This window comes from Cryobacterium algoritolerans (assembly GCF_004402785.1).
GTDB classification, from domain to species: Bacteria; Actinomycetota; Actinomycetes; order Actinomycetales; family Microbacteriaceae; genus Cryobacterium; species Cryobacterium algoritolerans.
The window spans coordinates 1-227633 of the sequence record NZ_SOFP01000047.1; the positions used below are offsets into that span (position 1 = coordinate 1).

Here is a 227633-nt window from a genome sequence, read left to right on the forward strand (position 1 = left end):
CATGATCCGCGGCAAACCGGAGGTCAAAGCCCCCGCCTGGGCCGGAACCACCACCACCACCTGGCACCCCGGAGCCACCCACCGCGCCCAACAACCCACCCACACCCACCGGTGATGGAGTAGGTCGAGGTCTCGACGAGCTCGACCCCCCGGTCGCGGCAGGGTCTGCACGGGTTCGACCCCCGGTCGCGGCAGGGTCTGCACGGGTTCGACCACCGCCGATTCGGAACCCGACGGGCTCGCCGTCCAGTCCGCCCTCGGCTCAGGTGAAGGAACCGGGGATGCTGGCCTCCCCCACGTTCCGTAGTCATGCCCGGGCCCGAGGCGGCGGACTAGTGTTTTTCGGCCGGCAGCGGTGCGTCGACCGAGGCGACTCTGGGGTGTCCCGAGACCGGCCGCGTCGCCGAGGCGGCGGCGGTGATCCGGTTGGCCATGCCGCTGAAGATGACGCCGTGGAACGGCAGGATGGAGAACCAGTAGAGTCGGCCGCCGAGCCCGCGGGGGAAGAACACGGCCCGCTGGCGGTAGATCGAGCCGCCGTCGGGTGCCGGTTTCACGGTCATTTCCAACCAGGCCCGTCCGGGGACGCGCATCTCCGCACGCAACCGCAGGAACCGTCCACGATCGATCTGCTCGACCCGCCAGAAGTCGAGCACGTCACCGGTGTTCAGGTGCTGCGCATCCCGGCGCCCACGCCGCAGGCCGACACCCCCGACGATCTTGTCCATCCAGCCGCGCACCGCCCAAGCCAGCGGGAACGAGTACCAGCCGTTGTCTCCGCCGATGCTTTCGATGATCTGCCAGAGGTCGTCCGTGTTCGCGGTCGTGTGCTTCTCCCGCAGGTCGGTGTAGACGAGGTGGCCGGCCCAGTCGGGGTCGCTAGGCAGGGGGTTGCTCGAGGCACCCTCGATCGACGCGTTACGCCAGCTCGTCTCGACGTCTCCGTCGCGCATCCGCCCGAGGGCGAGACGTACGGCCCTCCGATACCCGGTGAGACCTCCGGGCGGGCGCGGGATGTACTGGTCGATGTCGCGCTCGTGCACGACGCAGTCGTTCTGTAGCGAGGCGATGATCGGCACGGCGAGGCTGCGCGGGATCGGGGTCACGAGGTTCACCCACTGCGAGGCGAGCCACGGCGTGAACACCGGCAGTGAGGCGATCGGGCGCTGGCGAAGTCCGGCCTCGAGCGCGTAGCCGTTCATCATCTGGCCGTAGCGAAGCACGTCGGGGCCACCGATATCGAACGTACGGCTGACGTCGGCGGGAAGGTCGGCGGCGGCCACGAGGTAGTACAGTACGTCGCGCACCGCGATCGGCTGGATGCGGTTGCGTACCCATTTCGGCGCCGGCATGTAGGGCAGCACATCGGTGAGGTGCCGGATCATCTCGAAGGAGGTCGACCCGGAGCCGATCACGACCCCGGCCTGAAGCGCAGCCGTCGGCACTCCGGAGGCGAGGAGAATCCGTCCCACCTCGGCCCGGGACCGTAGGTGCTGGGACAGCTCGGCGGCGTCGGGATGCAGCCCGCCCAGGTACACGATCCGGGAGACTCTGCTCGCGGCGGCGGCATCGGCCACGTTTTGCGCGGCGACGCGCTCGGTGCGCTCGAAATCGCCGCTGGTGCCCATCGAATGCACCAGGTAGTAGACGATATCCATCCCGGCGAGCGCCGCCCGCACACCGGATGCGTCGCCGAGGTCGCCCTGAACGACCGTGACCCGGTCTTTCCAGGGCACATCGGTCAGCTTCTGGGTCGACCGCACGAGCACCGTCACCTCGTTCCCGGAATCCAGCAGCAGGGGAACAAGGCGCCCACCGATGTATCCGGTGGCGCCGGTCACGAGAACTCTTCTTGCCGTCATGTCGCCAGCCTAAAGGCGAAGACTGGGTTAGAGCCGAGGATCGGGCGGCTTTGGCCGTGGCCCGTGCCGGGACATCCGCATCCACCGGCTGACCCTGTGGATGAATCGCACGAGCGGGCGGCGACTCCGGCATCATCACCGGATGACCCTTCGACTCAATCCCCACTACCCTCTCGTCTGGCGCACCCCTGACACCATCCAGATCGGCATCGATCATCCCCTCGTCGTGATTCCCCGCGTCGGCGTCGGCCTGGAGCACGTCGTCGCCGCCCTGGTCTCCGGGGTGCCGCGCTCCGGCGCGATGATGCTCGGTCGGCGGGCCGGGACATCCGACGCCGCCACTCAGGCGCTTCTGGAGGCCCTGCGGCCCGCCCTCATCGTGACCGCCGAACGAGCGCCCTCGTCCACCGGTGCGGAGCCGGTCCCGCTCGCCCCGCCGCCGCGCTCCCCGGCCCTGGTCTGTGTCGACGGGGACGGCCCGACCGCACTGCGGATCGGAGCGCTGCTTCGCGACCTCGGCCTTCTGGTCGTCCGGTCCGCCGCCGACCCGGTCGAGCCGCACCGGGCGACCCCCACCCCGGCCACCCCGAACCCGCCCGCCCTGGCGGTCATCGTCGGCCACTACGCGCTCGAGCCGGCCCGGCACGGCCGCTGGCTGCGCGGGGACGTGCCGCACCTGCCGGTGGTCTTCAGCGACAGCGAGGTGCGCGTGGGTCCCCTCGTCGAGCCGGGGGTCGGCCCGTGTCTCTATTGCCTCGAGCTGGCCCACCTCGACTGCGACCCGGCCTGGGCCGCGATCGCCTGCCAGCTCCTCACCCGCACCGCCCCCACCGAAACCCGGCGGCTGGGTATCGAAGTCGCCGCGCGCGTCGCCGGCCTTGTGCAGGACAGGCTGGACACCGGTCGGTCGAGCCTGACCCGCACGTCACTCGTGCTCGATGTCACGTCAGGGTCCATCACGCGCCGCGAGCACCGGCCACACGAGCGGTGCGGATGCCGATCTCTGCCAGGAATCGCGACTGCTCTCGCGGGGAGCGCTGCTGGTGGCCCGCCGCCGACCAGCTCAACCCGAGCCGCCGACGTGCCCGGGTGATGCCCACGTAGAGCAGCCTCCGTTCCTCATCGATCTGGTCGAAGCCGTCGGCGTAGCTGATCGGCACCAGCCCCTCCGACAGACCGATCAGGAACACGGCATCCCATTCGAGGCCCTTGGCCGAGTGCAGCGTGGCCAGGGTCACCGCCGACACCGTCGGTTCGTGCTGCCCGGCCTGGCGTTCCATCAGCTCGTCCGTGAACTGGCGGAACGTCGTCCCGGCGGAGGCCTGGTCGACGAGGCCCATGATCGCGTTCAACGACTCCCACCGGTCGCGCACCGCCCCGGCGGCGTCAGGTGCGGTCTGGCTCCAGCCGAGGGAGCGCAGCACGTCGCTGACCGACTTGAACAGGGGTTCGCCGATGATCGAGACGGATGCCGCGCGCAGCTGCATCACCGCCTGCTTCACCTCGGCCAGGTCGAAGAACCGCCGCGACCCGCGGATCTGGTAGTTCACGCCGATGTCGCCGAGCGCGGTCTCGAGCGCCGCCGCCTGCACGTTCATCCGGTACAGCACGGCGATATTCTCTGGGCGGGTTCCCCCCTCGATGAGGTCGAGGATGCTCTGCGCCACTCCCCTGGCCTCCGCCATGTCGTTGGCGTACTCGCGCACGATCGGTACGACGCCCTCCTCGCTGGCGTGGGCGTGCAGCGTGAGGGCACCCGCCCGCCCGCGCATGAGCTGGTTCGCCGCGGCCACGATCGAGGCGGTCGACCGGTAGTTCTGCTCGAGCCGCACGACGGTCGCATCCTCCCACCGCTTCGGAAAGTTGAGCAGGTAGTCGCTGCGGGCCCCGGCGAAGGAGTAGATGGTCTGGCTGGCGTCGCCGACGACGCAGAGGTCCCTGCGCTCGCCCAGCCAGAGGGTGAGCAGGTCGTGCTGCAGGGGCGACACGTCCTGGTACTCGTCGACGATGAAGAAACGGTATTGTTCCCGCACCTGCAGGGCAACCGACGGTTCCGCCTCGATCATGCCGGCCATGGCGAGCAGCACGTCCTCGAAGTCGATCTGTTTGCGCTCGTCCTTGAGTCGTTCGTAGCTCGCCTGCATGGCCAGGACCTGGTCGACGTCGAGACGCCCGGGCAGGCTGCGCTTGGCGATGCCGGCGCCGTACTGCTCGATGCTCAGCCCGCTGGTCTTGCGCCACTCGATCTCGGCGGCGAGGTCGCGCAGGGTGGCCGTGTCCAGTTTCAACTTCAGGGTTTCCGCGGCGTGCCCCAGCAGGCGGCCCTTGCCGTCGAGGATGCGGGGCGCCTGCCCCCCGACGACGTGCGGCCAGAAGTAGTTCAGCTGGGACAGGGCCGCAGCGTGGAAGGTGCGCGCGGCAACGCCGCCGGCGCCGAGCTGGCGCAGCCGGCCGCGGAGCTCTGCGGCGGCGCGCGCCGTGAAGGTGAGGGCCATCACCCGGTCCGGAGCGTAGGCGCCGGTCAGCACGCCGTAGGCGATCCGGTGGGTGATCGCCCGGGTCTTCCCGGTTCCCGCGCCGGCGAGCATGCAGACGGGCCCGACGAGTGCCTCGGCGGCGACTCTCTGCTGGTCGTCGAGGCCGGCCAGGAGCTCGTCGCCGGTCAGCGCCATCCGTGCACCTGGTCCGGTCCGAAGTCGATCGGTTCGCCCAGCCAGACCTCGATGATCGCCCGGGCGATCGAAGACCGCCCGGGGAGGATGATGCTCGCCCCGGATGCGCGGAGTTCGTCACGGCTGAACCAGCGCAGGTCGAGGATCTCCTCGCCGTCAGGCAGCAGCGCGGTCGGCAACTGACCGTCGGCGAGCCTGGCGGTGAAGCCGAACATGATCGACGCCGGGAACGGCCAGGGCTGGGAACCCAGGTAGACCGGGTCGGTGACGCGGAGCCCGGATTCCTCGAACATCTCCCGGATGACGGCCGCCTCGAGCGACTCGCCCGGTTCGACGAACCCGGCGAGCAGCGAATACCGGTTGTTCTCCCAGAGCGCGTTCGAGCCGAGCAGGATGCGGTCGTCGGCGTCGGTGATCAGCACGATCACCGCCGGGTCGGTGCGCGGGAAGACCTGGCCGCCGTCCACCGGGCAGAGCCGGCTCCAGCCGGCGGATTCGACCGTGGTTGCGGCACCGCAGCGCGGGCAATGCGTGTGCGAGGCATGCCAGTTGGCCAGGCCGAGGGCCTCGGTGAAGAGTCCGGCGTCGCGGTCGGACAGCGTGGTTGCCAGGGCGCGCAGCGACAGCCAGGCCTCGGGGTCCGGTTCGAGGACGTGCGCGGCCTCGTCGGCGAGCACGGCGGCCACCAGCCGGGTGCCCACGGGTTCGACCGCGTCCTCGGCCAGCGATCGGCCGAGGTAGACCCGAACGGTCGACTCCGGCACCGTGGACGGCTCAAGCATCAGGATCCGCGGTGCGTGGGCAGGGCCGGCGCCGCCCGGTGCCAGCAGAACCGAGCCGCGCCAGAGCACGAGCACGCGGGTGCCGGCATCCGCCCACAGTTCGTCGAACAGGCCCGGTTGTGACCTGGTCTCGTGGTCGCGGTCCACCGCGTGACGGGACAGCGGCAACCGGGCCGTGAAAGAGAACGACATGGTGACCCCTTCGGGCTGGCGTGACGCCGAGTAGGTGTGGGGCGTGGCGGACAACCACGCCGAGGGGAAGTCGACCTAACCTAGTAGGCATGGCCAGATCCCATCTCACTCTAGCCGCGCTGGCCACCTCCGCCGTCCCGGGCCTCGACGTGGTCCAGGCCCGGCTGCACGGGTCCAGCGCGCTCACCCCCGGCGCCCACGGTGCCTTCGACTCTGCCCTGCTCGTGGACAGTGACGGCCGCAAGCTGATCATCCGCGTCCCGGCCAGCCAGGCCGCCGAGACCGAGCAGTCCGCCGATCTCGTGGCGCTGCGCGCGCTCACAACCGGCACCCGCAGCAGGCTGCCGTTCGACGTGCCCGAGTTCGTCGGCCAGGCGCCGCTCAGCGGCACCCGCGCGGTCGTCTATGAGCTGCTGCCCGGCGATTCCTTCGACGCGGACGCCTTGACCGGCCACGTGGGCGTTTCCGGCTCGATCGGTCGTGCCATTGCTGCGATCCACGGTCTGCCGACGGCGTTCGTCGGCAATGCCGGTCTCGCCCAGCAGAGCGCCGAGGAGTGCCGCACATCCACGATCGAACTTATTGACCGCGCCGCGGCGACCGGCTACCTTCCCGCGGCTCTGCTTCGCCGGTGGGAGCTGGCCACGGACGACGATTCGCTCTGGCAGTTCGCACCCTGCGTGGTGCACGGGGCGATGTCGGCCGATTCGTTCCTGATCAGTGAGGATGCCGTCTCCGGCGTTCTCGGCTGGTCGGCGCTCAGTGTGGGCGACCCGGCCCGCGACCTGAATTGGCTGCTGGCGTCCCGCGGCGCGGCCGGTGAAACGGCCGTTGCGTCGTACACCGCCGCACGCCAGGGCAACGACCCTCGAATCACCCAGCGCGCCATGCTCTACGCCGAGCTGGAGCTCGCCCGCTGGCTGCTGCACGGCACCGACACCCGCAACCAGATGATCGTCGACGACGCCGTGGCCATGCTCGACGGCCTGGTCGACAGCGTGCACACGCACACCATGCATCCGTTGTCGCCGAAGACCGGGCCCATCCTCGACGTCACCGACGTGGAGAACATGCTCGCGGCCACGCCGCGCGGCATTCCCCGTCGCGACCTGGCCTCGGCGATGCACACCGATGCCTACAACCTGTCTGAGTTCGGACCGAGCGAGTTCGACGATGACGCCGCCGGGTCGGACGAGGCGGCCGGGTCGGACACCGGCGGGGTCGGCCGCGACTCGGCCAGCCCGTTCGCGGAGGACGTGACGGGGCCGATCGGCATCGTTCCGGCGACCGACGACCACGCAGCCACCAGGTCGTCCTCCGAGTAGAGCCGGTCAGGAGCGACGACCGTGTCGTCGGCGACGAAGTAGAACACGGCGTCGACGATGGCCGGGTCGATGTCCTTCCAACGCGCGTAGGCGAGGCGGTACAGCGCGAGCTGGGTCTGCTTGAGTTCGAGGTCCGCGGCGTTCTTCGGGGCCCGGCCGGTCTTCCAGTCCACGACCTGGTAGCCCGTGTCGGTGCGGTACACGGCGTCGAGCTTGCAGACGAAGACCTGCCCGGCGAGCACGTGATGGATCTCGATCTCCACCTCCTCTGGCTTCAGGCTGCCCCACGGTGAGCGCTCAAAGGTGCGTTGCAACCGTTCGAGCTGCGCCTGTTCGAGCGGTTGATCCTGGTCGAGGTCCAGATCGAAGGCGTCGAGGTCGAGATCGCCGAGGTCCAGTTCGTTGAGGTCGGCGTCGATGACATCCCCGGCGCTGGCCCCGCCGGCCCGGCGTTCCACCCAGGAGTGGAACAGGGTGCCCAGCCGGGTTGCCCGGTAGGGTCGCTCGGGCATCGGCCGGCGCAGGCGGGAAAGGGCGTCGGCCGGGTCGTCGACGAAATCCTTGAACCGTGAGGCCGGGATGCGGGTGGGGATCGGCATCTGCCCGGAGCCGGCCAGGCGTTGCGCCCGCTCCTCGAGCAGGAGGGTGACGGGGTGCGACCACCGGGTCTCCGGGGCGGCGCCCGCCTCCGCTGCCTCGGCCGCCCGATTGACCCGCGAAGCCGCGGCTTCGACGACGGCCCGCCTCGTGCCGAGCGGATCGAACGGCCACCGTTCGGCCTGGTCGAGGCCGGGATCGGGCTTCTCCAATGCCTCGCTCACCGGCGGGACCGGGCCGATCAGGCCGGCGTCGGCGAGCTCCAGCAGGTACCGGCTCGGTTTGCGCATGGTGCGGCCACTCCCCCAGAACGACCCGGTGAGCAGCAGCTCGCGCTGGGCGCGGGTCGTGGCCACATAGATCAGCCGGCGCTCCTCATCGTCATGCCGGGCGGCGAGCTGTTCCTTGTAGGCCGTGAATTCGAGGTCGAAAGAGAGCTGGGTTTCGTGCCCGTGCCACTGGAGCTCGGGGAGCTCGGCCCGATCGCCGCGGAACGGGTAGGGCAGCTCACCGAAGCGCAGCCAGCCTGCCCCCTCCCGGGTCTGGGCCGGCAGGCTCTTCTCGGTGAGATTGGGGATGGCGACGTAATCCCATTCGAGCCCCTTGGCACCGTGCACGGTGAGCAGTTGCACGGTGCCCTTCTCCGACGGCTCGACCCGCGGGCCCATGTCGTCGGCGCGTTCGGCGCGGGCCAGCCAGCGCAGGAAGCCGGCCAGGCTGCCGACCTCGTCACTGGCGAGGAAGGCCGACACGGTGTCGTGGAAGGCGTAGAGGTTGGCCAGGCCCAGGCCGTTCGCCTCGTTGGCGACGAGTTCGACGTCGAGCAGGGTCTCCTGTTCGATCAGCCGCACGAAGTCGAGCAGCGGCAGGCCGGCCCGGGAGCGCAGCCAGGCGAGCTGCCGGCCGGCCGCCCGCAGGCGGGCCAGGCCCGGCTGGCTGAATCCCGCAAGCTGCCCGTGACGATCGGGTGCCGCCGCCACGAAATCGAGGGCGTCGACGAGGGAGGTGCCCTCGTCGACGGCGACGGACGCCCGCATCTTCGCCTTCAATTCGTCGGTGACCGCCTGCTGGGCCCAGTCATGGGCGGCAAGCCAGCGCGCCACCGCGGCCAGCTGCTGCAGGTCGCGGGGGCCCACCCGGTAGCGGCCGCCGCTGAGCAGTCGCACCAGTTCGCTGCCGGCCGCCGGGTCCGCCACGACCCGCAACACGCTGATCAGATCGGTGACCTCCGGCGTGGACAACAACCCGCCGAGGCCGAGCACGTGCGCGCGCACCCCGTTCTCCCGCAGTACTTCGGCGAAGAATTCCATTTCCCGGCGGGCTCGGAAGAGCATGGCCCCGGAGTGGTCCTCGCCCGTGCTGAGCCGTTCGGCGAACCAGCGGGCGACGGTACGGGCCTCCAGGGCGATGGTCTCGGCCATCACGGCCTCGACCCGGCCGGACTCCGTGCCGGATGGCACCTTGAGGGTGTCCACCTGGATGCCGTCCGGCCGGGACCGCAGCGCGTCGCTGAGCGGGGCCACGAGCGTGTTGGCGACGCCCAGCACCCTCACCGGGTTGCGCCAGGTGTAGGAGAGCGACATCGACGGCGCCTCGGCGTTGGAGAGGCCGGCGAAGCTCTGCGAGAAGCCGAGCAGGTTGGCGGAGCTGGCCCCGCGCCAGCCGTAGATGGACTGGTGCGGGTCTCCGACGGCCATCACCGGATGCCGGGCGAACAGAGTGTGCAGCAGCTCGGTCTGCAGTACCGAGGTGTCCTGGTATTCGTCGAGCAGCACCACCCGGTACTGGTCGCGGTAACGGGTGACGACCTTCTCCACCTTCTGGCTGACCTGCAACGCGAGCGCCACCTGGTCGGAGAATTCGATCAGGCCGAGCCGGCGTTTCTCGCTGCTGTAGCGTTCGGCCAGTTCGAACAGCACCGGCAGCGGCAGGACGGCGGCGAGCGACTCGTCGACCGAGGCGTAGGGGATCTTCTTGCGCGGGTTGCCGAAGGGCAGGTCACGGAGGTAGGCGAAACCGTCGGCCAGCCCGGCGAGGTCGTGGGTGGCGCGCGGCTGCCCCGGTGCGACCGGAGGCGGGTTCTCGGCGAGGGCGCGGCTGAACGCGAGCACGGCATCCGTCACCGCGTCGAGGCTCTTGCGGAAGGGGACGAGCCGCTGGTCGCCGTGTTCGACCACGACCCGCCGGGCGAGCAGCCACGCGCTGGTCTCGCTCAGCAGCACCGATTCGGGTTCCCGGCCGAGCAGCAGGGCGTTGTCGGTGAACAGGCGGCTGGCGAACGAGTTGTAGGTGGAGACGGTGGGGCTGTTGAACAGGTCGGTGGAGTCGACCGGCGGTGCGTCGGGTCCAGCCGATTCGCCCTGCGGCAGCAGCCCTTTCGCGTCGAGCTGGTCGATCCGCTTGCCGATTCGCTCGGCCAGTTCGCCGGCCGCCTTGCGGGTGAAGGTCAGCCCGAGGACCTGGTCGGGCCTGGCGTGGCCGTTGGCGAGCAGCCAGAGCACCCGGTTCGCCATCGTCTCGGTCTTGCCACTGCCGGCGCCGGCGACGACCAGGGTGGGTGCGAGCGGAGCCTCGATCACGGCCTGCTGCTCAGTCGTCGGTGGGAACATCTCCAGGGCCTCGGCGATTCGGAGGGCCGAGATCGGTGCGGTGGAACGGGGTGTATTCATGAGCTGACCTGCTTGATGACGTGGATTCGGCAGGACCCGTGCGAGCGCGGGTCGAGGCAGTGGGAACTGATTTCGGCGACGAACGTGGCGGCGCCCATCCCGGCGGCGTCCTCTCCCACCCGGCGGCGGAACGCGGCCAGCTCGTCGGCGGTGAAGGCAGGCTGGGTCGGGTTGCGGTAGTTCTGCTTGACGGTGCCGGAGGAGACGATCACCAGGCGGGCGCCGGCAAGCGGGGTGCCGGGCGGGATGCCTTCGATGGCACCCTCGGTGAAGGCCAGCTGGTAGGCGCCCAACTGCGGATGCTCCGCCACACCGGCGTCGCTGATCGGATCGCCGCGGCCGGTCTTCAGGTCGACGATCACGGCCCGCCCGTCACGGAGCCGTTCCACCCGGTCGACCGTGCCGGAGAGCACGGCGCCGTCCACGTCGAGGACGAAGGTACCCTCGGCGCTGAGCAGGGCCCCGCCGGTGTGTTCGAAGTCGAGCAGGTACGACGCGAGCCGGTCGGTGAGCACCCGCGCCTCCACCTTCTGCAGCCGGGATTGCCACTCGGCGTCGAAGTGCAGTTCGTCCCAGCGGGCGTCGACGGCCCGCCAGAGCGCGTCGGGGCTCCGGTCGGTCGATTCCTCCAGCACCGTGTGGATGATCGTGCCGAGGTTCGCGGCGGTGTTCGACGTGCCGCCGCCGACCTGACCGATCACCCAGTGCAACGGGCAGGTTTCGAACGCGGCCATCCGGGAGGGCGAGACCCGCACCGGCCCGTCGCCGGCGTCCTGGTCGTTGAGCGGGCGCACGGTGCTCGGATCGGTGAGGCCGTACCACTGGCCGGGGGCCGCACCGGCCACGCCCTCCCCGGCCAGCCGGGCGAGGGTGGCGGCGGCATCCGCGGCCCGGTTCGCAGTCCGCTCCGTGGCCTCGTCGCCGGGCCCGGCCGCCCCGCCGAAGCGGGTGAGGTCGCGGCGGAGTCGACCGACCAGACCTCTCAGCGACAGCGGATAGCGGCTGGCGTCGCCGGAGTCGAGGTCGCCGGTGGAGACGGCGTCCGGCAGTAGCCGCAGGAACACCGACGGCTCGTTGTCCTCGTTGTCGACGGCGGTGACGAGCAGTTCGGTGCGGGCGCGGCCGGCGGCCTGGGCGAACATTCGCAGTTCGTCGTGCAGCACGGCGGTGCGCTCGCCGCCCGGCTGCGACGCGTGGCCGGCGGCAAGCGAGGCCAGGTCGCCGGCGCCCAGCAGAGACCCGCGGATGCGCAGGTCGGGCCAGACGTTCGCCTGCACCCCGGCGATGACCACGAGGTCGAAGTCGCGGCCGATCAGGCCGCTCGGGGTGGAGACCACGACCGCGTCGCCGAGCGCGCGGGGAGCGAGCGTGTCCTCCGGCACGTCGGTGTCGACGAGGTGCTCGAGGAACAGGACTGGCGGGGCGGCCGGCGTTCGCTCGACGTAGCGCTGGGCGGCAGAGAAGAGCGCGACCACGGCGTCGAGGTTGTGGTTGGCCTCGTCGGCGACGATGCCGGTGCCGGCGGCCTGGTCGTGCCATTCCCTGGCCAGCCCGCTGCGCTGCCAGAGCCCCCAGAGCAGTTCCTCGATCGTCGCGCCGGCGTCGTATTCGGCGGCCGCGGCGCGCAGGCTTTCGCCACAACTCGCCGCCCGGCGGGCGGTGCGGTTGTCGATCCCGCCGAGCAGGTCCGGGTTGACCAGCGCGTCGACGAGCAGCGCGTCGGCACTGCGGTGGCCGTCACCGGTCAGCTCCTGTTGGCTCAGCTCCTGTTGGCTCAGCTCCTGTTGACGCAGTGCCGCGCGGAGGCGGCGCAGCGTGATCGGGTCCAGCCCGCCGAGCGGGCCGCGGAGCAGGTCGACCGCCGTGTCGCTGTCGAGAGCCTTGCGTCCCAGGGTGACTTCGAGGGCGAGGATGAACGCACGCACCGCGTATTCGTCGCGCAGCGCGGTCTGGGCGCTCGACACCTGGGTCGGCACCTCGAGGGCGGCCAGGCCGCGGGACAGCGACGGTACCAGGGAGCCGCTGCGCGCGACGACGGCCATCCGTCCCCAGGGGATGCCGCCGAGCACATGCCGTTCGCGCAGCCGCCGGGCGACGACCGCGAGCTGATCGGCGGGGCTGGCCGCGAGTATCGCCTGCACGGCGGGCGGACCGGCCGGCACGTTCGCCGCGGTCGCGGCCTTCACGTCCGGAGCGACCTGGGCGGCCGCGGCCCGCTGGGTGCCGGCACCGGCGGTACCGATCCGGTGGCTGATCCCGCGCACCACCTGGCGGATGGCGTCTCCGTGACGGTACACCGTGGGGAGAACCAGGGTGGCCACCGGGATACCGCCGAGGTAGGTCGACAGCCGGCCGAGGGCATCCGGGTGGGCGCCGTGGAATGAACCGGTGCTGATGTCGGGATCGCCGACAGCGACGATGGCCACCCCGCGGGCCGCAAACTGACGGATCAGGGTCAGGATGCCCTGGGTGAGCTCCTGGGCGTCGTCGAGCACGATCAGGCGCAGCCCGGCGAACGCCCCGATGGCGGATGCGCCGGCGGGTCCGGGCGGGGCGCCCGCCACCACGGCTGCGGCGAACTGCGCCAGCTCGGTCGAGTCGTACTGGCCGGGCCTGGACTGGTCTTTCACGTCTTCGTAACCGCGGATGAACTCGGCGGCGGCCACCCACTCCGGACGTTCGGTGCTGCGACCGAGGTCGGCCAGGGTGTCCGCTGTCACGCCGTACTCAACGGCGCGCATCATCAGGTCCCGCAGCTCCGTACGGAAACCGCGCAGGGCGCGCACGTCGGCTCCCAGGGTGGCCGGCCAGGCGGGGCCGGACCGGTCGAGCCGGTGGCCCTGCAGAAGCTCGGCGATGATCTGGTCCTGCTCGCCGCCGGTGAGCAGGGTCGGGGCCGGGCCGCCGGCGCGCTCCACGGCATCCCGCACGATTTGGAACGCCACCGAGTTGGCCGTGCGGGCCAGGGGGCCGTTGGTCGGCACGCCCAGTCGCAGGGCGAGACGGTCGCGCAAAGCGGTGGCGCCGGTGCGGGTGGGTACCAGCACCAGCACCTCGCTCGGCGAGTAGCCACGACCCAGCACCCGGTCGGCGACGAGCTCGACCAGGGCCGTCGTCTTCCCGCTGCCCGGCGCGCCGATCACGGCGGCCGACACCCCGTCGGCGAGGCCGAGCACGGCGCACTGCGCCTCGTCCAGGCCGACCGGGTGCGACGCGGATCCCCGGCCGCCTGGGCCGGAACCGGGCCGGTTCGCGGCTCCATCGGCGGCGGAATCGGTGTCGGCGCGCTGCGCGAATCCCAGGGTTGTCACGATTTCAAAGCTAGCGGGTTGCGCCGACAGTGAACGATGTCGGGCAGCAGGGTCGTTCTGTCGTAATCTGGGCGCTTAGGCAACGAAAGGCGTACCTGGTGGATATCCGCATTGGCATCTTCAACTCTCCCCGTGAGATTGGCTTCGAGACCTCGCAGCCCGCGAACGAGATCGAGGAGACGGTTGCTGCCGCCCTCGCCGGGCAGACCGGTTACCTCAAGCTTTCCGACAGCAAGGGTCGGGTCTACATCGTCCCCACGATCGGACTGGCCTACGTCGAACTGGGCGCCGAAACGTCCCGTCGCGTCGGTTTCGTGGCCTAACCAGGCATGGAACTCCTCTTCGTCGCCCTCGGCGGTGCGCTGCTGGGAATTGGGGCCCGGTACCTGCTGCCCGGTCGGCACAGCCACGGTTCCGTGCTGGTGCCGGCCGTCGGCACTGCCGTGGCGTCGATCGCCTGGGTGGCGCTGACCTGGTTCGGCTTGGCCTGGGACGGCGGCTGGATCTGGTGGGTGTCCCTCGGCCTCGCCGCGGTCACATCCGTCGCCGCCGACGTCCAGCTGGGCCGCTCGCGCACGCAGGGTGACCGGCGGATGCTGCACACGCTGATGAAGACCGGCCACCCCGGCCACGCCTGAGCGGGGCCCGACAGATCCGGACTCGTTCAGGCTCGTTCAGCCTCGTCGGGCCTCCTCCGACTTGCCTGACGACGGACTCGATGACGCCGACCAGGCGGCCAGGCGGTCAGGCGGCCAGGCGGTCAGGCGGTCAGGCCCAGCCCGTCCATCCGGCGCGTGTGCGCCGCGATCAGTTCGGTGAAGACGGGTTCGATCCGCTCCTCGCCATGGTCGGCAACCGACGCGGGATCGCCCGCCGTCGGGGCGACGGCCGGGATGGCCGATCGTGCCACGAGCAGGGTGTCGCCGACCAGGCGGCGCCCCCACAGTGCCAGGTGCGAGCCGAGGCCGGGGTTGCCGCCGATGGCGGCCTTCAGATGTTTCACGAGCACGTCGGTACCCGCACCCTGGCCGAGCAGGTGCGCCACCCGAGGGCCGACGTCGCCGGGCAAACCGTCGGACAGCCGGATGAAGAAGTCGTCGAGCAGGCCACCGGCAAGGTAGCAACTCAGCAGCAGCTCATACCAGTCCGCACCCATGGTCTTCGCTCGAAAATCGTCCAGGGCGGGCGCAAACGGCGCCATCACCTCGGAGGGTTCCCCGCCGCGCCGGCGGATCTCGGCGACGAGGCCCTGGTGTTTGGCGAGCGCCCGGCCTGCGGCCGCGCTCAGCCCCTCCTTGGAGTACAGGTCGGGAGCGATCCTGATCGTCTGGGCCAGGTTCTCGAACATTCCCAGTTCGAAATATGCGGCCTGGCCGAGGTAGGGCAGCAACTCGGGCGTCAGGTCTGCGATGTCCACCTTGGTGGTCGACAGACGTGCTTCCCTGGTCGACGGACGAGGGATCTCCACACGCTTCGCGCGCCGATCGAGCCACGAGATCACACAATTAGCATAGGACAGTGCGGATCCCCGCGGAGCGCCTGATCAAGTTCACAGGGGCCGCCCGGTAAGGTTGGACCACGCCATCGGCATGGATCGGTGGCCGGTGCCCGAGGCAGAAAACGGGCGCATTCCAGCATCCAGCTAATGACAGGCAAACTTTCGTGACTTTCTCCGAACTCAATATCGACCAGGACATGGTCCAGGCCCTCGCAGATAAAGGCATCCTCGAGCCCTTCCCCATCCAGGTCCAGACCATCCCCCTCGCCCTCAGCGGCCAAGACATCATCGGCCAGGCCAAGACGGGCACGGGCAAGACCTTCGGCTTCGGCCTCCCCCTGATCCAGCGCCTGGGCCTCGACCCCGAACCGGGAGTGCAGGCGCTGGTCGTCGTGCCGACCCGCGAACTGTGCGTGCAGGTCAGTGAGGACCTCGAACTCGCCGCCCGCAACCGCGCCACGAAGATCGTCTCCATCTACGGCGGCAAGGCCTACGAGGGCCAGATCGAGCAGCTCAAGGCCGGCGCCCAGATCGTCGTCGGCACTCCCGGCCGCCTGCTCGACCTTGCCAGCCAGCGCCTGCTCAGCCTTGCCAACGTGAGCGAGATGGTGCTGGACGAGGCGGACAAAATGCTCGACCTTGGCTTCCTCGCAGACATCGAGAAGCTGTTTTCGCAGACGCCGTCGACCCGGCACACCATGCTGTTCTCGGCGACGATGCCCGGCCCGATCGTGGCCCTCGCCCGCCGGTTCATGAACCGCCCGATCCACATCCGGGCGAGCGACCCCGACGAGGGTCTGATGCAGGCCAACATCGAGCACCTCGTCTACCGCGCGCACAACATGGACAAGGACGAGGTGATCGGCCGCATCCTGATGGCCGAGGGCCGCGGCAAGACCGTGATCTTCACCCGCACCAAGCGCGCCGCCGCCAAGCTCGTCGAGGAACTCGGCGATCGCGGCTTCAACGCCACCGCCGTGCACGGCGACCTCAACCAGGAACAGCGCGAACGCGCGATGGCCGCGTTCAAGGCCGGCAAGAAGGACATCCTGATCGCCACGGATGTCGCCGCCCGCGGCATCGACGTCGAAGACGTCACCCACGTGATCAACCACACGATCCCGGAGGACGAGAAGGCCTACCTGCACCGCGTCGGCCGCACCGGGCGCGCCGGCAAGAGCGGCATCGCCGTCACGTTCGTCGACTGGGACGACATGCACAAGTGGACGCTGATCAACAACGCGCTCGACTTCGGCACGCCCGTGCCGATGGAGACGTATTCGTCTTCGCCGCACCTCTTCAGCGACCTGAACATCCCGACCGGGTCGAAGGGCCGCCTGCGCGCGTCGCCGATCCGCGAGGCCTCGGCGGGCTCCGGCCGCTCCGACACGGGTCGGTCCGGCTCGGGTCGTTCCGGCTCCGGTCGCTCCGACACGGGCCGCTCCGACACGGGCCGCTCAGGCTCGGGCGGCTCAGGCTCGGGCCGCCCGGCATCCGTCGGCGCCGGCGTCAGTACCGGTGCAGGTGCGAGCACCGGCGACCAGGGCGGCGACCGCTCCGGTCGCGGGCGCAACCGCACCAGGGTCAGCCAGACCACGAACCCGGATGCCCCCGTCGCGACCCCCGCGGCCGGAACGCACGACGGCGGCGGCGCCGAGCACCGCGACGGCAACAGCGCCCCACGCCGTCGCAGCCGCACGCGCCGCAGCGCACCGCAGTCCGGAACCGCCAGCTAGCAGCAGGTCTCGACGGGCTCGACCACCGCGGCGCTTGAGACTGTCGAAATCTGGCATCCGTCGGCGGGTGAGCCTGTCAGCCGCGGTAGCTAGCCGTAGATCGGCTCCGAGCCGGTGCCCTGGCCGATCAATGCCTCCAGCACGTCCGGCGCCGTCGTGTTCTCCCCCAGGCGGTTGGGTTTGCCCTCGCCGTGGTAGTCGCTGGAGCCCGTGATGAACAGCCCGTATTTCGCGGCGAGTTCGTAGAGCCTGGTCTTCGCCGCCGGTTTGTTCTCCCTGTGCTCGAGTTCGAGCCCGAACAGCCCGGCGTCGACCAGCCTGGCCAGCCGGGACTCCGGAATCACGTCGTCGACGCCGCGGGTTGCCGGATGCGCGATGATCGGAACGCCTCCTGCCGCGCGCACCAGCTCGATGGCGCGCAGCGGTTCGGGAGCGTAATGCGGCTGGTAGTAGCCCGCATCCCAGTGCAGGATCCCCGCGAATGCCTCGCTCCGGGTCAGCGCGAAGCCCCGCGCCACCAGAGCGTCAGCGATGTGCGGACGGCCGACGGTCGCATCCGGGGTGGTCTGGGCGAGCACGTCCTCCCAGGTCAACGCATAGTCGGCCCCGATCCGTTCCACCATCTGTTCGGCGCGCACGAGTCGGGCCTGTCGCACCCGGGAGGTCTCGGCAACGATACCGGCGTCGAAGGGGTCGAAGAGGTAGGCGAGCAGGTGCACGCTGGCGAAGGAGACCCTGGTGCTGAATTCCATTCCGGGAATGAGGGTGATGCCGGCCGTGCGCGCCGCCGCCGCCGCCTCGAACCAGCCCGCGGTCGAATCGTGATCGGTCAGTGCCACAGTGCCGAGCCCCGCGTCGGCGGCGGCGCGCACGAGCTGGGCCGGGGTCTCGGTGCCGTCGGACACGCTCGAGTGGGTGTGCAGGTCGATGGGACCCGTGAATCGCCGTTCTCCTGCCATTCCCCCATGCTAGTTGGGCCAGCCCGTGCTGGTTGGGCCAGTCGGAGGCTTCACCCAGCCGGGTCGCCTAACGTGGTCACTCCATGTTGTCCAGAGTCCTCACCGCCCTCATCCTCGGCGGCTCCGCCCTCGCGCTGCTCGCCTTCGGCTGGCCGCAGTTGTTCGGCCTGCAGAACAGCTGGGTCTTCGCCCACGTCGTGTCCCTCCGCGGAGTGGGAGTTGCCGTCGCGGCTGCCGGTCTGGTCGTACTGGCCCTGCTCACCTCGATCCGGCCGCTACGGCGCCTGGCCGGATCTCTGGCCGTGCTGGTGCTCCTCTTCGCGTTCGGCAATGCCGCCGTGCTCGCGACCCGGGGCATCGGCGTGCCGTCTGCCGCCGCCGAGGGGAAGTCCATATCCGCCGCCGCGACCGACGATGTCACCGTACTCAGCTGGAACACGCTCGGTGACGAGCCCGGCTCAGCGGCGATCGCCCGTCTTGCCCTCGACCAGGGCGCGGACATCGTCACCCTGCCGGAGACGACGGAGGCCACCGGCGTGAAGATCGCCGAAGCCATGCGGGAGGCCGGACGGCCCATGTGGGTGCACACCATCGCGTTCGACCAGGTCTCCAAGGCCAGGTCGACGACCCTGCTGATCAGCCCGGACCTCGGCGAATACACCGTGAGCAGCGCCGGGGGTTCCGGCCCTCCCGGCAACACCAATGTGCTGCCGACCGTTGTCGCCACGCCGGTCAACGGGGCCGGGCCGACGATCATCGCGGTACACGCCGTCGCTCCGATCAACTGGGAGATGTCCAACTGGCGCTCGGACCTCGATTGGCTCGCAGGCCAATGCGCCGGCGGGAATGTGATCATGGCCGGGGACTTCAACTCCACCGTCGACCACATGTCCGGGCGGGAATCAGCGGCCTCCGCCGTTCTCGGCCGCTGCCGGGACGCGGCGCTGGCCACCGGCTCCGGCGCCGTCGGCACCTGGCCGACCTTCCTGCCGTCGCTGCTCGGCAGCCCGATAGACCACGTGCTCTCCACACCGAACTGGCAGGCCGACAGCATGAGCGTGATCGAGTCAGAGGATGCCGCGGGCAGCGACCACCGCCCGATCGTCGCGACCCTCTCCCCGCGCTGACCTGCCCGACACGGCATCCAGCCGGCATCCACCCGGTCAATGGGAGAATGACCTCATGGCCTCTCCCAGCGAATCCGCGATCACCCCTGCCCCCCGATCGAACGAGAACCGTTCCACGACGCCCGGGTCGGCGGGTTTCAAGGCGTACATCTCCGGCTCCTGGGCCGAGCGCACCGCCGAACTGCCGTCCGCGCGCGAGCAGGCCCCGTTCGCGGCGGCCCGTCGGGCCAGGATCTCCGCGATCTATCCGGGGACCCGGCTGATCATCCCGGCCGGCCGGCTCAAGCAACGCTCCAACGACACCGACTACGCTTTCCGCGCGCATTCCGCCTTCGCGCACCTGACCGGCTGGGGCAGCGACTCCGAGCCGGGGGCCGTGCTGGTCCTCGAGCCGACCGAGGCCGGCCACGACGCCACGCTCTACTTCCGGGAGCGCGCAGGCCGCGACTCTGACGAGTTCTACGCGAACCCCGACATCGGCGAGTTCTGGATCGGCCCGCGCCCGTCGATCGTCCAGGTCGGCGCCGACCTTGTGTTGCAGGTGCGCGGCATCGCCGAGCTGGCCGCCGTTCTCGAGGCCGTGGACAGCGAGACCGTCGTCGTGCGCGAAGCCGACCCGGTATTCACCGACGAGGTCGACGAGGCCCGGCTGCGTTTCGCCGCCGAGAAGGTACTCACCACCAACGCGTCAGACTCCCCGTTCAGCCTGGAGATCAACGCCGAGCACGAACCGGACGACCATTTCGCCCGCGACCTCTCGGAGCTGCGCCTCGTCAAGGACTCCTACGAGATCGGCCAGATGCGCCTCGCCGTTGCAGCCACCGCGCACGGCTTTGACGACGTCATCCGCGACCTGCCCCGGTCCAGCTCCCACCTGCGCGGCGAACGCCTGGTCGAGGGCGTGTTCAACACCCGTGCCCGCTCGGACGGCAACGCGGTGGGCTACGACACCATCGCGGCGTCCGGCGTCCATGCCTGCATCCTGCACTGGACCCGCAATGACGGGCCGGTCACGCCGGGCGACCTGATCCTGCTCGACGCCGGGGTCGAGGTCGACAGCTACTACACGGCCGACATCACCCGTACCCTTCCGGTAGACGGCACATTCACGCCGGTGCAGCGCCGGGTCTACGACGCCGTGCGCGAGGCCGCGGATGCCGCCTTCGCCGTCGCCCGCCCCGGCGCGGTGTTCCGCGATGTGCACGCCGCCGCCATGGCCGTGATCGCCCGTCGTACAGCGGAGTGGGGCATGCTGCCCGTCACCGCCGAGGAGGCGCTCCTGCCCGACAACGGTCACCACCGCCGCTACATGGTTCACGGCACCAGCCACCACCTCGGTCTCGACGTGCACGACTGCGCCCAGGCCCGCCGTGACATGTACATGGACGGAGTGATCGAGCCGGGCATGGTGTTCACGATCGAGCCCGGCCTGTACTTCCAGCCCGACGACCTCACCGTGCCGGCCGAGTTCCGCGGCATCGGCGTGCGGATCGAAGACGACATCTTGATCACCGTCGACGGCCCGGAGAACCTGTCCGCCGGCATCCCCCGCACCTCAGCCGATGTTGAGGCCTGGATCGCCGCCCTCACCGCCTGATCGCCGCCCCCTCAACCCTCTCGTGCCGTCCCTCTTCCCCACCCGCGAGAGTGCACTTTTGGCCCCCTCGCGCCACGCGAAGGGGCCAAAAGTGCACTCTCGCGGATACGTGGTGGCGCTGCGAGGCGAGCCCGGCGGGGGTCAGGCCTCGGGGGCCGGCGGGGCGGGCGGGGTGACCGGGTCGGCGCTGCGCGGGGGCTCCGACGGATGCGGCACGGCCGGCGCCACGGCCTCGGACTGGGCGTGCCCGGCGAGCAGGTTGCGCGCCCGATTGACCAGGGTCGCATCCACGATCACCTGGTAGTTGCTCGCGATGACCTGCATGGTCGAGGTGAAGTCGCGGCGGCGGCGGTTGAGCGCGTAGCTGACGACCCCGAACAACATGCCGAATCCGGCACCGATCAGCACCGCGGCGAGTACGAATGGCAGCCCCGCGCCCGCGGGCGAGAAGATGAAGAAGAGCAACCCGAAGAAGACACCGAGCCAGGCGCCGGATGCCGCCCCGGCGAGAGCGACCCGACCCCAGGTGAGTTTGCCGGTGACCCGTTCGACGCTCTTCAGGTCGTTGCCGACGATGGAAAGCTTCTTGACCGGGAAGTCCGCCTTCGCGAGAGTGTCCACCGCGGCCTGCGCCTCGAAGTAGGTTTCGTACGTCGCGAGCACCTCTCCCTTGGGCAGAACGGGGAAGAGTGCGGGGCCGCGGGCGCCGAAAGGGCTTTGGTTGCTCATGCCGCCATTCTCCCACAGCACCGTTATCCCCTGAAGGTGCCCTAGATTTGTACTGTGAGTGCCACCAGAGTCTTCGTTGCCCGTTTGGCCGGGTGTACCGTCTTCGACCCCGCGGGCGACCGCGTCGGCAAAGTACGCGACGTGTTGGTGGTCTACCGAAAAAACGACCCGCCCCTCGTGGTCGGCCTGATCGTGGAAATCCCGGGCAAACGACGCGTGTTCGTGTCGATGAGCCGGGTGACGAGCATCGGCTCCGGCCAGATCATCACCACCGGCCTGATCAACGTGCGCCGTTTCGAGCAGCGCGGCGGCGAGGTGCGGGTGATCGCCGAGATGCTCGGTCGCACCGTTGTCTTCAACGACGGCTCCGGCGAGGCCACCGTCGAGGATGTCTCGATTGAGGAATCCGCGCAGGGCGGCTGGGCGATCAGCCAACTCTTCGTGCGCCGCCCCAAAACGAGCCTGTCCCTGTTCGCGAAGGGAGCCACGGCGTTCGCCGCCTGGGCAGAGGTGCGGGAGCAGGCCACGGCCGGCCAGGCCCAGTCCGCCGAGCAGCTCATCGCCACCTACTCGGACCTCAAGCCCGCCGACCTCGCCAATACCCTGCTCGACCTGCCGCCGGAACGCATGTACGAGGTCGCCGGGGAGCTGCCGGACGGCCGCCTCGCCGACGTGCTCGAGGAGATGCCCGAGCGCGAGCAGGTGGGCATCCTGACCAGGCTCGGCGACGCCCGCGCCGCCGACGTGCTTGACCACATGCAGCCGGACGACGCCGCAGACCTGATCGCGCAGCTGCCCGAGGAACACGGCGAGCAGCTGCTCGACCTGATGGAACCGGAGGAGGCGGACGATGTGCGCTTCCTGCTCACCTACGCCCCCGACACCGCCGGCGGCCTGATGACCACGGAGCCGATCATCGTCTCCGCCGACGCCACGGTCGCCGAAGGTCTCGCCCTGATCCGCCGCCACGACCTCGCTCCCGCCCTCGGCGCGGCTATCTGCGTGACCCTGCCGCCCTACGAACCACCGACGGGCCGCTTCCTGGGCATGGTGCATTTCCAGCGGATGCTGCGCTACCCGCCACACGAGCGTCTGGGCACGCTGCTCGACCAGGGTCTCGACCCCGTCACCGCCGACACCTCGGCGGCGGAGGTCACCCGCATCCTCGCCAGCTACGACCTCGTCTCGGTTCCCGTCGTCGACGACAATCACCGGCTCGTCGGGGTGGTGACGATTGACGATGTCCTCGACTATCTGTTGCCGGACGACTGGCGAAGTCACGATGGGAACGACGATGTGCGCCGCCGGGCCGCAGCCCGCACCGACCTGACCACGGGAAGCATCCCCCTGCACCACGGAAGGAGGACCGGCAATGGCCCGAGCTAACCAATCGGATCTCCGTCTCGACTCGCCCAAGGGACTGCGCACGGCCGCACTCGGCCGCAAGCGGAACCGAGACCGCAACCGCCCGAGCAGCGACCGGTTCGGCCGGTTCACCGAGGCCATCGCCCGCGGCATGGGCACCCCGTGGTTCCTGCTCGGCCTGACCTTTTTCGCCGTCGGCTGGATTGCCTGGAACACGCTCGCGCCGCCGGCCTGGCGCTTCGACTCGGTGTCGCTGGGCTTCATTGCGCTGACCCTGGTCCTGTCCATGCAGGCCTCCTATGCGGCGCCGATGATCCTGCTGGCGCAGAACCGGCAGGATGACCGCGACCGGGTGCAGTTCGAGCAGGACCGCCAGCGCGCCGAACGGAACCTGGCCGATACCGAGTATCTCGCCCGCGAGGTCGTCGCGCTGCGCCTGGGCATGAAGGACCTGGCCTCCAGGGACTTCCTCCGCGCGGAGCTCCGGTCGCTGCTCGAAAACCTCGAGGAGCGCGAAGACCAGGACAAACGCGAACGCAAGCGCGCCCGCAAGGGTGAGCGCGACCACGAACACGACCCGGCGCCGGCACGCCCGCGTGAGGAGCGTCCCCGGAGTGAGTGACGACCAGCGCACCCGCGACGGGGTGCTCGCAGCCCTCGTGCGCGTGATCGACCCCGAGATCCGTCGCCCGATCACCGAACTCGACATGATCGCAGGGGTCGAGGTGGACGCCGACGGCCACACCACGGTCGGTCTCCGGCTGACCATCGCCGGCTGCCCGGCCGCGCGCCAGATCGAACGCGATGTGCGTGAGGCGGCCGAGTCCGTGGCCGGTACCGGCCGGGTGAGCGTGGACGTGACCGTGATGACCCGCGAGCAGCGCCGCGCCATGACCGAGAAGCTCCGCGGCGGCAAGGGCGCTCGCACCAGCCAATTCGGGCCGGACTCCCTGACCCGGGTCTACGCCATCACCAGCGGCAAGGGCGGCGTCGGCAAGTCCACGATCACGGCGAACCTCGCCGTCGCCCTCGCCGCCCGGGGGCTCCGGGTCGGCATCGTCGACGCGGATGTCTACGGCTTCTCCATCCCCGGCCTGCTCGGCCTCATCGGGCCGCCGGCTCCCGGCAGCGACAAGGGAACCGCGGTGAAGCCGACCCAGGTCGGCGACATGATCCTGCCGCCGATCGCCTTCGACGTGAAGGTCATCTCGATCGGCATGTTCGTCGACGACTCCTCCGTGGCCGTCGCCTGGCGCGGCCCGATGCTGCACCGCACCATCAACCAGTTCCTCACCGAGGTCTACTTCGGTGACCTCGACATCCTGCTGCTCGACCTGCCGCCGGGCACCGGTGACGTGGCCATCTCGGTCGGCCAGCTGCTCCCCCAGGCCGACGTCATTGTCGTCACCACGCCGCAGCCTGCCGCCGCCGACATCGCGGAGCGCAGCGGCGTGGTGGCCAGGCAGACCGGGCAGACGATCTACGGCGTGATCGAGAACATGGCCGGGATCGTGCAGGCCGACGGCAGCGTCCTCGACATCTTCGGCTCCGGCGGCGGCGCCGAGGTCGCCCGACGGCTCGGCCACGGCCAGGAGACCCCCGTGCCGTTGCTCGCCCAGGTTCCGCTGAGCGTACCGCTGCGCAGCGGCGGGGACTCGGGGCTGCCGGTCGTGCTGGGAGACCCCCTCGACCCGGCGGCCATCGCCATCCAGGCCGTCGCCGACCGGCTCGCCACCCGCGCCCGCGGGCTGTCCGGTCGCAGCCTGGGCATTTCGCCGAGGTAGCCCCCGTGCGTGCGCGCCGCCCGGACTGGTCCACCCGGCTGCCGGTGGCGCTGCTGCTCGCGGGCATCCTCGCCGGCACGACCGGCTGTGCGAGCACACCGGACCACCCCGGCATCCCTGCCACGAGCGGGACCCCGGTTGCCCCCACGGGCGCCGACGGCCTGCCGCACGGTGTGAGCGTCCGGATCTACCAGACCAGGTTCGACTATGCGGACCGGGTGCTCGAGCTCAGCGTCACCAACGCCGGCCCGGCGCCGGTGGACACGCTTACCCTCGCCTGGGCCGTGCCGGGCACCGACTCAGCCAACGTCCCGGCCACCGCGACGGTGCCGGCGCTGGACGACACCGGCGCCCTCGACCGGATCGAGGGAGAGGACTGCCTGGCCGGCGCACTGCGGCAGGTCCTCCGCATCGACGTGGCCCCGAAGCTTCGAGTCGACGGCGCCGGGCCGGTCTCCACCGCCTGGCTCGACCTCACGCTGACCCCGACCGGCGGGCCAGGCGTCGCCACCATCGACCAGGCGGGTTCGACGCCACTCCTCGCCTCGGCCACCGGGCTCGACTGGCCGGTCGGGCTGACCCTGGATGCGACCACGCCGCCGACCCGGATCTCGCTCGGCCTGCGCCCGGCCCGCTGCGACCCGCACGCCATCGCCGAGGACAAACGCGGAACCGTGTTCCCGCTCACGGTGCGCGTCACGGTGGGGCCGGGCTCCCCCGAACGCGCAGGCGACTGGGACCTGGCCGTCGACGACGCACTTCGCGCCCGGCTCTACACCTGGATTGCCGACCGCTGCGGCTACTGAAGCGGTCGGCCCAGACCGGCCGGATGCCGGCCTCCCCCGCTGTCCCCGTCGCTCATCGCCGCCGCCCACCGCCGTCGGGTGCTGCTCCTGGCCCGGGTTCTGACGGGCCTTCGGGGCGTTAGGCCTTCGGGGGTTTCGGCGGCGGGTTCAACTTTGGTTTCCCGTCGACGACGGCGAGCGCCGCCGCATAGTCGGGCACCGGACGGTTCAGTTCCCGCGGCGGCCGCTCATAGTCGGACCCGGTCGGTCGGTGCGGGATCTTCACGGCCGCCGGCTCGCTGTGCTCGTAGGGAACGATCGACAAGAGGTGGCTGATCATGTTCAGGCGCGCGGCGCGCTTGTCGTCGCTCTCGACCACCCACCACGGCGCCTCCGGGATATCGGTGTGCACGAACATCTCGTCCTTCGCCTTGGAGTAGTCGACCCACTTCGTGATCGACAGCAGGTCGGTCTCTGAGAGCTTCCAGCGACGCATCGGGTCGTTCTGCCTGGATCGGAACCGCGCCTCCTGTTCGTGATCTGACACCGAGAACCAGTACTTGACGAGGAGGATGCCGTCTTCGACCAGCATCCGCTCGAAGAGGGGAGCCTGGTGCAGGAATCGGCGGTACTCGTCAGGAGTGCAATATCCCATCACCCGCTCGACCCCCGCGCGGTTGTACCAGGAGCGGTCCATCAGCACGATCTCACCGGTGGACGGCAGGTGCTCCACGTAGCGCTGGAAGTACCATTGGCCGCGTTCCCGCTCGGTCGGCACCGGCAGGGCCACGATCCGGGCGCTGCGCGGGTTGAGGTACTCGGTGACCCGTTTGATGGCCGAGCCCTTGCCTGCCGCGTCCCGGCCCTCGAAGATCACGACGATGCGGGCCCCTGATTCCTTCACCCACTGCTGCATCGACACCAGGTCGGTCTGCAGCCGGCGAAGCTCGGCCTCGTAGAGCGCCTTGTTCATCCGTTTGACCTTGACGGGTTTGTTCGACATGAGCACCTTCCCTGGCATCAGCGTAGCGCCCCGGGATTTCGCCGCGCGGGAGGTTCGTGCCTGCGGCCGGGCGTCCCCGGCCCGGGGTTTCCTCCCACGCAACCCCTTTCCAGTTCTGAGCCGCCTGTCTATCCTGTTCCGAATAGTCACTCGTGCGGGAGCCAGATGTCACAGGATCGCCAGACCCTCATCTCCTCCGTGCAGCGCGCCCTGAAACTGGTGGACATCGTCGCCACGGCCGCCCGGCCGCTGCCGGTCAAGGCCATCGCTAACGCCGCGGGGCTGAGCCTGGGCACGGCCTACAACCTCACCCGCACCCTGGTGCACGAGGGGTACCTGGCCGCCGAGCCCGACGGGCTGGTGCTCGGTCATCGTTTCCCGAGCCTGCGCGGCAGCGAGCACGCCGGGGTCTTCCTCGCCATGGTGCGGCAGACCCTGCGGCGCGTCGCGGAGGAGCAGGAGGCGACGGCGTACCTGGCCCGGTTCAGCGGCGGCGACGTGCGGCTGATCGATATCGTCGACCAGGCCGGGGTTCCTCGCCCGGAACTCTGGTCCGGGCTGGCCGACGGCGCGCATGCCACCGCCCTTGGTAAGCAGATCCTGGCCCAGCTGAGCCGGGAGCAGCGGGCCGAGTACCTCACCCGGCATCCGCAGGTCCGGTTCACCCCGCGGATGACCACCAGCCGACGCGCCGTGCTCAACCATCTTCAGCGCGGGGCTGAATCCACCGTGGACCGGGAAGCCTACCGGCTCGGGCATTCCTGCGTCGCCGTTCCGGTGCGGGCGCCCGGCGTGATCGCGGCCCTGGCCGTCACCGTCCCCGGTGATCGCCTCGACTCCGGACTGGATGCGATCACCCACCGACTCAGGAAGGCCGCGAGCACCCTCGCGCACCAGCTCGGCGCCGAAACCCGGACCACGTTCACCATCTGAGACCCGCCCTCAGCCCGCGCCGGCCGCTGCCGGCCACCGGTCAGGTGGCTTCGGAGTCGAACGGGGGCGGCTCGGCCGCGGCGAGGGCCGCCTCGCGGGCGCGCTTGCGCTGCAGGTACGCGCCGTCGGGGTTCGGCACGGCCCGGGACACCGTCGCCGACTGCTCCTTCACCGCGCCGTCGTCGTCGATCAGCGCCTCACGGATGATGCGACGCGGGTCGTACTGGCGCGGGTCGAGTTTCTTCCAGTCGACGTCGTCGAACTCGGGCCCCATCTCGTCGCGCATGCGCTCCTTGGCCCCGTTCGCCATGTCGCGCAGTTGTTTCACCAGGCGCGCGAGCTGGGCGGCGTAGTGCGGCAGTTTTTCCGGTCCGAGCAGGAAGACGGCGACGATCCCGATCAGGAGGATCTTCTCGAACGTCAGACCAAACATTCCCTCAGAATAACCCCCGGCGAGGCTTCCCCCGACCAGAGCGGCCCCGCCCCTAGGCTGGACCCAATCACCCACTGGAGTTGCGCTTGTCTGACAAAGATCTGAACTGGAAGTTCTCCGACGATTCCGTCGTCGAGTCCGACGCCGTGGCCAGGGCCAGGCAGCAGTCCCTCGAACTGGGAATCGACGCGATCTCCCCCGCCGTCGGCGCGCAGTCGGCCGTGATCGCCGCCGCGACCGGGGCCCGCAGCATCCTCGAGGTCGGTACCGGGGCCGGCGTCTCCGGAATCTGGCTGCTCACCGGTGCGCCGGGCGCCACGCTCACTTCGATCGACACCGAGGTCGACCACCAGCAGCACGCGCGGGCCAGCTTCGCCGAGGCCGGCATCCGCTCGAACCGGGTGCGCCTGATCACGGGCAAGGCCGCCGAGGTGCTGCCCCGGATGAACGAGAATTCCTACGACATCGTCTTCGTCGACGCCGACCCTCACTCGGTGATCGAATACGTTGAGCACGGCCTGCGCCTGGCCCGCCCGGGCGGAACGGTGCTCGTCGCCCACGCCCTCTGGCGAGGGCGCGTGGCCAACCCTGCTCAGCGAGACGACGTGGCCACCGGCTTCCGCACCCTCCTGGCCGAGATCGCCGGTTCCACCGCGGTGATCAGCGCCCTCTCGCCCGTTGGCGACGGCCTGCTCCAGATCACCAAGATCCGCGCCTGACCTGCCCGGACGGGCACGTCCGGGCACAAAAAAATCGGCCGCGCAGCAGTGCTGCGCGGCCGATCGATAAAACTATACGGTCGGCTGGACTACGCCGGCGAGCGCATCGTGGAGCTCTTTGGCCTCGGCGTCGTTCACAGAGACGACAAGTCGGCCTCCACCCTCGAGCGGAACACGCACGATGATGAGGCGCCCCTCCTTTACAGCCTCCATTGGCCCGTCTCCGGTCCGTGGCTTCATGGCCGCCATGAACTCCCCTTCCATTCATTCGTCTGAACTTCCATTATCGACCATTACCGCCCCAGACAGTAATTAGGGGGGTGTCCAGTCCGCTCCGTCGACCCCCCAGCAGAGCAGGAGCCAGCCAATCTGGCCCGCGATGAAGAGCAGCACGACCGCCGCCCGGTAGATCGGGTTCTTCGGTATGGCGACGGCGCCGAGCAGGGGGAACAGCGGCATCAGCAACCGGAAGGTGCTCGACTGCGGGAAGAACACCGCGAGCAGGTACAGTCCGTAGGCGGCCAGCCAGAACCGCAGGTCGACGCCCAGCCGGCGCACCGGCGAGACGTACAACAGGGCCGCGAAGCCGAGGACCAGGGCGGAGACGATCACGATGCCCAGCGGCATCCCCAGCCACCACACGCCGCTCTGGAACCACGCGGTGAACGGCACCAGCTCCTGGTAGCCGATGTAGGCCGACCGCCAGGCCAGCTCGGTGTCGGTGTACGCCGTCATCGACCCCGTCGCCGCCCAGGCGATGAGGGGCCAGGCCAGGCCGCAGGCCGCGCTGAACCCTGCAACGGATGCCGCGACCACCCGCTCCCGGATCGGGAACGGGTCTCCTGCCCTGCTCAGCCAGCGCTGCAGCAGGTGCAAGCCCATGGCCAGTGCGAAGGCGAGCCCGCTCGGCCGGGTGAACGCCATCACGAGGATCACCGGGAAGAGCAGCACGTACCGCCGCTCGAGGAGCAGCAGCAGGGCGAGAGTGAGGAAGAACAGGTACATCGACTCGGCGTAGCCGAACTGCAGGATCGGGGACAGCGGCGCGACGCAGAACAGCACGGCGGCGAACAGGGCCGTCGGCTCGCCGAGCACCCGCAGCATCAGCCGGTAGAACAACAGGGCGCTGCCGAGGCTGAAGGCAAGCGAGACCAGTACCGCCATCGGCGCCCACGGCTGGTCGAGCACAATCATCAGCAGGCGCACCACGGCCGGGTAGCCCGGCATGAACGCCCACGCGTTCTCCGCGACGTGACCGTCGACGGTGACCGGGAGCACGGACGGGTAGCCGGCCACGGCGACGATGTTGTACCAGCGTCCGTCCCAGATGTTTGCGAAGTCGGCGTAGCCGGGGCTCGCGGCGGTCCAGGGGTTCGCACCCTGGGCCCGGGCGAGCAGCAGCACGAGCGTCGTGGTCACGATCCGGGAGGCCGCCCAGATCGCCGCTACCCCGGCCCACCAGGGCGCCGGACGGAACCGGGCCGTCAGGCGGCCTGGCCGGGCCGGGGCGCCGGGGTTCAGCCGGCGGATGCGGTCAGCCACGAACGGAGTCCGTCCTCACACTCCGTGATCTGGTGCAGGGCGACGCGTTCGTCGTCCGCGTGGGCTTTGAGCGGGTCGCCGGGGCCATAGTTCACGGCGGGGATTCCGAGCGCGGAGAAGCGCGCGACATCCGTCCAGCCGTACTTGGGGCGTGCCGTTCCGCCGACGGCGACGAGGAACTCCTGGGCCAGGACCGCGTCGAGGCCCGGGCGGGCGCCCTCGGCCAGGTCGACGACGGTGATCTCGTAGCCGCCGAACAGTTCGGTGAGGTGCGCGATGGCTTCGGGGCCCGACCGGCTGGGCGCGAACCGGTAGTTGACGTGCACCATGCACTCGTCGGGGATGATGTTGCCGGCGATGCCGCCGCTGATGCCGACGGCGTTCAACCCCTCGCGGTAGACCAGGCCCTCGACCTCCACCTCGCGCGCCTGGTAACCGGCCAGCAGGTCGAGGATCGGGGCCACCTTGTGGATGGCGTTGTCGCCCACCCAACTGCGCGCGGAGTGCGAGCGCAGACCGAAGGTGCGGATTTCGATCCGCACGTTGCCGTTACAGCCGCCTTCGACTTGGCTGTTGGTCGGTTCGCCGAGGATGGCGAAGTCGCCGACGAACAGGTCGGGGCGGTTGCGGGCGAGCCGGCCGAGGCCGTTGAGGTCGTCGGACACCTCCTCGTGGTCGTACCACATCCAGGTCACGTCGACGGCAGGGTCGGTCAGTTCGGCGGCCAGTTTGAGCTGAACCGCCACGCCGGCTTTCATGTCCACCGTGCCGCGGCCCCAGAGGTAGTCCACCCCGTCGAGGGTTTCGAACCGGGTCGGCAGGTTCCCGTTCAGCGGCACCGTGTCGATATGGCCGGCAATGACCACCCGCTGCGCCCGGCCGAGGTTCGTGCGGGCCACGACCGTGTCACCGTCGCGGATGATCTCGAGGTGGCCCTGCCCGGCGAGGGCGTGCTCGATGGCGTCGGCCAGCGCCGTCTCAGTGCCGGACACCGACTCGATGTCGCAGATCGCCCTGGTCAGATCGATCGAGGAGGCGGAGAGGTCCAGGGTCACGAGGTTGAGGGGCATCCTACTAATCTAGAGCCATGAGCACCGCAGTGTCCCCGCAGTCCACCGTCCCCGCCAACGCCTGGGGGTACGGCCTGGCCACGGTCGCCGGCGACGGCACGGTTTTGGACACCTGGTTCCCGGCCCCCCGACTCGGCACACTGCCGGCCGGCCGTGACCGCTGGATCGTGCCGTCCGAGCTGGAGGAGTTCGCCGGCGACGACCGCCGCCGGGCCGTCCGGGTCGAGGCCGTCACCGTCGAGATCGACCTGGCCGCGGCCCCGGCAGGCACCTCGGATGCCTACCTCCGGCTGCACCTGCTGTCCCACCTCCTCGTGCGCCCGAACAGCATCAACCTCGACGGCATCTTCGGCCACCTCCCCACCGTGGCCTGGACCAACGCCGGCCCGATGCTGCCCGCCGACTTTGCCAGGCTCCGTCCGGCGCTGCAGCGGGCCGGCATCCAGGCCACCGGGATCGATAAGTTCCCCCCGCTGCTGAATTACGTCACGCCCGACCGGGTGCGGATCGCGGATGCGTCCCGGGTGCGCCTGGGCGCCTACCTCTCCCCCGGCACCACGGTCATGCACGAGGGTTTCGTCAACTTCAACGCCGGCACGCTCGGCACGTCGATGGTCGAGGGCCGGATCTCCCAGGGCGTCGTCGTCGGCGACGGCGCTGATATCGGCGGCGGGGCCTCGATCATGGGCACGCTCTCCGGCGGCGGCACCGAGCGGGTATCGATCGGAGAACGCGCGCTGCTCGGCGCCAACTCCGGCGTCGGCATCTCGATCGGCGACGACACCGTGGTCGAAGCCGGACTGTATGTGACAGCCGGCACCAAGGTCACGCTGCCCGACCAGCCGCGCACCGCGGAGGGCCAGGCCCGCACGATGAAGGCCGTCGAACTGTCCGGGGTGCCGAACCTGCTCTTCCGCCGCAACTCGGTCTCCGGGGCGGTCGAGGTGTTGCAGCGCAGTGGAACGGGGATCCTGCTGAACGAGCAGCTGCACGCGTAGCGGCTTCCTGCCCGGGAGTACGCTGCCAGTCACAAAGGAGTGATGTGGGCACAGACGCACCGCGCAGCAGGCGCCACCGCAGGATCAGGTCCGCCCTCGCCGTGCTCGCGGTCGTGCTCAGCCTCGCCCTGGTCGCCGTCGGCCTGGGCGTCTGGACGGTCGCGCGCTCCTTCCCCGCCCTCTCCGGGCAGGCGACGCTGACGGGGTTGGGCGATGACGTGACGGTGTACCGGGATCGGGCCGGCATCCCGCAGATCCTGGCCCGAAGCGCGGGCGACCTGTTCAAGGCCGAGGGCTATGTGCACGCCCAGGACCGGTTCTGGGAGATGGACTTCCGTCGGCACGTGACGAGCGGGCGGCTCTCCGAACTGTTCGGCAGGAGCCAGGTCGGCACCGACACCTTCATCCGCACCCTCGGGTGGCGGGCCGTGGCGGAACAGGAGGTGGCGCTGCTCGACCTGGTCACCCTCGGCTACTACCAGGCATACGCTGACGGGGTGAACGCCTACCTGGCCGGGCACAGCGGCGCGGACCTCTCCCTCGAATACGCGGTACTCGCCCTGCAGAACCCGGGCTACACGCCCGAGCCGTGGACCCCGGCCGACTCCGTGGCCTGGCTCAAGGCGATGGCCTGGGACCTGCGCTCCAACCTCGACGACGAGATCGACCGAGCCATGCTGGCCGGCAGCCTGAACCCCGCGGAGGTCGCCCGCCTGCATCCGGACTACCCGTACGCCGCGCATCCGACCATCGTCGGGGGGATGCCCGCCACCGCGGGGGCCGTTGCGGCATCCGTGACGCAGCCCGTGACCCAAGCCGTGGCGCCGACGACCCTGGCGGCCGGCGCGGAGGCCGCAATGGCGTCGTCGCTGAACGGCCTGCACGACACTCTCGCGGCCGTGCCGGAGCTGCTCGGGCCAGCCGGCGGGGAGATCGGCTCTAACTCCTGGGTCGTGTCCGGATCTCATACCGCGACCGGCAGGCCGATCCTGGCCAACGACCCGCACCTGGGCGCCGTGATGCCGTCGGTCTGGTACCAGGTGGGCCTGCGCTGTAGGACCGTGACCGCGGACTGCCCCTTCGACCTGGCCGGCTACGGCTTCTCCGGGCTTCCCGGGATCATCATCGGCCACAACGCGCGGATCGCCTGGGGCTTCACCAACCTGGGCCCGGATGTCGCCGACCTCTACCTCGAGAAGGTCACCGGGGACAGCTACGAATACGACGGCGCGGCCAAGCCGATCCAGGTACGCCGCGAGAAGATCAGGGTCGCCGGCGGCCCACCGGTGCAGATCGAGATCCGGTCGACCGAACACGGCCCGATCGTGAGCGGGCTGGAGGGCAGCGCCTTCCCTGCCATCGCCGCCGACTACCCGGGCGCGGTCGATCTGCCGCCAGCCACCGTGGAGACCGGCTACCAGTTGTCGCTGCAGTGGACGGCCCTGACGCCAGGGCACACCGCGACCGCCATCTTCGCGCTCGGCGCGGCCACCGACTGGGCCGGCTTCCGGCAGGCGGCCTCCCTGTTCGACGTGCCGTCGCAGAATCTCGTCTACGCGGACGTCGACGGCAACATCGGCTACCAGGCGCCCGGCCTGATCCCGATCCGCCGGGCCGGCGACGGCACGGTCCCGGTGCCCGGCTGGACCAGCCAGTACGGCTGGGACGGGTACATCCCGTTCGACGCGTTGCCGCAGTCGCTGAACCCGCCCAACGGTTTCATCGTGACGGCCAACAACGCCCCGGTCGGACCCGACTACCCCTACCTGATCACCAGGGACTGGGACCTCGGCTACCGGGCGACGGAGATCACCGCCCGACTGCAGGCGCTGATCGACGCCGGCACGCCGATGACGCCGGCCATGATGAGCGAGATCCAGGCCGACACGTTCAGCCCGCTCGCCGCGCGGCTCGTGCCGATGCTGCAGGCGATCAAGCCGACGGAGCAGACCCGCGCCGCCCTGGCCCTGTTCGACGGTTGGGACTACCTACTGGAGAGCGACAGCGCCGCCGCCGCCTACTTCAACATCGTCTGGCGCAACCTCCTGGTCGACCTGTTCGACACGAAACTACCCAAGTCCACCTGGCTCACCGGCGGCGACCGGGCCTACGCGGTCGTGATCGCCCTGCTCGACGAGCCTGACTCGCCCTGGTGGAAGAGCGCCAGGGTCGGGTCGGCGGGCCGGGACAGCATGCTCCAGCGGGTTCTCAAGCAGGCCGCCGCCGAGAGCGAGCGGCTGATGGGGCCGGATGCCTCCACCTGGCGCTGGGGCAGCATCCACACCCTCGAGGTCACCAACGCCAGCTTCGGCAAGTCGGGCGTGGCCCCACTGGAGTGGCTGTTCAACCGCGGGCCGTACGAACTGGCCGGCGGGTCATCCGTGATCGACGCGGTCGGCTGGGACGCCACGGCCGGCTACACGGTCGACTGGGTGCCCTCGATGCGCGAAGTGGTCAGCCTGGCCGACTGGGACGAGTCGACCTGGCTGAACCTGACCGGCAGCTCAGGCCACGCCTTCCACCCGAACTACGCCGACCAGACGCCGCTGTGGCAGCATCACAAGACCAGACCCTGGCCGTTCTCCCTCGCCGCCGTTCGTGCGGCCGCGACCGATACCCTGCTGCTCCGGGCGGGCCGGTAACCCGCCCGCCCCGCCTCAGCGCTTCGGGAAGTTGCGCTCCGGCGAGCCGATGTACAACTGCTGGGGACGGCCGATCTTGGTCGTCGGGTCTTCGTTCATCTCACGCCAGTGCGCGACCCAGCCGGGCAAACGGCCGATGGCGAAGAGCACGGTGAACATGCTCGTCGGGAAACCCATCGCCTTGTAGATGACGCCGGTGTAGAAGTCCACGTTCGGGTACAACTTGCGTTCCCGGAAGTAGTCGTCGTTCAACGCGATGTGCTCGAGTTCCTTGGCGATGTCGAGCAGGTCGTCCTTGACGCCGAGCGCGGCGAGAACCTCGTCGGCGCTCTCCTTCACCAGGGTGGCCCGCGGGTCGTAGTTCTTGTAGACCCGGTGGCCGAAGCCCATCAGGCGCACGCCTTGTTCCTTGTTCTTGACCCGTTCGACGAACTTCTCCACACCCTCGCCCGAGGCCTTGATCTCGCCGAGCATCTTGAGCACGGCCTCGTTCGCGCCGCCGTGCAGAGGCCCGGAGAGGGCGTTGATCCCGGCGGACACCGACGCGAACAGGTTGGCCTCTGTCGACCCGACGAGGCGCACGGTCGACGTCGACGCATTCTGCTCGTGGTCCTCGTGCAGCATCAGGAGGCGCTCGAGCGCCTTGCTCACGACGGGGTTCACCTCGTATGGCTCGGCCAGGGTGCCGAAGATCAGCCGGAGGAAGTTGTCGACGTAGCCGAGCGAGTTGTCCGGGTACAGGAACGCCTGCCCGATGCTCTTCTTGTAGGCGTAGGCCGCCATCACCGGAAGCTTGGCCAGCAGGTGCACCGTGGCCAGTTCGACCTGGATCGGGTCGTTCGGGTCGAGCGCGTCCTGGTAGTACGCGGCCAGCGCCGAGGTTCCGGACGACAGCACCGACATCGGGTGCGCGTTGTAGGGCAGCACGTCGAAGAGGCGTCGAAGATCTTCGTGCAGCAGGGTGTGCCGGCGGATCCTCTGGTCGAAGGCGCCGAGCTCGCTCGCGCTGGGCAGGGCCCCGTAGATCAGCAGCCAGGCAGTCTCGAGGAAGTTGGAGTTCTGGGCGATCTGCTCGATCGGGTAGCCGCGATAGCGCAGGATGCCCTTATCGCCGTCGATGAAGGTGATCGCCGAACGAGTTGCCGCGGTGTTGACGAACCCGGAGTCGAGGGTGATCAGGCCCGTCTGGCGGGTGAGGCTCGAGATGTCCAGGCTGGACGCGCCGGCCGTGCCGCGCACGATCGGGAAGTCCGCCGACCCTCCGGGGAAGGTCAGTGTGGCCTTTTGCGGATCGATGGACGGTGTTCGCTGCGCGGTCTCGCTCACGGCGGCTCCCTGGGTATCACTGAGTGTCACTGAGTATCACTGCCTCTCGGCGCGCGGTCTTCTACACAGCACACCGGTGTGGCTGGAGACGTCAACGCTGATACAGCCTAATCGGCCCAACCGCCTACTGTTGCATCCGATAGGAATGCCCGGGTTTCGTTGGTGATCGTCCACAAGTCCCGATCGGCGGTCGGTCGGGCCGCGACGCCCGTACCTCGCGCCGGTCAGGCACCCCGGAGCCGCCCTGAGGCGGCGGCGATCCGCTCGTCGGTGGCGGTGAGGCTGAAGCGCACCTGCTCCGCGGAACCGGCGCCGTAGAACGGGCCGGGGCCGGCCAGGATGCCGAGGTCGGCAAGTCGCCCGATCGAATCCCAGGCGCCGCGCCCCTCGGTCGCCCAGAGGTACAGCCCGGCCTCACTGCGGCTGATCCGGAAGCCGGCCGCCTCGAGCGCGGGCAGCAGCAGCCGCCGCCTGGCCCGGTACCGCTCCTTCTGCTCGGCCACGTGGGCGTCGTCGCGGAGGGCGGCGACCATGGCGGCCTGGAGCGGAGCAGGCAGCATCAGGCCCGCATGCTTGCGCACGGTGAGCAGCCGGCCCAGCACCGTGGCGCAGCCGGCGGCGAACGCACCCCGGTAGCCGGCCATATTCGATTGCTTGCTCAGGGAGTAGATGGCGAGGATGTCGCGTCGATCGGTGCCGATCACGCGGGGGTCGAGGATGCTGGGGATCGGCTCACTCGCCCACTGACCGGCCCAGCCCAGTTCGGCGTAGCACTCGTCCGAGACGATCACCGCGCCGAGCGTCCTCGCCCGGTCGACCGCGAGGCGCAGTTCGGCGACCGTGAGCACACGCCCGTCGGGGTTGCCGGGGCTGTTCAGCCAGACCAGCTTCGTCGTGGCCGGCCAGTCGGCCGGGTCGTCGGAGGCCACGGCCTCCGCCCCGGCCATTGCCGCGCCGATCGCGTAGGTCGGGTAGGCGGCGACCGGGTGCACGACGGTGTCACCCTCGCCGAGGCCGAGCATGAACGGGAGCAGCGCCACCAGTTCCTTCGACCCGATGGTGGGCAGCACGTTGGCCTCGGTGAGGCCGGACACGCCGCGGCGGCGGGCATACCAGTCGATGATCGCCCGCTGAAGCTGCGGGGTGCCCGCAGTCTGCGGGTAGGCGTGCGCGTCGGTGGCGTCGGCCAGGGCCTGCCGGATGACCGCTGGCGTCGGGTCGACCGGCGAACCGATCGACAGGTCGACGATGCCGTCCGGGTGGGCTCGGGCACGCTGGGTGAAGGGGACCATCTGGTCCCATGGGTAGTCGGGCAGCGGCCTCAGCACGGGCGGGCTAAACCTGCGGGGGAAGGACGGCGATGATCGGGTGGTCCTTGTGGATCACGCCGACCTTGGCCGCTCCGCCGGGAGATCCGACATCGTCGAAGAATTCGACGTTCGCCTTGTAGTACTCGGCCCACTGCTCGGGGACGTCGTCTTCGTAGTAGATCGCTTCGACCGGGCAGACCGGTTCGCAGGCGCCGCAGTCGACGCATTCGTCGGGGTGGATGTAGAGCGAGCGGTCGCCCTCATAGATGCAGTCGACGGGGCATTCGTCCACGCAGGCGCGGTCCTTCACGTCGACGCACGGTAGGGCTATGACGTAGGTCACGGGTGACGAGCTCCCTTCACGAGCTGAACTATAATCCTATGTGGTCCCGCGGCGGCCCGGAATTCGCGGCCAGGCGAGCACGATTGTGGCGACCAGGGTCGGCCCGACCGTCCAGAGCGTGCCGGGCAGCCCCTCCGGCACGAGCACGGAGCCGCCCTCGCTGCGCAGCGACAGCAGGAAGATCGTGCCGAGCAGGCCGATCGCGGCGAGCAGCACCACCAGCCGGTCCCCCACGACCAGGCGCAGGCCGGCCAGGAGGGCGGTCACTCCGGCCAGCGCGAGGACCAGGCCGATCGGGATGGTGACGGGGCCGAGCACGATCGTCGCCTGGTGCGCGATCGTGCCGAGGACGCCGAATGCCGCCCCCACCATGAAGGCCAGGAGGCCGGCCAGCGCCCGGCCGCCCGGGACGGGAGGGACCTCCGCGGCGTGCTGCGCCGGGGGCGGAGGAAGGCGGACGAAGGTCTCCGTTCCACCCACGACCGTGCCGGTAGGGATGCCGCCGGGCGGCATCGCCGGGACAACGGTGTGGTCGGCCACGCTCCAGCGTCCGGAGTAGGCGGCGACGGCGGCGAGCTTCCGTTCCACCTGGTCGCTCACGTCGATCGCGATCAGGCGCTGGCCGATCGCCCCCGAGACGCGCTTGCTCTGGAAGACAGGGATGCCCGCCGCGTGGGCGGCGACGGTCGCCGCGGTCTGCAGCCGGGAGTCGTCGGTACCGAGCACGAGCGCGGTGGCGCCCACCTCGAGCAGCACATCGGCCACCTGGGCGGCCAGGGCGTGACGGTCGGTGGCGGCGTCGGCGGCCACGCCGGCGGCCGCGCCCGCAACGGGGGCGGGCAGCATCCGCCAGTCGCTCACACCCAGCCCGCTCATGGCGGCGCGCACGTCGACGCTATCGGCGGTGTCGTCGCCGGTGTCCCCGTGCGTCCTGGCCCCGAACAGCACCACGACGTCGGCGCCGTCGGCGCGGAGCCGGGCGATCGTGCCGCCGGTGAGCAGCGCCTCATCACCGGGCCGGTCGTGCACGAAGACGACGCTCTCTCCGCTGCCGGACATGACCATGGCTGGGCTCCACTTGGTAGGTGACGGGCAGACACCCATTGAAGAACAGTAGCTGGACAGGGCGGTCCCGGTGAAGTCAGAGTAACCCTAGTTAGGTAAGCCTTACCATTTCTCGCTCGCTACTCCTCGACCCCGACCAGGAAGTCCCGTGCTCGCAAACTACCTGATCGGCCTGCGCGAAGGCCTCGAAGCCGCACTCATCGTGACCATCCTCGTGGCCTACGTCGTCAAGATCGACCGGCGTGATGTGCTGCGCCGGATCTGGCTCGGTGTCGGCCTCGCGGTGCTCCTGGCCCTGGTGATCGGCGCTGCCCTCACCTTCGGAACCTATGGGCTCTCGTTCGCCGCGCAGGAGACCATCGGCGGCGTGCTGTCGATTGCCGCAACCGGCCTGGTCACCTGGATGGTCTTCTGGATGCTGCGCACGGCCCGCGACCTGTCCGGCCACCTCCGCGGCAGCATCGACCGTTCCCTGCTCGGCACCGGCCTGGGCCTGGTCGTGGTCGTGGTCGTGGTCGTCGCCGTCGGCCGGGAGGGCATCGAAACCGCCCTGTTCCTCTGGGCGGCCGTGCAGGCCACCGGGGCGACCACCCTGCCCCTGATCGGCGCCGCCCTCGGCATCCTGACCACGATCGGCCTGGGCTGGCTGGTCTACACCGGCATGCTGAGGATCAACCTGGCGAAGTTCTTCACCTGGACCGGCGGCATCCTGATCGTCGTGGCCGCCGGGGTGCTCTCCAACGGTGTGCACGACCTGCAGGAGGCCGGGGTTCTGCCCGGGCAGACCAGCCTCGCCTTCGACGTCAGCGCGGCGATCCCGCCGGACAGCTGGTACGGCACCCTGCTGAAGGGCACCCTCAACTTCTCCCCGACACCCCCCTCCCCTGCCGCGAGAGTGCACTTTTCGCCCCTTCACGACCGGTGAGGGGGAGAAAAGTGCACTCTCGCGAGACCCTGACGGGCTCGCGGGGGCGGGGGTGGGGGGTGGGTTAGGCGACCGGGGTGACCGTGTAGAGCAGGCCGTCGGTGTTGCCGACGACGACGACGGCGAAGTTCACGTTCTTCATTGCCACCACGCCGGCGGTGCCGACGGATGCCGACGGCGACTCGTCGAGCACAAACCCAGCATCCGTCAACGTCGTCTTCACCTCGGCCAGCGGATCGGCGGCGGCGGACTTGACCGTGACCACCCAGGTTCGCTTTCCGTTCTCGGTCTTCGTGGCACCGAAGAGCAGTTTCCCGTCGACAACCGGCACCTCGGCCGGCCAGCCGGACGGCAGCTGCCCGGCAAGGCTCACGTCCCCGCCTGTCGCCCCCTGCACCGCGCCGTTGACGGCGCCGCCGACGGCGTCGGCCGAGCATCCGGCCAGCAGTGGGCCGGTGAGCAGGGCGGCGGCCACCGCCGCGGCAATCCGGAGACGGGAGGTGATCGGTTTCAGTGCAGTGCTCATGCTGCGATGGTACGTCAGTTACCCCCGGGCCGCCCTACCCGGCCACGGCGCAAGACGCCGGTGGCGCCGCCCCGGACGAATCCAGGGCGACGCCACCGGCGGCGACACGCAGAAGGCGAAGGTTAGTTGGCGTCCTGCTTCTTCAGGCGCGAGGTCTGGCGCTGGCGGGCGGATGCCGCGAGCTCGACCTTGCGGATGCGCACCATGGCCGGGGTGACCTCGACGCACTCGTCTTCGCGGGCGAATTCGAGGCATTCCTCAAGCGTCATCTGCTTGGACGGGGTCATCGACTCGAAGGTGTCGGAGGTGGACTGACGCATATTGGTCAGTTTCTTCTCCTTGGTGATGTTGACGTCCATGTCGTCGGCGCGCGAGTTCTCGCCGATGACCATTCCTTCGTAGACCTCTTCGGTCGGGTTGACGAAGAACGACATCCGCTCCTGCAGGGCGATGATCGCGAACGGGGTGACCACGCCGGAACGGTCGGCGACGATCGAACCGTTGTTACGGGTGACGATGTTGCCGGCCCAGGCCTCGTAACCATGGAAGATCGCGTTGGCGATACCGGTGCCGCGGGTGTCGGTGAGGAACTGGGTACGGAAGCCGATCAGTCCTCGGGACGGAACGATGAATTCCATCCGGACCCAGCCAGTGCCGTGGTTCGCCATGTTCTCCATGCGGCCCTTGCGAGCGGCCAGCAGCTGGGTGATCGCGCCGAGGTATTCCTCGGGCGAGTCGATGGTGAGGTGCTCGTACGGCTCGTGGATCTTGCCGTCGACGCGGCGCACGACAACCTGCGGCTTGCCGACGGTGAGCTCGAAGCCCTCACGACGCATCTGCTCGACCAGGATGGCGAGCGCAAGTTCACCACGGCCCTGGACCTCCCAGGCGTCGGGGCGTCCGATGTCGACCACCTTGAGCGAGACGTTACCGATGAGCTCGCGGTCCAGGCGGTCCTTGACCATGCGGGCCGTGAGCTTGTGGCCCTTGACCTTGCCCATGATGGGCGAGGTGTTGGTGCCGATCGTCATCGAGATGGCGGGCTCGTCGACCGTGATGGTCGGCAACGCGCGGGGGTCGTCGGGGTCGGCGAGGGTTTCACCGATGGTGATGTCTTCGAAACCGGCGACGGCGACGATGTCGCCGGGGCCGGCGCTCTCGGTCGGGTAGCGGTCGAGCGCCTTGGTGATCAGCAACTCGGTGACGCGCACGTTGTGCACGGAACCGTCGTACTTGATCCAGGCCACGGTCTGGCCCTTGCGGATGGTGCCGTGGAAGATGCGGAGCAGGGCGAGGCGGCCGAGGAACGGCGAGGCGTCCAGGTTGGTCACGTGCGCCTGCAGCGGGTGCTCGTCGTCGTAGACCGGGGCCGGGATGTGTTCGAGGATCGCTTCGAAGAGCGGCTCGAGGTCGTCGTTGTCGGGCAGCTGGCCGTTCTCGGGCTGGTTGCGGCTCGCGGCGCCGTTACGGCCGGACGCGTAGACGACGGGAACGTCGAGGATCGCGTCGAGGTCGAGGTCGGGGTAGTCGTCGGCCATGTCGCTGGCCAGGCCGATCAGGAGATCCTGGCTTTCCTCGACGACCTCGACGATACGAGCGTCCGGGCGGTCGGTCTTGTTGACCAGCAGGATGACCGGCAGGTGGGCCTCAAGTGCCTTGCGGAGCACGAAGCGGGTCTGCGGCAGCGGGCCCTCACTGGCGTCGACGAGCAGCACGACACCGTCGACCATGGACAGGCCGCGCTCGACCTCGCCACCGAAGTCGGCGTGGCCGGGGGTGTCGATCACGTTGATCGTGATCGGACCGTCGGTGGCGTGGATGCCCTTGTACGAGACCGCCGTGTTCTTGGCAAGGATCGTGATGCCCTTTTCGCGCTCGAGCTCGTTGGAGTCCATGGCACGCTCTTCCACATGAGAGTGGTCGGCGAACGAGTTGGTCTGCTGGAGCATCGCGTCTACCAGCGTGGTCTTGCCGTGGTCGACGTGGGCGACGATTGCGACATTTCGGAGGTTATTGCGCGTGGCAATCGCCATGAAGTAAATCCTTACGAAGAATGATGTCGCAGAGTACCGCGTGCGACGAAGAATGGATGTGTGTGGGCAAAGTCCGACCCAACGGACAATCCTACCGCACTCTCCCTGCCCGGCACCTGAAAGCGCCGGTTCCGGCCGTCAACGCACGAGCGGGGCGGAAACCGAAGTCCCCGCCCCGCCGTCATGCTTTGGTGCTTCGGTGCCTACTTCTTCCAGCCGACGACGGTCCAGTCGACGGACTGGAACTGGGCCGCCCCGTAGTTGACGAGCCCCTTCTTCACCGCGTACACATTGGGCAGCGGTGCGAGCGGGATGATCGGAACGTAGGCGGCGAGCACCTTGTCGATCTTGTCGGCGATCACCAGGCGCTTGTCGGCGTCGAGTTCCTTGTTCGCCTCCTTGTAGAGCGCGGCCAGCTTCTTGTCGGTGATCCCGGTGAAGTTGGACTCGCTCTTCACTGGCGAGAACAGCGCCTCGCTCGAGGAGATCGGGAAGGCGGTGCCCTGCCAGGAGAAGCTGGTCATCTCGAAGTCGCCCGGGATGATGTAGTCGGAGAAGTACTTCGCCGACGGGACCTCGTTGAGCTCGACGGTGACGCCGACCTCCTTGAGGTCCGCCTGCACCTGCACGGCGCGCTGCTTGTTTGTGGGCGTCTCGGCCGGAACGGTGATCGAGAGCTTGAGCGCCTTGCCGTCCTTCTCCCGCAACCCGTTGCTGCCGGCCTTGTAGCCTGCCTCATCGAGGAGTTTCTTGGCGGTCTCGACGTTGAAGCCGATCGCGTCGCCCACGTTGTCGACGTAGCCCTTCTGACCCGGCATGAAGATGTAGGAACCCTGGGTGGTGGCGTCGACGCCGACCGGGGTGTTGGCCGACTCCGAGATCAGCTGGCGGTTGATCGCGTGGCCGATGGCGCGCCGCAGCTTGACGTCGGCGAGCGGCCCCTTCGCGCCGTTCATGGTCACGTGCGTCCAGGTGAGGCCACCGGATGCCTGGATCTTGGCATCCGCCCGTTTCTTCGCCGTCTGGTACGCGTCGGCGTTCGAGGAGATGGAGAGCACATCCGTCTCGGAGTTGCCGAATGCGGTTCCCTGCGACGCGCCGCTGACGACCTTGACGATGACCGTCTCGAGCTTGGGGGTCTCACCCCACCACTTCGGGTTGCGGGTCAGGGTGACGACCTGGCCGGTGGTGTCGATGTTGGAGATGGTGAACGGGCCGGAGGAGGGCAGCGCCTTCGACACATAACCCGTGTTGAAGACCCCGGGGTCGGAGGCCACGGCGGCGGGCAGCACACCCTGGCTGCCGACGAAGATCGACGCCCAGTCGGCGTTGACCTCGCTGAAGGTGACCTTCATGTCGAAGTCGCTGCCGGCGGACTCGATCGACTTGATCTGGTCGAAGATGGCCGTCGACGCGGGCGAGTAGGCCTCGTTGGTGCCGTTCATCGCCTTCCAGGTGGCTTCGTAGTCCCTGTAGGTGATCGGGGTGCCGTCTTCCCAGACTGCCTTGGGGTTGAGCTTGATCTCGACGACCTGCGGGTCGGTGCTTGTGACCTCGACACTGGTGGCGTAGTTCGGGTCGACGGCGGTGGTGCCGTCCTCCTTGATCCGGATCGGGCCTCCCGTGGTGAGGGCCACGGTGTTGACCGTGTCGACCTCGTTGCCGTCGACCTCGTAGGTGTTCCAGTTGGAGGGCATCGCGTTGATAGCGAGGTTGAGGGTTCCACCGTCCTGCACATCGGCGGCCGCGGCGCTCTCCCAGGCTGTGGAAGGGAGGGCCTTGCTGCTCGATTTTGCGGGGCTGTCCTGGGCTGTGTTTCCGGGAGCGCATGCCGTGAGGAACAGGGCAGACGCACTCAGAACGGCCACTGTTGCGAAAACAGTAGTTTTCCGTCTCATTGTGATTCTCCTTCTCTTGGTGGGTACTTTTCCTGGTGCGGAAGATGAGTCTGGTGGGGCCGAGGGCTCACGGAGCGAGCTCGTCCTCGCGACCGGCGAGGGAGGCCGAGATGGCCAGGTCGTTCCGCTCCACGTGATGGCAGGCGGTCTCCACCTGACCGTGCGCCCGGAGCACCGGGTCCACGGTTGCGCAGAGCGCCTGGTCCGAGTCGGCGAGCAGGGTGTAGAGCGGGCAGCGGCTGCGGAAGTTGCAGCCGTCGATCTGCTCGGTTGGGCTCGGCAGGTCGCCCTCGAGCAGTACCCGCTTGCGACTGCGCTCGATCACCGGGTCGGGGATGGGCGCCGCGGAGATCAGGGCCTGGGTGTACGGATGCCGCGGGCGGGCGAAGACCTCGGCCACCGGCCCGTACTCGACGATTCTGCCGAGGTACATGACGGCGACCGTGTCGGCGATCTGGCGCACGATCGCGAGGTCGTGCGCCACGAACAGGTAGGAGAGGTTGAGTTTCTCCTTGAGGTCCTCGAGCAGGTTGATCACCCCGGCCTGGATCGACACATCCAGGGCCGAGACGGGTTCGTCGAGCACGACGAGCCTCGGATTGGTGGCCAGGGCGCGGGCGATCCCGATCCGCTGTCGTTGGCCGCCGGAGAACTCGTGCGGGTAACGGTCGGCCATCTGCGGGTCAAGTCCGACCAGGTCCAGCAGCTCGGCGACGCGGCCGCGCCGCGCATCCGGCTTCACCCCGTGCACGGTCAGCGGCTCGCCGATGATGTCGCCGATCGGCAACCGCGGGTCGAGGGCCGCCATCGGGTCCTGGAAGACGATCTGCACGTCTTTGCGCAGCCGGAGCAACTCCGCCCGGCCGAGGCCGGCCACGTCCTTGCCGTCGATCAGGATCCGGCCGGCCTGGGGCCTGGTCATTTCCAGGATCTCGAGGATGGTCGTGGACTTGCCGCAGCCGGATTCGCCGACCAGCCCGAGCGTCTGCCCGGCCTGGATCGAGAAGGAGACCCCGTCGACGGCGCGGACCGTGCCGATCTGGCGGGAGAACACCCCGCCCTTGGTGAGCGGGAAGTGACGCACGAGGCCGGTGACGCTGAGCACGGGCTCGGCCGCGGCGAGGGCCTCGCTGTGCCGCACGGCGAGCGGGGCCGGCCGGGGGAAGACGTCGGCGCGGGTGAGCAGTCCGCTCGCGATCTCGTCCGAGCGGTGGCAGGCGGCCACGTGTTCGACCTCGAGCAGGTCTGCCAGCGTCGGACCGGCGAGCGCCGGGTCCACCCGGGCCGGGCCGGGCAACTGCAGCGCCAGCTCGTTCGGGACGGCCACCCCGTGGACGAGCAGCCCCGGTTCGGTCTCCCGGCAGACATCGATCGCGATCGGGCAGCGGGCGGCGAAGGGGCAGCCGCGGGGCAGCGCGGTCAGCGACGGCGGCCGGCCCTCGAGCGGCACCAGCCGTTCGGTCCCGGCGCTCTGCATATTCGGGACCGAACGGAGCAGGCCGATCGTGTACGGCATGTGCGGCTCCGCGAAGACCTCGGTGGTGGTGCCGTTCTCCACCAGCTTGCCCGCGTACATCACGGCGATCCGGTCGGCGTGACCGGCGACGACGCCGAGGTCGTGGGTGATCAGAACCACGGCCGCACCGGTCAGGTCCTTGGCCTTTTCGAGCACCTCGAGGATCTGCGCCTGGATCGTCACGTCGAGCGCGGTCGTCGGCTCGTCGGCGATGATCAGTTGCGGATCGTTGGCGATCGCCATGGCGATCATGGCGCGCTGTCGCATCCCGCCGGAGAACTCGTGCGGGAAGGCCTTCGCCCGGCGTTCCGGCGCGGGGATGCCGACGACCTTGAGCAGTTCGACCGCCCTGGCCTGCGCCGCCCGTTTGCCCAGCGCGAAGTCGTGCAGCAGCAGTGCCTCCGCGATCTGGTCGCCGACCGTATAGACCGGGGTGAGGGCAGAGAGCGGGTCCTGGAAAATCATCGAGATCTCCCGGCCGCGGATGCCGGAGAGCTGACGGTCGTTCAGGTCGAGCAGCGAGCGGCCGCCGAAACGGATGCTGCCGGTGACCCGGGCGGAGCTCGGCAGCAGGCCCATCAGCGCCAGCGACGACACCGACTTGCCGGAGCCGGACTCGCCGACGATGCCGAGGAACTCGCCCTTGTGCACCCGGTAGCTGATGCCGCGCACCGCGTTCACGTCGGGTCCGCCGCGCTGGGGGAAGGTGACCGACAGGTCGGTGACCTCCAGCAGCGGGTCCCCGGCGCGGGTCGGCGCGGACGGGTCCGGGACGCTCACAAGATTAGTCACGGTTGACTCCCGAGGTCGGGTCGACGGCGTCGCGCAGGGCGTCTCCGATGAGGCTGACGGCGAAGAGGGTGAGGATGAGCACCCCGGCCGGGAACACGAACAGCCACGGCCGGGTGACGGCGGCACTGGTGCCCTCGGCCAGCAGGGTGCCGAGGGAGACATCCGGTGCGCGGATGCCGAAGCCGAAGTAGCTGAGGCCGGTCTCGGCGAGGATCGAGGCCACCACCCCGAGGGTCGCGTCGATGATCAGCAGGGACGCGACGTTGGGGATGATGTGCCGGCCGAGGATGGTGGGTATCGGCACCCCCATGTAGCGGGCGGCCTTGACAAAGTCGCGGTCGCGCAATGACCTGGTCTGGGACCTGACCACCTGGGCCATGATCATCCAGCTGAACCCGGCGATGAAAATGGTCAGGAACACCCAGGACAGCCCCCTGAACAGCGGGCTGAGGATGACGAGCAGGATGAACGACGGCAGCACGAGCAGCAGGTTGATGCACCAGACCAGCACCCGGTCGACGACGCCGCCCATGTAGCCGGCAACCGAGCCGACGACGGCCGCGATCAGCGTGCCGAGCGGGCCGGCGATCAGCCCGATGACGATCGACTTCTGCAGCCCGACCAGGGTCTGCGCGTACAGGTCCTGGCCGATGTTGTTGGTGCCGAACCAGTGCAGCTGGGTCGGCCCGAGGCCCATGTTCAGCGGGTCCCGGCCGGTCGCGTTGTAGGGGTAGAGCAGCGGGCCCAGGATCGCCCAGAGCAGGATGGCCGCGATGGCGATCGCCCCCACCCAGAACCGTGACGCCCCGCTGAGGCGGCGCCAGATCAGGCGGCCGCGGGAGAGCGGTGTGCGCCCGCTGATGACATCCGGCACGGCGGGGCCGGGCGCCGGAGTGACGACGGGGGTGCCACCGGCCGTGTTCGTTTCTTCCAGCAGGGACATGTCAGTTCCTCACCCTCGGGTCGAGTGCGGCGTAGAGGACCTCGGACAGGGTCGAGGAGAACAGCACGAGCACCGCCAGGAAGAGGGTCGACCCGGCCACCGCGTTGATGTCGCTTTGGGTGATCGCGTTGAGGGTGAACTCGCCCATCCCGTGGAAGGAGAACACGATCTCCAGCATGATCGACCCGGAGACGAGGGTGCCGAAGCTGTAGGCGAAGAAGGTGGACATCGGGATCAGGGCGACCCGCACGCCGTGGCGCACGAGAGCTTGGTTCCGGGAGCGCCCCTTGGCCCTCGCAGTGCGGATGTAGTCGGCCGAGAGCACGTCGAGCATCACGCTGCGCTGGTAACGCGAGTAGCCGGCCGCGCCGATCAGCACGAGTGCAAGAGTCGGGAGCAGGAGGTGCACCGCACGATCGGCGGTGAGATCCCACCACGAGCCGCTGAGCCCGGCCGAATACTCCCCGGTGAAGTTGATCAGCTGCATCCCCGCCGCTCCGTTCAGAGCGGTCGCGCCGATCATCAGGAGCACGCCGATCACGAAGGTGGGGGTGGCGAAGATGAGGTAGGAACCGTAGGTGACGACCTGGTCGCTGAACTTGTACTGGCGCACGGCACCCCAGACGCCCAGGGTCACGCCGACGACGGCGCCGATCACGGAACCGATCAGGAGCAGCCGCAGGCTCACTCCGGACCGGGAGACGATCTGGTCGACGACCGAGGTCCCGCCGACGGTGTTGCCGAGGGAGCCATGCACGACGAGGTTGACGATCCAGTTCCACAGCCGTTCGAGCACCGGCACGTCGGGGTTCACGCCCAGGCCGTTGAGGATGTTCGTGATCGTCTGCCTCGACGGCTGCGGGTTACGCCCGTAGTACTTGGAAGCCGGGTCGAGCGCGAGACTGGCCACGACGTAGGCCAGGCAGGTCGCGATCGCGGAGAGAATGAAGTAGTTGACGAAACGTCTGAAGATGTAGAAGGCCATGCCGGCTGCCTACGAGGCCACTGGTCCCGACCGAGGGCACGGATGCCGCGCAATGCACCGGAAGGCAATCCTCAAACGGGTTGAAACCACGATTTTCTCCTTCGATCTTCTTCGTGGGAAGAACACAGGCGCAGGGCCGACGCAACGTTGCGTACACGAGAGCCTATGCCCCAGCGACGGAACTGCGTCCCGACACCCAGTATGCCGCAGGATTCTCGGAAAATTAATAATTTCTCGCATTTTCTGCAGAAAAATCGCGGGCAGGCCGCCACCGGTCAGAGAATACGCGATCCGGCCGTCGCGAGTTGGGCCGCCACGACCAGCGCGAGGGCGATGCCGACCCCGATCGGCACGGTGTCCCAACGCCGGCGAACGACGCCCGGGGGTCCGGCCGGCCGTCCGGCCGTCCGGCGGGAGTCGACGAGGGCCTGCACCGGCGAGCCGTGCAACCGGCCATCCGGCGCCAGGGAGCGGGCGGCGGTTCGGCCCGGTCGTGCCGAACGCGCCGTGACCGGCGCACCCCAGCAGCGCAGCCGCGCGCCGGAAACCAGGGTCACGACGACCTGGAATCGGGTGGTCACCTCGTCGACCTGGTCCCAGGGCGCCACGGTCGTGCGGAGGATGTTCACCACGGTGAGGCCGTCCTCGCCCACCCGCAGGCAGGGCCGAAGGAACACCAGCCACGCCGCCCAGAGCGCGAGGGCGGCCGCTGGCAGGGCAGCAGTGAGGACATCAAAGCGCAGCCGCACGGCGGCGTCGCCGAGCAGCACGGCGCAGGCTGCCACGACCGCGGCGAAGACCAGGCCGGACGAGTTCGCTCGGAAGGTGACGACGGAAGAGCCTGTCGTCATCCGTCCGCCCCCGACCGTCAGCCGGAGGCCGGAGCGACCGGCCTCCCGCAGCGCATGTTGTCTTAGACCCCGAGCTTCAGGTTCGCACCGGGGATGGCGTTGAGCAGTTCCCTGGTGTAGTCCTGCTGCGGGTTGTCGAAGACCTTGTCGACGGTCGAGGACTCCACGATCTTGCCGCGCTGCATGACGCAGACATGGTCGGCGATGACGCGGACGACCGCGAGGTCGTGCGTGATGAACAGGTAGGTCAGCCCGAGTTCGGCCTGCAGGTCGGCGAGCAACCGCAGGATCTGGGCCTGCACCAGCACGTCGAGGGCCGACACGGCCTCGTCCAGGATGACGATCTCCGGCTTGAGCGCGAGTGCCCTGGCGATCGCGACGCGCTGGCGCTGACCGCCGGACAGCTCGTTCGGGTACCGGGTTGCAAGAGCGGAGGGCAGCGCAACCTGGTCCAGCAGTTCGTCCACCCTGGCCCGGCGTGACGCCCGGTCACCGACCCGGTGCACCTGCAGCGGTTCCGCGATTGTGTTGCCGATGTTGCGCAGCGGGTCGAGGGAGCCATACGGGTCCTGGAAGACCGGCTGCATCGTGCGCCGCAGGTCCAGGAGGGCGCGACCACGGAGCGTGGCGGTGTCCCTTCCACCGATCGTGATCGTGCCCTCGGACGCATCCTCGAGACGGAGCAGGAGCTTCGCCACGGTGGACTTGCCCGATCCGGACTCGCCCACGAGCGCCATGGTGGTGCCGCGCTCGACCGTGAAGGAGACATCGTCGACCGCCTTGAAGTCGCGCGCGTCCCGCTTCGCACCGCGAATCCGGTAGACCTTGGTCAGGCCGTCGACCTTGATCGCGGGTCCACCGGCGACCGGGGTTGCTGCCTGCTTGCCGGCGCGGGCTGCGGCGGCCTCGACCAGGTCGAGCCCCTCGGCCGCGCGCGGGGCGCTGTAGCCGAGGTCGGTCAGGTTCTTTTGTGAGGACTGGATCCGACGGGAGGCGAGGCTCGGCGCCGCGGCCACAAGGCGCTGCGTGTACGGGTGCATCGGATTCTCGAGGATCTCCCGCGACGGCCCTGACTCGACGACCTTGCCCTTGTACATCACGACGAGCTGCTCAGCGCGTTCGGCGGCGAGGCCCAGGTCGTGGGTGATGAAGAGCACGGCGGTGCCGATTTCCCGGGTCAGCGTGGCAAGGTGGTCGAGGATGACCCGCTGCACCGTGACGTCGAGGGCGGAGGTCGGCTCGTCGGCGATCAGCAGCTTGGGCCGGGAGGAGAGACCCATCCCGATCAGGACGCGCTGGCGCATGCCGCCGGAGAACTGGTGCGGGAACTGGCGCAGCCGCTTGTCGGCATCCGCCAGCCCGGCCTCCTTGAGCACCCGGATGGCGTGCTGTTTAACCTCCTTGCCGGTGGCGATGCCGTTGGCCCGGATGGCCTCTTCGACCTGGAAGCCGATGCTCCAGACCGGGTTCAGGTTGGCCATCGGGTCCTGGGGCACGAACCCGATCATGCGCCCGCGCACCTCTTCGAGCTGCTTCTCGTTGAGCTGGGTGAGGTCGCGGCCTTCAAAGAGCACCTCGCCGCCGGTGATCCGGCCGGAACCGGGGAGGAGGTTGATGATCGCGTGCGCGGTCGTGGACTTGCCTGAACCGCTCTCACCGACGATGGCGAGGGTCTGGCCCGGCATCAGGGTGATGTCGATGCCGTTGACGGCGGGGACGAGACCGTTCTGGGTCTGGAAGCCGACCTGGAGGTTCTTGATCTCGAGGAGCGGCTTCACCGCTGCGGACGTGGAGAGTGGCACGCTCATCGAAGCGCCCTCGCCTTCGGGTCGAGTGCGTCGCGAACGACCTCGCCGAGCGAGATGAAAGCGAACACGGTAACGGAGAGAGCGATGGACGGGAGGATCAGGGTCTGCGGGGCGCTGCGCAGGTCGTTCTGAGCCTGGTTGATGTCGTTGCCCCAGCTCATGATGTTGCTGCCCAGGCCGACGCCCAGGAATGACAGGCTGGCCTCGGCGACGATGGCGCCGGCCAGGGAGATGGTCGTGATCACGATCACGGGGGCGATCGAGTTCGGCAGCACATGCTTGAGCAGGATCTTGAACCGGGACAGGCCCAGGGCGGTCGACGCCATGACGAAGTCCGCGTTCTTCACCCTGAGGATCTCGGACCGCAGCACCCTGGCCGTCGACGGCCAGGCGAAGACACCGATCGCGAGCGAGATGCTCCAGACGCTCCGGTACTGAGACAATACCGACATGATGACGACCGCGGCGAGGATGTACGGGATAGAGAAGAAGATGTCGCCCAGGCGGGACAGCACGGCGTCCACCCAGCCGCCGTAGAAACCGGCGAAGGCACCGAACAGGATGCCGAGGGTCGTCGTCAGCACGATCACGATGAATCCGACCGACAGCGACGTCGACGTCCCGTGCACGATCCGCGAGTAGATGTCGCAACCCTGCTTGGTGAAGCCGAGCGGGTGGCCGTCGGCGGGCCCGCCGTTGCTGTTGCCGAGGATGCAGTTGTTGTTCGGCGGCGTCTGGGTGAAGATCCCGGGGAACAGCGCCACGAGGGCGACGAGGAGGATCAGTGCCGCGGAGATCCAGAACATCGGCCGACGGCGCACATCCTGCCAGGCGTCGATCCAAAGGTTGCTGCGCTTCTCGGCGACCTTGACGGCGTCGACGCCGACCAGCGGCGTCTCGTCCAGAGGAGCCACATAGTGGGTGCCGGAGCGTCCGCCGACGGTTGTGACATCGGTCGGCGGGCCAGTGAAATTACTTGACATAGCGAATCCTTGGGTCGAGCAGACCGTAGAACAGGTCCACCAGGATGTTGACGACGAGGTAGATCAGGACCATCACGGTGACGAAGGACACCACGGTGGGTCCCTCGCCACGGATGATGGCCTGGTACAGGGTGTTGCCGACGCCGGGGACGTTGAAGATGCCCTCCGTGATCGTGGCGCCGACGAGGAGTACGCCGAAGTCCGTTGCGAGGTAGGTGACCACCGGGATCAGCGAGTTGCGCAGAATGTGCACGGGGATGACCCTGCGGCTGCTGAGCCCCTTGCTGTACGCGGTGCGCACGAAGTCGAGTCCGGAGGTTTCGATCACCGATGCGCGGGTGAGCCGCACGATCTGGGCGAAGCTGACGCTCGCGAGCACCAGGGCCGGCAGGATCAGGTCCTGCAGGGGGGCGCCGCTGCCCACCGTGGTGCGCGCCCAGCCAAGCCAGACGCCGAAGACGTACTGGCCGACGAACGCGATCACAAAGATCGGCAGGGAGATCAGGACCAGGCTCACGGCGAGCGAGCTGGCGTCGAACAGCTTGCCCTTGCGGAGACCGGAGATGAGGCCGACGAGGATGCCGAAGAACGTCTCGAACAGCAGGGCCAGGATGGCGAGCCGGGCGGTGACCGGGAACGTGCGGGCAAGGATCGCCGTGACGGGTTCACCGGAGAAGGAGAGGCCGAAGTCCCCGCGGAAGATCCCGCCGAGGTAGATCAGGTACTGCACGATGAACGGCTGGTCCAGGTGGTACTGGGCCCGCAGCTGGGCCACAACCGCCGGATTTGGGGTCTTGTCGCCGAAGAGGGCGACGATCGGGTCACCCGGCATGGCAAAGACCATGAAGTAGATCAGGAACGTCGTGCCCATGAACACGGGGATCGCCTGGAGGATTCGTCTGAAGATGTATCCGGTCACGAGGCGCCTATGCCTTGCGGATCAATGTGATTGGTCATACGGGATGAGGAACCTAACTGTGATCGAGCGACCTGAGTTTCTACAGATTACCTGTAAGGCGACGCGCGCCGAGCCGAGCCCGGGTGCATCGTCTATTCGTGTCGGTCATGGCGCGGGGGCAATGACCTCGGTCATCGCCCCCGCGCGCGTTTAGATCAGACTAGCCCTTGGTGATCTCGTTGAAGAGCGGAACCGAGTCCCAACCGAAAACGACGCCGTGCACATCGAGCCCGACACCGCCCGTGACATTGGCATACCAGAGCGGGATGGCGGGCAGGTCCTGGAGCAGGATCTCCTGGGCCTTCTGGAAATCGCCGTTCGCCGCGGTCAGGTCGCTCTCGGCCGATCCCTTGGCCAACAGGGCGTCGAATTCTGGGTTCGAGTACTCCCCGTCGTTGGATCCGGCCTTGGTCGCGTAGGACGGCTGCAGGAAATTGTAGAGGCTCGGGTAGTCGGCCTGCCAGCCCGACCGGAACGCGGTCTGGATGCTGCGGTCGGCGATCGCGGTGCGGGCCTGGGCGAACGTCGGTGTCGGGGCGCCGGAGGCGTCGATCCCGAGCGTGTTCTTGATGCTGTTAGACGCGGCGTCGACCCAGCCCTGGTGGCCGCCGTCGGCGTTGTAGGCGATCTGGAAGGTACCGGTCCACGGCGAGATCGCGTCGGCCTGTGCCCAGAGCTTCTTCGCGGCCTTCGCGTTGAACTCCAGCACATCCGCGCCCTTGAGGGTGTCGGACCAGCCGTCGACCACGGGCGACGTGAAGTCGGAGGCCGGGGTGCGGGTTCCGGAGAAGATGACCTTGGTGATCTCCTCACGGTTGATCGCCATCGACAGTGCCCGGCGGCGCAGGGTGCCCTCCTCGCCGGAGAAGTGCGGTAGCCGTTCCGGGATCGTCACGGCCTGGAAGATCGCGGCGGGCTGGTTGACGACCCGGTCGCCCAGGTCGCTCTGGTAGGTGCCATAGGCGCTGTCCGGGATGGAGTCGAGCACATCGAGGTTGTTGGCGAGCAGGTCGGAGTACGCCGCGCCCTCATTGGCGTAGAACCTGATCGACAAACCGCCGTTCTTCGGCTTCCGTCCGCCGTCGTAGGCGGGATTGACGACAAGGTCGATCTTCTCGTTGTGCTTCCAGGCTTTGGCCCCGTCGAGCATGTACGGACCGTTGCCGATCGGGCTCTCCCCGAACGAGGCCATGTCGGCGAACGCGGACGCCGGGAGCGGGTAGAACGCGGCGTAGCCCAGGCGCTCTGGGAAATCGGCCAGGGGTGCGGTCAGGGCGACCGTGAAGGTGGTGTCATCGACGACCGTGAGCCCCGTCAGCGGGCTGTCCTTCTCCACGCTGTAGCCGGCGATGTCCGAGAAGAAGGAGCTCCCCAGCTGGGCGTTGCTGAGCAGCGCCCCGTACTGCCAGGCGTCGACGAAGCTGCTCGACGTGAGCGACTGGCCGTCGCTGAAGGTGAGGCCCGGCTTGATCTTAATGGTGTAGGTCGTGTTGTCGTCGGTCGTGATCGCGTCGGCGACGTCGTTCACGGTCGCTCCCTTGGCGTCGTAGTAGACCAGCCCGGCGAAGATCGAGTTGACGATCTTCCCGCCGCCGGTCTCGGTCGTGGTTGTCGGGATCAACGGATTCTGCGGTTCGGACCCGTTCGTCGAGATGATCGCGCCCGGGTTCGGCGTCGACGCCGGTGCGGCACCCCCACCGGCGCAGCCGGAGAGCGTGAGCGCCCCGATGGCAGCCAGCGTAACGGCGGTGATGCCTAATTTGGTGATGTTCACTTTTTCCTCCTGTGCCGGGCAACGCACGCTGCGCGCCGGGCATGAAGAAAGGGCGATGACAGTGCGTCATCGCCCTTTCCTCGTGCTCAGTTCAGACTAGCCCTTGGTGATCTCGTTGTAGATCGGCACCGAGTTCCAGCCGAATTTCACGTTCTGCACGCTCGTGCCGAAGCCACCGGTCACGTTGGAGTACCAGAGCGGGATCGCCGGGAGGTCCTGGAGCAGGAGCTCCTGTGCGGCCTGGAAGTCCTTGTTCGCGGCTGCCAGGTCACCCTCGGAGGAGCCCTTCTTCAGCAGCGCGTCGAACTTGGGGTTCGCGTAGTCACCGTCGTTCGAGCCGGCCTTGGTCGCGTAGATCGGGCCGAGGAAGTTGAACAGGCCCGGGTAGTCTGCCTGCCATCCGGTGCGGAACGCGGTCTGGATGGTGCGGTTCGTGATCAGCGTGCGGGCTTCCTTGAACGTCGGGTACGGCGCGCCGGACGCGTCGATGCCGAGGGTGTTCTTGATGCTGTTCATCGATGCGTCCACCCAGCCCTGGTGTCCGCCGTCCGCGTTGTACGCGATCTGGAAGGCGCCCGTCCACGGGGAGATCTTGTCGGCTTCGGCCCACAGCTTCTTCGCCTTCTTGGCGTCGAACTTGAGGACATCCGCGCCCTTGAGCTTGTCGGACCAGCCATCGATAACGGGTGAGGTGAAGTCGGAGGCCGGGGTGCGCGTTCCGGAGAAGATGATCTTCGTGATCTCGTCACGGTTGATCGCCATCGAGAGGGCCGCACGACGCAGCTTGCCCTCTTCGCCGTCGAAGTGTGGCAGGCGGGCTGGGATCGTGAAGGACTGGAAGATCGCGGCGGGCTGGTTCACTGCCCGGTCGCCGAGATCCTTCTTGTAGGTGCCGTATGCGCTGTCCGGGAGGGCGTCGAGAACGTCGAGGTTGTTCGCGAGCAGGTCGGAGTATGCGGCGCCCTGGTTGGCGTAGAAGACGACAGTGAGGCCGCCGTTCTTCGGCTTCCGTCCGCCGTCGTAGGCCGGGTTGACGACGAGGTCGATCTTCTCGTTGTGCTTCCAGGCCTTGCCGCCGGCCAGCATGTACGGGCCGTTTCCGATCGGGTTCTCACCGAAGGCGGCCATGTCCTTGAACGCGGCGGCCGGCAACGGGCTGAATGCCGAGTAGCCGAGGCGCAGCGGGAAGTCGGACAGCGCAGACTTCAAGGTGACCGTGAAGGTGGTGTCGTCGACGACCTTGAGGCCGGTGAGGGGGCTGTCCGCGTCGTAGCTGAAGCCCTCGATGTCCTCGAAGAAGTAGCTCGAGAGCTGGGCGTTGCTGAGCAGCGCGCCGTACTGCCAGGCGTCGACGAAGCTCGACGACGTGACGGGCTCGTCGTTGGTGAACTTCAGGCCGGGCTTGATCTTGATCGTGTATTTCTTGTTGTCGTCCGACTTGATCGAGTCGGCGACGTCGTTGACCGGTGCGCCCTTCTCGTCGTAGTAGACGAGAGCCGCGAAGATCGCGTCGATGATCTTGCCGCCACCCACCTCGTTGGTGTTGGTCGGGATCAACGGGTTCTGCGGCTCGGAGCCGTTCGTCGTGATGATCGCTTTTGCGTTGCTCGAGGCCGTCGGAGTGGCAGCTCCGCCGCCGGCGCAGCCGGACAGCGTGAGGGCCCCCACCGCGGCCAGGGCGATGGCTGCGATACCCAGTCTGTTGATCTTCAATTTTCCTCCTGTGCAATTTGAGCGCGCGGCTGATTGTGGCCAGGCTGACGCGCCAGATAAATTCGACCTTAGGTACCCGTCACGCGCTCCACCTAACAAAACGCAATAACGTTACCGAGGCGAAACACAACGCGCACGATTGTTTCGTCAACCGGCGCTTTCGCGGCGGATTCTGCGCGTGCGCGGGGAATCCGCGACAACTCCGTGCGATGGGATGATTGGTCCATGGACAGTCACTCCCCCGCACGGCCTCCGCTGCTCATCTTCGATGGCGACTGCGCGTTCTGCACCACCTCGGTGGGCTGGCTGCGACGCATCCTCCCGGCCATGCCAGCCGCGGCGCCGTACCAGTGGACAGACCTGGCCGCCTTCGCGCTGACCACCGCGGATGCCCGGTCACAGGTCTGGCTCGTCGACGGCAGTCGGCAGTTCGGCGGAGCCGCGGCGGTCGCCGCGCTGCTTCGGCACCAGCCCTCACCCGGCTGGCGGATGCTCGGCTGGCTCGGCACGGTTCCGCCGTGGTCCTGGGCGGCCTCGGCCGGCTACCGGCTGGTGGCCCGGTTCCGCCACCGGCTGCCCGGCGGCACGCCCGCGTGCCGGATGAGGCCCGCCGAGTGAACCTCGGCCGCCTGGGCCGCATTGGACGGTATTGGGAAGTAGCCATCGTCCTCGGGCTCTCACTCGGGGCATCCGCCGTCTATTCGATCGTGGCGATCATCGCCCGGCTGACCGACACGACCCCGCTGTCCAAGCAGTCGGCCACCATCAACGGGTCGCAGTCGCCGCGGGAATGGCTCGACTTCACCTACCAGTTCCTCGGACTGTTCTTCGAGCTGTTCGGCGTCGCCCTCGTGCTCTTCCTGCTCTGGCAGCCCGGGCGCAGCGCCTTCCGTCGGCTCGGCTTCGACCTCACCGAGAAACGGCGGGACCTGCTTCGCGGTGTCGGCCTCGTGCTCGCCATCGGCATCCCCGGCCTGGCACTGTACCTGGCCGGACGAATGCTGGGGATCACCGTCGCGGTCGTGCCGAGGCCGATCGACGCATTCTGGTGGACGATTCCCATCCTGGTCTTCTCGGCCCTGCGCGCCGCGCTCACCGAGGAGGTCATCGTCGTGGGCTACCTCTTCACCCGGCTACGGGAGCTCGGCTGGTCAACCTGGACGATCATCGGGTCGACGGCGCTGCTCCGCGGTAGCTACCACCTCTACCAGGGCATCGGCCCGTTCGTCGGCAACGCGGTGATGGGCGTCGTGTTCGGCTGGTGCTACACCCGCTGGGGGCGCACGCTGCCGCTGGTGATCGCGCACGCGATCCTCGACATCCTCTCGTTCGTCGGCTACCCGCTCGCCCTGGCCTGGTGGCCGACCCTCCTCGCGCCCGCCGCCTGATCCCCCCTTCCCCTCTCCCTTCCCCCTCTCCTTTCCCCCTCTCCCTTCCCCCTCTCCCTTCCCCCTCTCCCCGCCATGGTTCTCCGCGAGAGTGCAATTTTGGCCCCTTCCGCGGTGATGAAGGGGCCAAAACTGCACTCTCGCGGTCCGAGAAACGCTCGCGGGGGGATGCCGCTAGTCGGCGAAGGCCTCCGGCGGCGGGCAGGCGCAGACGAGGTTGCGGTCGCCGTAGGCGTTGTCGATCCGGCGCACCGGCGGCCAGTACTTGCCACGGATCAGGCTGCGCACCGGGTAGACGGCTCTCTCCCGGTCGTAGGGGTGGGTCCAGTCCCCCTCGATCACGGACTGCGCGGTGTGCGGTGCGTTGTGCAACGGGTTGTCGTCGGCCGGCCAACTCCCGGTGGCAACGGCATCCGCTTCGGCCTTGATCGCGATCATGGCTTCGACGAACCGGTCGATCTCGCCGAGGTCCTCGCTCTCGGTCGGTTCGATCATCAACGTGCCGGAGACCGGGAAGCTCATGGTCGGCGCGTGGAAGCCGTAGTCGACGAGTCGCTTGGCCACGTCGTCGACGCTGACCCCGGTCGCCTCGGTGAGCGGCCGAAGGTCGAGGATGCACTCGTGTGCGACCAGGCCGTTGTCGCCGGCGTAGAGCACCGGGTAGTGCGCCTCGAGCCGCTTGGCGACGTAGTTGGCGGCCAGCACCGCGGCGCCGGTGGCCTCGCGGAGGCCGTCGGCGCCCATCATCCGCACGTAGGCCCACGAGATCGGCAGGATGCTCGGGCTCCCGTATGGCGCGGCCGAGACCGGGCCGCCGCGGTGCACCACGGTGTCGGTGAGCGCGCCGTGCAGATAGTGCTCGTCGCTCTGGGCCAGCGGGTGCCCGGGCAGGAACGGGGCCAGGTGTGCCTTCGCCCCGACCGGGCCGACACCGGGTCCGCCGCCGCCGTGCGGGATGCAGAAGGTCTTGTGCAGGTTGAGGTGGGAGACGTCGCCGCCGAAGTCGCCGTAGCGGGCGAAGCCGAGCAGGGCGTTGAGGTTGGCACCGTCGACGTAGACCTGCCCGCCGGCGTCGTGCACGGCCCGGCAGATGGTGCCGACCTCGTGCTCGTAGACGCCGTGGGTGGACGGGTAGGTGATCATCAGCGCGGCGAGGCTCTCGGCGTGCTCGGCGATCTTCGCCCGGAGGTCGACGAGGTCGACGTTGCCGAGGTCGTCACAGGCGACGACGACGACCCGCATCCCGGCGAGCACCGCGGAGGCGGCGTTCGTGCCGTGGGCGCTGGACGGAATCAGGCAGACCGTGCGGTCCGCATCGCCGTTGGCGTGGTGGTATCCGCGGATCGCGAGCAGGCCGGCGAGTTCCCCCTGGCTGCCCGCGTTGGGCTGCAGCGACACGGTGTCGTAACCGGTGACGTCGGTCAGCCAGGTTTCGAGCTGGCGGATGAGTTCGAGGTAGCCCCGGACGTCATCGCGTGGCGCGAACGGGTGCAGCCCGCCGAATTCGGGCCAGCTGACCGCCTCCATCTCGGTGGCCGCGTTCAGCTTCATCGTGCAGGAGCCGAGCGGGATCATGCCCCGGTCGAGCGCGTAGTCGAAGTCGGCGAGGCGCTTGAGGTAGCGCATCATGCTCGTCTCGGAGCGGTGCGTGTTGAAGACGGGGTGGCCCAGGTAGGTGCTGGTGCGCGCGAGCTCCCCGGGCAACCCAGCCTCCGGGGCGCCGAAATCGACGTTGCCGAAGGCGTCCAGGCCGCCGAACGCGCCGAGCACCGCGGTGAGGTCGCGGATGGTGGTGGTCTCGTCGACCGCAATGCCGACCAGGTCGGCGTCGACCTGGTGCAGGTTGACGCCGGCACCGGCCGCGCGGGCGACGATCTCGGCGGCCCGCGACGGGACCGACACCCGGATGGTGTCGAAGAAGGTGTCGCCGACGAGGTCGACGCCGATGGCGCGCAGGGCGGCGACGAGCCGGCCCGCGGTCTCGTGTACCTCGGTCGCGATCTTCTTCAGGCCGTCCGGCCCGTGGTAGACCGCGTACATGCCCGCCATGACCGCGAGCAGCACCTGGGCAGTGCAGATGTTCGAGGTGGCCTTGTCCCGGCGGATGTGTTGCTCGCGCACCTGGAGTGACAGCCGGTACGCCGGGTGGCCGGCCGCGTCGACGCTGACGCCGACGAGACGGCCGGGGAGCTGGCGTTCGAGGCCCTTGCGCACCGCCATGTAGCCGGCGTGCGGTCCGCCGAAGCCCATCGGAACGCCGAACCGCTGGCTGGTGCCCACGGCGACGTCCGCGCCGAGCTCGCCGGGCGAGGAGAGGAGGGTGAGCGCGAGCAGGTCGGCGGCGACGACGGCGAGCGCGCCCTGCGACTGCGCGGCGGCGATCACGCCGGCGGGGTTCCAGACCCGGCCGGATGCGGCGGGGTACTGCACGAAGATGCCGAAGTGATCCCCGAGCTCGGCGGCCGTGGTGTCGGCCTGCAGGTCGATGACCGCGAGCTCGATGCCGAGCGCCGCGGCGCGACTGGACAGCAGCGCCTGGGTCTGCGGCAGGGCATCCGCGTCGACGATGAACCGGTGGGATGCGGACTTCGACGCCCGGCGGGTGAGGAGCATGCCTTCGACCACTGCGGTGGCCTCGTCGAGCATGGACGCGTTCGCCGTGGCCAGGCCGGTGAGATCGGCGACCATGGTCTGGAAGTTGATCAGGGCTTCGAGCCGGCCCTGCGAGATCTCCGGCTGGTAGGGCGTGTAGGCCGTGTACCAGCTCGGGTTCTCGAAGACGTTGCGCTTGATCACGGCGGGCGTGATCGTGTCGTAGTAGCCGAGGCCGATCATCGAGCGCTTCACCGTGTTCAGGGCGGCGAGGGCGCGCAGTTCCTCGATCGCCTCCCGCTCGGTCGCCGCGGGCGGCAGGGTGCTGTCGCCCGCGGTGCGGAACCGGTCGACGTGGATGGTCTCGGGGACCGCCGCGTTGACGAGGTCCCCGACCGAGTCGTAGCCGAGGGTGGCGAGCATGCGGGACTGCGCGTCGGCATCCGTGCCGATGTGACGCTGGGTGAAGGGCTGTGACATGTGCTGGGTGACCTGGCTTCGCTTGGGACTACTCGCCGACGAGGGCGGAGTATTCGGAGTAACTGAGGAGGGTGGGCAGCTCGGTGAATGTCACCTTGAGCAGCCAGCCGGCGCCGAACGGGTCGCTGTTGACCAGCTCGGGGCTGGCGACGACGGAGTCGTTGGTTTCGAGGACCGTGCCGTTGACCGGGGCGAAGAGCTCGCCGACCGACTTGGTCGACTCGATCTCGCCGACGACTGTGCCCGCTGCGACGCTGCTGCCGACCGCCGGGAGTTCCACGAAGACGACGTCGCCGAGCTTGTCTGCCGCGTAGGCGGTGATGCCGACGAGGGCGGTGTCGCCATCGACCAGCACCCACTCGTGTTCGGCGGTGTACAGGAGTTCAGTCTTGTCTGCCATGGGGTTTCCTCTCGGGGGGTGGACTATTTCTGACGCTTATAGAAGGGGAGCTGGGTGACCGTGGCCGGGATGCGGGTTCCCCGCACATCAACGAAGACCTCCGTGCCCTGGCGGGCGAGGGACGGCGCGACGTAGGCCATGGCAATCGGATGTCCCAGCGTCGGTGACAGGGCACCGCTCGTGATGACGCCCTCGGCGACGGGGGCATCACTGCTGCGGAAGACCAGGTAGTCGGCGCGGCCGGCGCGTTTGCCCGCGGCAGCGAGGCCGACCAGCACGCGCGCGTCGGCGCTCGGGCCCTCTTCGCTGGCCGAGCGGCCGATGAAATCGGTCTCCTTGGCCAGGTTGACGACGCGGCCGAGACCGGCCTGGGCCGGGTAGGTGGATAGGGAAAGCTCGTGGCCGTAGAGCGGCATCCCGGCCTCGAGGCGCAGCGTGTCGCGACTGGCGAGGCCGGCCGGCACGAGGTCGAAGGGCTCACCCGCGGCGCAGAGCGCGTCCCAGAGGGCGGCGGCGGCGGGCACGTCGATGTACAGTTCGAAGCCGTCTTCACCGGTGTAGCCGGTGCGGGCGATGAGCACGTCCCCGCCCCGGAATGTGCCGCCGAGGGCGCGGTAGTACTTCAGCTCGGACAGCTCGCCGTCGACGGTGAGACCGGCGGTGGCCTCGAGGATGGCACGGGAGGCCGGCCCCTGCACGGCGATCAGGGCGACGTCGTCGCTCTGGTCGGTGACTTCGACATCGAATCGGACGGCCCGGGCGGACAACGCCTGGACGGCCTGGACCCGGTTGCCGGCGTTGGCGACGACGAGGTAGTCCTTCTCATTGGTGCGATAGACGACGATGTCGTCGATGATGCCGCCGGCGGGGTTCAGGATGAGGCTGTATTTGGCCTGAAGCAGGTCGATCGTGGAGAGCTTGCCGGCGAGGGCGTAGTCGAGGAACGCCCCGGCATCCGGACCGGACACCGTGATTTCGGCCATGTGCGAGAGGTCGAAGATGCCTGCGCTGGTGCGCACGGCGTGGTGCTCGGCGAGGTCGCTCGAGTACCGCACGGGCATCTGCCAGCCGGCGAAGTCGGTGAAGCTGGCGCCGGCATCCACGTGCGCCTGGTGCAGCGGTGAGAACCGCTCGTCGGTAGCCGGAGCGGCGTTCGACGGAGCGGCGTTCGACGTGACGGCGTTCGGCAGGGAGTCCGAGGAGGGGTGGGCGGCGGTGTCCGGGGTCATGAGTTCTCCAGGTTGTCGTCGGCCGGGGCCGAGCGAGAATCTCCGGGGCGCGATCGAGCCCCTGGGAACTCCCCCTCTGTCGTCAGGCCTGAGAGCTTCGCGGCACCGGTCGTGGCTGCGGCTTTCACCATGGGCGAGCCGCGCTGGTGCCGCGACTACTTTTCAGAGTGGCCAGTTCGATGCGGTACGAGTACCTGAGAGATTGTCGGGGAGGATTGCTCCTTCGGTGTTCGCATGCCTGTCGGCATCGAACTCTCCCGCATCGACCGTGATGGCCCAATATTTGATTTTCGATATCAGCCTAGCGCGCCGCAACCTGCGGCCGGCACCGGAAGAGCCCGAGCACGACTCACTCATCCGGCCACGGGGAGCGGAACGACTCCACTGCCGCGGCCGTGTATACGAGCACGGCGGAGAGCAGCCCCTCCATGGTCGTCGCCCGCAGCAGGGCGATCTGGTCGAGGGGGCCGACCGGCGTGATGCCGGCCAGCTGCCAGGCGGCCGCCGTGGGATCCTCAGAGAGTTCGATATCCGGCGACCAGGCCTGGTCGGTGAACTCGCTGGCCAGGGCGAGTGCGCGCCGCACGGCCAGTTCGGCCTCCTCCCGGAGCGGGAACAGGTTGTCGTCCCAGTCCAGCTCCGGGATGTCACGGACGACGGCTTCCGGGTACGGGTCTTCCTCGAGCCAGTCGAGCACCTCGACCCGGCGCTCACCCTGGGCGAGTACACCGACGAACCCGTCGGATGCCGCCAGCTGCGTGATCTGGGCGACGGTGCCGTAGCCGAACCGGTGCTCTCCGCCGCCGACCTCCTGCCCGCGTTCGATCAGCACGACGCCGAATTCGGCCGGCTCGTCGGCGAGGATCCGGGACAGCATGATCAGGTACCGCTCCTCGAACACCCGCAGTTGCAGCGGGAGGTAGGGGAAGAGCACGGACCCGAGCGGAAACATCGGCAGGTTGGGCATACCCCCCAGCGAACCACGCCGAGGCCCATCCGCCAAGAGCCGATCAGTACAGCAATGCGGCCAGGTCGACGCCGACCTCGGCGAGTGCCGCGAACAGTATCCCGTAGCCGACGTAGAGGGTGACCGGGATCAGCAGCGCCCATTCCCGGAGGGATCCGGCGTTGCCGAGAATGGGGACGGCCAGGTGGCCGCCGGAGGTCCAGATCCGGTTGAGGACCGGCACCTTCCGCCAGGCGCGGGGCGGTTTGGGCACCCAGGGCCAGAGGAGCGGCAGCCCGCCGGTGGTCAGCAGGTCGCCGAGGAGGTGGACGCCGTAACCGAGGGTGATGCAGACGATGAACCAGTCGGGTCGCTCCGGCGCGAAGACCGTGATTCCGCCGGCTCCGACCAGCCCGATCGACCATGCCATCGGCCAGGATCCCGGGGCCAGGCCCAGCGCGTATGCGGCGAATGCGATCGCGGCGGCGCTCGCGGCGGCAATCCCGACGTCGACGGGCCGTTCGGACCAGGGCGACTGCCACGACAATCGGTCGAGGCCGGTGGCCAGCAGCCAGGCGCAGAGGATGGCGAGCAGCCCGTGCAGCCCGTGGCGATGGCCGCCCGACGCCCGGGAGATCCCGCCGGTCACGAGTCGGCCGAGCACGGGCACGGAGCGCGAGATGGTGGCGGAGCCATGGTCGGCGTCGGCGAGCAGGGCGGCGCCGGCGCAGAGCAGCGCGCCGGTGACGGTTCCGGCCGGAGAGACCGGGAAGAAGCCGAGGCCATGCCCGGCGGTCGCCGTGACGGCGATCCACGCTGCCGCGCCGGTCATGGCGTGGTGAGCACCCATCATCCCAGGGTGACCTGCCCGGCGTCGACGCTCCAGTGCCGGTCGGTCGTCACATTTTCGAGCATCCGCCGGTCGTGGGTGACCAGCAGGAGGGTGCCCTGGTAGGACTCAAGTGCCCGTTCGAGCTGTTCGATGGCGGCGAGGTCGAGGTGGTTCGTCGGCTCGTCGAGCACCAGCAGGTTGACCCCGGTCGCCTGGAGCAGGGCCAGGCCGGCCCTGGTGCGTTCACCCGGGGAGAGTTCGTCGACGGGCCGGCCGACATGGTCGGCTTTCAACCCGAACTTGGCGAGCAGCGTGCGTACCTCGGCCACGGGCAAGTCGGGGAGGAGTTCCGCGAAGCTGATGGAGAGCGGACGGTCCCCGGCGAGGAGCGCGCGCGCCTGGTCGATCTCGCCGATCCGAACACTGGCCCCGAACGCGGCCGTGCCCTCATCCGGGTTCTGCCTGCCCAGCAGCGCCCGGAGCAGCGTGGTCTTGCCGGCCCCGTTGGGGCCGGTGATGCCGATCCGCTCGCCCGCATTGACCTGCAGCGACACCGGGCCGAGGGTGAAATCACCCTGGCGGTACACGGCCGAGCTGAGCGTGGCGACCACGGCGCTCGACCGCGGCGCTGCGCCGATGGTCAACTCGAGTTGCCATTCCTTGCGCGGCTCCTCGACCTCCTCGAGGCGGTTGATCCGGCTTTCCATCTGCCGCACCTTCTGCGCCTGCTTCTCACTGGACTCGGCGGAGGCCTTACGCCGGATCTTGTCGTTGTCCGGCGCCTTCTTTATGGCGTTCCGCACGCCCTGGCTCGACCATTCGCGCTGGGTGCGGGCACGGCCGACCAGGTCGGCCTTCTTCGCGGCAAACTCGTCGAAGTCCTCGCGCTTGTGTCGCCGTGCCGTTTCGCGTTCCTCGAGGTAGGAGTCGTAACCGCCGCCGAACACCCGGTTGGCGTTCTGGGCCAGGTCGAGTTCCAGCACCCGGGTGACGCAGCGGGCGAGGAACTCCCGGTCGTGGCTGACCAGTACGACGCCGCCGCGCAGCCCGCGCACGAACGTCTCCAGCCGCTCCAGCCCGTCGAGGTCGAGGTCGTTGGTCGGCTCGTCGAGCAGGACGATGTCGAACCGGGACAGCAGCAGGGCGGCGAGGCCGACCTTGGCCGCCTGGCCGCCGGAGAGCGCCGTCATCGGCGTGTCCTCGGCCAGGTCGGCGCCGAGCCGCAGGCCCAGCTCGGCGAGCACGATCGGCAACCGGTCGTCGAGGTCGGCGGCCCCGCTCGCGAGCCACCGGTCGAGGGCCCTCGAGTACACGTCGGCCGGGTCCAGGCCATCCGGACGGGGCTCAGGATCGGCGAGGGCGGATGCCGCGGCATCCATCTCGCGGGTCGCCTCCGCACAGCCGGTGCGACGGGCGAGGTAGCCCGAGATCGTCTCGCCCGGCACACGTTCGTGTTCCTGGGGCAGCCAGCCGACGAAGGCATCGGTCGGGGCCAGGCTGACCGTGCCCGCCTGCGGGGCGAGGATGCCGGCGAGCAGCCGGAGCAGGGTGGACTTGCCTGCCCCGTTCGCGCCGACGACACCGATGACGTCGCCGGGGGCGACGGTGAGGTCGAGTGAGTCGAACAGGGTGCGGTGCGCGTACCCTCCGGCGAGGCCCCTGGCCACGAGCGTTGCGGTCATTACTCCATGTTCTCATTGCAGCGCGTACCCTGTTACTGCCCCGTGACCGGCACGGCGGCAGTTCGAAGGGCTTTCTTGTGGATACCACCCTGCTCGGGCGTTTCGTCACGACCGCCGAAGCCACCAACTGGGGTGCCGCGGCGAAGACCCTCAACCTGACCCGCGCCACCCTCCTCATCTCCATCCGCACGCTCGAGGACGAGGTCGGCGGCGAACTGTTCGTCACCGTCGACGACGTGCCCACGCTGACGAGCGCCGGACTCGAACTGCTCGAGGTCGCACGACCTCTGGTGCGGAAGCCCGCGGCATCCGCGGCAGCCGCCGCACCGAAGGCTCCGGCGAAGGCCGGCGGCAAGGCAAAGGCCTCCAAGGGCCAGGGGCGTGCCCCCGCGGTCAAGGGTGCGCCGAAGCCCAAGGGGCGCCAGTCGCGCTGAGCCGTGCGGGGGTGCGGCCGTGCGGCCTGAGACTCTCAGACCCGAGGTTCCGGTCGTCAGCGGGCTGATCGCAGCCCGGTCGCTGCTTCGCGCTCGAGGGGCGTGACGGCGGCCAGGGGCACGTTCAGGAAGTCGACGATGGGGGCGATCGCCCGGAATCGTTCGATCACGAGGTCGATGAACCCGCCGCCCAGCGCCGCCGCGCCCGGCAGGTTCGAGAAGAGCGCCCATCGCCGGTTCAGCAGCAGGTCGGCCGCGGGATGGTCAGCCGGGAACCCCTTCGGGGAGCGGATCAGCGGATGGCCGTCCAGCGGCTCGGTCAGCCGGACCAGGGACTCCTCGGCCAGAAGCGCCCGCAACCGGGCGTGGTGCTCGAGCAGGTGCCGGCGGATGGCGAGGAGCTGCGGCGGACCCGGGCGGTAGGAGCCCCCGGCGACCATGACCCCGTGCACGCCGACCTGAAGGAAGAACCCGGCGCCCCCGGTCTTCTCCAGGCCCTGACGCGGCCAGGATGCGGCCAGGTGGGTCTTGTAGGGCGTCTTGTCGTTCGAGAAGCGCACGTCGCGGTAGATCCGCAGCATGGCCTTGCTCGACGGCCGGATGTGGTCGGGGGCGAAATCGGCCAGCCTGGCGTTGACCGCGTCGATGACCTCCAGCATCCGTGCCTTCAGCTCACGCTCGTAGCTCGGCTTGTGCTCTTCGAACCAGTCACGGTTGTTGCGGTGTTCCAGCTCCTCGAGGAAGTCGAAGGCCTGCTCGCTGAAATGGGGACCCACCGCTGCCCTAGGCCTTCTTCGCGGCGGCCTTCGCCGCACGTTTGGTCTCGCGGACCAGGGCCAGCGACTCGGCGTCCACGATGTCGGCGACGGAGCGGTGCGAGCCGTCCTCGCCATAGGGGGCGGATGCCTCCCGCCACCCCTCGTTCGGCACCCGCAGTCTCTTGCCGAGCAGGGCGAGGAAGATCCGCGCCTTCTGGTCGCCGAACCCCGGCAGCGTCTTCAGCCGGCGCAGGATCTCGGCGCCGTCCGGGGAACCGGAGGTCCACAGGGAGGCGGCGTCGCCGTTCCAGTCGCGGGCGATGATGCCGGCCACCTCCTGCACGCGCGTCGCCATCGAGCCGGGGAAGCGGTGCACGGCCGGGCTGGTGCGGAAGACCTCGGCGAACGCGTCGGGGTCGAAGCCGGCGATGGTCGCCGGGTTGAGGGTGCCGATCCGGTCGCGGATCTTGGCTGGCCCGGCGAACGCCGTCTCCATCGCGATCTGCTGGTCGAGGAGCATTCCGAGGAGCAGGGCGAACGGATCCTCGGTGAGCAGGGTGTCCGCCGCTGGGTCGCCGGTGAGGTGCAGTGTCATGCCGCCATTGTGCCACCGGCAGGGGTGGTCCCGGCGGAGCTGCCCCGCCGCGCGAGGCGGTTTCCGACCGCGCCACAGGGAACGGCCGAACTGGACAATCACCACATTGATCACCACGCTTCGTGATGCCGCGTCACCAGGTGCCTCCGTAGATTCAGGTCTCGTGGAGTTCCCCGCTGAGGACCTCGCTTTGCGCTGAGCGCCACCACCTCCACGCCCGACTCCCTGAAAGGATCCCATGTCATTCCCCGCAGCAATCCAGATCGTCGTCCGCAAGTATGCGGATTTCACCGGCACAGCCGGCCGACCCGAGTTCTGGTGGTGGATTCTCTTCACCACACTCGTCACCGCCGTACTCGGCTCGCTCTCGGATCTGACGATGAACTCGGCGACCAGCTTCGGCGGGGCATGGAACCTCGTCGTCCTCCTGCCCACACTGGCCGTCCAGATCCGACGGCTTCGCGATGCCGGTTACCGCTGGGGGAACATCTTCTGGCTCGCGCTCCCGGGGGCAGGACTCATCGTCCTCGCGGTGTTGCTCGCCCAGCCGTCCCGACCCGCCGCAGCACCCCGGATCCTCGACTCGAATGCTCCGGAACCGGCACGGGCCTGATTCGAGGCGCCCGCACAATCACCACATCGATCACCACACCGGGTGATGCCCGGTCACCACGTGCCTCCGTAGATTCAGGTTGTCGTCAGGCATCCGCCCGGGCATTTCAGAACATCCATTCCAGAACATCCATTCCAGAGCATCGGAGAATCACCATGAGCATCACCTCGTCCACCCTTACCCGTGGGGCCGGCATCGCCGTCGCACTGTCAGGACTGATCTACATCGTCATCCAGTTCATCCACCCGGCCGACGAGGTCTCCTCCCTCACCACGCAGGCCTGGGTGACGGTGCACAGTCTCAGCTTCGGCATGGCCGTGCTCGGGATGGTGGGCCTCACCGGCGTCTACCTTCGCCAGGTTCGGCAATTCGGGTTGCTCGGCCTGATCGGATACGCGATGTTCGGACTCTTCTTCGTCCTGCAGTCGGCCTTCGTCTTCGCCGAGGCGTACATCGCGCCGTTGGTCGTGGCGGACGCGCCGCAATTCGCCGAGGACTTCGTCGGGCTCTTCGGTCGGCACCCGGCCGTGACCGACCTCGGTCCTCTCGCCGCACTCCCCCTGGTCGGAAGCGCGCTCTACATCGTCGGCGCCCTGCTGTTCGGCATCGCCATCCTCCGCGCCCGGGTGCTCTCCCGCGGAGCCGGCATCCTGCTGATCGCCGCCGCCGCCGTGACGCCCGTCGCCGGCGCGCTTCTCCCGCACGCCCTCGAACGGATGGCCGCCATCCCCATGGGCCTGGCCCTGATCTGGCTCGGCTACTCCCTGCGGTCGGACCAGCGCAAATCCGCGGGCCGGAGCCTGTCCGGCGAAAGCGGCTCCCGCCTCGACCGCGCGACCACGGCCTGAACCCCGCCCCGGGGCCCTTGCGAAGCGAAAGGAAGTGCGCGATGCATGAGGAGCACACGATGCCGGTCGGGCACGATCAGCTCGACCGGTACGAGATCCGCCTCCAGGGGCAGCTGGATGGTTGCTGGAGCGACTGGTTCGAGGGCTTCACACTGACAAACGATCGCGATGGAACGACCACCCTCACGGGATCGGTCCTCGATCAGGCTGCCCTGCACGGGCTGTTGCGGCGGGTCAGCAACCTGGGCGTCAGATTGGTCTCGGTCAACGTGCTGAGGAGCGGACAATCATGACGAAAGTCGTCGCAACTGCCGCGATCCCCCGCGGCAATACCAGGAAGGCCCCTCGAGCAGGGTGGTTCGCGCCCACCGGGTTGATCCTCCTCAGCCTCATCCCGATCCTGGCCGGGGCGGCGCGACTCGGCGAGTTGACCGGCGGGGCCGTCGCCACACCGCAGAACGCCCGGTTCCTCGACTCGCCCGTGCCCGTCGTGACGCACATTGTGAGCGTGACCGTGTTCAGCCTGCTGGGCGCGTTCCAATTCGTTCCCGCACTCCGTCGCCGCGGCTGGCATCGCATCGCCAGCGGGATACTCATCCCCGCCGGGCTGATCGCCGCCCTGTCCGACATGTGGATGACCGTCTTCTACCCGCACCCGCCCGGCGACGGCGTGCTCCTCTCGGTCCTCCGGCTGGTCTTCGGCGCCGCGATGGCGGCGAGTGTCGGCCTCGGCATCCGCGGAATCGTGCGCCGAGATTTCCTCCGGCACGGCGCGTGGATGACCCGGGCCTACGCGATCGGCGTGGGCGCGGGCACCCAGGCGCTGCTGCTGATCCCCGAGTCGATCTTTTTCGGCCCGGCCGCCGAACTCCCCCGAGCCGTGGCGATGGGTGCAGCCTGGGCGGTCAATCTCGCGGTGGCCGAGTACGTCATCCGTCGTCGGGCCACGCCAGCCCGAGGCCGACCTCGTCCGTCGAGCCGGCCCGGAAAAACGAGGGCGTTCACGTCACAAACACGCACACCTCAACTCAAGGAGTCGCTATGAATCCGCAACGAGAAACTCGCATTCACGCACAGGATGTCCGGATGAGCGCCGCCGTCTATCGCCGGTTCGGGTCCCCAGAGGTGGTGCGCATCGAGGATGCGCCCAAGCCTTCGCCGGGCCACGACGAGGTGCTCGTCAGAGTTCGGGCGAGCACCGTGAGCGCTGCCGACCACCGGGCTCGGGGGCGCACCATCCCCAACGTCGTTGCGGGTCGCGGGCTGACGGTCCGTCCCCTGTGCCCGGTCGAGGGGTAGACGCTGACGGCACGGCAAAGCGGAAATGCCGGGTGACGACGCCCGGACGCCTGGCTATTCTGGGTGCATGTGCCGGAACATCCACACTTTGCATAATTTCGAGCCCGCCGCCACCGACGACGAGGTCCACGCGGCCGCCCTGCAGTTCGTGCGCAAGATCAGCGGCTCCACGAAGCCGTCGCACGCCAACGCCGAAGCGTTCACCCGCGCTGTCGAGGAGATCGCCCACATCTCAAGGCATTTGCTCGAGGACCTGGTGAGCGCGGCTCCCCGGAAGAACCGGGAGGTCGAGTCTGAGAAGGCGAAGGCTCGCTCAGCGAAACGGTTCGCCGCGGCCTAGCCACGCCTCCGACACCTCGTCTCAGCCCGTGTCCACCCCCGAGATCAGTGCGACTGTCGCCGGAACGGACAACTGCGTCCGGCACACCAGCCACACTTGTCCGAAACGGTCACAGTTGCGCCCGACAGAGCGAGCTAGACGTTGAAGCGGAACTCCACCGAATTTCGTCACCGATCAACGTGAGGGCCTACCCGGCCTTCGCCCCCACCGACCCCCCGGGGGGTGCTAGGCGTTCAGCCAAGCGCAGTCCGGTCCGTCCCCTACTCCCGCCTACTCCCGGCCGTCCTCAAGCGGGATGAGCATGGTTCGGAACGGACCGGCAACGGCGTGGAGGCCCCAGATGCGATCGGCGACGCCGTCGATGCCATTGGCGAGCTGAAGCTGCGGAATGCCACCCGGGATAACAAGTTGACTGACCCGGATGCCCTCACCCTCGAGGGCGTCGTGGAGCATCTCACCGTAACCGCTCTCGGCCGGAAAGGCGACCGAAGTGCCGGCGAAGTCAGCACGGGCCTTTACCGAGGTTCCACCGTTGATCAAGACGATGCTGCCACGACCGGCCTGCCGCATCGCGGGGAGCACCGCACGCACCGCGTGAATGAGCCCGAGGGCCGAGAACCGCAGTGCCTCCAGCGCCAGCTCGGGTGTCATCTCAAGCACCGGCTTCAGGTAGTCACGCGATGGGAGCGGGCTGTACTGAAGTGCGGTGATGGGCCCGAGCTCTGCTGCGGCACGCGCAAGGGCACCTTCGAGCGATGCCGGCGTGAGGACATCCGCAGCGTAACCACTCGCGGTGAAACCGGCAGCCGTGAGCTCCGCCGCCATAGCGTCAAGTTTCGACTGGTTCCTGGAGATCAGCGCCACAGAGAAGCCTTCGCGACCGAACCTTCGCGCAACGGCTGCTCCAAGTCCCGGTCCAGCTCCGACGATGGCGATGACAGGCACGATGGTCTCCTTCGTTAATGATGCTGCGGCGGCTATCATACGGCGGGCTCGGGCTGCCTCCGACATGCTTGGCCCCGGAGCGCGAGGCTAGACGCTAAATCTGAACTCAACGACGTTCAACAGCCGATCAACCTCCTAACATTACAGCGTCCGGCCGTCCCCGGAAGGTCGGATCGATGACGGCAGCAAGGCCCGATGTCCGTCTAAGTCTCGGTGAAATCCGTCGCCAGCTGCAACGCCAGGCTCCGCAGCGTGATCGTGGCACTCCCTCCGAACGACGGAGTCGCCGAAAATGCGCACTCGGCCGTGCTGAATCGTCACCGCTTGATGCGGCGGCGGTCGCGCGCCTGGTCGTCGAGGCGGTGAGCAGCTTCATCGACGAGGTCGTCTGATGCGCGCTATGCTCCCCAGTTCATGGCCGGGGCAATGATGCGAGAGACAACGTCGTTGTGCTCAGAATCGATGACGAGCACAGAAAGGGCGGGCACGATCTCGATACCGTATCCCTCGGGAAACTTCGGAAGCTCTGTCCATTCGAGCTGCAAGGGCCCGTCTGCGTAGCTCTGGACGTCGTCCGGGTGCGCCGCAGCTACATCTGAAAATGAATCACCGACTGACACGCCATCGCTGGTCGAGAGAGTGAGTCCGCCCACCGTCTCGGCGGTCAGTAAGACATAGAACTCCGAATAGTACGGGGCCTCAGTCGTCCACTCGCCGTCCTGAACGGCAAACCCGCCCCAGTCATATGAAGTGCCTGGCGGATTATCCGCATGCCCGTCATAGTGGCTGACGGTCGGTTCGGTACCGAAAGCGTCAGTGAGCACGGCAACCACGTCCGCGGTCGGCTTAAAATAGTCGTGCTCGCTCAGCACGGCGCCGGAGTTGTCAACGATCTGGATCGACGCCACCGAGAACACGATCGACGCCGCAGCGGCGGGCACCGGACTCTCCGTCCCTGTCGGTGGCTGAGCGGTCGGCGAGTTAGCCTGACTGGATTGACCACTGGGCTCGGCGAACGGTGAGCACCCGGCCAGTATGAGCACTGCAATCCCCAGCGCAGCGATTACACATGTCGGTCGCGTTGTCTTCCCCATGCGCACAGCGTAGGGGTGCCGGGCGTCGTCCAAGGCCGAAACTGCCCCGTCTGCCGAAGCAGAAGGGTCCCTTCAGGAGCGCGACTGGCTAGACGTTAAACCGGAACTCCACCGCATTCCGTAGCAGATTAACGTCAAGTGCGGCGACATCAACGATCACTAATACCGAACGACAAAACGCCAGCGAACGATACTTAGAGCCATCGCTGCCCAAGTCAGACCGTGACGAGCCTCGCTAGCGCACACTTGCACTGACCTGATCGACTTTCACCGGCAGCACCCGCGGCAAGGCGCGCACCGGCACGATCCGGCGCAAACTGATTCAGATTCCGGCCCGCATCTCGACCTCGGCCCGGAAACACGTCCTGCACCTCCCGGCCAGCTGGCCCTGGGAAACCGGCTGAACAGCCCTGTTCGCGGCGGCCTGCGGCCCGCCACAAACGGCCACCATCCGACCACCCAGTCCAACGGCGCAACCAGACTAGGAACACCACCGACAGCAAGGCCGACCGCACCGCCATGCCCACCACCAGAAACCTCAGATCAAACGCCGGTGACCCGGCTCAGCCACGCTGACCGGTGGATCGAGGCTTAGACCAATACCGTTCAGTTAGTCCAATTCGCCGTAGATCAACACCCGAGAATCCACGACAATCACGGACGCGTGGATAGCGAAGTTCGTCCTAACTGAACGGCATTGAGGCTTAGACGGCGAACGGCACCGCGTGGATCTCATCGGCGGGGTGACCAGCGCGCTCATGAATGCGCTGAACCGCCTCTTGAGACGGCGCCTCCGATAAACAGTAGACAACTCCAGCTTCCGGATCAGCCCACGCTTGCTTGAAGATCACATTCTCATCACCCTGTATCGCCAGGTCAGCGTCGTGCGCCGCCTTCAAACCTTCCTCGGTCAACCCCGCCATGTTGTGGTGAACATCCATGAACTGCGGCATAGTGACGACCCCTTTCATTTGGGAATTCTGCGGCTTAGGATACGCGTGAAAGAATCCGCCGTCAACGAACCCTTGGAGTCGGACAAGACCTTCGCAGTGGGTGGTGTTGGGGATCCGACCGAGCGTGCCTCAGCAGAAGCCGTTCCAGCTTCGGCCCACCCTCGACGATGTCGTCGCGCAGAACCGGCGAATAGAGCATTGTGGAATAGACCGAGTTTGGAAATTCCGGCCGCACGGTGTTCCAAATATGCGAGGGGGAAACCACATGCGTTATCGCACTCTTGGAAACAGTGAAGCCGTCATTTCGACGTTGGCTCTCGGAACGATGACCCTCGGCGACGAGGCGACATTCGGTAGAAACCGCCCAGTAACGCGCCGCAGGGACCGCGAAGGCCACTCCAACTACAAAGCGAATTGGCCGCTCAAGATATTCCCCGGTTCCCCCGACGGCGCAGAACTCTCAAGACCCTCGCAAACCTAGCCGCAAGGCTCCGTCTCACCCGTCAAACTAGTGCAAGCCCGGACCATCCGTCGCGCCGGAAATGGGTCAACTATGGGATCAGGGTCGCGAATTTCCACTTACCCCATAGTCCCGAGCACATCCAAGGGAAAACCGCCCGTCCGCACATCGAAAACAGCACGAAAAACAACGAATGGCCTCCAAAATCTCGGAGGCCATTCGTTTTGGGCGGAGTTCTTGGAACAGATTCATCCAGTTCCAAGAACATCAGGAGTGCGGGTAGTTCACGAAATTCGATTTGCCCAGTCCTGGCGCGGGACATCGGTGCCCAGCCAAATCACTTGTCCATCACATCGCCGGTTTAATTCCGAGGGCAGCGAGTAGCCCGGCGTGTACGCGCGCGGCGCTGCAGAGGTTAGTTTGAGAAGCGGAACTCCACCCGATTGCGTTACGGAAATACATCACAGGAACCGGGTCGCTCAGTCGGCCAGGCCGAGAAATGCCATCACGAGCGGCTCGAGGTCGACGAGTTGCGTCGAGGAGAGCTGGCCGATCCGCTGCGAGACGCGCGCACGACGCGCGGCGAGGTCAGGACGGCCCGGACCAGCTGGCATGAAGAATCCCAAGATTTCGAAGGATCCTGCTCACACATGCTCAGGGGTTTCATATGGCCGAGGGACCCCCATCCAGTCTCCCCTCTCCGGGATACGCGCCTCGCGAGGGCGGGGTCAAAGTTAGCGCCTATCGAGACGGTATCCGCCTTGGACCGCCGTACGCGACTTCCGTCGACGCCAGTTCAATTCAGCGGCTCAGGGATCAGCCACAGGCCGCCGCCTCCACGGAGCGATCGCCAGAGTTCCCAGATCACGCCAGGGACTCCGCACAAGCGCGGTCAAACCATCCAGCCGCATCAACCAAGGTATCGAGAACTCTTCGACCTGCTACATATTGCTCATAGCGCGGCCGAAAAGTGGATTGCTGGTCGAAATCCGGAAGGTCCGCAACTGGAAGCCACGCACCAAAAGTCTCGATCTTGTAGGGAATGACGTAAGGAATGCTCACCCCTCCGGCCGTCTGAACTGCGAAGAATCGATGATGACCAAGTGCGCTGCGTGCATAGCGGAGGCCGTTGACAACATTGCCTTGCGGGTCAGTGTTTCGCCGCGACCTGTAGCTCTCCACCACCTCCAGTTCCTCATCGATGCAGATCGCCCACCATACGGACTCGGCAAGCGGCCCGTACATCGCTCTGGCCACCGAAGCCGGGGCCGCTGAGACGCGTTCGATAGCGGCGCCAAATGCCTCGCGTGCTAGGCCGAGCATCTCAGTGTCGACGGCTCGCCCCTTGCCGCTCAAGGAGAACTACTTCTGATCGCCAGAGGCAGGTTGGAAACGGAACTCCACAGGACCACCGCACGGAAAGCCATGACAAGCACCCGGCTATTCAGCCGGCCAGTGCGAGCAATACCAGCGAGCCGATCGCCCGCAGCCGAGTGATAGACCAGTCATTTTTCGGTCACTTTCGCTTGCCGCGCGCGCAGATATCCGCGCACAAATTGCCACTCCATGATTAGGCCGAGACCTGTCACGACAAATGCGGCGGCGGACTGAGTCATCCCCATCACAACCGAAACCACGACGATGGCCGCACAGATCAACATGTTCCACCACGCCGCTACCATCCGACCGTTTGGTGAGGTGAGCCGACCGAGTCCGTTGTGATCACTCACCGTATCTGCCCCATGAGCGCCCCGATCGATACGCAGATACCAAGAACCACAAAGAGTGCGCCGCCCACCACCATTAGTGCTGGTGATTGAGTTCGGCGTGTCATGCGGATGCCCTGCTGGCGTCGTTGGAGTCTCGCGAGCTCTGATATCCGAGCGCGCTTCACCATGAAGATCACCCCGAATGCAATCGCGAACGGCCCCCACAGGAGCGCAAAGACCTGGCCCGAGCTCATGCTGTGAATCCTACGGCCTAAAGATAGTTTGACCGGCTTTATCGCGCTCGGAGCCTCATGAGCGACACCTATCGGCCGGCTTCAGATGGTAACAACACCGTGGTGACTGCTGCCGTTACGGACTGGAAGGGCGACCCACCATTCGACTTTGCTAACGCCGGAATCCCATAAGCGCCCACCGCATGACAGTCTTGCACCGCGACAGCTGGAAAGCAGAACGCGATGGGGCAGCTCCACCGCTAATTCGCCGCGTTAGCCTCGTATTGGTCCCACACGCGCTGGTAGTCGGCGGCCTTGTACATCAAAGACATTCGCAGGATGGCAGACCAAGGGAAGAACTCGGGCTTGTCTCCCCCGATCTTTTCGAAGTTGCCTCTTTTGATAGGAACGATGCCCTCGTCCAGCTCGGCACCACCCCCGGTCAGGCCGAGTGCGCTTAGCTCGTGGACCTCCAACCGCACCGTGTGCCGCAGCTCCTCGCCGCCGTGCCCGTCGCTGTATATGAGGGGGCTGACGAGAGTAACGTGAATGATGTCGCCGCGTTCGAGCCCGAGAGGTATTGAGTCCATGGCCCATATCCTGCCCTAAGAAGGTTCCGCCGAGATAGACCAAGCTTGAGGCCCCGCGCACCGACAAGGCTCGAAAGAAGGAGCGTGTGGGGCCGGCCTGACGAGCGGAGCCGGGGTTGTCGATGTAGAACTTGTCCACGATCGCTGCCGGGGTGACTTCGACTGAAAACCTAGAATCGTCACCATGACCGTTTCGAACGTAAGCGACGCGTATGGCAGGCGATCGGCGGCGTACGTCGAGTTGTTCGGTCGGATCGATGCCGCCGCCGAAGCGGATCGGGAAGCGGTGCTTGCCTGGGCGCGTGGGCTCACTGGACCGGTCATTGATGTTGGCTGTGGCCCAGGGCAATGGACGCATTTTCTGTTCGAGCACGGTCTCGAGATCGAGGGCATCGATCCGACTCCGGAGTTCATCGACGCAGCAGAGCAGCAATACCCTGAAGTCCGTTTCCGGATCGGACAGGCCGAGCACCTCGACGTCGATAATGGGAGCCTTGGTGGAGTCCTGTCGTGGTATTCCCTGATCCACATTGATCCACTATGCATTGACACCGCCCTAGCCGAGTTCGCGCGTTGCCTACGTCCTGGCGGCAGCCTCGCTCTCGGCTTTTTCGAGGGGCCTGAAGTCAGAGCATTCAGCCATGCCGTGGCGACGGCGTACTACTGGCCGCTGGATACCTTGTCCGCACGCGTCGAGGCGTGCGGATTCACAATCACCGAGGCAGGCAAACGCACCGATCCCGGGGTGCGTGCCCACGGATTCATAACCTCAACACGAAATTCGTCGTAGCACCGGGCGCCAGATCGGAACTCGACGTCGATCCACATCGGAAAAAGAAGCTATAACTGCAGGTCAGAGGCATTTTTCAAACATTGAACCGGAATTCAACCACGTCGCCGTCCTGCATGACGTACTCCTTGCCCTCGATCCGGGCCTTGCCCTTCGAGCGGGCCTCGGCGATGGAACCGGCGGCGACCAGGTCGTCGAAGGAGAAGACCTCGGCCTTGATGAAGCCCTTCTGGAAGTCGGTGTGGATGACGCCGGCGGCCTGCGGGGCGGTCCAGCCCTTGTGGATCGTCCAGGCGCGGGTTTCCTTCGGGCCGGCGGTCAGGTAGGTCTGCAGGCCGAGGGTGTCGAAGCCGATCCGGGCGAGCTGGTCGAGGCCGCTCTCGGCCTGGCCGGTCGACGCCAGCATCTCGGCGGCGTCCTCGGCGTCGAGCTCGCTGAGCTCCGATTCGAGCTTCGCGTCGAGGAACACGGCGTTGGCCGGGGCGACGAGCGCGGCCAGCACGGCCAGCTTGTCGGCATCCTGCAACACGTCTTCGTCGACGTTGAACACGTAGATGAACGGCTTGGCGGTGAGCAGCCCAAGTTCCCTGATCGGTTCGATATCGAGGGTCGCGGAGGACAGCGGCTGGCCGGCGTCGAGCACGGCCTGCGCCTTGAGCGCGGTCTCGAGCACGATCGGGGGCATCTTGCGACCCTTGACCTCCTTCTCAAAGCGCGTGATGGCTTTATCGAGGGTCTGCAGGTCGGCGAGGATGAGCTCGGTGTTGATGGTCTCCATGTCGCCGGCCGGGTTGACCGCGCCATCGACGTGCACCACGTCGGGGTCGGCGAAACCGCGGATGACCTGCGCGATGGCGTCCGCCTCACGGATGTTGGCGAGGAACTTGTTGCCGAGGCCCTCACCCTCGCTCGCGCCGCGCACGATCCCGGCGATGTCGACGAACGACACGGGAGCCGGCAGCAGCCGTTCGCTGCCGAAGATCGAGGCGAGCGCCGCCAGCCGGGAGTCCGGCAGGTTGACGATGCCCACGTTCGGCTCGATCGTGGCGAACGGGTAGTTCGCCGCCAGCACGTTGTTCTTGGTCAACGCGTTGAAGAGGGTGGACTTGCCGACATTGGGCAGTCCGACGATTGCAATAGTAAGAGCCACGAGAGTCCATCGTACCGGCTGGGCCCGGTGCCGCGCTCTGACGCCGAGGGAAGACGTGTCGGCGGTCCGTGAGAGCATGAAGGGGTGCCAGTCAATTTCACAGCCATCGACTTCGAGACCGCAAACTCTTCGGGTGCTTCGGCCTGTTCGGTCGGACTGGTGAAGGTTCGGGACGGGATCGTGGTCGACCGGGTCGGCTGGTTCATCCGGCCCGCTCCCGGGCACGACGCGTTCCTCGAGTGGAATATCAAGATCCACGGCATCCGTCCGTCGGATGTCGTCGATGCGGCAACCTGGGCCGAGCAGCTTCCCGACCTGGTCGCGTTCGCCGACGGCGACCATCTCGTCGCCCACAACGCCGGCTTCGACCTCGGCGTCATCAAGACGTCGTCCACGGTCGCCGGCCTTGCCGTTCCTGACTTCACCTACGTCTGCAGCCTCCAAGTTGCCCGGCGCACGTACCAACTCGATTCCTACCGGCTGCCCGTGGCCGCGATGGCGGCCGGGTTCGAGGGGTTCGCTCACCACGACGCCCTCGCCGACGCCGAAGCGTGCGCGGCGATCATGATCCACGCGGCTGGGCGGCACGATGCCGACACCCTCGAAGAGCTGGCCCGCATCTCCGGGGTCGGGATCGGGGCCATCGGCCCGATCGCCACCAAGGAGAAGGCGGCCACGCACGGCCCGATGGCCCTCAACCAGCCGTAGCGCGTCGAAACGCGCCGGCCTGTACTGAAGAAGTGAGTGCAGGCTGCAGAGTGCGTGCTCGACGCGCGGCGGGCGGCGCTGGCCGGCGATGTCGGTGGTCGCTGGCAGAGTAGGGGTATGGATCCCTGGCTCACACTCCTTCTCGGCATTGCCCTCGGGGCGCTGCTCGGTGCCCTCTGCGCGGTGGCCCTCCTGCAGCGGCGCGGAACGGCCGCGAGCAACGGCGCCCCGGTAGAGGACCCCGCCGTTCTCGAGGCGCGGCACCAGGTGGCGCTTGCCCAGTTGCGCTCCTCCGAAGCCGCCGTGTCGGCCATCCTGCGGGAGGAACTCGCGTCGGTGCAGGCCACGACGGATGCCCTCCGCGAGCAACTCGGCGAAGCCCAGCACCGGGCGCGGGAGGTTGACGACCGCCAGCGCGAAGAGACCGCCGCGCGCACCGAACGCGAGCAGCGCGAAAGTACCGTGCTGCAGGCCCTCGCGCCGGTGCGGGAGAGCCTGCACGACATGCAGAAAAAGGTCTCCGAACTGGAAGCGCAGCGCAGCGTGCAGCACGGCGAGCTCAGCCAGCAGCTTCGCAGCGCCACCGAGTCCGAAGAACGCCTGCGCAGCACCGCCGAGTCCCTGGCGTCCGCCCTGCGCGCCAATAACACCCGCGGGGTGTGGGGCGAGACCCAGCTGCGCAGCGTGGTCGAGGCCGCCGGCCTGATCGAACGCGTCGACTTCGACGTGCAGTCGAGCATCACCTCAGATGCCGGGGCCGGTCGCCCCGACATGGTCGTGCACCTGCCCGGCGGGAAGAACATCGCGGTCGACGCCAAGGTGCCTTTCACCGCGTTCCTGGAGGCGAGTCAGATTCCGGCGACCGCGACCGGTGCGGAGGGCGCCCGGCGCACGACACTCCTGGCGGCCCACGTGAAGGCCGTTCGCGACCACATCACCACCCTCGGCGGCAAGGCGTACTGGCAGGGCCTCGAGGCATCCCCCGAAATCGTCATCGCGTTCATTCCCAGCGAGTCCCTGGTGTCGAGCGCCCTCGAGGCCGACCCGTCCATCATGGAGTTCGCCTTCTCCAAGCGGGTCGCCCTGGCTTCGCCGGTCACACTCTGGTCGGTGCTGAAGACGGTCGCGTTCACCTGGCAACAAGACGTGCTCACTCACGACGCGAAGGTGCTCTTCGACCTCAGCCGGGAACTCTATGGCCGGCTGTCGACCACGGCGACGCATATCGAGAAGCTGGGCCGGTCGATCGAGCGCACAGTGAAGGACTACAACGGCTTCGTCGGCTCGATGGAACGCCAGGTGCTGCCGACCGCTCGCAAACTAAACGCCCTCGACGAGTCGAAGGTGTTGGCTCCGCTGGCCGCCATCGAGGAGAGCACCCGGGAGCTGGCCGCCTGGGAGTTCGTGGCCGAACTGGAAGCCGTGGAACGGGACGCTGCCGAACTCGAAACGGCCCGCACCGACAACGTCCGCTGACGACCAGGACGGTCACGGCCGGTCACGGCCCGCGACGTCTGTTACGACGAGAGTCGCCGTTCGCACGGCGACTCTCGTTGTTCACGGTGACACCCGGCAGGCAGGCCGCCGGGGACTGGAGCCTAGAGCCACTTCGAAGCGAGATGCTCCGCGATCACCCGGCGGGTGGTGCCGGACTTCGACCGCATCACGATGCTCTCGGTGCGGATGATCGGCCCCATGCGGCGCACGCCGTCAACGAGTCCGCCATCGGTCACGCCGGTCGCTACGAAGAACGTGTTGTCGCCGCTGACCATGTCCTCCAGCTCGAGCAGTTTGTCAATGTCGAGTCCGGCCGCGATTCCGCCCGCCCGCTCCGCGTCGTCCTTCGGGGCGAGGCGGCCCTGCATATAGCCGCCGATGGCCTTCAGCGCGCACGCGGTGGTGATGCCCTCTGGGCTGCCGCCGATGCCGACGCACATATCGATGCGCGTTTCCCAGCGGGCCGCGTTGATCCCGCCGGCGACGTCGCCGTCGCTCATCAACCGGGTGCCGGCGCCGGCGCTGCGGATCTCGTCGATCAGGCCGGCGTGGCGGGGCCGGTCGAGCACGGCGAGGACCATCTCGCCGACCGGCTTGCCGGTCTTCTGGGACAGGGAACGGATGTTGTCCCCGATCGACTGATCGAGGCTGACGACCCCGCGGCCGGCGCCTCCGGTGACGATCTTGTCCATGTAGAACACGGATGACGCGTCGAGCATGGTCCCGCGGGACGAGACCGCGATGACGGAGAGTGCGTTCTGGCGTCCGGCTGCGGTGAGGCTCGTGCCGTCGATCGGGTCGACGGCGATGTCGCAGGCCGGGCCGCGGCCGTTGCCGACCCGTTCACCGTTGAAGAGCATCGGGGCTTCGTCTTTTTCGCCCTCGCCGATGACGATGAGGCCATCGAAGTTGACGGTGCCGAGGAAGACACGCATGGCGTCGACGGCCGCCTTGTCTGCGGCGTTCTTGTCGCCGCGGCCGATGAACGGAACCGCGCGAATCGCGGCCGCCTCGGTCGCGCGCACCAGCTCCATGGCCAGGTTTCGGTCGGGATGGGTGAAATTGGGGGCGATTTCGGGGCTGTTCACAGATGGTCCTTCCCGGACGAAGAGTGCGGCAGTGGCGTGACCCATCTTTGGGCCGGCGCTGGTCGACCAGCGCTGCCGCCTTCAGCCTAGCGCCCGGTGATCCCGATCCAGCCTCAGGGTCTCGTACGCCCGGCGACCCTCCCTCGGTAGTATTGAAGGACCGAAACGGTTCAACCGAGGAGACACAACAATGCCCATCGCAACCCCCGACCAGTATGCAGAGATGCTCAACAAGGCCAAGACGAATGGGTTCGCGTACCCCGCGTTCAACGTTTCGTCCTCACAGAGCATTAACGCCGTACTACAGGGCCTGACCGAGGCCGGCTCAGACGGCATCATCCAGGTCACCACCGGTGGCGCAGATTACTTCGCCGGCCACACGGTCAAGAACCGCGCATCCGGTGCGCTCGCGATGGCGCACTTCGTACAGTCCGTCGCCGACAATTATCCCGTTACCGTTGCCCTGCACACGGACCATTGCCCCAAGGGCGCCCTCGAGGACTTCGTCCTGCCGCTGATCACCGCCTCTGAAGAAGAGGTCAAGGCCGGCCGCAACCCGATCTTCCAGTCCCACATGTGGGACGGCTCCGCCATTGCGCTCGGCGAGAACCTGGAAATCGCCAAGGACATCCTCAAGCGCACCAAGGCGATCAACGCGATCCTCGAGGTTGAAATCGGCGCCGTCGGCGGCGAAGAGGACGGCGTTGAGGGCGACGTCAACGAGAACCTGTACACGACCCTGGGCGACGCGCTGTCCATGATCGACTCCCTCGGGATGGGCGAGAACGGCCGCTACATGGCCGCGCTCACCTTCGGCAACGTGCACGGTGTCTACAAGCCCGGCAACGTGAAGCTGCGCCCGGAGCTGCTCAAGGAGATCCAGGATGGCGTCGCCGCCAAGCTGGGCACCGGCCCGAAGCCGCTCGACCTGGTCTTCCACGGTGGGTCGGGCTCGACCGACGCCGAGATCGCCGAGGCCGTTGCCAACGGCGTCGTGAAGATGAACATCGACACCGACACCCAGTACGCGTTCACGCGCGCCGTCGCCGGCTACATGCTCAGCAACTACGACAGCGTGCTCAAGGTTGACGGCGAAGTCGGCAACAAGAAGGTCTACGACCCGCGCGCCTGGGGCAAGGTTGCCGAGACGGCCATGGCCGCCCGCGTCACCGAGGCTACCCGTCAGCTCGGCTCCGCCGGCCACTCGAACAGCTAGCACCCGGGATGACGATGGCCGAGAATCCTCTGTCCACACCAGCGGGGACCCCGCCCGAGGATTCCCGGCCACGCCCGCAATACGGCGAACTGGCACCGGAGGGCTGGAGCTGGACTCCCTCCCCCGACGCGGCCTCACCGGCGGTTCCGCCGGCCACGCCGGCCACGCCCGGCCCGAACCAGGCGGCCCAACCCCGCGGCGGCGTTCCCGCTTGGGACCGACCGTTGACCCTTGCCCTGCTTGTCTTCGGGCTCCTGGCCACCTTCTTCGCGGTCGGAGTGCTCGGCGCCCTCCCTCAAGCCGTGCAAATGCTGTACACGCAGCAGGACCTCGGGGATTACACCCCCGCCCCCTCGGTGGCCGGGCTGATCACCGCCGGCAGCATCACCGAGGCCGTGGTCTGGCTGGCCGCCGCAGCCGGCGCGATCCTGTTACTCGTCCGTGGCAAGCGGGCGTTCTACCTGCCGCTGATCGGAGCCGTCGTCGCCTTCGTCGTCATCTTCGTGTTCATGTCGGTCATCCTGGCCACCGACCCGACGTTGCTCAACTTCTACAGCCAGCCGTAACCCAGCCACCCTGACCGAGCCGGCCCCGTCCGGCCGGTGTGAGTCGGCCGCCGTCGCCTACTCGTCGGAAGTCATCCGTCCGCCGAGCCCACGGGCGTCCGTGTTGCCGGCAAGATCCTTGCGCAGTTCCTTCGGCAGCGAGAACAACAGGTCTTCCTCGGCCGTCTTGATCTCCTCGACGTTGCCGTAGCCGGCATCCTCAAGCGCCGCGAGCAATTCGTGCACCAATTCCTCCGGCACGGATGCCCCACTCGTCACACCGACGGTGACCACACCGTCGAGCCACTCCTGCCTGACCTCGCTGGCGTAGTCCACCCGGTAGGCGGCCCGGGCGCCATATTCCAGCGCCACCTCGACCAGACGCACCGAGTTGGACGAATTCGCCGAACCGACCACGATCACAAGGTCGGAGTCCTCGGCGATCTTCTTGATCGCCACCTGCCGGTTCTGGGTGGCGTAGCAGATGTCGTCGCTCGGCGGGTCCTGCAGCAGAGGGAAGCGCGCCCGCAGGCGGCGCACGGTTTCCATGGTCTCGTCCACGCTGAGCGTGGTCTGCGAGAGCCAGACGACTTTCTCCGGGTTGCGCACCTGGATCGTGTCGGCTTCGTCGGGGCTGCCGACGAGGGTGGTGTGCTCCGGGGCCTCACCAGCGGTGCCTTCGACCTCCTCATGGCCCTCGTGGCCGATCAGGAGGATCTCGAAGTCGTCCCTGGCGAAGCGCACGGCCTCGCGGTGCACCTTGGTCACCAGCGGGCAGGTCGCGTCGATCGCGAGCAGGCCCCGGTCGGCGGCGGCGCCCACGACAGCCGGCGAGACGCCGTGGGCGCTGAAAACAATGTGGGAGCCGGTGGGGACCTCGTCGACCTCCTCGACGAAGATGGCGCCCTTCGTCTCCAGTTCGGAGACGACGTGCACGTTGTGCACGATCTGCTTGCGCACGTACACGGGCGCGCCGTACAGCTCGAGGGCCTTCTCCACCGCGATCACGGCGCGATCCACGCCGGCGCAATAGCCGCGCGGGGCGGCCAGCAGCACCCGCTTCACTCCGTTGACGGGGGTATCCTTGAGCCTGTTGCGTGCGCTCGGGATACGTGGCATGCCCAGGCCGATTACGGGCGAATCCGTACTAATCATCACGCTGCCAGTCTAAGCGTGCCGCGCTGGAGCTCTCTGGGAGGAACGATTGAAGCAGGATGCACCCCCCACCGCCCTGACCCCGTGGCCGGTCGCGCTGCTGGCGAACAAGATCCGCGGGTATATCGAACGGCTCGGCACCGCCTGGGTTGAGGGCGAGATCACCCAGTGGGGCGTCAGCGGCGGGAACGTCTACGGCAAACTCAAGGACCTGACCGAGGACGCCACCGTCGGCTTCACCGTGTGGTCCTCCGTGAAGGCCAGGCTCACCGACGAATTCACACAGGGTGACCGGGTGATCGCCCTGGTCAAACCGAACTACTGGATCAAGGGTGGCACGCTCACCATGCAGGTGTTCGAGCTGCGCCAGGTGGGCCTTGGCGACATGCTCGAGCGGCTTGAGCGGCTGCGCAAGCAGCTCGCCGGCGAGGGCCTGTTCGACGCCTCCCACAAGGTGCCGCTCCCCTTCCTTCCACACTGCATCGGCCTGGTCACCGGCAAGGACTCCGACGCGGAGAAGGACGTCATCCGGAACGCCCAGCTGCGCTGGCCGGCCGTGAACTTCACCATCGCCTACGCCGCGATGCAGGGCGACCGGATGGTGAACGAGGTGACCGCAGCCATCCAGGCCCTTGACGCCGACCCCGAGGTCGATGTGATCATTGTGGCGCGCGGCGGCGGCGACTTCCAGAACCTGCTCGGCTTCAGCGACGAGAAGGTGGTTCGCGCGGCCGCGGCCTGTGCAACGCCGCTGGTCAGCGCGATCGGCCACGAGGCCGACCGGCCGCTGCTCGACGAGGTCGCCGACCTGCGCGCGTCGACGCCGACGGATGCCGCCAAGCGCGTGGTGCCCGACGTCTCTGACGAGCTCAACCGGGTGCAGCAGGCGCGCGCCCGGATCAGCACCCGCCTGACCGGAATCATCGCCACCGAAATCGACCGGATCGACCAGCTCCGCTCCCGCCCCGTACTCAGTTCCCGGGATTGGATCATCGACTCCCGCGCCGAGGACCTCACCCGCTACGTTGCCCGAGGCACCGAGCTGGTGGACCGGGTCGTTGAGCGGGCAGGCGCCGCGATCGGAGACCTGCGCTCCCAGCTGCGCGCCCTGTCGCCCCAGGGCACGCTCGACCGCGGCTACGCCATCGTGCAGCTCCCCGACGGCCACGTCCTGCGCCGCCCCGACCAGGCCCCGGCCGCCACGAAACTCCTGATCACCGTCGCCGACGGCACAGTGTCGGCCACCGCCGACGACACCGCCGACCTGATCGCGTCGAATTAGAATGGATGCCATGACCTCGCCCGCAGACGACCTTTCCGCGCTGAGCTACGAACAGGCCAGGGACGAACTCGTGCGCGTGGTGAACGCCCTCGAGCAGGGATCCTCGACGCTGGAGGAGTCGCTCGCGCTCTGGGAGCGCGGTGAAGCACTGGCCCGTCGCTGTGAGGAGTGGCTGATTGGAGCGAAGGCGAGGCTGGACTCCGCGCGCGCCGGCCAGGCCGACACCGCCGCATCCGCAGGATGAGCGCCGCCAAACGCGCACCACGCGTCGTCGCTGAACTCGGTCGCCCGGAGACCCCGGAGGAGACCCGGAATCGGCTGGCCGAGAACTCCCGCGTTTATCGGGCACGGAAGACCGTGAACAACCTGGTGCTGTCGTTGCTGGTGACCGTCGGCGCCGTGATCGTGCTGGTGCTGCTCGTGCCGCGCAGCGAGGCCCCGCTGGACCGTCCGGTCGACTTCGCCACGGTGGCCGGGCAGGTGCAGACCGGGATCGACGAACCGCTTCTGGTACCGGATCTCCCCGCCGGCTGGCGGGCCAACGCCGCCCAGTGGCGCCTGGGCGGCTCCGACAAGATCCCATCTTGGTACATCGGCCTGCTCACCCCGGGAAACGAGTTCATCGGACTCACCCAGGGTCTCGGCGCGAACCCGTCCTGGGTCTCGGCGCAGTTGAAGAACGCTCCGCCCACCGGCACCGTCTTCATCGACGGCGTCACCTGGGACGTCTACCGCAACAGGGCCCCGGAGAAGGACCGCGGCAACTTCGACTATGCCCTCGTCACGACGGCCGGAACGAGCTCCTACCTGCTCGTCGGAACGGCCTCAAAGGCCGAATTCGCCGAGCTCGCGGCCGTACTGGCCGCCCAGATCAACGCCAACGCCCATACCAACGGAGCACGGTGATGATCGGGAGCGACGGACACGAATCCACGCCGGCCAGGGTCTGGAACGAACTCCAGCGCGGCAACGAGCGCTTCGTCAACGGCGAGCCGCGACATCCGCGACAGGACGTGGACCGACGGGCCGAGATCGCCTTCGTGCAGACCCCTGACGCGGCCCTATTCGGCTGCAGCGACTCGCGCCTGGCCGCGGAGATCATCTTCGACAAGGGCCTGGGCGACCTGTTCGTCGTGCGCAACGCCGGCCAGGTCATTTCGGATTCGGTTCTCGGCTCGCTCGAGTACGCCGTGGCGGTGCTGCGAGTGCCGCTCATCCTCGTGCTCGGCCATGACGGGTGCGGCGCCGTGCGTGCCGCCATCGACTCGCAGGCGCCCGACGCCCGGCCGTTGCCCGTGCACATCGCGAAGATCATCGAGAAGATCGTGCCGGCGGTGCGCCGGGTGAGCGGGGTAACGGATGCGGCGCCGATCGACCCGCATACCGTCGACGCCCTCGCCGTCGGCCGGGAACACCTGCGTGACACGGTCGCCGAGCTCCTCCAGCGTTCGGAGATGATCAGCACCGCCGTCGCAGAAGGTACATTGGCTATCGTCGGGGCGAACTACCGGTTACTCGAGGGCCGGGCCGTGCCCGACATCGTTGTCGGCGTGGTCTGATCCGCGCGGTCCGCCGCGCGTGGCCCCGTCGTGACCTGATGTTTTCCCCGCTCCCCGTTTCACAATCGAAAGGTAATACACACCGTGGTGGACAAGACCGCTGAAGCCGGCTTCCGGATCGAACGCGACACGATGGGCGAGGTGCGGGTCCCCGCAACCGCGCTCTACGGCGCCCAGACCCAGCGCGCCGTCGAGAACTTCCCGATCTCCGGCTCCGTGCTGGAGCCCGCGCAGATTGCCGCCCTCGCCAGAATCAAGAAGTCCGCTGCCCTGGCCAACGCGCGCCTCGGCGTGCTCGACGGAGACATCGCCAACGCGATCGCCGCCGCTGCCGACGAGGTCATCACCGGCCGGTACGATGGCGAATTCCCGATCGACGTGTACCAGACCGGCAGCGGCACGTCCTCGAACATGAACATGAACGAGGTGCTCGCCACCCTCGCCACTCGCAGCCTGGGCCGCCCGGTGCACCCCAACGACCACGTGAACGCGTCCCAGTCCTCCAACGATGTCTTCCCCACCTCGGTGCACATCGCCGTGACCAGCGCGCTGATCGACGACCTGATCCCGTCGCTCGACCACCTTGCCGTCGCCCTCGAGGCGAAGTCCGTGCTCTGGGCCGGCGCCGTGAAGGCCGGCCGCACCCACCTGATGGACGCCACCCCCGTCACCCTCGGCCAGGAATTCGGCGGCTACGCCCGCCAGATGCGCCTCGGCATCGAGCGTGTGCGCACCGCGCTTCCCCGCGTCGCCGAGGTTCCGCTCGGCGGCACCGCCGTGGGTACCGGCATCAACACGCCGGCCGGGTTCCCGCAGCTCGTGATCGAGCTGCTCGTCGAGGAGACCGAGCTGCCCGTGACCGAGGCCCGCGACCACTTCGAGGCCCAGGCGAACCGCGACGGCCTGGTCGACGCATCCGGCGCACTCCGCACCATCGCGGTCAGCCTCACCAAGGTCTGCAACGATCTGCGTTGGATGGGCTCCGGCCCGAACACGGGCTTCGGCGAACTGCACATCCCCGACCTGCAGCCCGGTTCTTCGATCATGCCGGGCAAGGTGAATCCGGTCATCCCCGAGGCCGTGCTCATGGTCTGCTCGCGGGTCATCGGCAACGATGCCACCATCGCGTGGTCCGGCGCATCCGGCTCGTTCGAACTGAACGTGGCCATCCCTGTGATGGGCACCGCGCTGCTCGAGTCGATCCGCCTGCTCTCCAACGCGACGCGCGTGCTCGCCGACAAGACCATCGACGGCCTCACCGCGAACCTCGAGCGCGCGCGCGCGCTGGCCGAGTCTTCACCCGCGATCGTCACCCCGCTCAACCGGGTGATCGGCTATGAGGCCGCTGCGAAGGTCGCCAAGCACTCGGTGGCGCAGGGGATCACGGTGCGCGAGTCGGTCATCGACCTCGGCTTCGTCGACCGCGGCGAGGTCACTCTCGAGCAGCTCGACACCGCGCTCGACGTGCTCAGCATGACCCGCCCGCCGCAGGCCAGGTAGTCCCTCCTGCTGTCAAATTCGACGGAGATTTTGACCGAACGTCCCGGTTTCCGCTCCAGGAACGCCTGTTTCGGCAAAATCTCCGTCGAATTCGACGGGCGCGGCCGTTAGGCGGGTTCGTTCCCCTCGAGCATCTCGGTGACGAGCGCGGCGATCGCGCTGCGCTCCGAACGGGTGAGCGTCATGTGGGCGAAGAGCGGATGCCCCTTCAACGTTTCGATCACCGAGGCCACCCCGTCGAAGCGGCCGACCCGGAGGTTGTCCCGCTGGGCGACGTCGTGGGTGAGTACGACGCGGGAGTTCTGCCCGATCCGACTGAGCACCGTCAGCAACACGTTCCGCTCGAGGGACTGAGCCTCGTCCACGATCACGAAGGCGTCGTGCAGCGAGCGGCCGCGGATGTGCGTGAGCGGCAGCACCTCGAGGATGCCACGGTCGACGACCTCCTCGAGCACATTCTCGGAGACGATGGCCCCGAGCGTGTCGAACACCGCCTGCGCCCACGGGCTCATCTTCTCGTTCGCGTCACCGGGAAGGTAACCCAGCTCCTGCCCGCCGACCGCGTAGAGGGGCCGGAAGACCATGATCTTACGGTGCTGCTGGCGCTCCAGCACGGCCTCGAGACCGGCACACAGGGCGAGCGCCGACTTCCCCGTCCCGGCTCGTCCCCCGAGCGACAGGATCCCGATCGCCGGGTCGAGCAGCAGGTCGATGGCCAGGCGCTGCTCGGCCGAACGGCCCTTCAGCCCGAAGACATCCCGGTCGCCGCGGACAAGCTTCATCTCGCCCTTGCCAGTGACCCGGCCCAGGGCAGAGCCACGGTCGGAGTGGATGACCAGGCCCGTGTTGACGGGCATGTCCTGCACGAGACGGGTGTGGATGACCTCGTTCTCGTACAGCTCGCTGATCTGGTTGGACCCAAGGGTGATCTCATCCATGCCCGTCCAACCGGAGTCGACCGCGAGTTCGTGCCGGTACTCGTCGGCGAGGAGGCCGATCGACGCCGCCTTGACCCGCAGCGGGAGGTCCTTGGAGACGACGGTCACGTTGAGTCCGTCGTTGGCGAGGTTCATCGCCACGGCCAGGATGCGTGAGTCGTTGTCGCCGAGCTGCAACCCGGAAGGGAGCACAGACATGTTGGAGTGGTTCAGTTCGACCCGCAGGCTGCCGCCCTCACCGACCGGGATCGGGAAGTCGAGCCGTTCGTGCTTGACCCGCAGCTCGTCGAGGAGCCGCAGGGCCTGGCGGGCGAAGTACCCGATCTCCGGGTCGTTGCGCTTGGACTCGAGTTCCGCGATCACGACGACGGGAAGCACGACCGCGTGCTCCGCGAAGCGGAAGATCGCCTTGGGATCGGACAGGAGGACGGAGGTGTCAAGCACATACGTGCACTCGGCTTGGTCTGCCCCGTTGACGCTTCGGTGCGAACCTTTTTGGTCGATCTGATTAGCGGTCACAACCACTCCCACCCCGGCCTCGAAAGGCGCGGATTGTGTTTGCGAGCTGGCCACTAAGGTCTCGAGCCGTACTTATGTGGCCGTCTCGACCAGGCGCTATACCTGATGGATGTGACGCTACTTTCCCAAGGGTTCCAGGGGAAGTCCGACACGCCCATTGATATCAGACGTTAATCAATCCGCGACCGGGTCGGCGCTGCTCGGCCGGGCCGCACCGGCTCAGTAGATTGCCGCGGTGGCATACGACGTGAACGCGCCCCGGAGCATGTCGACCGTGTCGACCGAGAGCACGGCGTGGGCGCAGAGCCGAACCGTGCCGTCCCGCGTTGTGGCCGTGACCCCATGGTTGTGCAGGGCCGCGGTCAGCATGGTCAGCTGGGCGCTGGGCGGTTCGAGGACGACGATGCCCGCTCGTTCGCTCTCGTCGCGTGAGGACACAACCGGTATGGCGAACTCGTCGGCGAGGTCGATCAGCTCCGACACGTTCACGGCGACGGCCGCCTCGATGCTGCCGATTCCGACCCTGGCAATGTCGTCGAGGGCAGCTGCGAACCGCGCCTGGGCGATCGCGTCACCATTGCTCACCCGGAATGCGTTGGCGCTCCGACTCGGCGGCAGCACCTCGTCCCATGGCTCGGCGGTGTCGGTGCCGGCAAAACCGGAGAAGACGGGCACAAGGCGCTCCACGGCCCGGTCGCTCAGGGCCAGGAACCCGGTGCCCCAGCCTGCCCTGGTCCATTTCTGACCTCCGGAGGCGACGACATCCGCCACCTCGTATGGAGCATCGACGACCCCGAAGCCCTGAATGGCGTCAACGATGAGCAGACGGTCTCCGATGACCTGACGGATGCCGTCGAGGTCGGCCCGGTGACCCGTCCGGGAGTCGACGAGGCAGACCGCGACCGCCACAGTGGCGGGGGTGAGCTGTTCCCTGATTTCGCCGGGCGTGACCCTGCCGTGCTCGGTCGCCAGCCAGACCGGCAGGGCCACGTGCAGGGCCTCGGCCGCCCGGACGGCCGCGAAGGGAACGGTCGGGAAGTCGTTCGGCGACAGGAGCACCGCCCCGGTCAGGCCGAACATGGCCTGCATGATCCCGGTGGTGGTGTTCGGCTCGCAGACCACCTGGTCGGCGCGGAAGCCCGTGGCGTGGGCGACCGCGATGCGCAGCCGTTCGTCCTGCGCGTGCAGGTGGTCGAGACTGCCGTAACGGGCATGGGAGAGCACCTCGGTCTGGCCGAGGGTTTCGGCGACAACAGCGGCAGACATGGGCCCGACCCGGGCGTAGTCGAGGTACCCGGGCTCCTCGAGGAAGCCCTCCGCGAACCGGTCTATGGCGTCCATCCGTCTCCTACCCGCCGAATCGGCGCTGGCGTTTGGCGAAGTCGCGGAGGGCTCGAAGAAAGTCCACCTGACGGAGGTCCGGCCCGAGGGCCTCGACGAAGTAGAACTCGCTGTGCGCGCTCTGCCAGAGCATGAAGTCGCTGATCCGCTGTTCCCCGGAGGTTCGGATGACGAGGTCGGGGTCTGGCTGGCCGCCGGTGTAGAGGTGCGCGCCGATCAGGTCGGGCGTGAGCGTCTCCGCGAGGTCGGCGAGCGTGCCGCCGTTCTCGAGGTGCGCACCCACGATGCTGCGCATGGCGTCTGTGATCTCCGTGCGTCCGCCGTAGCCGACTGCGAGGTTGATGTGCAGGCCCTTCTTCCGTGCGGTGCGCGCCTCGGCGGCGTCGAGCGCCGCAACGAGGGCGTCGGGCAGCCCGGCCTTGGAACCAACCTGCTGCACCCGCCAGTCCCGGTAGCGGGACAGCTCCTCGGCGAGTTTGGCAATGATCTTCGTCAGTTCGGAGAGTTCTTCACTCCCCCGGTTGGTCAGGTTGTCCGAGGACAGCAGGTACAGGGTGACCACCGAGATGCCCAGGTCGTCGCACCACTTGAGGAACTCGCGCATCTTGGCGGCCCCTGCCCGGTGCCCATGGGCGGCCGAATCGAAGCCGAGCTGCCTGGCCCAGCGCCGGTTCCCGTCGATGATCATGGCCACGTGGTCCGGCAGCACATCCTGCGTTAGTCCGCGACGAAGACGACGCTGGTACACCCCGTAAAGGATGCCGCGCGCCCAAGGAACCTGCCGCTTCTGCACACATTCACGGTAGCCCACATTGGTACCCGCGTGCCGCGCCGGGCATGCGCCCTGTCGTATTCTGGCTGTATGGCCAACGTGGACGACATCCCCAACCTGCCGCTGATGGAGAATGACACTCCCCATACGGATGACGCCAAGCCCACCTGGCGAGGCTGGATCCACGCCGGCACGTTCCCGGTCACGATCGTGGCCGGAATCATCCTGCTCGTGCTCGCGGACGGGGATGCGGCGAAGTGGAGTTCGTTCGTCTTCGTGCTGAGTTCCATGCTCCTCTTCGGCAACTCGGCGCTGTACCACCGGTTCAACTGGAAGCCGATGACCCGGCTCGTGCTCAAGCGCATCGACCACGCCAACATCTTCCTGCTGATCGCCGGCTCGTACACTCCGATCGCGGTGCTCGCCCTGCCGCCGGCCAAGTCGATCCTGCTTCTGTCCCTGGTCTGGGGCGGCGCGATCCTGGGGATCGCGTTCCGCGTGTTCTGGATCCACGCGCCGCGCTGGCTCTACGTTCCCCTCTACCTGGCCCTCGGTTGGGGGGCACTCATGTTCATCGTCGATTTCTTCCAGGCGAACGCACCCATGATGACGCTGATCATGATCGGCGGCCTCTGCTACTCGGTCGGTGCCGTGGTCTACGGGCTGAAGAAGCCCAACCCGGTACCGGGCGTGTTTGGTTTCCACGAGATCTTCCACAGCCTGACCGTGGTGGCGTTCCTCTGCCACTGGGTCGCGATCCTGATCATCGCGACCCACCCGCTCTACCCCTGACGGGCCGGCGTCTACTGACCGGTCTGCTGGCCCGGCGTCTGCTGGCCCGGCGTCTGCTGGCCCGGCGACGCCGGGTCGTCGGCATCGCCAGCCGCGTTCGCGGCGATCTCGGCCGCGAGGCGTTCCTTGATCTGGGCCCGGTACGTGTTGCGGCGGATGCGGCGGTTCAGGTCAAAACCCAGCAGCACCACCATCGCGGCGATGAAAAAAATCGCCACGAAGCCAGCCGGCCCCGGGGTCACCGTGTCCGGGTTGAATTCGGGCGGCGGGGTGTTCGCAAGGATGAAACTCGCGACCGGTCCCGCGAGCAGGAACGCGGTCACGAGTTGTCCCGCACGCCGGCGAAGAGATCGGATTCGGGCATTTCGGTGTCAACTTTCGATTGGACGAGCTGGAAGTCCTCGTACGGCCAGGCCTGGCGGATGAGGTCGTTGGGCCAGAAGAAGAAGCTGCTGCCCGGCGACACCTGGCTCGCGTGCGATCGCAGGGCGGCATCCCTGGCCTCGAGGAAGTCGCCGACGGGCACGTGGGTCGTCGCCAGCTTCGGGTAGTTCTTCATCCATTCGCGTGCCTCGCCGAGCGGCTCCAGCAGCGGGGACTCCGGCTCGGTGACGCTTAGTTCGAGGAACATCGCGTCGACCCGTTCCAAATTGAAGATCCGGTCGAAATAGAGCTTGTCGATCTGCCAGGCGGCACCGGCATCCGGGTACCTGGCCGGGTCGGCCGCGGCCCGGTAGGCCTCCATCGACACATCGTGGCAACGGATGTGGTCGGGGTGCGGGTAACCGCCGTTCTCGTCATAGGTGATGAGCACGTGCGGCCGGAACTCGCGGATGACCCGAACCACAGGTTCGGCCGAGACATCGAGGGGGACGGCGGCGAAGGAGTTGGCCGGGACCTGGCCGTCGTCGTTCATGCCCGAGTCTTCGTAGCCCAGCCATCGGTGCTGCACGCCCAGGTGGCGCTGCGCAGCCTGCATCTCGCGTCTGCGGAGCCCGGCGAGGTCGCGTTCGGCCATGGCGTGCCCGGCCATGGCTTCGTTCAGGATGCTGCCACGCTCGCCCCCGGTGCAGCTGAGCACCATTACGTCGGCGCCGAGGCTGCGATAGTAGGCGTAGGTTGCCGCGCCCTTGCTCGACTCATCGTCGGGATGGGCGTGCACGGCCAAGAGTCGCAGTGTCATCAAACTCCTCAGAAATGCCAGATAACCTTGAGCTAAGACTAATCGTTGAACAGTGAGTGTGGAGCCCCAGTGGCCGTGAGCAGCAACCTCGACACCCGGTACGGGCGTGCCCCGAATCGGAGCCTTCGTGAGCGTCGATTGCTCTGGATCGGCGCCGGCACCCTGCTCGCCGTGCTCGTTGGATGGGTGGTCTGGATCGGGCTGGGCGGGTCGCAGCCTCTGCTCGAGACCCGGGACATCGGGCATAGCGTCATCGACGCTCACGGCGTCAGCGTCACTTTCGAGGCGTCGATCCCGGTCGGTCGAGCGGCGAGTTGCGCGGTCGAGGCGCTGAACGAAGGCTTCACTGTCGTCGGCTGGAAGGTGATCGACCTGCCGCCGAGCGAGCGGTATTCGCGGGCCTTTACCGAGGTCGTCCGCACGACAGAGCAGAGCAACACCGGATTGATTTACCGGTGCTGGCTGACCTAGACTGATGGCTTCGCCCTGACGTAATACGTCGGGGCGTCCGTTGTATTGCTGCAGGCATACCCTGCGCGTCACACTCACGCACCACGCGCACGAGGAGGAGAACCCATGACTACCCCAACAACGGTCACCTGGCTGACCCAGGAGGCCCATGACCGCCTGGCCGCCGAGCTTGAGTCGCTGAGTACCGTCGGACGGGTCGAGATCGCCAAGAAGATCGAGTCCGCGCGCGAAGAGGGCGACCTCAAGGAGAACTCCGGCTACCACGCGGCCAAGGACGAACAGGGCAAGATGGAGGCGCGCATCCGCACTCTGGTCGTGCTGCTGCGCAACGCCGAGGTCGGCCACGCGCCGGAAAGCCAGGGCGTCGTGGAGCCCGGCACTGTCATTACGGCGGCGATCGCGGGCGATGAGACGCGGTTCCTGATCGGCAGCCGCGAGATCGCCGGAGGCAGCGACCTCGATGTGTTCAGCGAACAGAGCCCCCTCGGCTCCGCGATCCTCGGCCTCAAGGTCGGCGCGAGGACGTCGTACACCACGCCCGGTGGCAAGGACATCGCGGTCGAGATCCTTCTCGTCGAGACCTGGGCCGGCAACTAGCCAGTCACGCGGCCGGGGTCTCGACAGAGTCGACCACCGGGACAGGCTCGACCACCTCGGGTCTCGACCCCCGGTGGTCGAGCTTGTCGGGACCGGGACTAGTCGAAATGCGGGTCGTAGCCGGCCGAGCGGAGCACGTCCACGACGTGCTGGCGGTGGTCGGGTCCCCGGGTTTCGACACTGACGTTCAGCTCGACCTCGCTGATCTGCAGTCCGACGCCGTGCCGGGTGTGCAGCACCTCGATCACATTGGCGTGCGCCTCCGCGAGCAGTTCCGAGATGCGGGCCAGCTGGCCGGGGCGGTCGGGCAGCATGATCCGCAGGGTGAGATAGCGACCGGATGCCGAGAGGCCGTGGCTGATCACGCGCTGCATCAGCAGCGGGTCGATGTTACCGCCGCTGAGGATCGCGACGGTGGGCCCCGACGCGGTGATCTTTCCGGCGAGGATCGCCGCCACGGCGACCGCACCGGCCGGTTCGACCACGAGCTTGGCGCGCTCGAGTAGCACCAGAAGAGCGCGGGCGGTGTCGTCCTCGGTGACCGTGACGACCTCGTCGACCACGTCGCGCACGATCTGGAAGTTGAGCAGCCCTGGCTTGGCCACCGCGATGCCATCGGACATCGTCGGCGACATCACGATCTCGGTTGCCACCCCCGCGGCCAGGGACGGCGGGTAGGCCGCCGCGTTCTCGGCCTGCACGCCGATCACCCGGATCGTGCGCCCCTCGCGGGCGGCGCGTTGTTTGAGCGCGCTCGCGACACCGGAGATCAGCCCCCCGCCGCCGATGGGCACGAGAACGGTGTCGAGGCCCTGAACCTGATCGAGGATTTCCAGGCCCAGCGTGCCCTGGCCGGTGACGACATCCGGGTGGTCGAACGGCGGAATCAGAATCGCGCCGGTCTCGATCGCGTAGGCCGCGGCAGCCAGGAGGGGCTCGGCGACCGTGTTCCCACGCAGGATGACGTGCGCCCCGTAGTCGCGGGTGGCCTGAAGCTTGGGCAACGCAACACCGACCGGCATGAAGATGGTGGCCTTGATGCCCAGTTCACGGGCGGCGAACGCGACCCCCTGGGCATGGTTGCCGGCCGAGGCTGCGACGACCCCGTGGCTCTTCTCCTCGTCGGTCAACTGGGAGAGCCGGTTGTACGCCCCGCGGATCTTGTACGATCCGGTGCGTTGCAGGTTCTCGCACTTGAGGTGAACGGGCGAGCCGAGCAGTTCGCTGAGGTACCGTGAGCTCTCCATCGGGGTGACCCGGGCGACGGTCGCGACGACGGCGCGAGCCGCCTCGAAGTCGGCCAGGGTGGGGCCGACGAGGGAAACGTTAGTCATGGGCGGCACTCTCGTTCGGGTGGAAGCCGGGGCGGCGTTGCGGCACGGTCTGCCAGAGCGGTGAGCTGATGGCGATCGCCGTGCCCGTGTGGACGGCACGCCAGGTGCCGCGGTGGATGAAGTTGACCATGACGTTCAGCACCGCCGCGATCGGCACGGCGAAAAGCGCACCCGGGATGCCGGCGAGCAACGACCCCGCCGCGACAACGAGCACCACGCCGAGCGGGTGCACCTTGACGGCCGTGCCCATGATCAGCGGCTGGAGCACGTGGCCTTCGATCTGTTGAACGAGCAGCACGACGCCGAGCATGGCCAGCGCGATCGGCCAGGAGTTGAAGAGCAACGCGATGACCACGGCCACCGCGCCGGTCGCGACGGCGCCAACGATGGGGATGAACGAGCCCAGGAAGACGAGCACACCGATCGGCACGGCGAGCGGCACCCCGAGCAGCGCGGCCCCGACGCCGATTCCGACGGCGTCGATCGAGGCAACCAGGATCTGCACCTTGGCGAAGTTGCCCAGGGTCTCCCAGCCGGCCGCCCCTGCCCCGGCGACGGCGGCGCGGGCGCGCCGCGGAAAGATCCGCACGATCCAGGCCCAGATTCCGGCCCCGTCGATGAGGATGAACAGGAGGCTGAACAGGGTGAGCAGCAGCCCGGTCAGCAGGTGCCCGAGCGAGGATCCCACCGACAGCGCCCCGCTGACGAAGACCTGGCTGTCAGCCTGGATCGCCGTCCAGGCCTGCTGCAGGTACTCGTTGATCTGCGGTTCGGTCAGGTGCAGCGGCGAGGCGAGCAGGAGGTCTTTCAGCCCGGCGTAGGAGGCCGCGAGCCGGGTGCTCAGGCCGATCGTGCCATCCGCGATCTGGGTGGCGGCCAGCGTGATCAGGCCGCCGAGCACGGCGAGGGTGCCGAGCAGGGAGAGCGCGACGGCGATACCCTTCGGCCACTTGTGCCGAACGAGGAATTTGACCAGCGGAACGAGGAGGGAGGAGACGAGCACGGCGACGAGCAGCGGGATGACGATGAGCCTAAGCTGCACCACGAGGAAGAGGAAGACGGCGATCGCCGCAGCGATGGCCACGAGCCGCCACGACCACGCTCCGGCCAGGCGGATGCCGGTGGGGATGTTCTCGTCGACCCCGTTCGGAATCGGGGTCTCGGCGCGTCGCTTTCGCCCGTTCAGCAGTGCGCCCCAGCCTGGCTTTCCCGTGGATTCAGTCACCGAATCATTCTAGGCAATACCGCATTCGCCCCGTGCATGCACCGCTACGGGGAAACCATGACCGCTTCGACCGAGACCGGGGCGCCGCAGAAGCGCAGCCGCACACTGTCACCGGTGGCGGGCTGCACACGCACGACGTGTTGCACCGACACCACGGCGCCGTCGGTGAGTCGTACCCGGGTGCGGCGGAGCGAGCCGTGGAAGCTGGATGCGACGACGACACCGGCCATCCCGTCGCCGGAGAATTCGAGGTCTTCGGGCCGCACCAGGACCAGGACGTCTCCGTCGGCCTGCGACGGGTCGACGAGTGGCAGCTTCGTGCCGTACACCTGCGCGAAGCCGTGGCGCACGACCCCGGCCAGCTGGTTGCTCAGGCCGACGAAATCGGCAATGAACGGTGACGCCGGCCGGGAGTACAGATCTTCCGGCGTGCCGACCTGTTCGATCCCGCCGTCGCGCATCACGGCCACCCGGTCGGCGACGGCGAGGGCCTCGTCCTGGTCGTGCGTCACGAACAGGGTGGTGATGCCCAGCTCGGTCTGGATGCGCCGGATCTCCTCGCGCAGCGCCACCCGAACCTTGGCGTCGAGGGCGGACAGCGGCTCGTCGAGCAGGAGAACGCGCGGTTCGGTGACCAGGGCGCGGGCCAGCGCGACCCGTTGCTGCTGGCCGCCGGAGAGCTGGTGCGCGAAACGGTCGTAGTGGTCCGCCAGCCCGACGAGGGCGAGGGCGTCCCTGGCCCGGTTGCGGCGCAACGTGGCGGCGACCCCGCGCATCCGGAGGCCGAATTCGACGTTCTCCCCCGCGCTGAGGTGCGGGAACAGGGAGTACGCCTGGAACACCATACCCATGTCGCGTCGGCTCGTCGGCAGCGTGGACACGTCGACACCGTCGATCAGGATGGTGCCGGCATCCGCCGTTTCGAGGCCGGCGAGTGCCCGCAGTGCTGTCGTCTTCCCGCTGCCGCTCGGACCGAGCAGGGCCACGAACTCGCCCGCGTGCAGGGTGAGGTCGAATCCGTCCAGTGCCCGATGGGCACCGAAGTGCTTGGTGACCCCGGAGAATTCGACCACGGCTCCGTGTCTCCCGGCCGCCGCGGCCGGGGTGCCTCCGCCGCGGCCGGGTGCGGTAGTCGTGGTCTTCGTGGCGGTGATGGTCTTTGCTGTGTTCATGGTGTTCCGAGTCATGGCCGGCCTCCGATGGGGCGTCGTCGTCGCGGGCGGGTGCGTTCGGCGCCGAGACGCCCGATGAGGAGCAGCAGCAGGAACGCGAAGGTCAGGGCGAGCAGGGAGAAGATCACGGCCGTGTACGGGTCTGCCTTGCTGACCACGACGAGCGCGGTCTGCAGGTTCACCCGGCTCAGCAGCGACGCGATGGTGAATTCACCGAGCACCACGGCGACCGCGATGAACGCACCGGCGAGGATACCGCGGCGGAGGTTGGGCACGAGCACGCGGAACAGCACGCTCCGCCAACCGGCACCGAGGGTGCGGGCCGCCTCACTGAGGGTGCGCACGTCGACGCCGTCGAGGTCGGCCTGGATGGCCCGGTAGGCGTAGGGCAGCACGGTGATGCCGTACGCGAGAGCGAGAGTCCAGACGCCGCTGCCGGCGAGCCGGGAGAGCAGCGAGTAGACCGGGGCCAGGCCGACCACGAGCACGATGGCCGGGATGCTGATCGGCAGGATGCAGACGAATTCCAGCACCCGTCGCAGCCAGGGAAAACGGATGTGCACCAGCAGCAGGGTGGGCACGAGCAGCAGGAGCACGATCAGCACGGTTCCCACGGCCAGGCCGACCGAATTGGCCAGGGCCACGAGCACCTGCCGGTACTGGCCGGTCAGGCCACCCTGGGCCAGGGCGATCCAGCGGGAGGCGTCGTGCCCGCCGCCGAGCCCCTTGCGCAGGGTGAACTCGACCATGGCCACAACGGGTACGAGAAAGAACACGCCGATCACGCCCAGGATCACGGCCCGCGCGGTGCGCGACGGAGCGTGGGCGACGCCGCCCCGCGCGACCGGGCCGGGCCGGGTGCGGCGTCGGCTGCCGCCCTCTGTCCTGCGGACGGCGGTCATCGCTGCCACCTGGCGGCCCGACCCTGTAGGGCGGAGTAGCCGGCCGTCACCACCACCATCACCACGATCATCCCGAGCGCGAGCGCCCCGGCCAGGTTCTCCCGGCCGAGCAGGGTCTCACTGGTCAGCGCGGAGCGGATCTGCAGCGGCACGATCTGGGAACCCTGGCTGGTCAGCGCTGCGGCGGTGGCGTAGGAGGAGAACGCGTTCGCGAAGAGCAGCAGCAGGCTGCCGAGGAAGGAAGGGGCGAGGACTGGACCCGCAATGCGCAGCCAGTAGGTGGCACGGCTGCCGCCGAGGGTCGCGTTGGCCTCGGCCCAGGTCGGTTTGAGCGCCTGGAGGGCCGGCATGAAGGTGATGATCATCAGCGGCACCTGGAAGTAGAGGTAGGGCAGCACCAGCCCGGGGAGCTCGTAAAGCCAGACGCCGTCCGCGAAGATGTCCACGCCGAACGTGTCGCGCAGGATGAGCGTGACCATTCCCTGGATGCCGATGGTGGCCACGAACGCGAAGGCGAGCATGACCCCACCGAATTGGGCGAGCACACCGCTGAGCGAATCGACCACGGCGCGGAGGGCACCGTCCGGTCGCGCACCGAGCAACCCGTAGCAGGCGGCCGCGCCGACGAGGGCGCCGAGCACGGAGGTCAGGGCGGAGAGAGCGAACGAGTTGGCGAAGGCATCCAGCACGACCGGATTGCCGAGGGCTGCGACGGTGTCGAGCGTGAACGCGCCGGACTTGTCGAAGAATCCGGTGCCGACGGCGATCAGGGTCGGCACGACGAGAAAGAGGAGCAGATAGACCGCGAACGGCAGCAGCCCTAAGGCCGCTGCCGTTCTGCGGAGGCTACCGGACAGCGGCGGCCCATTTCGTTCCGAGTAGGGCGGCTCCGGCGGCGCTCTGCTCCTTGGTCGGCACCACGGTCTGCGCCGGCGCCTCGGGCAGGGCGCCGAGCAGTTTCGCGTCGATGGTGCCCGCGGCCGTCATGGCCTCGGCGCGGACGGGGCGTGCCCCGCCGGCCAGCCACAGGTTCTGACCCTCGTCGCTGTAGAGGAACTCCTGCCACAGCCGGGCAGCGGCCGGGTGCGGGGCATCCTTGCTCACCGCCTGGTTGTAGTAGCCGGCGTAACCGACACCACGGAAGACGACGACCTTCCAGTTGCGCTGACCGTCGAGCTTCTTGCCGTAGCCGACGTTGAGGTAGTCCCAGTCGAGCACGACGGGGGTTTCGCCCGAGGCGATCGTGGCCGGGGTCGGGTCGATTTTGACGAAGTTGCCGGCCGCATTCAGCTTGGTGAAGAAGTCGATACCGGGCTGGAAGTCGTCGACCGTGCCGCCGTTCTGCACCGTCGCCATGCCGACGGCGGCGAAGGCGGCCCCGGCCTGGGTCGGATCGCCGTTGATGGCGACCTTGCCCTTGTACTGGGCATCGAGCAGGTCGCTCAGCTTCTTCGGCGCGGGGACGGCGTCGGGGTCGTAGCCGACGGCCAGGTATCCGCCGTAGTCACCGGTGAAGCGCCCACTGGCCTCCTTGAGGGCGTCGGGGATCTCGGCCCAGGTGGCCACCTGGTACGGCGCGAACCGGTCGGTGCTGGAGAGGGCGACGGCCAGGCCCAGGTCGAAGACGTCGGGCGCGGTGTCCTGGCTCTTGAGGGTGTCCGCGGCCTGGATTTCCTCGGCGCTCGAGCCGTCCGGCGAGGCCTCGTTAATAGTGATCTCGGGGTACTTCCGGGTGAACGCGTCGAGCACGCCGCCGTAGTTTGCCCAGTCGCGCGGGAGGGCGATGACGTTGAGGCTGCCCTCCGCCTTGGCGGCGGCCTCGAGGGCCGGCAGGTCGCCGAACGCGCTCAGGCTGGTGGCTGTTGCGGCGTCGGTCGTGGCGGTCGTTCCTGCCGCGGAGCCTGAACACCCGGTCAAAGCGATGGCGAGGGTGGCCGTGGCGGCCAACGAGGCGACCAGGGTGCGTGTGGTGATCAAGTTGTCCTCCGTCGGACCAGCGACAGGCCGCACGCGCAACGGCGCGCACAGTTGGTTGCCGGGTTACTGGTCATCGCGAGATTAGGAGGCGCTGTCGACCGGCGTGCGGCACCTGCCTGAACGGAGCATGAATGCTGGGCGACGGATGCCGCGGGCCAGGCCGACTGAACTCGACGGGAGGGCGGGTGCATTCGGTGGCGAATGACGGAGGCGGGCAGTAGGGTCGAGCTGATGGTCCAGTCAGTCTCTGCCGCGCTCGCGCGCCGCATCGCGCTGGCCGCCCAGGGCTTCGGCCGCCGGTCAGCAGCGACGCCCGGCATCCGCCAACTGGATGCCCTCGTGAACCGGGTCGAGCTGCTGCAAATCGACTCGGTGAACGTCTTCGAGCGCAGCCACTACATGCCCGCATTCAGCCGTCTCGGCCCGTACGACAAGGCGCAGCTCGATCGGCTGACCGGCGGCCGCGAGGCCCGCTTCACCGAGTACTGGGCGCACGAGGCGTCGTTCCTTCCACTGGACACCTGGCCGCTGTTCGGCTGGCGGATGCAGCACTATCGTGACGAGGCCGCCGGGACATCCGATAACTGGGCCGCCGGCAACCGGCCGATGCTGGACTGGCTGCTCGCCGAACTCGCCGAGAAGGGCCCGCTGCCGGCCAGCGCCATCGAGCACGACGCGAACAAGCGCAGCGGCCCTTGGTGGGGCTGGTCCGATGTGAAGACCGGGCTGGAGGTTCTCTTCCGCTGGGGCGACGTGGTGAGCGCCGGCCGCCGGCGGTTCGAGCGGGTCTACGGGCTGCCGGAGCAGGTGTTCCCCGCTGAACTGCTCGACCGGCGGGTCGACCGGGCCGACGCCCACCGGGAGCTGATCAGCCGGTCGGCGCGTGCGCACGGCATCGGCACGGCGAAGGATTTCGCGGACTACTTCCGGTTGAAGTCGGTGCCGGCGCTGGCGGCCGTCCGTGAACTCGAGGAGGCTGGGGAACTGATCCCGGTCGAGGTTGGCGGCTGGGGCGGGCCGGGCGCGGCCGGGGCGGCGTGGCTGCACCGGGATGCCAGGCTCCCCCGGACTTTGGACGCCGCCGCCGTGCTTTCCCCGTTCGACCCCGTCGTCTGGGAGCGGGCCAGGGCCCTACGGTTGTTCGACTTCCACGACCGAATCGAGATCTACACTCCGCAGCCCAAGCGCGTGTTCGGCTACTACGTGCTGCCCGTGCTGCTCGGCGACACGATCGTCGGCCGGGTAGATCTGAAGAACGACCGCCAGTCCGGGGTACTGCGGGTGCAAGCCGCGTGGGCCGAGCCGGATGCCCCGGCCGACACGGCCGAGCGCCTCACCGCCGTGCTACGGGAGACCGCCGCCTGGCAGGGGCTGGACGAGATCGCGGTGGTCGGGCGTGGAAACCTCGCCGCCGCCCTGGCCTCCGAGCTCGTCTAAGGGTCTCCTCGGAAAGTGCGGTGAGGTTACGGCTGCGGTGGGTGTGCGTTCCACCTCGTAGCCGGGGCGTGTCGTCGGCGTAGCGCGTCGGCGGTCGGGCCGGTCAAGACCTGCGAACCGCCGGTGGTCGAGCCCGCCGAGACCCGCGGAAGATCGGGGCGACGCGGTGGTCGAGAGTGGCGAGACCTGGGGGTCGTGGTTTCGACGGGCTCGACCCATGACACGCTCGACCACCGGGGCACGCTCGACCACCGACGGACTTCGGCAGCGACAGGCTCGGCTGGCGGCGGTGATCGAGACTGTCGAGATCAGAGCGACCCCGCCGGGGTCAGAACTTACGGCCCATGGTGTGCAGACGTTCGATCCGCTCGTCGATGGGCGGGTGGGTGCTGAACAGCTTCGCCATCATGCCGGGCTTCAGAGGGTTGGCGATCCACAGGTGCGCCATCGAGGAGTTCTGCTTCCGCATCGGGCGCCCGTAGGTCTCCAGCTTGGCCAGGGCGCTCGCGAGGGCGTCGGGGTGCCGGGTGGTCAGCGCGCTCGTCGCATCCGCGAGGTATTCGCGCTGCCGGGACACGGCCAACTGCACCATGCTCGCCACGAGCGGCGCCACGATGATCGCGACCAGGCCGAACACCATGACGATCGGGTTGCCGTTGTTGTTGTTATTGTTGCGGCCGAAGAAGGCCATCCGTAGGAACATGTCCGAGATGAAGCCGACGGCAACGACGAGCCCGAAGACCACCATCGACAGCCGGATGTCGTAGTTGCGCACGTGGCCGAGTTCGTGCGCCATCACGCCCTCGAGTTCCGAGTCGTCCATGATCTCGAGCAGGCCGGTCGTCGCTGCGACGATCGCATGCTGCGGGTCGCGGCCGGTCGCGAACGCGTTCGGCGCCGGGTCGTTGATCACGTAGATCTCGGGCATCGGGGTGCCCGTCGTGATCGACAGGTTCTCGACGATGTTCCAGAGCCGCGGCTGCTCCGTCTTGCTGTTGATGCGGATGCCGCCGCTCATCGCGACGGCTTGGCGCCCCGCCATGAAGTACTGCACGAGCGCGTAGCCGCTGGCCACCACGACGGTGAGGATCAGGATGCCGTACCCGCCGCGACCGTATACGGCGTTGGCGATCCAGCCGAGCCCGGCGATGAGGGCCAGGAAGAGAATGATGATGAAGACCGTGTTGCGCTTATTCCGCGCGATGGCACTATACATCGAAGCCTGCCGTTAGAACTGCACGCGGGGCGGCTCCGCGATGGCGGCGGAGTCGGACACCTCGAAGAAGTCGCGCTGCGTGAAACCGAGGTTACGGGCGATGAGGTTGTTCGGGAAGACCTGGATCTTCGTGTTGAGCTCCCGCACCCCGCCGTTGTAGAACCGGCGGGACGCCTGGACCTTGTCCTCGGTGTCGACCAGCTCGGCCTGGAGCTGCAGGTAGTTCTGGCTCGCCTGCAACTGCGGGTAGGCCTCGGCGACGGCGAAGATGCTCTTCAACGCGGTCTGCATGTGGTTCTCGGCGGCGGCGGCATCGGCCGGGCCCTGGGCGCTCAGCGTCTCGGCGCGGGCCTTCGTGACGTTCTCGAAGACGGCTTTCTCGTGCGCGGCGTAGCCCTTGACCGTTTCGATCAGGTTGGGGATCAGGTCAGCCCGGCGCTTCAGCTGCACGGTGATGTCGCTCCACGCCTCATCCACGCGCACCTTGAGGGTGACGAGGGAGTTGTAGGTGGCCCAGAGGTAAATCCCGATGATGGCGACGAGTGAAACAATGATGAGGACCGGGATGAGCCATTCCATGGCAGCGTCTCCTTGTGATTGGGCAGGGCGAGCCGAGGCCCGGGGCATCGTGACTTGCGATGCAGATCTATCATAACTACGCGCCCTGAGGCTCCCATGTACTTCCCATGACACTCCAAGAATCACCGTCCACGGATGGTGACTTCCGCGGCTGATCGGCGAATAATGACAACCATGGTGCACAAATCTGCTCCCGCCGCCGTCGTGCGCGACCTGCATGCCCGCCGGGGGAAGCATCCGGTGCTGCACGGCCTGAGCCTGAGCGTGCCCCGCGGCCTGGTCGTCGGTCTGATCGGGCCGAGCGGCTGCGGCAAGACCACACTCATGCGCTCGATCGTCGGGGTGCAGATCGTGCAGTCCGGGGAGGTCACCGTGCTGGGCCGGGCGGCAGGCACCGCCTCGCTGCGCGGCCGGGTCGGCTACGTCACCCAGGACGCGAGCGTGTACGACGACCTCACCGTGCGTCAGAACCTGGCGTATTTCGCCGCCGTCCTCGGCGCGTCCCGTGACGATATCGACCGAGTGATCGACGCCACAGACCTGGCCGCGAACACCGGCCAGCTGGTTGGGTCGCTCTCGGGCGGGCAGCGCAGCCGGGTGTCGCTGGCCGGGGCCCTGCTCGGCTCGCCAGAGCTCCTGTTGCTCGACGAACCGACCGTCGGCCTCGACCCCGTGCTGCGGGCGGAGCTGTGGGCGCTGTTTCACCGGCTGGCCGCCACCGGGACGAGCCTGCTCGTGTCCAGCCACGTGATGGACGAGGCGAGCCGCTGCGACCGGCTGCTCCTGATGAGGCACGGCGAGGTCCTCGCCGACGACACCCCAGCCGGGCTGCTCTCCTCGACCGGCACCCACGACGTGGAGGCGGCGTTCCTGGCCCTGATTGCGTCGCGTCCCTCATCCGATCCGGCCGCCCGGGAAGCCCGCGACTCGTGAACCCGCGCCGCACCCTCGCTACCGCCGGGCGCGTGCTCAGCCAGATCCGCCACGACCCGCGCACGATTGTGCTCCTGCTCGTGGTGCCCAGCCTGCTGATCGGCCTGCTCGCCTGGATCTTCTCCGACACCCCCGTGTTCGACACCGTCGGCCCGGCGATGATCGCGCTGTTCCCGTTCATCGTCATGTTCCTGGTCACGAGCATCACCACCCTCCGGGAACGGCGCACGGGAACACTCGAGCGGCTGCTGTCGATGCCGCTCGGCAAGGCCGACTTCATCATCGGTTACACTCTGGCCTTCGGCCTGCTCGCGGTGCTACAGTCCACGGTGGCGGTCGGCTACTCGGTCTGGGTCTGCGGCCTGTCGATCAAGGGCTCGGTCTGGTTACTGCTCGCGGTCGCGGTCGCCGACGCGGTGCTGGGCACGTCCCTCGGGCTGCTGGCCAGTGCGTTCGCCCGCACCGAGTTCCAGGTCGTACAGTTCATGCCGGCGCTGGTCTTCCCGCAGGTCCTGCTCGGCGGCATCTTCCTCCCACGGGACCAACTGCCCGATGCCCTCCGCGCCATCAGCGACTGGCTCCCGCTCTCACACGCGATCGACGCGCTGCAGGCCGTCGCCAGTGATTCGCAGGATGCCGGGTACGTCGGTGGCGAGCTGCTGATCATCGGCGCGTGGATCGTCGGCGCGGTCGTGCTCGGCTCGATCACCCTGCGCCGCAAAACCCCCTAGCCTGCCGCTAGCCTCCCCCCACCGGCCTCCCTCCACCGGCCTCCCCCTCTCGCCGCCGAAACCTGGTCGAACTGTGAGTTGAGCACCGTTTCGGGGCCGAAAACCGTACCGAAGTCACCGTTCGGCGAGGATGAGGGCGGGGAACTAGCGGTCGGCAAGCACCTGCTGGAGCCAGCGGTAGGAGGACTTGGGTGTGCGCTTGCGGTTTCCATCGAGGAAGTCGACGTGGACCAGGCCGTAGCGCTGGGTGTAGCCGGCCGTCCACTCGAAGCCGTCGAGCAGGGACCGCACCACGTAGCCGCGAAGGTCGACGCCGTCGGCGACGCCCCCCGGCGCGACGGCGTCGAGGGCTGCGATGAGGTGCTCGGCGAGGTAGTCGATCCTGGCCGGGTCGTCGACGGCGCCGTCCCGATCCGCCGCGTCGGCGAAGCCTGCGCCGCTCGCGGTGATGTACACCGGTGGAAGCCGGTCACCATAGCGGGTGTGCAGTTCGCCGAGGGCCACGCCCAGGTACTCGGGGGCGATCGCCGCCCCGGCCCCGGTGACCGGGAACTCGCGGAACGGGATGACGTGGAACGGGAACGACACGGTCGTCTCCGTCTTCCCCGGGTACCGCGGCGGGCCGGCCGGGGTCTTCGGCGCGGCCGGGCCGGCCTTGATCCGGGACGGCTGCAGGTAGTTCAGCCCGTAGAAGTCGAGCGGCTGGTGGATGGTGCGCAGGTCATCCGGGTCGGTTTCGAGGAGCATTCGCAGGTCCAGCGCATACGGCTCGGGCGGCTCGGGGTAGCGGCCGAGCAGTACCGCGTCGGCGAAGAGGCGGTTGTGCAGCACGTCGAACAGGACGGCGGCGACCTCGTCGGCCTCCCTGCCGCTATCGGCCTGCACGGGCGTGTGCAGGTTGGCGATGCCGATCCGCCCGCCAACGTCGGCCGCCCGAAGTCCCTGCACGGCGAGGCCGTGGCCGAGAAGCTGGTGGTGCGCGGCCGGCAGGGCGGCGAAGCGGCGGGTCTCCCCCGGTGCATCCGTGCCGAGTGCATACCCGTTCAGGAAGACGGTGGCCGGGTCGTTCAGGGTGATCCAGGAGTCGATCCGGTCGCCGAAGACCTCGCCGAGCATGTGCGCATAGTCGCCGAAGCGCAGCGCGGTGTCGCGGCCGAGCCAGCCGCCGCGCAGCCGTAGCGGCGTGTCCCAGTGGAACAGCGTAGCCATCGGGCTGATCCCGGCGGCGAGCAGCCCGTCGAGCAGCCGGTCGTAGAAGGCCAGGCCGGTTCGGTTGAGCGCGCCACGGCCGTCGGGTTGCACCCGCGACCAGGCGAACGAGAACCGGTAGGCGTCGGCGCCCAGTTCGCGGAGCAGGGTCACGTCCTCGTCGAGCCGGTGGAAGTGGTCGGCGGCGACGGATGCGTTCGACCCGTCCATTATCCGGCCCGCCGTGGCGGTGAACGGGTCCCAGCTCGACTCGCCCCGACCGCCGTCCCTGGCACCACCCTCGATCTGGAAAGCGGACGTTCCCGTGCCGATCACAAAACCGGCGGGCAGCCGGTCACCGAGTTCGCGGGCTCGGTGGGGCCACGCCCTCGCCGCGGGGGTGTTGCTGCGTGCCGGTTTGGTGCTCATCGACCCAGGACTCTTTCCAGATAGCTGTTGCTGAAGCGGCGCTCCGGGTCGAGCCTGTCACGCACCCGGAGGAAATCCGCAAACCGGGGGTAGGCCGGGCGGAGCGTCTCCGAGTCGCGGTAGTGCATTTTGCCCCAGTGCGGGCGCCCGTCGTGCGCGCGCATGATCGCCTCGACGGCGTGGAAATACTCGGCAGGGTCTTCCCGGTGGTACCGGTGCACGGCGATGTAGCCCGTCTCCCGGCCCTGCGCGGTGGAAAGCCACAGGTCGTCCGCGGCGGCCGCGCGGACCTCGAGCGGGAACGAGATGCGCCAGCCGCGGGCGTCGATCAGTGTCCGCACCTCGCGAAGGGCTGCGGGAACCAGGTGCCGGGGCAGCGCGTATTCCATCTCGTGGAAGCGCACGGTGCGGTTGGAGATGAAGACGCGGTGGGAGGCATCCGTGTATTCGCGGCGGCCGGCGAGCCGTTCGGCGAGCCGGTTGAAACCGGGGACCGCGCCCGGCAGCGCCGTGCCGATGGCGCAGATCCCGCGGTAGACGCCGTTGGCGAGCAGTTCGTCGTCGACCCAGCCGGAGAGCCGGCCGACCGGTGCCCCGGACGCGTCTCCGGGCAGCCGGGTGTTGGTCTTGGTCAGGGCGCTGCCGGTGTGCGGGAACCAGTAGAACTCGAAGTGGTCGGCCGTTCGGGATCGTTCAAGGTAGCAGTCGAGCACCTCCTCGAGCGGCTCGGCGGTCTCGACCGCGTGCAGCAGGAAGCGGGGCACGCACTGCAGGGTGACGTCGACGAGGATGCCGAGGGCGCCCAGTCCGAGCCGGGCCGCCGGCAACAACTCGGCGTTCTCGGTGGCGCTGACGCGGAGCAGGCCGCCGTCGGCGGTGACCAGGGTCACCGCCGCAACCTGGGTGGCCAGCCCGCCGAAAGCGCCGCCGGTGCCGTGGGTGCCGGTGGAGGTGGCCCCGGCGATGGTCTGACGATCGATGTCGCCCAGGTTGGCCAGGGCGAGGTTGTGGGGCGCGAGCAGGGCAGGCAGCTGGTGCAGCCGGGTGCCGGCGGCCAGGGTGACCTGGCCCAGAGACTCGTCCACGGCGACCAGGCCGGAGAGGTCGTTCAGGTCAAGCTGCACCCCGGGGGCCACGGCGATGCCGGAGAAGCTGTGGCCGGAGCCGACGGCCTTGATCCGGAGGCCGGCTGCCGCGGCGGCAACCACTGCCCGCTGCACGGCGCCGACGCTCGTGGGGCGTTCCACCCGTACCGGCCGGACCGTCTCGCTGCCGGCCCAATTGCTCCATCTGGCACCGCTCGCGCTCACAGGAACGCCTTCCCTTCGCCGCGATAGGTGGGCAGCAGGTCCACCACACGTCCGTCGTCGACCACTGCGAACTCATTCACGTGCTCGCTCGGCTCGCCGGATTTGGAGTGCCGCAGCCACACCCGGTCACCGACCCGGAGCCGCACGGCAGCAGCGCCGGTGACCGGCGACTGCACCTCGCCCGCCGCCTCCCTGGGAACGAAGGCGAGGCCCTCCGGCCAGGCCAGCCGCGGGGTGCGGTCGGGGCCGGCCGGCCCGGAGGCGATCCAGCCGCCGCCGAGCAGGGTCGCGGTTGCGGCGGTCGGCTTGCGCACGACGGAGAGGGCGAATGCGGCCGCCGGCGCCGGCCGGAAGGTCGAGTAGTGGTCGAAGAGGTGCCCGCCGAAGAACCCGCTGCCGGCGGCGATGTCGGTCACCGAGGCGTCGTCGTGGGTGCTTTCCAGCGAACCGGTGCCGCCGCCGTTGACGAACTCGAGGTTCGCGATCTCCCGCACCGCGGTGACGGCGGCGGCCCGGCGCGCGCACAGTTCCTCGCTCGAACGCCGCCGCATCCAGCGGATGCTGAGGCCTTCCAGCGGCTTGCCGGCCGGCCGGTCTCCGACGCCGGCAACCTGCGCCTCGTAGCCCATCAGACCGACGAGGATGAAGCCGGGCCGGGCGGCGATGCCGGCGGCGAGCGCACGCGCCTCCCCCACCGTGTGCACCGGCGAGCGCCGGACGCCGACATGGCCGAGCACGGGAGCGTTCCAGCCGGCGTCCAGTTCGAGGCAGAGCCGGATGCTCTCCCGCCGTCCGGGTGGCAGCACCGCGTCGATGAAGTCGAGGTGTTCGAGCGAATCGACCATCAGGGTGACCTGCCCAGCCAGCTCCGCCGACCGGCCGAGGGAGCGGATCGCCCCACGGTCGGCTGTCGGGTAGCCGACGACGATGTCGGTCATCGTTCTGGCCAGCCACAACGCCTCGGCCAGCGTGTAGGCGAGCAGCCCCCGGTAGCCAGGCACTGCGAGGATCGCCTCGATCACGCCGCGCACCCGGATCGACTTGGTGGCGACCCGGATCGGGCTGCCGGCCGCGCGGGAGAGCAGGTCGACGGTGTTGTGGCGGAGGGCGCCGAGGTGTAAAGCTGCGACGGGCGTATCGAGGCCGGAGGTGGCCTCGGTGAGGGCAGGCCAGTAGCGGTCGGGGCTGAGCCAGGGCGTGGCATCCGCCCTGACCGACAGGTCGATGGCCATCAGCGCACCGCCTTCACCTTCTCCACGGCGATCGCCCCGGCGAAGGCGCACAGACCGGCCAGCACGAAGAGTCCCTGGAAGCCGCCGACCGCGGCCACTACGCCCGCGCCGAGCAGCGGCGCGACGGCCTGCGGCACGGCGGTGGCGATGTTCATGATGCCGAGGTCCTTGCCGCGCGTTGCCGGGTCAGGCAGCACCTGGGTGGCCAGGGCCTGGTCGACCGACAGGAAGGCCCCATAGCCGAGGCCGAGGATCCCCGCGGCCACCATCGCCGCAGACAGCTCGGGGATGAACGCGAGCATGACCGCGGCGACCCCCTGCAACCCGGCCGCGACGAAGACGAAGAGCTTGCGCCGGTTCAGGACGTCGCTCAGACGTCCGAACACGATCGATGCCACGATCACGAAGACCATGTAGACCAGCGTCAGCAGGATCAGGTCGTCCGCGGCGCTGGCATCGCCGAGCCCGAACATCAGGAAGTACAACAGCAAGGTGGTGCCGAGGGCGTTCCCGAAACTGACCAGCACCCGGCTGAGCAGGGTCCAGCCGAAATCCGGATGCTCGCGCGGGCTGATCCACAGGCCCTCGACGACCCCGCGGACGGTCACCCGTTCCCGCCGGGCGGGCAGCACCGCGTCGGGCAGCAGCAGGAACGGGATCGTGAGCAGGAGCAGCAGCACGGCCACGACCGCGTACCCGGCGAACTGGCCGGTGAACAGCATGGTGACGAGCAGCAGCCCCAGGATGGTGCCGACGGCCTGCGGTGCGGACAGCCAGCCGGATACGAATCCGCGCTGGCGCACCGGGACCTGGTCGGAAATCGTCGCGGTCAGCGCGGCCGTGAGCACGCAGAAGCCGGTGAGCGCCAGCGCCCAGCAGACGCCGATGCCGACGAGGGTCTCCTGCAGGCCGAGCAGCAGCAGCGCCGCCGCGAAGAGCACCGCACCGCCGGCGATCCAGGGCCGTCGGCGGCCGAACCTGCTCTCGGTGCGATCGGAGAGCGCCCCGGCCAGCGGATAGGCCACGATGGCGCAGGCGCCGGCGATCCCGGAGATGACACCGAACGCCACGACGCTGTCGATCCAGTGCTCCGGGTGCAGGCGGCGGTCGATCTGCGCGGGCAGCAACAGCTGGATCGGGGTGAGCTGCGCCATCCAGATGCCGAGCCAGGCCGTGGCGAAGGCGGCGATCCACCGGCCCGGCACCCGCCGGGTCGGTTCTACGAGCACGGCGACGACCGTGGCGCCGGTGGCGCCATTCATCCGGCGGCCGGACGGCCGGGACGGGGCGGCCGGTGCAGCGCGATCGAGCGGGCCTGGACCATGAGACACCTCACTCTTCACCGAAAAGAAGCGGGACGTTCGACCCTGTCGCCAGTATGCACCATGCCCGGGGATAACGAATGTGTCGCGTCGGAGATACCCGGGGTCACTGACATTGACTTTTGCGGCCATGACCCCTGGAATGGTTACAGGGGGAATTCATGCTTCGGTCTCACTTTGGCGTATCGCGCCCCGCAGGCGCGCGACAGGGCCATCGACCGAACCCGGGCCGGGCCGTCGCTCCCGTTCTCGGCCTGATGTTCGTGCTTGTGTTCGGGGTCTGCGCGGCCGCCGCCGCACCGGCCGCGGCCCACGCCCAGTCCGGCCAGCCCCGGGCCGTGCAATCCGTCCCTGCCGACCCGGCGCCCACGCCCACCCCCTCGCCAACCCCTTCCCCGCAAAGCGCCCCGGCGACGGCACCAACCATCGACAGCCCGCCGGCCGGCAGTTTCGTGGGCAGCGGAAGTACTACGGTGTCCGGCACCCGGCAGGCCGGCCAGGAGATCCAGCTGTTGTCCCCGACCGGCGGCGATCCGCTCTGCATCGTGGCCGCGGGCCAGTCCACCGTCTGGACCTGCACCCGCGTCCCGCTGCCGAGCGGGCCTTCCGTGCCGCTGCGCATCGTCGTCACCGGTGAACCCGCCCTCGCGGCCGAGCAGGCCATCGCGGTGCTTGCGGCCCCGGTTGTCAGCGGCGGGCCCACCGGCGGCGGCGCCTCCAATGGCGTCGTGCGCGGGAGCGGCTACCCGAACGCATCCGTCATCACCGAATTGAGCAGCGGCCAGCGGTGCACCTCCACCGCCGACGGGGCCGGCGCCTGGTCGTGCACCTTCGGCGGCAGCCTGGCCAGCGGCCCGGTCGACGTGACCGCCGTGCAACAGACCTCGTTCAGCCTGCCGTCCTCGTCGAACTCGAGCGCCCCCCTCACGCTCCGGTTCGACGTCGACGCTCCCGCCGCCCCCGGGCTGGCCTCCCCCTCCGACTCGGCGCGGTTACCGCTGAGCGGAGCGACATATCAGGGTGCGGGTGAGGACGGCGCGACCGTCACGGTCTTCGCCGGGCCGTATTCGGTGTGCACGGTCGTGGTCTCCGGCGGCGCCTGGCGCTGCGCGGCCGGCGGAGTCGCCGCCGGCACCTACCAGGTGCGCGTCGTGCAGCAGGATCCGGCCGGCAACATGAGCGGTGGCAGCCCGGCGATCACCGTGTTCTATGGCGACGCGCCGCCGCCGACGCCCAGTGCCGGGGGTGCGTCCGCCGCTCCCGTCGCACCGCCGTCCGGCGACGGGACGACCGAGGCCCCGGCTCCGGCGTTGCCAGCCCCGCCGCCGGACGCGGCGCTTCCGGCCCCGCCGGCGCTCCCTCCGGCGCACGGCCGGGATGCCACCGTGCCGCCGACCGGTCTCGCCGGCGGCTGGAACGACCCCACCCAGTTCGCGACGGCGGTGCTCCCGCCCGGCTCCGCCTTCTCCTGGCTGCAGGCCGCGCTCCTCGCGTTCGGGTGCCTGCTGCTCCTGGCGATCCCGGCCCGCCTGCTCAGCGGCACCATCGCTCGCGCTCGCGCGGGACGCCCGCTCTGGCCCCTGGCCCCGATCGCCGGCCGCAACCGCCCCCGAGACGACTTCGAGACCGCGCCGACCGTGCTCGTGAACCGCTGGCTCGTGGCCGGGGCGGCCCTGGTGTCCGCCGCGACCCTGGTGATGCTGTCGGGGCCGGTCGGCAGCCGGCCGGCCTACCTGAGGCTGCTGGTCGCCGTCATGATCGCCCTGCTCGTGGTCAACGGGGTCGGCGCTCTCGTGCCCCGATGGTGGGGTCGGCAGGTGCTCGGGCTGAACGTTTCCGTCACCTTCCTGCCGCGCTACCTGCTCCTCGTCGGGGTGTACGCTCTCACCTCGCGGGTTTTCGAGATCCACCCGGCGCTGCTGTTCGGGCTGCTCGGCAGCGTCACGATCGCGGCCGACTCCCGGCCGGAACGCCGCGGACAGCTCGCGGCGGTGCGCGCCGGGAGCCTGATCCTGCTCGCCGTGGCGGGGTGGCTGGCGCTCGGGGTGTTGCCGCAGGCCATCGGTCTCACCGGCGCCTTCGGCGCTGAGGTCGCCAACAGCATCGTTCTCGCGGCGATCGGGTCCGCCGCCATCGTGCTGGTGCCGATCGGCAGCACGAGCGGGCGCAGCATCCTCGCCTGGTCGCCGCCGGTCTGGGCCGGCCTGACCGTGCTCGCCTTCACGATCATGTTCGCGGTGCTGTCGCCGACGATGACCCCGTGGCACGGCAATGGAACCATCACCTTGCTCTGGGTGGCGGCCGGCGCGTTTGCGGCGCTCAGCACCGGGGCCTGGGCGTGGCAGCGGTTCGTTGCCCCCGCGGTCGACTGACCCAGGCAAGCCAGGGACGCACCCGAACCGGCGCCTGAGCGCGGGCGCGGTGCCGCGCCCTGCCCACGAGGCGCTATCGTCGGAGCGTGCGCCTCGGAGTCCTTGACGTCGGTTCGAATACCGTCCACCTGCTGGTCGTCGACGCGCACGCGGGCGCGCAACCGGTGCCGATGGCATCCGACAAGGCCGTACTGCGGCTGATGCGCTACCTCACCCCGGCGGGCGAGATCACCGAGGAAGGCTGCACGGCCGTTCTCGAGGCCGTGCGCAACGCAGCGGGAATCGCCCGACGCCACAGTGTCGACGACCTGCTCCCCTTCGCCACCTCGGCGCTCCGCGACGCGACGAACGGGGCAGACCTGCTGGCCAGGGTTGAACGGGAGACCGGCGTGGCCCTGCAGGTGCTCTCCGGTGAGGACGAGGCCCGACTCACCTTCCTCGCCGTGCGCCGCTGGTACGGCTGGTCGGCCAGGGACATCCTGCTCTTCGACATCGGCGGCGGCTCGCTCGAGATCGCCGGCGGCGGAAACGAGATCCCGACCGTCGCCGTGTCGCTCCCGCTCGGCGCCGGGCGTTCCACGATCGGCTTCCTGCACAACGACCCTCCGCTGCCCGATCAGGTCACTGCGCTTCGGAAGCACGCGGCCGCCGTGCTCGCGGATGCAGTCAACGCCTTCGCGGGGCTCCCCACGCCCCACCACGTGGTCGGCTCCTCGAAGACGATCCGGTCCCTGGCCAGGCTGGCCGGCTCCACCTCGGAGGGTTTCGGCTCCGGAGAACGGATGCTGCTCGGCCGTTCCCAGCTCGCGGACTGGGTGCCGCGCCTGGCCCGCATCCCCGCCGAAGCCCGCCCGGCCCTGCCGGGAATCACCGCCGACCGCACATTTCAGATCGTCGCCGGTGGGATCGTGCTCGGCGCGGCAATGGCCGCCTTCGACGTGGCCGAGCTCGAGGTGTCGCCGTGGGCGCTCCGCGAGGGCATCATCCTGCGCTACCTAGACCACCTGGGCTAGCGCCGGTCGGGAGTGTCCGCCCGGGCCGCACACGTTTGGGGCATCCACTACACCGTCGCCGCCTAGACTCGGCGGATGTCTCGCCTCGTCGTCGTCCTCCCGCTCACGCCGCTCCGCACCGGTGACAGCTTCCCGGTGCCCGACTGGCCGCCGCACATCACTGTGCTACCGCCGTTCCTCACTAATGCCCCAGCCGCCGACATCGCCCACGCGATCGCGGCGGCCACCGCCGGCCAGGTCGTGCTGACCATGACGGCCGGCCGCGACGAGTTGTTCGGGCGCCGGGAGAACATCCCTGTGACCGTCATGATCGAGAACGAGGCCCTCACCATTCTGCACCGGAGGCTCACCGAGGCCGTTCGGCCGTTCGCGGCCTCCCCGGACGAGCCGGCCTTCACCGGCCCCGGCTTCCGAGCACACGTGACGGCCAAGCGCTCGGGGCGGGTGCACACCGGCGACGTGGTCTCCCTCACCCAGATCGCGCTGGTCGACATGGCTCCGCGGGCCGCCGTAGGCGGCCGGACCGTGCTCGCGACACTCCCCCTGGCACTCCCCGGCTCGGCGGCGCCGACTCGCGGCTAGGCGTGCGACTCGGTCTTCAGCAGCTGCCTGGCCAGGTCCTCCGGCGCGAGATTGGCGTCGCGGAAGGCATCCGTCAACGGCAGCTGCAGCCGCAGGTCCGTGCCGAGGCAGAGCGCCGCGCGACCGGTGCGCAACTTGAAGTCGAGCACGTGCCCGCCCGCCGTCCGGTCGCCGGTGATGAAGTGCGCATGGCAGCCGGGCACGCCGATGCCCTGCTCGTAGAGCGGCGTACGGAAGCCGACGACGACGCCGGTGACGTCGTTCAGCTCGACGATCGCGTCTTCATCCGTCGCCTCGACCATCGGGCGATACGGTTTCTGCTGCTTGACCACCGTGCGCATCCTGATCCATTCGAAGTCGCCATCAATGCGCAGCGCGTACATATAGTTCTCGGATGCCGTCATCCGGTCGATGACCTCGGAAGCCTCGGTCCGCAGCACGCCGGGCGGCAGCTCGCTCTCGATGTGCGGCACGAAATTCGTGACGACCGCGTAGGGCGTGTGTGCGCCGAGGTCGGCCTTCGACACCCCGCCGTCCGCACGCAGCTGGTAACACGTGCCGTCGACGATGAGCATCTCGCCGTCGAGCCCGTTGAAGGTGCCGATGCCGAAACTGCCGTGGCCGAGCAGGTCGCGCACGGTCATCTCGCCCTCGTACACGCCGTCGAGCAGCGCGCTCATCAGGCTCGTCTGGAAGATCTCGTGGCGGGAAACGGTCATCTCGCTCATTGCAGTACATCGCTTTCCAGGTCGGCCATCAGTTCGTCTCTATTGTTGCGGTAGTCGACCCGCACGTCGATGATGCTCGGGCCCGGCTCCGCCAGGGCCGTCGCCAGCACGTCTGCGAAGTCCGCGAGGCTGGTCACCCGGTAGCCGTGCGCGCCGAATGATTCGGCGTAGCCGACCACGTCGTAGTCGCCCAGTTGCACGCCTGAAGTGCGACCGTACTTGCCCTGCTGCTGGAATGCCACCATGTCGTAGCTTCCGTCGTTGAAGATCACGTGCGTGAAGGTCGAACCGAGCCGCACGGCCGTCTCGAGCTCCATCGCGGAGTAGAGGAAGCCGCCGTCGCCCGACACCGACACCACCGGGGTTCCCGGCCGCACGAGCGTCGCCGCGATCGCCCACGGCAGGGCAACGCCCAGGGTCTGCTGCCCGTTCGAGAACAGCAGGGTGCGCGGGTGGTAGGTGCGGAAATGCCTGGCCATGTAGATGTAGTGCGAACCGACGTCGCAGAGCACCGTGGTGTCGTCAGGCAGCAGCTCGCGCATCATCAGGGTGAGTTCGGCCGGATGCACGCCCTCGGTTTCGTCATGCCCGGTCGGCTGGTCGGCCTCCGCGAGGCGAGCCCGCTGCTCGGCGACCACCTCGGCCGCGGCCGGCGGAAGGGTGAGACCGTCGATCTGCCTCGCGAGCGCATCGAGGGTCTCGGCGACGTCACCGCGCAGCTCGACGGTGGGGCGGTAGTAGTCGTCGAGGTCGGCCGTGAGCTCATCGAGGTGGATGATCACGCGCAAGTGGTCCCTGTTCCATTTCGACGGCTCGTATTCGACGAAGTCGTAGCCGACGGCCAGGATCACGTCGGCCTTGTGCAGCAGGATGTCTCCCGGCTGGTTCCTGAACAGGCCCACCCGGCCCAGGTAGTGCTCTTCGAGCTCGTGCGAGATGACCCCGGCGGCCTGGAAGGTCTCGACCACGGGGAGGCCGGCGACGCCGAGCAAGTTGCGCAGCGCCGCGGTGGAGCGGTCCGAGCCCGAGCGGGCGCCGGCGAGGATGACGGGGAACGTCGCGTTCGTGAGCAGGGCTGCGGCGCGCTGCACGCTCTCGGCCGGGGCGGCACCCAGCTGCGGCACCCAGTGCGGGTTCTTCATCGTCACCGTGGTGGAGTCGACGAGCACATCGTAGGGGAGCACGACGGCGGCGGCGCCCTTGGGCTCCTGCGTCGCCTGCCGGAACGCGTTGGCGATGGCCTCCGGCACGTTGTCCGCGACGCTGACCTCGCCGGCCGACTTGGTCACGGCCGAGAGCATGCCGACGGCGTCCATGGTCTGGTGGGTGCGCTTGAGGCGGTCGGCGCGGGGGACTGCGCCGCAGAGGGCGACCATCGGGTCACCCTCGGTCGTCGCGGTGAGGAGGCCGGTCGCCAGGTTGGAGGTGCCCGGGCCGCTCGTGACAAGCACGACGCCGGGCCGACCGCTCAGGCGCCCGACGGCGGCGGCCATGAAGGCGGCGTTCTGCTCGTGCCGACAGACGATCAGTTCAGGGCCGTCGTCGACGAGGGCGTCGTAGACCGGGTCGATCTTGGCGCCGGGAACCCCGAACACCCACTTGACCCCGTACGCCTTGAGGCACTCGACGACCCGGTCGGCGGAGCGGCGCGACAGGGCTTCGGTGCCGGCGCCGAACGACGTGACCGGGCCTGCCGGAGCGGCCGCGGCATCCGTCGGCTCGTCGTTCTGTACTGATGGGTTCTTCGTCATGCTGGCCTCCCGGCTCGCCGAGGGTCCGGCGCCTTCATCAATCGTCCCTCGACGACAGATAAGAAACAACGCCGATGACGGATACGAACAATCTGGAATAGAGATAATAGGGGGATGGACCTCCGCCAGCTCGAATTCTTCAGCGCCGTCGCCGGCGAACTGAGCTTCACCCGCGCCGCCGATCGACTCACCATTGCCCAGTCCGCCGTCTCGGCCGGGGTGAGGTCGCTCGAGGGCGAACTCGGCGTGGAGCTGTTCGACCGCAGCCGCCGGCAGATCCGGCTGACCGGGGCGGGTGACCTGCTCCTGCCGAAGGTGCGGGAGGCGCTGGACGCCGTGAACGAGGTGCGCGACGCCGCCCAGGAGACCGCGCACGCCATCACCGGGTCGATCGTCATCGGGCTGATGACCTCGGTCACCCTCGTCGACGTCCCCGGGCTGCTCGGCCTGTTCCGCACCGGGCACCCCGGGGTGGGCGTGCGCCTGCGTGCGGCCAGGCGCGGGTCGGCCGGCCTGGTCGACGACCTTGCCACCGGCGAGCTCGACCTGGCCTTTCTCGCCCTGAGCGGGCCGGTGCCGGCGTCGCTGATCGCGCGGCCGATCACGTCGTCGCCGATGGTGCTGGTGGTGCCGGACGGCCACCGGCTGGCCACCGCGCGCACGGTCGGACTCGCCGATCTTGCGGCGGAGGAGTTCATCGACCTGCCGCCCGGCTATGCCAGCCGCCAGATCGTGGACGACGCGTTCACCATGGCCGGGCTCGACCGTCGGGTGATGATCGAGGTCTCCGATATCGGCACGGCCGCCGAGTACGTCACCAACGGCCTCGGGGTGGCCCTGCTGCCCGAATTCGCCGCCCGCGAGGTTCGCGAGGTTCGGAGGATCCCGGTCGACACCGTGCCCGACTTCACCGTCTACCTGGCGGCATCCCGCACGCGGCGGGTGTCTGCGGCCGTGCGCGCGTTCGTCGACCTCGCCCTGCCGGGCGGGAACTCCGCGCCCTGACGCATACCGCGTGCCCCTGGACATTGACCGGGCGTGTGCGGTCATCTCGATTGCAGCGGATGCGGCGCAGCCCGTTTCCGCCACTGGCGTCGTCAATCGGCAACGACCACCCTCACCGGAGCCGACCGGTAGACCGCGGCTTAGACGCGCTGGGGAAAAGACTCCACCTTGCCGGGGTCGCGCTCCACAACATCGCCCAGGGCGTCGTCGATCAGCTCCAGGACTTCGGGCTCGAGGGTCAGGTCGACGGCTTTGACCGTGTCTTCAAGCTGTTCGGGCCTGCTGGCACCGACAATCGCCGCGGAGACGTTTGGGTTGGCCAGAACCCACGCTACGGCCAGGGTGGCCAGCGGCACGCCGAGATCCGCGGCGATCGGCTTGAGCTTCTCAACTCGTTCGATGACTGCCGGCTGCATGAATTTATGCTCGGTCTTCAGTCGGCCGTCCTCGGAGCTGAAACGGCTGCCGGTCGGAACGGTCGAAGTACCATACTTGCCGCTCAGCACGCCCTGGGCCAGCGGCGACCAGCACAGCTGGGTGATCCCGAGCTCCTCGCAGGCCGGCACGACTTCGGCCTCGATGACCCGCCACAGCATGTTGTATTGCGGCTGGCTGGAGACGAGCTGAATGCCCTGCTCAGCAGCGAGAGCGGCTCCCGCGCGGATCTCCTCCACAGTCCATTCGGATACGCCGATGTAGTGGGCTTTACCTGCCCGGACGATGTCGGCGAAGGCGCCCATGGTTTCTTCGAGCGTGGTTTCATAGTCGTAGCGGTGCGCCTGGTAGACGTCCACGTAGTCCGTCTGTAAACGGCGCAGCGAACCGTCGATGGACTCCATCACGTGCTTGCGGGACAGGCCGCGGTCATTCTTGCCCGGGCCAGTGGGAAAGAACACCTTGGTCATTACCTCGATGCCCTCGCGACGGACGCCCTTGAGGGCCACGCCGAGCATTGTTTCGGCTTTGGTACCTGCGTAGGCATCGGCCGTGTCGTAGGCGGTGACCCCAAGATCCAGCGCCTTCCGAACGCAGGCCGTGGCGACATCCTGCTCCAGGGTTTCGCCGTGCGTTGCCCAGTTGCCCAGCGCGATCGAGCTGACGTACATGCCGCTGCTGCCGAGTTTGCGGTATTGCATGAGGTTTCCTTTCAGAGGTCGCCGAAATGTTCGGCGGAATGCGGGGAGTCTGGGCCGGTCGGTATTGTGCGCAGTGCCCGAGGTGGGCCGGTCGTCTCGCGAACGACAAGGCGAGCCGAACGTGAAAGTACCGCTGGGTGCCCCCCATGCAGGATGTCCAGAAGGAGCCGGGCGACATCCTGCCCTTGTTCGGCCACCTCGTGGTCCATGGTTGTCAGGCCAACGACGTCGCAGAGCTCGTGGTTGTCGAAACCGAGCACGGAGAAGTCCCGGGGAACAGCCAGGCCGGTCTGGCGGAGGACTTTCAGGACACCGAAGGCCATCTCGTCGGAGGCAACAAAAGCGGCGGTCGGGGGTTGTTTCAGGACAAGCAGCCGGGAGATGGCCGCCGCGCCCCCGGCCACACTGTTCTCATCGAACTGTTCAAGGACGTCTTCCTGAGCGAGCGCGGCTTCAGCCATGGCCTCCCGGTAGCCCCTGAGGCGCTGCAGTGGCGGTACTCCCCCCAGGTTGCTGCCCTCCTCATCACGGATGCCGACGAACGCTATTCGCTTGTGGCCGAGGTTCAACAGGTGCCTCACGGCAGCCAGCCCGGCCGCGACGTTGTCCACGGACACCGATCCGGCAGCCGACGATTCGGCACCGAGCAATGCCACGGCCTGCCCTTGGGAGGCGAGCGATTCGAGTTCCTCCCGGCTCGGCTGCAAGGCGATGATGATGACCCCGTCCGTGCGGCCATACAGCTGGACAGTTGCGAAAAACCTCTGTCGCTGCCCCGGTGTGGCGAGCTCGTACAGGAGCACATCGAAGCCGGCCTCTCGGAGCGCATGTGTGGCTTCGCCGACGACTTTTCCGAAGTACCATTTGGCCAGCACGGGCACCACGATGCCCACGGTCATGGTCCGGCCAGTCGCAAGGCGCGATGCAGCCGGGGAAGCCGCATAACCCAGCTCATCAGCAACCGCTTGCACGCGCTTGCGGGTTTCCATCGAAACGCCGGGAACCGAACGCAAGGCACGAGATACGGTCGATACTGAGACGCCCGCTCGCTCCGCTACCGATTCGACACTAACCACCATGTAGCCAATGGTAGGCGATCTTGTCGAATTAACGCAAGCGCTTGCGGGCACTATTGAAAAAGCAGGCCAGCGGATGCACGGCCATGCCTTCGCGGCGAAGACTCTCGACCGACACTGTGCCCCCGCTGGGACTCGAACCCAGACTGTGACGATTTTAAGTCGTCTGCCTCTGCCATTGGGCTACGGGGGCGCGCCCGGCCAAGGCCGAACGCTTCAAGAGTAGGTGCTGCCGATGCCGCCGGTGTTACTTGGCAGCGGAAACGCTGTTCTCGGCGTCGACGGTCTCCGCCGCCGCAGCGGGCGTGGCAACCGGCTTCGCGGCGGTCTTCCGCGGCGCCCGGGGCGCATGGGCCGCCGGGGCGCCCTTGTCGGCCAGAGCAGCGGTTTTGACGGCAGCAGCGGCGGTCTTGGCCGGGGCAGCGGCGGTCTTGGCCGGAGCAGCCTTGGCTGCTTTCGAGGCTTCCGCTGCGGGCTTGGGACGCGACGCGAACTCCTCGAACACGGCTCGTGGGTTCTCCACTGCCTCGAGAGAGACGATGTCGCGGCCCAGGAAGAAGTTGTTCACCCAGCCCCAGACCACGCGCAGTTTGCGTTCCCAGCTCGGCATCGCGAGGCCGTGGTAGCCGCGGTGCGCGATCCAGGCGGGCAGGCCGGTGATCGCGATCTTGCCCGACTGGAAGACGCCCTGGCCGACGCCCAGGCCCGCGACGGCGCCGAGGTTCTTGTGCAGGTATTCCTTGGGGGCTTCACCGCGGAGCACGGCGACGATGTTCCTCGCGAGGAGCTTGCCCTGGCGCACCGCGTGCTGGGCGTTGGGCACGCAGAAGCCGCCCACTCCCCCGCCGCTGAGGTCCGGCACGGCGCTGACATCGCCGGCACCCCAGGCGTCCGCGATGATCAGGTCTTCGTTGCCGACGCGCAGGTCGGCGCGTACCTGGAGCCGCCCGCGTTCCTCAATCGGCAGGTCGGTGTGGCGAACGATCTCCGGGTTGGCCATGACGCCGGCTGTCCAGACGATGAGGTCGGTCTCGAAGCTCTCACCCGTGGACAACTCGATCTTGCCGTCGACCGCGCTGGTCAGCTGGGTGTTGAGGTGGATCTGCGCTCCGCGCTGGTCGAGGTTCTTGATCACCCAGAGGCTGGTTGGGATGGACACCTCGGGCATGATCCGCCCCATCGCCTCGACGAGGTGGAAGTGGGTGTCGTCGAAGCCGATCTCCGGGTAGGACTTCAGCAGCGAGGTGGCGAACGAGCGCAGCTCGGCGAAGACCTCGATGCCGGCGAAGCCGCCGCCGATGACCACGAACGTCAGCAGACGGTCGCGCTCGGGGCCGGCGGGCAGTTGGGCTGCCTTATCGAAGTTGGTGAGGACGCGGTCGCGGATGGCGACGGCCTCCTCGATGGTCTTCAGGCCGAAGGCCTGGTCGGCGACGCCGGGGATCGGGAACGTGCGCGAGACGGCGCCTCCGGTGACCACGACTATGTCATAGACGAATTCCCACGGTTCGCCGATCGGCGGCGTGATGGTCGCGGTCTTCGTTGCGTGGTCGATGTGCGTGACCTTGGCGGTGAGCACGTTGGTCTTGGAGAGGTGGCGCCGGTGAGCGACGACGGCGTGGCGGGCCTCGATGGAACCGGCCGCGACCTCGGGCAAGAACGGCTGGTACGTCATGTACGGAAGCGGGTCAACCAAGGTGACCTCGGCTTCGCCGGTTCGCAGCCATTTCTCCAGCTTCCAAGCGGTGTAGAAACCCGCGTAGCCGCCGCCGACAATGAGAATTTTGGGCACGATTAGAGGTCCTCCTACAAATTGGATGCGCGAAAACTTAGCGTTTTGATCGTAATCGCTTGAAGTGCCGAGTGGCCCCTACGCCGAACAGCGTTACTAGGATACCAAACCCGAGAAGAACCATGAGCGGCACCGTCACATACGCCAGGCTGAGCGGACTCGGCAGCCACGCCGCCGCCAGGTTGTGCGCGGGGAGGGCCGGATCCTTTTTCGGGGGGACCGTCGCGATCGCCGTGGTCTCGGGGGCAGGGGTCGGGGCGGTGTCGGCCCGACGGTGCACCCGGATCCACTCTTCGAGCAACTGCGTCGGCGTGGGCGAGGTGGAGGCCGGCACGGCTGCCGTCACGGCCGCCGTCGCGTCGATGAGCCCGTTCCCATAGATCGGACTGGGCACCTTGTGGCCGTTCGGGTTGGCAGTGGCGATCACCCGGTTCATCACTTCGGCCGCGTCGAGTTTCGGGAAGGCGGAGCGCACGAGCGCGACGAGGCCGGAGACGATCGGCGCTGCTGCGCTGGTACCGTCCCACTGCACGTAGCCGCCGCCCGGCACCACACCGACGAGCTGCTCGCTCGGTGCTGCGACCGAGATGGTGATGCCCTGGGAGGAGGCGTCGAAGCTGGCAGCCTTGTTCCGGTCGACGCCGCCGACCGTGAGCACGCCGGGGATGGTGGCCGGCGCGCCAACCTCGGTGGTGCCGCTGCCCCGGTTGCCGGCGGCCGCGACGACGACGACATCGTGCTCGAACGCGTAGAGGAACGCGTCATCCCAACTCGTGGGCCATTCCAGGGTGTTGCGGGTCAGCGACATGTTGATCACGTCTGCCCCGTTGTCGACCGCCCACCGGATGCCGGCGGCGATCTGGTCGTCGTTGCTGAGGGTGGCGCCGTTGGTGCCGAACGCGACGGACACGGCCAGGATCGACGCGGCCGGCGCCACGCCGATGATTCCGGTGCCTTCGCCGGTACCACGCCCGGCCATCAGCGAGGAGACGAGGGTGCCGTGTTCGCTGCGGTCGCCGACGGGGGTCTGGCCGTTGGCGGAGCCGAGACCGGAGACATCCGTGCCGCCGACGACGGCACCGGCCAGTTCGGTGATGTTGGGGGCCACCCCGGTGTCGATCACGGCCACTTTCACGCCGGCGCCCCGGGTGGTCGCCCAGGCCTGGGTGAAGCCGTAATCAGTGAGCCAGTACTCGAGGTCGCGCACCTGGTCGGCGTGCGCCGGCGGTGCGTCGATGACCACGGATGCCCCGCCCAGCGCCACGGCCAGGCTCAGGCCGAGGCCCGTCCCAATCAGTCGCCAGAATGAGGTCACGCGTCCGCCGAGGTGTAGTCGAGGCACTCGCAGACCGCGGGTGACCAGGCGGCCCTGGCCAGGGCGAGGTCTCCGATCGGGTTGACTCCCGGCCCGGCGGCGAGGGTATGCGCCGCGAGGGCGTGCAGGCATTTCACCCGCTCCGGCATTCCGCCGGACGAGATCCCGGCGATCTCCGGGACGACGCCGATAGCTTCCCGATCGAAGAGGAATCCCTGGTGCGCACTAAGGTAGCGGGCCCGGATCTCTTCGTCGTCCTGCAGCAGCCGGTTGTACTCGTTCATCACCTGGGTGGCTTCGAGGAAAGAAAGCGCGGCGGTCGCGGCCGGGTGGGTGAGGTAGTAGAAGGTGGGGAACGGTGTTCCGTCGCTGAGCCGCGGTGCGGTGACCACCACGGTCGGGGCGCCGCAGACGCAACGCGCGGCGATGCCGACGACGTCCCGGGCCGGCCGGCCGAGCTGGGCGGACACCGTGGCGATATCGGCCTGGCTGACCGGGGCGAAGGGTGGCCGTGTCATTGTGCGGCCTCCGGGGCAAGGCCGGCTGTCATGACGGAGGCGAACATGGAGGAGAGCCAATCGACGTTGGTGTTCTGAATGGCGGAGCTCGCCGGCGGCGGCTCCGTGCCGCCCGCGACGGGCAGGGCGAGGTCGTTGATCACGAGGAAGCTGACGTCGCCAGGGAGAACGTAGGAGAGCCGGTCGCGGGCCTGGGTCGTGACGAACGTGCGGTCATTCCAGCGCTCGCGTTCTGACTTGAGCTCGTCGACGCTTCCCTGCTGGGCGGTGACAGCCTTGGTCAGCCGATCGATCTGTTGCTGCTGCTCCGCATAGGTACGGATGCCGGGGGCCAGCACGATCACGGCGAGGATCAGGATTCCCATCATCATGAAGGAGAATCCCGACAGCCGGAGCCCGCGCAGCCAATTGCCGGTGGCGGTCTCCGTGGTTTTGAGGGCGACCGGGTGTCGTTCTGCGCGTTTCCTACCCATGGCACACCCCTCTCGTGCTCGTCGGGTTCGGGAGGCTACTCGAACCCTAACCGAATCCGGACAAAAAAATGGAGCTCTCGAGGCCCGGATGACCCGGGCCTCGAGAGCTCCGGACCAGCTAGGCCTTGAACCGCGGGAAAGCGGAACGGCCCGCGTAAACCGCGGCCTCGCCCAACTCTTCTTCAATCCTCAGCAGCTGATTGTACTTTGCGACGCGCTCGCTGCGGGCAGGCGCTCCGGTCTTGATCTGGCCGGCGTCGACGGCGACCGCAAGGTCGGCGATGAACGTGTCCTCGGTCTCACCGGAGCGGTGGGAGATGACCGTGGTGTAGCCGGCGCGCTGGGCGAGGGCAACCGCGTCCAGCGTCTCGGTGAGGGTGCCGATCTGGTTGACCTTGACGAGAATGGAGTTGGCCGTGCCGAGCTCCAGGCCCTTGGCCAGGCGAACCGGGTTGGTCACGAACAGGTCGTCGCCGACGATCTGGACCTTGTCGCCGAGTTCGGCGGTAAGGTGCACGTAGCCTTCCCAGTCGTCCTCTTCGAGCGGGTCTTCGATCGAGACGAGCGGGTAGGCAGCGACGAGTTCGACGTAGTACGCGGACAGCTCCTGGGCGGTGAGTTCCTTGCCCTCGAAGTGGTAAACGCCGTCCTTGTAGAACTCGGATGCGGCGCAGTCGAGCGCGAGGCCGATGTCCTTGCCGGGCGTGTAGCCGGCGTTGGTGATGGCTTCGACGATCAGGTCGAGGGCCGCTCGGTTGCTGGGCAGGTTAGGAGCGAAGCCACCCTCGTCGCCGAGGCCGGTGGACAGACCCTTGGACTTGAGGAGCGCCTTGAGCGCATGGTAGGTCTCGGTGCCCCAGCGGAGGCCCTCGGCGAAGGACTCGGCGCCGAGCGGGACGACCATGAATTCCTGGATGTCCACGTCGTTGTCGGCGTGCGAACCACCGTTGATGATGTTCATCATCGGCACCGGCAGGGTGTGCGCATTCGGTCCGCCAAGGTAACGGAACAGGGGCAGGCCGGCCGAGGTAGCGGCGGCCTTCGCAACGGCGAGGCTGACGCCGAGGATGGCGTTGGCGCCGACGCGGTGCTTGTTGTCGGTGCCATCGGTCTCGATGAGGACGGCGTCTACGATGCGCTGGTCGGTGGCGTCCAGGTCTTCGACTGCCGGGCCGAGCTCGTCGATGACAGCGTCAACGGCCTTGAGCACGCCCTTGCCCAGGTAACGCGACTTGTCGCCGTCGTGCAGTTCATAAGCCTCGAACGCACCGGTCGATGCGCCGGATGGAACCGCCGCGCGGCTAACCGAACCGTCGTCAAGCAATACCTCGACCTCGACGGTCGGGTTGCCTCTGGAGTCAAGAATCTCGCGCGCTACTACTGCCTCAATGAGAGCCACAGCTATCTCCTGTTTCCTATATTTTCTTTAATTGGGGGGTGGGGACCTGAGGGAATCTAGGAAGACCTCGCTGTGTTCCAATCCCATAACAGTCTAGTGATGGTGGGCTGATTCGCCCAGCGGACGGAACTGGAGCGAGCCGGGCGGGCCCGTTTCGGGCGTGACGAACGCGTACCGTCCGTAGCCGGCGGCGGCGGCCCGGTCCAGCAGTGCCTTGAGGTTCTTGGTGCGGCGTTCGAGTCGCACCCGCAGCCCGCTGGCCACGAGCTCCGCCTTGAGCGCCACCAGACGGGCCGGGTCGGCATCCTTCTCGTGCACCAGCACGACCGCGTCGGTGTCGACCGTCCCGGTGGCGCCGAGCAGGTCCACGATCCGCTCGAATCCGATCGAGAATCCGCAGGCGGGAACCTCGGTGCCAAGAAACCGACCGATCATCCCGTCATAGCGGCCGCCGCCACCGAGGGAGTAGCCCAGTTCCGGGTGGGCGATCTCGAAGATCGTGCCCGTGTAGTAGCCCATCCCGCGCACGAGGGTGGGATCGAAGACCAGCTTGCTTGCCGGCAGGGCGTCGCGTAGTGCCTTCAGGTCGGCGTAGGCTGAGTGGTCGAGCCAGGCTGGAGCGGCGGCATCCCAGCCGAGGCCGGGCATCACCTCGAGGGTGTCCGCAATACCGTCAATATCGACGCCGAGGCCGTCCAGCTCGGTGACTACGCCGGACACGCCGATCTTATCGAGCTTGTCGATGGTGATCAGCGCCCGCTCGGCCAGCTCAGGCGCCACCTTCCAGTGCGCGAGCAGCGAGGCGAGAATGCGCCGGTCGTTGATGCGCACGGAGCAGCCGTCGAGCCCGAGGGCGTCGAGGGCCGCGGTCGTCGCGGAGATGAGCTCGATCTCGGCGAGCGGTCCGGCCTCGCCGATGATGTCGATGTCGCACTGGACGAACTGGCGGTAGCGTCCCTTCTGCGGGCGCTCCGCCCGCCAGACCGGCGCGATCTGGATCGACCGGAAGACGGCGGGCAATTCGGCACGGTGGCTGGCATAGAACCGGGCCAGCGGCACGGTGAGGTCGAAGCGGAGGCCCAGGTCGGCCAGCGAGAGGATATCGCCGGACTCGGCGGCGGCCGCGACATCCGCCGGGGAGAGTCCACGTCTGAGCACGGCGAAACCGAGCTTTTCGTTGTCGCCGCCGAGGCCGGAGTGCAGGCGGGCCGAATCCTCCATCACTGGGGTTTCGATCTCGTCGAAGCCGTGTGCGGCGAAGATGCGCCTGATCGTGCCCAGCGCGTGCTCCCGGATCGCTTTCTCGTTGGGGAGGAAGTCGCGCATTCCGCGCGGCGGGGTCACAGGTGCTGCCATGCCTCCAATTGTGTCAGGTCCCACCCAGCCCCTCCCCCACCTTCGAGCCTGTCGAGACCCGGTGGTCGAGCCCGTCGACACCCGGTGAATAAACTTTCGAATAGTTATCCACAGGACGTGATATTCACTCACATTTATGTTCGCATGTCGGTATTCTCGTGGTATGGATTCACCGGCAGATCAGCTCAGGCAAGCAGCGGAGACCGTTGCGCGTCTGGGCTGTTCCAGCGCCGATCTGGAGGCCCTGCCTGATGCTGCGGTGCTGACGGGTCAAGGTCAGATCGCCGTCGCCCGCCGTCTGATCGAACAGTATGCGGCGTGGATGGCCGCGACGATCGCCCACCGGTCCCGGCCGGAGCTGGGCCATTCGGGTCTGGCCGCCCGGCAGGGGTTCCTCTCGCCGGAGGCGATGATCCAGAAGGTCACCGGTTCCAGCAAGAATGACGCGTTCAAGCTCGTGGCCGTGGCCGTGGCCGTGGCCGTGGCCGTGGCCGTGGGCACGATGCTCGCCCGCGCCGAGGCCGCCGACCGGCAGGCCGCGGAAGCGTTCGGGTCGCCCAGTGCCGGTGGGACCGGCGACACCGGTGGTGCCGACGGGCCCGACAGTCCCGACCGTCCTGCGGGTTTCCCGCCCGGTCACCTGCCTGGTCTCCTGCCTGGTCTCCTGCCCGGTTCAGGCGCTCCCGGGTCGTGGTAGGGCCCGATCGCGCGCGCCGTGGCCGCCGGCACGCTCTCCGTCGATGCCGCGGAGTCGATCCGGAAGGGCCTGGGAGACATCGACACCGCTGTCACCGCGGACAAACTCTTTACCGACCTCGACGAGGCCGGCATCGCCGCGAGGGAGAAACAGGCCTACGACGACCGATACCTGAAGATCTACCGCCTCGCCGACGGGAAGGTGCGCCTGCACGGGCTCTTCGCCCCGGAAGACGGCGAGTTCGTGCTCTCCACCTACGACGCCATCACCGGGCCCCGGCGCGGCGGTGTGCGCTTCGTCGACAAGAAACGCGCCTTGTGGGCCAAACACATCCAGGACGACCCCCGCAGCACCCAACAGATCGCCGCGGACTCCTTCGTGCAACTACTCAAAATCGCCGGCGAAGTCGAACCCGGAAAAATGCTCGGCGGCCGCCGCCCTGCCGTGCGCGTCATCGTCACCCACAAAGACCTCACCAACGCCAACACCCGCGCCAGTGCTGCCAGTGCCAGTGCCAGTGCCAGTGCCAGCAACAGTCCCAGTCCCAGTCCCAGTGCCAGTCCCAGTGCCAGTGCCAGTGCCGGTGCCAGTGCCGGTGCCAGTGCCGGTGCCGGTGCCCGTGCCAGTGCCCGTGCCCGTGCCGGCAACGCAGCCGACTCCCCGGCCGGCACTTCTCCCTCAACTCCCGCAGAAACCGCTGCATCCTCTCCACCGGTCGGCCACGGCTACCTTGAGGGCAGTCCCGCCCCGATCTCCCTCGCCACCATCGAACGACAACTCCGCGACACCGCGCGCGGGATCCTCTCCAACGACACCGGACAAGCACTCGACGTCGGACGAGAACAACGATTCTTCACCGAAAAACAACGCACCACCATGGGCGCACGTGACGGCGGCTGCCTCTGGCCCGACTGCGACCGACTGCGACCGACTGCGACCGACTGCGACCGACCACCATCCTGGACCAAAGCCCACCACCTCAAAACATGGCTACTCGAACACGGACTCACCGACCTCACCGACCTCACCGACCTCGCCGACGGAATCTGCCTCTGCCACCCCCACCACCTACTCCTCCACAACACACACTGGGAAATCCTCCGCAACGCCAACACCTACCGCCTCAAACCACCCACGACACTCGACCCGGAACAAACCCTCATCCCACTCCCCAGCAAGACCCACCTCAAGCTCCGCCAGAACAAGGCGGCCATAAAGCGCGGGGCGAGTCAGCAACCACCCGACTGAGCCAGGTCTCCACTGGCTCGACCACCGCGGGCGAGCCAGGTCGCGATCCGGGACGTGACCTGTTTCTCCTGAGCCAGGGCGAGCGCGATCGGCTCGACGGGGAGAATGAAGTTGTTCAGCACGGCGGGGATACCCGGTATCTCGACGCCGAAGTCCAGGTCGAGACGGTACTGCACCAGCATCATGGCCTGGTTGCGCCCTTCCACCGACTGGGCGCAGAAGTTCGCGGTGAGCCGGGGTGGGGCCTGGTTGTCAAACCAGACGGCGATGGCGATGTGGTGCTGGGAGGCGGCAAACTCGTTGCCGATCTGGATGCACAGGAGTTCGTTGCAAGAACTGTCGCTCGTCGTTCGACGGTACCGGGCATCGGCATCCCGCTCCCCCGCGCGCCATCCCCCTAGAATTCGATCATCACGCCGAAGGGGGCAACGATGGGGTCAAGCGCAGCACAGGGAATCACAGCCACGGGGGTCAGCCGTTCGTTCGGCAGCGTGCACGCGGTGCGGTACGCCACGCTCGCGGTGCCACCGGGCTCGGTGACGGCCCTGATCGGTCCGAACGGCGCCGGCAAGACGACGCTGCTCCTCATGCTCGCAAGCCTGCTCGCCCCCGACACCGGCACCATCACCATCGCCGGCCACGACCCGGTGGCGGACCCGCAGGCGGTGCGCGCCGCGATGGGCTGGATGCCCGACACGCTCGGCTCCTGGCCGAGCCTGAGCGTTCGTGCCGCGCTGGAAGTGACCGGACGGATGTACGGGATGACCCGCCCCGCCGCCAACGCTCGCGCGAACGAACTGATCGGCTTGACCGGCCTGGAGGCCCTCGCCGACCGCCCGTCCCGCGTGCTCAGCCGCGGGCAGAAGCAGCGGCTGAGCCTGGCGCGGGCCCTCGTGCACTCCCCCGCCGCGCTCCTGCTCGACGAACCGGCATCCGGCCTCGACCCGACAGCCCGGGTGGCGCTTCGCGTACTCCTCCGCCGCCTCGCGGGAGAGGGAACGGCGATCCTCGTGTCCAGCCACGTCCTGTCCGAACTCGACGAGATGGCCGATGCCGCCGTGTACCTCGCCGACGGAGCCACGGCGAGCGCCGAACGCGTCGCCCTGGCCGGCGCCAGTGCCAGGTCGTGGCGGATCCGCTCACTCGACCTGGCTGCCCTGGAAGGCAGCCTCCGGGCATCCGGTGTCTCCGGCACACAGACCGACCACCTCGGTACGCTCGTGCAGGTCGACAACGAGGAGGCGGCCGCCGACCTGCTGGCCCGGCTGATCGGATCCGGCGTTCGGGTGTGCGCCTTCGGCCCGGCCGTCGGCGATCTTGAACACACCTTCCTCGACCTGTCCCTGCCCGAATTCAACGGAGGGGCAGCAGCATGAGCAACACCCTGGACACGACTTCCCGCCCCGGCCCGACCCCCGACCGCACACCCCCTAGGGACTTCCTCACCGGGCTCTGGCTCATCGTCACCCTTGAGCTGCGCCAACGCGTGCGCGGGGTCGCCTGGTACGTTCTGCTGGGCATCTTCGTGATGCTCGTCGCGGCGGTCACGGTGCTGCTCTGGCTCTCGACCACGGCCTGGGAGACAGGCGGCGGCGCGGTCTTTTCTGCCGTCATCTTCTTCGTGCTCCTGCTCGGCACCTTCGTCTCGCCCGCGCTCAGCGGCAACGCCATCAACGGCGACCGCGACATCGGCACACTCGCGACGACCCAGGTCACCCTGATCAGCACGGGCCAGCTCGTGCTCGGCAAGTTCGGCGCGGCCTGGATCACGGCCCTCGCATTCCTGGCTGCCGCGGTCCCGTTCCTGCTCTTCGCGGTCACCCTCGGCCAGGTCTCGCACGCCACGGTCGCAGTCTCCGTGCTCGTGCTCGCCGCCGAGCTCGGGGTCATCGCCGCGGTCGGCGTCGGGCTGTCCGGCGTGGTCACCCGCCCCCTCTTCTCGATCGTCGTCACCTACCTCATCGTCGCGGCGCTGAGCGTCGGCACGCCCATCGCGTTCGCCCTGCTCGGCACCGCCACAAAGTCGCAACAGACCCTCACGTCGCCGGCCGGCTGCCGCGACCCCGCGACCACGGTGGACGTTCCCCGTTTCGACCGGTACTGGTGGGTACTCGCCGCGAATCCGTACGTCGTCGTGGCGGATGCCTCCCCAGGCGTCTTCGACGCCTTCGGCAACCCGCAGGACCTGTTCGGCTGGATCGCGGTCGGGGTACGGCAGGCACAGGTTGCGCCTGACCTGCAGGGCGAGTCCCCATACTGTAATTCGACCGGCCAATACTTCGGCGGCGACGAGAAGCAGCCGACGCCACGGGAGCTCTACGACAACGCGGTGCCGTCCTGGTTCGTCGGGCTCGGCATCCACCTGGTCCTCGGAGCCGGGGCGCTGCTCTGGGCCTGGCGCCGCACGATCACCCCGGCCCGCCGCCTCCCCGCGGGCCACCGCGTCGCCTGATCGCGCGGCCGGGCCGCTCACCCGGGTAAACGCTGGTCCGCGCGGCCAGCGCGGGCCAGGGCGGCTCAGCGCGGCTCAACGCGGCTCAGTCACGTCAGCCCGGCAGGCCAACGATGCCGGCGTCGAAGATGTCCGTCCCGTCCGCGGCGGCACTGTCCGCCTCGGCGGCGCGGATCTCGTCCTGCAGCCCGCGGAGGGCAGTGCGGAGCGCGCGCTCCGCGTCCAACCCTTGGGCCTTGGCGGTGGAAACGATGGCCAGCAGCAACGGGCCGAGTTCGCCTTCACTCCCGATCGGGAGCGGGAAGGCCGACTCCGCACTGAGCAGGCCGATCTTCTGCGCCCGGCCGAGCACCTTGTCGGCGAGGGCGAGGGCCGGCATTCCCTGCGGGATCCCGTCGAGCACGCTGGTTCGGTGCGGCTTCTCCGCGGCTTTGAAGCCGTCCCAGGCCGCGACGACGTCGTCGGCGGTCTCAAGCGACAGCTCGCCGAAGACGTGAGGATGCCGTCCCACCATCTTCGCGGTCATCTGCGCGGCGACATCCTGGATGTCGAAGTCCTCGCCGCGGGTGTGCGCGGCGAGATCGGCGTGGAAGAGCACCTGGTACAGCACGTCGCCGAGTTCCTCGATCAGGTCCTCGCGACCGCCCGCCTCGATCGCGTCGATCAGTTCGTGGCTTTCCTCGATCAGGTACTGCACGAGGGATTCGTGGGTCTGATCGGCGTCCCACGGGCAGCCGCCGGGCGCACGGAGCCGGGCGACGGTTTCGATCAGGATGTCGAGCTGGCTGGGCTGGGTCATGCGGGCCTCCTGGGTTCGTTCTCATCGTAAGCGGCGGGCCGGGGCGTCACGCGGGACTCGCGGCGACCGTGCCCCGCACGGGACAGCCCGGCGGAGGCCTTCAACCCGCCGGATGGGATCGTCACACGGACGTCGGCGAGACGGCGTCGACCGGCCGGGGGAAGAGCGCGTCGAGCAGTGAGCCGGCCCAGGCAATCAGGGCGGCGTCGCCGAGCGGCTCGCCGTTGATCCGGGGCATGGGCACGGTCATCGACCCATTCTGGGTGAAGTAGCGCGAGCCCGGGTACATCCGTTGCAGGCGCACCTGCATCGAATCGGCCAGGTTGGCCGGGGAGACGCGCAGGTTCGAGCCCATTGCGACGACCTCGCCGAGCCCGGCCTGCTGCGCCAGCCAGCGCAGCCGGGAGACCAGGATGAGGTTCTGCACCGGCTGGGGAGGATCACCGTACCGATCGGTGAGTTCATCGAGAACCAGGTCGATCTGGTCCTTAGCGGCCGTAGGCGAGCTGGCGGCGGACAGCTTCTGGTAGGCCTCGAGGCGCAACCGCTCGCTGTCGACGTAGTCTTCGGGAATGTGAGCGTCGACGGGCAGTTCGAGCCGCAGCTCGGTCTGGCCTTCCGCGACGTCGCCGCGGAAGGTGCTCACGGCCTCGCCGATCATGCGTAGGTAGAGGTCGAAGCCGACGCCGGCGATGTGACCGGCCTGCTCGCCGCCCAGCAGGTTACCGGCGCCGCGGATCTCGAGGTCTTTCAGGGCCACCTGCATGCCCGCGCCCAGCTCGTTGTTCGCGGCGATGGTCGACAGCCGGTCGTGAGCGACCTCGGTGAGCGGCTTGTTCTCGTCATAGAGGAAGTAGGCGTAGGCGCGCTCCCGGCCGCGGCCGACCCTCCCCCGCAACTGGTGCAGTTGGCTGAGCCCGAACTTGTCCGCGCGGTCGATGATAATGGTGTTCGCGTTCGCGATGTCCAGGCCGGTCTCGATGATCGTCGTCGAGACGAGCACGTCGAACCTGCGCTCCCAGAAGTCCACGACGACCTGTTCCAGCTGGGCCTCCGGCAGCTGCCCGTGCGCCACGGCGATCCGCGCCTCCGGCACCAGCTCGGCCAGCTTCGCGGCGACCCGGTTGATGCTCGACACCCGGTTGTGCACGACGAAGATCTGGCCCTCCCGCAGCAGCTCGCGTCGGATCGCCGCCGCCACCTGCCGCTCGGAGTACGGGCCGACAAAGGTGAGGATCGGGTGCCGATCCTCCGGCGGGGTGGCCAGAGTGGACATCTCGCGGATGCCGGTGACCGCCATCTCCAGCGTGCGCGGGATCGGTGTGGCACTCATCGCGAGGATGTCCACGTTGGTCTTCAGCTTCTTCAGCGCGTCCTTGTGCTCCACCCCGAATCGCTGCTCCTCGTCGATGATGACGAGGCCGAGGTCCTTGAACACGATCGACTCGGAGAGTAGCCGGTGGGTTCCGATCACGAGGTCGACGGTGCCGTCCAGCATCCCGGCGATGGTTTCGCGGGACTCCTTCTCGGTCTGAAACCGGCTGAGCGCTCGCAGGTGCACCGGGAATCCGGCGAAGCGTTCCTGGAAGGTCTCCATGTGCTGGCGAACGAGCAGGGTCGTCGGTACGAGCATGACGACCTGCTTGCCATCCTGGATCGCCTTGAACGCGGCGCGCACTGCCACCTCGGTCTTGCCGAAACCGACGTCGCCCGAAAGCAGCCGGTCCATCGGGATCGGCCGTTCCATATCGGCTTTGACCTCGTCGATGGTGGTGAGCTGGTCGGGCGTCTCCGCGAACGGGAACGCCTCCTCCAGCTCGCGCTGCCACGGGGTGTCCGGACCGAACGCGTGGCCCTTGCTGGCCATCCGAGCCGAGTACAGCTTGACCAGTTCGACGGCGATGTCACGCACGGCCTTGCGGGCCTTGGTCTTCGCGGCCGACCAGTCGCTGCCGCCCATCTTGCTCAGCGTCGGGGCCTCCCCACCGACGTAACGGCTGACCAGGTCGAGCTGGTCGGTCGGCACGTAGAGCTTGTCGCCCGGGTGGCCGCGCTTGGACGGCGCGTACTCGAGCACGAGATACTCGCGCTTGGTCTTGACCGGGTTGCGACCCCCGCTGGAGACCTCGCGTTGGGTCAGTTCGACGAACCGGCCGATGCCGTGGGTCTGGTGCACGACGTGGTCGCCGGCCTTGAGCTGCAGCGGGTCGACGACGTTCTTACGTCGGCTGGCCAGTTTCTTGACCTGGCGGGCATCGTAGCCGACGACCCGGCCGTAGAATTCGGACTCGCTGACCAGCGTGAGTTTCGTCTCCGGCAGCTCGAAGCCGTGGTCGACGGATGCCTTGAGCAGGTAGGCGATGCCCGGTTCCGGTTCGCTGGGCCATGCGGTGACGATCCGGGCCGGGAGTTCGCGCTCGGCGAGCACGTCTGCGGCGCGTTCGACCAGCCCCGCGCCCTGGGCCACGATCCCGACGGTCCAGCCGCCTTTCAGCCGGGCGGCAAGGTGCCCGACGGCACCTTCGACGCTGCCCTGGAAGCTCGGCACGGCGTCGCCGTCGACGCGCACGGTGAGCAGCTCGTCGAGCTCGCGGTGTTCGGGGAGCACCGGGGCATCCGTCGGCGCCGCCTGGAACGAGCTGAACGTCCACCAGGCGTGGGCGGAGGCCCGGGCGCCGGGTGATCGAGCCTGTCTAGATTTGACCGAGTCGCGCAGCCGGCTGAGGGTGAGGAAGTCCCCTGATTCGAGGTCGATCGGGGCCTCCGCGCCGGCGGTCGCCGCGCTCCACGCGGCGCCGAGGAATTCGCGGTTCGTCTCCGCGAGGCTGATCGCCCGGGAGGCAACCCTTTCGGGTGAGATCACGGCCACGGCCGCCTCGAGGGGCAGGTAGTGGGTGATCGGCACCAGCCGGTCGACGAGCGCCGGCGCCAGGCTCTCCATCCCCTCGACCGGGATTCCCTCGGCGATCTTGGCGAGCAGGCCGGCCAGGCTCGGGAACTCGTGCTGCATCTCCCTGGCCCGCTGTCGCACGGCCGGGCTGAGCAGCAGTTCCCGGCTCGGCGGCAGGGACACCCGCCCGATCGGGTCGGGCAGGGAACGCTGGTCGGCGACCGAGAACGCGCGGATCTGCTCGACCTCGTCACCGAAGAATTCCACCCGGAACGGGTGCGGCGCCACGGGCGGGAACACGTCGAGGATGCCGCCGCGCACGGCGAACTCACCCCGTCGGGTGACCATGTCGACGCGAGTGTAGGCGAGGCCGACGAGTTCCCTATTGATGGCGCCGAGGTCGTGGCCATGGGCGCCGACGGCAAGCTCGATCGGTTCGTAGTCGGTGAGGTTGTCGGCCACCGGCTGGAGGGCGGCCCGCACCGAGGCGATGACGATGAGCGGCCGCCGGGCAGTAGGGTCCGATTCCTCCCAGTCACGCATCCGCCGGAGCGCGTAGAGGCGTTTGCCGACGATCTCGGCGCCGGGGCTCAGCCGTTCGTGCGGGAGGGTCTCCCAGGCCGGGAAGTCGACGATCTCGGCGCCATCGGTGAAACAGGCCAGATTCTCGTGCAACGACTCCGACTCGCGCCCCGTCGCGGTGATGACGAGCAGGGCCTGGGCCTTGTCCAGCCGGCCACGCTGCTCGAGCAAGGCCGCGATCAGCGGCGCCCGCAGGCCCTCGGTGAGCGAGAAATCGGCGTCCCGGTTCGCGAACGTGATGGCATTGTCGAAGGTGGAGGCGCGCGAAAGTGTGGCAATTAAGCCCTGAAGAGTCACCCACTAAGTGTACGCAGCACCGCCGACACCCTCTTTGCCGGCCGGCGGGGGGAGGGATCGGGGCCGGCCGGCGGCATCCGCCACCCGAATTCTTAGATTTTGCCCACTCGATAGTTCTTGTTCATCTCGGTAGGCGCTTGTCCATGTCGGATTGGCATTGTTCAGTGCGGACCCCTTCGCCGGTCATTGAAGTGCCCGATAGCGGAGGACGCCTGTCGAGGAGAAATTGTGACCGAAGCACGAGCCACCCGCCGCGGAGGCGCCTGGATCACGATCATTGTCGGACTCGGCATGAGCGCACTCGTGGTGACCGGGTGTTCGGCCGAAGCAGCGGCCACCAGTGTTCCGACGGCGTTTTCCTTTCTCTCGATCACCGAGACGCCCGTTGCCAAGTCCACCCTCATTGCCTTGAGCGCAGGCGCATGCAGGGACCAGAACGCAGCATTGCCGCTCACAGTGGTCGACGAGCCGCAGGCCAGTTACGACCACAGGCTTCAGCAACTCGCAGACCAGAACTCCCTCCCGTCCGTCTTCGCCCTGGGCACCACGCCGACGCTTGCCCAGGACCTCACAGCGAGCGGCCGGCTCCTCAACGTCGGCACGGCACTGGGCGATCTCGGCCTTACGAACGAGATCCTGCCCGCAGCCGGACAGGCCATCACGAACGTCTACGGCAGCGTGATCGGGCTGCCGTCCGAGCTCACCGTCGAGGGCTTCTGTTACAACAAGAAGATCCTCGCGGACAATGGGGTCACCCCGCCCGCCACCTGGGACGAACTCCTCAGTACCGCCGCAACAGTCAAGTCCGCGGGCCTGACGTCGTTCGCAGCGGCCGGCACGGACGGACGGCCGCTGGCGCGCCTCGTCGGCGCATTCATTTCCCGCACGGTCGGGCCGGATGCGTTCGCGGCCGTTGCTGCGGGGAAAGCCACGCTCACCGACCCCGAGTATGTTGCGGGCGCACAGGCAATCGCAGACCTCGGTGACCGGGGTTACTTCAGTCCTGGTCTCCGCGCGATCGACTCCGCTGCCGCCGAAAACACGTTCCTGACCGGGAAGGCGGCCTTCTTCTATGGGGACAGCCAGTCCCTCGCCGATTTCACGGACGCCGCCAAGGCGGCCATCGGCTCCGAGAACGTCGGTTTCCTCCCGTTCCCGGGTATCCCGGGCGGAGCCGGCTCGAGAACCCAGATCGGGGCCGCCGTCGGCGTGCCCCTGGGGATGTCCGCGGCGACGTACGACTCGAAGACTGCGGACTGGCTCAGTTGCATCGCGCAGAACTACGGCAACGGAGCACTCAGCAGCCACGGCGTCCTCACCGGGCTCACGGTGCACGGCAACGCGCCCGTCACCACCCTCACCGCGCAAGTCGAGGGCACAATCGCCGCTTCGAAGACCAGCGTTCTGCCGTTCGACACACTTTTCAGCGCCCAGGCGACGAGCACAAGCAAGACCAATGCCGCGAGACTCGTGACGGGGGCGATCTCGCCGGCTGAGTTCATGAAGCGCGTCCAGGCCGACCTCGGCTAGGCTGCGGCGGCGTAACGCTTACGGCGAGTGAAACTTCTGCTGGGCGACGGTGACGCCCTCGGCCGCGATCAGTTCGATCGCGTCGGCGGCATCCGTCAGCAGGTTGGGCAGGATCGCCCGCTCGTCCTTGCCGAAATCGTGCAGCACGAAGTCGGCCGCGTCCTGGCGCCCGGGCGGGCGCCCGATGCCGAGCCGGATCCGAACGAACTCCTTCGTGCCGTTCGCGGCGATGATGTCGCGAAGGCCGTTGTGGCCGCCATGGCCGCCGCCGACCTTGATCTTGAGCGTGTCGAAGGGGAGGTCGAGATCGTCGTGGATGACGATCAACCGGTCGGGCTCGAGCGAGTAGAAGCGCAGGAGTGCGGCGACGGGGCCGCCGGACACGTTCATGTAGGTGCTCGGCTTGGCGAGCACCAGCTTGGGTCCGCCGGGGAAGCTGCGCCCCTCGGCGACCGCCGAATTGGTTTTGTGGTTCTTGAAGTTCGCAGACAGACGGTCGGCGAGCACGGCCGCGACCATGTGGCCGACGTTGTGGCGGTTGCCGGCGTAGCCGGGCCCGGGGTTACCGAGCCCGACTACGAGCCAGAGATTCTCGTCCAGGGAATTCCTCCGCGGTCGACGAAGCCAGATGGGGAAGACTACTCGGCTACAGGAGCCTCGGCGGCCTCGTCTTCGACCGGCTCTTCCTCTTCCTCGGCGGCGGGCAGGTGCACGTAGACCACGACGGCCTCGGGGTCGGAGATGAGCGTCGCGCCCTCGGGGAGGACGACGTCCTTCGCGTGGATCTGGGCTCCGTCATCGAGCCCGTCGATGGAGACGACGATGTTCTGCGGGATGTTCGTGGCCTCGACCTCGAGCATGAGGAACTTCGAGTCCAGGTCGGCGATGGTGCCGGAAACGGCCTCGCCGGTCAGGTGCACGGAAACCTCGACCTGGACCTTCTCACCCTTGCGGATGACGATGAGGTCGAGGTGCTCGATGATCTGCAGGAACGGGTCCTTCTGCACATCCTTCACCAGGGTGAGGTGGGTGGTGCCTTCGACGTCCAGTTCGAGCACGGCGTTGGCGCGGCGCAGCAGCAGTCCGATCTGGTGGGCCGGGAGGGCTACGTGCACCGGGTCGGTGCCATGGCCGTAGATGACGGCGGGGATCTTGCCCAGCACGCGCAGCTTGCGGGCAGCGCCCTTGCCGAACTTCACGCGCAGGTCGGCGGAAATCTTGTTGTCTGCGACAACCTTCTTCTTGGCCTCAGCCATGATATTTCTCCTTGCGGGCCTGGACGGCCCAGTCTGGTTTCGCGGACCTGGGTCCGGGAATCGTGGGTACTGGTTCAACTCGAACGCGTGTGCGCGTGAGGAAAGGCCGTGAAGCATCCCGCCGCGTCGATAACGGATGCCGATGGACGCAATCCGCCGCCGACAGCCCTCGCCGAAGTTCAACTAGTGAGCCTAGCGGAGCGGGGCGGCCGGGGCGAACCGGTGGGCCGTCATCCGTCGCCCCGGAGGCCGACCGACTGGCCACGCCACCGTTCAGGCCGACGCAGTAACGTTGGAGAAGGTTTGAGTTCAATCACCTGAAGGAGCAAACGTGGCCGAAACCGGCGCAGCACAGGCAAACATTGGCGTAGTGGGATTGGCGGTGATGGGGTCGAATCTGGCCCGCAACCTCGCCAGCCGCACGGGGAACACGGTGGCGGTCTACAATCGCTCTCCCGGACGCACCCGCCTCCTCACCGGCGAGCACCCGGAGGCGAACTTCGTCGCCTCCGAGACGATCGAGGAGTTCGCCGCGTCCCTCCAGAAGCCGCGCACCGCGATCATCATGGTTCAGGCCGGCACGGGCACGGATGCCGTGATCAGCCAGCTGACCGCCCTGTTCGAGCCGGGCGACATCATCGTCGATGGCGGCAACGCCGACTTCCAGGACACCATCCGCAGGGAGAAGGACGTTCGCGAGACCGGCGTGAACTTCGTCGGCGCCGGCATCTCCGGCGGCGAGGAGGGTGCCCTCAAAGGCCCCAGCATCATGCCGGGTGGCTCCATCGAGGCGTACGAGACCCTCGGCCCGATCCTCGAGTCGATCGCCGCCGTCGTCGACGGCGTGCCCTGCGTCACACACGTGGGCACTGATGGCGCGGGCCACTTCGTCAAGATGATTCACAACGGCATCGAATACGCCGACATGCAGCTCATCGCCGAGGCCTACGATCTACTCCGCAGGGTCGGCGGGCACTCTCCCGCCGCCATCGCGGACGTGTTCACCGACTGGAACGCCGGCGAGCTCGAGAGCTACCTGATCGAGATCACCGCCGAGGTGCTCCGCCAGGTCGACGCGAAGACCGGCCTGCCCTTCGTCGACGTCGTGCTCGACGAGGCCGGCTCGAAGGGCACCGGGGTCTGGACCGTTCAGAACGCCCTCGACCTGGGCGTGCCCGTCGGCGGCATCGCCGAGGCTGTCTTCGCCCGCGCCGTGTCCAGCCACCCGGAACAGCGCGTGCCGCTCCGGGCGGCCCAGGGCGCCCGACCGGAGATCGCGGTGGTCGGCCACACCTTCCAAGACGACGTACGCCAGGCGCTCTACGCCTCCAAGGTCGTGGCGTATGCCCAGGGCTTCGACGCGATCATCGCCGGCGCCGAGAAGTACGGCTGGAAGATCGACAAGGGCGCCATCGCCACGATCTGGCGTGGCGGCTGCATCATCCGCGCGCAGTTCCTCAACCGGATCGTCGACGCCTACGCGAACGATCCGTCGATCCCGACCCTGCTCGTCGACCCGTACTTCGCCAAGGCCGTCGCCGACAGCGAGTCGGCCTGGCGCCGGGTCGTGTCGACCGCGGCGCTCTCCGGCATCCCGGTTCCCGGGTTCGCGTCAGCGCTGAGCTACTTCGACTCGCTCGCGAGCGAGCGGCTGCCCGCCGCGCTCGTGCAGGGCCAGCGGGACTTCTTCGGGGCGCACACCTACAAGCGCGTCGACCTGCCCGGCACCTTCCACACCCTGTGGTCGGGCGACCGCAGCGAGGTCGAGACCGAGGGTTCCTCGCACTAGCCGCCCACCTCCGGTGGGCAACTGTTGCCGGAGCGGACGAGTGTTGCCGGCATCCCGGCAACAGTTGTCCGCTCCGGCAACAGTCCTTGCTTCCAATCGCCCGGTCAGCGAAGGACCGGGAGCCCCGCGGTCGTGAGGATGCGCAGCAGCGACTGGCGCCGGCGCAAATCGGACGGACCCCAGCGCGCCACGCGATTGCCTTCCGCGCGGAGGTCGTCTTCGCGAACCTTCTCACGATGGACCGCTTCCCCGGGGGTCAGTCCCCGCAGGTACTCGTCCTTCACGTACTTGCCCTTCCCGTCGAACTCCCCGATCAGGCGATAGGCCGGCCATTCGAAGTCGGTGAAGTAGAAGCCGCCGCGAGGGTTGGGATGGCACGTCTGAAGCAGTGGATCAGGGAAACCCAGTTCGAAGATCGCCACGCGACTCATCGATTCACCGGGGTTGTCCGCATTGGGCCGACCGAAGCCGATGGCCCGGTCCGCCCTCACGGCTCCCCGGGCCGAGGCCGACTCGTGGAGTTTCTCGCTGAGCACCTCCGCGGTCAAGAAGACCTCCGGCGATGCGTTCCGCGGATTAAGGGCATGGTCGATCGCAACGACGGCGGTGGTGAAACTCACCGTACGCGCCAGGTCGATGAGGGTCCGGGCGGGACTGGTCACGAGCATCCCGTCGAATTCGACGACGTCCCGGTCGGGGATGTCGCTGCGGTGGACCGTGACACCGTTCTTGCTCCGCGCCCTGGAGTTCGGTGGGGCCAGCACGTGCACGGTGCTCGGCCAGGCGTCGGCCAGGGGAATCCCCCACACGACCGCCGCCGATTGGTGACTGATCAGCGGGTCCCGCGTTCGAGTCGCGACGACGGCCCGGACCTCCGCGAGGTGCCTCTGCCTCGGTGGGAGCCCCGCCCAATACTCGATAGTGGTGAAGACGCCGCGGCGCAACCGAAGGGCGCTCCTCCCGGCCTGCGACTCCCGCCGAAACTGCCGCCCGGCTGACTCAGTGGCGGCTGCACCGCCCGAGAGGTACAGCCCAGTGTGCTCGTCGATGCTCTCGTCAGCCATCCGCTAAGGTTCACAGCCTGCGTCAGGCCGGCGCCGCTCCGCCCGAATTCCGTGGGGCCTGCGCGGGCCCGCGCGCCTGGGGAGGGATAGCACCTGCCGGGACAATCGTTGCCGAAGCGGACAACTGTCGCCGGCGTGCGGGCAACAGTCGTCCGCTTCGGCAACATCTCGGGTCGTCCGGGGACTGCCAGCGCACAGGCGCCGGGTTTGGGATACTGGGACGGACATGAGCGACGAACACCCCGAACTCTCCGGCTACGAACCGCAGGACGCCGACCGGCCCCTGCGCAGTCGGCGCGCCCTCACGCTCATGCGCGTCGTCGTCGTGCTGGGGCTCGTGGCGCTGATCGTGCCCGGCATCCTGACCACGCTGCAGGTCGCGACGACGACCGCCGCGAACACCTGCCGGGTGGCAACCCAGCACTTCTACCCGGACTCGGTCGGGTCGGACGCCCACTTCGAGCTGACCGGGCCGGGCGGGCTCGGCTGGCAGTGCTACGCGGTCGACCGCAACGAACGGGAGACCTACGTCCTCCCCCTCGGCATCATCCCCTCCGCGCCGCGGGCCGCGGAGGCCGGCATCCACGCGTAGGCCCGGTCGGCGCAGAACGCGGGCTCCGACTCCCCGCGCGATCGAACCCGCGACCGAACCCGCGACCGAGCCCGCGACCGAGCCCGGACAGACCGATGGCCGGCCACCGACATCCGTCGACGACCGGCCGGAAGCCGTTCGGTGCCCTTACGCGGCGCCCTCGAACATCGACGTGACGGAACCCTCGTCGAACACCTCATGGATCGCGCGCGCCAGCAGCGGGGCGATCGGCAGCACGGTGAGCGTGGGGAAGCGCTTCTCCATCGGGATCGGCAGGGTGTCGGTGACGACGACCTCGGAGATCGCCGGGTTCTGCAGCAGTTCGAGCGCCGGGTGGCTGAACACGGCGTGGGTAGCGGCGACGACGACGCCGATCGCACCGGCCTTGCGCAGCGCCTCGGCGGCAAGCACGATCGTGCGACCGGTGTCGATCATATCGTCGACGATCAGGCAGACCCGGCCCTCGACCTGGCCGACGATCTCGTGCACGGAGACCCGGTTGGGCACCAGGGGGTCGCGACGTTTGTGGATAATGGCCAGCGGGGCGCCGAGCTTGTCACTCCAGATGTCGGCGACGCGCACGCGGCCCATGTCCGGCGAGACGACGGTGAGGGTGGCCGGGTCGAGCTTCTCCTTGAAATGCTCCAGCAGCACCGGCATGGCGAAGAGGTGGTCAACGGGCCCGTCGAAGAAGCCCTGGATCTGAGCGGCGTGCAGATCGACCGCCATGATCCGGTCTGCGCCGGCGACCTTGAACAGGTCGGCGACGAGGCGGGCCGAGATCGGCTCGCGGCCGCGGCCCTTCTTGTCCTGGCGGGCGTAAGGGTAGAACGGCGCGACCACGGTGATCCGCTTGGCGGAGGCCCGCTTGAGCGCGTCGACCATGATGAGCTGTTCCATCAGCCATTCGTTGATCGGGTTGGTGTGCGACTGGATGACAAAGGTGTCGCTTCCACGCACGCTCTCGTCGAAGCGGGCGTAAATCTCCCCGTTCGCGAAGGTGCGGGCGTCAGTGTGGACGAGTTCGGTACCAAGCTCCGTGGCGATGTCCAGGGCCAGTTGCGGGTGAGCTCGCCCCGAAACCAATACAAGTCGCTTTTCGCCGCTGGTCTTGATTCCAGACACCTAGTCTCCGCTCTTTGCCGCGGCCACCGCCGCGTCGGTTCCTGGGCGGTGGGTCTCAACCCAGCCGTCCATATTGCGTTGAGGAGCAACGCTCAGGGACAACGCCCCGGCCGGCACGTCCTTGCGGACGATTGTGCCGGCTCCCGTGTACGCTCCGTCCCCAATCCTAATCGGCGCGACGAACACGTTGTGCGACCCGGTGCGCACATGCGACCCGATTTCGCTCCGGTGCTTGTTCACGCCGTCGTAGTTGGCGAAGATCGTGCCTGCCCCGATATTGGACTGTTCGCCCACTGTGGCGTCTCCGACGTAACTCAGGTGCGGCACCTTGCTGCCGACGCCGATGGTGGCGTTCTTGGTCTCGACGAATGCCCCGATCTTGCCGTCCGCGCCCAGGATGGTGCCGGGTCGCAGGTAGGAGAACGGGCCGACCGATGCCCCGGCGCCGATCACCGCGAGCGTCGCGTCGGTGCGCTTGACCACCGCGTTCTCGCCGACCTCGCAGTCCACGAGGGTGGTGTCCGGGCCGATCACGGCGCCGGTCTCGATCACCGTCGCCCCGAGGATCTGGGTGCCGGGCAGGATCGTCACATCCGGCGCAATCTGCGCCTTGAGGTCGATCCAGGTGGTGGCCGGGTCCTGAACGGTGACGCCGGCCAGCTGCCAGCCGTGCACGATGAAACCGTTGAGCTGGCGCGCGGTCTCGCTGAGCTGGGCGCGGTCGTTGATCCCGGCGACGAGCCAGGCATCCGCCACCGGCACGGCGCGCACCGCCGAGCCGGCGTCGCGGAGGAGCCCGATCACGTCGGTCAGGTACTTCTCGCCCTGAACATTCTCGGTGGTGAGGTGCCCGAGCTGCTCACGCAGTTCGGCGACGCTGAAGGCGTAGACGCCGGCGTTGGTCTCGGCGATCCCACGTTCCTCGGCCGACGCATCCTTCTGCTCCACAATGCGGTCGAAGCCGCCCGACTCGGAGCGCACGATGCGGCCATAGCCGGTGGAGTCCTCCGGAAAGGACGAGAGCACCGTGGCGGAGACCTCCCGCTCGCGGTGCGCGGCGACGAAGCTGGCCAGGGTGGCGGAGTTCAGCAGCGGCACATCACCTGAGACCACGAGGACGTCCCCCTCGAAGTCGGCGGGGAGTGCCGCGACGGCCAGCTCCACCGCCCGGCCGGTGCCGGGGATCTCGTCCTGGTCGACGATCAGGCTCTCGGGCAGGTCCTCGGCCACCAGGGCGGCGACCAGGTCGCGTTCGTGGCGCACGACGGTGACGACGTGGGCGGCTCCCAGCGCGCGCGAGGTGGCGAGGACGTGGCTGAGGATGGGGAGCCCGGCGAGCGGGTGCAGTAGCTTCGGGGTGCTGGATTTCATTCGGGTGCCCTGGCCTGCGGCCAGCACGACGATAGCGAGACGGGAATCGGTCACGTGGTTTCCTCTTTGCTTTTCGTGTTGCCGGCCGGGAAGACCGGAGGAGCGCCACTGGCAGGCAACCAGTGCTCCGCCGCCAGGACTCGAACCTGGACCTAACAGCTCCAAAGGCTGTCGTGCTGCCATTACACCACGGCGGAATTCGCCGGCCCGGGGCCGACCAACGCTGACAAGTCTGCCAGAAGTATCGTGCGCGGCGCGCAAGCGAACAACGAGGGCCACCCCGAGGCCGGATAATGGGACGATGCCCGCCCATGATGAAGTCGACCGGATCGTAGTCGCCTGGTTGCGCGAACGCCCCGACCTTGACTTCGCTCCGCTGCAGGTCCTGTCCCGGGTGGGCCGACTCTCCAAACATCTGGATCGGGCCAGGCGCACCGCGTTTTCCCGCTCTGAACTGGAGTCCTGGGAGTTCGACGTGCTTTCGGCACTGCGCCGGGCCGGCGCACCCTACGAGCTGAGCCCGAAGGCCCTGCTGCAGCAGACCCTGGTCTCCAGCGGCACGATGACCAACCGGATCGACCGCCTGGTCGAGCGCGGCCTGGTTACCCGCCGCACCGACCCCAACGACGGGCGCGGCATCTTCGTGGGGATGAATCCGGCCGGTCTGACCCGCGTGGACGCCGCGATCACCCGCCTGGTTGACGCCGAGGCCGAGTTGCTCTCGACCCTGTCGACCAGCGAACAGGACCGGCTGTCCGGACTGCTGCGCAAGCTCAGCCTCGACTTCGACTGAGCACCTCGACTGAACCGGCAGGCCGACGCGGCGGTGCGCCCCTACTTCTTGATCGAGGCGGAGGGGAAGTCCTTCCAGGCCGTGAAGAATCGGGCCTCGGTGCCGGCCGCGCCGGCCTCCTCGACCGCGTGCATCCGCCCATAGGTAAATGCGTTCTCGTTGAACAGGAACGCCTTCATGCCGAGGCCGAGCAGTTCGCCCCGCGCGACGACGCTGTCCTGGTGGTCGCCGAGGATCTCCTGAACCTGTCGGGCCGCGGCGACGAGCCTTGAAGCCCGCTTGCTCCGGAGCGGTGCGGCCGTCTCCGCCGCGTAGCGCAGCTGCTTGGCGCGTTTGCGCACCTCGTGCAGTGCCGCGTCGCGTTCGCTGCCTGCCGCGGTTCGGCGCGCCGCACGGACCGCCGCGCGGAGATGCTTCCAGTCGGCGCGGATCAGGCCGGGAACGAGCTTCCGTGCCGGTTTGTCGGCCGTGCGGTACAGCGGCGGAGACTCCAGCAACTCGTCGAGGGTGTCGAGAAGCCGGAAGTAGCGGTCGGAGTCGAGGGCGGAACGGGTGTCCGCATCGCTGATCCGTACGACGGTGGAGAAGTGCTCGTCGATCCGCGGGGCGACCGGTCCGGCGGTCAGTTCGGTCGGCTCCAGGTCCAGCCGGTGGGCGAGGCGCCGGCGCATCACCTGGGCGTCCCTGGCGCCGCCGAGCACGCCCGCGATCCAGCGCAGCTCGACACGAAGCGGGTCGGCGACCCCCGCGTCGACGAGCGGACCGTAGGTGGACAGGGCCGAGCGTAGCCGCCTGGTGGCGACGCGCATCCGATGCAATGCATCCCCGGCTCCTTCCCGCACGGACGGGTCTTCGGTCGTGACCATCTCGACCTGCGCCCGCAGGTAGGCCAGCAGCACGTCCCCGGTCGAGCTGCCGGGACCCGGCCGTTCCGGCACGACGGGCGCGAGGGCAGGCGCGCGGTCACCCAGGGCACGGGCGAGCTTGGACGGGCTCGCGGCCGGGTCCACTCCCACGGTCGACAGCCTCTCCTGGGCCGCGTCGAGTAGGGCCCGGGACCCGTCGACGAGTTCGATCTCCCATTCACGCCACGCCTGGTTCAGCGGTTCGGATCCGAACCGTTCGGCCTGCACGGAGTCGTCGCAGACTTCGGCGAGCACGGCGTCGTCCCGGCCGACGAGGTGGTGCACGACTCTTGAGGTGCGGAGCCGAACGATCGGCATCAGCGACCGGCCGCGCAGGTACACCCGCACGAGGCGCAGTATGGCTTCCGGGATCTCGTCGGGGTCCACCCCGACCGGTTCTCGAATCTCGCGGCGTTCGTCGACGGCGACGGGGGTTTTGAGGTGCCAGCCGGCGTCGTCGCCTCCGTCGCGCCGGCGCAGCGTGATCCGCCGGCTTGCAAGCGTGAGGTCGCCGGTGTCGAAGTAGAGGGCGTCCAGGTGGTGCTCGACCGGCGGGGCGACGTGGGTGACGCCGGGCAGGTCGTGCAGGGGCGGTAACGGCGTCGCCGGATTCACGTCGAATTTGCGCTCGATCTCAGCAAAACCCTCGGAAGTCATGGTCCAGTCTACTTCGGCCCGCCGGGCCGTTCCAGCGGCGCACGACTGGTTGTCCCTAGCGCCGGAACGCCTTCCGGGCCAGCCGGTTGCCGAGGAATTGCACGAGTTGCACGAGCACGATGATCAGCAGCACGGCCGCCCAGGTGACCACCGGGTTGAACTGGCGGTAGCCGTAGAGCAGGGCGAAGTTTCCGAGGCCACCGCCGCCGACGTACCCGGCGACCGCGGACATGTCCACGAGTGCCACAAAGATGAAGGTGTAGCCGAGGATGAGCGGGCCGAGCGCCTCCGGCAGCAGCACCGTGAAGATGATCCGGAGCGGTCCGGCCCCCACGCTGCGGGCAGCCTCGATCACCCCGGGCGTCACCGTGAGCAGGTTCTGTTCGACGATCCGCCCCATCGCGAAGGAGGCCGCGAGCGAGATGGTGAAGATGATCGCGTTGTTGCCGATTCCGGTGCCGACGACCATCCGGGCCAGGGGCTGGGCCGCGGCGAGGAAGATGATGAACGGGATCGGGCGCACGATGTTCACGAGCAGGTTGAGCACCACGAAGACGGGCTTGTTGGCAAGGATGCTGCCGGCCCGGGTCAGGTAGAGGCCCAGGCCGACGATCAGGCCGCCGAGGCCGCCGAAGAAGAGGGTGAAGCCGACGATGTACAGGGTCTCCCCCGCGGCCTTCCAGAACTCGGGCATCAGGGTGATCAGGGAGTCCATCAGCGCACCTCCGTGACGATGGTGCGCGTTCGGACCCGGTCGAGCACGGCGTCGATGGTCGCGTCGGCGCCGCCGGCGCGAACGGCCTCCGGGCCGGCGGTCAGGGCGAGGGTGAGGTGGCCGAATGAACGGCCCTGGATCTCGTTGATCCCGCCGTAGACGACCTCGAAGGTGATACCGGCGGCGGCGAACTCGCCGAATACCCTGGCCTGATCGACGCTGCTGTCGCGGAAGGCGAGTGTGACGATCCGCCCGGGGTGCCGGTCGCGCAGCACCGCGAGCTCACCTTCAGAGGGGAGACCCTTCACCACCGTGGAGACGAAGCGGGCGGATGCCGGCTGCTGCGGGTTCGAGAAGACGTCGAACACGTCGCCGCGTTCGATCACCCGGCCCTGGTCCATCACGGCGACCTTGGTGGCCAGGGTCTGGATGACATCCATCTCATGCGTGATGAGGATGATGGTGACCCCGAATTCCTTGTTGACCCGGCCGAGCAGGTCGAGCACCTCGTGCGTCGTCTCTGGATCGAGCGCACTGGTGGCCTCGTCGGCGAGCAGGATCCCCGGCTGGCTCGCCAGTGCCCTGGCGATGCCCACCCGCTGCTTCTGGCCGCCGGAGAGCTGGTCGGGGTAGGCGCGGGCCTTGTCGCTGAGGCCGACGAAGTCGAGCATCTCGGCGACGCGCGCCGTGCGCTCATCCTTCGGCTGGCGGGCCACCTCGAGCGGGTAGCCGACGTTCGCGGCCACGGTGCGGGAACCGAGCAGGTTGAACTGTTGGAAGATCATCCCGATGCCGAGCCGCACCGGGCGCAGCTCCCGCTCGGGGAGCCTGGCGATGTCCTGGCCGTTGACGAGGATCTCCCCGGTGGTCGAGCGTTCGAGGGCGTTGATCAGGCGCACGAGCGTGCTCTTGCCCGCGCCGGAGTACCCGATGATGCCGTAGACGTCGCCGGCGTCGACCGTGAGGCTGATGCCGTCGATCGCGACGACCTCCGCGCCCCCCTTGACCGTGGGCGGGTACACCTTGCTCACGTCACGGAGTTCAACGACGGGGCTGGGAGTAGGCATGGTACGTCCTAACTGACTGGCGTGATGCCGCGTGAGCGCAACTGCGTGCGGCAGAGTCGCGGCGATTGTGCCCTTTGCGGTCGAGAGTGCCCGCCGGAACGGGCACTCTCGATCGGAACGGGGCTACTTCTGGGCCTTGGTGTCTTTCTCGACCTTGACGAGGGAGGACACGAGGTCGGCGACCGGGGTCTGCACGAGCTTGGCCGAGCCGCCGGATACCGTGAGCACACCATCCTGAACGGCCTTGGTGGTCTGGTAGATCTTGACGAGCTTCTGGAGGGTCGGGTTGTCCTTGTCCTCGGCGCGGGCCGCGAAGACGTTCACGTACGGTAGCGAGTTCGGGTCCGCCGGGTCGTCCTGGGCGAGGGCATCGCTGAACTTGAGGCCGGCCTTCTCGACGAAGTCGTTGTTGATGACAGCGCCGTCCACGTCGGGCAGCGAGGTTGCGGTGAGCGACGCCTCGAGAGCGCTGACGGTGACCTTGGACTTGCCGGTGTCGATGTCATCGAGGGTTGAGAAGATCGTGCCGCCGTCCTTGAGCGTGATCAGCTTCGCCGACTGCAGAACAAGCAGCGCCCGGGCCAGGTTGCTCGCGTCGTTCGGTACGGCGATGGTGTCGCCCTTCTTGATCTCGCTGACCTTCTTGTGCTTTGTGGAGTAGAGGCCGAGCGGGTAGATCGCGGTGGCGCCGATCGGCACGAGATCCTGCTTGCTGGAGACGTTGTAGTCGGCCAGGTAGACGATGTGCTGGAACTGGTTGAGGTCGAGCTCGCCGGCAGAGAGGGCAGGGTTGGGCTGCTCGAAGACAGCGAAGTCCACGATCTCGACCTTGATTCCCTCGGCGGCGGCGGCTTTGGTGTACACGGCCCAGTACGGGTCGCTGGCCCCGACGACGCCGATCTTCACGACCTTGTCGTTGCGGGATGCCGCGCTGCCGGGCGCGTCCGCCGCGCCGCCTGAGCAGCCGGCGAGCAGGGCGACGAGCGGAAGGACCGCGAGGGCGGCCAGAAGTCTATTTTTCACGATGGGTTCCCCTTTTGCTGAGTTCGACGTTTCTGCCGGGGCAATTCGGGCACAGGGAAACCACGACGAACGAGGTGGGGAGTCTGTGCCGCTGCATTGCGAGGCACAGTTCAAGGCTATCGACGGATGCTGCACCGCGCGGGCCGTGAGGACACACGCGGTAACAGTATCTGCGATTCAGCCCTCGATCAGCTCAGAGAGTTCGATCCAGCGGGTTTCGAACCCGGCGATGGAGGTCTCCAGTCCCTGCAGTTCGGTGCCGAGCGCGCCGAGGCCGTCGTAGTCCGCCTGGTCGTGGGTGGCGAGGCTCTCGTGCAGGGCCGCGATCCGGGCGTTCTGCTTCGCGACCTTCCGGTCGATCGATGCGAGCTCCTTCTGGGCGTTGCGCAGGTCGGCGCCGCCGATGGCGAGCTTGCGTGGCGCTTTGCCACCCGAGGTGTTTCCCGCGTTCGCGGCCGCCGGCTTGTCGTTGCCGCTGACCTGGCGCCTGCGCATCTCCAGGTACTCGTCCACACCGCCGGGCAGGTGCCGGAACGCGCCTTCCGTCACGGCGTACTGGTTGTCGGTGACGCGTTCGATCAGGTACCGGTCGTGAGAGACCACCAGCAGGGTGCCGGGGAAGGAGTCGAGCAGGTCTTCCATCGCCGCGAGCATGTCGGTGTCCAGGTCGTTGGTGGGCTCGTCGAGGATGAGCACGTTGGGCTCGTCGAGCACAATCAGCAGCAGCTGCAGGCGGCGCTTCTGGCCACCGGAGAGGTCCTTGACCTGGGTGGTCAGCTGAGCGCTCATGAAGCCCATCCGCTCGAGCATCTGGCCAGGGGTGATCTCCTTGCCGCCGGCGATGTAACTCGTCTTCTGGCGGCCGATGACCTCGCTGACCCGGTCGTTCTGGATGTCGTCCAGTTCGAAGAGCTGCTGGGTGAGCACGGCGACCTTGATGGTCTTGCCGCGCTTGACCGTGCCCTTCGTCGGCTGCAGGGTCCCGGCCACGAGATTGAGCAGGGTGGACTTGCCGGCGCCGTTGACGCCCATGATGCCGGTGCGCTCCCCGGGCGCGATCCGCCACGTGATGTCGTTCAGCACGGTCTTTTCGCCGAACCTGACCGAGATGTCGATCAGATCGACGACGTCCTTGCCGAGGCGCTGCATCGCCATCGACTGCATCGAGACGGTGTCTCGGGGCGGCGGCTCATTCTCGATCAGTTCGTTGGCGGCGTCGATGCGGAACTTGGGCTTGGCGGTTCGGGCGGGTGCGCCCCGGCGCAGCCAGGCCAGTTCCTTCTTCATCAGGTTCTGCCGTTTGGATTCGGAGGCCGCGCTCATCCGGTCGCGTTCGACACGCTGAAGGATGTAGGCGGCGTAGCCGCCCTCGAACGGTTCGATCAGGCGGTCGTGCACCTCCCAGGTCATGTTGCAGACCTCGTCGAGGAACCACCGGTCGTGAGTGACGACCACGAGCCCGCCGGAGTTGGTTGCCCAGCGGGTCTTGAGGTGGCCGGCCAGCCACGAGATGCCCTCCACGTCGAGGTGGTTGGTGGGCTCGTCGAGGAAGATGACGTCGTGGTCGCCGATCAGCACGGCGGCGAGGGCGACCCGGCGGCGCTGTCCACCGGAGAGGTCGTCGACGAGGGCGTCCCAGGGGATGTCCCGCACGAGACCCGCGATGACGTCGCGGACCTTGGAGTCGCCGGCCCAGACGTGCTCGTCGATTCCGCCGACAATGGTGTGGCCGACGGTCTGCCCGGAGGCGAGGTCGTCGGCCTGGTCGAGCATACCGATGGTCACGCCGCGACGACGTGTCACGCGGCCGGAGTCGGTTTCCATCCGACCCGCCAGCAGTCGCATGAGGGTGGACTTGCCGTCGCCGTTGCGGCCCACGACGCCGATCCGGTCGCCTTCGTTGAGACCGGCGGTTACGCTGTCGAAGATGACGCGGGTGGGAAATTCAAGGTGCAGGGACTCGGCCCCGAGCAAATGTGCCATAGCTTTCGAGTTTAGCTGGCGTGGCTGTGAGCGCAGCGCGCTCGAGCCCCGCTGCCCGAGCCTGTCCAGCTGAGGGGGCGCTTCGCGCCCGGGTGGTTGGCGAAAACATCGGCTTTCTCAGGAGACCCCGTGCGGTGGTCGAGCCAGTCGAGACCCCGCCCGGATCCTAGTCGTGGATGATTCGGGCGCCGTGCACCGGGCCGGTGGCACGTACGACGTGCAGGCGGGAGGCGCTCAGCGCGACCTGTAACTCGAGGGCGTTGTCGGCGTCCTGGACCAGGAACGCGACGGTGGGGCCGGAACCGGAGAGGATGCCGGCCAGCGCGCCGTTCGCCTCGCCGAGTTCGAGCACCCTGGCCAGGCCGGGGGCAAGGTGCAGCGCCGGGGCCTGCAGGTCGTTGTGGAGCGATTCGGCGAGCATCGCGGGGTCGCCGGCCCTCAGGGCCTGCAGCACGTTGGCATCGACGGTGGGCTGCAGCTGGGCCGGGAAGATGTCCTGAGCGTGCCGCTCGCGGTGGCGGTCGAGCTCGCTGTACACGGCGGGCGTCGACATGCCGAACTCGGCGAGGGCGAGCACCCAATGGAACTGCCCCTTGGCCAGGGCCGGGCTGAGCCGGTCACCGCGGCCGGTGCCGATCGCCGTGCCGCCGGTGTATGAGAACGGGACGTCGGCGCCGAGGGTGGCCGCTATGCCGAGCAGGTCCTCTCTGGTCGCTTCGGTGCCCCAGAGGGCGTCGCAGGCGAGGAGGGTCGCCGCGGCATCCGCGGATCCGCCGCCCATGCCACCGGCGATCGGGACGTTCTTCTCGATGTCCAGGCGCACGCCGCCGCGGAAGCCCGCCTTGCGGGCCAGCGCCCGAGCGGCCTTGATCGCGAGGTTGCTGCCATCGACGGCCAGTCCGGAGGTGTCGATCGATCCGCTGAACTCGACCGAGAAATCGTCGGCCGGGTAGGCGCGCACGTCCTCGTACAGGGAGACTGCCTGGTAGGCGGTTGCCACCTCGTGGTAACCGTCTTCGAGCACGGCACCGACCTTGAGGAAGACGTTGATTTTTCCCGGTGCCCTCGCGTGCACCATGGGAGATGCGGCCGCGTTGGTCATGTGACTAACCTAGCCCAGCCGGATCGGCTTCTCGTGACCGGGCGTGATGCTCAGCCGCCCTGGGCGGCCAGGACCGCCTGGTCGCCGATGCCGGCGCTTCTGCTGCTCACGAGGGTTTTCGGGCACAGGATTCCAGGACACGCCGCGATGCTAGCGCGCCGCTGCCCGGTGAAGGCGGACTCCGCCGGACAGCGATGCCGGGCGCTACCGGGCGCGCCAGGCGCGGGCGATCGCGAGGAAGTCGTTCACGGTGAGCTGTTCGCCGCGCTCGGTGGGGTCGATCCCAGCCTCGGCCAGGATGGTCGACGCAGTCGCTGAGTCGCCGAGCACGCTCGACAGCGACTGCCGCAGCATCTTGCGGCGTTGCTGGAATGCGCCGTCGACGAGGGCGAAGCTGGCCAGGCGCAGTTCCTCGCTTTCCAGCGGTTCCGCGCGTCGTTCGAAGGCGATCAGGATCGAGTCGACGTTCGGCACCGGCCAGAACACCTGGCGGCTGACCTTGCCCGCGGTGCGGAACTGCCCATACCAGGCGGCCTTGACGCTCGGGCTGCCGTAGACCTTCGAGCCGGGCGGGGCGGCGAGGCGCTCGCCGACCTCGGCCTGCACCATCACCACGCCGGCGCGGATCGACCCGAAGTGTTCGAGCAGGTGCAGCAGCACCGGCACGGAGACGTTGTATGGCAGGTTGGCCACCAACCTGGTCGGCGAGTCGGGGATCTCGGTGATCTTGAGCGCGTCGGCACGGATGACGGTCAGCGGCGCGCCCTCGTGCATCAGCTGCACGGTGAGCGGCAGCTGCTCGGCAAGCCGCTCGTCGATCTCGACTGCCACGACCCGGGCGCCGGTCTCGAGCAGGCCGAGGGTGAGGGAACCGAGGCCGGGGCCGACCTCCACGACGGTGTCGGCGTCGGTGATGGCCGCAACCTTGACGATCCTGCGCACGGTGTTACCGTCAATGACGAAGTTCTGGCCGAGCTTCTTGGTGGGGTTGACGCCGAGCATCTCGGCGAGGTCGCGGATCTCGGCCGGGCCGAGCAGGGTGCGGGTCGGCGGCGCCGCGGCGACGGGAGCCTCTGCGCCCGCTTCGGGCGTGCTCGAGTCCGCGGTGCTCGATTCCGCGGTGATCGAGCTCGTCGAGATCCCCGTCTCGACGAGCTCGACGGCCGGGACCTGCTCGGCCGGGATCTGATCGGCCGGGATCTGATCGGCCGGGGCGGCGTGCCGTCCCCTGGCGGGGTCCGCATCGCGGTCCGCGCCCTCGGTTCCGGCCCGCGGGTCGAGCGGAGGCGCTGCGGGTTCCTCACCCGCGGCGTACCCGTGCCTGGGTTCGGTCACGCGATGCCTCCCCCGGGGGTGGTCTCGGTCGCGGACGGCGCGTGGGGCGGTTTCACCGGTTCGGCGTCCCACCGCCCGTAGACGAGTTCGGTGTTCGAGGAGATCTGTGCGGCGAGCATCGCGGCATCCGTTTCGAGGTGGTCGGCCATGGCGCGGAGCGTGTGCGGCAGAAGGTAGGGGGCGTTCGGGCGGCCTCGGAAGGGCACTGGGGTGAGGAATGGGGCATCCGTCTCGACCAGGATCAGCCGGCTCGGAATCGCGGCGAGAGCATCGCGCAGGTTGTCCGCGTTCTTGAAGGTGACGGTGCCGGAGAACGAGAGGTACCAGCCGTTGTCGGCGCAGATCCTGGCCATCTCGGCGTCGCCGGAGAAACAGTGGAACACGGTGCGCTCGGGGGCGCCGACCCGGAGCAGGGTCTCGATGACTTCGGCGTGGGCGTCGCGGTCGTGGATCTGCAGGGCGAGGCCGTGCTGCTTCGCGATCTCGATGTGCGCCTCGAAGGACCGGTGCTGGGCTGCGCGGCCCTCGAGGCCGGTGCGGAAGAAGTCCAGACCGGTCTCGCCGACGGCGACGACCCTGGGGCGTGCGGCCAGGGCGGAGATCTCCGCCAGCGCGTCGTCAAGGGTGCCGGCGGCCTCGTAGGCCGGGGCTTCGTTGGGGTGGATGGCGACGGCCGCGAGCATGCGCGGCTCGGCGGCGGCCGCCGCCGCCGCCCAACGCGAGGTCGCCAGGTCGCCGCCGACCTGGATGACGCCGCGGATGCCGACGCTCGATGCCCGGTCGAGCTGTTCGGCAACGCTCAGCCCCTCGTCGCCGTCGGCGATTTGCCGTATTGAGCCTGTCGAAGGATCGAGGTGAGTGTGGTTGTCATAGACCGAGACGATGAGCGGCTCCGGCAGCGGCGGGTAGCGCAGATCGCGGTTCGCCGTCTGCTCGAGTCGGGGCACCCGGTCTTCGGCCGAGGCCGGGTCGGTGGCCGACACCGGGTGGTCAGCCAACCGTGACCTCGATGCGCGGGAAGAGCGCCTCGAGCGGGGACACGTGGGTGCCGCCGGTCCACTGCCAGGCCTGGTCGATGCGCACATCGGTGAGCTCACCGCTGCCACCGAGCGCCTGCCAGAGCTTCGCGGTGGCCTGGGGCACGACCGGGGAGAGCAGCACGGCGAGGGTGCCGAGTCCGCGCACGGCCGTGTACAGCACGGCCTCGAGTCGGGTGCGGCCGGCGTGGTCCTTGGCGAGGGCCCACGGTTCCTGGCTGGTGATGTAGCCGTTGAGTTCGTCGACCAGCTCCCAGATTGCGGCGATCGCCTCGTGGATGGCGAGGCGGGAGATTGCCTCGCCCGCGGCATCCGTGGCCCGCTTCTCGGTGGCGCGGATCAGCTCGTCGTCCTCGGTGAACACGGTGGGGGTCGGGATCTCCCCGTCGCAGTAGCGCACGACCATGGCGATCACGCGGGAGGCGAGGTTGCCGAACCCGTTGGCGAGCTCGGACTGGTAACGGGCGGAGAGGTCCTCCCAGGAGAATGACCCGTCCTGGCCGAAGCTGATCGCGCGCATGAAGTAATAGCGGAACGCGTCCGAGCCGAAGGTGTCGGTGATCTGGCTCGGAGCGATGCCGGTGAGCTTGGACTTGCTCATCTTCTCGCCGCCGACCAGCAGCCAGCCGTGGCCGAAGACCCGGCGGGGCACCTCGATGCCGGCCGCGAGGAGCATCGCCGGCCAGATCACGGCGTGGAAGCGAAGGATGTCCTTGCCCACGATGTGGGTGGCCGGCCACAGCCTGCTGAACTTCTCGTCGTCGTGGCCATAGCCCGCGGCGGTGATGTAGTTGAGCAGGGCGTCGAACCAGACGTAGACGACGTGGCTGTCGTCCCAGGGCACCTTGATGCCCCAGTCGAAGCTGGAACGGGAGATGGACAGGTCGCTCAGGCCCTGCTTGACGAAGGAGATGACCTCGTTGCGTGCGGCGGCGGGCTGGACGAAATCAGGGTTGTCTTCGTAGAGCGCGAGGAGCTGGTCGGCGAACGTGCTCATCCGGAAGAAGTAGTTCTTCTCGTGCAGGAGCTCGACCGGGATGGAGTGGATCGCGCAGACCTGCTGGCCGGCGAATTCGCCGGTGCCGTCGATGAGGTCGCTCGGCTGCTTGTACTCCTCACAGCCCACGCAGTAGTAGCCCTCGTACTCGCCCGTGTAGATGTGGCCGGCATCGTAGAGGTGCTGCAGGAACTTCTGCGCGTTCACCTCGTGGCGTTCGTCGGTTGTGCGGATGAAGTCGTCGTTCTTGATGTCGACGGTCTGCAGCAGGGGCTTCCACGCGGTCTCGACCAGGCGGTCGGCCCACTCCTTCGGCGTGACGCCGTTGGCGGTGGCGGTGCGCAGGATCTTCTGCCCGTGTTCGTCGGTGCCGGTCAGCAGCCAGGCCTTTTCACCGGCCTGCCGGTGCCAGCGCGCGAGCACATCGGCGGCCACTTCGGTGTAGGCGTGCCCGATATGAGGGACATCATTCACATAGAAAATCGGCGTGGTGATGTAGAAGGATGAGCCGTCGGACATACCCACCATCCTATTGGGAGCAGCGGATGGCGCCTGCCCTGTTACGGTGCGAGCCCGCTGGGGGCCCTCACTGGGGCGGAACGGGGGTGAACTCGGCCGCCCGGTCGGCCGGGCGCTGCCGCGGATGCCCGAACACCGGCGGCAGCACCTCGTGGGCGGGTGGCCCGGCGACCCGGCCGGGCTGGTCCTTGGTCGCCTCGGACTCTCGCACGTCGACGCCCCGCACTTTCTGGCGGGCGTAGCCGACCGGGTGCAGGCTGAGCACGATCTTGCCGTGGGCATGCCCGGCCTCGAGCTCGCGGTAGGCGTCCTGCACCCGGTCGAAGGGGTAGATCGCCGCAACCGGCACGACGATCTGGCGGTCGGCCACCATCCGGGCGATTTTCGCCAGCAGCACGGAATCGGTCATGTCGGCGGAGCGGAGATTGGCGAGGGAATCGTCGCCCAGATGATCGAGCTCGGCGTCGATGCCGCCCGGTGCGAGCCTGGCCAGCCGCTCGGCGAGGCCCGGTCCGTACTCCACCGGCACAACCCCGAGTTGGCGGAGGCGGTCGAAGCTCTCCTGACTGGCCGTTCCGATCACGGTGGCTCCACGCAGTCGGGCAAGCTGGGCGGCTATGCCACCGACCCCGCCCGCGGCGGCGTGCACGAGCACGGTGCGGCCGGGGTGCGGGTTCACATCCTGCACCGCCCGCCAGGCGTTGGCGCCGGCGACGTAGAGGCTGCCCGCGACCTCCCAGGCCAAAGAGGCGGGTTTGCGGACGATGTCGGTCGCCGGAACGGCAATGAGTTCGGCCTGGGACCCGCGGACGGCGTGCCCGATCACCTCGTCGCCGACCTTCCAGCCTGTGACGCCGACGCTGAGCTGCCGAACGATGCCGGCGAAGTCACTACCCTGTCCGGCCGGGAAACGCGCCGGCCATTCCGCGTCGAAACGGCCTTCCCTGATGGCTGCCTCCACCGGGTTGAGTCCGACCGCCACGACGTCGACAAGGACTTCGCCCGGACCGGGAACGGGATCCGGCACCTCGACGATCTGGAGAACATCCGGGCCGCCGTAGTGGGAGAACCTCACCGCTCGTGTCATCGGGCACCTCCTGTCTCCGACCATCCCTGCTGCCGCCAACCGGGATGTCGCATACCTAGGTTAACCATGAGTGAACCTCAGTTATTCCCTCGACCGCTCGTTCGCGCCCTGCCCGGCAGGGCGGGCGTTCAGCCCAGCGGGAGGCCGGAAAAGTCCGGCTTCGCGGGGGCTGGGCCACCGGACTTCTGCTGCAGCGCCGCCTCGTAGAGGTCGCGCTTGCCGAGGCCCGACGCGGCGGAGACATCCGCGGCGGCCTCCTTCAGCCGGGCGCCGGCCGCGACGAGGGCGAGCACCTCGGCGACACCGGTCGGAAGGTCGAGAACGCGCGCCTCGGCACCGGCGACGACGATGCAGATCTCGCCCTTGACGCCCGCCGCGGCCCACTCGGCCAGTTCGGCCGCCGTGCCCCGTTTCACTTCCTCATAGAACTTGGTCAGCTCCCGGCACACGACGACGCGCCGGTCGGCTCCGAGCACGGCTCCGAGGTCGGTGAGCGATGCCGCGAGCCGGTTGGGCGACTCGAAAAAGACCATGGTGCGCCGCTCGGCCGCCACTTCGCGCAGCGCGGTGACCCGGTCGCCGTGCTTGCGCGGGAGGAAACCCTCGAAGGTGAACCGGTCGGTCGGCAGCCCCGACACGGCGAGCGCCGTGAGCACGGCCGACGGGCCGGGCAACGCCGAGACGACCACGCCGGCCGCGACCGCCGCGTCGACCAGATGGAATCCGGGGTCGGAAACGGTGGGCATCCCTGCATCGCTGAGCACGAGGACATCCGTGTCGCGGGCCAGCTCGGCCAGCTCCGCCGCCTTGCCGCGCTCGTTGTGGTCGTGCAGACTGATCAGCCTCGGCCGGTTCTCGATACCGAGGGCCTTGAGCAGGTGCACGGTGACGCGGGTGTCCTCGGCGGCGATCACCGTCGCGCTAGTCAGGGCCTCGACGAGCCGGCGGGAGACGTCGCCGAGGTTTCCGATCGGAGTGGCAGCCAGGATGATCATGCTCCCAGTCTCGCAGTCACGGCTCACTACGATGGTCAGGTGTTCCTCAATAGCCGTTGGTTCTCCTGGGCCGGCCCCCTCGCGGTGACCGCACTGGCGGCGATCCTGCGACTCTGGAACCTGGGCAGCCCGCACTCGCTGGTCTTCGACGAGACGTTCTACGTGAAGGACGCGTGGACGCTCGCTAACAACGGCTACGAATCGACCTGGCCGGACAAGCCGGATGCGCTCTTCGCCGCCGGGCACACCGGCATCTTCACGACGAACCCGGCCTTCGTCGTGCACCCGCCGCTGGGCAAGTGGCTGATTTCGCTCGGGATGGCCGCTTTCGGGCCGGAGAGCAGCTGGGGCTGGCGAATCGTGACCGCCGTGATCGGCGCGCTTGCGGTCGTGCTGCTGATGCTGGTCGCGAAGAAGCTGTTCGGGTCGACGATACTCGCGGTGCTGGCGGGGTTCCTGTTCGCGATCGACGGCAACGCCATTGTGATGTCCCGGGTCGCCCTCCTCGACAACTCGGTGATGTTCTTCGCGCTCCTCGGCTTCGGCGCCGTGCTCCTCGACCGGGACTGGCACGCCGGACGGCTCGCCAAATGGATGGCCCGGCGCCGGGAGGCCGGGCGGGAGGCCGGCTGGGGTCCGACCCTCTGGTGGCGGCCCTGGTTGCTCGCCGCCGGGCTCGCGTTCGGGCTGACCTGCAGCGTCAAGTGGTCAGGCCTGTACTTCCTTGCCGCGTTCGGCGTCTACCTCGTGGTCGTGGATGCCCTCGCCCGGCGCCGGGCCGGCATCGCGTTCTGGTGGAGCGGCGCCGTGCTCAAACAGGCCCCGGCCACCTTCCTGCTGCTGGTGCCCGTCGCCGTGACCACCTTCCTGCTCTCCTGGGCCGGCTGGTTCGTCACCTCCGACGGCTTCTACCGCAACTGGGCCACCTCCCCCGGCGCCGCCTGGACCGGTGCACTGGCCTGGGTCCCCGATTCGGTGCAGAGCTTCTGGCATTACCAGGTGGCCGCGTACAGCTATCACGTCGGCCTGGCCACCCCCCATCCGTACCAGGCCAACCCGCTGACCTGGCTGTTCATGACCCGCCCGACGAGCATGTACTACCGGAGCTCGGCATTGGGCGAGAACGGCTGCGGTTTCACCACCTGCTCTGACGCGATCACCGGGATCGCCAACCCGCTGATCTGGTGGGCCGCGACAGCCGCGATTCTCTACCTCGTCTACCGCCTGGCGCGGTACCGCGAATGGCAGGTGGGCCTGATCCTGATGGGTATGGTCGGCGGCTATCTTCCCTGGATGATCTACCTCGGCCGCACGGTGTTCCAGTTCTACACGATCGCATTCGAGCCCTACCTGCTGCTGGCCCTGACCTGCGCGATCGGCCTCGTCCTCGGTCTCGTGCCCGGAATGGGGCGCCGTTCCGCGGCGACCGGGACGACGACCGCGGCGGTCGGGACGAGTGCGACGAGTACAACGGGCACGACGGGCACGACGGGCACGACGGGCACGACGGGCACGCCGGTTGCGGACGCGGAGGACACGGAGGACGCGGAGCGCGGCCGGCGCGCCGGCATTCGCGTCGTCGTGGGCTATCTCGCCGCCGCCGCCCTGGTGAGCGTCTTCTTCTACCCGCTCTGGACCGGGACGCAGACGTCGTTCTTGTTCTGGCAGATGCACATTTGGCTGCCCAGCTGGCGCTGACACGGGCCGCAGTCGGGCAACCATCCGGCCGGATTCGACGTTCCGGAAGGCGCATCCACACCCGCCTGATATGCCTCAGAAGGCATATAGCGACTGGGAAACACGTGTGAGTTCCCCCCCTCGACAGGGCTGCCGCCCGTAGACTGATTGTTATCTGTTTCACGAGTGATTGCTCCACAACCGACTGGGAAGTCCAGATACCAAACAAAGGCCTCATGTCGGAAGCAACCGTCGCGCCCACAGTGCGCATCGTCAAGACCCGCCCGGGTGGCGACTCGAAGAATCCAACGACCGAGTACTCATCCCTGCTGCACACCGTGCGCAACCTGGGACTCTTGAAGCGCGCGACCGGGTTCTACTGGTTCGTCTTCTCCATGCTGGTGCTCGCCACCGGCGCCGCCGCCACCGGCTTCGTGCTGCTCGGCGACAGTTGGTACCAGCTGATCATCGCCGCGGTGCTCGGCATCATCCTCACCCAGTTCGCGTTCCTCGCCCATGAAGCCTCGCACCGCCAGGTCTTCCAGTCGGGGCCCGCCAACGACCGGGCCGGCCGAATCCTCGCCAACCTGTTCGTCGGCATCAGCTACGCCTGGTGGATGAACAAGCACAGCCGGCACCACGCCAACCCGAACGTGATCGGCAAGGACCCCGACATCGATCCCGACTTCATCGTCTTCCGCGAGGAGGACGCCGCGAAGGTCGGCTGGCTCGGTTCCTTCGTCACCCGCAAGCAGGGTTACCTGTTCTTCCCGCTGCTGATGGCCGAGGGGTTCAACCTGCACGTGCAGGGCTTCAAGACGGTCTTCGGTCGCGGCAAGGTTGACAAGCGCTGGCTCGAAATCAGCATGCTGTCGACCCGCATCATCCTCTACGTCGCTGTGATCTTCTACTTCCTGCCGCTGGGCATGGCCTTCGCCTTCGTCGGCGTGCAGCTCGCGGTCTTCGGCGTGTACATGGGAGCGTCTTTCGCGCCCAATCACAAGGGAATGCCGCAGCTCCCGCACGAGAGCAAGGTCGATTTCCTTCGTCGCCAGGTGCTCACCTCGCGGAACATCCGCGGCGGCACCTTCATGGACACGTTCATGGGTGGCCTGAACTACCAGGTGGAGCACCACCTGTTCCCGAACATGGCTCGCCCGCACCTGCGCAAGGCGCAGGAGATCACCAAGGAATACTGCCAGTCGCACAACATCCTCTACACCGAGACGGGACTGTTCCAGTCCTACGGCATCGTGATCGCCTACCTCAACAAGGTCGGGCTCTCCGCCCGGGACCCGTTCGACTGCCCGATGGTCGCCCGCTTCCACCACCGCTGACCCGCGGCGCCCGGCCCGCTCCGGCCCGGCACTCCGACCGAACTGAGAGAAAAGCCGCTTTCCCCGCGGAGAGCGGTTTTTCTTCGCCTCGGCCGGGTCAGACCAGGCCTGCGACGGAGATCGAACGGGCTGCTCGGACCTGAGCACACGCCCGGGCGGCGTAGGCTCGGATAAATGTGGCTGCCGGGTGTGCTCGTCGCGGCCGCCGCCGCCCTCCTCTCCGGGATCGTCCACGCTGTCCTGCCCGGGTTCCCCTTACTCACCGTGGCGGTTGTGCTCGGCATCCTGGCCGGCCAGCTGCCGGCACGGCGCCGGGCCCCGGCCGGCGTCCTGGCGCCCGGACTCTCGGTCGCCGCCACCCGCATCATGCGGCTGGGCATCGTACTGCTCGGGCTCAAACTCAGCCTGGTCGACATCCTCGCGCTCGGGTGGCTGACCATCGCAACGACCGTCGCGATCGTACTGCTCACCTTCGCCGGCACCCTCTGGCTCGGCCGACGGCTCGGCCTGCCGGGTAACCAGCCGCTCTTGATCGCGACCGGGTTCTCGATCTGCGGTGCCTCCGCGATCGGTGCGATGAGCGGCGTGGTCAAGGCGAAGGACGAGGAGACCGCCACCCCGATCGCCCTGGTCACTCTGTGCGGCACTCTGGCCATCGCCGTGCTCCCGGTGCTGTGGCACCCGCTCGGCCTGACCGACGTCCAGTTCGGTCACTGGGTCGGTGCGGGCGTGCACGACGTGGGCCAGGTGATCGCGACCGCCCAGGTGGCCGGCCCTGCCGCCCTCGCCGTGGCCGTCGTCGTCAAGCTCACCCGGGTGCTCATGCTCGCGCCGATCGTGGCCGGCGTCGCGGTGCGCGAGCGCCGGCGCGACGCGCGTGACCCGGCGACCCCCGGGCCGGAGGCCCGCCCGCCGATCCTGCCCCTCTTCGTGGCCGGCTTCCTCGCCGCGGTGATGCTGCGCACCTTCGTGCCGCTCCCCGTCGGGCTGCTCGCCGGAGCGGACACCCTGCAGACGTACCTCCTGGCGACCGCCCTGTTCGGCCTCGGTACGGCCGTAGACCTCGGCGCGATTGTCCGCACGGGCGGCCGCGCCCTCACCGTGGGCCTGCTCTCCTGGACCCTGATCGCGGCGCTCGCGTTCGGCGCGGTGCAGTTGGGCTAATGCCCGGCGCTATCGCCGCAGGAGGCTGGCACCCCGAGGAGCTAGCGCCGCAGGAGCCAGCCGCCGGGGCCGGGGCCGGGCTTCCGGGAGAGGGCGAACAGGGACGGGGCGGCGGCGGAATCGGTGGCCAGGTCGGCGAGGATCCGGCCGACCGTGGGCGTGAACTTGAAGCCGTGCCCGCTGAACCCGGCGCCGACGGAGACCGGGCCGACCCGGTCGAGCACGAAGTCCTCGTCGGCCGTGGTCGTGTAGGTGCAGCTGACCGGTTCGCAGTCGTCGGGGTCGGCACCCGGGAGCCAGTCGCGCACGTAGCGCTGCAGGGCCGCGAGCTGCACCGGCTCCGGCAGGAAGCTCCGCGCGTCCGGGTCGGTGACCGCACCGACGCCGTGCCAGCCCGCCTTGACCCCCTGGCCCGGCGTGTACATGCCATAGATCGGCGAGTACCAATAGCCGTACCGTGCAGCGGCCGGGTCGAAGGCGTGGTTGAAGCCGGGCCAGTCGGTGGCGGCGGCGATCGCGGCATCCGTCGACCGGTCGCGCAACGCGAAGTGCGCCGGCTGCTCCTGGGTGACCCGGAGCCGCGGCACCGGGAGCACCCCGGCCAGCAGCGAGCCGGTCCAGGCGCCGACGGTCACGACGGCACGGCATGCCTCGATCATGCCGGCCTCGGTGATCACGCGCACCCGATCGTCCCCGAGCACCTCCAGGCGCAGCGCCCGGGTTTCATGCCTGATCTCGGCGCCGGCTGCGGCCGCGGCGGCCTGCAGGGCGGTCACCGCGGCATCCGCGTTCAGCCGCCCGGCGTCGGGGGTGTGCAGCACCCGGCCGTCGAAACGGATGCCCGGCCAGCGCTCCGCCGCGGCCTCCGCCGACAGGAAGCCGGCCCCGAGCCCCGCACCGGCGAGCGCCGCGGCCACGGCGTCGAAGTCGCGGTTCGGCCCGTGGTTGACCACCCCGACCTGCTCCAGCAGCCGAGATCCGGTCTGTGCTTCCAGCTCTCGCCACAACGGCAGCGCCTCGGCCAGCATCGCCACGTAGGTCGGGTCGGAGTATGCCGTGTTGAAGTTGCGGGAGGCCCCGTGGGAGGCACCGTTGGTGTGCCCGGGCCCAAAACGTTCGAGCAGCATCACCGAGCGGCCCCGCCTGGCCAGCTGCCATGCGGTCGCCGACCCCATCGCCCCGCCGCCGACAACAACCGTCTCCACTGTCTCCACTGTCGCCACCATGCCCTCATCCTGTCAGCCGAGCGGCCCGGGCGGGAATGGGCGCCGCGGGCACGGGCGTTGCACCTGGTGGGCAGGTCGGCGGCAGCCGACCGTCCCGACGGCACGAGGAGGCACACCATGACCGAGAGCATCCCGCAGATGGCGGAACCCGGGCGACCATACCCGGGGAGACCCCGGGCGGCGCGTCGACGGTCTGGATGCAATTGGGCATCTGGACTCGGACTGCCGCCGAGGCCGCAGGCCTGACCGTCGTGATGGACCGCTGGATAACGATCGAGCACGCGCGACTCCTCGGCGAGGCTCCCGCCGCCGGCTAACCGTCGCCTCCTCCCGCCGAAGCCGGAACCGCGCCGTACGATGGTCGGATGACAGCGTACGTGTCGGCTCTCGACCTCTTCTCCATCGGGATCGGTCCATCCAGTTCCCACACGGTCGGCCCCATGCGCGCCGCCCTCACCTTCGCCAGCCACCTGGCCGACACCGGCAGGCTGGGAGACGTCGCCCGGATCAGCTGCTCGCTCTACGGCTCGCTCGGTTCCACCGGTCTCGGCCACGGCACGCCGGACGCGATCCTGGCGGGCCTCGCCGGGCTTCAGCCGGAAACCTGCGACCCCGACGCGGTGCGGCACGCCTGGTCCGGCCTCGCCGAGGGCGCCACCCTTCTCCTTGCCGGCAGTCACCCCATCCCGGTCCAGCGGGACGACATCAGCTTCGAACCGCGCACCCGGCTGCCCGGCCACCCGAACGCGCTCACCCTGAGGGCGTGGGGTGAGACGGATGCCCTCCCCCTCTTCGAAGAGACCTGGTACTCGATCGGCGGCGGCTTCATCCGTCGCGACGGCGACCAGGCCCAGGCTCGCACACTGGCCGCCGCCCCCATGCCGTACGCGTCCAGCGCCGAACTCCTGGCGCTCTGTGACCTGCACGGCGTCTCCATCTGCGAGGTCGCCCGCGCCAACGAGGAGGCCATCCACGGCGTCGACCGGCTCAACGCCGGCCTTGACGCGATCTGGGACGCGATGCACGTGTGCGTGGAGGCAGGGCTCGTCGCCACCGGCATCCTGCCCGGCGGTCTCAAGGTGAAACGGCGTGCCGCCGCCGTTCGCATGCAGTTAGAGGAATATGAGAGCCTGCCGGTGCGTGAACGCGACACGTCGACGGAGTGGCTGCACGCTTTCGCACTGGCCGTGAACGAGGAGAACGCCTCCGGCGGGCGGGTCGTGACGGCCCCGACCAACGGCGCAGCAGGCATCATTCCCGCGGTCGGGCACTACTACCTGCGCTTCGTTCCGGGGGCGAACGCCGCCGGAATCCGCCGTTACCTGCTCACCGCGGTCGCTATCGGCTCCCTGGTCAAGGCCAACGCCTCCATCTCGGGGGCGGAGGGCGGATGCCAGGCCGAGGTCGGCTCCGCCTGCGCCATGGCTGCCGGCGCCCTCTGCGCCGTGCTCGGCGGCACTCCCCGCCAGGTCGAGAACGCGGCCGAGATCGCCATGGAACACCACCTGGGTCTGACCTGCGACCCGGTCGGCGGCCTGGTCCAGGTGCCCTGCATCGAACGAAACGCGATCGCATCGTCGACCGCCGTCTCCGCGGCCCGGCTCGCCCTGCACGGCGACGGCACCCACCTCGTCTCCCTCGACACCGTGATCGAGACCATGCGCCAGACCGGGCTGGACATGATGACCAAGTACAAGGAGACCAGCGAGGGCGGTCTCGCCGTCAACGTGATCGAATGCTGAGACGGCGAACAGCGCTGCACGAGTACCGGGCGCCGCACGAGTGCCGGGCGCGCGAAGTCCCCGGATCCGAATTCTGCCCCGAGAGGCCTAAACTGATTTCACGTCGGTCCTGAACCGGCGGTTTCCGGGGGGATCATCATGGGCACCACGACGCTACCGCACGAGCCGCGTGAGAGTCGGGCTGGTCGGGGCAGGCGGTCCACCCACGATCCCGTCCTGACCCGGGCCGCCCTGGCTCTCCTGGCTGCGGTGACGCTGCTCCCGGCCCTCGCCGGTTGCTCGACTCCCCCGGCGCCGGTCGTCACGGCCACCGTGCTCGTCACTCCGACGCCCACCCCGACGCCCACGCCCACCCCCACGGTCCCCGAGGTGATCATCCCCAACCCGCCGGCGCCGGAGACGACCCCGAATGCGGAGGCCGGGCCGGCCGTGCCGCTCCCGGAGGGGCCGGCGATCGACCAGGGTGCCACCATGGGTGCCCGGGGCGCCGCGGCCACGGATGCCGCCGGTAACCTGAGCACGTACACGGTCGTGGAGGGCGACGACTTCTTCGCCATCGCCCAGCGCTTCGACGTGCCGGTGCAGCAGCTGCTGAGGATGAACCCGTCGGTCTCGGGCCTCGGCGAGAACATCTACATCCGCAACATCATCAACCTCGACTGGACGGCCAAGCGTTGAAGCCCGGGCACGGCGCGTTTGCCTAGTGCGTCTGCAGGTTGATCCGTTCGATGATCGCGATCACCCTGAGCGATTCCTCGGGGTCGACCGGCACCTGCGCCCCCCGGAGCAGGGCATCCGCCAGCCCGGTGTAGAACGAGACGTAGCTGCCCCGCTCGGCGGGCACCGGGGTGAGGGCGCCGTCGATCCCGAGCACACCCCAGGTCGATTCGTCGTCGACCCCGAAGCCGGGGTCGGTCGGCCGCGCGCCGGCCTTGAGCGCCTCCTCCTGGCCATCCAGGCCCCACTTCGTGTACCCGGATTCCGAGCCGAGCACGTGGAACCGCGGGCCGGCCTGCGCCGCTATCCCGTTCATCCAGAGGTGCGAGCGCACCCCGGAGCCGTGGTGCAACGCCACGAAGGTGTCGTCGTCTGCGGTTCCGCCCGGGCGCCGGGTGAGGGTTTCGGCGTAGATGTCGTCGACCGGGCCGAACAGCACCATGGCCTGGTCGATCAGGTGCGCGCCGAGGTCGAAGAGCACACCGCCGCCCTCCTGGATCGTCGCGGCGGCCTTCCAGGATTTCGACTGCACGGGCTTGAACCATTCGAACCGCGACTCGAACCGGCGCACCGTGCCGAGCTTCCCGGCGTCCAACAGGGACTTCAGGGTCAGGAAGTCGCCGTCCCAGCGGCGGTTCTGGAACACGGTCAGCGGGAGGCCCAGCCGGTTGGCCTTCTCGATCAGCGCGCGGCCGTCCCTGCTCGTCACCGCGAACGGCTTGTCGACGACGACGGCCAGCCCGGCGTCGAGCGCCGCGTGCGCGAGCGGCACGTGGGTGGCCGATGGCGAACCGATCACGACCAGGTCGAGGTTCCCGGCCTCCGCGAAGAGTTCGTCGGGGCCGTCGACCAGGCGGGCCCTGGGATAGCGTTCCCCGGCCAGTTCGCGCCGGGTCGGGTCCTTCGTCACGATCAGGTCGAGGGAGAACTCGGGATTCGCGTCGATGAACGGGCTGTGGAAGAGCCGGCCGGAGGTGCCGAAACCGATCAGACCGGTGCGGATCGGGGCGTCGGAAACGTGGGTCGTTGACATGATCCCACCGTACTCCGGTGCAGCCGGCGGCCGGCGGCGGCCCTACAGCCGGTTGACCCCGGTGACCCGCAGCACGGCGGCGCCGAGTTCGTCGGATGCGGCCAGGTCGACCGTGGCGCTGATGCCCCAGTCGTGGTCGCCGGCCGGGTCGTCGAAGATCTGTCTGGCGGTCCAGACGGTGGCCCCCTCGTCGAGGATCAGCAGACCCGCTCCGCGGGCATTCGCACCAGCGAGCAGCTCGTCGTGCTCGGCGAAGTAGCCGTCCATGGCGTCGGCCCAGGCATCCGCGGTGAAGCCGTGTTCACGGTCGAGTTCGCCGAGCTCGTCGTAGTGCTCAAGCGCCGCCAGCTGCACCCGGCGGAAGAGTTCGTTGCGCACGAGGATGCGGAAGGCCCGGGTGTTCGTCGTCAGGCGGCGCGGAGCCGGCGGCAGCACCGAGTGGGCCCCGGCCTCGTGCACGGCAAGGTCGGGGTGGATGAGCTCCTCCCACTCGTCGAGCAGGCTTGAGTCCACCTGGCGCACGAGCTCGCCGAGCCACTCGATCAGGTCGAGCAGGTCCTCGGTCTTCGCCTCGTCCGGGATGGTCTGCCTGGCGGCCCGGTAGGCATCGGAGAGGTAGCGCAGCACGACACCCTCGCTGCGGGCGAGCTTGTAGAAGGCGATGAACTCGCCGAACGACATCGCCCGCTCGTACATGTCGCGCACGACCGTTTTTGGGCGTAACGCGAAGTCGGCGATCCACGGCTGCGATTGCTTGTAGGTGTCGAACGTGTAGGTGAGCAGTTCCTCGAGCGGCTTGGGCCAGGTGATCTCCTCCAGCAGCGCCATCCGCTCGTCGTACTCGATGCCCTCCCGTTTCATCGCGTTCACGGCCTCACCGCGGGCGGCGAATTGCTGGCCCATCAGCACCGGGCGCGGGTCGTCGAGGGTGGCCTCGACGATCGAGATCATGTCAAGTGCATAGTTGCCGGTCCCTGAGTCCACCGCGGGATCGGGGTCGAGCAGCGCGAACGCGGCGAGCGCGAACGGGGAGAGCGGCTGGTTGAGGGCGAAGTTCGGCTGCAGGTCGACGGTCAGGCGGATGTCCGTGCGCCCGGTCGACGAGTCGAGCTTCTGTTCAACGATCCCCGCCGCGCGCAGCGTCTTGTAGATCCCCAGCGCCCGCCGGGCGTGCGCGAGCTGGCGCTTCCAGGGCTCGTGGTTGTCGAAGACCAGAGCGTAGACGTGGGCATACGCGTCGCCGCCCCGCCCGATCACGTTGATCAGCATCGCCGCGGTCATCTGCATGCTCGACTGCATGGTTTCCGGCTCGGCCGCGACGAGCCGCTGGAACGACGGCTCGCCCCAGGAGACGAAGCCCTCCGGTGCCTTCTTGCGGATGATCTTGCGCTTCTTCTTCGGGTCGTCGCCGGCCTTTTCGATCGCCTTGAGGTTGTCGGTCTCGTGGTCCGGTGCCTGCACGGCCACCGTCCCGGCGGTGTCGTAGCCGGCCCGGCCGGCCCGCCCGGCGATCTGGTGGAATTCGCGGGCGTTCAGCTGGCGCATCTTCACGCCGTCGTATTTGGTGAGTGCGGTGAACAGCACGGTGCGGATCGGCACGTTGATGCCGACGCCGAGCGTGTCGGTGCCGCAGATCACCCGGAGCAGGCCGCGCTGGGCGAGCTGCTCGACCAGCCGGCGGTACTTGGGCAGCATGCCTGCGTGATGCACGCCGATGCCCATCCGGATCAGCCGGGACAGGGTCTTTCCGAAGCTAGTGGTGAAGCGGAACTCGCCGATCAGCTCCGCGATCGCCTCCTTCTGCTCCTTGGTCGCCACCTTCGCGCTGCTCAGCGCCTGGGCGCGCTCCAGGGCGGCCGCCTGCGCGAAGTGCACGATGTAGACCGGCGCCTGCCCGGTCTTCAGCAGGTCCTCGACCGTCTCGTGCACGGGCGTGGTCTCGTAGAAGTAGTGCAGGAGCACGGGCCGCTCCACGCCGGTGACGACAGCGGTGGGCCGGCCGGTGCGCCGGGCGAGGTCATCGGCGATGACCGTGACGTCGCCCAGGGTGGCCGACATCAGGATGAACTGCACCCGCGGCAGCAACAGCAGCGGCACCTGCCAGGCCCAGCCGCGGTCCGGGTCGCCGTAGAAGTGGAATTCGTCCATCACGACCTGGTCCACCTGGGTGTCCTCGCCGCTGCGCAGCGCCAGGTTCGCGAGGATCTCCGCTGTGCAGCAGATGATCGGGGCGTCGGAGTTCACCGAGGAATCGCCGGTCATCATGCCCACGTTCTCGGCGCCGAAGATGTCGACGAGAGCGAAGAACTTCTCGCTGACCAGCGCCTTGATCGGGGCGGTGTAGAAGGTGCGTTTGCCGGCGGACAGCGCGGCGAAGTGCGCGCCGACGGCCACCAGCGACTTGCCGGTGCCGGTCGGGGTGCTCAGGATGAGGTTCGCCCCGGACACGATCTCGATCACCGCTTCTTCCTGGGCCGGGTAGAGCGCCAGGCCCTGCTCGACGGCCCAGAGTTCGAATGCCTCGAACAGGATGTCCGGGTCGGTGACATGCGGGAGCGCGGTGAGAGTAGCCATGATCCTTCGATCCTGCCCTACTCCACTGGGCGTCCGCTCCTGCGGGTGCCGGAGCGCCCCGGCAAGCGGCCCGGCAGCGGCCCGGGCCGGCTCTGGGAAATGCTGTCGTTCCCGGCCGGCCCCGGCCGAAAACCGCAGCGAATCGTAAGGACTTCCCCGGCGCGCCCCGGACTCCGCGTACCTATGCTGAACGAATGGCCAGCCCAGAGCGTCCTCCCCGTTCCCCCACCGTCGCGCGCGCCTGGCGGCTGTGGGGCCCCGCCGTGGCCGGGGTCGCCGCTGCGCTGGCCAGCCTGGGCGCGGCCGAGCTTACCGCCGCACTCCTCGCCCCGGCGGGCAGCCCGATCCTGGCCGTCGGCGCCCTCGTGATCGATCTCGTCCCCGCCTGGGTCAAGGAGTTGGTCATCGCCGTGTTCGGCACGGGCGACAAGGCGGTGCTGATCGTCTGCGTCGCTGTGGGCGCCCTCGTATTGGCCGCCGTCGCGGGCGTCGTCGAATCCCGTCGTCCGCCGTTCGGCCGCGCGCTCGTCGTGGCGGCAGGTGGCCTCGCGGTCGTCGCCGTGCTTACCAGGGCGAGCTCCGCCACCTTCGACGCCGTGCCGTCGGTGATCGCGATGGTGGTCGGGGCGGTCATGCTCACCGTCCTGGTCGCCCGGTTGCCCCGCACCGTGTCGACCGCCTCTGCGACGGCCCTCCACCCGGGCCCCGATCCCGACCGCAGACGATTCCTCGCCTGGACCGGCGTGAGCGCCGGCCTCGGGCTCCTGGCTGTGATCGGCGGCCAGCTCGTGTCGGCCGGTACCAGGGCCACGGATGCCGCCCGCGCCCTGTTCACCCTGCCCGTCCCGGCCACGGCGTCGGCCCCGATCCCGGCCGGAGCCGACCTCGCGATCGAGGGCCTCTCCCCCGTGATCACGCCGAATCTCGGCTTCTACCGGATCGACACGGCGCTGCAGGTGCCCCGGATCGATCCAACGACCTGGACGCTCAAGATCACCGGCATGGTCGAGAACGAGGTCGAGCTGACCTTCGCGGAGCTCCTCGCCCTACCGCTGGAGGAAAGCACCACGACGCTCACCTGCGTGTCCAACCCCGTGGGCGGCGACCTGATCGGCAACGCCACCTGGCTCGGCTACCCGGTCCGGCTGCTGCTCGCCCGGGCGAAGCCGCGCCCCGGCGCCGACATGGTGCTCTCCCGCAGCGAGGACGGCTGGACCGCGAGCACCCCGCTGGAGGTGCTGACCGATGACCGCAACGCGATCCTCGCCGTCGGCATGAACGGCGTGCCGCTCCCCCTCGAGCACGGTTACCCGGTGCGGATGGTCGTGCCCGGGCTCTACGGCTACGTCTCGGCCACCAAATGGGTGGTCGAGCTGAACGTGACCCGGTTCGACCTGGAGACCGCGTACTGGACCAACCGCGGCTGGACCGAACGCGGACCGGTGAAGCTGTCCTCCAGGATCGACGTGCCGCGCGCGGGGGCCCGGGTGCCGGCCGGACCGGTGATGCTTGCCGGCGTCGCCTGGTCGCAGCACGTGGGAATCCGTTTTGTGCAGGTGCAGGTCGACGACGGCCCCTGGAACGACGCGAACCTGGCCGACGCGATCTCCGCCGACACCTGGCGCCAGTGGAGCTGGCAGTGGACCGCGCCCGCCGGCCGGCACACCCTCCGGGTACGGGCGACCGACGCCGCCGGGCTCGTGCAGACCTCGGTGGTGCGCGATGTGGTCCCCGACGGGGCCACCGGGCTGCAGCAGGTGCCGGTGACGGTCGGCTGAGGTGACGGTCGACTGACTTGTCCACCGACCTCCGCCTGCCCCGCGACAGTCAGGCCGGCCGGGCGTATCCTCAACAGCACAATCCTCGCGACGCGGTGTTATGCCCTTCAGCGAGCCGCTCGAAAGGACAGCCATGCGCACCCAGACGAAGCTCTCCCCCGCCGACCTGCGGCACTTCGAGGGCCTGCTGTTGGAGGAGCGCCGCGAACTTGACGTGGCCCTCGACCGGATCACCCACACCCTCGATGACGTGATCGAAGCCAGGAACAGCGGCACCGCCGACGACGAGCACGATCCGGAGGGTCCCACGCTCACGATGGAGTGGTCGCGGATCTCGGGCGTGCACAGCGAGTTCGAGGCGAAGGCTGCCACGGTCGACCGGGCGCTCGCCCGGATCAGCGACGGCAGTTACGGGCTGTGCGTGCGCGGCGGCGAACCGATCGGGCGGGCCCGGCTCGAGGCCAGGCCCGCCGCCGAGCTGTGCATCGACTGCGCCCGCGACGCGGAGGCGCGCCCACGGGCGTGACCCCGAGCCCGTTCTCCCTAGACCTCGTCGGTGACCGGGGCCGCGAACTGGGCGTTGTAGAGCGCGTGGTAGGCGCCATCGGCCGCGAGCAGCTCGTCGTGCGCGCCCAACTCGACGATCCGGCCGGCCTCCATCACCAGGATGAGGTCGGCGTCGCGGATTGTGGACAGGCGGTGCGCGATCACGAAACTGGTCCGGTCGGCGCGGAGCGCGCTCATGGCCTTTTGCACGAGCACCTCGGTGCGGGTGTCGACGGAGCTGGTCGCCTCGTCCAGGATCAGCACGCTGGGCTTGGCCAGGAACGCCCGGGCGATCGTGAGCAGCTGCTTCTCGCCGGCGCTGACGTTGCCGCCCTCGTCGTCGAGCACTGTGTCGTAGCCGTCCGGTAGCGAGTGCACGAACCGGTCGACGTAGGTTGCCCGTGCGGCGGCCTGAATGTCCTCCTCAGTGGCATCCGGACGCCCGTAGGCGATGTTCTCCCTGATGGTGCCGCCGAACAGCCAGGTGTCCTGGAGCACCATTCCCATCCGGCCGCGCAGGTCGTCGCGGGTCATCTTCGCGACGTCGACGCCGTCGAGGGTGATCCGGCCGGAGTCCAGCTCGTAGAAACGCATCATCAGGTTGACCAGGGTGGTCTTGCCTGCGCCGGTCGGCCCGACGATCGCGACCGTCTGGCCTGGTTCCGCAATGAGGCTGATGTGCTCGATCAGCGGCTGGTCGGCGGTGTAGCGGAACGACACGTCCTCGAAGGCGAGCCGGCCGTGGACGGTGGGCGGGGTCTCGGCCGGTTTCGGGTCGGGGCTCTGCTCCTCGCCGTCGAGCAGGTCGAAGACACGCTCGGCGGACGCGACACCGGACTGGAGCAGGTTGGCCATCGAACCGAGCTGCGCGAGCGGCTGGGTGAACTGCCGGGAGTACTGGATGAAGGCCTGCACGTCGCCGAGCTGCATCGTACCGGACGCCACCTGCAGCCCGCCGACGACGGCGATGCCGACGTAGACGAGGTTGCCGATGAACGTCATCGCCGGCATGATCATGCCGCTGATGAACTGTGCGCCGAAGCTGGCCTGGTAGAGCTCCTCGTTCTTGACCCTGAATCGCTCTTCGACTTCCTTCTGGCGGCCGAACACCTTGACCAGGGCGTGCCCGGTGAAGGTCTCCTCGATCTGGCCGTTCAGTTCGCCGGTGTTCTTCCACTGCCCCACGAAGAGTTTCTGCGAGCGCTTGGCGATGAGCATCGTGGTCACCAGCGTGAGCGGCACCGTGACCAGTGCGATCACGGCGAGCAGCGGCGAGAGCAGGAACATCATCACGATGACCCCGATCACCGTCAGGAGCGAGGTGACGATCTGGCTGAGGGACTGCTGCAGGCTCTGTGACACGTTGTCAACGTCGTTGGTGACCCGGCTGAGCAGTTCACCGCGCTGAACGGTGTCGAAGTAGCGCAGCGGCAGGCGGTTGATCTTCGCCTCGATCTCGTCGCGCAGACGGAACACCGTGCGCTGCACGACCCCGTTGAGCACGTAGGCCTGAATCCAGCTGAACGTCGAGGACAGCACGTAGAGGATCATCGCCCACAGCAGCACCGCAGACAGCGCTGCGACGTCGATGCCGAGCCCCGGTGTGAGGGTCATGCCGCTGAGCATGTCCGCCTTGGCGGTCTCCCCGGCCGCGCGGAGCCCGGCGATGATGTCGGCCTGGCTGGCTCCGGAGGGAAGAGCCTTGGACACGATGCCGGAGAAGATCAGGTTCGTGCCCTGGCCGAGCAGCCGCGGGCCGATCACCGAGAAGGTGACGCTCACCACGGCGAGAACCAGCACGAGCAGGAGCCAGAGTCGTTCGGGCCTGAGCTTGCCGATCAGCCGCCTGGCCGACGGGCCGAAGTTCATCGCTTTCTCGGCCGGGGCACTCATGCCGCCGAACGGGCCGTGCCCGCCGCCGGGTCCGCGTGGCGGCGGTCGGTCCGCCGCGGGCCGTTCCCTGGTTGCCTCGCTCATGCCGCTTCCTCCGCTGTGAGCTGTGATGACACGATTTCCTGGTAGGTGCCGCTGCTCTCGAGCAGCTCGTGATGGGTGCCAGCGCCGACGATGCGGCCGTCTTCGAGCACGAGAATCTGGTCGGCGTCGATGATGGTCGACACCCGCTGCGCCACGATGATCATCGTCGCCCCATCGGTGCCGGTCTTCAGAGCGGCCCGCAGCCGGGCATCCGTGGCCAGGTCGAGGGAGGAGAATGAGTCGTCGAAGATGTAGATCTCCGGGCGCTTGATCAGCGCGCGCGCGATCGCGAGCCGCTGTCGCTGGCCGCCGGACACGTTGGTGCCGCCCTGGGCGATCGGGGAGTCGAGCCCCTCCGGCATCTCCGAGACGAAGTCCCTCGCCTGGGCGATCGTGAGCGCCCGCCAGAGTTCCTCTTCGGTGGCGTCCGGCTTGCCGTACTGCAGATTGCTGCGAACGGTTCCGGAGAACAGGTAGGGTTTCTGCGGCACGAGGCCGATGTGCCCCCAGAGCAGGTCGGGGTTGAGCTCGCGCACGTCCACGCCGTCGACGAGCACCGAGCCGCTCGTGGCGTCGAAGAGCCGAGGCAGCAGGTTGACCAGGGTGGTTTTGCCGGAGCCGGTGCTGCCGATGATCGCGGTGGTCTGCCCGGAGCGGGCCAGGAAGCTCACATTGCTGAGCACCGGCTGCTCGGCCCCCGGGTAGGCGAAACCCACGTCCAGCAGGGCGAGTTCACCGCGGCCGACGGTCGCGTTCACCGGATTGGCCGGGGGAACCACGCTCGACCTGGTGCCGAGCACCTCGCCGATCCGGTCGGCGGAGACAGTCGCGCGCGGGATCATCACGGCCATGAAGGTCGCCATCATCACGGCCATCAGGATCTGCATGAGGTAGGAGAGGAACGCGATCAGGGTGCCGACCTGCATCGAGCCGTCCTGGATCCGGAACGCCCCGAACCAGATAACGGCGACGCTCGAGACGTTGAGCACGAGCATCACGATCGGGAACATCAGCGCCATCAGCCGGCCCGCCCGCAGCGCGTAGTCGGTGACGTCCTCGTTTGCCACGGTGAAGCGGGCCTGCTCGCGGTCCTCGCGCACGAAGGCACGAATGACCCGGATGCCGGTGAGCTGTTCACGAAGCACCCGGTTGATCGTGTCGATCTTCGCCTGCATCACCCGGAACAGCGGCACCATCCGAACGATGATCAGGCCGACGGCTATCAGGAGCACGGGCACGCTCACCGCGATCAGCCACGAGAGTTGCACGTCCTGGCGGATCGCCATGATCACGCCGCCGATGGAGAGGATCGGCGCGGAGACCATCAGGGTGGAGGTCATCAGCACGAGCATCTGCACCTGCTGGACATCGTTGGTGGAGCGGGTGATCAGCGACGGGGCGCCGAAGCGGGTGACCTCCTGCTCCGAGAACTCGCCGACCCGGGAGAAGACCGCTCCGCGCAGGTCACGCCCGAGCGCCATGGCCGCCTTCGCGCCGAAGTAGACCGCGATGATCGAGCAGACGATCTGGGCGAAGGTGATCAGCAGCATCGTCCCGCCGATGCGGAGGATGTAACCGGTGTCGCCCTTGGCGACACCCTCGTCGATGATGTCGGCGTTGAGGGTGGGCAGATAGAGCGATGCGATCGACTGCGCCAGCTGGAAGACGACCACCGCCGCCAGAAGGCGCCGGTATGGCCGCAGGTACTTCACGAGCAGTTTCCGGAGCATCGGTTTCTCCTAGGCGGTGCGGTGCGGGGACGCGGTGGCGTCCTGCGGGGTGGGTCGACCCATGATTCCGTGCAGGATCAGGGTGGTGATCTCGTCATCGTCGAAGTCTGGGCCGTTGCGGATCTGGGGCACGGATGCCGCGAGCGTCACCATCCGGATGATCTGGCCGACCCGGTCGGCCGGCACGGAGAGCCGTTCGAGGTCGTCACCGAGCACGCGGGTCACGATCGCCTCGTACTGGTGGGGACCCTTGTGCCCGGGTGGCGGACCGTGCCGGCCAAGCGCGGTCATCAGCGTGAACACCGTGGTGAACCGCCCGCGCATCAGGGTGACCACCCTGCGAATCCGTTCCTCGAACGGGAGGAGCGGGTCGATCTCGGCCAGCTGCCGCCGGAACGGCTCCGGATCAAGGTGACGGGCCACCGCGGCCTGGATCAGCTCATCCTTGCTGCCGAAGGCGCGGAAGATCGTTCCCTCTGCAATCCCGGCACAGTCCGCGATCTGCCGGGTGGTGACGGCCTGACCGTGCTCGAGCAGCAGCGGGGTGACCGCGTCGATCAGCATCGACTGGCGATCCTCGACGGACAGCGATTTCGCTCGTGCGGGTTTGACGGCCATCCACTCACTCTAAATGAGTGAGCACTCACTCACAAGCACCCATCACCATTTCCTGTCGAATTCGACGGTGATTTTGCCCGCAGAGTCCAAGAACCTGCCTGCCGGACGCGATATCGCCAAAATGTCCGTCGAATTCGACGGGACGAGGTCAGGCGAAAAGGTCGGAGATCCAGGCGACCTCGGCCGCGTTCGGCTGCCAGGCCGTCGCAGCATCCGCGTTCTGGCGGATCTGCTCCGGCCTGGTCGCACCGGCGATCACGCTGGTCAGCCCGGGCTGGGCGAGCAGCCAGGCCAGCGTGGCCGCGAGCATGGTCACCTCCCGCTCGTCGCACCAGTCCTGGTAGGCCTCGAGCAGGTCCCACGGGGCGTCGTCGACCAGGTGGCGCCTGATCATCATGATCCGGCTGTCGGCTGGCCCGCCGTCACGGGAGAACTTGCCGGTGAACAGGCCATTGTAGAGCGGGAAAAACGGCAGGAAGCCCAGGCCGTAGGCGTTGACCGCGGGCAGAACCTCGTCTTCCGCGTCGCGCACGAGCAGGCTGTATTCGTTCTGCGCCGAGATGAACCGCGGATGCGACCCGAGCCTGGCCGTGAATTCGGCCTCGGCGATCTGCCAGCCGGCCAGGTTGGAGTGGCCGATGTAACGGATCTTGCCCTCGCCGATGAGGTCGTCGAGGGTGTCGAGGGTCTCCTCGATCGGCGTGTTCGGGTCGGGCTGGTGCAGCTGGTACAGGTCGATCCAGTCGGTCTGCAGGCGCCGGAGCGACCCCTCGACGGCACGGCGGATATAGCGGCGCGAGCCCCTGGCGTTCCAGTCCGGCCCGTTCGTGCCGTTCATGTCCATGCCGAACTTGGTGGCGAGCACGATCTTGTCCCGGTTTCCGCGCAACGCGTGGCCCATCAGGGTCTCGCTGAGGCCCCGCTCGGCGCCGTAGATGTCGGCCGTGTCGAACAGGGTGACGCCCGCCGCGATGGCCGCGTCGATCACCGCCGTCGTGCCCGCCTGCCCGGCCGTTGCCGTTCCGGCCCGGCCGAAGTTGTTGCAGCCGAGTCCGATCGTGGACACCATGAGTCCGGACTTGCCGAGTGCACGGTATTCGATCTCTGCCATCACCCCAGACTAGGGCCGCACGCCTGTGCTAGACAGGACACAATCAAAGGGGTGCCAGTGAGCGGACTCACGCTCGGAGTAATGTCTCGTTCCGGCAAGCCGAACGAACGCCGCCTGCCCATTCACCCGCACCACCTCAACCGAATCGAACCCGCCGTGCGGAAGCAGATCTTCCTCGAAGCCGGGTACGGCGAGCAGTTCGGCGTGTCCGATGCCCAACTCGCGCCGCTGGTGGGCGGGCTGCGCACCCGGGATGAGCTCATCCGGGACTGCGACGTCATCCTTCTGGCCAAGCCGCTACTGCGCGACGTCGCCGAGCTGCGCGACGGACAGGTCCTCTGGGGCTGGCCGCACTGCGTGCAGGATGACGCGCTCACCCAGCTGGCCATCGACAAGCGACTGACCCTGATCGCGTTCGAGGCGATGAACCACTGGACCGGCGGCGGCGACTTCCACCTGCACGTACTCCACAAGAACAACGAGCTGGCCGGCTACTCCTCCGTGCTGCACACCCTGGCCTTGACCGGGTCGACCGGCGATTACGGTCGCAGACTCCGGGCCGCGGTGATCGGCTTCGGCGCGACGGCCAGGGGCGCGGTGACGGCGCTGAACGCCCTCGGCGTCTACGCCGTGACCGTGCTGACCAGTCGCGACGTCACCGCGGTCAGTTCCCCGATCCACTCCGCCCAGATCGTGCGGCTCGAACACGGGTCGGGCCCGCACCAGAATTTTGCGCTCCCCGACGGTGGGCGGATACCCCTGCCGGAGTACCTGGCCGGCTATGACATCATCGTCAACTGTGTGCTTCAGGACCCGAACGCCCCGCTCATCTTCCTGACCGACGACGACCTGCGTCTGCTCATCCCCGGCTCCCTGATCATCGACGTCTCCTGCGACGCCGGCATGGGGTTCACCTGGGCCAGGCCCACGTCGTTTGACCACCCGACCTTCCCGGTCGGTGACAACGTGACCTACTACGCCGTCGACCACAGTCCCTCCTACCTCTGGAAGTCCGCCACCTGGGAGATCAGCGAGGCGCTGCTCCCCTACCTGCCGGAGCTCCTCGGCGGGGCCGCAGCCTGGGACGCGAACGAGACGCTGCGGCGGGCGATCGAGATCCGCGGGGGCGTCATCCAGAACCCCGACATCCTGGCCTTCCAGCAGCGTTCCGGTGCCTACCCGCATCCGCATCTCGCCTGACGCACAGGCGCTGAGCCTCCTTCCACAGGCTCGGCCGGAAGGCGTTCACGCCGTGTCCGAAACCCGCTAGTGTCGTGCCGCGGCGCCGACTACAGTCGAAACATGACCAGCATCGCACCCTCGTTGATTCGTCTCCCCAGCCCGATCGGCCGGCTCGAACTCACCGCCGATTCCGAGAGCCTCCTCTCGCTGTCGATCGAACGCGCCGGCCACCTCCCGCTCGAGCAGTCGCCGGAGTCGCCGTCTTCGCTGCTCGAGCGCGCGGCCGCCGAGCTCGCGGAATATTTCGCCGGTACTCGCACCGGCTTCGACCTTCCGATTCGCTTCACCGGTGGCACCGCCTTCCAGCGGAGCGTGTGGCAGGGACTCGCCGGCCTGGGGTTCGGCGAGGTCATCTCCTACGGTGACCTGGGCGCCTCGATCGGGCGGCCTGGCTCGGGCCGGGCCACCGGCGGCGCGGTCGGCGCCAATCCGGTGCCGATCCTGATCGGCTGCCACCGGGTGCTCGCCGCCAACGGGCGGATCACCGGTTACAGCGGCGGCAACGGCATCCCGACCAAGGCCTGGCTGCTCGACCACGAGGGCATCGGGCACGTGGGAACCCGGCAGGTGGGAACCGGGCCAGACGAAACCGGGCTCGACGCGTGACCACCGCGACCCTGGCCGAGGACGGGCTCGCCCGGTGCGGTTGGGCGGGCTCTGACCCGGAATACCGCCGGTACCACGACGAGGAGTGGGGCCGCCCGCTCCGGGACGACCGGCTCCTGTTCGAGAAGCTGTGCCTGGAGGGTTTCCAGGCCGGCCTGTCCTGGCTCACCATCCTGCGGCGGCGCGCGGCCTTTCGCACCGCATTCTTCGACTTCGACGTCGATCGGGTGGCCGCCATGGACGAAACGGATGTCACCCGGCTCGTCACCGACTCGAGCATCATCCGCCACCGAGGCAAGATCGAGGCGACCATCGGAAACGCCAGGGTCACCCGTGACCTCGGCGAAAGCCTCGCGACCCTGATCTGGAGTTTCGCGTCAGAACCGCGGGCGTCACGACTGTCGGGGCTCGGCGATATCCCCGCGGTCACGCCCGAATCCACGGCGCTCAGCCGGGAACTGCGCGCCCGAGGCTTCCGCTTCGTCGGGCCGACCACCGTCTATGCCCTGATGCAGTCGGCCGGACTGGTCGACGACCACGTCCTCGGCTGCCATCGCGCCGCCGAAGGGTGATTCGCGAGCGCGCCAATTCCGCCACTTCGCTCCTGGCACGCCAGCGGCAAAGCGGCGGAATAGGCGCGGTCAGCGGCGCACATCGCCGCGATGGGTCACGGCAGCAGGCCGAGCGCCCGCACGTGTTCGCGTTCCTCGATCAGTTCGGCGACGGAGGAATCGATCCGGGCCCGCGCGAATGCGTTGATCGACAGACCCTGCACGATCTCCCAACGGCCGTCGATCGCCCGCACGGGGAATGAGGAGAAGAGACCCTCCGGTACGCCGTAGGAGCCGTCGGAGACGATGGCAGCCGAGGTCCACTGGTCTCCGGTGCCGTTCACCCAGTCGTAGACGTGGTCGATGGCGGCACTGGCCGCGCTGGCCGCCGACGATGCCCCGCGGGCCTTGATGATCTCGTAGCCACGCCCCGCCACCCGCGGGATGAACTCGTCCACCAGCCAGGCCTCATCGACGAGGTCGGTGACAGGTCGTCCGCCCACGGTGGCGTGGTTGACGTCCGGGTACTGCAGCGCCGAATGGTTGCCCCAGACGCTGAGCCCGCGCACCTGGTCGACGTGCACGCCCAGTTTCGCCGCGAGCTGCGCGATGCCGCGGTTGTGGTCGAGACGGGTCATCGCGGTGAACCGCTCGGCCGGGATGTCGGGGGCGAACGCGCTCGCGACGAGCGCGTTCGTGTTGGCGGGGTTGCCGACGACCAGCACCCGCACGTCCGGGGCCGCGCCGGCGTTCAGGGCGGTTCCCTGTGGACCGAAGATGCGCCCGTTGCTCTCGAGCAGGCCGACCCGTTCCATCCCGACCGCCCGCGGCCGGGAGCCGACCAGCAGGGCGATGTTGACCCCGTCGAACGCCCGCACGGGGTCCGCGGTGACGGTGACGGTGCGCAGCAGCGGGAAGGCGCAGTCCTGAAGCTCCAGGGCGGTGCCCTCCGCCGCGGCGAGCCCCTCCGGGATCTCCAGCATGGTCAGGTTGACCGGCGTTGTGGGCCCGAGCAGCTGGCCGGACGCGATGCGGAACAGCAGGGCATAGCCGATCTGGCCGGCTGCGCCGGTGACGGTGACATTCATGGCTGGTATGGGCACGAAGCCAGCTTATGGCCGGCGGGCGTCTTCGTCAGGCCTTGGCCGCGCCGACCAGCTGGTCGACGACCAGGTCGAGTTGCCCGGCCGCTCCGGGGCGCAGCGTGAAGCCCGCCGACTCAGCCCAGTCGAGCAGGGTGGTCACGTTCTCGAACGACTCTGCGTGCTCGATCAGTGCGCGGCTGAAGGCACCCTTGGCGGTCTTGTTGAAATGGTTGAGCGCCCGGGTGTGGCCGTCGGATGCCCGGGTGACGACCCGCAGGTAGAGCGAGTCCGGCCGCACCGGCGCGGGTCCGAGGGCCGCGTAGCCGGCCGAGCGGAGGTCGAGCAGGAGCCCGTCGGCGGCGCTGAGGGCAGTGCTCACGGGGCCGCTCCAGTGTTTTTTCAGGGTGATCTCCGGCAGCCGGGAATCGTGGGATAGCCGGTAGGCCGGGATCAGGTCGAGGGCGCCGATCGGGCCGAAGAGCGCGGAGTGCACCCGGACGTGCTCGCCGGACCAGGCCCGCGCGGCCGAGGTCAGAGTCTCGGCGTCGAGGGCGTCGTAGAGCACGCCGGTGTAGCGGTCGAGCGCCGGCATCGTCGCCGATGACGCGAGGGCAAGGTTCCGACCGACCTCCGCCGCCTGGGTGCGGCCGAGCTTGAGGGCGGACATCATGGCGTCCGGATGCTTCGCCAGACCGACCAGCGAACGCACCAGTACCCGCCGGCTGGAGTGCAGCGACGGGTACGTGAGAGTGCGCAGGTCAAGCGGTGCGCCGGTACCGCCTGGACGCTTGGTCTCGGACGGCGGCAGCAGGACTATCAATCGGTTAGACGAGCCCCGCCTTGCGGGCGACGATGGTGACCAGATTGTTGGCCACCGAGAGGAATCCGTCCGCCGCTTCGGCGACGATCTTCTTGCCGTCGGGCAGGGTGAGGCGAACCTCACCGCTGGCCAGGATGGCGAGCATCGGCTCGTGGCCGGCGAGGATGCCGATCTCGCCTTCCACGGTGCGGGCAACGACCATGGTTGCCTCGCCGGACCAGACTTCCTGGTCCGCCGAGACGACGCTGACGTTGAGGGCCGCAGCCATGGTTAGTCGTTCTCCTTCTGGATCTTGGCCCACTTCTCTTCGACGTCGGTGATGCCGCCGACGTTGAAGAAGGCCTGCTCTGCCACGTGGTCGAAGTCACCGTTGGCGATCGCGGTGAAGGATTCGATGGTGTCCTTGAGCGGAACCGTCGAACCCTCGACGCCGGTGAACTTCTTCGCCATGTAGGTGTTCTGCGACAGGAACTGCTGGATCCGGCGAGCACGGGAAACCGTGACCTTGTCCTCTTCGGAGAGCTCGTCAACACCGAGGATCGCAATGATCTCCTGGAGTTCCTTGTTCTTCTGCAGAATCGCCTTGACCCGGACGGCCGTGGTGTAGTGGTCGGCACCCAGGTAGCGGGGGTCGAGGATACGGCTGGTCGAGGTGAGCGGGTCGACGGCCGGGTAGAGGCCCTTCGACGCGATCTCGCGGGACAGCTCGGTCGTCGCGTCGAGGTGGGCGAACGTGGTCGCCGGGGCCGGGTCGGTGTAGTCATCGGCAGGCACGTAGATGGCCTGGAGGGAGGTGATCGAGTGGCCACGGGTGGACGTGATGCGCTCCTGGAGGATGCCCATCTCGTCGGCCAGTGTCGGCTGGTAGCCCACGGCGCTCGGCATGCGACCGAGAAGCGTCGAGACCTCGGAGCCGGCCTGGGTGAAGCGGAAGATGTTGTCGATGAAGAGCAACACGTCCTGCTTGGCGACGTCACGGAAGTACTCCGCCATCGTCAGCGCGGACAGCGCGACGCGAAGACGCGTTCCCGGCGGCTCGTCCATCTGGCCGAAGACAAGGGCGGTCTTGTCGAAGACGCCCGCCTCCTCCATCTCGTGGATGAGGTCGTTGCCCTCACGGGTGCGCTCGCCGACGCCGGCGAACACCGATACTCCACCATGGTCCTGCGCGACGCGCTGGATCATTTCCTGGATCAACACGGTCTTGCCGACGCCGGCTCCCCCGAAGAGTCCGATCTTTCCGCCGAGGACATACGGCGTGAGAAGGTCGATGACCTTGATGCCGGTCTCGAACAGCTGGGTCTTGGACTCGAGCTGGTCGAAGGGCGGCGGCTTGCGGTGGATGGGCCAGCGCTCCGTGATCTCGATCTTCTCGCCCGGCTCAGCGTTGAGCACCTCGCCGATGGCATTGAAGACGCGACCCTTGGTGACGTCGCCGACCGGGACCGTGATGGGAGATCCGGTGTCCCGAACCTCCTGACCGCGGACAAGACCGTCGGTGGGGTTCAGCGCGATGGCGCGGATCAGGTCGTCGCCGAGGTGCTGGGCGACCTCGAGGGTGATCACGGTCGACACCTCCCCGATGACGATCGTCGTCTTCAGCGCGTTGTACATGCCCGGGATCGAGTCGTGCGGGAACTCGATGTCGACGACCGGGCCCGTGACGCGGGCGATCCGGCCGACGGCGACGGTTTCAACCGGTGCGTGGACTGGCGCGGTTGCGGTGTCAGTCATTGCTCTCTCTTCTCTGGTTTAGTTCTTGGCGGATGAGAGCGCGTCGGCTCCACCCACGATCTCGGAAATCTGCGAGGTGATCTCGGCCTGCCTGGCGTTGTTCGACAACCTGGTGAAGTCCTTGATGAGCTTGTCCGCGTTGTCGGAGGCCGACTGCATGGCCTTCTGACGAGCGGCGTGCTCTGCGGCGGCCGACTGCAGCATGGAGTTGAAGATTCGGCTCTCGATGTAGACGGGCAGCAGCGCGTCGAGCACAGTTTCCACGTCCGGTTCGAACTCGTACAACGGCAGAACCTGGCTTTCACCTGGTTCTTCGATGCCTTCGACCACCTCAAGCGGCAGCAGGCGCACGACCTGGGGGATCTGGGTGACCATGCTCACGAATCGGTTGAAGACCACATGGATCTCATCGACGCCGCCGTCGTCGGCGTCCCGGAGGAACGCCTCCAGCAGGGCGTCGCTGATCTCGCGAGCCGTCTCAAACTGCGGCTGGTCGGTGGAACCGGTCCAGACCCGTTCTGACGGGCGCCGACGGAAGTTGAAGTACGCCGCGGCTTTGCGTCCGACCAGGAAATAGACGACATCCTTACCCTGGGCCCGCAGGAGCTGGGTCAGGGACTCGGCTTCACGCAGTGCCTGTGAACTGAACGCTCCCGCGAGGCCGCGGTCGGAGGCGAAGATGACGACCGCGGCGCGCTCGATCTTCTCCGGCTCCGTGGTCAGCACGTGCGCGACGTTCGAATACGTCGCGACGGCCGACACCGCCTGGGTGATCGACCGGGCGAACGGGGTCGACGCCGCCACGCGCGCCTTGGCCTTCTGGATGCGCGAGGCGGAGATCAACTCCATGGCCCGAGTGATCTTCTTGGTCGTCTGGGCAGCCTTGATCTTCTGCCGGTAGACCCGAAGTTGCGCTCCCATGTGTCTCCTGTGCTTCCTTGTCAGTGTTGTCGGTGGTCAAGCCTGTCGAGACCGGGAAATCGAGCGTGTCGAGACCCCGTGGTCCGGGTCTCAGCGCCGGTGCTTCACGATCTTTTCCTGGTTGACGTCTTCGGCGGCGATCGCCTCGAACTCTTCCTTACCGACCGAGGCGAGCGGCTTGCCCTCGCCGGTCTGGAATTCACGCTTGAACTTGTCGACCTCGAGCTCGAGGGTCGCAATGGTGGCATCATCGAGCACATTGGTCTCGCGCAGCGTCTTGAGCACATCGGTGCCGCGGCCGAGGTGGTCGAGCAGACCGCGCTCGAATCGGAGCACGTCTTCCACCGGGACCTCGTCGAACTTGCCGTTGGTGCCGGCCCAGATCGAGACGACCTGGTCTTCGACCGGGTACGGCGAATACTGCGGCTGCTTGAGCAGCTCGGTCAGCCGGGCGCCACGGGCAAGCTGGCGGCGGCTGGTCGCGTCCAGGTCGGAGGCGAACATCGCAAAGGCCTCGAGCGACCGGTACTGTGCCAGCTCGAGCTTCAGGGTTCCGGAGACCTTCTTGATCGACTTCACCTGGGCGTCGCCGCCGACTCGCGAAACCGAGATACCCACGTCGACCGCGGGGCGCTGGTTGGAGTTGAAGAGGTCGGACTGCAGGAAGATCTGGCCGTCGGTGATCGAGATCACGTTGGTCGGGATGTACGCGGAGACGTCGTTGGCCTTGGTCTCGATGATCGGCAGACCGGTCATCGATCCGGCGCCGAGTTCGTCGGAGAGCTTGGCACAACGCTCGAGCAGGCGAGAGTGCAGGTAGAACACGTCGCCGGGGTATGCCTCTCGTCCCGGCGGGCGGCGCAGCAGCAGCGACACGGCACGGTAGGCCTCGGCCTGCTTGGACAGGTCGTCGAAGATGATGAGGACGTGCTTGCCGGCGTACATCCAGTGCTGGCCGATGGCCGAACCGGTGTACGGGGCGAGGTACTTGAAACCGGCCGGGTCGGAGGCCGGGGACGCGACGATGGTCGTGTACTCCATGACTCCGGCATCCTCGAGCGCGCCCTTGACGGCGGCGATCGTGGAGCCCTTCTGGCCGATGGCAACGTAGATGCAGCGAACCTGCTTGTTCACGTCGCCTGAGGCCCAGTTGGCCTTCTGGTTGATGATGGTGTCGATCGCAATGGCGGTCTTGCCGGTCTGGCGGTCACCGATGATCAGCTGTCGCTGGCCGCGGCCGATCGGGATCATGGCGTCGATCGCCTTGATGCCGGTCTGCATCGGCTCGTGCACGCTCTTGCGGTGCATGACGCCGGGGGCCTGCAACTCGAGGGCGCGGCGGCCCTCGGTCTCGATCGGGCCGAGACCGTCGATCGGGGCGCCGAGCGGGTCGACGACACGGCCAAGGTAGCCGTCGCCGACGGGCACGGACAACACCTCGCCGGTGCGGTGCACCTCCATGCCCTCCACGATGCCGGCGAACTCGCCGAGCACGACGACGCCGATCTCGTCCTCGTCGAGATTCTGGGCCAGACCCAGAGTGCCATCGGCGAATTTGATGAGCTCGTTCGCCATCACGCTGGGAAGACCCTCGACGTGGGCGATACCGTCGCCTGCCGTGGTGACGTAGCCGACCTCGGTGGTTGCGGTCTTGCTCGGCTCGTAGGACTTGACGAAGTCCTGGAGAGCGTCGCGGATCTCATCGGGGCTGATCGTTAGTTCTGCCATCATCTTCCCTTTCCCGTACGGGGTGTACAGGTTCTGTCTGAAACGAAACGTTGCCGCTTCGAGGTTGTCGTTCCGGCTGACCGTAGGTCAGCCGGCAAGTTGGAGTCTCAAATCCTTGAGGCGGGTGGCGATGCTGCCATCGATGACATCGTCGCCGATCTGCACGCGTACTCCGCCGACGAGCGACTGGTCCACGACCAGGTTGATCGTGAGCTTGCGCCCGTATCGCGCCGACAGGTTGGTGTGGAGCCGATCAAGCTGGGCCGGCGCCAGCGGCGACGCAGACGTGACGGTCGCGACCCTGGTGCCCGACTGGTCGGCCACTATGGATGCTGCGTACCGCAGCAATTCACCGATCCGTCGCCCACGCGGCTGCTGCACGAGGTGCCGAACGATCACGAGTGTCTGCTCGGTCACCTTGCCGGTGAGGATTGAGTCGATGAGTCCGACCTTGGCGCGGGGCGCGCCGAGCTTGCTCGCGAGAGCCAGCTCGAGTTCCGCGTTCCCGGCGACGGTCGCCCCGAACGCGAAGAGTTCGGCTTCAATCACTCCGGCAACGGCGGCCGAGGATGCGGCGCACCGCAAACCCAGGTCTTCGATGCCCGCGAGCAGGTCGGTGTGGCTCGACCAGCGCACCGAGGTCACGGCCTGGAGCAGGTCGAGGGCGAAGGGTGTGACCGCGGGGCCGAACACCTTGGCGACGAGGGCCGCCTTGGCTGCGGCAACCGCCGCCGGGTCCACGAGGGCCGACAGGAGCTGCGAGGACTCTCCGATAACGCGGCCCGCGTTCAGCAGGCCTTCCCCGGTCGCCAGATCGGCCGTGCCGCCGTGGGCGGCCAGTGCCGCTCGCGACGAGGCCGAAGCTTCTCTGGTGGCGCTTCCCATTACTTAACTGCTTTCTCCGAGGCCTCGAGGTCGGCCAGGAAACGGTCGACAAGCCGTGCGGCCTTGGCGTCGTCGGTCAGGCTCTCGCCGATGACACCCGATGCAAGGTCGATGGCCAGGGTGCCGACTTCGGAACGCAGGGACACGACGGCCGCCTGACGCTCTGCTTCGATCTGGACCTTGGCGCTCGCGGTGACGCGGGCGGCTTCGGCAACGGCCTGTTCGCGGTGCTCGGCGACGATCTTCTGGCCGTCGACGCGGGCAACCTCACGGATCTTACCTGCCTCAGCGCGAGCATCAGCAAGCTGGGCGGTGTACTGCTCGAGAGCGGCTTCCGCCTTGCGCTGGGCGTCGTCGGCCTTGGCAATGTTGCCTTCGATGGCTTCGGCACGCTCGTCGAGGAGTTTCTGCATCCTCGGAAGCACGAGCTTCCAGAAGAAGAACAGAATCACGACGAAGATCAGACCGGACCAGATTATGTCGTAGAGCTCCGGGAGAAGCGGGTTACGCGTCTCGGTCCCCGCTGCAGCTGCAATCACTGCGTTAAACATCGTGCCTCCTGACTAGAGAGAAAAGAGGACTAAACGAAGATGAAGTAGGTTGCGATACCGATGAAGGCGAGTGCCTCGGTGAACGCGATACCGATGTACATCAGGACCTGGAGCTGGCCGGCCAGTTCGGGCTGACGTGCAACACCCTCGATGGTCTTGCCGACGACGATGCCGACGCCGATTGCCGGGCCGATGGCCGCGAGGCCATAACCGACGGTCGCGATGTTTCCGTTGATTGCCGCGAGAACGGATGTTGCGTCCACGTATGTTTCCTTCCGTAGTGCCAAAAACAGCGAGTGCCGAATTCGGGTTTAGTGTTCCTCAGCCAGCGCGAGCTGGATGTAGACAGCGGTGAGTAGGGCGAAAATGTAGGCCTGGAGAAGAGCGATCAGCACTTCGAAGAGTGTGAACGCGAACCCGAAGACAAGGGTGCCGGCTCCGAAGAGCTTGAAGCCGCCGTCTGCGGTGAAGAAGAAGAACTGAGTGGCGCTGAAGAAGAGCACGAGCAGGAGGTGGCCGACGATCATGTTCATCAGCAGTCGCAGCGTCAGCGTGACCGGGCGGACTAGGAAGGTCGAGATGAACTCGATCGGGGTCACGATGATGTACAGGAACGGGGGCACGCCCGGGGGGAACAGGGCGTTGCGGAAGAAGTTGCCCGGGCTCTTCTTTACTCCGGCGTAGATGAACGCGACGTAGGCGATGACGGCCAGCACGAGCGGCACGCCGATCACACTGGTTCCGGCGATGTTGAGGAACGGCAGCGGGCCGGTGATGTTCATGAACAGCACCATGAAGAAGATCGTCGTGATCAGCGGCAGGAAACGCTTGCCGTCTTTCTTCCCGAGGATGTCTTCAGCGATGTTGACCCTCGCGAAGTTGAGGCCCAGTTCGACGATGCTCTGGAATCGGGTCGGGATGACCTTCATCCGACGGGTGCCGAGCCAGAAGACGAGGAGGAGTACGCCCACCGCGAGGAAGCGGATGAGCATGATGCGGTTGATTTCGAAGGGGGAACCCGCGAACAGAACAGCTTCAGGGAAGAATTCGTTGATCGACGGACCGTGGAACTCACCGTCACCGGTGGCAGACGGGAGCATCAGGCTTACGGCGGTTTCTAGCAGCGCTTTCTCCTGTTTCGGGGCGGGGAGCTCTGCTCTCGCGAAGACGAATGGTGGGCTGGGCTGCCCGGCACGAAGGCACGAGCAACGCGGGGCGAACCGGTCATTACCCTACCAAGGAATGGGCCCGGCGGACGAATCGTGGCGGGACATGTCAGTCCTCCGCGGACGCGCCGGGCAGGCTCACGTCGCTGACGTAGCCCATCCGGCTCTTCAGCACCACGATCGCGTCGACGGCGAGGGAACCGATCACCCCGGCGATGATGCTGAGGAACAGCACAACGGGCTGGATCCACGCTTGGTCCTTGAGCAGCACGACGAGCACGAGGAAGACCACGAACTTCACCAGCCAGCCGCCCAGGACGATCGCGAAGAACGCGCCGACGGCCGCCTGGCTGCCGGCGAAGCGGTTGGCGAGCAGGATGCTTCCGGCCGTGATGCCCATGAAGACCACGGCCATCGCGGTGCCGATGAGCGCGCTCACGACGCCGGTGCCGCCCGCGACCAGACCGCCCACCACGGCCCCGACCACACCGATGCCACCGGCGAGGAAGCCGCCGAGCACGAGGATGCGCCGGAACACGGGGACCGAGCTCGGCTGGGTGGATCGGGGCGGCGTGATGCTCATGCGTTCTCCTCGGCCGTGACCGACGCCTCGTCGAGAGGGTCCAGCCTGGCGATTTCGGGTTGGTCGATCGGAAGGGTGAGCTGGCTGGCGGCCTCGACGGCCTTGCGGCGGCTCAGCGGCGCGAGAGTCACCAGCGCGCACACTATCAGCGCGGCTATCAGGAAAATTGTCGCGTACCAGGTCGGCAGTCCGAAAAAGACCGGCAGCACGTAGTAGAGCAGGCAGCCGATGGAGGCTGCGGCGGTCCAGCCGTAGAAGATCAGTACGGCGTGCAGATGCGAGTGGCCCATGTCCAGAAGACGGTGGTGCAGGTGCTTGCGGTCGGCGCTGAACGGCGACTTGCCTGCCCGCACCCGGCGGAACACGGCCAGCCCGAAGTCGAGCAGCGGGATGATCAGGATCGCGACCGGCAGGATGATCGGGATGAACGCGGGAAACAGCTGGGACCGGTTCACGGCGGTCGGGTCGACCTGGCCGGTGATGGCGATCGCGGAGGTCGCCATCAGCAGCCCGACCAGGAGCGCCCCGGCATCGCCCATGAAGAGTTTGGCCGGGCGCCAGTTCAGCGGCAGGAAGCCGACACAGGCGCCGACGAGGATGGCCGCGATCAGCGAGGCCAGGTTGAAGTAGTTGCTCGGGGAGGTGTCCCGCACGAGGAGGTAGCTGTAGAGGAAGAAGACGCCGTTGGCGATGAGGGCCACCCCCGCGACCAGGCCGTCGAGACCGTCGATGAAGTTGATCATGTTCATCACGATCACGATCGCGATCACCGTGATCAGGATCGACATCCAGGACGACCCGACGGTGAGCCCGCCGATCGGCAGCGACAGAACCTGCACGCCCTGCCAGGCCACCAGGCCCGCGGCGATGAACTGACCGGCCAGCTTGGTCATCCAGTCCAAGTCCCAGATGTCGTCGGCCACGCCGAGTAGCACGATCAGGAGGGCCGCACCGAGGATGGCGAGGATCTGCTCCGGGTCGGAGAAGATCAGCCGGAGCGGTGCGAACTGCCCGGCGATCAGGTAGGAGACGCCGAAGGCCGCGAACACGCCGAAGAAGATGGCGATCCCGCCCAGCCTGGGCGTCGGCCGGGTGTGCACATCACGTTCCCGGATCTTCGGGTAGAGCCGGTAGCGGTGGCTGAGCCTGAGCACGACGAACGAGCAGCCAAACGTGACGATGGCGGAGACGAACGCCAGGATGACGAATATGGTCATGGTCGGCCGGCATCCGTCGCGGTATCGATCGGCCCGGGCGCTTCGGGCTCGGGCTCGGGCTCCGGGTCCGGCTCGGGCTCCGGCTCCTCGGCGACGAACCCGACCGGTGCGAGGGCATCGCCGATCACGGCGGCGATGGCGTCGCGGGAGATGACGCCATTGCGCACGATGACGAGCTTGCCGCCGTTCTGGGCGAACCTGGTCGCATCCACGATCGTCGAGGACGTGTCGCCGGGGCGGTCGCCGATCGGCTCGTAGTCGCCACCGGCCACTCCCCCGTCGAGGTAGACGGCGACGCTGGAGCCGAGCATGTCCTCCGCGCCGATCGCGTCGATCGCCGAGGGGAGGCCGCTGGAGTTGGCGGAGGACACGGCCAGCGGCCCGGTCTCGGCCAGCAGGTCGAGCGCGATCTTGTTGCGCGGCATCCGCAGTGCGACCGTGCCCCTGGTGTCGCCGAGGTCCCAGACCAGCGAAGGCTGGGCGTTGAGCACGACGGTGAGGCCGCCCGGCCAGAACGCTGCCACGAGGTCCCGCACCGGCGGGGGCACGTCCTGGGCGAGCGCGTCGAGCGTGGGGATGCCGGGGATGAGCACGGGCGGCGGCGACGTGCGGTCGCGGCCCTTGGCGTCCAGCAGGCGTTGCACCGCCTCGGGACTGAAAGCGTCCGCCGCGACGCCGTAAACCGTGTCGGTGGGGATGACGACGAGCGCGCCGCGACCGATGGCCGAGCGGGCGAGTCTCATGCCGGCCGCGTATTCAGTGTCGACCGAGCAGTCGTAGATGCGTGTCATTGGGGTCCGATTCTAGTGCAGGCGCCATGCGGGAGGCTGGGACGCAGTCCCGAGACCTCCCGACCGGCCGCCCTACGCCCCGGCGGGGGCGGGGGCAAGGGCGGTGGTCGCTCGGTCCCGCGTGGTGTAGTCGCGGTGGGTGGCCGGTGAACGCCAGCCGTCGGCGCTGAGGAGTGCCCGGATCTCCGCCCCCTGGAGCTCGCCGTGCTCGATCACCAGTACCCCGCCGGGGCGGAGCAGGCGCAGCGCTGTGCGAGAGACGTGCCGCACCACGTCGAGGCCGTCCATTCCGCCGAACAGGGCGCGGGCGGGGTCGAAGAGGCGCACCTCCGGGTCGCGCGGGATCGCGTCGGCCGGGATGTACGGCGGGTTGGAGATGACCACGGCGACCGTGCCGTCGAGCTCGGCGAAGGCGTCGGCCAGGTCACCGAAGACGAGCGTGGCGTTTCCGTTGCCGACCTGGGCGAAGTTGCGGGTGGTCCACGGGAACGCCTCCGGCGAGTTCTCCACCGCGAAGACCCGAGCGTGCGGCACCTCGACGGCCATGGCCAACGCGATGGCGCCACTGCCGGTGCCGAGGTCCACCGCGATCGGCTCCGGGTCGGGCATCGCCCGCAGCGCGTCGATCGCGAACTGGGCCACCTGTTCGGTCTCCGGCCGTGGCACGAATACTCCGGGTCCGACCAGCAGCTCGATCCCGCGGAACGGCGCCCGGCCGGTGATGTGCTGGAGCGGCTCGCGTAGCGCACGGCGCCGCACGAGTTCGCGGATGGCGGAGGCATCCGTCTCGGCCAGTGCTGCGCGCAGGATGCCGGCGGCCTGCACCTGCCCTCGGCTGTGGCCGAGCACGTGGCCGATCAGTAGGTCGGCGTCGACGTCGGGGTCGCCGATGGCGGCCCGGCCGAGCGTGTCGATCGCCCAATCTCGGATTTCGTCGACAGTGGTGGGAATGAAATGGTCGCTCGGCGGAGTTGTCACTCTTTGGAATGTAATGCACTCGCAAGCCCAATGCCGTGGCCGTAGGCTGGGCGAGGTCCCAGACCCCGATTGAAAGGCTCCCCGATGCCCGCACGAATCTACTCCGACATCACCGCTGCTGTTGGCGGGACTCCGCTGGTCAAGCTGAACCGCCTCACCGCGGGCCTCGATGCGACCGTGCTGGTGAAGCTGGAGTTCTATAACCCCTCGGGCAGTGTGAAGGACCGGATCGGCATTGCGATCGTCGACGCGGCGGAGGCCTCGGGAGAGCTCGCCCCGGGCGGCACCATCGTCGAAGGCACCAGCGGCAACACCGGCATCGCCCTCGCGATGGTCGGCGCGGCCCGCGGCTACAAGGTCATCCTGGCCATGCCGGACACCATGAGCAAGGAACGCCGTCTCCTGCTCCGCGCTTATGGCGCCGAGATCGTGCTGACCCCGGGCGCCGAGGGCATGCGCGGCGCGGTCACGAAGGCGGAGGAGATCGCCGCGAACACGCCCGGCGCGCTCCTCGCCCGTCAGTTCGACAACCCCGCCAATCCCGCCATCCACCGTGCGACCACCGGCGTGGAGATCTGGGACGACACCGATGGCACCGTCGACATCCTCGTCGCGGGCATCGGCACCGGCGGCACCATCACGGGCGCCGGGCAGCTGCTCAAGGACCGTAAGAGCTCCGTGCGGGTGATCGCCGTCGAACCGATCGAGTCCCCCATCCTCAACGGCGGCAAGCCGGGCCCGCACAAGCTCCAGGGCATCGGCCCCAACTTCGTGCCCGCGATCCTCGACACCCACGTCTACGACGAGGTGACGGATGTGACCCTCGCCGACTCCCTCGCCACGGCACGCAGCCTCGCCACCGAGGAGGGCATCCTTTCGGGCATCTCGGGCGGCTCGGCCGTCTGGGCCGCGATCGAACAGGCGAAGCGGACCGAGAACGCCGGCAAGGTCATCGTGGCGATCATGCCGAGCTTCGGCGAACGGTACCTCTCCACCGTGCTCTACGAAGACCTGCTGGACTAGGCCGGGACCAGGGGCGGGCCGAAGCCGACAATGGGCGTCTTTTCCACCATCCGCGAGGACATTGCGATGGCGCGCGCCCACGATCCGGCCGCGCGCAGCAACACTGAGGTCTTCCTCGCCTACAGCGGCCTGCACGCGGTCTGGTCGTACCGCCTCGCGCACCACCTCTGGACGGCGGGCCTCCGGCTGCCTGCCCGGCTGGTTTCCCAATTCACCCGGTTCCTGACGGGGATCGAGATCCACCCGGGCGCCAGGATCGGCCGCCGACTGTTCATCGACCACGGCATGGGCGTCGTGATCGGCGAAACGGCGGAAATCGGCGACGATGTCATGCTCTACCACGGCGTCACCCTCGGCGGGAAGACCCGCCACGGAGTGGTGCGCGGCGAGAAGCGCCACCCGACCCTGCGGGACGGCGTGACCGTCGGCGCCGGTGCGAAGATCCTCGGGCCGGTCACGATCGGGGCCTGGAGCACGATCGGCGCCAACGCCGTCGTCACGAAGGACGCCCCGGCCAAGTCGCTACTCCTCGGCATCCCCGCGGTGATCCAGCCGGTCAAAACGGAAACCATCGAGGCCGCCCGCGGGCTCCCCCTCACTGACGATTGACCCTGACGATTGACCCTGCCGATTGACCCGGCCCATTGACCCGACCGACTGGCCCGACCGACGACCTGCCTCTCCACTGCTCCACCTCTCCACGTCTCCACGTCTCCACCTCTCCACCGCTCCAGGTCTCCACCGCTCCACATGAAGGACGCTGACACCATGACTTCAGATTCGACCACCACTCCAGTTACCCCCGGGCTGCCTGTGCTCGACCTCTCCCGCCTCGACCGGGGCGAGGCCGAGGCCGAGCGGTTCCGAATCGAGCTGCGCGAGGCAACGCACGAGTACGGCTTCTTCTACCTCACCGGCCACGGTGTCCCGGCAGACCTCGTCGACCGGGTCATGCGCACTGCGCGCGCGTTCTTCGACCTCCCCGAGGGTGACAAGATGGCGATCGAGAACCTGCGGAGCCCGCAGTTCCGCGGCTACACCCGGGTGGGCGGCGAGCTCACCCAGGGAAACGTCGACTGGCGGGAACAGATCGACATCGGCCCTGAACGCCCCCAGGTCGCCGGCGGGGCCGACTACCTCCGCCTGGAAGGACCCAACCAATGGCCGGCGACCCTGCCGGAGCTGCGTGCGGTGATGACCCTGTGGCGCGAAGAGCTCAACGCCGTCGCGCTGCGGCTGATGCGGGCGTGGGCGCTCTCGCTCGGGGCCGACGAGCACGTCTTCGACGCGGCGTTCGCCGAGAAGCCGTTCACGCTGATCAAGATTGTGCGCTACCCGGGCAAGTCAGACCCGACCCCGCGGCAGGGTGTGGGAGCGCACAAGGATTCGGGCGTGCTCACGCTGCTTTACGTCGAGCCGGGCAAGGGCGGCCTGCAGGTCGAGAAGGACTCCGGCTGGATCGACGCTCCCCCGCTCGACGGCGCGTTCGTGGTGAACATCGGCGAGCTGCTCGAGGTGGCCACCGACGGTTACCTCAAGGCCACCGTGCACCGGGTGATCTCGCCGCTGATCGGGGATGACCGCATCTCGATCCCGTTCTTCTTCGGGCCGGCCCTCGACACGACGATTCCCCTCCTGGCGCTGCCAGAGTCACTCCAGGCGCCGGGCATCACCGTCGACCCGGAGAACCCGATCTTCACGACCTACGGGGAGAATGCGTTGAAGAGCCGCCTGCGAGCGCATCCGGATGTCGCGGCGATCCACCACGCGGACCTGCTCGGCTGATCCAAGGCTCTCCCCGCGACATCCGTCGCCGAGAGGGAGCTTCCCGGTCGAGGTCGACCCGCCTACCGGGCGACCTCGACCGGAGAGGTCGATCTCCAGCTCCAGCTCCAGCTCCAGCTCCAGCTCCAGCTCCAGCTCCAGCTCCAGCTCCAGCTCCAGCTCCAGCTCCAGCTCCAGCTCCAGCTCGAGGGGATGCTAGTCGTGGTCGCCGATCTCGGCCAGGCGGGTAGCCTCATCGGCGGTGATGCAGGAGTCGATCACGGCGTCGAGAGCGCCGTTCATGACGGTGTCGAGGTTGTACGCCTTGTAGCCGGTGCGGTGGTCGGCGATCCGGTTCTCCGGGAAGTTGTACGTGCGAATGCGCTCAGACCGGTCCATGGTGCGGATCTGGCCCTTGCGCACGAGCGACGCCGCCGCGTCGATCTCTTCCTGCTGGCGGGCGAGCACTCGTGCGCGCAGCACTCGCATGCCCGCTTCCTTGTTCTGGAGCTGGCTCTTCTCGTTCTGCATGGCCACGACGATGCCGGTCGGGAGGTGGGTGATCCGCACGGCCGAGTCGGTCGTGTTGACCGACTGCCCGCCGGGCCCACTGGACCGGTACACGTCGATCTTGAGGTCGTTGGCGTTGATCTCGACCTCTTCGGGCTCGTCCACCTCGGGGAAAACCAGCACGCCGGCCGCTGAGGTGTGGATGCGGCCCTGGGACTCGGTGGCGGGCACACGTTGAACGCGGTGCACGCCACCCTCGTATTTCAGATGCGCCCAGACTCCCTCAGCGGGGTCGCTCGACGACCCCTTGATGGCGAGCTGGATGTCCTTGATCCCGCCGAGGTCGCTCGTGGTCTGCTCGATGATCTCGGTTTTCCAGCGCTTCGACTCGGCATAGTGCAGGTACATCCGGAGCAGGTCGGCAGCGAACAGAGCGGACTCCGCACCGCCCTCCCCCATCTTGATCTCCATGATCACGTCGCGCGCGTCGAGCGGGTCGCGCGGGATCAACAGGCGCCGCAGCTTCTCGGCCGCGGCTTCGCGCTGCTCCGTCAACCCGGGGATCTCCGCGGCGAAGTCTGCGTCTTCGTCGGCGAGTTCACGAGCGGCCTCGAGATTGTCGCCAATCTCTTTCCACTCGTTCCAGGCCGCGATGATACGGCTGAGCTCGGCGTAACGCCGGTTCACTTTCTTCGAGCGGGCCGGATTCGCGTGGAGTTCCGGGTCCGCCAGCTGAGACTGCAATTCGTCGTGCTCAGCCAGCAGAGTCAGAACGGACTCGAACATTACTTGTCCTTGTCTGACCCGTTCAGGGTCGGCATCGACTTCTGGACCTGCATCAGGAATTCGACGTTGGAGGACGTCTCCTTGAGACGGCCGAGGATGACTTCGAGCGCCTGCTGCTGCTCGAGCCCGGCGAGGGCGCGGCGCAGCTTCCAGGTGATCTTGACCTCGTCCGCGCTCATCAGCATTTCTTCACGGCGGGTGCCGGATGCGTTCACGTCGACCGCGGGGAAGATACGCTTGTCGGCCAGCTGGCGTGACAGGCGCAGTTCCATGTTGCCGGTACCCTTGAACTCCTCGAAGATGACCTCGTCCATCTTGGATCCGGTCTCGACGAGCGCAGAAGCGAGGATGGTGAGCGAGCCACCGTTCTCGATGTTGCGTGCGGCACCGAAGAAGCGCTTGGGCGGGTAGAGCGCCGAGGCGTCGACACCACCCGAGAGGATGCGCCCGGACGGCGGCGCGGTCAGGTTGTAAGCGCGGCCGAGGCGGGTGATCGAGTCGAGCAGCACGACGACGTCATGGCCGAGCTCGACGAGGCGCTTTGCCCGCTCGATGGCCAGTTCGGCGACCGTGGTGTGGTCTTCGGCCGGACGGTCGAAAGTGGAGGCGATGACCTCGCCCTTCACGGTGCGCTGCATGTCGGTGACCTCCTCCGGACGCTCGTCGACCAGCACGACCATGAGGTGGACCTCGGGGTTGTTCGTGGCGATGGCGTTCGCGATCTGCTGCATGACGATGGTCTTGCCGGCCTTCGGCGGTGCGACGATCAGGCCGCGCTGGCCCTTGCCGATCGGGGCGACGAGATCGATGATGCGCTGGGTCAGCTTGCCGGGCTCGGTCTCGAGGCGGAGTCGTTCCTGCGGGTAGAGCGGGGTGAGCTTCTGGAATTCGACCCGGGTGGCGGCTTCTTCAACAGAAAGGCCGTTGATGGAGTCGACCTTGACGATGGCGTTGTACTTCTGGCGGCCGTTCTGGTCGCCCTCGTGCGGCTGGCGGATCGAGCCGACGACGGCGTCACCCTTACGCAGGTTGTACTTCTTGACCTGGCCGAGCGAGACGTACACGTCACTCGGGCCCGGCAGATAGCCGGAGGTGCGCACGAAGGCGTAGTTATCGAGAACGTCGAGGATGCCGGCGACCGGGATCAGCACGTCGTCGTCGCTCAGCTCCGGCTCGAAGTCGTCGCCGGCGGTGACGCCGCGACGCTTGCGGTCACGGAACCGGTTTCGGTTGCTGCGGTTGCCGAGGTCGTCGTCCGGCCCGTTGCGGTCCTGGCCGAGGTTGCGGTCCTGGTTCTGGCGGTCCTGGTTCTGGCGGTCCTGGTTCTGGCGGTCCTGGTTCTGGCGGTCCTGGTTCTGGCGATCCTGGCCCTGGTTACGGTCCTGGGCCTGACGGTCCTGGCCGCGGTCACCCTGGGCGTCCTGGTTCTGGTTCTGGTTCTGGTTCTGGTTCTGGTTGCGACCGGCTTGGCGCTGGTTCTGCTGGCGTGAGGTGTCGTCTCCGGGCTGGTTGCGGTCTCCGGCCTGGTTGCGGTCGCCGCCGCGGCTGCGGTTGCGGTTGCGGCCCTGCCGCGGCTGCTCTGTCTGCTCGGTCTGCTCGGCGTCGTCCTGCTCGGCGGGCTCGACCGTGATCTCGGCCTCGGCGACCGGGTTTTCGGAATCCGGTGCCGAGATGGTCCCGGCGTCCGCGTCGGCGTCGGCGTCGGCGTTGTTACGCGCGTCGATGCTGCTGCGAGCGTCGATGCTGTTGCGAGCGGTGCCGTTACGGGCGTTGCCGCGGGCACTGCCCCGGCGGGAGCGTTCGGTGGTGGGCGGGGCGATCGCGTCAGCCTCGGTGTCCGGGATGGCGGTCGAGGCGGCGACCGGGGCGACCTCGGCGGCGGGAGCATTTGCGGCAGGCAGCCCGGCTGTCGTCTCGACTGCGGCGGCCTCGAGGGCTGCCGCCGCCTTCACGGTGACCGAGGTGGCGCGCTTGCGGGCCTGGCGAACCGGCTTCTCGACCGGTGCGACGGTTTCGGTGGTCGAACCGTCTGCGGATGCGCCGGCATAGGTAGCCGGGGCGGTGGTCCTGCGGGTGGTCGGGGCTGCATCCGGAAGGATGATGCCCAGTCCGAGGTCGCCGTCAGCGTTGACGTGGGCGAGCGCGGGAGCCGCGGTCGCGGTGGTGGCACGGCGCGGGACGCGCTTGCGGGGCGCCGTGGCCGGAGCGGCATCGGTATCGGGAGCCTGGGCGGCCGGAGCCTCGAGGGTCTCCGCGACAGCGGGAGCATTGTCCGCGGTGTCACCCGTGGGGTTGGTCCTGGCCTGTTCCGCGGTGATGGCCTCCACGAGTTCCCCCTTGCGTAGTTTGGATGCGCCCGGGATGCCCAACTCGAGTGCCAGAGCCTGGAGCTCGGCGACACGGAGGGTGGCCAGGTGCGATGAATCCGCAGCAATAGTGCGGAGGTTGACGTCAGTCACGAAGAATTATCCTTTCCCCCGGCGTGAAAAAGGTTGGCCAGGGAAGCTGTGTGCAGCGTCTCACGCGCTGCGGGTGGTCCAATCCGAAATTGATGTGGATTGGAGTGAACACACACAGCTACGCACAGATGAGGCGATAGCAGTGAGTTACAGGGAATGCACCGGAGAAGGGTTCCGTTCGTTAGACGGTTCCATTTGGTACGGGACAATCCTAGCAGAACGTTCAGGCGCTGAGGACGCCCCCACCCGGGGTACGTCCCACTCAGGGCGGGCTGGCACGAAGGACGAGCACGGCAGACCAGCCGTCGCTCGGGCGGCGGCCCGTCCTGCCGGGTCAGACGTCAGTGCGGGTGACCGTGGCTCCCATGAAGTCGACGGCGAGCATGAGCGCCTGCCAGGGAGTCTCCGACTCCGCGGCAACGAGGTCGGCGGCGACGAGCCGCTGGCCGGGGTCGCTGGCGAGCACGAGGATCGACGGGCCTGCTCCGGAGACAACGGCCGCGAAACCGTGTTCCCTGAGCAGGGTGATCAGCCGGTTGGTCTCCGGCATGGCGGCGGCGCGGTAGCTCTGGTGCAGCTTGTCTTCGGTGGCGGCCAGCAGGAGTTCGGGGCTTTGGATCAGCGCGGCGATGAGCAGGGCGGAGCGGGACACGTTGAAGACGGCGTCCTCGTGCGGCACGGACTCGGGCTGCAGGCTGCGGGCGAGCGCCGTGGACATGGCGTGCTCCGGCACGAAGACGAGCGGCTTCACGCCGCGGTGCACCATCAGCTTCTTGTGCCGGGGACCTTCCGGCGTCATCCACGCGATCGTCAGGCCGCCGAACAGGGCGGGCGCCACGTTGTCCGGGTGCCCTTCCATCTCGGTGGCCAGGGAGAGGAGCGCCTCCGCGTCGATGTCGACGATGCCTTCGAGCAGGCCCTTTGCGGCCATGATGCCGGAGACGATGGCGGCACCGGAGGAGCCCATGCCGCGGCCGTGCGGGATGACGTTGTGCGCCACGAGCGTGAGGCCGGGGAGCGGCTGGCCGTAGGCGGCGAAGGTGTGGATGATGGCGCGCACGACGAGGTTGGACTCGTCGGTCGGCACCTCCCCTTTGCCAACGCCGTGTACCTCGACCGTGACCCCCGGTTCGTCGCGAACGGCCACCTCGAGGTGGTCGTAGTGGGCGAGGGCGAGACCGAGGGTGTCGAAGCCGGGGCCGAGGTTGGCCGTCGTCGCGGGCACCTGAACGGTGACCGAACGCCCGGAGAGCACTGAACGGCCGGAGACGGCCTCGGCGATGGTCACTTGTGGACCAGTCCGAGGACGCTGGCGATCTCGGCCGTGTCGACCGGCACGATGGTCGGCTTGACGTCGGAGCCGTCCGCGGTGCGGAGTGCCCACTGCGGGTCCTTCAGGCCGTGGCCGGTCACCGTGAGAACGACGGTGGCGCCGGCGGGGATGAGCCCGGCTTCGGCTCGCTCGAGCAGACCGGCGACGCTGATCGCGGAGGCCGGCTCGACGAAGATGCCGACCTCAGCGGAGAGGATGCGGTAGGCCTGGAGGATCTTCTCGTCGGTGATGGCTCCGAAGTAGCCGTTCGTGACTTTCTGCGCCGTGAGCGCGAGGTCCCACGAGGCCGGGTTGCCGATCCGGATCGCGCTTGCCATGGTTTCAGGGTGGTCGACGCGGTGGCCGAGCACGATCGGGGCGCTGCCGGCGGCTTGGAAGCCGAACATCCGGGGCAGCTTCGTGGTGGCGCCGCGCTCGAGCTCTTCCGTGTAGCCGCGGGTGTAGGCGGTGTAGTTGCCGGCGTTTCCGACCGGGACGATGTGGATGTCGGGGGCGTCGCCAAGAACCTCGACGACCTCGAACGCCGCCGTCTTCTGGCCCTCGATGCGGTCGGGGTTGACCGAGTTCACCAGGTGCACCGGATAATTCGCGGCCAGCTCCCTGGCGATGTCGAGGCAGTCGTCGAAGTTGCCCTGAACCTGCAGCAACTGCGCGTTGTGCGCGATGGCCTGGCTGAGCTTGCCCATGGCGATCTTGCCCTCCGGCACGAGCACGACGGCCTGAATCCCGGCGTGGGTCGCGTAGGCGGCGGCGGAGGCGGAGGTGTTTCCGGTGGACGCGCAGATGACGGCCTTGGCGCCGTCCTCCATGGCCTTCGAAATGGCCATGGTCATGCCGCGGTCCTTGAAGGATCCGGTCGGGTTCATGCCCTCGTACTTGACCCAGACCTGCGCGCCCGTGCGGGCAGACAGTGCGGGGGCGGGGATGAGCGGGGTGCCACCCTCGCCGAGGGTGATGATGGGTGTGGCATCCGTGATGTTCAGGCGGTCCGCGTATTCACGCAGCACTCCCCGCCACTGCCGGGACTGCGTCTTCACGGCCGACTGCGCCAAGGACTCTCGTTCGCTGGACATCAGACTCCTTCAACTCTCAAAACGGATGCGACATTGGTGACGAATTTGTTCTCGGCGAGGTCTTTCACGGTGGCGGCGAGTGCCTCTTCCGTTGCCTCGTGCGTTCCGATGACAAGGGTAGCCGTGGACGACACGGCCGCATGACTGGCCGTGCCCGGTTGGGCGGGCGTCATCGACTGCTCGACCAGGGCGAGCGAGACCCCGTGGTCGCTGAACACACCGGCGAGCGTGGCGAGCACGCCCGGCTCGTCGGTGACCTCGAGCGTGACAGCATACCGGGTGGTGATGCTGTCGATCGAGAACACGGGCAGGTCGGCGTGGCTGGACGCGGCGACCCCTGGGCCGCCGGCGATGTGGCGCCTGGCCAGGGAAACGAGGTCGCCGAGCACTGCGGAGGCCGTCTCCACTCCCCCGGCGCCCGCCCCATAGAACATCAGGCTGCCGGCCGCCTCCGCCTCGACGAAGACCGCATTGTTGGCGCCGTGCACCGACGCGAGCGGGTGGCTGCGATGCACCATGGCCGGGTAGACCCGGGCGGAGACACCTTCCCTGCCGGTCCCGGCGTCGACGAGCCGCTCGCAGATCGCAAGCAGTTTCACGACGTAGCCGGCCTTCCTGGCGGATTCGATCTGCGCCGGGGTCACGGAGGTGATTCCCTCGCGGTACACGGCTTCCAGCGGAACGTTGGTGTGGAACGCGAGGCTGGCCAGGATAGCGGCCTTCTGCGCGGCGTCGTAGCCGCCGATGTCGGCGGTCGGGTCGGCCTCGGCGTAGCCGAGGTCGGTGGCGAGCCGGAGGGCTTCCGCCAGGGTATCCCCATCGGTGTCCATCCGGTCGAGGATGAAGTTGGTGGTGCCATTCACGATGCCCAGGATGCGCTTGACCTGGTCGCCGCCGAGGCTGTCCCGCAGCGGGCGCACGATCGGGATGGCGCCGGCGACGGCGGCCTCGTAGTTCAACTGGGCACCGACCTGGTCGGCGGCCGCGAACAGTTCGGGGCCGTGTGTGGCCAACAGCGCCTTATTGGCGGTGACGACATCCGCGCCGGAGTTGATCGCCATCAGGATGTAGCTGCGCGCCGGCTCGAGGCCGCCCATCAGCTCGATCACGACGTCGGCACCGAGGATCAGCGAATCGGCGTCGGTGGTGAACAGTTCGCGCGGCAGGTCGACGGTGCGCTCGGCGTCAAGGTCGCGCACGAGGATGCCGACCAGCTCGAGGCTCGCGCCAACCCGGTTGGCGAGTTCCTCCTTCTGTTCGAGCAGGAGGCGGGCCACCTGGGCGCCGACGGAGCCGCCGCCCAGCAGGGCGACGCGCAGATTGCGGTATTCGATCATCGGATGGACTCCTTCGGTTGATCGGTGGTCGAGCCCCCGGTAGTCAAGCCCCCGGTGGTCGAGCCTGTCGAGACCCCCACGTCGCGAGCCAGGAGGTCGGCGATGGTCTCACCGCGCACGAGCAGCCGCGCCTCACCGTCACGCACGGCGACGACCGCCGGGCGGCCAACGAAGTTGTAGTTGCTGGCCAGCGACCAACAGTAGGCGCCGGTCGCGGCCACGGCGACGAGGTCGCCCGGTGCGACATCGCCGGGGAGATAGTCGGCGTCGACGACGATGTCGCCGCTCTCGCAGTGTTTGCCGGCGATGCGCACGAGCACGGGTTCGGCGGCGGAGACCCGTCCGGCCAGCCGCACCGAGTAGTCGGCGCCGTAGAGGGCGAATCGGGCGTTGTCACTCATCCCGCCGTCCACGCTCACGTAGAGGCGGGGGTTGCCCGATACGTCGACCGCCTTGGTGGTGCCCACTTCGTACAGGGTGATCCCGGCGGGCCCGGCGATGTAGCGGCCGGGCTCGAACGCGACCACCGGAACGGGGATGCCGCGCTCGGCGCACTCCGAGGCCACGATGTCGGCCAGGCGGGCAGCGAGCTCGGCCACAGGGGTGGGCCGGTCGGCGGAGGTGTAGGCGATTCCGAAGCCGCCGCCGAGGTTGAGTTCGGGCACCGGGCCGCCGACGAGCAGTGCGGCGTGCACGGCCAGCAGGCGGGACGCTGACTCGGCGAATCCGTCCGCGCCGAATATCTGCGAGCCGATGTGGCAGTGCAGACCGACAAAGCGCAGGCTCGCCTCCGCACGGATGCGGGCGACCAGCGCCGGGGCGTGCTCGAGTACGACACCGAATTTCTGGTCCTCGTGGGAGGTGGCGAGGAACTCGTGGGTGTGTGCGTGCACGCCGCTGTTGACCCGGAGGCGCACGGCCTGCACGATTCCGTGCCGGGCGGCGGCCTCGGCGACCCGCCCGATCTCCTGCGGCGAGTCGATCACGATCGCGCCGACGCCGAGCCGGCAGGCGTCGTCGATCTCGGCGAGGGACTTGTTGTTGCCGTGGAAGCCGAGCCGGTGCGGCGGGGTTCCGGCCGCGAGCGCCACGGCGAGTTCGCCGCCGCTGCAGATGTCGATATTCAGCCCCTCGCTGACCATCCAGCGGGCGAACTCCGTGGTGAGGAAGGCCTTGCCCGCGTAGTAGATGCGAACGCTTGTGCCGATGCGCGCGAACTCGGCCTCGAAGGCGGTGCGGAGCTCGGCCGCGCGGGTGCGGGCATCCGTTTCGTCGACGACGTAGAGCGGAGTGCCGAACCGTGCGGCCAGTGAGCCGGCGCTGCAGCCGCCGATGACGAGTTCGCCGTTGTCGGCGCGGGTCGCTGAGGATGGCCACAGGCCGGCGGCGAGCGCGTTGGCGTCGTCGGGCCGACCGAGCCAGTCGGGGGCGAGCGGGTTGGTGGCCACGGGTGAAAACCTCACGGGAAAGTCGAGTGGGTGTCTCACTGAGTGGCGAGCGAACCCGGGTTGGTCCCTGAAGCCAGTGAAGATGCCGCCGCGGGAAGAGCGGGGACCTGCGTCAATTCTAGCGACCGGTTGAGCGATGCGCCGAATCGGTGTGACGCCGCGATGGGGAGCCGCGAGCCGCCTGCCCGACGTCTGGCCCGGCGTCTGGTCCGGCCGTCGGGTTCAGCCGACGGTTCAGGTTCAGCCGGCGGTGCAGTTGCCGAGCGTGGTGAGTGACTTGCGGGTGAGCAGCAGGCTGCTGGACTCAAGCGTGATCCGCGCCCGCTCCGGCGTGACGTTCACTCCGGCCAGGCTGACGCCCTCCGGCAGGTACTTCGCAACGCAGACCCGGACCGGCTTTTGACCGACGATCAGAGGAAGGATCTCCACCGCATCGATGCTTCCGGAGCCGGTCGTGACCTTCGCGCTTTTCGGCGCGAACAACAGCGAGTCGCCGACGGCGGTGGGGGTGGCGATGGCCTCGTAGCCGATGGGGAAACCGAGCACGGAGAGGCTGCCGGCGTAGTGCACCTCACCGCTGCCCAGCGCAAGTTTGGCGTCGGGGGCATCCGCGGCCAGCGAGCTGCGCAGCAGGGTGTTCAGTGCGGACTGGTCGAGGTCGACGACGCCGCGAACGTCGCCAACGGGCTTGCCCTTGTCGATCGGGACCTGTGTGGCCACGACCCGCACGGAGGCCGCCACGCCGTCGACGGAGAGGGCCGGCGCGGTCAGCGCGACCCGCTCGAAGCTGCCGGACAGGTATTGGGCGATCACGGAGATGCCGCCGATGGAGACGCTCACGTCACCGGTGACGGTGTCGGGGAGGTTGTCGGCGATTTCCTGCTTGACGCGCCCTTCGGCGTAGCTGCGGGCTCCCGCGTCGACGATGAAGAACGCGGCTATGAGCCCGAGCACCGTGAGGCTGGCGATGACGATCGCGCTCATCCCGCGGCGACGACGGGTTCGTGCCGCCCGGTCCGCCATTACATGCGCTCCGGAGCGGAGACACCGAGCAGGCCGAGGCCGTTGCGAAGAACCTGGCCGGTGGCGTCGTTCAGCCACAGCCGGGTACGGTGCAGCTCGGTCACCGGTTCGTCGCCGAGCGGAATGACCCGGCAGCCGTCGTACCAGCGGTGGTAGTACCCGGCGACCTCTTCGAGGTAACGGGCAATCCGGTGCGGTTCGCGCAGCTCGGCCGCCTGGGCGACGACACGCGGGTACTCCTGGAGCACCCCGAGCAGCGCCGATTCGCTGTCGTGTGTCAGTAGCTCAGGGGCGAATACCGAACGGTCCACACCGGCGGCGACCGCGTTGCGGGCAACCGACTGGGTGCGGGCGTGGGCGTACTGCACATAGAAGACGGGGTTCTCGTTGGTGCGCTTGCCGAGCAGGTCCAGGTCGATGTCCAGCTGCGAATCGCTGCTGGAGCGCACGAGCGAGTACCGGCCGGCGTCCACGCCGACGGCGTCGACGAGGTCGTCGAGGGTCACGATGGTGCCGGCGCGCTTGCTCATCCGCACCGGTTCGCCGCCCTTGAGCAGGTTGACCATCTGCCCGATCAGGATCTGCAGGTTGACGCCGGGCACATCGCCGAACGCCTCGACCATGGCCATCATCCGGCCGACGTAGCCGTGGTGGTCGGCGCCGAGCATGATCAGGTTCTGGTCGAAGCCGCGTTCACGCTTGTCGAGGTAGTAGCCGAGGTCGCCGGAGATGTAGGCCGGTTCGCCGTTGGAGCGGATGATGACGCGGTCGCGGTCGTCGCCGAACGTGGTCGTGCGCAGCCAGATGGCCCCATCCGATTCGAAGATGTGGCCCTGCTCGCGGAGGCGCGCGATGGCGCGGTTGACGGCGCCGGACTCGTGCAGGGAGTCCTCATGGAAGTACACGTCGAAGTCGACGCCGAAGCCGTGCAGCTTCTCCTTGATCTCGGTGAACATGAGGTCCACGCCGATCTGCCGGAAAACCTCTTGCTGTTCATCCCTGGGCAGCGCCGCGAGGTTGCCGGCGAATTTCGCGACGACCTGGTCGGCGATGTCTCCGATGTAGGCGCCACCGTAACCGTCTTCCGGGGTGGGCTCACCGAGGTGGGCGGCCAGCACGCTGCGGGCGAAACGGTCGATCTGAGATCCGTGGTCGTTGAAGTAATACTCGCGCGTGACATCCGCGCCCTCGGCCTTGAGCACCCGGGCCAGGCTGTCGCCGACAGCCGCCCAGCGCACCCCGCCCATGTGGATGGGGCCGGTGGGGTTGGCCGAGACGAACTCGAGGTTGATCTTGATGCCGTCGTAGAGGTGGCCGGTGCCGTAGACCGGCCCGGCTTCGACGATGGTTTTCGCGAGCGCGCCGGCGGCGGCGGCCTCGAGGCGGATGTTGATGAAGCCGGGGCCGGCGATTTCGACGGAGGCGACGTCGGGGAGGGCCTCGAGGCCTTCGGCGAGTTGCGCGGCGATCTCCCGGGGCGAGAATCCGAGCGGCTTGGCGATCTTCATCGCGATGCTGGACGACCAGTCACCGTGGTCGCGGTTGCGCGGGCGCTCGAGTGTGACGTCGGTGGGGGCCAGATCGAGGATGGTTTCGCTTCCCGACTGGCGTCGGCGCTCGCCCAACTGCTGGATCAGGGCGAACAGGGATTCGGAAAGCTCGGCGGGGGTCACGGAAATCAAGCTTACCGGCCCGGTTATCTGCCCCCTGCTTGGTAAGGTCAACGCGTGACTGACTCCTTCTCGCCCTCTCTCCTCCGCAGCCGGCGCCTGCGCGCCGGCCTTGTCCTCGCGACCGGCAGTCTCGCCCTCGGGGCGCTGACCGGATGCTCCCCCGCGGCAACGCCCTCGGCCTCGGGCAGCAGCACGCCGAGCGCCTCGCCGAGCGCGACCCCCATCCCGACCGCGACCCCGACGCCCACACCGACGCCTGCCGGCGCCGCGGTCGGGCTGACCTGTGCCCAGCTGCTCACCCCCGACGACGTCTATGCGTTCAACCCGAACTACAGCACCGCGCCAGGCTTCACGGCAAAGTCAGGGACCGCCAAGACGGCTTTGTCCTACCAGGGCATCGCGTGTGGCCTGCTCAACCAGACCAGTGGTGAGATCATCGAGCTTTCTGTGGCCCTGCCGAACCCCACGCTGATGACCTCGCTCACGGACAAGGCCATCGCCGCCAGCAATCCAGTTCCCAGCTACGGTTCCGCGCCGGTCTCCGGTTTCTTCACGACCAAGGGCGGCAACGGTGAAGCGCAGGTCTTCACCGACAAGTACTGGGTCACCCTCAGCTCTCCGGTCTTCGGAGAGCCGGGCGACGCCGAGCAGCTCATGTCGGCGGCACTTTCGCACCTCCAGTAGTCGATCGGTCACCGCAACCACCGTCCGCGGCCACGCCGAGCGCCCGATCGGGGCCGAAGCGAACCGCTGGGGGTCAGGAAGCTGATAACCTAGTATTTTCCCTGGCCCCCATAGCTCAGGGGATAGAGCACTGCCCTCCGGAGGCAGGGGCGGCAGTTCGAATCTGCCTGGGGGCACATCTTGTCGCGTGACAGTCCAGATCGGACTTTTGCCACCTAGTTCGGACAAACCGGCCGCCAAGCCCGTTGAGAGCCATGCCACTGTCTTGCGCGGCCGTAACATGAATGCGGGCCTCAGCCTGTCGCAGTTGACGCACCTGAGCGCGACTTCTCTCCGGACAGGTCAAACGCGACTATTCTGCATGGGTAGGTGATGCTGGTCTAGTCTCCGCGGGACCGTTCCCGTTGGAGGTCCGGCTTACGGGGCAGCTCGATGCGGCTGCTCCTTCGCGGTCTTCTTCTTCTTGGCAGTCAAGGCGACGACCGCGCTGGCAGCTGAGAGGACGGCTAGCAGGAGAGCGAGAACCAGACTAAAAACATGCCCTCCGTTGGCTCCCGTGTCTCCGTTCGCGATCGCAATTGCCTGGATCGCTGCGTTTGCCAGCCAGAGCAGGACCATTGCGAGGCTGAGCCCGACCTGGTGCCTGCCAACCCACGAAATCATCCGTCCGCCAGTCATGGTGTCGATATATCCGTGTGACCTCTCAATTCCCACGAGTCCGATACAGGGTTCCGCTTGCGGGCCTCGCGTTGGCTCTCGTCCTCAAGCCGAACTGAGGTAGGCATGGTGAAATCAGTAGAGGGTGCCCATAGCGGTTCTCACTTCGTCCAGCGTCGTGGCAGCAATGGAGTTCGCGCGATCATTGCCACGTCGAAGCACCTCGGAAGCTAGCCCTGAATCCTGCGCCAGTTCGGCACGTCGTGCTCGGAGGGGAGCAAGAAAGCTGTTGACCGCATCGGTCGTTAGACGCTTCAGTTCGCTGCTGCCTTTTTCCCCGATCTGCGCCGCGATTTCCTCCGGTCGTTTGCCGAGGCAGAGCGCAGCCGTCGAGAGGAGTGCCGAGACGCCTGGTCGACTCTGCGGATCAAAGGAGATCAGACGGTCAATGTCGGTGATAGTTCTCCGGATGGCTGCCGCGGTTTCATCCTCGGTCATCGACAGGGCGATCGCGTTTCCGTAGCTTTTTGACATCTTGCGACCGTCCAGCCCGGGGATCTCCGGCGACGCTGTGATCAATGCGTCGGGCACGGGGAAAACATCTCCATATCGTTCGTTAAATCTGCGCGCGATCACACGTGTCATCTCCACATGGGGCAGGTTATCTTTTCCGACAGGGACGAGGTTCCCCTTGCAGAAAAGGATGTCAGCGGCCTGGTGCACGGGGTAGGTGAGAAGAAGACCACTCAGGGCTCGATTCGAGGACGCGAGCTCCGACTTCACGGTCGGATTCCGACGTAACTCGGCCTCCGTCACCAGACTCAGAAACGGAATTATCAACTGGTTCAGGGCCGGCACTGACGAGTGCGTAAAAATCGTCGTTGCTTCCGGATCCAGGCCCGCCGCGAGGTAGTCGAGCACGGCGCTGTAGACGTTCTGTCGGACGTTCGCCATCGTGTCCCGGTCGGTGATGACCTGATAGTCAGCCAAGACCAGAACCGTCTCGACCCCAGCCTCTTGAAGCCTGACACGTTCAATGATGGTGCCGAAATAGTGGCCGAGGTGAAGCAGGCCGGTCGGTCGCTCACCAGTAAGCACGCGAAAACGCTCCGGATGGGCGTCAACATCTCGGGCGACGACAGCCGAACGCTCGGCCATGGCAGTAAGGGATTCCACTTTGCACTCCTTGAAATAGGAGGGCTGTACGAAGTCCGGACCCGAGGTCCACGAGCTGCGTACAGCCCGTGAACATGCTTCAACCGGCTGCTAGCGCAGCCACCACCACGAGGAACGGTTGAAAGTCATGACATGAGCCTAGCCTTACGCTCGGTGCCCGCCGACCCTCCACGGGACGATCTCAGGTATGGAGAAATGTCCGCAGGGTGAACATCGGTTCCCGCAGAGGGTTAATCAGCGAGAAGGACTCCCGCGAGTGCTCGTGGGCCAATCCAACCGCTAGCCTCAAATAATGAGCGACGACGACAGCGACGAAGACACTCAATGGACAGCTGCAGCGAGAACGAGATTGGCGTCCGCCGGGAGTGAACTGCTCGCGGCGATCTCCGCGCACATCGAGTTCTTCTCGAATGCGGAACTAGGGACACCCTGGTCCAAGATGAGCGACCAGAACGCTGCCGTCGAACGGGCGGCGGTCGCTTACGCCACTGCCCAATTCGAAGTCACCGGAAACTCCGGTCCCTTTGGAGAACTCCAAGAATGGGACGACGTCGAGGACTACGAAGAGGACGATGAAGACGACGAACAGCCTGTTTCGTTCCTCAGCGTGCTGCAACGAGCGGACTACGGGGTTCTCGATGAGGAAGCTGTCCTCGAGGCCGGGCGGCTGAAGTTCCTGGAGAACCGCCCGGGCGAGTCCGAGTTGAATGCCCGATCCACGGTCAACCATCTGGGTGCCGCTCTCTACGAGTTGGCACACGCTGACGGATGGGACTCACTCGAGAAGGCTGCCGGACTTACCCCTATGGGCTCGATCATCCAGGCCGTCGTGCCCGACGAAGCAATCGATCTCGGGGACGGTCAATCAGAATCTGACGCGCCCGACGGCGGCTTCTCCGTGAGTGGGTTCGTGCTCTACACGGAAGTGAATCAGTTCCGTCGGTAACCGGAAGGGACATCACCAACGGGGACCGTCGTCACCGCCCGACGGTAGCGATGCGATGACGCTGGATTTGTGACGAGGTGTCAAACAGTGCTGAGATCGCTCAACGCGGCTTTCAGATTCCGGTCGACTCCGTGGGCGAGCATCCGCTGGTAGGTCACATCGCCATCAGCCGCCACTGACCGGATGATGTCGAGTTGCCTCTGTACTCGTTGACGGATGAGTTCCAGAACATCGTTGGCAGTACCATCCCACTCGTAGGCCCGAAGGAAGGACTCGAGGCGGGCCCGCCGCTCGCCGAAGGCAGTAAATCCTTCTTCCAGCACGAGCTGTCGAGCGTGGAGCGGGACCCAGGAGAATGCGACCCAGGCAAGGTCCCCAGCGTGCGTGGTTGGGCCGGCCATGTCCCAGTCCACGAAACCCACCAGTCCGTCTTCATTCCAGACTGCGTTGTAGGGTGCCGCGTCGTTGTGACCGATGATCAGGCCAGGCTCCCATACTTGGCCTGCGCGCCATTTGGAGTCTGCGGGCGGGACAAAGTCGGCGACTGCTGAGTGGTAGCGCCTGAGCCAGTCGCCGACGTCCAGGAGCGCTTCTTCGCTGTGCGTCCACTGCGGCCACGGGCGGGCGTTACCGACGGTCGCACCCTCGAGAAAGCTAACGACAGTCCGACCCTGTGCATCGCTCCCGAGCGGGCGCGGTGCCCCGATAAACCCTTTATCGGCCAGATGTTGCAAGAGGGCGTTCACGGCCGGGGTCCACGTGCCGGGAACGCGGCGCACGGTTCCATCTATTAGAAGCGCGCCGCCATCGAATCCGCCATCGAGTTTTTCACTCACGTCGCCAAGCTTCGCATGACGCTGCACTCTTCCCAATCCCACAGAGGGATGAAGCGCTGCTTCCCCCGAGTCTCGAATTGGAGCCGAATCTGCGTCCGTGAGGGTCAGTCCTGCGGGACAGCGGATGAGCCCACGCGTGAGGGGAGAATGTCACGCCCTTTCAGCAGCGTCGGAACTGGTTGCAGTGAAGACGTGAAGACGATCTTGTACTTGTGTCCATTGGATACGCGTTGGTCACCCTCGTAGAGAGACAAGTGCGCGCCGCGAAGTAGCCGCGCGATCGTGCAGGCTCTCGACGCCGAGACGCACACGACCTGGAGATCGGGGCACCGCATGACTAAGTCACGTGGCCATACTGGCCTATGGCAAATACTGGGGGCAATCCTGTCCTTCCTTGCCAAGGGCATCGGTGCCGGGCTGTCCTCGATCGCCACCATGACTTTCGGAGGCCGAGCTGCCCCAGGCGACTTGCCAACATCGCCGCCGCCGAAAGAGTATCGGCCGTAGACGACCGGCACCGCCTCAGCGGATTCAGCTCAAGAAGATCTCTCGTCCGCGGACAGTCCTGCTGCCGACATCAGGGGAGCCGGATCGCGTCGGCGTCGCGGGCAGATCACCTGTGATGGGTTGGAGACAAACCGGCATTCGAAGGCGCAAAGGGGCTCAATCCCGGCCGGTGTGCCGGTGATGCGACGACCGGATCGCTGCGCTGAGCGCCCCGGCCAGCCAGCGCTCGACGTCATTCTGCGATCGCAGCCTAACCACGACGAGGTGTGGGTACTCCAACTCCAGCAGCGGCACCAGCACGTCGTACTTCCGCCTGGTCGAGATAGCCCACCGCACAATGTGCTCACGGTCGGTGAACAACGTGCGGAAGGGTGCCTCGACATTGCCGTTCCACAATTTCTCACGGTGAACCCGGCGACGGATGGTGCGGCGGATCACTCGAGGAAGCGTCACTCGCATGAAGGGGAGATCCAGCCATACGAGCAAATCCGCACGCTCGGCAAGCATTGGCCGAGCGGCGCCGTATTGCCACTCTGTCGTCCAGGAAGCGGCAGCGATAAAGGCCCGTACATCGTCAAGGAATTCCGGACGAGGAACCCAATTCGGGCCATGGAATAGCGAGTCGATTTCAGTGTGTGGCCCTCCCGTTATGACAGCTATCCGCGTGGCTAGAGTGGTCTTTCCCGAGCCAGAGACGCCCGCAACAAGTACGCGGCGTGGACGATGAGGGAGGGCGCCGTCGTGGGAGAGCATCGACTAAGTGTAAACATGCTCGGTCACGACGCTGGGCTGGCTTTGCCTTGCGCCATGGGAATTCCCGAGCCGGTGATTGTCAGCAACCACTGCTCGCAAGTGTCTAGTCCGTATGGTGCATTCATCGTTCGGAGATCGCCACCCGTCCCTTCGCCGAGAGGGCAAACCCATCCGTGGAGTACCCGGCGCTCCCGTCAGTCCTTGCCACCGACAGCACCATGATGACGGGCGGGCGCCAGTTCGGTCATGGTGTGAACATGATCCTCCGCCCCACCAGTGGTCAGCGAAGGGAGCGCTCGGCGTTCGCGAGCTCGAGTGTGCGAGGGACGAGCGATCCGGCGGCCAGGAGGATCCCAAACGGCACGGCCACCGCTTCGAGCGGCGCCCCCACCAGCCAAAGGATGTCGCGGGCAAGACTGCCTCCGACATCCGCCGTACCCGACAGGTCATACTGCCATGGCGCCAGCGACTCCTGCAGGATCAGCCCCAGCACGACAAAGGCGACACCAGTCCAGAACATTCTCACCAGGGCGCGGTGAGCGGACGCGGCATCCGTAGCCGTGCCTTCGTGCACCGAGCCGTTCGCTGGCGTGCTGCCGGCCACGCGATTGAGTTCGATTGCCCGGACGACGAAGAAGAAGGCGATGAGCGCGAGCCCGAGCTGGAACGCAACTTGAGCCAGAAGTATCTGCGTCCAGTGCAGCGCCGGATTGTTCAGTGCGTCGTTCCCCCAGAGCACGAACACCAGCGACATGAGATACAGCCGGGCGGCCAGGCCAACGACGGCGAGGACTATCCCTGTCCACAGCAGATTCCTCGAGCTGAGCGTGGGCGGCATTGCGCTCCTTCTTGTCGGTCGTGACGCGCCCACGTTATCGGAGCTCGAAGCAGTTCTTCACTAGCGGTAGGCAGAAGCTGAAGCTCCGCGGTCGATCAAAAAAACTGGTTGACGTCGAAGTGGGTATTCCTTCGGGCCAGGGACTCATCGGGTCTGGCGGTCTGGATTTGAACGAAGAAGCATGGCGCTGTTTTCGGAACCGTCGACGCGCGCAGTCTTTCGTCCTGCCCAGATGACGAACGCCTCAAGCGGGCCCCGCCTCGCGAGCAGAACAAGGGTTGCGCCTATCACCAGGGCCAGAACCACGTTCGCGGCGAAGAACACTCCGCTCGAGATCCACCAGGGAGTACCGATCGCCGCCCAATCACGATCGGTCAGGGCCCCATAGGGTTTCCCGGTGAGGAGAATCACCACGGATGAGACCAGAACGACGTGCGCCGAATACACCGTGAGCGGGGCGCTTCCTGCCCCGGTCACGGGGCTCAGCATGCGCAGCGCGAATGGGCTGAGCACGGTGCCGAGCAGCACGAGCAGTGCGATCGTCGTCACGGCGAAACCAATCGTGAGCAGCAGATCGAACGTGGTTCCATTGTGGGGGCCTGCGCCGAGGAGGTAGATCGGGGTGTCTCCGAGCGGCCTGCCGATGCGGCCGCGATCGATCACGACGGCATAGATCCCGCCCAGCGCGTGGTGCGCCACAGTGGCCGCGACGACGCCGAGGGCCCAGACCCCTGCGCCTATTGCCAGGAGCCGAACCGCAACGACACGAAGTTCAGGCACGCTCTGAGCTCGCAGCAGGGAGCGCCCGAGGAGCATCCCCGCCACCCCGTAGACAAGCCAGATCGTGACGGGGTAGATGCCGGTGAAAAGCAAACCGCGAAGTAGTGGCAGGGGGTCAGCGAGATTGAACCAACTGGGATTGTCCGCCTCGGTCACGTCGCCTATTCGGCTCCACAGCGCCACGAAATACGCCAGCACAGGAGCCGCGACAACGCTGACGACGCCCACAACCACGAGTACCCGGCGCCGCCAGGTGAGCGCCACTGCCAAAACCCAGAACATCACACCGTAGGACACCAGGATCACCAGCATCGGCGGTTGCAGCAGATCCAGTGTCAGGCCGATCACGATGAGGGCCGCCCCCCGCCCCACAACCATCCACCGTGCCGACATCCGTTTACCCTGGCGGAGCGGAGTCCGGGTCGACAGAACAATTCCAACGCCTGCGAGCACCGCAAAAAGGGCCGACGCGCGACCCCGAAACTGCCCCGAGAACCAGGCCTGTTCGCCGGTCGCGAGGTCAGCGTAGAGCCACACGTGGGTCGCCAACATGCCCACAATCGCAACGAAGCGGGCAAGATCCAGCCCGACAATGCGTCTGCCCGGCATACCGTCGATCATCCGACGCTCCCTCCCGCGCGATCGTGCCACAAGCCTATTCGAGCCTTCCACCCTCATGCCGCCCGCAAGTGGTTCGGCTATCAGGCGTTCAAAGCGATCCCGGCGTCAGGTCGTATGTGACCCATTTCGTCGAAGTGGCGGTCGAGTCATAAAGGCGCCGGGCGCGAGTGTTGTCCTCCGCCGTGATCCAGCGGACGACTGAGCTGCCTTCACCGTCGGCCAATGAGGAGAGTTCGCTGAGTAGCGCCCGCCCGACGCCGGAACCGCGAGTGTTCGGGGACGTGAACAGATCATCGAGGAAGATTCCCACGCTGCCGGTGGAGGGGCGGGCAAATCGTCGATAGTGCGCGAGTCCCACGAGGCGATCCCCGGAACTGGCAACGAAGGCATTGACTTCATGCGCGCCGTCGTTGATCCAAGTCCAGACACGTTCAACAATGCTTTCATCAGGGGACAGTGCGTAAAAAGCTCGATATTCCCGATACAGCCCCGCCCACTCGGCGAAATCTGATGTCTGGACCGCGCGAACCAAGACCGTGTCGTCTGTACTCATCGACCCCGAGTAGCGGCCCTCATTCTGTTCCCGATGGAGGTCCGGCTAATGCGGCGCCCGGAATTCGAGAGGCCGAGTCTCAGGTGCTGCGAGCTGGTCGCCTGCGCCTGGGTCTGAGTCTGGGTCTGGGTCTGGGTCTGGGTCTGGGTCTGGGTCTGGGTCTGAGTCTGAGCATCGAGCGTGTCCTATCGACGCAGGGTCAAGAAGCGCCCTTGAGCTGTGCTGTTGCGCCGCGGAACAAAGCGTGACCGGCTGCGGCGCCCGCGGTGTCGACCGGGATGAATGCAGGCGCCACCATCAGGGCGGCCTCACCGAACTCATTCTGGAGCGAGGAACGGCATTGCGCTGGAATCCCTCCGCGGCCGGATTCGAAGTCGAGGACACGACGCTCGTCACGCACAGCGGCGCGGAAATCCGTGGCGATGAAACGCCTCTCGGCCGTCGCCGATGCTTACCGGGTCTGGGGCGGTCAGGTTCTACTCTCATGCGCTTGGTTTCCCAGCGTGTCGCTGGCCACGCGGGCGACCTGGACGATCTGTTCGAGGAACGTGGCAATCGATTGTCGTGACCTCGGGTCGAGCGAGGCTGCGACCAGTCGAGCCTGTTCATCGGCGCTGGCAAAGCCGTCGTGAAGTTCATCGAATCTTCCCGTCGCGCTGAGTTGGGCGGAGCGGCCGTCGTGCGGGTTGCGCGACCGACTGAGCCAACCGTCTGCCTCCAACCGCACGAGCACGCCCGTGAGCGTGGCGGCTCGCACGCCGGTGCGAGCGGTGAGGTATCCGGGTGTGCACGGCCCCTCCCGGTCGATCACGTCGAGGATGTCGAGGTCGCGTGGGTTCAGTCCGGCCGCTTCCGCGATGCGGTCGTTGAGGATGCCCAGCTCAATGCGAAGGCTTCGGACCAGACGATTGATATCGAGGCTCATCGCCGGGTGGTGGGCGCGACCGCAGCGTGGACGTCGCCGCGGGGACCGAGTTCCGCGACCATCGCAGCTGCAAGGTCGGCGCGCGATGTGTAGCCCTGTGTCGGGTGATCGAGATCGACCCGATAGTCGGACACCGCGTTGCGATCGAACAGCCGTCCAGGACGCATCACGGTCCATTCGATGTCCTCGCAGCCACGCAGATACTCCTCCATCGCGCGCATGTCCGCATACAACGTGCGCCCGGGCACGCCGCGCAGGAACGGGAACAGAACGTGGTCGGCGAACCAGTTCATCGGGGGCGGAGGGTAGGTGAGCCCGGAGCTCACTACGACCAGGCGTCGCCCACGCGCATCGGAACGCATCGCCGAGACGATCGCGCGCACCCCGAGTGAATACACGGTGACCTCTCGTCGCTGATACGACGAGCCGATTACTGAGAGCACGGCATCAGTGCCCGCGACAGCAGCCGCGACGCCGGAGCCCGAGACCACATCCGCGCGAACCTGAACGAGACGCTCGTTGCTCGGCAACGGAAGCCGGTCCGGCCTGCGACTCACCGCCCTTACCCGATGCCCCGCCGCCAGAGCCTGCCGACAGGTCAACAGCCCAGTCGCGCCGGCGGCACCAAATACCACAACGTCCATGACCTACCTCCATCTAGTACGAAAACCGTAACATAGGGTCAGGACCTTGGCGGGCATGGGTGTCGACGCCGCCGACGTGTTCGAAGATACCTAGGTGTCGCGTCGTTCGGCCTTTGGAAGTTCGTTGAGGTGCGTCAGCAACCTTGGGCGGTTTCGGGGCACAGTCACTTTTCCGTGACGCGGCCGAGTTCCGGGTAGTCGAGTATCCGCAGCCATGATCCATCCGGTTGCCTCTGAACGACCTGAACGCGAACACCACCGCCATCTTTGGGAGGGGTGGAGGTGAGCGCCAAATCGCCACTGCGGAGCGTAACCAGCGGGGCCTCTTGCTCAAAGCGTGGAGTATCCGCAAAGAGTGTTTCGTAGAGCTCGCGGATGGCGTCACGTCCCACGGTGATCTGTCCCGGGGGGAAGGCCAGGGCAGCGTCCGCGGCGTATAGGGCGGCAGCGCCCGCCGCATCGCGAGCGTTGGCTCGCTCGACGAACATGCGGGTGATGTCTTCAGGCTCGAGTGCCCGGTCGGAATTGGCCATGGTGAGTACTCTCTTTCGTTCTCGGTCAGCCCATGTTCTCGCGCCCGCCAACAGAAGTAAAACAGCTAGTAAAACTAGGAACTAGAATCTCTGGTTATGGAACTTCGTCAACTCGAATATCTTGTGGCCGTGGTCGAGGAGGCCAGCTTCACCCGTGCCGGAGAGCGGATGCTGGTTAGCCAGTCGGGTATCAGCGCTCAGATTCGACAACTCGAACGTGAGGTCGGGCAACAACTTCTCGACCGCTCCGGCCGTGCGGTGCAGGCGACGCAGGTGGGCGCGGCGATGTTGCCGTTTGCCCGCGCCGCGATCGCCGCTGTGGTGAACGCGCGACTCGCAGTGGATGAGGTGACCAACCTCATTCGCGGTCATGCGCGAATCGGAATGGTCACCGCCTGCAGCATCCCGGTCGTATTCGACCTGCTCGCGCAATTCCATGACACCTATCCCGGCGTTAGCCTCACGCTCACCGAGGACTACTCGACTGCACTCAGCGAAGACGTGCTGAAGGGCCACCTCGATCTCGCGCTCGTCGGTGTCGCCGGCAAATTGCCCGACGGCCTGGCGTCTCACGTGCTCGTCGATGACATGCTCGTCGCTGCGGTGCCCCAAGCCCATCCGCTCTTCAGCCGAAGCGAGATCGCCTTCAGCCAGCTTGAGGAGTATCCGATCATCACTATGCCGAGGGGAACAGGCATCCGCTCAGCATTCGATGACGGGTGCCAACGCGCAGGAATCTCTCCCCGCATCACCTGCGCAGCCAGCACGTCGGATGCGATCGCCCGGCTCACAGTCCGCGGACTCGGTGTCGCCGTTCTGACCGAGTCGATGGTGCCCGAATACGAAGATCTACATGCAGTGACGCTCACGGGTTCAGCACCGCGTTCTCGCCTCGAGTTCATCTGGCGTGCAGCCGGCCCTCGCGCACCTGCCGCTCAGAAGCTCATCGACATGATGAACGCCAACCTCGCCAACTAATCCACATTCCACAAACCTCGAAACGAAGTACCCATTGCCCCGAAGAGCGGCAACGAAGGGATGACCCCGCCCGGTCGGGGTTGGCATTTGGACTGATATGGCGGACGCTCTCGCGGACGGGTTCAGCCCGAATGAAGACGTTGTCGCTCCGATGCAGGAGACTGCAGGCATGGAACTCACCCGGCGCTACCGAGTCATTCTGATCGCAGCACTACCGAGCGGTTTCCTCTTAGGTGCAATCGTCTTCCTGGGATTTTCGGTCTTCGGCAACCCCGACTGGCGGGCATATCTGACGCCCGGCGCAGTCTTGAACGGTGCCACGCAGTTCGGCGCGGTTGGCCTGGTGGTTGCAGCCTTGTCTGTGCTCGGAGGGGCTCTTTCAGTCGCCTTGGTTGACCGGAGATTAGTCCGCGAGAGCGCGGCCAGAATAGTCGCGGGCGGCTTGGGCTCAGCAGTCGGAGTGGCCATCGTCGGCATCGCGTTGGGGCTCGCGCAGAGCAGCACCTTCACCGCATTCGTCGGGCTTCTGCTGGCGCTTCCAGCGGGCATAATTGCCGCAATCGGCATCGGCTCGACAGATCGGGCGGCACGGAGCTGACCCAGCGGTCCTAATCGCCCCGTAAAGGTTCCTGCCATCATTCAATTAGGAGGAGGGTCGTCGCCAGAGTCTCGCGGAGATGCCGGCGCTGAGCGCGACGAAGACGGCTGCTGCCGCTGCTGTCGTGAGGAAAGTTGAACTCACGTCCCAGCTCTCGACGAGGAAGCCGCTGAGCGCGCTCCCGACCGCTGCACCGACGTTGTGTGCGGTGTTCACCCACGTTGTTGACTCGGTCTGGCGGGTCGTCCCACCAAAATCGTTGGCTGCGAAATACGCCACGATCATGACCGGGGAAAGGAAGAGTCCAGCGGCCGAGATAACCAGTCCTAGGGAGATCGTCGACGTCGCGAGGCCAGCACCGGCGGAGGCCATGATGAACAACGTCGCCAGGATCACGAGTTGGCGCTGCGAGGACACCGTGATGTGTAGAGCGCCATAGGCAAGGCCTCCAACGGCGCTGCCGGCCGCGAACAGGGCGAGGACAAACCCCACAGCTGCGGCATTGCCGAGGGTGGCAATCATGGCCGGGACCGCAACGTAGACGGTGCCGACCACAAGGCCGGCTGCCAGCACGGGCAGGAGTAGCGCGATGAACCGCGGCTCCGTGAGCAGGGGCGCAGCGCTGGCTGCGTCCGTGCTTGACGCGTCGACCGGGGTCGCGGCCATCGTGGGAGAAGACATCATCAGTGCGGTCCCGACCAGGATCAGTGCGGCAGGGATGAGTAGGGCGGTACTTGGCTGGATGATGACCAAGAGCAGGCCGGACAAGGCGGGTCCGACAAGGTAGAGCAACTCCTCCAGGACTGCGTCCAGACTCAAAGCCTTCTTCAGGAGGACAGGAGTCGGGGTCAACGATGCCCATGCGACCCGCATTGTCGGGCCCAGCGGTGGAGCGAACGCGCCGAGGAGACCGGCCACGGTCACGCATAACCAGATCGGTGCGCCCGACCTCGTGAGTAGTGCGAGAGCGACCAAGCTCAACCCGAAAACGCTGCTGAGCAGGAGGAGGACACGGCGGCGACCGAATCGATCGATGAGGCGGGCCCTGGCTGGCGCGAGGAAACCGGCACCAGCCCCATAGGCGCCGACGGCGATACCGGCAGCGGAAAAGGACTGGGTCGATTCTTCTATAGCGAAGAGGAGAGGCAGACCGACGAGAGGATATGCGAAGCGTCCGGTGAGGGCGCTCGAGAAAACAAAGGGGACGTGTTTGAGTCTGAGAACATCCGCGTAGGTCGCGGACAGAGTCGTTGCGGGCATGGTTGAGCTCCGTGAGAAATGGCGCGGTTTTTGCGCTCAGTGAATGAGGACCTGCTAGCTGAAGAAGTCAGCCCGGTCTGCAATCACAGATAGGGAGCATGCCGCAACGATAGCGGACGGGTGGGCAGACATACGTCCTCCAACACTTACCGACCCGGCTGGCCAGCGGAGATGTCGCGCAGACCGTTCCCAAACGCCACTCCCCCCGAGACTTTGGAACCTCGGCGAATTGGTGCGCGTCCATGGAGGTCCGCCGTACGTTCCCGCGTGAGGACAGCGATTCCAGCCGCGGCGTGACGACGAGTGTTGCATGCGTCGAAGTCAGCGAAAGTGCCTGAAATACCGTTCCGGATCGTCCAGGAACGATCGCCAATTCCGAACCAGGTCGAGATCCTCCCAGACGCAGCGACGGTATCCCCAGGGCCCGACCTCATAGATCTCCGCACCGGGTATTGACGCCAGAATCGGTGAATGAGTGGACAGGATCACTTGAGACCCACCGGCGGCAACAATGTCCCGGAGATCGCTGAGCAGAGCAAGCGATCCGGTGAACGAGAGCGCTGATTCCGGCTCATCAAGGATCCACAAGCCCGGGTAACGAGACCGGGCAGCCACAAGGTCGAGGAACGACTCGCCATGCGAGCGCTCGTGGAATACGGGGTCGTTTCCGCCGGGGTTGTCCTCCAGATAGGTGAAGAACCCGTGCATCGTTTCCGCGCGGAGGAAGAAGCCGCCCCGGCCGGCGCCGAGACCTCGGTTCAACCGCAGGTGGTCGGCGAGGGTGGACTCGGACCTGCGAGTGGTGTGTCTGGAGCCGGTCGATCCTCCTTCCGGTCCCATGCCGTAGGCACCGGCGATGGCCTCAACGAGAGTCGATTTGCCGACTCCGTTGTCGCCGACGAATACGGTCACTGGACCCAGTTCGAGACCACCATCGAGGAGCTGCGCGATCGGGGCAAGCGTCGCGGGCCACACATCCCGAGGCAGAATGGGCGCGTCGGGATCCTGGCTCACCGAGCGCAACGGAGGCTCGTTTCTCGACATGCGATCATTCTGCCTGAACCGGCACGGGAAACCGTTAGACCAACCGTTCAGGGTTCGGTTAAGGGAGAGGAATTACCGCCGCCTCACTGGGCCCAGTCCATTTGTGGGGTGCCGGATTCCAGTTTCTGAGCTGAGTCAGTAGATCCTGCGCGTCGTCCGAAATGATCAACACGTCTCGGTACGCCGGCCGCATGAATCCCGCCTCTACACTCGCATCGATCGCGGCGATCAGCGGATCCCAGAACCCGTCGATGCTATACAACGCGACCGGCTTCTCATGGATCCCCAGTTGTTGCCACGTCCAAACCTCGAAGAATTCCCCCAACATTCCCGTGCCGCCTGGAAGAGCGATGAAGGCGTCGGACAACTCCGCCATGCGTGCCTTGCGCTCGTGCATGGACTGAACAATCTCCAACCGAGTGAGGCTCGGATGCGCCAGTTCGCGCTCAACTAGAGATGCCGGCATCACACCGAGAACTTCGCCGCCTCGGGAGAGAGCCTCCGAACCGATGACGCCCATCAAACCGACGTTGCCTCCACCGTAGACAATTCCGATTCCCTGGTCGGCCAAAGAGCCGGCAAGCGCGGCGGCGTGCTCAGTGAATACCGTCTTGTTTCCGGCTGCGGATCCCGTGAAGATTGCGACTCGCATTAGGCGGCCAACGCTGGAAACACGAAATCGAGAAGCAGGGGCGCGAGCAGAAAGGCGGGATCTGTGGAGTCTGCTGGATGTACCCAACGCAGCTCCTCGATTTCACCTGATGCGATAGGCGAGACCGCCATGCCACTGAGATAGATCGTCGCGTCGACTTCGGTGTCGAGTTCATTCGCCGCGGAGGCGGTCCAGCTGCCGAGGAATGTGAGGTCGTCTCTCGTCATCTGCACGCCCAGTTCCTCAAACACTTCCCGGAGAGCGGCCGAAGTGGGCCCTTCACCGTTCTCCAACTTGCCACCCGGCAGCATGAAGGCGGTGGTACCGCGCTTGCGGACCGTGAGGATCCTGTCGGCAGCATCACGAAAACAGACGGCGGCAACGACGAGCGTGTGAGTGGTCATCCCCCGACGCTATCAAGCCTCTGTGCCCAGAATTCCGGCGCAATCACACGGATCGGTGGTTGTGAAGGGGCGTTCATCTTGCGACCTTCCCCCAAACACCAGAGGTCTGAGGGATCCAGGTGGGAACCAGATAGAGAGAATGGCTCAAAATCCAGCACTGCTGTGAAATATCCAGCACTGCTGTGAAATCCCACCCGGCAGGGGGCGACGGATGGGAGTGATCGTGCCTCTGAGGGTTCCGGAAAGGACCCGCCCCTGAGCGGACCCGATTCCAGAGAGACTAGCCGCGGGGAAAGCGTCGGAGTATCAGCGTCCCGCCGGTGAGTGCAGCCAGGCTGAGGAGTATGGCGAAGAGGGCGACGCTGACGCTCAGCCCGACGGAGTCGATGAGGTAGCCGGTGGCTACTGAGAGTATCCCGGCGGGGATGTAACCGCCGATGTTCAGGACCGCGTTTGCTTCAGCGCGATGATTCGCTGGAACGTTGGTTCCAATGAGGGTGAGGCCCCCGAGCTGGCCGAGGCCCTGGCCGATTCCTGCGAGGAGCGCCGCGAGCACGAGCGGGGCCGGATTCGAGACAACGACCGCGATGATGAGGCTCATCATCGCCAGGGTCGTCGATATGGAGCCGAGGAGGATGCTGCGAACGTGTAGCCGGTGAACAGCGAATTGGGCACCGGTGGCAGCGAGGAACATCGCGCTAGCCATTGCGCCGGCTATGAACGGGCTGGTCGCATGCAACAGGTCCGCCAAGAGGGAAGGGCCGAGGGCGAGCACGAACGAGGTAGCGGTGATCCCCGGCGCGAAGACAGCAATGCCGTAAAGAAGGTGGTGCCGGTTGGGCCTTGGGACACGCGGCAATTGGAATCGGAAGGGCACCCGGGGCCGGTCGGCGGCCGGGTGTGAGACCGGAGGGCGAAGTGGCAGCACGCACGCAACGGCCAACGCTGTCGCGAGGAGGAAGAACTCGACGGCAAAGACAATCGGAGCAGGATCGGGCAGCGTTTGAGTGAACAATCCCGACAGTAGGGGCCCGAGCCCCGCACCGAGGACCATGGCGACGGATGCCGCAAGGGATGCTTGGCGATGCCGGGCCGGGCCTCCCACATCAACAACGGCAGCCATGCCGGCAGACACGATCACACCGACCGCGATACCGGTGAGGAACCTGGCGGCGACGAGCACGAGAACGGAGGACGTGAACGCGAAGAGACCACAGGCCACCATGGCGAGAACGAGCCCCGGGATAAGAACTGGTTTGCGTCCGAACCGGTCAGCCAGCTGTCCGGCCACGGTCAGCGTCACGAGCAGCCCGACCATGTACGCGGCGAAGATCACGGTCAGCATCCCCGATGAGAAGCCCAGCTGGTCTTGCCACTGCACGTAGAGCGGGGTTGGCGAATTCGACAACATGAATACCGCGGTCACGATCCAGGCGGCCAACCCCATCGGGAACACGCCGGTCAGGCCGGCGCCGGCTGGGTTTGGCGGACGCGTGGAAGTCTGAGTCAATGTGTCCTCCATCTGCTTAGTTCGAGAAAACTCGAACTTAGCATTAGTACGAGAAGACTCGTACTTTGGTTACACTGGTGCCATGGCTCCTGCTGCAGAGCGCGTCACCATCGAGACCCCCGTCCATGACGAGCCCGAGAACTTGCCCGATCCTCTGCCGGAGCCGTCGGTCGATGACCTGCAGCTCGAGAAAGTCTTGGGGGCTTTGGCTGACCCCCTGCGCCTGACCATCGTGCGCAAGTTGATGCTCGAATCCGAGAACTACGACCACACCTGCGGATGGTTCGGCTTCGACCGCCCCAAGTCCTCCCTGACTCACCACTTCAAAGCACTCAGACAGGCAGGACTCATCCGGCAGCGACAGTACGGTCTCGAGCGACGCAGTCGAGTTCGCACCGAAGACCTCAACCAGCGATTCCCTGGCCTGCTTGACCTCGTCACGGCCTGGCACGAGGTCTGATCGTCGACAGCCCCCCGCGCGTGAGCGGGGGCCGGCTTCAAGCCGGATTGCCGGTAGAGGTTCGTCCATTGCCTAGGTAGAACCCGAGTGTTTGCGGCTGGACGTCACGCGCAATGACTGCAACACTCGAGACATGTTCCTTCGATAAGCGCGCAAATCCATGTCGACAAATCGACCTAGCCACTTGTCTGAATTGAGGAACGCTGTCATGACCTTGCATATCCGCGATGCTTCGACTGAGGACATCGATTTTCTCGCTGCGATGCTGTTAGAGGCAGTTAACTGGCGCCAGGACCGGCAGACTGCGACTCTGCAATCGATCATGAATACCCCCCACCTGTGGCACTACCTCTCCGCTTGGAAACGGAGCTCAGATTTCGGTTTCCTTGCACACAAGGCGGAGAAGCCGGTCGGGGCCGCGTGGGCGAGGTTCATGACCGCCGAAGATCCTGGATATGGATTCGTTGACGAGGACATCCCCGAGCTGGGCATGGGCGTAATGAGCACTCATCGAGGCCAGGGCGTGGGCCGCGTTCTTCTTGAGCGGACCATACGGGCCTCAGCGGATCGTGGCCTCCGGGGATTGAGCTTGAGTGTCGAGGATGAAAACGAGCGAGCCCGCGCACTATATGTGAGCAACGGATTCGTGGTCGCGGGGCGGGCCGGCAATTCGGACACGATGGTCTTAAGGTTTTGACCCGCTGAAGGTTCGGCTGCGCGACGGCACGCTGTGGGGCCCCAGAAG

The 227633-nt window shown here is 67.8% G+C and carries 207 protein-coding genes, 3 tRNA genes, 2 pseudogenes and 2 riboswitches; of the genes and pseudogenes, 72 read left to right on the forward strand and 140 right to left on the reverse strand.

From position 1 onward, the window contains the following. Nucleotides 1-332 precede the first annotated feature (332 nt). The 3 genes from E3O19_RS09985 to nudC form a co-directional block, all read right to left on the reverse strand. Nucleotides 333-1862 (reverse strand): SDR family oxidoreductase, encoded by a 1530-nt coding sequence (locus E3O19_RS09985; protein WP_134567212.1) that lies wholly within the window; start codon nucleotides 1860-1862, stop codon nucleotides 333-335. Nucleotides 1863-2818: 956 nt separating this feature from the next. Further along, a complete protein-coding gene (locus tag E3O19_RS09990) occupies nucleotides 2819-4534 on the reverse strand; it encodes an ATP-dependent helicase (protein WP_134567214.1) in 1716 nt (571 codons plus the stop codon). Next, the gene (gene nudC / locus E3O19_RS09995) at nucleotides 4525-5508 is read right to left on the reverse strand and encodes an NAD(+) diphosphatase (protein ID WP_134567216.1); all 984 of its coding nucleotides are present in this window, start codon (nucleotides 5506-5508) and stop codon (nucleotides 4525-4527) included. Before nudC ends, E3O19_RS09990 begins: the two co-directional genes overlap by 10 nt. A gap of 89 nt (nucleotides 5509-5597) precedes the next feature. Between nudC and E3O19_RS18840 the strand changes: the two are divergent. Then, nucleotides 5598-6362: pseudogene (locus E3O19_RS18840) on the forward strand (phosphotransferase); the annotation flags it as partial. Between the two features lie 281 nt (nucleotides 6363-6643). On the opposite strand, the gene E3O19_RS10005 reads toward E3O19_RS18840, so the two are convergent. Both E3O19_RS10005 and E3O19_RS10010 read right to left on the reverse strand, forming a co-directional pair. After that, nucleotides 6644-10099 carry an ATP-dependent DNA helicase gene (locus E3O19_RS10005; RefSeq protein WP_134567219.1) on the reverse strand — a complete coding sequence of 1152 codons (3456 nt, stop codon included), beginning with the start codon at nucleotides 10097-10099 and terminating at the stop codon, nucleotides 6644-6646. Further along, nucleotides 10096-13410: an ATP-dependent helicase gene (locus tag E3O19_RS10010; protein ID WP_241981307.1), complete on the reverse strand. Its 3315-nt coding sequence runs from the start codon at nucleotides 13408-13410 to the stop codon at nucleotides 10096-10098. The genes E3O19_RS10005 and E3O19_RS10010 overlap by 4 nt, the downstream gene beginning before the upstream one ends. A 98-nt stretch (nucleotides 13411-13508) precedes the next feature. Here E3O19_RS10010 and E3O19_RS10015 point away from each other — a divergent pair, with 98 nt between their 5' ends. After that, nucleotides 13509-13733, forward strand: coding sequence for a DUF3107 domain-containing protein (locus E3O19_RS10015; RefSeq protein WP_134510634.1), 225 nt, complete (start codon nucleotides 13509-13511; stop codon nucleotides 13731-13733). A 6-nt stretch (nucleotides 13734-13739) separates the two neighbouring features. Further along, nucleotides 13740-14048, forward strand: a complete 309-nt coding sequence (locus E3O19_RS10020) for a hypothetical protein (protein ID WP_134567221.1) — start codon at nucleotides 13740-13742, stop codon at nucleotides 14046-14048. Between the two features lie 122 nt (nucleotides 14049-14170). On the opposite strand, the gene E3O19_RS10025 is transcribed toward E3O19_RS10020, so the two are convergent. After that, nucleotides 14171-14911: a ferritin-like fold-containing protein gene (locus tag E3O19_RS10025; RefSeq protein ID WP_134567223.1), complete on the reverse strand. Its 741-nt coding sequence runs from the start codon at nucleotides 14909-14911 to the stop codon at nucleotides 14171-14173. Between the two features lie 161 nt (nucleotides 14912-15072). Between E3O19_RS10025 and E3O19_RS10030 the strand changes: the two genes are divergently transcribed. After that, nucleotides 15073-16644, forward strand: coding sequence for a DEAD/DEAH box helicase (locus E3O19_RS10030; protein ID WP_134567225.1), 1572 nt, complete (start codon nucleotides 15073-15075; stop codon nucleotides 16642-16644). 89 nt (nucleotides 16645-16733) lie between these two features. On the opposite strand, the gene E3O19_RS10035 is transcribed toward E3O19_RS10030, so the two are convergent. Next, nucleotides 16734-17603 (reverse strand): PHP domain-containing protein, encoded by an 870-nt coding sequence (locus E3O19_RS10035; RefSeq protein WP_134567227.1) that lies wholly within the window; start codon nucleotides 17601-17603, stop codon nucleotides 16734-16736. 83 nt (nucleotides 17604-17686) lie between these two features. Here E3O19_RS10035 and E3O19_RS10040 point away from each other — a divergent pair, with 83 nt between their 5' ends. Both E3O19_RS10040 and E3O19_RS10045 read left to right on the forward strand, forming a co-directional pair. Further along, on the forward strand, nucleotides 17687-18730 hold the full coding sequence (locus E3O19_RS10040; protein WP_174776917.1) for an endonuclease/exonuclease/phosphatase family protein: 1044 nt from the start codon (nucleotides 17687-17689) through the stop codon (nucleotides 18728-18730). A gap of 55 nt (nucleotides 18731-18785) precedes the next feature. Further along, nucleotides 18786-20327, forward strand: a complete 1542-nt coding sequence (locus E3O19_RS10045; RefSeq protein ID WP_241981308.1) for an aminopeptidase P family protein — start codon at nucleotides 18786-18788, stop codon at nucleotides 20325-20327. Between the two features lie 141 nt (nucleotides 20328-20468). Here E3O19_RS10045 and E3O19_RS10050 read toward each other — a convergent pair whose 3' ends face one another. Beyond that, nucleotides 20469-21056 carry a YflT domain-containing protein gene (locus tag E3O19_RS10050; RefSeq protein ID WP_134567231.1) on the reverse strand — a complete coding sequence of 196 codons (588 nt, stop codon included), beginning with the start codon at nucleotides 21054-21056 and terminating at the stop codon, nucleotides 20469-20471. Between the two features lie 54 nt (nucleotides 21057-21110). Between E3O19_RS10050 and E3O19_RS10055 the strand changes: the two genes are divergently transcribed. From E3O19_RS10055 to E3O19_RS10070, 4 genes are read left to right on the forward strand one after another with little or no spacing between them, the layout of a single operon-like run. Beyond that, nucleotides 21111-22442 carry a magnesium transporter MgtE N-terminal domain-containing protein gene (locus E3O19_RS10055; protein WP_134567233.1) on the forward strand — a complete coding sequence of 444 codons (1332 nt, stop codon included), beginning with the start codon at nucleotides 21111-21113 and terminating at the stop codon, nucleotides 22440-22442. Further along, nucleotides 22429-23043 carry a DUF1003 domain-containing protein gene (locus E3O19_RS10060; RefSeq protein WP_134567235.1) on the forward strand — a complete coding sequence of 205 codons (615 nt, stop codon included), beginning with the start codon at nucleotides 22429-22431 and terminating at the stop codon, nucleotides 23041-23043. The genes E3O19_RS10055 and E3O19_RS10060 overlap by 14 nt, the downstream gene beginning before the upstream one ends. Continuing rightward, nucleotides 23036-24205, forward strand: coding sequence for an Mrp/NBP35 family ATP-binding protein (locus E3O19_RS10065; protein WP_241981309.1), 1170 nt, complete (start codon nucleotides 23036-23038; stop codon nucleotides 24203-24205). The genes E3O19_RS10060 and E3O19_RS10065 overlap by 8 nt, the downstream gene beginning before the upstream one ends. A gap of 5 nt (nucleotides 24206-24210) precedes the next feature. After that, complete coding sequence (locus E3O19_RS10070) at nucleotides 24211-25011, forward strand: hypothetical protein (RefSeq protein WP_134567237.1); 801 nt, start codon at nucleotides 24211-24213, stop codon at nucleotides 25009-25011. Between the two features lie 118 nt (nucleotides 25012-25129). Here E3O19_RS10070 and ppk2 read toward each other — a convergent pair whose 3' ends face one another. Then, on the reverse strand, nucleotides 25130-25993 hold the full coding sequence (gene ppk2 / locus E3O19_RS10075) for a polyphosphate kinase 2 (RefSeq protein WP_241981310.1): 864 nt from the start codon (nucleotides 25991-25993) through the stop codon (nucleotides 25130-25132). 165 nt (nucleotides 25994-26158) lie between these two features. Here ppk2 and E3O19_RS10080 point away from each other — a divergent pair, with 165 nt between their 5' ends. Beyond that, entirely contained in the window at nucleotides 26159-26926 is a 768-nt protein-coding gene (locus tag E3O19_RS10080) for an IclR family transcriptional regulator (RefSeq protein ID WP_134567239.1), read from the forward strand. Between the two features lie 40 nt (nucleotides 26927-26966). Here E3O19_RS10080 and E3O19_RS10085 read toward each other — a convergent pair whose 3' ends face one another. Beyond that, the gene (locus E3O19_RS10085; RefSeq protein ID WP_134567241.1) at nucleotides 26967-27359 is read right to left on the reverse strand and encodes a sec-independent translocase; all 393 of its coding nucleotides are present in this window, start codon (nucleotides 27357-27359) and stop codon (nucleotides 26967-26969) included. Between the two features lie 86 nt (nucleotides 27360-27445). Between E3O19_RS10085 and E3O19_RS10090 the strand changes: the two genes are divergently transcribed. Further along, entirely contained in the window at nucleotides 27446-28078 is a 633-nt protein-coding gene (locus E3O19_RS10090; protein WP_134567243.1) for an O-methyltransferase, read from the forward strand. Between the two features lie 72 nt (nucleotides 28079-28150). Here the strand turns inward: E3O19_RS10090 and E3O19_RS10095 are convergent, their stop codons facing one another. From E3O19_RS10095 to dapE, 3 genes are all read right to left on the reverse strand, one after another. Further along, complete coding sequence (locus tag E3O19_RS10095) at nucleotides 28151-28327, reverse strand: DUF3117 domain-containing protein (protein ID WP_104099180.1); 177 nt, start codon at nucleotides 28325-28327, stop codon at nucleotides 28151-28153. Between the two features lie 63 nt (nucleotides 28328-28390). Continuing rightward, the gene (locus tag E3O19_RS10100) at nucleotides 28391-29620 is read right to left on the reverse strand and encodes a glycosyltransferase family protein (protein WP_241981311.1); all 1230 of its coding nucleotides are present in this window, start codon (nucleotides 29618-29620) and stop codon (nucleotides 28391-28393) included. Further along, the gene (dapE, locus tag E3O19_RS10105) at nucleotides 29596-30690 is read right to left on the reverse strand and encodes a succinyl-diaminopimelate desuccinylase (protein ID WP_134567245.1); all 1095 of its coding nucleotides are present in this window, start codon (nucleotides 30688-30690) and stop codon (nucleotides 29596-29598) included. The genes E3O19_RS10100 and dapE overlap by 25 nt, the downstream gene beginning before the upstream one ends. A 17-nt stretch (nucleotides 30691-30707) precedes the next feature. On the opposite strand from dapE, the gene dapD reads away from it, so the two are divergent. Both dapD and E3O19_RS10115 read left to right on the forward strand, forming a co-directional pair. Continuing rightward, on the forward strand, nucleotides 30708-31688 hold the full coding sequence (gene dapD / locus E3O19_RS10110; RefSeq protein ID WP_134567247.1) for a 2,3,4,5-tetrahydropyridine-2,6-dicarboxylate N-succinyltransferase: 981 nt from the start codon (nucleotides 30708-30710) through the stop codon (nucleotides 31686-31688). Between the two features lie 44 nt (nucleotides 31689-31732). Next, complete coding sequence (locus E3O19_RS10115; protein ID WP_134567249.1) at nucleotides 31733-34330, forward strand: penicillin acylase family protein; 2598 nt, start codon at nucleotides 31733-31735, stop codon at nucleotides 34328-34330. A gap of 15 nt (nucleotides 34331-34345) precedes the next feature. On the opposite strand, the gene E3O19_RS10120 is transcribed toward E3O19_RS10115, so the two are convergent. From E3O19_RS10120 to E3O19_RS10135, 4 genes are all read right to left on the reverse strand, one after another. Next, nucleotides 34346-35656: a citrate synthase gene (locus E3O19_RS10120; RefSeq protein WP_134567251.1), complete on the reverse strand. Its 1311-nt coding sequence runs from the start codon at nucleotides 35654-35656 to the stop codon at nucleotides 34346-34348. Nucleotides 35657-35880: 224 nt separating this feature from the next. Then, nucleotides 35881-36984, reverse strand: coding sequence for a succinyldiaminopimelate transaminase (dapC, locus tag E3O19_RS10125; RefSeq protein ID WP_277613025.1), 1104 nt, complete (start codon nucleotides 36982-36984; stop codon nucleotides 35881-35883). A gap of 7 nt (nucleotides 36985-36991) precedes the next feature. After that, nucleotides 36992-37309: a ferredoxin gene (fdxA, locus tag E3O19_RS10130; RefSeq protein WP_134510615.1), complete on the reverse strand. Its 318-nt coding sequence runs from the start codon at nucleotides 37307-37309 to the stop codon at nucleotides 36992-36994. Between the two features lie 36 nt (nucleotides 37310-37345). After that, a complete protein-coding gene (locus tag E3O19_RS10135) occupies nucleotides 37346-38374 on the reverse strand; it encodes a hypothetical protein (protein WP_134567253.1) in 1029 nt (342 codons plus the stop codon). 148 nt (nucleotides 38375-38522) lie between these two features. Between E3O19_RS10135 and efeU the strand changes: the two genes are divergently transcribed. Further along, the gene (gene efeU / locus E3O19_RS10140) at nucleotides 38523-39299 is read left to right on the forward strand and encodes an iron uptake transporter permease EfeU (RefSeq protein WP_134567255.1); all 777 of its coding nucleotides are present in this window, start codon (nucleotides 38523-38525) and stop codon (nucleotides 39297-39299) included. 64 nt (nucleotides 39300-39363) lie between these two features. On the opposite strand, the gene E3O19_RS10145 is transcribed toward efeU, so the two are convergent. From E3O19_RS10145 to E3O19_RS10200, 12 genes are all read right to left on the reverse strand, one after another. Then, nucleotides 39364-39825, reverse strand: coding sequence for a hypothetical protein (locus E3O19_RS10145; RefSeq protein WP_134567257.1), 462 nt, complete (start codon nucleotides 39823-39825; stop codon nucleotides 39364-39366). A 122-nt stretch (nucleotides 39826-39947) separates the two neighbouring features. Then, nucleotides 39948-41858, reverse strand: coding sequence for a translational GTPase TypA (gene typA, locus E3O19_RS10150; protein WP_134510611.1), 1911 nt, complete (start codon nucleotides 41856-41858; stop codon nucleotides 39948-39950). A gap of 203 nt (nucleotides 41859-42061) precedes the next feature. Then, entirely contained in the window at nucleotides 42062-43756 is a 1695-nt protein-coding gene (locus E3O19_RS10155) for an ABC transporter family substrate-binding protein (RefSeq protein WP_194087917.1), read from the reverse strand. Between the two features lie 67 nt (nucleotides 43757-43823). Further along, complete coding sequence (locus E3O19_RS10160) at nucleotides 43824-46064, reverse strand: ABC transporter ATP-binding protein (RefSeq protein WP_166804533.1); 2241 nt, start codon at nucleotides 46062-46064, stop codon at nucleotides 43824-43826. Continuing rightward, nucleotides 46057-47007, reverse strand: coding sequence for an ABC transporter permease (locus tag E3O19_RS10165; protein WP_134567261.1), 951 nt, complete (start codon nucleotides 47005-47007; stop codon nucleotides 46057-46059). The genes E3O19_RS10160 and E3O19_RS10165 overlap by 8 nt, the downstream gene beginning before the upstream one ends. 1 nt (nucleotide 47008) lies before the next feature. Then, entirely contained in the window at nucleotides 47009-47992 is a 984-nt protein-coding gene (locus tag E3O19_RS10170; RefSeq protein WP_134567263.1) for an ABC transporter permease, read from the reverse strand. Between the two features lie 275 nt (nucleotides 47993-48267). Beyond that, entirely contained in the window at nucleotides 48268-48843 is a 576-nt protein-coding gene (locus E3O19_RS10175; RefSeq protein ID WP_134567265.1) for a PH domain-containing protein, read from the reverse strand. A 62-nt stretch (nucleotides 48844-48905) separates the two neighbouring features. Further along, nucleotides 48906-50651: a dipeptide ABC transporter ATP-binding protein gene (locus E3O19_RS10180; protein WP_134567267.1), complete on the reverse strand. Its 1746-nt coding sequence runs from the start codon at nucleotides 50649-50651 to the stop codon at nucleotides 48906-48908. Beyond that, on the reverse strand, nucleotides 50648-51634 hold the full coding sequence (locus E3O19_RS10185) for an ABC transporter permease (protein ID WP_134567269.1): 987 nt from the start codon (nucleotides 51632-51634) through the stop codon (nucleotides 50648-50650). Before E3O19_RS10185 ends, E3O19_RS10180 begins: the two co-directional genes overlap by 4 nt. Continuing rightward, nucleotides 51624-52553 (reverse strand): ABC transporter permease, encoded by a 930-nt coding sequence (locus E3O19_RS10190; protein ID WP_134567271.1) that lies wholly within the window; start codon nucleotides 52551-52553, stop codon nucleotides 51624-51626. Before E3O19_RS10190 ends, E3O19_RS10185 begins: the two co-directional genes overlap by 11 nt. Before the next feature lie 199 nt (nucleotides 52554-52752). Then, on the reverse strand, nucleotides 52753-54366 hold the full coding sequence (locus E3O19_RS10195; protein WP_134567273.1) for a peptide ABC transporter substrate-binding protein: 1614 nt from the start codon (nucleotides 54364-54366) through the stop codon (nucleotides 52753-52755). 96 nt (nucleotides 54367-54462) lie between these two features. Beyond that, complete coding sequence (locus tag E3O19_RS10200; RefSeq protein ID WP_134567275.1) at nucleotides 54463-56079, reverse strand: peptide ABC transporter substrate-binding protein; 1617 nt, start codon at nucleotides 56077-56079, stop codon at nucleotides 54463-54465. 225 nt (nucleotides 56080-56304) lie between these two features. Here E3O19_RS10200 and E3O19_RS10205 point away from each other — a divergent pair, with 225 nt between their 5' ends. Both E3O19_RS10205 and E3O19_RS10210 read left to right on the forward strand, forming a co-directional pair. Continuing rightward, complete coding sequence (locus tag E3O19_RS10205; protein WP_134567277.1) at nucleotides 56305-56697, forward strand: thiol-disulfide oxidoreductase DCC family protein; 393 nt, start codon at nucleotides 56305-56307, stop codon at nucleotides 56695-56697. Next, a complete protein-coding gene (locus E3O19_RS10210) occupies nucleotides 56673-57467 on the forward strand; it encodes a CPBP family intramembrane glutamic endopeptidase (RefSeq protein ID WP_134567278.1) in 795 nt (264 codons plus the stop codon). The genes E3O19_RS10205 and E3O19_RS10210 overlap by 25 nt, the downstream gene beginning before the upstream one ends. A 174-nt stretch (nucleotides 57468-57641) precedes the next feature. Here E3O19_RS10210 and gcvP read toward each other — a convergent pair whose 3' ends face one another. From gcvP to E3O19_RS10240, 6 genes are all read right to left on the reverse strand, one after another. Further along, a complete protein-coding gene (gene gcvP, locus E3O19_RS10215) occupies nucleotides 57642-60539 on the reverse strand; it encodes an aminomethyl-transferring glycine dehydrogenase (RefSeq protein WP_134567280.1) in 2898 nt (965 codons plus the stop codon). A 28-nt stretch (nucleotides 60540-60567) separates the two neighbouring features. Further along, complete coding sequence (gene gcvH, locus E3O19_RS10220; protein ID WP_134567282.1) at nucleotides 60568-60939, reverse strand: glycine cleavage system protein GcvH; 372 nt, start codon at nucleotides 60937-60939, stop codon at nucleotides 60568-60570. A 23-nt stretch (nucleotides 60940-60962) separates the two neighbouring features. Next, the gene (gcvT, locus tag E3O19_RS10225) at nucleotides 60963-62168 is read right to left on the reverse strand and encodes a glycine cleavage system aminomethyltransferase GcvT (protein WP_174776918.1); all 1206 of its coding nucleotides are present in this window, start codon (nucleotides 62166-62168) and stop codon (nucleotides 60963-60965) included. Between the two features lie 69 nt (nucleotides 62169-62237). Beyond that, nucleotides 62238-62339, reverse strand: a riboswitch (glycine riboswitch). Between the two features lies 1 nt (nucleotide 62340). Next, a riboswitch (glycine riboswitch) is annotated at nucleotides 62341-62438 on the reverse strand. 79 nt (nucleotides 62439-62517) lie between these two features. Next, a complete protein-coding gene (locus E3O19_RS10230; RefSeq protein WP_134567284.1) occupies nucleotides 62518-63135 on the reverse strand; it encodes an LON peptidase substrate-binding domain-containing protein in 618 nt (205 codons plus the stop codon). A gap of 43 nt (nucleotides 63136-63178) precedes the next feature. Further along, nucleotides 63179-63967 carry a metal-dependent hydrolase gene (locus E3O19_RS10235; RefSeq protein WP_134567286.1) on the reverse strand — a complete coding sequence of 263 codons (789 nt, stop codon included), beginning with the start codon at nucleotides 63965-63967 and terminating at the stop codon, nucleotides 63179-63181. Beyond that, the gene (locus tag E3O19_RS10240) at nucleotides 63964-65628 is read right to left on the reverse strand and encodes an ABC-F family ATP-binding cassette domain-containing protein (RefSeq protein WP_134567288.1); all 1665 of its coding nucleotides are present in this window, start codon (nucleotides 65626-65628) and stop codon (nucleotides 63964-63966) included. Before E3O19_RS10240 ends, E3O19_RS10235 begins: the two co-directional genes overlap by 4 nt. 77 nt (nucleotides 65629-65705) lie before the next feature. Here E3O19_RS10240 and E3O19_RS10245 point away from each other — a divergent pair, with 77 nt between their 5' ends. After that, nucleotides 65706-66062, forward strand: coding sequence for a LysR family transcriptional regulator (locus E3O19_RS10245; RefSeq protein ID WP_134567290.1), 357 nt, complete (start codon nucleotides 65706-65708; stop codon nucleotides 66060-66062). A 56-nt stretch (nucleotides 66063-66118) separates the two neighbouring features. On the opposite strand, the gene E3O19_RS10250 is transcribed toward E3O19_RS10245, so the two are convergent. Both E3O19_RS10250 and E3O19_RS10255 read right to left on the reverse strand, forming a co-directional pair. Continuing rightward, on the reverse strand, nucleotides 66119-66838 hold the full coding sequence (locus E3O19_RS10250; RefSeq protein ID WP_134567292.1) for a DUF2461 domain-containing protein: 720 nt from the start codon (nucleotides 66836-66838) through the stop codon (nucleotides 66119-66121). A 7-nt stretch (nucleotides 66839-66845) separates the two neighbouring features. Continuing rightward, nucleotides 66846-67415, reverse strand: coding sequence for an HhH-GPD-type base excision DNA repair protein (locus tag E3O19_RS10255; RefSeq protein ID WP_134567294.1), 570 nt, complete (start codon nucleotides 67413-67415; stop codon nucleotides 66846-66848). Between the two features lie 238 nt (nucleotides 67416-67653). Here E3O19_RS10255 and E3O19_RS10260 point away from each other — a divergent pair, with 238 nt between their 5' ends. The 6 genes from E3O19_RS10260 to E3O19_RS10285 all read left to right on the forward strand — a co-directional run bounded on the left by E3O19_RS10260 (nucleotide 67654) and on the right by E3O19_RS10285 (nucleotide 70515). Beyond that, the gene (locus E3O19_RS10260; protein WP_134567296.1) at nucleotides 67654-68028 is read left to right on the forward strand and encodes a DUF805 domain-containing protein; all 375 of its coding nucleotides are present in this window, start codon (nucleotides 67654-67656) and stop codon (nucleotides 68026-68028) included. 155 nt (nucleotides 68029-68183) lie between these two features. Beyond that, nucleotides 68184-68876 (forward strand): hypothetical protein, encoded by a 693-nt coding sequence (locus tag E3O19_RS10265; RefSeq protein WP_134567298.1) that lies wholly within the window; start codon nucleotides 68184-68186, stop codon nucleotides 68874-68876. 59 nt (nucleotides 68877-68935) lie between these two features. Continuing rightward, nucleotides 68936-69169: a hypothetical protein gene (locus tag E3O19_RS10270; RefSeq protein ID WP_134567300.1), complete on the forward strand. Its 234-nt coding sequence runs from the start codon at nucleotides 68936-68938 to the stop codon at nucleotides 69167-69169. Beyond that, the gene (locus tag E3O19_RS10275; RefSeq protein ID WP_134567302.1) at nucleotides 69166-69921 is read left to right on the forward strand and encodes a DUF2306 domain-containing protein; all 756 of its coding nucleotides are present in this window, start codon (nucleotides 69166-69168) and stop codon (nucleotides 69919-69921) included. Before E3O19_RS10270 ends, E3O19_RS10275 begins: the two co-directional genes overlap by 4 nt. Beyond that, nucleotides 69918-70175: a hypothetical protein gene (locus E3O19_RS10280; RefSeq protein WP_134567304.1), complete on the forward strand. Its 258-nt coding sequence runs from the start codon at nucleotides 69918-69920 to the stop codon at nucleotides 70173-70175. The genes E3O19_RS10275 and E3O19_RS10280 overlap by 4 nt, the downstream gene beginning before the upstream one ends. A 67-nt stretch (nucleotides 70176-70242) precedes the next feature. Then, nucleotides 70243-70515 carry a DUF2277 domain-containing protein gene (locus E3O19_RS10285; protein ID WP_134567306.1) on the forward strand — a complete coding sequence of 91 codons (273 nt, stop codon included), beginning with the start codon at nucleotides 70243-70245 and terminating at the stop codon, nucleotides 70513-70515. Nucleotides 70516-70785: 270 nt separating this feature from the next. On the opposite strand, the gene E3O19_RS10290 is transcribed toward E3O19_RS10285, so the two are convergent. The 7 genes from E3O19_RS10290 to E3O19_RS10320 form a co-directional block, all read right to left on the reverse strand. Next, complete coding sequence (locus tag E3O19_RS10290) at nucleotides 70786-71460, reverse strand: SDR family NAD(P)-dependent oxidoreductase (RefSeq protein WP_134567308.1); 675 nt, start codon at nucleotides 71458-71460, stop codon at nucleotides 70786-70788. Between the two features lie 398 nt (nucleotides 71461-71858). Then, the gene (locus E3O19_RS10295) at nucleotides 71859-72401 is read right to left on the reverse strand and encodes a hypothetical protein (RefSeq protein WP_134567310.1); all 543 of its coding nucleotides are present in this window, start codon (nucleotides 72399-72401) and stop codon (nucleotides 71859-71861) included. 857 nt (nucleotides 72402-73258) lie between these two features. After that, nucleotides 73259-73525: an SCO4226 family nickel-binding protein gene (locus E3O19_RS10300; RefSeq protein WP_198412118.1), complete on the reverse strand. Its 267-nt coding sequence runs from the start codon at nucleotides 73523-73525 to the stop codon at nucleotides 73259-73261. Nucleotides 73526-74446: 921 nt separating this feature from the next. Then, nucleotides 74447-74581: a hypothetical protein gene (locus E3O19_RS18585; protein ID WP_277613026.1), complete on the reverse strand. Its 135-nt coding sequence runs from the start codon at nucleotides 74579-74581 to the stop codon at nucleotides 74447-74449. A 250-nt stretch (nucleotides 74582-74831) separates the two neighbouring features. Next, complete coding sequence (locus E3O19_RS10310; protein WP_134567314.1) at nucleotides 74832-75323, reverse strand: hypothetical protein; 492 nt, start codon at nucleotides 75321-75323, stop codon at nucleotides 74832-74834. A 149-nt stretch (nucleotides 75324-75472) separates the two neighbouring features. After that, complete coding sequence (locus E3O19_RS10315; RefSeq protein WP_134567316.1) at nucleotides 75473-75697, reverse strand: hypothetical protein; 225 nt, start codon at nucleotides 75695-75697, stop codon at nucleotides 75473-75475. Nucleotides 75698-76169: 472 nt separating this feature from the next. Further along, nucleotides 76170-76499, reverse strand: coding sequence for a hypothetical protein (locus tag E3O19_RS10320; RefSeq protein WP_134567317.1), 330 nt, complete (start codon nucleotides 76497-76499; stop codon nucleotides 76170-76172). A 184-nt stretch (nucleotides 76500-76683) separates the two neighbouring features. On the opposite strand from E3O19_RS10320, the gene E3O19_RS10325 reads away from it, so the two are divergent. Next, nucleotides 76684-77289, forward strand: coding sequence for a class I SAM-dependent methyltransferase (locus E3O19_RS10325; RefSeq protein ID WP_134567319.1), 606 nt, complete (start codon nucleotides 76684-76686; stop codon nucleotides 77287-77289). Between the two features lie 76 nt (nucleotides 77290-77365). On the opposite strand, the gene ychF is transcribed toward E3O19_RS10325, so the two are convergent. Next, complete coding sequence (ychF, locus tag E3O19_RS10330) at nucleotides 77366-78439, reverse strand: redox-regulated ATPase YchF (protein ID WP_134567321.1); 1074 nt, start codon at nucleotides 78437-78439, stop codon at nucleotides 77366-77368. An 84-nt stretch (nucleotides 78440-78523) separates the two neighbouring features. Here ychF and E3O19_RS10335 point away from each other — a divergent pair, with 84 nt between their 5' ends. Continuing rightward, entirely contained in the window at nucleotides 78524-79147 is a 624-nt protein-coding gene (locus E3O19_RS10335; protein ID WP_134567323.1) for an exonuclease domain-containing protein, read from the forward strand. A 117-nt stretch (nucleotides 79148-79264) separates the two neighbouring features. Further along, entirely contained in the window at nucleotides 79265-80623 is a 1359-nt protein-coding gene (locus E3O19_RS10340) for a DNA recombination protein RmuC (protein WP_134567325.1), read from the forward strand. A 122-nt stretch (nucleotides 80624-80745) separates the two neighbouring features. On the opposite strand, the gene glpX is transcribed toward E3O19_RS10340, so the two are convergent. Then, nucleotides 80746-81678 (reverse strand): class II fructose-bisphosphatase, encoded by a 933-nt coding sequence (gene glpX, locus E3O19_RS10345; protein WP_241981325.1) that lies wholly within the window; start codon nucleotides 81676-81678, stop codon nucleotides 80746-80748. A 244-nt stretch (nucleotides 81679-81922) separates the two neighbouring features. Here glpX and fbaA point away from each other — a divergent pair, with 244 nt between their 5' ends. Further along, nucleotides 81923-82948: a class II fructose-bisphosphate aldolase gene (fbaA, locus tag E3O19_RS10350; protein ID WP_134567329.1), complete on the forward strand. Its 1026-nt coding sequence runs from the start codon at nucleotides 81923-81925 to the stop codon at nucleotides 82946-82948. Between the two features lie 14 nt (nucleotides 82949-82962). Next, entirely contained in the window at nucleotides 82963-83514 is a 552-nt protein-coding gene (locus tag E3O19_RS10355) for a DUF6264 family protein (RefSeq protein WP_134567331.1), read from the forward strand. 57 nt (nucleotides 83515-83571) lie between these two features. On the opposite strand, the gene E3O19_RS10360 is transcribed toward E3O19_RS10355, so the two are convergent. After that, entirely contained in the window at nucleotides 83572-84612 is a 1041-nt protein-coding gene (locus tag E3O19_RS10360) for a 4-hydroxy-3-methylbut-2-enyl diphosphate reductase (RefSeq protein WP_134567596.1), read from the reverse strand. 85 nt (nucleotides 84613-84697) lie between these two features. Here E3O19_RS10360 and xseA point away from each other — a divergent pair, with 85 nt between their 5' ends. From xseA to E3O19_RS10385, 5 genes are all read left to right on the forward strand, one after another. Then, nucleotides 84698-85930 carry an exodeoxyribonuclease VII large subunit gene (gene xseA, locus E3O19_RS10365; RefSeq protein WP_134567333.1) on the forward strand — a complete coding sequence of 411 codons (1233 nt, stop codon included), beginning with the start codon at nucleotides 84698-84700 and terminating at the stop codon, nucleotides 85928-85930. Between the two features lies 1 nt (nucleotide 85931). Next, nucleotides 85932-86174 carry an exodeoxyribonuclease VII small subunit gene (locus E3O19_RS10370; protein ID WP_134567335.1) on the forward strand — a complete coding sequence of 81 codons (243 nt, stop codon included), beginning with the start codon at nucleotides 85932-85934 and terminating at the stop codon, nucleotides 86172-86174. Next, nucleotides 86171-86836: a DUF4245 domain-containing protein gene (locus tag E3O19_RS10375; protein ID WP_134567336.1), complete on the forward strand. Its 666-nt coding sequence runs from the start codon at nucleotides 86171-86173 to the stop codon at nucleotides 86834-86836. Before E3O19_RS10370 ends, E3O19_RS10375 begins: the two co-directional genes overlap by 4 nt. Beyond that, nucleotides 86836-87489, forward strand: a complete 654-nt coding sequence (locus E3O19_RS10380; RefSeq protein WP_134567338.1) for a carbonic anhydrase — start codon at nucleotides 86836-86838, stop codon at nucleotides 87487-87489. Before E3O19_RS10375 ends, E3O19_RS10380 begins: the two co-directional genes overlap by 1 nt. 84 nt (nucleotides 87490-87573) lie before the next feature. Continuing rightward, complete coding sequence (locus E3O19_RS10385) at nucleotides 87574-88989, forward strand: class II fumarate hydratase (RefSeq protein WP_134567340.1); 1416 nt, start codon at nucleotides 87574-87576, stop codon at nucleotides 88987-88989. Between the two features lie 107 nt (nucleotides 88990-89096). Here the strand turns inward: E3O19_RS10385 and E3O19_RS10390 are convergent, their stop codons facing one another. From E3O19_RS10390 to E3O19_RS10400, 3 genes are all read right to left on the reverse strand, one after another. Then, on the reverse strand, nucleotides 89097-90431 hold the full coding sequence (locus E3O19_RS10390; protein WP_241981327.1) for a PhoH family protein: 1335 nt from the start codon (nucleotides 90429-90431) through the stop codon (nucleotides 89097-89099). Between the two features lie 234 nt (nucleotides 90432-90665). Continuing rightward, a complete protein-coding gene (locus E3O19_RS10395) occupies nucleotides 90666-91787 on the reverse strand; it encodes an aminotransferase class V-fold PLP-dependent enzyme (protein WP_134567342.1) in 1122 nt (373 codons plus the stop codon). 7 nt (nucleotides 91788-91794) lie between these two features. Next, nucleotides 91795-92580, reverse strand: a complete 786-nt coding sequence (locus E3O19_RS10400) for an isoprenyl transferase (protein ID WP_241981313.1) — start codon at nucleotides 92578-92580, stop codon at nucleotides 91795-91797. A 69-nt stretch (nucleotides 92581-92649) separates the two neighbouring features. Here E3O19_RS10400 and trhA point away from each other — a divergent pair, with 69 nt between their 5' ends. Next, nucleotides 92650-93351, forward strand: coding sequence for a PAQR family membrane homeostasis protein TrhA (gene trhA / locus E3O19_RS10405; RefSeq protein WP_134567346.1), 702 nt, complete (start codon nucleotides 92650-92652; stop codon nucleotides 93349-93351). Between the two features lie 11 nt (nucleotides 93352-93362). Here the strand turns inward: trhA and E3O19_RS10410 are convergent, their stop codons facing one another. After that, the gene (locus E3O19_RS10410) at nucleotides 93363-93674 is read right to left on the reverse strand and encodes a hypothetical protein (protein WP_174776920.1); all 312 of its coding nucleotides are present in this window, start codon (nucleotides 93672-93674) and stop codon (nucleotides 93363-93365) included. Beyond that, the gene (gene mca, locus E3O19_RS10415; RefSeq protein WP_174776921.1) at nucleotides 93671-94534 is read right to left on the reverse strand and encodes a mycothiol conjugate amidase Mca; all 864 of its coding nucleotides are present in this window, start codon (nucleotides 94532-94534) and stop codon (nucleotides 93671-93673) included. The genes E3O19_RS10410 and mca overlap by 4 nt, the downstream gene beginning before the upstream one ends. Before the next feature lie 75 nt (nucleotides 94535-94609). Between mca and E3O19_RS10420 the strand changes: the two genes are divergently transcribed. Continuing rightward, complete coding sequence (locus E3O19_RS10420; RefSeq protein ID WP_166804534.1) at nucleotides 94610-95005, forward strand: DUF4307 domain-containing protein; 396 nt, start codon at nucleotides 94610-94612, stop codon at nucleotides 95003-95005. A gap of 105 nt (nucleotides 95006-95110) precedes the next feature. Further along, a complete protein-coding gene (gene greA, locus E3O19_RS10425; protein WP_134567350.1) occupies nucleotides 95111-95602 on the forward strand; it encodes a transcription elongation factor GreA in 492 nt (163 codons plus the stop codon). Nucleotides 95603-95700: 98 nt separating this feature from the next. On the opposite strand, the gene ilvA is transcribed toward greA, so the two are convergent. Genes ilvA through E3O19_RS10455 form a run of 6 tightly spaced genes read right to left on the reverse strand, consistent with a single transcriptional unit; the run spans nucleotide 95701 to nucleotide 102212 of the window. After that, nucleotides 95701-96936, reverse strand: a complete 1236-nt coding sequence (ilvA, locus tag E3O19_RS10430) for a threonine ammonia-lyase (protein WP_134567352.1) — start codon at nucleotides 96934-96936, stop codon at nucleotides 95701-95703. Further along, the gene (locus E3O19_RS10435) at nucleotides 96929-98161 is read right to left on the reverse strand and encodes an AI-2E family transporter (RefSeq protein ID WP_134567354.1); all 1233 of its coding nucleotides are present in this window, start codon (nucleotides 98159-98161) and stop codon (nucleotides 96929-96931) included. The genes ilvA and E3O19_RS10435 overlap by 8 nt, the downstream gene beginning before the upstream one ends. Nucleotides 98162-98205: 44 nt before the next feature. Further along, nucleotides 98206-99348 (reverse strand): ABC transporter ATP-binding protein, encoded by a 1143-nt coding sequence (locus E3O19_RS10440; protein ID WP_241981314.1) that lies wholly within the window; start codon nucleotides 99346-99348, stop codon nucleotides 98206-98208. Next, nucleotides 99345-100235: an ABC transporter permease gene (locus tag E3O19_RS10445; RefSeq protein ID WP_134567356.1), complete on the reverse strand. Its 891-nt coding sequence runs from the start codon at nucleotides 100233-100235 to the stop codon at nucleotides 99345-99347. The genes E3O19_RS10440 and E3O19_RS10445 overlap by 4 nt, the downstream gene beginning before the upstream one ends. Continuing rightward, nucleotides 100232-101092, reverse strand: coding sequence for an ABC transporter permease (locus tag E3O19_RS10450; RefSeq protein ID WP_134567358.1), 861 nt, complete (start codon nucleotides 101090-101092; stop codon nucleotides 100232-100234). Before E3O19_RS10450 ends, E3O19_RS10445 begins: the two co-directional genes overlap by 4 nt. After that, on the reverse strand, nucleotides 101082-102212 hold the full coding sequence (locus E3O19_RS10455) for an ABC transporter substrate-binding protein (RefSeq protein ID WP_134567360.1): 1131 nt from the start codon (nucleotides 102210-102212) through the stop codon (nucleotides 101082-101084). Before E3O19_RS10455 ends, E3O19_RS10450 begins: the two co-directional genes overlap by 11 nt. A 231-nt stretch (nucleotides 102213-102443) precedes the next feature. On the opposite strand from E3O19_RS10455, the gene E3O19_RS10460 reads away from it, so the two are divergent. After that, nucleotides 102444-103649 (forward strand): winged helix-turn-helix domain-containing protein, encoded by a 1206-nt coding sequence (locus tag E3O19_RS10460; protein ID WP_134567362.1) that lies wholly within the window; start codon nucleotides 102444-102446, stop codon nucleotides 103647-103649. A gap of 328 nt (nucleotides 103650-103977) precedes the next feature. Here E3O19_RS10460 and E3O19_RS10465 read toward each other — a convergent pair whose 3' ends face one another. Together E3O19_RS10465 and E3O19_RS10470 are read right to left on the reverse strand one after the other, a co-directional pair. Next, on the reverse strand, nucleotides 103978-104865 hold the full coding sequence (locus E3O19_RS10465; protein ID WP_134567364.1) for a M48 family metalloprotease: 888 nt from the start codon (nucleotides 104863-104865) through the stop codon (nucleotides 103978-103980). Between the two features lie 12 nt (nucleotides 104866-104877). Beyond that, nucleotides 104878-105444, reverse strand: a complete 567-nt coding sequence (locus E3O19_RS10470; RefSeq protein WP_134567366.1) for a LemA family protein — start codon at nucleotides 105442-105444, stop codon at nucleotides 104878-104880. A gap of 174 nt (nucleotides 105445-105618) precedes the next feature. Here E3O19_RS10470 and E3O19_RS10475 point away from each other — a divergent pair, with 174 nt between their 5' ends. Further along, complete coding sequence (locus tag E3O19_RS10475; RefSeq protein WP_194087918.1) at nucleotides 105619-106377, forward strand: ABC transporter ATP-binding protein; 759 nt, start codon at nucleotides 105619-105621, stop codon at nucleotides 106375-106377. Then, on the forward strand, nucleotides 106374-107108 hold the full coding sequence (locus E3O19_RS10480; protein WP_134567370.1) for an ABC transporter permease: 735 nt from the start codon (nucleotides 106374-106376) through the stop codon (nucleotides 107106-107108). Before E3O19_RS10475 ends, E3O19_RS10480 begins: the two co-directional genes overlap by 4 nt. A 144-nt stretch (nucleotides 107109-107252) precedes the next feature. On the opposite strand, the gene E3O19_RS10485 is transcribed toward E3O19_RS10480, so the two are convergent. From E3O19_RS10485 to E3O19_RS10500, 4 genes are read right to left on the reverse strand one after another with little or no spacing between them, the layout of a single operon-like run. Then, complete coding sequence (locus tag E3O19_RS10485; protein ID WP_134567372.1) at nucleotides 107253-108725, reverse strand: glycoside hydrolase family 1 protein; 1473 nt, start codon at nucleotides 108723-108725, stop codon at nucleotides 107253-107255. Continuing rightward, nucleotides 108722-110035: a D-arabinono-1,4-lactone oxidase gene (locus E3O19_RS10490; protein ID WP_134567374.1), complete on the reverse strand. Its 1314-nt coding sequence runs from the start codon at nucleotides 110033-110035 to the stop codon at nucleotides 108722-108724. The genes E3O19_RS10485 and E3O19_RS10490 overlap by 4 nt, the downstream gene beginning before the upstream one ends. After that, a complete protein-coding gene (locus tag E3O19_RS10495; RefSeq protein WP_134567376.1) occupies nucleotides 110032-111267 on the reverse strand; it encodes an alanine racemase in 1236 nt (411 codons plus the stop codon). The genes E3O19_RS10490 and E3O19_RS10495 overlap by 4 nt, the downstream gene beginning before the upstream one ends. Continuing rightward, on the reverse strand, nucleotides 111267-112529 hold the full coding sequence (locus E3O19_RS10500; RefSeq protein WP_134567378.1) for an MFS transporter: 1263 nt from the start codon (nucleotides 112527-112529) through the stop codon (nucleotides 111267-111269). Before E3O19_RS10500 ends, E3O19_RS10495 begins: the two co-directional genes overlap by 1 nt. A gap of 317 nt (nucleotides 112530-112846) precedes the next feature. On the opposite strand from E3O19_RS10500, the gene E3O19_RS10505 reads away from it, so the two are divergent. The 3 genes from E3O19_RS10505 to E3O19_RS10515 all read left to right on the forward strand — a co-directional run bounded on the left by E3O19_RS10505 (nucleotide 112847) and on the right by E3O19_RS10515 (nucleotide 116556). Beyond that, nucleotides 112847-114961 carry a hypothetical protein gene (locus E3O19_RS10505; protein WP_134567380.1) on the forward strand — a complete coding sequence of 705 codons (2115 nt, stop codon included), beginning with the start codon at nucleotides 112847-112849 and terminating at the stop codon, nucleotides 114959-114961. A gap of 86 nt (nucleotides 114962-115047) precedes the next feature. Beyond that, nucleotides 115048-115974 (forward strand): Ppx/GppA family phosphatase, encoded by a 927-nt coding sequence (locus E3O19_RS10510; RefSeq protein ID WP_134567382.1) that lies wholly within the window; start codon nucleotides 115048-115050, stop codon nucleotides 115972-115974. Nucleotides 115975-116049: 75 nt separating this feature from the next. Further along, nucleotides 116050-116556, forward strand: a complete 507-nt coding sequence (locus tag E3O19_RS10515; RefSeq protein ID WP_134567384.1) for a 2'-5' RNA ligase family protein — start codon at nucleotides 116050-116052, stop codon at nucleotides 116554-116556. Here E3O19_RS10515 and budA read toward each other — a convergent pair. Both budA and alsS read right to left on the reverse strand, forming a co-directional pair. Further along, nucleotides 116553-117275 carry an acetolactate decarboxylase gene (gene budA / locus E3O19_RS10520; protein WP_134567386.1) on the reverse strand — a complete coding sequence of 241 codons (723 nt, stop codon included), beginning with the start codon at nucleotides 117273-117275 and terminating at the stop codon, nucleotides 116553-116555. The two genes, E3O19_RS10515 and budA, sit on opposite strands and share 4 nt — an antisense overlap. Nucleotides 117276-117280: 5 nt before the next feature. Then, nucleotides 117281-119035, reverse strand: coding sequence for an acetolactate synthase AlsS (gene alsS / locus E3O19_RS10525; RefSeq protein ID WP_134567387.1), 1755 nt, complete (start codon nucleotides 119033-119035; stop codon nucleotides 117281-117283). Between the two features lie 114 nt (nucleotides 119036-119149). Between alsS and E3O19_RS10530 the strand changes: the two genes are divergently transcribed. Then, the gene (locus E3O19_RS10530) at nucleotides 119150-120040 is read left to right on the forward strand and encodes a LysR family transcriptional regulator (protein WP_134567389.1); all 891 of its coding nucleotides are present in this window, start codon (nucleotides 119150-119152) and stop codon (nucleotides 120038-120040) included. A gap of 140 nt (nucleotides 120041-120180) precedes the next feature. Here the strand turns inward: E3O19_RS10530 and E3O19_RS10535 are convergent, their stop codons facing one another. The 10 genes and pseudogenes from E3O19_RS10535 to hisS all read right to left on the reverse strand — a co-directional run bounded on the left by E3O19_RS10535 (nucleotide 120181) and on the right by hisS (nucleotide 129105). Then, nucleotides 120181-121176, reverse strand: coding sequence for an aldo/keto reductase family protein (locus tag E3O19_RS10535; RefSeq protein WP_134567391.1), 996 nt, complete (start codon nucleotides 121174-121176; stop codon nucleotides 120181-120183). Between the two features lie 11 nt (nucleotides 121177-121187). Beyond that, nucleotides 121188-122075, reverse strand: coding sequence for a LacI family DNA-binding transcriptional regulator (locus tag E3O19_RS10540; RefSeq protein WP_241981315.1), 888 nt, complete (start codon nucleotides 122073-122075; stop codon nucleotides 121188-121190). Between the two features lie 51 nt (nucleotides 122076-122126). Further along, nucleotides 122127-122255 (reverse strand): annotated as a pseudogene (locus tag E3O19_RS18845) (LacI family DNA-binding transcriptional regulator); the annotation flags it as partial. A gap of 117 nt (nucleotides 122256-122372) precedes the next feature. Next, nucleotides 122373-122445, reverse strand: a tRNA-Leu gene (locus tag E3O19_RS10545). Between the two features lie 54 nt (nucleotides 122446-122499). After that, nucleotides 122500-124044: an NAD(P)/FAD-dependent oxidoreductase gene (locus E3O19_RS10550; RefSeq protein ID WP_134567395.1), complete on the reverse strand. Its 1545-nt coding sequence runs from the start codon at nucleotides 124042-124044 to the stop codon at nucleotides 122500-122502. A 37-nt stretch (nucleotides 124045-124081) separates the two neighbouring features. Continuing rightward, nucleotides 124082-125359, reverse strand: coding sequence for a S8 family peptidase (locus E3O19_RS10555; protein WP_241981316.1), 1278 nt, complete (start codon nucleotides 125357-125359; stop codon nucleotides 124082-124084). Then, nucleotides 125356-125877 carry a DUF501 domain-containing protein gene (locus tag E3O19_RS10560; protein WP_134567397.1) on the reverse strand — a complete coding sequence of 174 codons (522 nt, stop codon included), beginning with the start codon at nucleotides 125875-125877 and terminating at the stop codon, nucleotides 125356-125358. Before E3O19_RS10560 ends, E3O19_RS10555 begins: the two co-directional genes overlap by 4 nt. Beyond that, nucleotides 125874-126350 (reverse strand): FtsB family cell division protein, encoded by a 477-nt coding sequence (locus E3O19_RS10565; protein ID WP_134567399.1) that lies wholly within the window; start codon nucleotides 126348-126350, stop codon nucleotides 125874-125876. The genes E3O19_RS10560 and E3O19_RS10565 overlap by 4 nt, the downstream gene beginning before the upstream one ends. A 118-nt stretch (nucleotides 126351-126468) precedes the next feature. Continuing rightward, nucleotides 126469-127749, reverse strand: a complete 1281-nt coding sequence (eno, locus tag E3O19_RS10570; protein WP_134567401.1) for a phosphopyruvate hydratase — start codon at nucleotides 127747-127749, stop codon at nucleotides 126469-126471. 93 nt (nucleotides 127750-127842) lie between these two features. Further along, nucleotides 127843-129105, reverse strand: a complete 1263-nt coding sequence (gene hisS / locus E3O19_RS10575) for a histidine--tRNA ligase (protein ID WP_134567403.1) — start codon at nucleotides 129103-129105, stop codon at nucleotides 127843-127845. Nucleotides 129106-129268: 163 nt separating this feature from the next. Between hisS and E3O19_RS10580 the strand changes: the two genes are divergently transcribed. Both E3O19_RS10580 and E3O19_RS10585 read left to right on the forward strand, forming a co-directional pair. After that, the gene (locus tag E3O19_RS10580) at nucleotides 129269-129802 is read left to right on the forward strand and encodes a hypothetical protein (protein ID WP_134567405.1); all 534 of its coding nucleotides are present in this window, start codon (nucleotides 129269-129271) and stop codon (nucleotides 129800-129802) included. A gap of 18 nt (nucleotides 129803-129820) precedes the next feature. Next, nucleotides 129821-131050, forward strand: coding sequence for a DUF222 domain-containing protein (locus E3O19_RS10585; protein ID WP_166804536.1), 1230 nt, complete (start codon nucleotides 129821-129823; stop codon nucleotides 131048-131050). Here the strand turns inward: E3O19_RS10585 and E3O19_RS10590 are convergent. Continuing rightward, nucleotides 131032-131454, reverse strand: coding sequence for a ferritin-like domain-containing protein (locus tag E3O19_RS10590; RefSeq protein ID WP_134567409.1), 423 nt, complete (start codon nucleotides 131452-131454; stop codon nucleotides 131032-131034). The genes E3O19_RS10585 and E3O19_RS10590 overlap by 19 nt on opposite strands. Before the next feature lie 27 nt (nucleotides 131455-131481). On the opposite strand from E3O19_RS10590, the gene E3O19_RS10595 reads away from it, so the two are divergent. Together E3O19_RS10595 and E3O19_RS10600 are read left to right on the forward strand one after the other, a co-directional pair. After that, nucleotides 131482-132426: an ABC transporter ATP-binding protein gene (locus E3O19_RS10595; RefSeq protein WP_134567411.1), complete on the forward strand. Its 945-nt coding sequence runs from the start codon at nucleotides 131482-131484 to the stop codon at nucleotides 132424-132426. Continuing rightward, nucleotides 132423-133502, forward strand: a complete 1080-nt coding sequence (locus tag E3O19_RS10600; RefSeq protein ID WP_241981317.1) for an ABC transporter permease — start codon at nucleotides 132423-132425, stop codon at nucleotides 133500-133502. Before E3O19_RS10595 ends, E3O19_RS10600 begins: the two co-directional genes overlap by 4 nt. Nucleotides 133503-133596: 94 nt before the next feature. Here E3O19_RS10600 and E3O19_RS10605 read toward each other — a convergent pair whose 3' ends face one another. Next, nucleotides 133597-134301, reverse strand: a complete 705-nt coding sequence (locus tag E3O19_RS10605) for a nucleoside triphosphate pyrophosphohydrolase (RefSeq protein WP_134567413.1) — start codon at nucleotides 134299-134301, stop codon at nucleotides 133597-133599. Nucleotides 134302-134422: 121 nt separating this feature from the next. After that, the gene (gene mfd, locus E3O19_RS10610) at nucleotides 134423-138070 is read right to left on the reverse strand and encodes a transcription-repair coupling factor (RefSeq protein ID WP_134567415.1); all 3648 of its coding nucleotides are present in this window, start codon (nucleotides 138068-138070) and stop codon (nucleotides 134423-134425) included. A gap of 228 nt (nucleotides 138071-138298) precedes the next feature. Between mfd and E3O19_RS10615 the strand changes: the two genes are divergently transcribed. Further along, entirely contained in the window at nucleotides 138299-139600 is a 1302-nt protein-coding gene (locus tag E3O19_RS10615) for an ABC transporter substrate-binding protein (protein WP_134567417.1), read from the forward strand. A gap of 18 nt (nucleotides 139601-139618) precedes the next feature. Here E3O19_RS10615 and pth read toward each other — a convergent pair whose 3' ends face one another. Beyond that, nucleotides 139619-140200 (reverse strand): aminoacyl-tRNA hydrolase, encoded by a 582-nt coding sequence (pth, locus tag E3O19_RS10620; RefSeq protein WP_134567419.1) that lies wholly within the window; start codon nucleotides 140198-140200, stop codon nucleotides 139619-139621. 38 nt (nucleotides 140201-140238) lie between these two features. Continuing rightward, nucleotides 140239-140856, reverse strand: a complete 618-nt coding sequence (locus tag E3O19_RS10625; RefSeq protein WP_134567421.1) for a 50S ribosomal protein L25/general stress protein Ctc — start codon at nucleotides 140854-140856, stop codon at nucleotides 140239-140241. A gap of 385 nt (nucleotides 140857-141241) precedes the next feature. On the opposite strand from E3O19_RS10625, the gene gndA reads away from it, so the two are divergent. After that, nucleotides 141242-142645, forward strand: coding sequence for an NADP-dependent phosphogluconate dehydrogenase (gene gndA, locus E3O19_RS10630; RefSeq protein WP_241981318.1), 1404 nt, complete (start codon nucleotides 141242-141244; stop codon nucleotides 142643-142645). A gap of 104 nt (nucleotides 142646-142749) precedes the next feature. Here the strand turns inward: gndA and E3O19_RS10635 are convergent, their stop codons facing one another. Beyond that, entirely contained in the window at nucleotides 142750-143709 is a 960-nt protein-coding gene (locus tag E3O19_RS10635) for a type IV toxin-antitoxin system AbiEi family antitoxin domain-containing protein (protein WP_134567424.1), read from the reverse strand. Between the two features lie 226 nt (nucleotides 143710-143935). Here E3O19_RS10635 and E3O19_RS10640 point away from each other — a divergent pair, with 226 nt between their 5' ends. Beyond that, complete coding sequence (locus tag E3O19_RS10640; RefSeq protein WP_134567426.1) at nucleotides 143936-144301, forward strand: hypothetical protein; 366 nt, start codon at nucleotides 143936-143938, stop codon at nucleotides 144299-144301. 147 nt (nucleotides 144302-144448) lie between these two features. Here the strand turns inward: E3O19_RS10640 and E3O19_RS10645 are convergent, their stop codons facing one another. From E3O19_RS10645 to E3O19_RS10655, 3 genes are all read right to left on the reverse strand, one after another. Then, nucleotides 144449-145426 carry a ribose-phosphate diphosphokinase gene (locus E3O19_RS10645; RefSeq protein WP_134510848.1) on the reverse strand — a complete coding sequence of 326 codons (978 nt, stop codon included), beginning with the start codon at nucleotides 145424-145426 and terminating at the stop codon, nucleotides 144449-144451. Continuing rightward, on the reverse strand, nucleotides 145427-146851 hold the full coding sequence (gene glmU / locus E3O19_RS10650) for a bifunctional UDP-N-acetylglucosamine diphosphorylase/glucosamine-1-phosphate N-acetyltransferase GlmU (RefSeq protein WP_134567428.1): 1425 nt from the start codon (nucleotides 146849-146851) through the stop codon (nucleotides 145427-145429). 71 nt (nucleotides 146852-146922) lie between these two features. Next, nucleotides 146923-146994, reverse strand: a tRNA-Gln gene (locus E3O19_RS10655). 104 nt (nucleotides 146995-147098) lie between these two features. Between E3O19_RS10655 and E3O19_RS10660 the strand changes: the two genes are divergently transcribed. Next, complete coding sequence (locus E3O19_RS10660) at nucleotides 147099-147590, forward strand: MarR family winged helix-turn-helix transcriptional regulator (protein ID WP_134567430.1); 492 nt, start codon at nucleotides 147099-147101, stop codon at nucleotides 147588-147590. 41 nt (nucleotides 147591-147631) lie between these two features. Here the strand turns inward: E3O19_RS10660 and E3O19_RS10665 are convergent, their stop codons facing one another. The 11 genes from E3O19_RS10665 to rsmI all read right to left on the reverse strand — a co-directional run bounded on the left by E3O19_RS10665 (nucleotide 147632) and on the right by rsmI (nucleotide 161012). Further along, nucleotides 147632-149152, reverse strand: a complete 1521-nt coding sequence (locus tag E3O19_RS10665; RefSeq protein ID WP_134567432.1) for a CYTH and CHAD domain-containing protein — start codon at nucleotides 149150-149152, stop codon at nucleotides 147632-147634. A gap of 55 nt (nucleotides 149153-149207) precedes the next feature. Then, on the reverse strand, nucleotides 149208-149867 hold the full coding sequence (locus E3O19_RS10670) for a methionine ABC transporter permease (RefSeq protein WP_134567434.1): 660 nt from the start codon (nucleotides 149865-149867) through the stop codon (nucleotides 149208-149210). After that, nucleotides 149867-150934, reverse strand: a complete 1068-nt coding sequence (locus E3O19_RS10675) for a methionine ABC transporter ATP-binding protein (RefSeq protein ID WP_134567436.1) — start codon at nucleotides 150932-150934, stop codon at nucleotides 149867-149869. Before E3O19_RS10675 ends, E3O19_RS10670 begins: the two co-directional genes overlap by 1 nt. Before the next feature lie 123 nt (nucleotides 150935-151057). Next, nucleotides 151058-151957 carry a MetQ/NlpA family ABC transporter substrate-binding protein gene (locus tag E3O19_RS10680; RefSeq protein ID WP_134567437.1) on the reverse strand — a complete coding sequence of 300 codons (900 nt, stop codon included), beginning with the start codon at nucleotides 151955-151957 and terminating at the stop codon, nucleotides 151058-151060. Between the two features lie 177 nt (nucleotides 151958-152134). Further along, nucleotides 152135-153940, reverse strand: coding sequence for an ABC-F family ATP-binding cassette domain-containing protein (locus tag E3O19_RS10685; RefSeq protein WP_134567439.1), 1806 nt, complete (start codon nucleotides 153938-153940; stop codon nucleotides 152135-152137). Between the two features lie 166 nt (nucleotides 153941-154106). After that, complete coding sequence (locus tag E3O19_RS10690; protein WP_134567441.1) at nucleotides 154107-155042, reverse strand: 4-(cytidine 5'-diphospho)-2-C-methyl-D-erythritol kinase; 936 nt, start codon at nucleotides 155040-155042, stop codon at nucleotides 154107-154109. A gap of 204 nt (nucleotides 155043-155246) precedes the next feature. After that, on the reverse strand, nucleotides 155247-156044 hold the full coding sequence (rsmA, locus tag E3O19_RS10695) for a 16S rRNA (adenine(1518)-N(6)/adenine(1519)-N(6))-dimethyltransferase RsmA (protein ID WP_241981329.1): 798 nt from the start codon (nucleotides 156042-156044) through the stop codon (nucleotides 155247-155249). A 329-nt stretch (nucleotides 156045-156373) separates the two neighbouring features. Continuing rightward, nucleotides 156374-157375 (reverse strand): TatD family hydrolase, encoded by a 1002-nt coding sequence (locus E3O19_RS10700; RefSeq protein WP_241981319.1) that lies wholly within the window; start codon nucleotides 157373-157375, stop codon nucleotides 156374-156376. Further along, nucleotides 157368-158930, reverse strand: a complete 1563-nt coding sequence (gene metG / locus E3O19_RS10705) for a methionine--tRNA ligase (RefSeq protein ID WP_134567443.1) — start codon at nucleotides 158928-158930, stop codon at nucleotides 157368-157370. Before metG ends, E3O19_RS10700 begins: the two co-directional genes overlap by 8 nt. A 67-nt stretch (nucleotides 158931-158997) precedes the next feature. Beyond that, on the reverse strand, nucleotides 158998-160017 hold the full coding sequence (locus tag E3O19_RS10710) for an NADP-dependent oxidoreductase (protein ID WP_134567445.1): 1020 nt from the start codon (nucleotides 160015-160017) through the stop codon (nucleotides 158998-159000). Between the two features lie 128 nt (nucleotides 160018-160145). Beyond that, the gene (gene rsmI, locus E3O19_RS10715) at nucleotides 160146-161012 is read right to left on the reverse strand and encodes a 16S rRNA (cytidine(1402)-2'-O)-methyltransferase (protein WP_134567447.1); all 867 of its coding nucleotides are present in this window, start codon (nucleotides 161010-161012) and stop codon (nucleotides 160146-160148) included. 39 nt (nucleotides 161013-161051) lie between these two features. On the opposite strand from rsmI, the gene E3O19_RS10720 reads away from it, so the two are divergent. The 3 genes from E3O19_RS10720 to E3O19_RS10730 all read left to right on the forward strand — a co-directional run bounded on the left by E3O19_RS10720 (nucleotide 161052) and on the right by E3O19_RS10730 (nucleotide 165190). Then, the gene (locus E3O19_RS10720; RefSeq protein ID WP_134567449.1) at nucleotides 161052-162710 is read left to right on the forward strand and encodes a dolichyl-phosphate-mannose--protein mannosyltransferase; all 1659 of its coding nucleotides are present in this window, start codon (nucleotides 161052-161054) and stop codon (nucleotides 162708-162710) included. A gap of 215 nt (nucleotides 162711-162925) precedes the next feature. Beyond that, nucleotides 162926-164026, forward strand: coding sequence for a fatty acid desaturase family protein (locus tag E3O19_RS10725; RefSeq protein WP_134567451.1), 1101 nt, complete (start codon nucleotides 162926-162928; stop codon nucleotides 164024-164026). A 174-nt stretch (nucleotides 164027-164200) separates the two neighbouring features. Continuing rightward, the gene (locus E3O19_RS10730; RefSeq protein ID WP_134567453.1) at nucleotides 164201-165190 is read left to right on the forward strand and encodes a YeiH family protein; all 990 of its coding nucleotides are present in this window, start codon (nucleotides 164201-164203) and stop codon (nucleotides 165188-165190) included. A 41-nt stretch (nucleotides 165191-165231) separates the two neighbouring features. Here the strand turns inward: E3O19_RS10730 and E3O19_RS10735 are convergent, their stop codons facing one another. After that, nucleotides 165232-166416, reverse strand: a complete 1185-nt coding sequence (locus E3O19_RS10735; RefSeq protein WP_134567455.1) for an FAD-dependent oxidoreductase — start codon at nucleotides 166414-166416, stop codon at nucleotides 165232-165234. A gap of 365 nt (nucleotides 166417-166781) precedes the next feature. Between E3O19_RS10735 and E3O19_RS10745 the strand changes: the two genes are divergently transcribed. Together E3O19_RS10745 and E3O19_RS10750 are read left to right on the forward strand one after the other, a co-directional pair. Further along, nucleotides 166782-168158 carry an L-serine ammonia-lyase gene (locus tag E3O19_RS10745; RefSeq protein ID WP_134567456.1) on the forward strand — a complete coding sequence of 459 codons (1377 nt, stop codon included), beginning with the start codon at nucleotides 166782-166784 and terminating at the stop codon, nucleotides 168156-168158. A gap of 138 nt (nucleotides 168159-168296) precedes the next feature. Further along, complete coding sequence (locus tag E3O19_RS10750) at nucleotides 168297-168836, forward strand: LysM peptidoglycan-binding domain-containing protein (RefSeq protein ID WP_134567458.1); 540 nt, start codon at nucleotides 168297-168299, stop codon at nucleotides 168834-168836. A gap of 22 nt (nucleotides 168837-168858) precedes the next feature. Here E3O19_RS10750 and E3O19_RS10755 read toward each other — a convergent pair whose 3' ends face one another. Both E3O19_RS10755 and E3O19_RS10760 read right to left on the reverse strand, forming a co-directional pair. Continuing rightward, nucleotides 168859-169908, reverse strand: coding sequence for a Gfo/Idh/MocA family protein (locus E3O19_RS10755; protein ID WP_134567460.1), 1050 nt, complete (start codon nucleotides 169906-169908; stop codon nucleotides 168859-168861). 42 nt (nucleotides 169909-169950) lie between these two features. Further along, on the reverse strand, nucleotides 169951-172482 hold the full coding sequence (locus tag E3O19_RS10760; protein WP_134567462.1) for a DEAD/DEAH box helicase: 2532 nt from the start codon (nucleotides 172480-172482) through the stop codon (nucleotides 169951-169953). Nucleotides 172483-172676: 194 nt separating this feature from the next. Between E3O19_RS10760 and E3O19_RS10765 the strand changes: the two genes are divergently transcribed. Together E3O19_RS10765 and E3O19_RS10770 are read left to right on the forward strand one after the other, a co-directional pair. Further along, entirely contained in the window at nucleotides 172677-174260 is a 1584-nt protein-coding gene (locus tag E3O19_RS10765) for a molybdopterin-dependent oxidoreductase (RefSeq protein WP_134567464.1), read from the forward strand. A gap of 133 nt (nucleotides 174261-174393) precedes the next feature. After that, nucleotides 174394-174786: a TraR/DksA family transcriptional regulator gene (locus E3O19_RS10770; RefSeq protein ID WP_134567466.1), complete on the forward strand. Its 393-nt coding sequence runs from the start codon at nucleotides 174394-174396 to the stop codon at nucleotides 174784-174786. Nucleotides 174787-174803: 17 nt separating this feature from the next. Here the strand turns inward: E3O19_RS10770 and E3O19_RS10775 are convergent, their stop codons facing one another. The 4 genes from E3O19_RS10775 to E3O19_RS10790 all read right to left on the reverse strand — a co-directional run bounded on the left by E3O19_RS10775 (nucleotide 174804) and on the right by E3O19_RS10790 (nucleotide 180242). After that, nucleotides 174804-176783, reverse strand: coding sequence for an ABC transporter ATP-binding protein (locus E3O19_RS10775; protein ID WP_134567467.1), 1980 nt, complete (start codon nucleotides 176781-176783; stop codon nucleotides 174804-174806). Then, nucleotides 176780-178513: an ABC transporter ATP-binding protein gene (locus tag E3O19_RS10780; protein WP_134567469.1), complete on the reverse strand. Its 1734-nt coding sequence runs from the start codon at nucleotides 178511-178513 to the stop codon at nucleotides 176780-176782. Before E3O19_RS10780 ends, E3O19_RS10775 begins: the two co-directional genes overlap by 4 nt. 9 nt (nucleotides 178514-178522) lie before the next feature. Then, nucleotides 178523-179131, reverse strand: coding sequence for a TetR/AcrR family transcriptional regulator (locus tag E3O19_RS10785; protein WP_134567471.1), 609 nt, complete (start codon nucleotides 179129-179131; stop codon nucleotides 178523-178525). Nucleotides 179132-179279: 148 nt separating this feature from the next. Further along, on the reverse strand, nucleotides 179280-180242 hold the full coding sequence (locus E3O19_RS10790) for an aldo/keto reductase (RefSeq protein WP_134567473.1): 963 nt from the start codon (nucleotides 180240-180242) through the stop codon (nucleotides 179280-179282). A gap of 81 nt (nucleotides 180243-180323) precedes the next feature. On the opposite strand from E3O19_RS10790, the gene E3O19_RS10795 reads away from it, so the two are divergent. The 3 genes from E3O19_RS10795 (at nucleotide 180324) to E3O19_RS10805 (ending at nucleotide 182662) form a co-directional block, all read left to right on the forward strand. Next, nucleotides 180324-181442, forward strand: coding sequence for a N(5)-(carboxyethyl)ornithine synthase (locus E3O19_RS10795; RefSeq protein ID WP_166804537.1), 1119 nt, complete (start codon nucleotides 180324-180326; stop codon nucleotides 181440-181442). 102 nt (nucleotides 181443-181544) lie between these two features. Continuing rightward, complete coding sequence (locus tag E3O19_RS10800) at nucleotides 181545-182090, forward strand: methylated-DNA--[protein]-cysteine S-methyltransferase (RefSeq protein ID WP_134567477.1); 546 nt, start codon at nucleotides 181545-181547, stop codon at nucleotides 182088-182090. Continuing rightward, nucleotides 182087-182662: a DNA-3-methyladenine glycosylase I gene (locus E3O19_RS10805; protein ID WP_134567479.1), complete on the forward strand. Its 576-nt coding sequence runs from the start codon at nucleotides 182087-182089 to the stop codon at nucleotides 182660-182662. Before E3O19_RS10800 ends, E3O19_RS10805 begins: the two co-directional genes overlap by 4 nt. A 95-nt stretch (nucleotides 182663-182757) precedes the next feature. On the opposite strand, the gene E3O19_RS10810 is transcribed toward E3O19_RS10805, so the two are convergent. The 14 genes from E3O19_RS10810 to prmC all read right to left on the reverse strand — a co-directional run bounded on the left by E3O19_RS10810 (nucleotide 182758) and on the right by prmC (nucleotide 195052). Continuing rightward, on the reverse strand, nucleotides 182758-183729 hold the full coding sequence (locus E3O19_RS10810) for a malate dehydrogenase (RefSeq protein WP_134567612.1): 972 nt from the start codon (nucleotides 183727-183729) through the stop codon (nucleotides 182758-182760). 46 nt (nucleotides 183730-183775) lie between these two features. Further along, nucleotides 183776-184546, reverse strand: coding sequence for a YaaA family protein (locus E3O19_RS10815; RefSeq protein ID WP_134567481.1), 771 nt, complete (start codon nucleotides 184544-184546; stop codon nucleotides 183776-183778). A gap of 4 nt (nucleotides 184547-184550) precedes the next feature. Then, entirely contained in the window at nucleotides 184551-184814 is a 264-nt protein-coding gene (locus E3O19_RS10820; protein ID WP_134522521.1) for a F0F1 ATP synthase subunit epsilon, read from the reverse strand. 2 nt (nucleotides 184815-184816) lie between these two features. Then, entirely contained in the window at nucleotides 184817-186280 is a 1464-nt protein-coding gene (gene atpD, locus E3O19_RS10825; protein WP_134567483.1) for a F0F1 ATP synthase subunit beta, read from the reverse strand. An 18-nt stretch (nucleotides 186281-186298) separates the two neighbouring features. Further along, nucleotides 186299-187201 carry a F0F1 ATP synthase subunit gamma gene (locus E3O19_RS10830; RefSeq protein WP_134567485.1) on the reverse strand — a complete coding sequence of 301 codons (903 nt, stop codon included), beginning with the start codon at nucleotides 187199-187201 and terminating at the stop codon, nucleotides 186299-186301. Between the two features lie 90 nt (nucleotides 187202-187291). Further along, nucleotides 187292-188929, reverse strand: a complete 1638-nt coding sequence (gene atpA / locus E3O19_RS10835; RefSeq protein WP_134567614.1) for a F0F1 ATP synthase subunit alpha — start codon at nucleotides 188927-188929, stop codon at nucleotides 187292-187294. A gap of 87 nt (nucleotides 188930-189016) precedes the next feature. After that, nucleotides 189017-189814, reverse strand: coding sequence for a F0F1 ATP synthase subunit delta (locus tag E3O19_RS10840; RefSeq protein ID WP_134567487.1), 798 nt, complete (start codon nucleotides 189812-189814; stop codon nucleotides 189017-189019). Next, nucleotides 189814-190365 (reverse strand): F0F1 ATP synthase subunit B, encoded by a 552-nt coding sequence (locus E3O19_RS10845; protein WP_134567489.1) that lies wholly within the window; start codon nucleotides 190363-190365, stop codon nucleotides 189814-189816. Before E3O19_RS10845 ends, E3O19_RS10840 begins: the two co-directional genes overlap by 1 nt. Before the next feature lie 29 nt (nucleotides 190366-190394). Further along, on the reverse strand, nucleotides 190395-190628 hold the full coding sequence (atpE, locus tag E3O19_RS10850) for an ATP synthase F0 subunit C (protein ID WP_134510799.1): 234 nt from the start codon (nucleotides 190626-190628) through the stop codon (nucleotides 190395-190397). A gap of 48 nt (nucleotides 190629-190676) precedes the next feature. Continuing rightward, entirely contained in the window at nucleotides 190677-191465 is a 789-nt protein-coding gene (gene atpB, locus E3O19_RS10855; RefSeq protein ID WP_134567490.1) for a F0F1 ATP synthase subunit A, read from the reverse strand. Between the two features lie 175 nt (nucleotides 191466-191640). Next, nucleotides 191641-192114, reverse strand: a complete 474-nt coding sequence (locus tag E3O19_RS10860; RefSeq protein WP_134567492.1) for a Cg1360 family ATP-synthase-associated protein — start codon at nucleotides 192112-192114, stop codon at nucleotides 191641-191643. Then, nucleotides 192111-193331: an MraY family glycosyltransferase gene (locus E3O19_RS10865; protein ID WP_134567494.1), complete on the reverse strand. Its 1221-nt coding sequence runs from the start codon at nucleotides 193329-193331 to the stop codon at nucleotides 192111-192113. Before E3O19_RS10865 ends, E3O19_RS10860 begins: the two co-directional genes overlap by 4 nt. Continuing rightward, the gene (locus E3O19_RS10870; protein WP_134567496.1) at nucleotides 193328-194122 is read right to left on the reverse strand and encodes an L-threonylcarbamoyladenylate synthase; all 795 of its coding nucleotides are present in this window, start codon (nucleotides 194120-194122) and stop codon (nucleotides 193328-193330) included. Before E3O19_RS10870 ends, E3O19_RS10865 begins: the two co-directional genes overlap by 4 nt. Before the next feature lie 72 nt (nucleotides 194123-194194). Then, nucleotides 194195-195052 carry a peptide chain release factor N(5)-glutamine methyltransferase gene (prmC, locus tag E3O19_RS10875; RefSeq protein ID WP_241981331.1) on the reverse strand — a complete coding sequence of 286 codons (858 nt, stop codon included), beginning with the start codon at nucleotides 195050-195052 and terminating at the stop codon, nucleotides 194195-194197. A gap of 132 nt (nucleotides 195053-195184) precedes the next feature. On the opposite strand from prmC, the gene cysK reads away from it, so the two are divergent. The 3 genes from cysK (at nucleotide 195185) to E3O19_RS10890 (ending at nucleotide 197908) form a co-directional block, all read left to right on the forward strand. Further along, on the forward strand, nucleotides 195185-196123 hold the full coding sequence (cysK, locus tag E3O19_RS10880; RefSeq protein WP_134567498.1) for a cysteine synthase A: 939 nt from the start codon (nucleotides 195185-195187) through the stop codon (nucleotides 196121-196123). 30 nt (nucleotides 196124-196153) lie between these two features. After that, nucleotides 196154-196732, forward strand: coding sequence for a serine O-acetyltransferase EpsC (gene epsC / locus E3O19_RS10885; protein WP_134567500.1), 579 nt, complete (start codon nucleotides 196154-196156; stop codon nucleotides 196730-196732). Nucleotides 196733-196891: 159 nt separating this feature from the next. Then, entirely contained in the window at nucleotides 196892-197908 is a 1017-nt protein-coding gene (locus E3O19_RS10890; RefSeq protein WP_174776923.1) for an isopenicillin N synthase family dioxygenase, read from the forward strand. 195 nt (nucleotides 197909-198103) lie between these two features. On the opposite strand, the gene prfA is transcribed toward E3O19_RS10890, so the two are convergent. From prfA to argS, 8 genes are all read right to left on the reverse strand, one after another. Beyond that, nucleotides 198104-199183 (reverse strand): peptide chain release factor 1, encoded by a 1080-nt coding sequence (gene prfA / locus E3O19_RS10900; protein WP_134567504.1) that lies wholly within the window; start codon nucleotides 199181-199183, stop codon nucleotides 198104-198106. Then, on the reverse strand, nucleotides 199183-201642 hold the full coding sequence (rho, locus tag E3O19_RS10905) for a transcription termination factor Rho (protein ID WP_134567506.1): 2460 nt from the start codon (nucleotides 201640-201642) through the stop codon (nucleotides 199183-199185). The genes prfA and rho overlap by 1 nt, the downstream gene beginning before the upstream one ends. Before the next feature lie 334 nt (nucleotides 201643-201976). Further along, entirely contained in the window at nucleotides 201977-202924 is a 948-nt protein-coding gene (gene thrB / locus E3O19_RS10910) for a homoserine kinase (protein ID WP_166804545.1), read from the reverse strand. 2 nt (nucleotides 202925-202926) lie between these two features. Further along, the gene (gene thrC, locus E3O19_RS10915; protein ID WP_134567508.1) at nucleotides 202927-204048 is read right to left on the reverse strand and encodes a threonine synthase; all 1122 of its coding nucleotides are present in this window, start codon (nucleotides 204046-204048) and stop codon (nucleotides 202927-202929) included. Then, entirely contained in the window at nucleotides 204048-205385 is a 1338-nt protein-coding gene (locus tag E3O19_RS10920; RefSeq protein ID WP_134567510.1) for a homoserine dehydrogenase, read from the reverse strand. Before E3O19_RS10920 ends, thrC begins: the two co-directional genes overlap by 1 nt. Continuing rightward, entirely contained in the window at nucleotides 205382-206833 is a 1452-nt protein-coding gene (gene lysA / locus E3O19_RS10925) for a diaminopimelate decarboxylase (RefSeq protein WP_134567512.1), read from the reverse strand. The genes E3O19_RS10920 and lysA overlap by 4 nt, the downstream gene beginning before the upstream one ends. A 240-nt stretch (nucleotides 206834-207073) precedes the next feature. Further along, the gene (locus E3O19_RS10930) at nucleotides 207074-207817 is read right to left on the reverse strand and encodes an LmeA family phospholipid-binding protein (protein ID WP_166804538.1); all 744 of its coding nucleotides are present in this window, start codon (nucleotides 207815-207817) and stop codon (nucleotides 207074-207076) included. 38 nt (nucleotides 207818-207855) lie between these two features. Beyond that, complete coding sequence (gene argS / locus E3O19_RS10935) at nucleotides 207856-209529, reverse strand: arginine--tRNA ligase (protein WP_134567515.1); 1674 nt, start codon at nucleotides 209527-209529, stop codon at nucleotides 207856-207858. 54 nt (nucleotides 209530-209583) lie between these two features. On the opposite strand from argS, the gene E3O19_RS17820 reads away from it, so the two are divergent. Next, on the forward strand, nucleotides 209584-210213 hold the full coding sequence (locus E3O19_RS17820) for an iron ABC transporter ATP-binding protein (RefSeq protein ID WP_166804539.1): 630 nt from the start codon (nucleotides 209584-209586) through the stop codon (nucleotides 210211-210213). A 104-nt stretch (nucleotides 210214-210317) separates the two neighbouring features. Beyond that, nucleotides 210318-210389, forward strand: a tRNA-Arg gene (locus E3O19_RS10950). Nucleotides 210390-210630: 241 nt separating this feature from the next. On the opposite strand, the gene E3O19_RS10955 is transcribed toward E3O19_RS10950, so the two are convergent. Both E3O19_RS10955 and trpS read right to left on the reverse strand, forming a co-directional pair. Beyond that, a complete protein-coding gene (locus E3O19_RS10955) occupies nucleotides 210631-210876 on the reverse strand; it encodes a hypothetical protein (protein ID WP_134567521.1) in 246 nt (81 codons plus the stop codon). A gap of 129 nt (nucleotides 210877-211005) precedes the next feature. Next, nucleotides 211006-212046 carry a tryptophan--tRNA ligase gene (trpS, locus tag E3O19_RS10960; protein WP_478213370.1) on the reverse strand — a complete coding sequence of 347 codons (1041 nt, stop codon included), beginning with the start codon at nucleotides 212044-212046 and terminating at the stop codon, nucleotides 211006-211008. A gap of 292 nt (nucleotides 212047-212338) precedes the next feature. Between trpS and E3O19_RS10965 the strand changes: the two genes are divergently transcribed. After that, on the forward strand, nucleotides 212339-212992 hold the full coding sequence (locus E3O19_RS10965) for a hypothetical protein (protein WP_134567523.1): 654 nt from the start codon (nucleotides 212339-212341) through the stop codon (nucleotides 212990-212992). An 80-nt stretch (nucleotides 212993-213072) separates the two neighbouring features. On the opposite strand, the gene E3O19_RS10970 is transcribed toward E3O19_RS10965, so the two are convergent. From E3O19_RS10970 to E3O19_RS11005, 8 genes are all read right to left on the reverse strand, one after another. Continuing rightward, nucleotides 213073-213855, reverse strand: coding sequence for a phosphotransferase enzyme family protein (locus tag E3O19_RS10970; protein ID WP_198413895.1), 783 nt, complete (start codon nucleotides 213853-213855; stop codon nucleotides 213073-213075). A 636-nt stretch (nucleotides 213856-214491) separates the two neighbouring features. Then, on the reverse strand, nucleotides 214492-214788 hold the full coding sequence (locus E3O19_RS18690) for a hypothetical protein (protein ID WP_338145095.1): 297 nt from the start codon (nucleotides 214786-214788) through the stop codon (nucleotides 214492-214494). Nucleotides 214789-215368: 580 nt separating this feature from the next. Continuing rightward, nucleotides 215369-215926 (reverse strand): hypothetical protein, encoded by a 558-nt coding sequence (locus E3O19_RS10980; protein ID WP_134567527.1) that lies wholly within the window; start codon nucleotides 215924-215926, stop codon nucleotides 215369-215371. Between the two features lie 144 nt (nucleotides 215927-216070). Beyond that, nucleotides 216071-217327: a heparan-alpha-glucosaminide N-acetyltransferase domain-containing protein gene (locus tag E3O19_RS10985; protein ID WP_166804540.1), complete on the reverse strand. Its 1257-nt coding sequence runs from the start codon at nucleotides 217325-217327 to the stop codon at nucleotides 216071-216073. Between the two features lie 88 nt (nucleotides 217328-217415). Then, nucleotides 217416-217880, reverse strand: a complete 465-nt coding sequence (locus tag E3O19_RS10990; RefSeq protein WP_134567531.1) for a GNAT family N-acetyltransferase — start codon at nucleotides 217878-217880, stop codon at nucleotides 217416-217418. Between the two features lie 469 nt (nucleotides 217881-218349). Further along, nucleotides 218350-218805, reverse strand: a complete 456-nt coding sequence (locus E3O19_RS10995; protein WP_134567533.1) for a MarR family winged helix-turn-helix transcriptional regulator — start codon at nucleotides 218803-218805, stop codon at nucleotides 218350-218352. Further along, nucleotides 218802-219449, reverse strand: coding sequence for an NAD(P)-dependent oxidoreductase (locus E3O19_RS11000; RefSeq protein WP_134567535.1), 648 nt, complete (start codon nucleotides 219447-219449; stop codon nucleotides 218802-218804). Before E3O19_RS11000 ends, E3O19_RS10995 begins: the two co-directional genes overlap by 4 nt. Before the next feature lie 164 nt (nucleotides 219450-219613). Further along, the gene (locus E3O19_RS11005; protein WP_134567537.1) at nucleotides 219614-219982 is read right to left on the reverse strand and encodes a YybH family protein; all 369 of its coding nucleotides are present in this window, start codon (nucleotides 219980-219982) and stop codon (nucleotides 219614-219616) included. A gap of 96 nt (nucleotides 219983-220078) precedes the next feature. Between E3O19_RS11005 and E3O19_RS11010 the strand changes: the two genes are divergently transcribed. Both E3O19_RS11010 and E3O19_RS11015 read left to right on the forward strand, forming a co-directional pair. Then, nucleotides 220079-220960, forward strand: a complete 882-nt coding sequence (locus tag E3O19_RS11010; protein WP_134567539.1) for a LysR family transcriptional regulator — start codon at nucleotides 220079-220081, stop codon at nucleotides 220958-220960. A 169-nt stretch (nucleotides 220961-221129) separates the two neighbouring features. Continuing rightward, the gene (locus E3O19_RS11015; protein WP_134567541.1) at nucleotides 221130-221558 is read left to right on the forward strand and encodes a CHRD domain-containing protein; all 429 of its coding nucleotides are present in this window, start codon (nucleotides 221130-221132) and stop codon (nucleotides 221556-221558) included. Nucleotides 221559-221603: 45 nt separating this feature from the next. On the opposite strand, the gene E3O19_RS11020 is transcribed toward E3O19_RS11015, so the two are convergent. The 5 genes from E3O19_RS11020 to E3O19_RS11040 all read right to left on the reverse strand — a co-directional run bounded on the left by E3O19_RS11020 (nucleotide 221604) and on the right by E3O19_RS11040 (nucleotide 226428). Next, the gene (locus E3O19_RS11020; RefSeq protein WP_134567543.1) at nucleotides 221604-222818 is read right to left on the reverse strand and encodes an MFS transporter; all 1215 of its coding nucleotides are present in this window, start codon (nucleotides 222816-222818) and stop codon (nucleotides 221604-221606) included. Nucleotides 222819-223139: 321 nt separating this feature from the next. After that, on the reverse strand, nucleotides 223140-223862 hold the full coding sequence (locus tag E3O19_RS11025; RefSeq protein WP_134567545.1) for an AAA family ATPase: 723 nt from the start codon (nucleotides 223860-223862) through the stop codon (nucleotides 223140-223142). A gap of 58 nt (nucleotides 223863-223920) precedes the next feature. Continuing rightward, nucleotides 223921-224514, reverse strand: coding sequence for an LOG family protein (locus E3O19_RS11030; protein WP_134567547.1), 594 nt, complete (start codon nucleotides 224512-224514; stop codon nucleotides 223921-223923). Next, entirely contained in the window at nucleotides 224514-224918 is a 405-nt protein-coding gene (locus tag E3O19_RS11035) for an NUDIX hydrolase (RefSeq protein WP_134567549.1), read from the reverse strand. The genes E3O19_RS11030 and E3O19_RS11035 overlap by 1 nt, the downstream gene beginning before the upstream one ends. Nucleotides 224919-225198: 280 nt before the next feature. Beyond that, nucleotides 225199-226428, reverse strand: coding sequence for an MFS transporter (locus E3O19_RS11040; protein WP_198413896.1), 1230 nt, complete (start codon nucleotides 226426-226428; stop codon nucleotides 225199-225201). 82 nt (nucleotides 226429-226510) lie between these two features. On the opposite strand from E3O19_RS11040, the gene E3O19_RS11045 reads away from it, so the two are divergent. Then, nucleotides 226511-226888: an ArsR/SmtB family transcription factor gene (locus E3O19_RS11045; RefSeq protein ID WP_134567552.1), complete on the forward strand. Its 378-nt coding sequence runs from the start codon at nucleotides 226511-226513 to the stop codon at nucleotides 226886-226888. Nucleotides 226889-227096: 208 nt separating this feature from the next. After that, on the forward strand, nucleotides 227097-227585 hold the full coding sequence (locus E3O19_RS11050; RefSeq protein WP_134567554.1) for a GNAT family N-acetyltransferase: 489 nt from the start codon (nucleotides 227097-227099) through the stop codon (nucleotides 227583-227585). Nucleotides 227586-227633 lie beyond the last annotated feature (48 nt).

Coding starts and splice junctions, on each gene's coding strand:
- gcvH (WP_134567282.1), bottom strand. CDS start 60,939: ATGGCAGACAAGACTGAACTCCTGTACACCGCCGAACACGAGTGGGTG.
- E3O19_RS11035 (WP_134567549.1), bottom strand. CDS start 224,918: ATGACCACTCACACGCTCGTCGTTGCCGCCGTCTGTTTTCGTGATGCT.
- gndA (WP_241981318.1), top strand. CDS start 141,242: ATGGGGTCGAATCTGGCCCGCAACCTCGCCAGCCGCACGGGGAACACG.
- E3O19_RS10375 (WP_134567336.1), top strand. CDS start 86,171: ATGAGCGCCGCCAAACGCGCACCACGCGTCGTCGCTGAACTCGGTCGC.
- E3O19_RS11050 (WP_134567554.1), top strand. CDS start 227,097: ATGACCTTGCATATCCGCGATGCTTCGACTGAGGACATCGATTTTCTC.
- rsmA (WP_241981329.1), bottom strand. CDS start 156,044: ATGCTCGGCGTCAACCCCACCAAGAAGCTCGGCCAGAACTTCGTCATT.
- E3O19_RS10270 (WP_134567300.1), top strand. CDS start 68,936: ATGCCGGTCGGGCACGATCAGCTCGACCGGTACGAGATCCGCCTCCAG.
- E3O19_RS10320 (WP_134567317.1), bottom strand. CDS start 76,499: ATGGACTCAATACCTCTCGGGCTCGAACGCGGCGACATCATTCACGTT.
- greA (WP_134567350.1), top strand. CDS start 95,111: ATGACTACCCCAACAACGGTCACCTGGCTGACCCAGGAGGCCCATGAC.
- E3O19_RS10795 (WP_166804537.1), top strand. CDS start 180,324: ATGTCTCGTTCCGGCAAGCCGAACGAACGCCGCCTGCCCATTCACCCG.
- E3O19_RS10500 (WP_134567378.1), bottom strand. CDS start 112,529: ATGAATGGCGCCACCGGCGCCACGGTCGTCGCCGTGCTCGTAGAACCG.
- E3O19_RS10870 (WP_134567496.1), bottom strand. CDS start 194,122: ATGACACGCATCTACGACTGCTCGGTCGACACTGAATACGCGGCCGGC.
- E3O19_RS10640 (WP_134567426.1), top strand. CDS start 143,936: ATGAGCGACGAACACCCCGAACTCTCCGGCTACGAACCGCAGGACGCC.
- E3O19_RS10730 (WP_134567453.1), top strand. CDS start 164,201: ATGTGGCTGCCGGGTGTGCTCGTCGCGGCCGCCGCCGCCCTCCTCTCC.
- nudC (WP_134567216.1), bottom strand. CDS start 5,508: ATGTCGTTCTCTTTCACGGCCCGGTTGCCGCTGTCCCGTCACGCGGTG.
- typA (WP_134510611.1), bottom strand. CDS start 41,858: ATGGCGATTGCCACGCGCAATAACCTCCGAAATGTCGCAATCGTCGCC.
- E3O19_RS10690 (WP_134567441.1), bottom strand. CDS start 155,042: ATGACCAACGCGGCCGCATCTCCCATGGTGCACGCGAGGGCACCGGGA.
- E3O19_RS10785 (WP_134567471.1), bottom strand. CDS start 179,131: ATGGCCGTCAAACCCGCACGAGCGAAATCGCTGTCCGTCGAGGATCGC.
- E3O19_RS10595 (WP_134567411.1), top strand. CDS start 131,482: ATGGGGTCAAGCGCAGCACAGGGAATCACAGCCACGGGGGTCAGCCGT.
- E3O19_RS10710 (WP_134567445.1), bottom strand. CDS start 160,017: ATGACACGAGCGGTGAGGTTCTCCCACTACGGCGGCCCGGATGTTCTC.
- E3O19_RS10665 (WP_134567432.1), bottom strand. CDS start 149,152: ATGACTTCCGAGGGTTTTGCTGAGATCGAGCGCAAATTCGACGTGAAT.
- E3O19_RS10495 (WP_134567376.1), bottom strand. CDS start 111,267: ATGGCCATCGACCTGTCGGTCAGGGCGGATGCCACGCCCTGGCTCAGC.
- E3O19_RS10035 (WP_134567227.1), bottom strand. CDS start 17,603: ATGGCAGGAGAACGGCGATTCACGGGTCCCATCGACCTGCACACCCAC.
- E3O19_RS10965 (WP_134567523.1), top strand. CDS start 212,339: ATGAGCGACGACGACAGCGACGAAGACACTCAATGGACAGCTGCAGCG.
- E3O19_RS10265 (WP_134567298.1), top strand. CDS start 68,184: ATGAGCATCACCTCGTCCACCCTTACCCGTGGGGCCGGCATCGCCGTC.
- E3O19_RS11010 (WP_134567539.1), top strand. CDS start 220,079: ATGGAACTTCGTCAACTCGAATATCTTGTGGCCGTGGTCGAGGAGGCC.
- E3O19_RS10845 (WP_134567489.1), bottom strand. CDS start 190,365: ATGTTTAACGCAGTGATTGCAGCTGCAGCGGGGACCGAGACGCGTAAC.
- hisS (WP_134567403.1), bottom strand. CDS start 129,105: ATGGCAGCACCTGTGACCCCGCCGCGCGGAATGCGCGACTTCCTCCCC.
- E3O19_RS10205 (WP_134567277.1), top strand. CDS start 56,305: ATGGACAGTCACTCCCCCGCACGGCCTCCGCTGCTCATCTTCGATGGC.
- E3O19_RS10515 (WP_134567384.1), top strand. CDS start 116,050: ATGTCTCGCCTCGTCGTCGTCCTCCCGCTCACGCCGCTCCGCACCGGT.
- E3O19_RS10370 (WP_134567335.1), top strand. CDS start 85,932: ATGGATGCCATGACCTCGCCCGCAGACGACCTTTCCGCGCTGAGCTAC.
- E3O19_RS10185 (WP_134567269.1), bottom strand. CDS start 51,634: ATGTCAAGTAATTTCACTGGCCCGCCGACCGATGTCACAACCGTCGGC.
- E3O19_RS10505 (WP_134567380.1), top strand. CDS start 112,847: ATGTTCGTGCTTGTGTTCGGGGTCTGCGCGGCCGCCGCCGCACCGGCC.
- alsS (WP_134567387.1), bottom strand. CDS start 119,035: ATGACGAAGAACCCATCAGTACAGAACGACGAGCCGACGGATGCCGCG.
- E3O19_RS10170 (WP_134567263.1), bottom strand. CDS start 47,992: ATGGCCTTCTACATCTTCAGACGTTTCGTCAACTACTTCATTCTCTCC.
- thrC (WP_134567508.1), bottom strand. CDS start 204,048: ATGTCCAGCGAACGAGAGTCCTTGGCGCAGTCGGCCGTGAAGACGCAG.
- E3O19_RS10600 (WP_241981317.1), top strand. CDS start 132,423: ATGAGCAACACCCTGGACACGACTTCCCGCCCCGGCCCGACCCCCGAC.
- E3O19_RS10725 (WP_134567451.1), top strand. CDS start 162,926: ATGTCGGAAGCAACCGTCGCGCCCACAGTGCGCATCGTCAAGACCCGC.
- atpB (WP_134567490.1), bottom strand. CDS start 191,465: ATGCTCCCGTCTGCCACCGGTGACGGTGAGTTCCACGGTCCGTCGATC.
- E3O19_RS10095 (WP_104099180.1), bottom strand. CDS start 28,327: ATGGCGGCCATGAAGCCACGGACCGGAGACGGGCCAATGGAGGCTGTA.
- E3O19_RS10625 (WP_134567421.1), bottom strand. CDS start 140,856: ATGGCTGAGGCCAAGAAGAAGGTTGTCGCAGACAACAAGATTTCCGCC.
- E3O19_RS10770 (WP_134567466.1), top strand. CDS start 174,394: ATGCGCACCCAGACGAAGCTCTCCCCCGCCGACCTGCGGCACTTCGAG.
- E3O19_RS10820 (WP_134522521.1), bottom strand. CDS start 184,814: ATGGCTGCGGCCCTCAACGTCAGCGTCGTCTCGGCGGACCAGGAAGTC.
- E3O19_RS10280 (WP_134567304.1), top strand. CDS start 69,918: ATGAATCCGCAACGAGAAACTCGCATTCACGCACAGGATGTCCGGATG.
- E3O19_RS10860 (WP_134567492.1), bottom strand. CDS start 192,114: ATGAGCATCACGCCGCCCCGATCCACCCAGCCGAGCTCGGTCCCCGTG.
- rsmI (WP_134567447.1), bottom strand. CDS start 161,012: ATGATCATCCTGGCTGCCACTCCGATCGGAAACCTCGGCGACGTCTCC.
- E3O19_RS10955 (WP_134567521.1), bottom strand. CDS start 210,876: ATGATTTCGTGGGTTGGCAGGCACCAGGTCGGGCTCAGCCTCGCAATG.
- E3O19_RS10980 (WP_134567527.1), bottom strand. CDS start 215,926: ATGCCGCCCACGCTCAGCTCGAGGAATCTGCTGTGGACAGGGATAGTC.
- E3O19_RS10460 (WP_134567362.1), top strand. CDS start 102,444: ATGGTCCAGTCAGTCTCTGCCGCGCTCGCGCGCCGCATCGCGCTGGCC.
- E3O19_RS10990 (WP_134567531.1), bottom strand. CDS start 217,880: ATGAGTACAGACGACACGGTCTTGGTTCGCGCGGTCCAGACATCAGAT.
- ppk2 (WP_241981310.1), bottom strand. CDS start 25,993: ATGTCGAACAAACCCGTCAAGGTCAAACGGATGAACAAGGCGCTCTAC.
- E3O19_RS09990 (WP_134567214.1), bottom strand. CDS start 4,534: ATGGCGCTGACCGGCGACGAGCTCCTGGCCGGCCTCGACGACCAGCAG.
- E3O19_RS10395 (WP_134567342.1), bottom strand. CDS start 91,787: ATGGACGCCATAGACCGGTTCGCGGAGGGCTTCCTCGAGGAGCCCGGG.
- E3O19_RS09985 (WP_134567212.1), bottom strand. CDS start 1,862: ATGACGGCAAGAAGAGTTCTCGTGACCGGCGCCACCGGATACATCGGT.
- E3O19_RS11015 (WP_134567541.1), top strand. CDS start 221,130: ATGGAACTCACCCGGCGCTACCGAGTCATTCTGATCGCAGCACTACCG.
- E3O19_RS10300 (WP_198412118.1), bottom strand. CDS start 73,525: ATGAAAGGGGTCGTCACTATGCCGCAGTTCATGGATGTTCACCACAAC.
- cysK (WP_134567498.1), top strand. CDS start 195,185: ATGCCCGCACGAATCTACTCCGACATCACCGCTGCTGTTGGCGGGACT.
- E3O19_RS10775 (WP_134567467.1), bottom strand. CDS start 176,783: ATGAGCGAGGCAACCAGGGAACGGCCCGCGGCGGACCGACCGCCGCCA.
- E3O19_RS10750 (WP_134567458.1), top strand. CDS start 168,297: ATGGGCACCACGACGCTACCGCACGAGCCGCGTGAGAGTCGGGCTGGT.
- E3O19_RS10005 (WP_134567219.1), bottom strand. CDS start 10,099: ATGAATACACCCCGTTCCACCGCACCGATCTCGGCCCTCCGAATCGCC.
- glpX (WP_241981325.1), bottom strand. CDS start 81,678: ATGGAGCTGGTGCGCGCGACCGAGGCGGCCGCGATTCGCGCGGTTCCG.
- E3O19_RS11000 (WP_134567535.1), bottom strand. CDS start 219,449: ATGGACGTTGTGGTATTTGGTGCCGCCGGCGCGACTGGGCTGTTGACC.
- E3O19_RS10540 (WP_241981315.1), bottom strand. CDS start 122,075: ATGACCGTGGGCATCGTGGTGCCCGTGCTGGCCAAATGGTACTTCGGA.
- E3O19_RS10670 (WP_134567434.1), bottom strand. CDS start 149,867: ATGGACTCCCTGATCACCCTGATGCCCGAGTTCTGGAAGGCCGCGGGG.
- E3O19_RS10175 (WP_134567265.1), bottom strand. CDS start 48,843: ATGACGACAGGCTCTTCCGTCGTCACCTTCCGAGCGAACTCGTCCGGC.
- dapD (WP_134567247.1), top strand. CDS start 30,708: ATGAGCACCGCAGTGTCCCCGCAGTCCACCGTCCCCGCCAACGCCTGG.
- E3O19_RS10580 (WP_134567405.1), top strand. CDS start 129,269: ATGGATTCACCGGCAGATCAGCTCAGGCAAGCAGCGGAGACCGTTGCG.
- trhA (WP_134567346.1), top strand. CDS start 92,650: ATGGCCAACGTGGACGACATCCCCAACCTGCCGCTGATGGAGAATGAC.
- E3O19_RS10760 (WP_134567462.1), bottom strand. CDS start 172,482: ATGGCTACTCTCACCGCGCTCCCGCATGTCACCGACCCGGACATCCTG.
- E3O19_RS10530 (WP_134567389.1), top strand. CDS start 119,150: ATGGACCTCCGCCAGCTCGAATTCTTCAGCGCCGTCGCCGGCGAACTG.
- E3O19_RS10800 (WP_134567477.1), top strand. CDS start 181,545: ATGACCAGCATCGCACCCTCGTTGATTCGTCTCCCCAGCCCGATCGGC.
- E3O19_RS10080 (WP_134567239.1), top strand. CDS start 26,159: ATGTCACAGGATCGCCAGACCCTCATCTCCTCCGTGCAGCGCGCCCTG.
- E3O19_RS10380 (WP_134567338.1), top strand. CDS start 86,836: ATGATCGGGAGCGACGGACACGAATCCACGCCGGCCAGGGTCTGGAAC.
- E3O19_RS10840 (WP_134567487.1), bottom strand. CDS start 189,814: ATGGGAAGCGCCACCAGAGAAGCTTCGGCCTCGTCGCGAGCGGCACTG.
- E3O19_RS10605 (WP_134567413.1), bottom strand. CDS start 134,301: ATGACCCAGCCCAGCCAGCTCGACATCCTGATCGAAACCGTCGCCCGG.
- dapE (WP_134567245.1), bottom strand. CDS start 30,690: ATGCCCCTCAACCTCGTGACCCTGGACCTCTCCGCCTCCTCGATCGAT.
- E3O19_RS10995 (WP_134567533.1), bottom strand. CDS start 218,805: ATGAGCCTCGATATCAATCGTCTGGTCCGAAGCCTTCGCATTGAGCTG.
- E3O19_RS10810 (WP_134567612.1), bottom strand. CDS start 183,729: ATGAATGTCACCGTCACCGGCGCAGCCGGCCAGATCGGCTATGCCCTG.
- E3O19_RS10440 (WP_241981314.1), bottom strand. CDS start 99,348: ATGACTCGGAACACCATGAACACAGCAAAGACCATCACCGCCACGAAG.
- E3O19_RS10735 (WP_134567455.1), bottom strand. CDS start 166,416: ATGGTGGCGACAGTGGAGACAGTGGAGACGGTTGTTGTCGGCGGCGGG.
- E3O19_RS10660 (WP_134567430.1), top strand. CDS start 147,099: ATGCCCGCCCATGATGAAGTCGACCGGATCGTAGTCGCCTGGTTGCGC.
- fbaA (WP_134567329.1), top strand. CDS start 81,923: ATGCCCATCGCAACCCCCGACCAGTATGCAGAGATGCTCAACAAGGCC.
- E3O19_RS10230 (WP_134567284.1), bottom strand. CDS start 63,135: ATGCCCAACCTGCCGATGTTTCCGCTCGGGTCCGTGCTCTTCCCCTAC.
- E3O19_RS10470 (WP_134567366.1), bottom strand. CDS start 105,444: ATGGAATGGCTCATCCCGGTCCTCATCATTGTTTCACTCGTCGCCATC.
- E3O19_RS10890 (WP_174776923.1), top strand. CDS start 196,892: ATGACTTCAGATTCGACCACCACTCCAGTTACCCCCGGGCTGCCTGTG.
- prfA (WP_134567504.1), bottom strand. CDS start 199,183: ATGTTCGAGTCCGTTCTGACTCTGCTGGCTGAGCACGACGAATTGCAG.
- E3O19_RS10485 (WP_134567372.1), bottom strand. CDS start 108,725: ATGAGCACCAAACCGGCACGCAGCAACACCCCCGCGGCGAGGGCGTGG.
- E3O19_RS10085 (WP_134567241.1), bottom strand. CDS start 27,359: ATGTTTGGTCTGACGTTCGAGAAGATCCTCCTGATCGGGATCGTCGCC.
- E3O19_RS11025 (WP_134567545.1), bottom strand. CDS start 223,862: ATGTCGAGAAACGAGCCTCCGTTGCGCTCGGTGAGCCAGGATCCCGAC.
- E3O19_RS10180 (WP_134567267.1), bottom strand. CDS start 50,651: ATGAGCGTGCCACTCTCCACGTCCGCAGCGGTGAAGCCGCTCCTCGAG.
- E3O19_RS10745 (WP_134567456.1), top strand. CDS start 166,782: ATGACAGCGTACGTGTCGGCTCTCGACCTCTTCTCCATCGGGATCGGT.
- atpD (WP_134567483.1), bottom strand. CDS start 186,280: ATGACTGACACCGCAACCGCGCCAGTCCACGCACCGGTTGAAACCGTC.
- E3O19_RS10985 (WP_166804540.1), bottom strand. CDS start 217,327: ATGATCGACGGTATGCCGGGCAGACGCATTGTCGGGCTGGATCTTGCC.
- mca (WP_174776921.1), bottom strand. CDS start 94,534: ATGACACTGCGACTCTTGGCCGTGCACGCCCATCCCGACGATGAGTCG.
- E3O19_RS10325 (WP_134567319.1), top strand. CDS start 76,684: ATGACCGTTTCGAACGTAAGCGACGCGTATGGCAGGCGATCGGCGGCG.
- E3O19_RS10260 (WP_134567296.1), top strand. CDS start 67,654: ATGTCATTCCCCGCAGCAATCCAGATCGTCGTCCGCAAGTATGCGGAT.
- epsC (WP_134567500.1), top strand. CDS start 196,154: ATGGGCGTCTTTTCCACCATCCGCGAGGACATTGCGATGGCGCGCGCC.
- E3O19_RS10565 (WP_134567399.1), bottom strand. CDS start 126,350: ATGGGTAGGAAACGCGCAGAACGACACCCGGTCGCCCTCAAAACCACG.
- E3O19_RS10475 (WP_194087918.1), top strand. CDS start 105,619: ATGGTGCACAAATCTGCTCCCGCCGCCGTCGTGCGCGACCTGCATGCC.
- E3O19_RS10155 (WP_194087917.1), bottom strand. CDS start 43,756: ATGAGACGGAAAACTACTGTTTTCGCAACAGTGGCCGTTCTGAGTGCG.
- E3O19_RS10255 (WP_134567294.1), bottom strand. CDS start 67,415: ATGACACTGCACCTCACCGGCGACCCAGCGGCGGACACCCTGCTCACC.
- E3O19_RS10685 (WP_134567439.1), bottom strand. CDS start 153,940: ATGGCACATTTGCTCGGGGCCGAGTCCCTGCACCTTGAATTTCCCACC.
- E3O19_RS10360 (WP_134567596.1), bottom strand. CDS start 84,612: ATGCCACGTATCCCGAGCGCACGCAACAGGCTCAAGGATACCCCCGTC.
- gcvP (WP_134567280.1), bottom strand. CDS start 60,539: ATGTCACAGCCCTTCACCCAGCGTCACATCGGCACGGATGCCGACGCG.
- E3O19_RS10285 (WP_134567306.1), top strand. CDS start 70,243: ATGTGCCGGAACATCCACACTTTGCATAATTTCGAGCCCGCCGCCACC.
- budA (WP_134567386.1), bottom strand. CDS start 117,275: ATGACCGTTTCCCGCCACGAGATCTTCCAGACGAGCCTGATGAGCGCG.
- E3O19_RS10340 (WP_134567325.1), top strand. CDS start 79,265: ATGGATCCCTGGCTCACACTCCTTCTCGGCATTGCCCTCGGGGCGCTG.
- E3O19_RS11045 (WP_134567552.1), top strand. CDS start 226,511: ATGGCTCCTGCTGCAGAGCGCGTCACCATCGAGACCCCCGTCCATGAC.
- E3O19_RS10790 (WP_134567473.1), bottom strand. CDS start 180,242: ATGGCAGAGATCGAATACCGTGCACTCGGCAAGTCCGGACTCATGGTG.
- E3O19_RS10535 (WP_134567391.1), bottom strand. CDS start 121,176: ATGCAATACCGCAAACTCGGCAGCAGCGGCATGTACGTCAGCTCGATC.
- E3O19_RS10135 (WP_134567253.1), bottom strand. CDS start 38,374: ATGGTCATGTCCGGCAGCGGAGAGAGCGTCGTCTTCGTGCACGACCGG.
- E3O19_RS10060 (WP_134567235.1), top strand. CDS start 22,429: ATGGCCCGAGCTAACCAATCGGATCTCCGTCTCGACTCGCCCAAGGGA.
- E3O19_RS10240 (WP_134567288.1), bottom strand. CDS start 65,628: ATGACCGCAACGCTCGTGGCCAGGGGCCTCGCCGGAGGGTACGCGCAC.
- E3O19_RS10830 (WP_134567485.1), bottom strand. CDS start 187,201: ATGGGAGCGCAACTTCGGGTCTACCGGCAGAAGATCAAGGCTGCCCAG.
- E3O19_RS10445 (WP_134567356.1), bottom strand. CDS start 100,235: ATGACCGCCGTCCGCAGGACAGAGGGCGGCAGCCGACGCCGCACCCGG.
- E3O19_RS10355 (WP_134567331.1), top strand. CDS start 82,963: ATGGCCGAGAATCCTCTGTCCACACCAGCGGGGACCCCGCCCGAGGAT.
- E3O19_RS11020 (WP_134567543.1), bottom strand. CDS start 222,818: ATGCCCGCAACGACTCTGTCCGCGACCTACGCGGATGTTCTCAGACTC.
- E3O19_RS10165 (WP_134567261.1), bottom strand. CDS start 47,007: ATGTCCCTGCTGGAAGAAACGAACACGGCCGGTGGCACCCCCGTCGTC.
- ilvA (WP_134567352.1), bottom strand. CDS start 96,936: ATGACTAACGTTTCCCTCGTCGGCCCCACCCTGGCCGACTTCGAGGCG.
- metG (WP_134567443.1), bottom strand. CDS start 158,930: ATGTCCGACGGCTCATCCTTCTACATCACCACGCCGATTTTCTATGTG.
- E3O19_RS11005 (WP_134567537.1), bottom strand. CDS start 219,982: ATGGCCAATTCCGACCGGGCACTCGAGCCTGAAGACATCACCCGCATG.
- E3O19_RS10930 (WP_166804538.1), bottom strand. CDS start 207,817: ATGAGCGCGATCGTCATCGCCAGCCTCACGGTGCTCGGGCTCATAGCC.
- E3O19_RS10675 (WP_134567436.1), bottom strand. CDS start 150,934: ATGCCTACTCCCAGCCCCGTCGTTGAACTCCGTGACGTGAGCAAGGTG.
- E3O19_RS10765 (WP_134567464.1), top strand. CDS start 172,677: ATGGCCAGCCCAGAGCGTCCTCCCCGTTCCCCCACCGTCGCGCGCGCC.
- E3O19_RS10020 (WP_134567221.1), top strand. CDS start 13,740: ATGGAACTCCTCTTCGTCGCCCTCGGCGGTGCGCTGCTGGGAATTGGG.
- atpA (WP_134567614.1), bottom strand. CDS start 188,929: ATGGCAGAACTAACGATCAGCCCCGATGAGATCCGCGACGCTCTCCAG.
- E3O19_RS10780 (WP_134567469.1), bottom strand. CDS start 178,513: ATGCTCCGGAAACTGCTCGTGAAGTACCTGCGGCCATACCGGCGCCTT.
- E3O19_RS10275 (WP_134567302.1), top strand. CDS start 69,166: ATGACGAAAGTCGTCGCAACTGCCGCGATCCCCCGCGGCAATACCAGG.
- gcvT (WP_174776918.1), bottom strand. CDS start 62,168: ATGACCCCGGACACCGCCGCCCACCCCTCCTCGGACTCCCTGCCGAAC.
- E3O19_RS10865 (WP_134567494.1), bottom strand. CDS start 193,331: ATGACCATATTCGTCATCCTGGCGTTCGTCTCCGCCATCGTCACGTTT.
- E3O19_RS11030 (WP_134567547.1), bottom strand. CDS start 224,514: ATGCGAGTCGCAATCTTCACGGGATCCGCAGCCGGAAACAAGACGGTA.
- E3O19_RS10040 (WP_174776917.1), top strand. CDS start 17,687: ATGTTGTCCAGAGTCCTCACCGCCCTCATCCTCGGCGGCTCCGCCCTC.
- E3O19_RS10235 (WP_134567286.1), bottom strand. CDS start 63,967: ATGATGGGTGCTCACCACGCCATGACCGGCGCGGCAGCGTGGATCGCC.
- E3O19_RS18585 (WP_277613026.1), bottom strand. CDS start 74,581: ATGCCAGCTGGTCCGGGCCGTCCTGACCTCGCCGCGCGTCGTGCGCGC.
- E3O19_RS10635 (WP_134567424.1), bottom strand. CDS start 143,709: ATGGCTGACGAGAGCATCGACGAGCACACTGGGCTGTACCTCTCGGGC.
- E3O19_RS10920 (WP_134567510.1), bottom strand. CDS start 205,385: ATGATCGAATACCGCAATCTGCGCGTCGCCCTGCTGGGCGGCGGCTCC.
- E3O19_RS10050 (WP_134567231.1), bottom strand. CDS start 21,056: ATGAGCAACCAAAGCCCTTTCGGCGCCCGCGGCCCCGCACTCTTCCCC.
- E3O19_RS10045 (WP_241981308.1), top strand. CDS start 18,786: ATGGCCTCTCCCAGCGAATCCGCGATCACCCCTGCCCCCCGATCGAAC.
- E3O19_RS10560 (WP_134567397.1), bottom strand. CDS start 125,877: ATGACACGGCCACCCTTCGCCCCGGTCAGCCAGGCCGATATCGCCACG.
- E3O19_RS10145 (WP_134567257.1), bottom strand. CDS start 39,825: ATGAGCACTGCACTGAAACCGATCACCTCCCGTCTCCGGATTGCCGCG.
- E3O19_RS10465 (WP_134567364.1), bottom strand. CDS start 104,865: ATGTATAGTGCCATCGCGCGGAATAAGCGCAACACGGTCTTCATCATC.
- E3O19_RS10755 (WP_134567460.1), bottom strand. CDS start 169,908: ATGTCAACGACCCACGTTTCCGACGCCCCGATCCGCACCGGTCTGATC.